The following is a 181,465-nucleotide window of genomic DNA, read 5'->3' as shown; positions in this document are numbered from 1 at the left end:
CATGCAAACGACTTGATATCCGTCCAGTCCTTGTGGTTCGAGTCCTTGGATTCGCCGTTTGCGCCCTCGACGCGCATGAACATGTCTACTGCCATGATTAACCCCCAAAGTTATATTTGCCCGATAGCGGGACACCGTTGAACTAGCTGCTGTCCTTCTTGTTGGATGGCAGCTTCGAAACCAGCCGCAACGACACGGTCAGCCCTTCGAGCTGGTAGTGCGGCCGGAGAAAAAACTTGGCGGCGTAGTAGCCCGGGTTGTCCTCGATGGCTTCCACCTGGACTTCGGCCGCCGCCAGCGGCTTCATTGCCTTCGTGTCCTGCGACGACGTGCCGGGGCTGCCGTCCACGTAGTTCATGATCCAGTCGTTGAGCCAGCGCTCCATGTCCTCGCGCTCGCGGAACGAACCGATCTTGTCGCGCACGATGCACTTCAGGTAGTGCGCAAAGCGGCAGCATGCAAACAGGTACGGCAGGCGCGCCGCCAGGTTGGCGTTGGCCGTGGCATCGGCGTCGTAGTACTCGGCCGGCTGCTGCAGCGACTGCGCGCCGATGAAGGCCGCGAAGTCGGAGTTCTTGCGGTGCACCAGCGGCATGAAGCCGTTCTTGGCCAGCTCGGCCTCGCGCCGGTCGCTGATAGCGATCTCGGTCGGGCACTTCATGTCCACGCCGCCGTCGTCGGTCGGGAAGGTGTGCGTGGGCAGGTTCTCGACCGCGCCGCCCGACTCCACGCCGCGAATGGAGGTGCACCAGCCGTACTGCTTGAACGAACGGTTGATGTTCACGCCCATGGCGTAGGCCGAATTGGCCCAGGTGTAGCGGTTGTGCAGGGCCGAGTCGGTTTCTTCCTCGAACTCGAACTCGTCGACCGGATTGGTGCGCGCGCCATACGGCAGGCGTGCCAAGAAGCGCGGCATGGCCAGGCCGATGTAGCGCGCGTCTTCCGACTCGCGCAGCGACCGCCATGCGGTGTGCTCGGTGTTCTGGAAGATCTTGGTCAGGTCGCGCGGGTTCGAGAGTTCCTGCCACGAATCCATCTGCATCACGGTGGGCGATGCGCCGGCAATGAAGGGACAGTGCGCGGCCGCGGCGATCTTCGCCATTTCACCGAGCATCTCGACATCGGGCGGGCTGTGATCGAAGTGGAAGTCGCCGATCAGCGCACCGAAGGGCTCGCCGCCGAACTGGCCGTACTCGTGCTCGTAGATCTTCTTGAACAGCGGGCTCTGGTCCCACCCGATGCCCTTGTGGCGCTTGAGCGAGCGCGCCACTTCGCGCTTGGATGCGCACATCACGCGGATCTTGAGCTGCTCGTCGGTCTCGGTGTTGTTGACCAGGTAGTGCAGGCCGCGCCATGCGCCTTCGAGCTGCTGGAAGTCTTCGTGATGAAGGATCTGGTTGATCTGCTCGGAGAGCTTGCGGTCGATCTCGGTGATGATCGCCTGCACGGTCCGGTAGGCGTCGTTCGAGATGGTGACCGTGCTTTCGAGCGCCTGCACCGCCAGCGTCTTGACGGCGCTCTGCACCGCCTCGCGGGCCTGGTCGGTCTTGGGCTTGAACTCTCGCTGCAGCAGGTCGGAGAACTCGTTGGGCTCGAGCGCCTCGATGGTGGCGGTCTGCGCGCGCGCTGCTGTCTGTTTGGATGCGGTGCTCATGGTGGAGGTCCTGTCGGCTTACTCGGCTTACTCGGAAGGGGTGCCGGGGGCGCCCGACTTTTCGTTCGCCGCTTCCACCGCTTTGGCCACGGCGGGGTTGGGTGCGGACGCGAGCGACTTGAGCAGCTCCGGGTTCTGCAGCGCCTGGGCGATCAGCTGCTCGGCACCGTTCTTGCCGTCCATGTAGGACAGCAGGTTGGAAAGCTCGGTGCGGGCTTCGAGCAAGTGCTGCAGCGCACCCACCTGGCGTGCAATGCGCGCGGGCGAGAAGTCGTCCATGCTGTCGAAGGTGATGTCGACATTCATCTGGCCCTCGCCCGTGAGCGTGTTGGGCACCTGGAAGGCCACGCGCGGCTTGATCGACTTCATGCGGTCGTCGAAGTTGTCGATGTCCACGGCCATGAAATCGCGGTCCGCCAGATCGGGCATCGGGTCGACTTGCTTGCCCGCGAGATCGGCGATCACGCCCATCACGAAGGGCAGCTGGATCTTGCGTTCGCTGCCGTAGATCTCGACGTCGTACTCGATCTGCACGCGCGGCGCCCGGTTGCGCGCGATGAACTTCTGACCACTGTTTCTGACACGGTTGTCTGCCATAAGCTTCCTCTTGAATCTCTGTGCGTGTGGGTCGGACCTGCCCTGACTGTCTGTCCTTGTGTTCTCGCGCCGGCGCCTGCCTTGCTATTCAGCGGTGCTGCTGCCGAGCGAACGGCCCGCCAGGCTTTCAATCTTCTGCAAGCCCTCGGGAACGAGTTCTTCGATGATCTGGAAGAAGTTGAGGTCCAGCAGTCTTTGCGCTCTTCGGATGAGCATCGGTGCGGGGTGGCTGGGCTCGGTGCGTTCCATGTATTGACACGCCTTTTCCAGCAAAACCTGCACATCATCACGAGTCGATATTTCAATATCTTTAATGCTCGCTAACCGCGGCCCGGAGGCGCCATTCAAAGGTCTCGCAATGCCTGGTCCCGATGCGGCCGCTTGCGCCGGCTCGCTGCCGCTCTCGGCCTTCAATGCTTCGGCCGGCGCCGGCTGCGCCTGCTCGGGCAGCAGTTGGACCACGGTGCGCAGCGAGCGTTCGAGACGCGAGAAATCGGGCGCCCAGCTTTGCCCCAGCGCGCGCTCCGAGGTCTCGCGAATCCGCTGCAGCAACTCCAGCGCTGCATGCAATGCCATCACCGGCGCTGCCGCTTTTTCCTGTGCGCGGCGCGCCACTTCCCGCAGCCGGCCGATGCCGCCCGGGTAATCGATCTGGTCGGCCTTGCTCGAATCGAGCAGTGCCTCGACCTGCCGCAGGCTCATCGACGCGCCGGCATCCTCGAGCAGGCGTGCATCGCGCACGCTGCGTCCGAGTCCCTCGGCTTCGGCCAATGCAGCCAGCGCATTCATGCGCGGCAGCGGGTCTTCGAAATCGCCATCGACCACGCGCGGATGCACGTCGTCCCAATACTTTTGCAGGATGCCATCCACCACGCGCAACCCATCGACATAGCCGGGAAGGCCGCGGCTCTCGGTCCATGCCAGCGTCAGCAGAACCAGCACGCGCACGTCGAGCGTGCGTTGACACAGCTGCTTTGCAATGCGCTCGACACGGGCCCAGTCAGGCGGCTCCGCCGGGATGATGGTGGAGCCGAACTGCTGCTCCCGCTTTCCTGTCGCAGCCTGCTGCAGCGCCATGAAGTCGGGGTCGTATTCGAGGTCTTCGCCGCACGGAAGCGGGCCTTCAACAGACGACTGCAATAGTTCTATCTCGCTCGGCGACAACCCCATCTCCCTATTTATTAACAACCACCAACAATGGTTATCTTGAGGGGAACGAAAAGCGCGGTCAACAGCAACACATTGCTACGTGCTGCCTATGAATCACAAAGGAGTACAACTCCTTTTAAAGCGTAGAAAGAACGTTTACAGCAATCCGCGGCTCGCAAGATTGCGCATCAGCGCACTTAGTCCAAAAGTCCACCGTGGCGCTTGATCCGAATGGACCACGCGGTTCACGAGCGCGCCGAGTTCCGGTGCCGCGATGCGCACGCGGTCACCGACGACGTGCGTGAATCCTTGCCCAGGACCATGACGGTCTTGTGTCGGCGCGAACATCGTGCCGAGGAAAAGCATGAAGCCGTCGGGATAGTCATGGTGCGCGCCGATGGCTTGCGAGACCAGGTCGAGCGGATCGCGGCTGATCTTTGCGAGCGAGCTCGAGCCCTCGAGCGTGAAGCCTTCGGGCCCCGTCACTTCGAGTGCCACCGTGATGCGGCGCACATCGTCGATGCCGAAATGCGCATCGAACAAACGGATGAACGGACCGATGGCGCAGGAGGCGTTGTTGTCCTTGGCCTTGCCGAGCAGCAACGCGCTGCGGCCTTCGAAGTCGCGCAGGTTGACGTCGTTGCCAAGCGCGGCGCCGAGTGTCTCGCCGCGGCTGTTGACCGCGAGCACGACCTCGGGCTCGGGGTTGTTCCACACCGATGCGGCATGAATGCCCACGTCGGCGCCAGTGCCCACGGCCGAGAGAACCGGCGCCTTGGTGAAGATCTCGGCGTCGGGCCCGATGCCGACTTCGAGGTACTGCGACCATGCGCCCTGGCCGATCAAGACCTCCTTGACCTTCGCGGCTTCGGCCGACCCGGGCACGATGCCCGCGAGGTTGTCGCCGAGCACGCCGCTGAGCGCCGCGCGCGTGGCCTCCGCGCGCGATGCATCGCCGCGCGCCTGCTCTTCGATCACGCGCTCGAGCAGGCTCTCCACAAAGGTCACGCCGCTGGCCTTGACGGCCTGCAGGTCGCAGGGCGCGAGCAGCCATGGCTTCGCTTCGTCGCGCGCGGTCGCGTCGCTGTTGGCGAGCACGGCGGCCAGCTCGGCGATGCGCGGGGCCTTGCCGGCAGTCACCGCATCGCGCACGCTGGCCGAAGGAGACTCGGCGCGTTCGAGCAAGTCGCTCATGGTCGGCGCCAGCCGGGAGAGATCGTGCAAGCCGCCCTCATGCACCGCCACGAGAACGGGGCCCACGCCGGGCTGCCAGATGCGGCCGACGAGTGTGGCGCGCTCGGCGTCGCGGGGAAGGCTGGTGGCGGTGGAAAGATCGAGGGGCATGTTGTCTCCGGAGGCGCTTGTGGTTCAGGGAACGGACATTCTGAATGAATGTCTGCCTTGCCGCTGCCGGGCCGGAGACTGGCGCGCTACTCGGCGCCGTGGCCGCGGGCCGCGCGCACGCGCGCCACTTCGGCCGGCAGGTTCTTCCACGCCGGCTCCTGCGGTGCGAAGCGCGCGCGCATGTAGCCCGCGAGTTCGGCAATCTGGCGGTCGTCGAGCGCATCGCGGAACGCCGGCATGAAGCCGATGCCCCGGCTCGCGGGCTCGCGCACGCCATCGAGAATGGTCCGCAGCAGGTTGTCGGGCCGCGCGCTGGTGAGGTTGCTGTTGAGCGCGAGCGGCGTGTTCACGCCGAGCAGTGTGGGGCCGTCGCCATCGTGGTGGCACGAGGCGCAGGCACTGTCGAACATGCGCTGCGCCGGGCCGAGCAGCCGGCCCTGCGTGCGCGCGGCGGTGTCGACGATCTGCTGCGCCACGGCTTGCGGCTCGGCCACCGGCGCGGGATTGAATGACGCGAGATACGTGGCCATGGCGCGCACGTCGGCATCAGGCACCTGCCCCAGCTCGCGCACCACCTCCGCCATGGGGCCGCCAGCCATGCCATGGCGCTGCGTATGGCCTTGGCGCAGGTAGCGGTACAGCTCGTCGGCGTCCCATGGCACGGCCGATTTCGAAAGGCCGGTGAGCGCAGGAGCCTCCCAACCGTCGACCATGGCGCCCGACAAGAAGGCACTGCCGCCCTGCTCTGCGCCGAGCGCGTTGCGCGGCGTGTGGCACGTGCCGCAGTGGCCCAGGCCGTTGACGAGGTAGGCGCCGCGGTTCCATTCCGCGCTTTGCGCGGCCACCGGCTGCAACGGCGCCGGATCGTGGAAGAGCGCGTTCCATCCGGCCATCAGCGGACGCATGCTGAACGGAAACTTCAGCTCGGCCTTCGGCGTTTCGGCGCGCACGGCGGGCATCGACATGAAGTACGCGTAGAGCGCCTGCAGGTCGTCGTCGCTGGTCTTGGCGAATGCCGTGTACGGAAATGCCGGGTACAGGTGATGGCCGTCGCGCGAGACACCTTCGCGCATCGCCCGCTGGAAAGCGCTGAACGACCAATGGCCCAGGCCCGTTTCTGCATCGGGCGTGAGGTTGGTGGTGTAGAGCGTGCCGAAAGGCGTCTCCATCGCGCGGCCGCCCGCGTTGGGCGCGCCGCCCGGGACGGTGTGGCACACGGCGCAGTCGCCGAGCGCGGCCAGCACGCGGCCGCGTTCGATGGTGGCTTGGCTGTAGACCGGTGCGGTGAGCGAGACCGGGGCGATGGAAGAGCGCCAGCCGAGCAGGCCGGCGATGAGGCCGATGCCGCCGATGAAGAGGGCGGCGCCGGTGGCAAGGATGCCTTTGCGCTGCGGCCATGGTGCTTCTGCATTGCTCCTTCCCCCTCTGGGGGAAGGCTGGGATGGGGGCACGGCAGCGTCACCATTCGAACGCCGCTCGCCCCCACCCCCGCCCTCCCCCAGAGGGGGAGGGAGAAACTCCCGATTCAACGCAGCCAGCACTTTTTCCGGCGTGAACGGCGGCTCGCGAAACCGCACGCCCGTGGCATCGAAGATCGCATTCGCGATCGCCGCAGTCCCCGGCACCGACGACGACTCGCCCGCGCCGAGCGAAGGCTCACCCGGCCGCGGCATGTGCATGATCTCGACCATCGGCACTTCGCGAAAGTTGATGATCGGGTAACTGCCCCACTCGCGGCTCGCGACCACGCCCGAGGGCAGCACGCCCGGCAGTTGCGCACCACCGCTCGCATTGCTCGATGCCGCGCCCTGCTGCGGCGCGAACTGCACCTCTTCCATCAGCGCGCGGCTGGTGGTCTGGATCACGTTGCCGTGCACCTGGTGCTCGACGCCCGCGGGGTTGATCACGAGCCCCGCGTCGTGCCCCACCACCACGCGGCGCACGTGCACTTCGCCGGTCTTGCGGTTGACCTCGACGTCGGCCACCCATGCGGCCCAGGCGGCGCCGAAGCCGGGCCACTTGCTGTGGATGTAGCGCGCGTAGGCAAAGCCCTGGCCGAAGAGGATGTCTCCGCCCTCGCCCAGTCCGCCATCGGCGTTCTCCTCTGGGCCGGTGCGCATGCGCCAGCCGGCTTTCTGCGCGGTGGCCTGCACGAGTTCGACGGCGCGCGGATCGTTCAGGTGGCGCAGGCGGAACTGCACCGGATCGACACCGGCCGCGGTGGCCAGTTCGTCGATGTACGACTCGTGCGCGAACGAACTCGGCAACGCCGACACGCCGCGCAGCCACGAGGCGCGCACGATCGGCGCCATGTCGTTGACCTTCACGCGCAAGTTGTCGACGCTGTAGGGTGGGCGCGCCGTGCGGTCGCCCATCTCGAAGGCCTGCGCCACCGGTTCGATGGTGCGCGTGAGCAGCAGCGCGAGCGTGGGCGCACCGTTCGACGGGTACGAGGTCTCGAAGTCGTAGGCCGCGATGCGCCCATCGGCCATGAGGCCGCCATCCACTTCCATCAGCTGCGCGGCGCCCTTGGGCTCCCAGGAGTGCTCCTGTTCGCGGGTGAGCTGCACGCGCACCGGCGCGCCCACGGCGCGCGCAAGCAGTGCGGCGTCGGCCGCCACGTCGTCGGCGCCGTTGCGGCCGTAGCAGCCCGCGGCTTCCATGCGGATGACGTCGACCTGCACGTCGTCCACGCCCATGAGCCTGGCGAGATCGGCGCGCAGCACGTGCGGGTTTTGCGAACCGGCCCAGCAACGAAGCCGCAGGCCGCTGCCATCCTGCGGCTGCCATTCGGCCAGCGCGCACGAAGGTCCGATGGACGCGTGCATCTGGTAGGGCCAGACGTAGGTGCGATGCATCGGCTGGGCGGCCGCGGCAAGCGCGCCATCGACATCGCCTTCATCGACCAGCAGGCGCTGCGTCGACGGGTTGTCGCGCAAGGCCTGCGCCAGGTCGGAGAGGTCCGGCATGCCGGGCCAGGGCTTCCACGTGACGCGCAGTTCGCGCAGCGCCTCCTCGGCGTGCTCTTCGCGCTCGGCCACGATGCCGACGAAGTCGCGGATCACCACCACCGCGCGAATGCCGGGAATGTGTGCAATCGACGATTCGTCCACCGCTTCGAGCGTGTTGCCGATGAAGTCGCCGTGGTCCGCACCGGCATACGGCGGTCGCACCACCCGGCCGTGCAGCATGCCGGGCACGCGCATGTCGTGCACGAAGACGCTCTCGCCCGCGAGCTTGGCGGGAATGTCCACGCGCGCCTGGCGCGTGCCGACGATGCGGTAGTCGACCGGGTGCTTGAGCTCGGCGGCGGGGTCGAGCCGCAGCACGGTGCGCTGCCCCGCGATCAGCTCGGCGTAGTTGACGTGGCGATCGGGCTCATCGGCCACGCGCACCACGCCGTTGCGCACCTGCAGCGCTTTCACCGGCATGCCGAGCCGCTCGGCCGCGCGCGCAAGCAGCCACGCGCGCGCCTGCGCGGCGGCCAGGCGCAGTGGCTGCGAATGGATCTGGATCGAGGCGCTTGCGATGGTTGCGCCCTGGTTGGGCGCGCGTGCGGTGTCGCCGAGCATCATGCGCACGCAGGGCATGCCAAGGTCGAGCTCTTCGGCCACGATCTGCGCCAGCGCCGTCTGGATGCCGGTGCCCAGGTCGACGTGGCCGTTGAGCGCCGACGCGCTGCCGTCGTCCCACACCGCAAGCAGGATCTCGTCGCCCTCGATGGGGTTGCCTGCGATGGCTGTGGGCTGGCCCTTGGCGGGTGGTGGTGCGGGTGGGGTCTCGCGCACCACCAACAACACGCCGTTGGCCGAGAGAAAGTCCGCGCGTGTGCGCGGAAGATCGGCGCGCCGCGTCATGCTCTTTGCCCCCTGACTTGCTCCCTCTCCCTGAGGGAGAGGGGACACGACGAGCGGCTCATGAACGCACCACCTCTTGCATGCGTACCGCAGCACGCTGCACCGCGTCCAGAATTTCAATATGCGTCCCGCAGCGGCACAGGTTCCCCGAGAGCTCGCTACGGATGCGCGCCTCGCTCGCATGCGGATCGCGCGCGAGCAGCGCCGCGGCCTGCATCACCATGCCGTTCAGGCAATAGCCGCACTGCGCGGCCTGTGCGTCTTCGAAAGCTGCCTGTACTGGATGCCAGCGGCCGCGCGTGCCGAGACCTTCCAGGGTGGTGACCGCGCGGCCCGCCACGCCATGCGCGGGAATCACGCAGGCACGGGCCGCCACGCCATCGACATGCACGGTGCAGGCGCCGCACTGGCCCAGGCCGCAACCGTACTTGGGCCCGTTCAGGCCGAGGTCGTTGCGCAGCAGATGCAGCAGCGTGGCCTCGCGCGGCACGCCCGGAATCGAACAGGCCTGGCCGTTGACCTGCAATTGCAGCGGCTCAGCGCCGCAGCTGTCCGTCACGGGTGTACATCTCCAGGTCCACGAAGGTCGAGCCGTTGTGGTTCTTCGCGCTGTACTCGACCGGGAAATCGCCGAAGCGCGTGTTGCCGATGCTTTCGAGCCCCGCGATGAAGCTGTCGCGCGTGAGCGTCTTGCCCGCGCGGCGCAGGCCTTCGACCATCACGCGCGAGGCGATGTAGCCTTCGAGCGCCGTGTAGCCGTCGATCTTCTCGCCGAACTCGGCGCGGTCGCGCTGGTAGTCGGCCACGATGGGCACGCGCAATGCTTCCGGCGGCGGCACGATGCTGGCCGTGACCAGGCCCGCGAGCTTGCCTTCGAGACGCTTGGCGGAACCCGTCGCATCGGTGATGCCGACCGACAGCGTGTAGAGCGGCGCCGCCCCGCCGTTCGCACGGTAGTCGCGCATGAAGACCTCGACCATGCGTCCCGCCATGATCATCACGACCGCACCAGGCTTGGCCTCGGCCAGCCCGGCGACGACCTGCTTGGCGTCATCGGCGGTAATGGCCAGCGGCAGCGCCTTTACGACCTGCACCTTGTATTCGGCGGCGAGCTTCTCGCAGGTGGCGAGGTTCGACTTGCCGAAGGCGCTGTCCTGGTAGACCACGGCAATGGACGAGAGGCTGATGGTCGAGAGATGGCTGATGATCTTGCGCAGCTCGAGGTCGTAGCCGGCACGTACGTGAAACAGCAGGCGATTGACCTTGGCGCGAAACGAGCTGGTGCCCACCAGCGGTGCGAACATGGGAACGCCCGCCTTCTCGGCCAGCGGCATCGCGGCCGCGAGGTTGCCTGTAGCAACGAAGCCCGCGAGCGCGAAGACCTTGTCCTCGTCGATCAGCTTGGCCGTGTTGAGAGCCGTCTTCGCGGGGTCGTAGGCATCGTCGTAGGAGACGAGTTCGATCTTGCGGCCGTTGATGCCACCGGATTTGTTGGTCCGGTCGAAATAGAGCTTGATGCCCGCGCGGTAGTCGACGCCGAAGTCCTTGGCCGGACCGCTGAACACGGCCGACTGGCCGATGCGGATGAGGTTGTCGGTGACGCCGTTATCCGCGCGTGCCGAACGTAGAAGACCAGGGCCCATTGCCAGGGCTGCGCCGCCCGCCACCAGGGCGCGCCTTGAAATCGAAATCGTCATGCGTCGTCAAGCTCTTTGCTGTCGTTGTTGTTGCGAGGGTGGTGATTGTGGTGGCAGAGAAGGCGCTCAGGCCGCCTGGATGTCCGAGGACTGGATGCGCTTGACGCCCTTGGCCGTCATCTGCTTCCATGCCGCGGCGAGCGATCCGTTCAGGTCGATGGCGCGCGTGGCGTCCTCGATCACGTAGACCTCGAAGCCGGCCTTGCGCGCATCGAGCGCGGTCCATGCCACGCAGAAGTCGGTGGCCAGCCCGGCCACGTAGACCGTCTTGATGCCGCGCTGCTTGAGGTAGCCGCCCAGGCCGGTGGCGGTCTTGCGGTCGGCCTCCTCGAAGGCGGAGTAACTGTCCACGCCCTTGTGGAAGCCCTTGCGGATGATGACTTGCGCAGTGGGCAGCTTCAGGTCCTTGTGCAGCGCCGCGTCGTCGGTGCCCTGCACGCAGTGGTCGGGCCAGAGCACCTGGTTGCCGTACGAGAGCTTGATGCTGCTGAACGGCTTCTGGCCCGCATGCGCGCTCGCGAACGACGCATGGCCTTGCGTGTGCCAGTCTTGCGTGACCACGATGTTCTCGAACGATTCGGCCAGCTTGTTGATCACCGGCACCACCTCGGCGCCGCCCTTGACGGGCAGCGTGCCGCCATCGACGAAACAGTTCTGCACGTCGATCACGATCAGCGCGGACTTGTCGTTGGGCTTGAGCTTCGAGGCCGCGAACAGCGTTCCGGTCGCACCGAGCAAGCTCAATGCGGCCGTGGACTTCAGAAGGGATCTGCGGTGCGAGTCGTGCATGGTGTGCTCCGGTGGTTGATGAAAAACAAAAGCGAAAGCGTCCGCGCGCTAGACGCTCAGGTAGGCGCGGCGCACCTCTTCGTTGGCCGCGAGCTCTGCCATGGTGGCGTGGTAGCGGATCTGGCCCTTCTCGAGCACATAGGCGCGATCGGACACCAGCTCGGCGAAATGCATGTTCTGTTCCGACAGCAGGATGCTCACGCCCTGCGCCTTGAGCTCCAGGATCATGTTGGCCATCTGTTCGACGATGACAGGCGCCACGCCCTCCGAAGGCTCGTCGAGCAACACCAGGTAGGGGTTGCCCATGAGCGTGCGCGCCACGGTGAGCATCTGCTGCTCGCCGCCGCTCATGCGGCCGCCCGGGCGGTTGGGCATTTCACCCAGGTTGGGAAAGAGCTTGAACAGCCGCTCGGGCGTCCACAGCGGCGCCTCGCTGCCGTCTGCCCAGCGGCGCGGCGGCTGCTTGCCGACTTCGAGGTTTTCCATCACCGTGAGGTCGGTGAACACGCGGCGGTCTTCGGGCACGAAGCCAAGGCCGAGCTTCGCCGCGTGATGAGGCTCGCTCTTCGAGATGTCATGGCCGAGGAAGCTGACGTTGCCCTTGCGCTTGGCGAGCATGCCGATCAGCGTCTTGAGCGTGGTCGACTTGCCCGCGCCATTGCGGCCCATGAGCGCGACGACTTCGCCGCGGCGCACTTCGAGATCGACGTCGTACAGGATCTGCGCGGCGCCGTACCAGGCGCACAGCGCGTTGGCCTTCAACAATGTTTCGTGCGTGCTCATGCAGCGGCTCCCACTGCCGCGTTCACTGCCGCGGCTTTTTCTGCAATTTTTTCGAATGTCTTGCCGCTGCCGAAGTACACCTCCTGCACCTTCGGATGGTCGCGGATCTCGAGCGGCTTGCCCTGCGCAATGAGGCGACCGCGGGCCAGCACGATCATGCGGTCGGCATACGCGAACACCACGTCCATGCTGTGCTCGGTGAACAGCACCGCGAGGCCACGCTGGACCACCAGCTCCTTGGTCAGCGCCATCAGCGAGTTGCGCTCCTTCGGTGCCATGCCCGCGGTAGGCTCGTCCATCAGCAGCAGCTTGGGCGCATTGGCCATCGCGATCGCAAGCTCCACGCGCTTGACGTCGCCGTAGGCAAGCTCGCTGCAGGGCCGGTCGGCCTGCGCCTTCATGCCGACCTGGTCGAGCAGCGCCAGCGCCTCGTCGCGCTTGTGGTCCGCCGCGCGGCGCCACATCGAGAACAGCTTGCCGTCGTGCGAAAGCATGGCCATCTGCACGTTCTCGGCGACGGTGAGCGATGCGAAGGTTTCGGCGATCTGGAAAGTGCGGCCCACGCCCAGGCGCCAGATGTCGCGCGGCTTCTGCCCCACGAGTTCATGGCCGCCGAACACGATCGAGCCCTGGTCAGCCTTGAGCTGGCCGTTCACCATGTTGAAGGTGGTGGACTTGCCTGCGCCGTTCGGGCCGATGAGTGCGAGCAGCTCGCCTGCTTTCAGTTCGAAGCTGATGCCGTCTACGGCTTTGACGCCGCCGAAGGACTTGCCTAGGTTGTCTACTTTGAGAAGTGTCATTTCTGGCTTACTCCCTCTCCCTCTGGGAGAGGGTTGGGGTGAGGGCTGGCGGCCTTTCTATTGCTGCCGATCTTTCGATCTGTGCTGATCGTTTGCTTCCCGAGGCCGGGTGTCGCCCCGGCGGGCGACCTACTTTTCTTTGCTTCGCCAAAGAAACGTAGGCAAAAGAAAGGCGACCCCACTGTCTGCGACCCTCCGCTTCGCTGCGGGCAACCTGCGGTGCTCGGGTTTCGCGGGGTCTCGCAGAACTCGCTTCGCTCAGACAGCTGCGAGCCCTGATCCGCGAAACCCTGCGCTCCTCGGCGCATACAGAGGGGCTTGGAGACCGAACGGGCCTTTGCTTCGCTCGGCCACCAGACCACCGCGGCGCGGGGCGCCCCGGTGGTTGGTATTGACTGCTGGTATTGATATTGGGGCCGAGCGGGAGCGAAGGCTGCCCGCTCCCACCCCTTCTGTATGCGCCGAGGAGCGCAGATGGAGGCGGGATCAGGGCCGCAGCTGTTTGAGCGAAGCGAGTTCTGCGGACCCCCGCCGGAGTCGAGCACCGCAGGTTGCCCGTAGCGCAGCGAAGGGACGCAGACAGTAGGGGTCGCCTTTCTTTGCTTACTTTCTTTGGCGAAGCAAAGAAAGTGAGTCGCCCGCCGGGGCGAGACCCGGCCTCGGGAAAAAAGAAAACCTCCGAACAATGAAAGACAAGCGCACTTCAAGTCCGCTTCTCCTTCAAAGCAACATCCGCTTCCGAACGGCGCCCCCGCAGCAATCGATCGCTCAACTGCTTGGCAAACCCAGCAATCCCCTGCGGAAACAGCAACACCAGCAGCAGGATGATCGCCCCCAACGTAGCCCGCCAGTAATCCGTATTGCGCGCCACCGTGTCATGCAGCCAGCTGAAAGTCACAGCCCCCACCACCGGCCCCGCCAACGTCTGAATACCCCCAAGCAGCACCATCACCAAGCCATCCACCGACTTGTCGACACTCAGGCTCTCAGGCGAAATACTCCCCTTCGAAAAAGCATAGAGCGAACCGGCAAGCCCCGCAGCAGCACCAGCAATGACAAAAGCCGTCCACTGCATGCGCTTGACGTCGATACCGATCGCATCGGCGCGCAGCACCGAATCGCGCCCCGCGCGCAGCGCATAGCCGAACGGCGAGAACAGCACGCGCCGCAGCATCAGGATGCCGGCCGCCACGAGCACCAGCGTGAGCCAGTAGTAGGTGCGCTTGTCCGACAGCCACTCCGAAGGCCACACGCCGGTGAGCCCGTTGCTGCCGCCGGTGAACGAATCCCACTGGTAGACCACGGCCCAGGTGATCTGCGCAAAGGCCAGCGTGAGCATCGCAAGGTACACGCCTGAAAGCCGCACCGCGAACCAGCCGTAGACGAAAGCGCCGATGGCGGCCGCCAGCGGCGCGACGACGAGCGCGAGCTCCATCGGCATGCCGCTCGCGCGCACCAGCAGGGCGGCGCCGTAGGCACCGAGGCCGAAGTAGGCCGCGTGGCCGAACGAATGCATGCCCGCCGGTCCCATGATGAAGTGCAGGCTGGCCGCAAAGAGCGCCGCAATCAGCAGGTCGATCATCAGCACCGTGGTGTAGGGCGAATCGGCCGTGAGCAGCGGCGTGGCCATGAGCACCACGCCGAGCGCGGCGACGAGCCACAAATAGCCCTTGCTCGCGCGCCGCAGCGGCTCTTCCTGCATGCCCACGTAGCGGCTCGGCGCCTGCGGTCGGCCCAAGAGGCCCCAGGGGCGCCACACCAGCACGATGGCCATCACGATGAAGTCGACCACCAGCGTGAGCTTGGAGAACGACACGCTGTAGCCGAAGATCTCGACCACGCCGAGCCAGATGCAGACCGCCTTGATCTCGGAGAGCAGCAGCGCCGCCACATAGGCGCCGGGAATCGAGCCCATGCCGCCCACCACCACCACCACGAAAGCCGCGCCGATGGTGTTGAGGTCTATCGCGAGCGTGGCCGGCTCGCGCGGCAACTGCAGCGCGCCGCCGAGTGCCGCGAGCGTGGCGCCGAGCGCGAACACCGCGGTGAACAGCCAGGCCTGGTTCACGCCCAGCGCACTGACCATCTCGCGGTCTTGCGTGGCAGCGCGCACCAGCGTGCCCCAGCGGGTGCGCGTGAGCAGCAGCCACATGAGGCCCAGCACCACCGGTCCGACGACGATCAGGAACAGGTCATAGGTCGGAAACTGCCGGCCCAGGATGTCGACCGAGCCCGACAGGCCCGGCGCGCGCGGGCCGAGCAATTCGTCCGGTCCCCACACATACAGCACCGCATCCTTGATGACGAGCACCAGTGCAAAAGTGGCCAGCAGCTGGAACAGCTCGGGCGACTTGTAGATGCGGCGCAGCAGCACCATTTCGATCAGCGCGCCGATCACGCCCACCGCGAGGGCGGCGATCAGCACGGCCGGCCAGAAGCCGAGCGTGCCGAGTTTGTCGACCAGCGTGTAGGCAAGGTAGATGCCCACCATGAAGAAGGAGCCATGCGCAAAGTTGACGATGCGCGTGACGCCGAAGATCAACGAAAGGCCGGCCCCCACGAGGAACAGCGACGAAGCAGACGACAGCCCGGTCAGGAACTGAAGCAGCAGGGACGAGAGGCTCATGGGTGCAAGCGTTCCGGGAAGAAAAAAAGATCAGTCCGCGGCGCGAGACTTCTTCACGTCGGCCGCGCTCGGCTGGAACTTGGCGCCGTCGAAATACGTGTAGTCGACCATCACGCCCTTGCCGTTGTCGTTCTTCGTCTTGCCAACGAAGGCGCCCATGGTCGACTGGTGGTCTTCGGCGCGATAGCTGATCTTGCCGAAGGGCGAGTCAACCTGCAGGCCCTTGAAGGCGGCAATGAGCTTGGGCGTCTCGGTGCTCTTGGCTTTTTCGATGCCGGCCGCCACCGACTTGATCATGGTGTAGCCAACCACCGAGCCCAGGCGCGGGTAGTCCTTGTACTTGCCGTGGTACGCAAGGAAGAAGGCCTTGTGCTCGGGCGTCTGGATGCCGTACCAGGGATAGCCGGTCACGATCCAGCCGTTGGGCGTTTCGTCCTTGAGCGGGTCGAGGTACTCGGGCTCGCCGGTGAGCACGCTCACCACCGTGCGGTCCTTGAAGAGACCGCGGGTGTTGCCTTCACGCACGAACTTGGAAAGGTCGGCGCCGAACAGCACGTTGAAGATCGCGTCGGGCTTGGCGTCGGCCAGCGCCTGCACCACGGCACCCGCATCGACCTTGCCGAGCGGCGGCGCCTGTTCGGCGACGAACTCGACATCGGGCTGCGCGGCCTTCAGGAGCGTCTTGAATGCGGCCACGGCCGACTGGCCGTATTCGTAGTTGGGGTACACGATGGCCCAGCGCTTCTTCTTGAGCTTGGCCGCTTCGGGCACCAGCATCGCGGCCTGCATGTAGGTGCCGGGGCGCAGGCGGAAGGTGTATTCGTTGCCGCCTTGCCAGGTCATCTTGTCGGTCAGCGGTTCGCCGGCCAGGAAGAAGATTTTTTTCTGCTTGGCGAAGTCGGCCACGGCCAGGCCGGTGTTCGACAGGAAGGTGCCGGTGAGCACATCGATCTTCTCGCGCGCGACCAGCTCCTCGGCCACGCGCACCGCATCGCCGGGGTTGGCGTTGTCGTCACGGGTGATGAGCTCGACCTTGCGGCCGTTGACGCCGCCCTTGGCGTTGATCTCTTCCACGGCCAGCTCCATGCCCTTCTTGTAGGGCTCGAGGAAGGCGGGCTGGGCCTTGTAGCTGTTGACCTCGCCGATCTTGATCACGCCCTGGGCATGGGCAGGAACGAGGGCCGTGGCCAGTGTGGCAATGGCCGCGGCGCTGAAGACGTGACGCAATGGGTTCATGAGGAAGCTCCTTGGGATCGAAAGAGGAAAGAAGAAACGAGTGAATGCACAGGCGCTGAATGGTGATGGACGGATTCAACGCAGCCCGTCTTCGCCTTTGATTTCGTTCGCCTGCAGCCCGCCGATGCGGGGCAGCGGACGGCCGCTGTCGGTGACGGCAACGGCCACCACGATCTCGTTGGCGCGCGGCGCGTCGGACACGCGCGCCTCGACGGCGTCGAAGTGGCTGCGAACGAAGGCCGCATCCTTGTGGCCGAGCGGCACGTCGATGGCCGTGCCCAGCGTGCCGCGCTTCTTGGCCGAGGGCACGAGTGCCGCGCCCTTTTCAACCGCCACGCGCAGCGGCGCGCCGAGCTTGGGGTGCAGGATGGCGGCCGCGTGCTCGAGCTCGCCGCTCTCGCCGACGATGGCGGCCTTGCCATAGCTCTGCACCTGTCCGGGTTCGATGCCCAGCGCCTTCACGGCTTTCTGGCCCAGGAGCGCGCCAAGCTCTTCGCCAATGGCGATCAACTCGTCGAGGTTCTCGCTGAAGCGGCCCGCATAGGGGTTCTCGATCACCGCGATGGCGACGGCACGGCGCGTGGGCGGATCGATCGTCTGGCCCATTTCCTTGCGAGTCTCGTCGACCTGGATGACGAGCTTGCGAATGTTGGCGGTCATGTCTTGTGTTCCTTCTTGTCTCGGTGCGGGCAGCTCAGCGCAGGCCGTCCCACTTGCTGATGTTTTCGGCGCGAAGACCGCCGACACGGTCATGGATGCGGTAGCCCGTGCTCATCGCCAGGATGAAGACGATCTCGTCGGCCGCCGGTGCGCCGGGCACCCGCACTTCGATGGCGTCGAACTGGCCGCGCACGTAGCTGGCGTTGATGTTGGTGAGCGGCACGTCGAGCGCGGCGCCGGGCGGGCCGACCTTCTTGGTCGAGGGCACGATGGACAGCGCATTGCCGGGCTGGCCGGTTTTTTCCTCGGCCTTGCCGGCGGTGTAGGCCGCGCGGTCGCCCTTCCAGCCGAGCAGTTCGCGCATGGCGTAACCGCCGGGCACATGCCAGAGCGCGCCGTGCTCGAGCTCGCCGGCGGCGCCCACGATGGCGCCCTTGCCGTAGGTGGCGATCTGCTCGAGCGGCACGTCCATGGCGGCGTGCAGCTTGTGCGCCATGTCAACGCCCACCGGGTCGAGCAGCGCCATCATCGGCAGGATGTCGGGTTCGTAGCGACCCGCAAACGGATTGGTCAGCACCGCGCCGATGGCACCGCGCACCAGCGGAGTCTTGGCGCGCGGCCCGAACTCGTGGTGGATGTGCTCGACATGGGTGAAGACGCGGCGTATATCGATCATGAAAAAGAACCTTGCTTTTCGTTAAGCAAATACTGAACCAACTGCACCGGATGGCGATTGTGGCAGCGCCTTGGAGCATAAGGGTTCAACAAGTCGCCACTGACCCTGGCAAACGAGCAAAGCCGCCCAGACGAGCCCGCCTTTCTGCAGCACCTTGGCGCAAACGGCTCCGGTGTCGAGCGCACTTTTCACCTGCGCGGGCGCCAGCGGCGGAACGTCGACCGTGACCGGAAGGTCGCCGAGGTCGGTGTCGTCCTTGCACTCGTTGGCGGGGCGCCGCTCGATGGCCGCATCGTCCACGTCGACGGCATTGGCAATCACCGTGGCGGCGGCATCGGCCGCGGCCGCGGTCGCGGCCAGAACGGTCACGCTGTCGGCAATGCCCAACGAGAAACTGCGGCCGCGCCAGCCGCTGGTGGCGACGCCGCGCACCGGCTGCTCCGCCCGGATTTCAAACTGGCCGTCGGTGGTGAGGATGCCGCCTTCACCATCGACATGTTTGCGCCAGTCGAAGCGCGCCAGGTCGGCATAGACGCCCACGCGCGCCGACTGCCCTGGCGCAAGGTGCAGCGCAATGTCGCCGCCGTTGTTGATCCAGGCGCGCTCGATGCCGGGGCGGTCGTAGAACGCGATCAGCTCCTGCGCCACCGAACCGGCCACGGCCGCCATGGGTGTGATGAACATCGGCGAGAACGCGGCGCAGGCGTCCCACATGCGCCTGCCGACCACACCGCGCGGGCGCATGTTGTCGCTCGCGGGCAGGCGCAGCAGCGGCAGCTCGCGCACCAGCTCGGCCAGCACATGGCCGAAGCGCGCCCATGCGGCGTCGTGCGCGGCGGCCACGGCATACGGGTCGCCATGCGCCTCGGCCACGATGTCGATCGGACCGTGGTTGAAGTGCCAGCGGTTCTTGTCGAGCGCGGCGCGTTGAGCGGTCATGGTTCAGCCCAGCATGGGTGGGTGGCCGAGCGGCCACGGATTCGCGTCGTCCATGACGACCCACTGGCGTGACAAGGGCGCGCCGTCTTCCTGCCACGCGCCGCGCGCAAGCGCCTGCTCGAGCGAGAAGATGTGTTCCATGTGCCCGCCAAGCGCCTGGTAGTCGTCCCGCCGCATGCTGAACTCGATGGGCGCCACGATGGCCGGAGTGGGCACGGTGCCAAAGCTGTTGTCGGGCATGCGCATGACGTCGGCCATCACGGTGATGCCGCCGCCGGGCCACACATAGGCCGGCGCGCCGCCGCAGGTCACGTTGACGAGCGCGCGCTTGATGGCGCGTGTCAGCAGCACGGGATTTTCGGTGACGCCGGCACGCAGACTGCCGCCCGCACCGCCGAGGAACAGCACGGTGCACAGCGACGGCTCGCAGTTTTCGCCGATGCGCTCGACGATGCGGCGTACTTCGGCGGGCATGGGCTGCTCGACAGGCTTCAATGCGTCATCGAGCACATACCACTGCGCATGCTCGCCGGTGGTCGATGTCATCAGGAGGCGCAGGCCCGGGCGCGCCACGCCTTCTTCCCAGCCCTCGATGATCGAGAGTGGATCGGCGATGTCGGTGCCGCCCCAGCCGTTGCCCGGATTCGCCACCTGGAAGTAGCGCCCCGGCGTGGATTTGCGCCCCAGCATCTGGATGCCCGAGGGCGCCATGTCGAGGCAGCGCCCGGCCTGGTGCTCGGTGAGCACGCCGGTGATGTGGTCGTCGACCACCACCACCTCGTCGGCCACGCCCGCGAACTGGCGCGCGAAGATGCCGACGGCCGCCGAGCCGCAGCCCACGCGCATGCGCTGCTCTTCCACGCCGTTGACGATGGGCGCCTTGCCGGCCTGGATGACGAGGGTAGAGCCGCCGTCGATGGTGCACTCGACGGCCTTCTTGTTGCCCAGGAGCTGCATCAGCTCGGCCGTCATGCGGCCTTCCTTCTTGCTGCCGCCGGTGAGGTGGTGCACGCCGCCGAGAGAGAGCATCTGCGAGCCGTATTCGGCCGTGGTGACGTGGCCGACCACTTCGCCGCGATAGCGCACGTTGGCCTGCTCGGAGCCGAGGAAGCGGTCGGTGTCGATCTTCACCTTGAAGCTGCAGTAGCTGAAGATGCCTTCGGTGACGACGGTGACCATGTCGACGCCCTGGGCTTTCGAAGCCACGATGAAGGGGGCCGGCTTGTAGTCGGGATAGGTGGTGGACGAGCCCACGCCGGTCACGAAGACTTCGTCGGCGCGCAGGAGGTCGCCGCTCCAGTCGGGCGCGCCGGCTTCGGCCTTCTCCGCGGCGGGCCGGTCGAAGGGCACCAGCACCGGGGCCTCGCTCGCGATCTCGCGGCGCAGCAGGACCACGGGGTCGACGCGCACCAGCACGCCCTCCCTGTTGGCGTAGCGGTCGCAGGCGCCGGTGCGGCCGTCGGAGATCTGGCACAGCACCGGACAGGCGTTGCACTCGACCTTGGCGGTGCTCATTCGCTCGTTGCGCGGTGGCGCCTTGCCGAAGGCGCTGCCGCCGGCGTCGAAGGCCACCGGCATGTCCATGCCGGGCAGTCCGTCTGTCTTGGTGTGTTCTGTCATCAGGGCGATCTCGTGGGCGTGTGGTGCGGGTCGGCGTCGGAATCTCGGTCTGCGAAGGGTTGCAACAAACGTGCCGTCTGCCCGCTTGTGCACCGCCTTCCGTTTGTGTAGCATTCCCTACACTTTCATGTTGCGTTCACTACATTCGCGGTCAATGTAGCAAACAGGCCCGATGCTTGCAATGGTGTTTTCTCGCGGTATCCATCGGGGGTTTTTCCGACCAACGACAATGGAGGGTTCGCAGCCGGCCGAAGGCTCGCGCCCCAGGGGCGTGCATTTCGGCCCAGCCACCTTCCCACTGTTCAACCAACTCTTGAGTTCCGTATGAGTGCATTCAGCGAAGAACGCGTCCTGAGCGTCCACCACTGGACCGACCGCCTGTTCACCTTCACCACCACGCGCGACCCGGCGCTGCGCTTCTCGAACGGTCATTTCACGATGATCGGCCTGAAGGTCAACAACAAGCCCCTGTTGCGCGCCTACAGCATCGTGAGCCCGAACTACGAGGAGCATCTCGAGTTCCTGAGCATCAAGGTGGAAGAAGGCCCGCTCACCTCGAAACTGCAGCACATCCAGGTGGGCGACACCATCATCGTGGGCCGCAAGCCCACCGGCACGCTGCTGATCGACTACACCCTGCCGGGCAAGCGCCTGTACCTGTTCGGCACGGGCACCGGCCTCGCACCGTTCATGAGCATCATCCGCGATCCGGAGACCTATGAGAAGTTCGAGCAGGTCATCCTGGTGCACGGCGTACGCCAGGTCGACGAGCTGGCCTATCACGACCTCGTGACCGACCACCTGCCCAAGCACGAGTTCCTGGGCGAGATGGTCGAGAAGCAGTTGCTTTACTACCCTACGGTCACCCGCGAGGAGTTCCGCAACCAGGGCCGCATCACCGACCTGATCTCGACCAACAAGCTCACCGACGACCTCGGCCTGCCCCCGCTCAACCCGGTGGAAGACCGCGTGATGCTGTGCGGCAGCCCGGGCCTGCTGGTGGACCTGAAGCACATCCTCGAAGGGCGCGGCTTCAAGGAAGGCAACACCTCGACGCCGGGCGATTTCGTCGTCGAACGCGCCTTCGCGGAAAAATAATGTTCGCCCCCCGGCTTTTCACTCGCTTCGCTCGTGTAACTCCACCCCCCGAGGGGGAGGCGCGGTCCGCCTTGGGGCGGCCCGGCGGCGACCGCCGGTAATGGAACGCAAGCCGGCTGCAACCAAGCCCCAGCGCCGCACCGGCGTGCGCGAGGCCGCGGCGCAGGCCACGCGCGACAGCATTCTGAAGTCGGCGACCAAAGTGTTCGCCAAGTACGGCTACGACGGCGGCAGCGTGGAGAAAATCTCCAAGGCGGCCAAGTCGTACGACCGGATGATCTACTACTACTTCGGCAGCAAGGAAGGCCTCTTCATTGCAGTGCTCGAAGGCATCTACAAGCGCATGGACGATGCCGAGGCCGCCATTGCGCTCGACGCCTCGCGGCCCGTGGAGGCGCTCACCGAGGTCATCCGCTTCGTGCTGGGCTACTACCGCAAGAACCCCGAGTTCGTCACGCTCCTGAACACCGAGAACCTGCACAAGGGGCGGCACATCTCCAAGTCGCTGCGGGCGCGCGAATACTCATCGCGGGCGGTGGCGATCATTGCAGAAATCCTGGCGAGCGGCACGGCGCAGGGCCTGTTTCGCAGCAACCTGATTGCACGCGACATCTACCTGCTGATCGCGTCCACCGGCTACTTCTACACCTCGAACCGGCACACGCTCACGGCCTTCCTCGGCGAGCCGCTGGAATCGCCAGAGGCGATCACGCACTGGGAAGACTTCGTGATCGAGACCGTGCTGCGCACCGTGCGCGCAGACGAGGCACCCGACAACTCCCACGACGAGGACAACACAAAATGGCAGAAATCGCAGCCGGCGGCAAGTCGGGCAAAGTCGTCATAAAGAACATCGGGCTCTTGCTCTCGGGCGACATCGACAAGCCCATCCTGGACGCCGACACCATCGTGGTGAACGACGGCCTGATCGTTGCGGTGGGCAAGGAAAAAGACTGCGACCTCGAAGGCGCGAAGACCGTCATCGACGCGAAGCAGACCTGCGTGGCACCGGGCCTTATCGACAGCCATGTGCACCCGGTGTTCGGCGACTGGACGCCGCGTCAGGGCCAGATCGGCTGGATCGATTCCACCATGCACGGCGGGGTGACGACCATGATCTCGGCCGGCGAAGTGCACCTGCCGGGCCGGCCCAAGGACATCGTGGGCCTGAAGGCGCTGGCCATCACCGCGCAGCGCGCGTTCGACAACTTTCGCCCCGGCGGCGTGAAGGTGCTGGCGGGCGCGCCGGTCATCGAGAAGGGCATGGTCGAAAGCGACTTCAAGGAACTCGCCGAAGCCGGCGTGGGCCTGCTCGGCGAAGTGGGCCTGGGCTCGGTGAAAGCCGGCTACGAGGCCAAGGAAATGGTCGCCTGGGCGCGCAAGTACGGCATCCAGAGCACCATCCACACCGGTGGGCCTTCGATTCCGGGCTCCGGCCTGATCGACAAGGACGTGGTGCTGGAGGCCGACGCCGACATCATCGGCCACATCAACGGCGGCCACACTTCGCTGCCCGAGGCGCATGTGTGCGAGCTGTGCGAGAAGAGCTCGCGTGCGATCGAGATCGTGCACAACGGCAACGAGAAGGTCGCCATTGCCGCGGCCAAGGCCGCGCTCGAACTCAAATGCCCGCATCGCGTGATCCTCGGCACCGACGGGCCCGCGGGGTCCGGCGTGCAGCCGCTGGGCATTCTGCGCTTGGTGGCCATGCTGTCGTCCATCGCCAACATTCCGGCGGAGCTGGTGTTCTGCTTTGCCACCGGCAACACGGCGCGCATCCGCAAGCTCAACTGCGGGCTCATCGAGGTGGGCCGCGACGCCGACTTCGTCTTCATGGACCGCGCGCAGCATTCACCGGCGCCGGGCCTGCTCGAGAGCGTGCAGCTCGGCGACATTCCGGGAGTCGGCATGGTGATGATCGACGGCATCGTGCGCTGCGGCCGCAGCCGCAACACGCCGCCCGCGACCGAGATTCCGGTGGTGGTGTCGGGCGCGCACTGAGCGCCAGCGCTTCCCTTTCTCCTTCCCCCTCTGGGGGAAGGTCGGAATGGGGGCAGGCAGAGCGCCCGATGGATGCTCCGCGTGCCCCCACCCCAGCCCTCCCCCAGAGGGGGAGGGAGCCACACTGCTACTTCGCGCGAAACACCAGATAGCGTGCGGACAGGAAGTTCACTATCAGCCCCGCGCAGCTGCCCAGGGCCACGCCGGCCGCGGGCGCCCAGGGGCCCGTGGCCCAGTGCAGCACGAGCACATACGCGCCGTAGTTGACGACCGCGCCGCCCAGCATGGTCACGAGGTAGCCGAGGTACTCGCGCAGCATCGAAGCTTCGGAACGCCGGAAGGTGTAGCGCCGGTTCAACGCCCACGTGGCCGTTGCCGCCGCAAGAAACGACAGCACCCGCGCCCCATACCAGCCCAGCAGCGGCGCGACGAGGTACAGCACGGCCACGTCGACGACAAAGCCGATCGCGCCCACCACCGCGAACGACAGAAACTGCCGGCCAAGCTTCATTTGCCGGCGAAGTGGCGCACGCCGGGCGTCGCCAGGTAGCGCAGCCGCTTGGCCTCGCGGCGGCCGAGCCGGATGGCGTGCATCACGACGCCGCAGACCATCGACAGCATCGCGGCCAGCATGGCGCCGGTCGCCAGCACCGCCGTGGGGAGCCGGGGCACCAGGCCGGTGTGCAGGTAGGTGACGAGCAGCGGAATGACCAGCGCGATGGCGCCCACCGCGAGCACTGCCGCAAGGATCGTGAAGAACTGCAGCGGCCGTTCGCTGATGAACAGCTTGCAGATGGTCCGCAGGATGCGCCATCCGTCGCGATACGTCGAGAGCTTGCTGTGCGAACCCTCGGGCCGCGTGCTGTAGGTGGTGTCGAGTTCGGCATAAGGCATGCGCAACTCGAGCGCGTGCACCGTGAGCTCGGTCTCGATCTCGAAGCCGTGCGAGAGCGCCGGAAACGACTTGGCATAGCGGCGCGAGAACACGCGGTAGCCCGACAGCATGTCGGTCAGGCCGCCGCCGAACAGCTGCGCCACGGCGCCGGTGAGCATGCGGTTGCCGAAGCGGTGGCCGGCACGATAGGTGAGCGCGTTCTGCCCATCGTCGACGCGGCAGCCCACCACCATGTCCAGGTTGCGCTCCACCAGCAGATCCACGAGCCGCGGAGCGCTGGCCACGTCGTAAGTGGCGTCGCCGTCGACCGTGACGTACACGTCAGCCTCGACGTCGGCGAACATGCGCCGCACGACGTTGCCCTTGCCGGCCGCCGCCACGTGCGTCACGAAGGCGCCGCTCTCGCGCGCGATGGCGGCGGTGTCGTCGCTCGAGTTGTTGTCGAAGACGTGGATCTCGGCATCTGGCAGCGCCGCGCGGAATTGCGCGACCACCTGCGCGATCGACAACGCCTCGTTGTAGCAGGGGATCACCGCTGCGATGCGCAGGGGTGCACGGGCTGCGGCAAATTGGTTGTTGTCGTCGGTCATGGTGCGGTCGAAAGAATGCGATAGGCCCGGCCGCCGTCTTTTTCATACAGCAGGGCGAAATGCTGGTCGAAGCCGGGCCGGGTGGCGAGCGTGGGCACCATCGAGGTGGGCATGACGATGGCCGTGAAACCCAGCCCTGCGAGCTTGACCGCCATGTCGCCCGGAGGCAGCAGCAGGAAATCGCGGTAGCGCCACGGGCCAAGCGTATCGCCCCAGATCGGATTGGGACCGTAATAGATCGCCTCGTTCAGCGCAATCTGGTAGACGCGCCCGTTGGCATGCTGGCGCAGGTAGTCCATGGCGGCATAGCCCGGCACGTGCTGGCGCAGGAAGGCCTCGCGCGTTTCGGGCGTGGGCGAGATCATCGCGACCTTGATGGCGGTCTGCTTCATCGACACTGCGGCCAGCGCGGCCACGAGCAGCACGACGATCCAGTCGCCGGCAAGGCCGAGGCGGCCGGCGGGTGCTGCGGCGGCAGGTGCTTCAGCGCCTGCATCGGCGGCGGCCGCACCCTTGCCACCGAACGCGCGGCGCAGACCCGTGGCGATCCAGCCGAACAGCACCTGCCAGCCGATGGCCGCCATCAGCGCGAGCAACGGAAATGATGCTGTGAGATAGCGAGGGTAGCGTGAGGTCACCAGCCACACGGCGACGGAATAGAAGCAGAACCAGCCCGCTGCGCGCACGGCGGCCGAGCGCTTCCACAGCACGCTGAAGGGCGCCAAAAACACCGCCCAGATCAGCGCATTGGGCCGCGCCGCATGGTCGCGCACGTCGGCCACCTGCTGCACGTAGTCGGCAGGAATCCACTCGGTAAAACCGAACACGCGCGCACCAATGGGATTGAACGGATCGCCGGTCATGATGGCGTTGCGCGCATACCAGTACACGCACGGAATCAGGAAGCAAAGCAGCGCCAGCGCCCAGGCCTTGGGCCGGCGCTCGTGCCAGACGACGAACAGCGCCACCAGCGGCAGGAAGGTGAGCGCCTGGTATTTCGACCCCGCCGCCACGCCAAGGCAGAACGCCGCGAGGCTCAACCAGCGCATGCCCGCCTGCACCGGCTGCGACTCGCGCCACCACCACAGCGCCACGCAGGCGCCAAGCACGAAGAGCGCCACGCCCATGTCGATCAGCGCATTCGAATAGTCGCCGATGCCGATCCAGACGGCCGTGCCGATCAAGGCCGTGAGCCGGTTCGTGTGCTGGAGGCCGAGGCGCAAGACCATGACAGCCGAAGTCAGGCCCGCCAGCGCATTGAGAAAATGCGGCAGCACGTCGTCGCCCACCTGCAGCGCGGCGGCATAGAGCAGGTTGTAGTTGTACGGAAACCAGGGGTAGCGCAGCCACTCGTGGATGCCTAACGCGCCCTGCTGCGCCACCTGGCGCGCATAGGGCAGGTGGTACATCAACTCGTCGAAGGCGGCGGGTGGCGCGAGTGGCGCGGCGAGTGCGGGCAGCGCCACCAGGGCCAATGCAATGGCCGCGATCTTGTCGGCGCGGGTCCATGGCGCGGCGGGCGCCGCTGAATCTCGAACGGTGCGCCACCAGGGGCGCAGCTGAAGCGCGGCGGCCACGACACCGGCAACGATCAGCGCCACGGTGGCGCCGACCTTGAACGCACCGAAGATCGCCAGCACCTGGAACGCGCAGATGAAGAGACCGACGCCCAGGGTCGCGGCCATGGCCGCTTCGAGCCAGGCATCCCGGCGCGGCGGCGGCGCGAGGCGCGCCAGCAGCGCGCGCCCGAAGCCCCAGCAGGCGAGGACAAAGACAGCCAATGCCGCGTAGTGCGCGGCGGCAAACATCAACTTCTGAATAACAACTCCCGGCGCCGGTCGGCCATGCCGGCCGGCAGGTTCAAAGGTTCGGCGCCAGCAGGCGCTCGAGATCGGATTCGCTCTCCTTGCGCCGCGCCGCCTGGTCCTGCAACTGGTCGTGTCCGATCTTGCCGACGTTGAAGTACGTCGAGTCGGGGTGGCTCAGGTAGAAACCACTGACGCTGGCGGCGGGCATCATAGCGAGGCTTTCCGTCAGGGTCATGCCAATGTCCGCGCAGTTCAGAAGGTCGAACATCGGGCGCTTCACACTGTGGTCCGGGCAGGCCGGGTAGCCGGGCGCGGGGCGGATGCCGCGGTATTTCTCCGCGATCATGTCTTCGTTGCTCAAGCCTTCGTCGGGCGCATAGCCCCAGAGGTCGGTGCGCGCGCGGTGGTGCAGCGATTCGGCAAAGGCCTCGGCCAGCCGATCGGCCAGGGCCTTGAGCATGATGGCGGAGTAGTCGTCCAGGTCGTCGATGAAGTACTTCTCCTTCTTCTCGACCCCCAGGCCCGCCGTGACCGCGAACACCCCCACGTAGTCTTTCAGCCCGCTGTCCTTCGGCGCGACGAAGTCGGCGAGGCAGCGGCTGGGCCGCATCACGCCGTCGATCATCTGCTTCTCGGTCTGCTGGCGCATGCCATACCAGGTCATGGCGACCTCGCTGCGCGTCTCATCCGTGTAGAGCTCGATGTCGTCGTCGTTCACCGTGTTGGCAGGCCAGAAGCCGACGATGCCGCTGGCGCTGAGCCAGCGGCCTTCGATCAGGCGCTTGAGCATGCGCTGGCCGTCGGCATACACGCGCACGGCTTCGGTGCCGACGATCTCATCCTTCAGGATGGCCGGGAACGGTCCCGCCAGGTCCCAGGTCTGAAAGAACGGGCCCCAATCGATGTACTTGGCGAGCTCGGTCAAATCGAAGTTCTTGAACACGCGGCGGCCGATGAACTTGGGCGCGGGCGGCGTGTAATTGGTCCAGTCGATCGGCGTCTTGTTGGCGCGCGCCTTGGCCAGCGGCCACATCGGAACCTGCTTCTTGTTGGCGTGCTGCGTGCGCACCTTGTCGTAGTCGGCGTTGATCTCGTCGATGTACGCGGTGGCCTGCTCGCTCAGCAGCGACTGCGCCACGCTCACGCTTCGGGACGCATCGGGCACGTAGACGACCGGGCCTTCGTAGTGCGGCGCGATCTTCACGGCGGTGTGCACGCGGCTGGTGGTCGCGCCGCCGATCAGGAGCGGGATCTTCTTGATGCGGAAATGGTCGTCGCGCTGCATCTCGCCGGCCACGTACTGCATCTCTTCCAGGCTGGGCGTGATGAGGCCCGAGAGGCCCACGATGTCCGCGCCCTCGACCTTGGCACGCGCCAGGATTTCATGGCACGGGACCATCACGCCCATGTTCACCACTTCGAAGTTGTTGCACTGGAGCACGACGGTGACGATGTTCTTGCCGATGTCGTGCACGTCGCCCTTCACGGTGGCGATGATGATCTTGCCCTTGGTGCGCACGTCGCGGCCGGCCGCTTCGTCGCGCAGCTTTTCGGCCTCGATGTAGGGCAGCAGGTGGGCCACGGCCGACTTCATCACGCGCGCCGACTTGACCACCTGCGGCAGGAACATCTTGCCCGCGCCGAACAGGTCGCCCACGATGTTCATGCCGTCCATGAGCGGGCCTTCGATCACGTGCAGCGGACGGCCGCCCGTCGCGAGGATCTGCTGGTAGGCCTCCTCGGTGTCTTCGACGATGAAGTCGGTGATGCCATGCACCATGGCGTGCGACAGGCGCTGGTTGACGTGCACCGGCGTCGAAGGCGTGCCGCGCCACTCGAGGCGCTTGCTTTCGTCCTTGGCGCCGCTCTTGGCGGTCTCGGCCACTTCGACGAGGCGCTCGCCGGCGTCCGGACGGCGGTTGAGCACCACGTCTTCCACGCGCTCGCGCAGGCTCGGCTCCAGGTCGTCGTAGACGCCGACCATGCCGGCGTTGACGATGCCCATGTCCATGCCCGCCTGGATCGCGTGGTACAGGAACACGGTGTGGATGGCCTCGCGCATCGGGTCGTTGCCGCGGAAGCTGAAGCTCACGTTCGAGACGCCGCCCGACACCTTGGCGCCCGGCAGGTTCTCCTTGATCCAGCGCACCGCGTTGATGAAGTCGACCGCGTAGTTGTCGTGCTCCTCGATGCCGGTCGCAATCGCGAAGATGTTCGGATCGAAGATGATGTCTTCGGGCGGGAAGCCCACCTCGTCGACCAGGATGCGGTAAGCCCGCTCGCAGATCTCGATCTTGCGCTCGTAGGTGTCGGCTTGGCCCTTCTCGTCGAAGGCCATGACCACCGCGGCGGCGCCGTAGCGCCTCACGAGCTTGGCCTCGTGCTTGAACTTGTCGACCCCCTCCTTCATGGAGATGGAGTTGACGATGCCCTTGCCCTGGATGCAGCGCAGGCCCGCCTCGATCACTTCCCACTTGGAGCTGTCGACCATCACCGGCACGCGCGCGATGTCGGGCTCGCTGGCAATCAGGTTCAGGAAGCGGACCATCGCGGCCTTGCTGTCGAGCATGGCCTCGTCCATGTTGATGTCGATCACCTGCGCGCCGTTCTCCACCTGCTGCCGCGCAACGGCCAGGGCCTCTTCGAACTGGCCGTTCAGGATCATCCGCGCAAAGGCCTTGGAGCCGGTGACGTTGGTGCGCTCGCCGATGTTGACGAACAGCGATCCGGCATCGATGGCCACCGGCTCGAGGCCGGACAGCTTCATCGCGGGAACGGAGGGCGTGGGAACATCGCTCATTGGGGGCTCACCTGTGCAGGAAAAAACGTCAGGTGAGCGTCGTTTGCGGCTTGCGCCCCGGCCAACAGGGCGCCTTCCAAGCCTGACGGCGGGCCTCGTGATGTGGGCCGCCGCTGCAACGCTCCTTGGAAGGGAGCGCAATTTTACCGGCTGCGGCAAGGGCCGCGGCCGTGAGGGGCGTTCAGGCCCCCTGCCCGGCCACGGACGCTGGCCCCCGAGGTGCGGCCGAAGCCGGCAGCCCGAACACCCGGTCGAAGGCCCAGTTGAAGACGAAGGTGTAGACCAGGAAGAACACCACCAGCCCCAGGTCCATCACCAGCGCCTGCCAAAGCGACACGCCCAAGCCCCAGGCAAAGAGCGGCACCAGGAACGCGATCAGCCCGCCCTCGAAGCCGATGGCATGGGCAACGCGCCGGCGCACGCTGCGCCCGCGCACCGCCTGGCGCGACTCCCAGCGCTCGAACAGGGCGTTGAAAACCAGGTTCCAGATCACCGCGATGACCGAGGCGGCCACCGCCAGCACGCCGGAATGCCCGAGCCCGGCGTCCGTCATCAGCGCCAGGCCGGCACTGGCGGCCACGATGGCGATCCCTTCGTAAAGGGTGATGTAGACGACTCGACGCTGAAACCCCTGCATGGCTCTGTTCTCCGGCGGTTCAAAAGGCAATGTCTGTACTTTATTTGCTGTTTACTGATATAAAAAGTTAACTTATTTCAGTTTTATTGATAGATGGGGTGCAGCCGTGGCCTTCTCCAGCGACAACGTCGAAGTCTTCCTGGCCGTGATCGACCACGGCTCCTTTTCGGCCGCGGCGCGTGCGCTGCGCAAGGTGCCGTCGGCCGTGAGCATGGCCATTGCCAACCTCGAGGCCGAACTGGCCCTGCCCCTCTTCGACCGCAGCGGCCGCGAGCCGCAGCCGACCGCCGCCGCCCATTCGCTGGAGCCGCAGGCGCGGCTTTTGGCCGCCCAACTCAAGCAATTGCAGGTTCAGGCCTTGGCGCTTACCCAGGGGCTCGAGAACCGCCTCACGCTGGCGATTGCGCCCGAGCTGCTGGCCGCGCCCTGGAGCGGACCGCTGGCCGCGTTGGCCGAGGAATATCCGCTGCTGCAGGTCGAGGTGTTCGCCGCCCCGCAAGCCGACGCGCTGGCACTGCTGCACAGCGGCCGCGCGCAACTGGCATTGGTGTTCGAGCGCCCGAGCCTCGACGGGCGCGAAGGTTTCCAGGAAGTGGGCAGCGACACCATGGTGGCCGTGATGGCGCCCAACCATCCGGTGCTGCAGGCGGCCGCCGGCGAGCGCCTGCGCGAAGAGCACCTCACGAACACCCGCCAGATCGTGGTGGCCGGGCGCGACCTTGCAACGAGCGACCCGCGCTTCGTGTTCGCGCGCCATGTCTGGCGCACCGACAACGCGCTGGCCGCGCTGAGCCTGATCACCGCCGGCCTCGGCTGGGGTTGGCTGCCGCGCAACTTTGCCAAGCCCCACGTGGCCGCGGGCGCGCTGGTCGAGATTCCGTTCGAGAACCTCAGCAACGGGCTGGACCTGTGGGTCGACGTGGTGTGGTCGCGCGAGCGGCCGCTGGGCCTGGGGGCGCAGCGCTTCGTGGCGCTCATTGCGCGCGACCGGCAGGCCGCGGCGGGCCTTGCGGCCCCCGGTTAGCTAGTCGCGATGGCCGTGGCCGCCGCCCTTGCCTCCGCCGCCACCGTGGCCTCCCCCATGGCCGCCACCCTTGCCGCCACCTTCACCGCCGCCATGCGCGCGCCCGCCTCCACCGCCACCACCGCCTCCCCCGCCTTCAGGCCGCCCGCCGCGTTGATGCATTTGAGGTTGCCCCGGCGGCGGTCCGGGCCGGATTGCCGGCTGGGGCCGGGGCGGCTTGAAGCCTGGGTCCGCCGGCGCCCGGTAGCCGGGTCCCGGATGCGGCGCGCGGTAGCCCGGCCCGGGTTGCGGCCGAAAGCCGGGGCCCGGTGCGGGTTTGAAACCAGGGCCTGGCCATGGCTTGGGTTGCCAGGCGGGACGCACCGGCGGCGGCGGCGCCCAACCGGGTACCGGCGGAGGCGGCGGCCGGCCGCCCCACCAGCGCCGTTCGCCATACCAGGGCCGGTCGCGGTAGTAGTCCGCCCAGTAGCTGCCGATCACGAAGGTCACGATGGGCACGCCGATCACCGCCCCGTAGGTCGCCAGCGGTACGCGCCGCTCCTGGTAGGCGTAGTCCAGGCTCCTGGCCCAGATCCAGCCGCGTCCGCCGTCGGGCAGCACCACGTCGCACCAGCTGTAGCCGCCGGTGCAGCCGATCACGTCGAGCGGCTGGCCCGGCGCCAAACGAGCCACCAACGGATAGTCGCCCGAGGGGCCGGCCCGCAAATTGACGGCGCCGCGCGTGAAGGCCTGTTGCGCCGCCGCTGCGAGCGGCAAGGCCAAGGCGATGGCGCCGATGCCGATCCAGCGCATGGGGAGTTTGTTGTTCATGATGGGCTTCCTTTGCGCAGCCAGCCTAGGCGGCGTCACAGATGCCGTCAATCAGCCGGGAGCGCGAAGCCCGGGGCGAGCCTGGCTACGCTGCTTCGCGATAGAAGCCGGCGTTGTTGTTCAGCATGCGGCCTCCAATCGGCGCCACCGCCTTGCCGATCGCCGCGATGTGGTCCGGCGTGGTGCCGCAGCAGCCGCCGACGATGTTCACCAGCCCTTCCGCCGCGAACTCGTGCAGCAGCCGCGAGGTGACGTCCGGCGTCTCGTCGAAGCCGGTTTCGCTCATCGGATTGGGCAGGCCGGCGTTCGGGTAGCAGCTGATGAAGGTGTCGCCCGCCACCTTCGCCAGTTCCTGGATATAGGGTCGCATCAGCGCCGCGCCTAGCGCGCAGTTGAGCCCCACGGCCAGCGGCTGCGCATGGCGCACGCTGTGCCAGAACGCGGTCACGGTCTGGCCGCTCAGGATGCGGCCTGAAGCGTCGGTCACGGTGCCGCTGATGATCAGCGGCAGGCGCTGGCCGCTGTTGTCGAAATACTCGTCCACCGCGAACAGGGCCGCCTTGGCGTTGAGCGTGTCGAAGATCGTTTCGACCAGGATCACGTCGGCGCCGCCTTCGACCAGCGCCTCGGTCTGCTCGTAATAGGCCGCGCGCAGCTGCTCGAAATCGACGTTGCGCGCGCCCGGGTCGTTCACGTCGGGGCTGATGCTCGCGGTCTTGGGCGTCGGGCCCAGGGCGCCGGCCACGAAGCGCGGCTTGTCCGGCGTGCTGAACTTGTCGCAGGCCGCGCGTGCGAGCTTGGCCGATTCGAGGTTCATCTCGCGCGCGAGATGCGCCATTTTGTAGTCCTCCTGCGCGATGGTGGTCGCGCCAAAGGTGTTGGTCTCGATCAGGTCGGCGCCGGCTGCGAGATAGCCCTCGTGGATGTCGCGGATCACGTCGGGCCGCGTGAGCGAGAGCAGCTCGTTGTTGCCCTTCACGTCGCGCTCGAAGTCCTTGAAGCGCTCGCCGCGGTACTGCTCTTCGGTGAGCTTGAAGCGCTGGATCATCGTGCCCATCGCGCCATCGAGGATGGCGATGCGCTTTTCGAGGATGCCGGCGAGTGCCTGGCCGCGGGTGTAGATGACGGGCTTCATAGCCCCTGATTGTAGGAAGCGGGGCTGCCCTTGGCGGCCGTCGGTGCTTTAGCGGTTTTCGACGAAGGCCAGCACCGCTTCGATCATGCGCCGCACGTGCGGCTGCACGCCGGCCGCCACATCAGGCAGGTAGTCGAAGGGCAGCGTCTCCTGCATGTAGCTCGACTGCGTCATCTCCAGCTGCACAGCGTGCACGCCTGCGGCGGGGTTGCCGTACTGGCGCGTGATGTGGCCGCCCTTGAAGCGGCCGTTGAGTACGCCGGTGTAGCCCGTGGCCGATTCGGCCGACTTGGCGATATCGAGCAGCGTGGCGGCCAGCGCCGGATCGCAGCTCGTGCCGTTGCCGGTGCCCAGGTTCAGGTCGGGCAGCTTGCCTTCGAAGAAGCGCGGGAGCACCGAGCGGATCGAGTGCGCGTCCCACAGCGCGATGGTGCCGTGCGCGACCTTCAGGCGATCGATCTCAGTCTGCAGCTGCTCGTGGTACGGGCGCCAGATGGCGTCGCGACGCGCGGCGATTTCTTCGTCGCCCGGCAGGTCGTCGTTGGATGCGTAGACGGGCGTGTCATCGAAAGTGTCGACCGGGCAGAGGCCGGTGACGCTCTGGCCCGGATAAAGGCTCGCGCCGTCCGGCGGACGGTTCAGATCGATCACGTAGCGCGAATGCGTGGCGACGAGCACCGAGGCGCCGAGTTCGTCGGCAAAGTCGTAGAGCCGCTCGAGGTGCCAGTCGGTGTCGGGCACGTGGCGCGCCTCTTCCGTGAAGCGGGCGGCGAGCGCGGGCGGCACGTGGGTGCCGACATGCGGCATCGAGATCAGCAAGGGACGCGTGCCCTGGCGAAAGCGGAATGCGGGTTCGGTGGTGGTGAAACTCATGGGCTCAATTTTCCAGAAGAAGCTGGCTGCGCGCCGCGACGAATGCGGCGGCAGCCTCTTGGTGCAATGCGTGACGGCCCGCCACGACGCGCGGCCGGCCGGACACCCAGACCGCATCGATGGCCGATGTGCGGTGGCTGGCGAAGACATGCGACGACAGCATGTCGGGCGCGCCGAGGCCCTGCAGCGCAAGCTGCGCGGCATCGAGCACGACGAAGTCGGCCTGCTGCCCCGCGGCCAGGCCGCCGATGGCCCGGCCCGATGCCTGCGCGCCACCGCGCACCGCTTCGAGCGTGAGAGCAGTGGCCACGTGCGGCTGCGCCGCGCTGGCGCCGACGTTGCGCTGCCGTTTGCCCAGGCGCTGGCTGTATTCGAGCATCAGCAACTCTTCCGCCGCGTTGACCGTGGCATGGCTGTCGGACCCCACGCCCCAGGCCCCGCCATGGTGGCGCCATGCCGGGAAATCGAAGATGCCGTCGCCAAGATTCGCTTCGGTGGTCGGGCACAGGCCGGCGACCGCGCCGCTCTTTGCGCCGCGCGCGTATTCGGCCGCGTCCATGTGCGTGGCATGCACGAGGCACCAGCGCGCATCGACCGGCGCATGGTCGAGCAGCCAGGCCGCCGGACGCTGGCCGCTCCACGCCACGCAGTCGTCGACTTCCTTGGTCTGCTCGGCAATGTGGATGTGAATGGGCGCGCTGCGGTCGATGGCTTCGAGCCCCGCGACGGCTTCGCGCAGCGCATCGGGCGGAACGGCGCGCAGCGAGTGCGGCGCCAACCCGAGTCGCGCGTCCGCTGCATCGCATGCGGGCTTGAGCGTGTCGAGCAGGCGCAGCATCGAATCGGTCGAGCGGATGAAGCGGCGCTGCCCTTCGTTGGGCGGCAGGCCGCCGAAGCCGCTGGTCTGGTAGAGCACGGGCAGCAGCGTGAAGCCGATGCCCACCTTTTGCGCGGCGCGCAGCAGCGCGAGGCTCAGCGTCGCATCGTCGGCATACGGGCGGCCGTCGGCGGCGTGGTGCACATACTGGAACTCGCAGACGCTGGTGTAGCCGGCCTCGAGCATCTCGGCATAGAGCCAGGTGGCAATGGCCTCCATGTGCTGCGGGCCGAGGCGCGCGGCAAAGCGGTACATCAGGGTGCGCCAGCTCCAGAAGCTGTCGTGCTGCCCGGCGCGATGCTCGGTGAGGCCCGCGAAGGCGCGCTGGAAGGCGTGCGAATGCAGGTTGGGCATGCCAGGAATCACGGGGCCATTCGCCACCTGCGCGCCGGTGGCAGGCAGCACGGCAGACTGCACCTGCGCGAGCTGGCCAGCGTCGTTCCACGACATCAGGACGTTCTTCGCCCAGCCATCGGGCAGCAAGGCGTCGGCCGCGAAAAGCGTTTGCGTCATACGGCGGCTCCCACGGCGATGCGGCCCCGCCGCACGACGCTGCGCACGGGCCGCTGGCCGAACCAGTAGGCGAGCTCGGCCGCATCGCGCACGTTCCAGAGCACGAAGTTGGCGGGCATGCCTTCGGCGATCACGCCGTGCGTGGAGGACAGGCCCAGCGCGCGCGCCGCATGCACCGTGACGCCGGCCAGCGCTTCGGGCACGGTGAGGCGGAACAGCGTGCATGCCATGTTCATCATTAAGAGCAGGCTCAGTGCCGGCGAGGTGCCGGGGTTGTGGTCGGTCGACACGGCCATCGGCACGCCGGCGGCGCGCAGCGCCTCGATGGGCGGCAGGTGCGTGTCGCGCAGCGTGTAGTAGGCGCCCGGCAGTAGCACGGCCACGGTGCCCGACTGGCGCATGGCCTCGATGCCTTCGGCCGACAGGTGCTCGATGTGGTCGCACGAGAGCGCGCCGTAGCGCGCGGCCAGCGCGGCGCCGCCCATGTCGGAGAGCTGCTCCGCATGCAGCTTGACCGGCAGGCCCAACGCCTTCGCGGCCTTGAAGACCTGCTCGGTTTCCTCGAGCGAAAAGGCGATGCGTTCGCAGAACACGTCCACCGCATCGACCAGCCCTTCGGCCGCGAGCGCGGGCAGCATCTGATCGCAGACAAGGTCGATGTAGTCGCCGCTGCGGCCTGCGTATTCGGGCGGCAGCGCATGCGCGCCGAGGAACGTAGTGCGCACGGTGACGCCGTACGCGTCGCCCAGGCGCCGCGCCACGCGCAATTGCTTGCGCTCGTGTTCCAGCGACAGGCCATAGCCCGACTTGATCTCGATGGCGCACACGCCATCGGCCAGCAGCTGCGCGAGCCGCGGCGCGGCTTCTGCGAAGAGCGTGTCTTCGTCGGCTTCGCGCGTGGCGCGCACCGACGAGACGATGCCGCCGCCGGCCTTTGCCACTTCTTCATAGGTGGCGCCGGCAAGCCGCATCGCGAACTCGTTGGCGCGTTGGCCGCCGTAGACCAGGTGCGTGTGGCAATCGACCAGGCCCGGCGTGACGAGCGCGCCGCCGCCGTCGTGCGGCACGAGAGAAGCGAATTCGGCAGGCAGCGCATCGCGGGCGCCGACCCAGCGGATCATGCCGTCCGTCACCGCGATGGCGGCTTCGACGCCCGCGTCGGTTGCAAGACGCAGGCCGGTCCAGAGCCCGTCTGCCGATGGATATTCGTTGGCGGGGTTCATCGTCCTCTTTCTTTTTCGCAGGTTACGCCGACACGATGCGAACCGCCACCAGCCGCGCGTCTTCGCCCTCCGGAACCGCGCGCCAAGCCTGGGCCGCGTCGGCCCAGTGCAGTCCCTCGCCTTCGGCACATGCCTCGTCGTTCAAGCGCCATGCGCCGCGCAGGGCCAGCAGCACGCCATGCGGGGCGCTCTCTATCGCCGATGCGTGGTCCAGCACCTGCATGTCGGCGCGCCAGTGGCCGTGTCGCGTCATCACATTGAAATCATTCGACGCACCGCCGAGCAGCGTGCAATCGATCGCGTCGTCGCCGCTGAATGCGAAGGGCCGATGGGGCACGTCGAGCCGGTGCTCCACGCGCCCGTCATGCGTGAACAGCCGCACGCCGTCGCCTTCCAGCAGCATGATGCTGCGGTCGACGCCCGCGAATACCGAGAACGGCCCTGACGCCGCAATGGTCGCGATGCTCGCGCGCCAGCCGAAGCCGTCGAGCCCGGCGCCTGGGGGCCAGCTGGCGATCTCTTGCGTGGTGCCGCCGCCGTTCTTCCAGGGCGTGGCTGGCAGGGAGACGCGCGAGAAACGCCGCACGTTCTTCACGACGGGGTCTCTTGCTCCTTCCCCCTCTGGGGGAAGGCTGGGATGGGGGCAGCGCCCAATGAGCGCTGCGCGGGGGTAAAGGCCGTCGTGCCCCCACCCCGGCCCTCCCCCGGAAGGGGAGGGAGAAATACGAGCGTCATCGCACCATCGGCAGGTTCAACCCCTGCTTCTTCGCAGTGGCCACCGCAATGTCATAGCCCGCATCCGCATGCCGCATGACGCCGGTGGCCGGGTCGTTCCACAGCACGCGCTCGATGCGCTTGGCGGCGGCATCGGTGCCGTCGCAGACGATGACCACGCCCGAGTGCTGCGAGTAGCCCATGCCGACACCGCCGCCATGATGCAGGCTGACCCACGTGGCGCCGCCCGCGGTGTTGAGCAGCGCGTTGAGCAGCGGCCAGTCGCTCACCGCATCGGTGCCGTCCTTCATGGCCTCGGTCTCGCGGTTGGGGCTGGCAACAGAGCCGGTATCCAGATGGTCGCGGCCGATGACGATCGGCGCCTTGAGTTCGCCGTTCTTCACCATCTCGTTGAAGGCCAGGCCCGCGATGTGGCGCTCGCCGAGGCCGAGCCAGCAGATGCGCGCGGGCAGGCCCTGGAACGCGATGCGCTCGCGCGCCATGTCGAGCCAGCGGTGCGTGTGGGTGTTCTCGGGGAACAGCTCTTTGATCTTGGCGTCGGTCTTGTAGATGTCTTCGGGGTCGCCCGACAGCGCCACCCAGCGGAACGGGCCCTTGCCTTCGCAGAACAGCGGGCGGATGTAGGCCGGCACGAAACCCGGAAAGTCGAACGCGTTCTTCACGCCTTCGTCGAAAGCGACCTGGCGGATGTTGTTGCCGTAGTCGACCGTAGGGATGCCCATGGCCTGGAAGTCGAGCATGGCCTGTACGTGCACGGCGCACGACTTGGCGGCGGCGGTCTTCAGCGCGTCGTGCTGCGAGGCATCCTTCATCGCGGCCTGCCATTGCGCAACGCTCCAGCCTGAAGGCAGGTAGCCGTTGATCAGATCGTGCGCTGACGTCTGGTCGGTCACGAGGTCGGGCTTGATGCCGCCGGCCTTCGCACGCTTCACCAACTCCGGAAGGATGTCGGCCGCGTTGCCAAGCAGCGCGATCGACACGGCGTCCTTCGCGTCGCAGTGCTGCTGGATGAGTTCGAGCGCATGGTCGATGTCGCGTGCCTGCTTGTCGACATAGCGCGTGCGCAGGCGAAAGTCGATGCTGGTCTGCTGGCACTCGATGTTGAGCGACACCGCACCCGCCAGCGTGGCCGCGAGCGGCTGCGCGCCGCCCATGCCGCCGAGGCCGGCCGTGAGGATCCACTTGCCGGCCAGGCTGTTGTTGTAATGCTGGCGGCCGGCTTCGACAAAAGTCTCGAAGGTGCCTTGCACGATGCCCTGGCTGCCGATGTAGATCCAGCTTCCTGCAGTCATCTGGCCGTACATGAAGAGGCCCAGGCGGTCGAGCTCGTTGAAGTGCTCCCAGTTGGCCCACTTGGGCACGAGATTCGAATTGGCGAGCAGCACGCGCGGTGCGTTCTCGTGCGTCTTGAACACGCCCACGGGCTTGCCCGACTGGATGAGCAAGGTCTCGTCGTCGTTGAGTTCCTTCAGCGACGCAAGGATCTGGTCGTAGCAGGCCCAGTTGCGCGCTGCGCGGCCGATGCCGCCGTACACCACGAGGTCTTGTGGGCGCTCGGCCACCTCGGCGTCGAGGTTGTTCTGCAGCATGCGAAACGGCGCCTCGGTGAGCCAGCTCTTGCAATTGAGCGTGCTGCCGCGCGGAGCGCGGATCACGCGCGTGGGGTCGTGGCGCGGGTCGGCGGCATCAGGGTTGTGCAGGGCGAATTTTTCCGGAGCGTTCATGGCGTGGTTCTCCTCAATCGGGATGTCGGTTCTTACGAATGGCTGGGCAGGATGTTCAGCAGCGCGTCCGGCAGCTCGGCCTTCAGCGCCCACTGACGCATGGCTTCGATGTCGGGCGCGAGGTAGCGGTCGCGTTCGAGAAAAGCGACCTTCTGGCGGATGGCGGCGAATTCGGCTTCGACCAGCGGCGAGCTCTTGAGGCCACGCTTCAATTCGATGCCCTGCGCGGCAGCCATGGCTTCGATGCCCACCACCACCGCCGTGTTGTTGACCATGTCGCCCAGACGGCGCGCCGCAAAAGTGGCCATCGACACGTGGTCTTCCTGGTTGGCCGAAGTCGGCAGGCTGTCGACGCTCGCCGGATGCGCGAGCGACTTGTTCTCCGACGCAAGGGCCGCGGCCGTGACCTGCGCGATCATGAAGCCGGAGTTGAGGCCGCCGTCGTGCACCAGGAACGGCGGCAGTCCCGAGAGGCCGGTGTCGAGCAGGAGCGCGATGCGGCGTTCTGCAATGGCGCCGACTTCGCTCACGGCCAGCGCGATGATGTCGGCCGCAAAGGCGACCGGCTCGGCGTGGAAGTTGCCGCCTGAAATCACTTCACCGGTGTCGCAGAACACCAGCGGGTTGTCCGATGCGGCATTGGCTTCGATCACCAGCACGCGCGCGGCGTGCGCGAGGTTGTCGAGACAGGCGCCCATCACCTGCGGGATGCAGCGCACCGAGTACGGGTCTTGCACGCGGCCGCAGTCGGCGTGCGACGGCACGATCTCGCTGCCCTCGAGCAGCGTGCGCACCGCGCCCGCCACTGCAATTTGTCCTGGCTGGCCGCGCGCGGCGTGAATGCGCGCATCGAAAGGCTTGATCGAACCCTGGATGGCTTCGAGCGAGAGCGCGCCCGACATCAAGGCCGAGGCGAACACGTCTTCGGCGCCGAACAGCCCTGCGAGCGCAAGCGCGGTCGACACCTGCGTGCCGTTGAGCAGCGCCAGGCCTTCCTTGGGGCCGAGCACGAAGGGCTCCAGGCCGACGAGGCGCATGGCCTCGGCGCCGCTGACCACGGCGCCGTCGGCCGTGGTGGCCTCGCCCTCGCCGATGAGTACGCAGGCCATGTGCGCGAGCGGCGCGAGATCGCCCGAGGCGCCGACCGAGCCCTTGCACGGAATGCGCGGCATGACGCCCGCATTGAACAGGGCCAGCAATGCATCGACCAGCGCGGGCCGCACGCCCGAATGGCCGCGCGCCAGGCTCACGGCCTTGGTGGCCAGCACCATGCGCACGACAGGCGCGGCCAGCGCCTCACCAGTGCCCACGCTGTGCGAGAGCACGAGGTTGCGTTGCAGGTCGGCCAGGTGGTCGTTGCCGATGCGCGTGCTCGCGAGCTTGCCGAAGCCGGTGTTAATGCCGTAAACCACCTGGTCGTTGTCGACGATGTGGCGCACCGCCGCTTCGGCGCGGGCCATGCCCTCTTGCACGGAAGGGTCGAGCGCCAGCCGCACGCCGCCAGCCTGGATGCAACGCAACATCGCAAGGTCCACCTTGCCGGGCGTGAGGGTCAGTGTGGTTGTGTGATTGCTTGGCATGTGAGCCTGTCTATACAAGTGGTTGCGAGAGAAAACGTTCGGTTTCCGTGACGAAAAAATCAGCCGAAGGACGGGTTGCCGTCGGCTTTAAAGCGGCTGCCCAGGCTGTAGCGCGACGCCGGATGCAGGCAGCGCACCCAGGTGACCGGCGTGTTGCGCGTCCATGTGCGGCGCGTGAGCAGAAGGCAGGGATCGGTGGGCTCCATCGCGAGCCGGCTCGCCTGCTCCGCAGTGGGCAGCACGGCATCGACGACGTGTTCGATCTGGTCGAAGGGCACGTTGCGCACCAGGTACTCGCTGGGCGGCACGGCGGCAAAGTCCTGCTCGAGGAAATCGGGCACAACCAGCGGATTGACGTAGCGCTCTTCGAGCTGCACCGGCGTGTCGTTCTCCAGGTGCAGGCAGACGCTGTGGAACACCGAGGTGCCCGCGCGCATGTCGAGCCAGGCCGCCACGTCGGGTGATGCGGCAACGCGCTCCACGGCGAGCATCTCGCAGCGGTAGTCATGCCCGCGCTGGCGGATTTCGCTCGCGATGTTGGCAATCTGCAGCAGCGTGGACTGCGGCTTGTTCTCGGCCACGAAACTGCCAACGCCGGCCACGCGCACGATGCGGCCCTGCTCCATGAGCTCGCGCAGCGCGCGGTTCACCGTCATGCGCGAGATACCGAACTGCGCGACCAGTTCGCTTTCGGACGGCAGGCGGTGGCCGGCCGCCCAGGTGCCGTCCTGGATCTTGCGGGAGATGTGATCCTTGACTTGCGCATAGAGCGCGAGGGACGGCACGTCGCGTTTCATGTCAGTGTTCTACCGTGGCCATGGACTCGGCGCGGATCTCTTCGGTCAGCCGGGCCTTGATGTCCATGAACTCCGGCGAGGTCTTGATGGTGTAGCTGCGCGGATGCGGAAAGTCGACCGCGATCTCGGTCTTGATGCGGCCGGGCCGCGCGCTGAACACGGCCACGCGGTTGGCCATGAAGATCGCCTCGTCGATGTCGTGCGTGACGAACAGCACCGTCTTGCGCGCCGACTCCCAGATGCCGAGCAGCAGTTCCTGCATCAGCACGCGGGTCTGGTTGTCGAGCGCGCCGAAGGGCTCGTCGAGCAGCAGCATCTTGGGGTCGTTGGCGAGCGCGCGCGCAATCGCGGTGCGCTGCTGCATGCCGCCCGAGAGCTGCTTCGGAAAGTGGTTCTCGAAGCCGCGCAGGCCCACCTTGGCAATGAAGAACTCGCTGCGCTCCTTCTGGTCGGCTTCGCTCATGCCGCGCTCGCGCAGGCCGAAGCGGATGTTCTGCGCCACCGTGAGCCATGGAAAGAGCGTGTAGCTCTGGAACACCACGCCGCGGTCGGCGCCCGGGCCATCGATGCGCTCGCCGTCGAGCAGCACCTGGCCGGTGGTCGGAAAGTCGAGCCCCGCGACGATGCGCAGCAGCGTCGACTTGCCGCAGCCCGAGGGGCCGAGGATGGTGACGAAGTCGTTCTCGCGCACCTCGAAGTCGATGGGCAGCAGCGCCTGCGTGCTCTGTCCCTTGGTGCCGGTGAAGACGCGCGAGACGCCTTGAATGGACAGCTGGTTGTTGTTCGTCATCACAGTGCCGCCCATGCAAAGAGGCGGCGGTTCAGTGCCTTGAAAGCGAAGTCGGACACCAGCCCGATGACGCCGATCACGATGATCCCGAAGATGATCTGCCCGGTGTTCAGGAGCGCCTGGCTGTCGGTGATCATGTGGCCGATGCCCGACGAGGAGCCGATGAGCTCCGCCACGATCACGTAGGTCCAGGCCCAGCCGAGCACGAGGCGCAGCGTTTCAGCAATGCCGGGTGCGGCACCCGGAATGAGCACGCGCGCCACGATGCCGCGGCTGTTGGCGCCCAGCGTGTAGGCGGCTTCGACGAGATCGCGCCGCGCGCCACCCACGGTCACGGCCACCATCAGCACGATCTGGAAGAACGAGCCGATGAAAATCACCAGCAGCTTCTGCATTTCGCCGAGGCCCGCCCACAGGATGAGCAGCGGAATGAACGCGGAGGCCGGCAGATAGCGGCAGAACGAGACGAAGGGCTCGAAGAAAGCCTCGACCGTTTTCCACGTGCCCATCGCGATGCCCAGCGGCACCGCGAACACGGCCGCCAGCAGGAAGCCGCCGAACACGCGCCACACGGTCATGCCGATGTCGCCGATGAAGCCGAACTCGGCAAAGAGCATCCAGCCTTCCTTGAGCATGGCCGGCGGGCTGGCGAGGAAGGTCGGCGGCACGAAGCCGCCGATCGTGGCGATGGACCACACGAGCACGAAGGCCACGAAGAAGCCCAGCCCGAGCAGCACGCGGGCGCGCCCGCTGATGGGCTCGAGCGGCGCGAGCGAACGGCGCCGAGCGGGCGCGGCGGCTTGGGGGGAGACGGCCGGTGCAGGCGCCGCCGAACGCGGCGGCACCTGCGGCAGGGCCTTACTTGACGAAGCTTGCATCGAACGTGGCCGTGAAATCTTCAGGCGCCTTGCGGATCACGCCGGCCTCCAGCAGGATGGGCGTGGCTTCCTTCATGAAGCTGGTGAGTTCGCCCGCAAAGAACTTCTGGTTGGCCGCCTTGTCCTGCCAGCGCAGGTAGGCCGACGACTTGGCGAACTGCTCGCCGCTCTGCTTCACGGCCGAGCCCATGAGCTCGTTGGCCTTGGCCGGGTCGGCCTTGATCATGTCGAGCGCCTCGAAGTACGACTGGGTCAGCGCCTGTGCAGCCTTGGCGTTGGCCTTGAGCCAAGTGGGCGCGCAACCCACGGTGTCCATCACCATCGGGTAGTCGAGCGTGGTGGCCAGGATCTTGCCGGCGGTGGGGTTGGCGCGCACGGTCGAAAGATACGGCTCGTAGGTCATGGCGGCGTCGTTCTGGCCGGCCACGAAGGCTTGGGCAGCAGGCTGCGGCTCGAGCGAGACCAGCTTCACATCCTTCAGCGTCATGCCGTTCTTGTTGAGCATCCAGGCCAGGCCGAAGTAAGGCGCGGTGCCGGGCGCGCTCACGCCGATGGTCTTGCCCTTGAGGTCGGCAAAGCCCTTCACGTCGTTGCGCACCGCGAGGCCGTCGGCGCCGTAGGACTTGTCCATCTGGAAGATCTGCACGATGGGCACGCCGTTGGCGTTCCAGGCCACGTGCGTTTCCACCGTGGTGGCAGCGCACTGGATGGCGCCCGAGGCCAGCGCCAGGTGGCGGTCCTTCTGCGGAATCATCTTGAGTTCGACGTCCAGGCCGTTCTTCTTGAAGATGCCGGCCTTGTCGGCTAGCGAGAGCGGCGCGAAGCCGGTCCAGCCGGACATGCCGAGCGCAATTTTTGTTTCCTGCGCGGCGGCCGTTCCAGCCATGCCCGCTGCACATGCGCCTGCGGCCAGCAGGGAGGCGAATTTCACAACTACCGTCTTGACCATGGGTACTCCTGGTTCTGTTCTCTGGAAAAAGGCTCGGCGGTGCACCCGGGCTCGGGCTGCACGAACCTCGCATTGTTGCCAAGCGCCCCAACTTGTATATACAGGATAACCCGGAAGGACCGTTTCCGGTGCATCCTTCAGGAAAATGCACCAGATTGCTGTCTATACAGGAAGGGTGGCGGGACGGGCTTCACCTTCGCAAACCTCATGCCACAGTCATATCGATGCCGCTGGGGGACAATCGACGCTTCCCCCCTTTTTTTGCCCATCCCGCCCTTTCGCACCGCTGCCTGTGTCCTCGCTCGCTCCCCTCCCCCTCGACGCCCCCGGCAGCAGCAGCGCACCCGCCGACATCCTTCACGAAGTCTTCGGCTACTCGCAGTTCCGCGGGCCGCAGCAGGACATCGTCGACCACGTGGTGGGCGGCGGCGACGCGCTGGTGCTGATGCCTACGGGCGGCGGCAAGTCGCTGTGCTACCAGATCCCGGCCATAGCGCGGCAGCGCGCGGGGCGCGGCGTCTCGGTGGTGGTGTCGCCGCTGATCGCGCTGATGCACGACCAGGTCGGCGCTCTGCACGAGGCCGGCGTGAACGCGGCCTTTTTGAATTCGACGCTCGACTGGGAGCAGACGCAGGACGTGGAGCGCCGCATGCTGCGCGGCGAGATCACTCTGCTGTACGCGGCGCCCGAGCGCGTGAACACGCCGCGTTTTCTCTCGCAGCTCGATTCGCTGAAGGAGCGCGGCAAGCTCTCGCTGTTCGCGATCGACGAGGCGCATTGCGTGAGCCAATGGGGCCACGACTTCCGGCCCGAGTACCGCGCGCTCACGGTGCTGCACGAGCGCTACCCGGGCGTGCCGCGCATTGCGCTCACGGCCACCGCCGATGCGCTCACGCGTGCCGACATCGTCGAACGGCTGCAGCTCGAAGAGGCGCGTCAGTTCGTCTCCAGCTTCGACCGGCCGAACATCCGCTACACCATCGTCGAGAAGAAGGACGCGACCACGCAGCTGCTGCGCTTCATCGAGCGCGAGCACGAGGGCGATGCGGGCGTGGTCTATTGCCAATCTCGAAAGCGCGTGGAAGACGTCGCCGTGATGCTGCAGGGTGCAGGCATCAATGCGCTGCCCTACCACGCCGGCCTGGACGCGGCGGTGCGCCAGCGGCATCAGGACCGGTTCCTCCGCGAAGAAGGCATCGTGATGGTGGCGACCATCGCCTTCGGCATGGGCATCGACAAGCCCGACGTGCGCTTTGTCGGCCACCTCGACATGCCCAAGAACATCGAGGGCTACTACCAGGAAACAGGCCGCGCGGGCCGCGATGGCGCACCGGCTGATGCGTGGATGACCTACGGCTTGCAGGACGTGGTGAACCAGCGCCGCATGATCGACGAGAGCCCCGCCGGCGAAGAGTTCAAGCAGGTGATGCGCGGCAAGCTCGATGCGCTGCTGTCGCTGGCCGAGGCGAGCGACTGCCGTCGTGTGCGGCTGCTCGGCTACTTCGGCGAGAAGAGCACCCCCTGCGGCAATTGCGACAACTGCTTGAACCCACCGCAGGTGTGGGATGGGACCGACGCCGCGCGCAAACTGCTCTCCACCATCTATCGCGTGCAGCAGTTGAGCGGCATCAGCTTTGGCGCGGGCCACATCATGGACATCCTGCGCGGCAAGGAAACCGAGAAGGTGAAGCAGTTCGGGCACGAGCGCATCAGCACCTTCGGGCTGGGCGCGGAGTTCAGCGAGGTGCAGCTGCGCGGCGTGCTGCGCCAGCTCATCGCCACCGGCGCGCTGGCTGTCGATGCGGAGGCCTTCAACACCCTGAAGCTCACCGAAGGATCTCGCGCGGTGCTCAAGGGCGAATCGAACGTGACGCTGCGCGAGTCGATCTCGTCGCCGGCGGAGCGCAAGCCCCGCCGCGAGAAGGTCGCCAAGGGCGCGCCGTCGCCGGCCGCCGCCAAGCTCGACGACGCCGGCAAGAAGCGCTTCGAGGCGCTCAAGGCCTGGCGCGCCGAGGTGGCAAAGGAGCACAACCTGCCGGCCTATGTGATCTTCCACGACGCCACGCTGGCGTCGATTGCCGAGCGCGCACCGGCGACGCTCGAAGACCTGCAGGGCATCAGCGGCATCGGCACCAAGAAGCTCGAGGCCTACGGCGCCGAGGTGCTGCGGGTCTGCAGCGCCTTCTAGTTTTCTGACGCGCGCGCCCGCTGTCAGCTCGGCGGAAGCACGATCGGCACCGGCCGCGTGAGCAGGTCGACATACAGCTCGAAGAAGCGCGCGTTGTCGAACTTCTTCACCACCGTCATCTTCTGCAGCGCCGCGCCCGCAGGCTGCGAGGTATAGCCGATCGAGCGGCCGTTGTCGGCGGCGCCGGGCTTGGCGACCACGTCGACATAGCGCTCCACCGTTTGCGTGGCGTAGCTCGGATCGATGAGGTAAGCGAGCGTGAGCGTGTCCCAGATGTTCTGTGTATAGCTGGGGTTGTTCTCGAAGCCGTTGGTGCCGCTGAAGCCGTAACCGTTGAGCTGCCTGAACACCTCGGTCACGGGAGTCGGCTTGGCGGGATGCGCAATGCGGTCGTAGATGGGCTTGGTGAGGAACACGGTGTCGGTCACGTCCAGCGGCACCACCACCTGCGGAATCGGCAGCCGCACCACGAACTGCGCGGCGTCGGGATCGAACCACCAGTTGAACTCGGCAAACTTGGTGGTGTTGCCCGCCACGTCGATGGCGCCGCCCATGTAGATGATCTTCTTGATCAGCGGCACGATCTCGGGGTTCTGCTTCACCGCAAGCGCAATGTTGGTGAGCGGGCCGATGGCGAGGATGGTGATCTCGTTCGGGTTGGCCTTGATGGTGTCGACAATGAAGTCGACAGCGCTCCTGGGCTGCAGCACGGTATGCGTGGCAAAGCCGTCGGGCGAGGGCTTCAGGTCGGCATCGGTCTTGGGCTCGGGCGAGCTCCAGGCGCCCAGGTAGCCGTCGCCGCCGGAGCCGGCCGCCATCTCGGCCTCGATGGTCACGTAGTCGTGGTTGAACGCGTAGTTCGCACCCGCATAAATGCCGATGCGGTCGCCCACGCCCAGCCGCTCGACCGACTTCAGCGCATCGGCCACGCCCTGCTTGAGCCACTGGTTGCCCGAGACCACGCTGATGCCCATGACCTGCACCTTGCCCGACGCCTGAAGCTGCGCGGCCATGACGCCGAGCTGGCCGTCGTCGCTCATGGTGTTGTAGTCGCTGTCGATGATGATCTTCTGCGCCGGCGGCGGGGCCGCGCCGAACCCCGGCGCCAGCCCGATGCCGCTGTTGCCGTCGCCACCGCCACCACCGCAGGCCGAAAGCACAGTGGCGAGCAAGGCCGCCGCCATCCATTTGCGTCGCTGAATCCGAATCTTCATCCCGGCTCCTTCTCTCGAGTGGTGGTGTTGTTGGCGATGTAGAACTAAATGCCAAACGTTTGCGCAAACGTTTGCTTGAACTCTAAAGCGCATGCCGCCGGCGTGGCAAAGGGCAAGGTTTCAAAGGGTAACGGCCACGCCGCCGAGGCGGCTCAGCCCGGCGACGGCGCGGCTTCGAGCACGCGCATTTCGCGCAGCGGGGTGCGATGAAGCAGGTAGGGCTGACCCTCGATCGCCTCGGATTTCTCGAGGAGTCCCGGCAATGCCTTGGCCGAAGCCGATGCAGGGCATGCGCCGCCGCCGCGCATGGCAAGCGCGACGGCGAGCCGTGCCTCGGCCGGGTCGCCGAGCGCATGGTCGAAATCGTCGGCCACGCTGCAGTCGGGCACGAAGCCGTCGCCATAGTCGCCGAAGCCCTTGGCGTTGACGCCCTGGAACTGGATCGCGAAGTAGCTGGTGCCGCAGTTGTCCTGCGGCGAGAAGCCGTAGGGCTTGCCGCAGGTGGCGCCGCCGACGAGATTGACCCTGACGTCGATGCCGCGCAGGCTGTTGACGACCGATTCGCTGGCCGAGCAGGTATCGGGCCCGACCAGCACCGTCACCTGCGAAAGGCCGAGCCTCGGCAGCGGCGCGCCGGTGCGGCTCGTGCCGTAGAACGGAATGATCGACTGCGCCGGCGTCAGGCGGAACGGGTTCTTGTCATTGAAGACGAGGCGCTCGAAAGTCTTGCCCGACGAAGCGGTGGACGAAGACACCATGGTGGCGAGCCGGCTCGCGATGTTGAGTTGCCCGCCGCCGTTGTAGCGCATGTCGAGCACCAGGTCCTGGATACCGTCCTGCCTGAACTGGTTGAAGGCATCGATGAGCTGCGGCTCCGAGGTCGTGATGTGGTCGTTGAAGAGCAGATAGCCGACGCGGCCGCTGCCGGTGTCGATGCTCTTCACGTTCTGCACCGGCGTGCGCGTGACGCTCGCGGCCGCCAGCGTCAGTGTGCGCGTGGCGCTGCCCTCCTGCAGCTTGAAGGTGTGCGTTTCACCAAGGGTGGTGGGCGAGATGCCGCGGTTGATGACGGCGGTGTTGGTGCCGTTGATCACGTCGATGCCGTCCACCTCGAGCACCTTGGCGCCGCGCGCAATGCCAGCCTCTGCCGCAGGCGAGCCGGGTTCGGTGAACGCGATGCGCAGGTCGCGCGGGCGCGAGTTGCGCACGAACGCGAACTCCATGCCGTAGCCCGGCGCCACGCCGTTCTGCGACAGCTGCCGATAGCGCTCGGTGTCGTACACGTAGTGAAAGCGGTCCTTCGCGCGTCCCGACGCGGTGACGAGCGGGGTCTTGAGCACGTTGAAGTACGCGACCGGCGTGGCGTAGTCGGCCGCCTTGAGCGTAGTCGGCACCTCGCCATACCAGAGATAGGTTTCGTCGATCCAGCCGCGCGCCCAGCGCTTCTCGTCGGTCAGGGTGCCGGACTTGTCGGGGTAGGCCACACCGGTTTCGGGATTGATGCCGCCGCGCGGCGCGGCGCACAGGCCCGCCACGGTGGACGAGGCAAGAATGGCGTCGTCGTCGCCGCTTGGCGGCGGTGCGATGGCCGTGGGGGGCGCAATGATCGGGAACGCGCCGCCCCCTCCTCCGCCGCCGCCACCCCCGCCTCCACAGCCCGCGAGGACGAGGGCCGCGCAGGCCAGCACGAATGTGGCCGCGGCCGATACGGTGGAGCGCGGCATCTCCCGCGCGCTCGCGTTGCCAGAATTCATCGAGCCCTCCTCGTGTCCGCTGCGACGGACGGTTGTTTTTTGTTTGCCGTGTTCCGGCGGACCTGTTGCGGCCGCTTTCAGCTTCTACCTACTGCACGAAACCAATGCCGCGCGATTCGCGCACCTCGGGCTTGATGCGGTGCTCGGCCTCGAGCTGGTCGAGGAATTCGGCGGCCGAGAACTCGACCGCCAGAATGTCGGTCTGCCGCTTCACGGCCGCAAAATCACCCGGGCACAGCTGGCGCAATTGCGCGAGGCGGGCCTTGATCTCTCCGGTCAGCAGCGCGGCATCGCCGGCCAGCGCCTCGGTCACGAACATGCGCTCGCGTTGCGGTGCGGTGAGCGGCATGAACTTGATCTTGAAGGTAAAGCGCCGAAGCGCCGCCTGATCGAGCCGGTCGAGCAGATTGGTGGTGCAGATGAAGACGCCGTTGAAGCGCTCCATGCCCTGCAGCATCTCGTTGACCTCGGTCACTTCGTAGGTGCGCTGGGCGCCGCGCCGGTCCTGCAGGAAGCTGTCGGCTTCGTCGAGCAGCAGCACGGCCTTTTCGGCTTCGGCCTCCTTGAACATGGCGGCCATGTTCTGTTCAGTTTCGCCGACGTACTTGCTCATGAGGTCGCTGGCCTGCTTGATGATCAGCGGCCGGCCGATGGTCTTGGCGACGTGCTCGGCCAGCGCGGTCTTGCCGGTGCCGGGCGCGCCGTAGAAGCACAGCGTGCCGTGGCCGCGCGCCTTGAGCGCCGCCACGACGCGCGGAATCTCGAAGCGGGTCTCGACGTTGAGCATGTCAAGGTCGTAGGTGGTCACGCTGCGGCGCATGCCCAGGCCGGTGTCGAGCGTGCCGAGTGCGAGGTCGGCGTTCTTGAGCTGGCGCTCGATCAGCGCCTCCATCGAGGCGCCATCCTCCGTCTGCGCCAGCCCCGCAAAGCGCACGGCGGTGCGGATCTGCGCGGGCGTGAGGCCCTTGCGCTCGGCCAGCTTGGCGGTGAAGGCTTCGGACACCACGATGCCTTCGAGCGTTTTCTTCACCAGCTGCTCGCGCGCACCGGGGGGTGGCGACTTGAGCTCGAGGTGATAGGCAAAGCGGCGCCTGAATGCCGGGTCGATCTGCTCGATGCGGTTGGTCACCCACAGCGTGGGCACCGGGTTGGCTTCGAGGATCTGGTTGACCCAGGCCTTGCCGCTCACGCTGCCGCTGGTGGACGCCGGAATCTGCTCGGCGCGCGCCATGAACTGCGCGGCCTCGGTGCTGATGGGCGGGAACACGTCCTCGACCTCGTCGAACAGCAGCGCGGCCTGCGCACTGCCCTTGAGGAACACCTGCGCGATCTGCAGCGAGCGGTAGCGGTCGCGGCCGCTCAGCGAGTTGCCGTCGCGGTCGGCGTATTCGACCTCGAAGAGCTCGAGCCCCGCAGCCTGCGCCACCACCTTGGCGAGTTCGGTCTTGCCGGTGCCGGGCGGGCCGTAGAGCAGCACGTTGACGCCGGGCTCCTTGCGCGCCACTGCCGCGCGCAGCAGCGTGACGAGCATCTGCGCATCGTCCTCGACAAAGGAAAAGTCTTGCGTGGTGAGCGCACTCTTGGCCGAAGGCCGCGTGAACACGGCCATCAATTCGTTGTGGTCGCGGTATTCGCGCATCAGCACCGGCGGCAGCTTTTCGCTGACCTTCATGAGGTCGGCCAGGTCGGTGATGTTGTGCTCGGAGATCAGGTTCTCGACCAGACCGATGCGCTCCAGCCGCGAGCCCGCGCGCAGCGCCTCGCCCACTTCGCTCGCGTTGACGCCCGCGATGTCGGCAATGGCCGCGTAGGCCTCGGGCGCGTTGTTGACCTTGAACTCCACCAGCAGCGAACGCAGGTCGCGCTGGTAGCGCGCGAGCGTGCCGTAGAGCAGCAGCGCGCGCTCGGCCTTGTTGAGCTGCAAGAGGCCTGCGAGCGCATCGATGTTCTTCTCGACCAGCGTCGATTGCTTGCGCAGCGCATGCGTGAGCCAGTCGCGCGTGACGGCCAGCACCGAGAGCAGGTCCTTGGGCTGGTCCTTGGCGTATTCGTCCAGATAGAAGAAGAGCGTGCCTTCCTCATAGGGTCCGCGCCACACGCCATGGCGCTCCAGCAGCGTGCGGCCGTCGAAATCCTCGACGCCTTTCCAGACCTCGTTGCCCGCGCAGCGGCGGCCAAGGAATTCGCGGAGGCGATGCAGCACCGCGGCCGGCCACACCAGGTGGCGGCCGGTCAGCGAGAGCAGGCCGTTGATGTCGCGGCGCACGTTGAAGCGCGGCCCCTGCTTGGCGGCGAGCGTGAGCACGAAGTGCGAGCACATCAGCTCGAGCACCGGCGCTCCCTTGAGCCCAGGCGACGGCAATGCCTGCCCGCGCACCGCAGCAGCCACCACATCGACACCCGCACGCTTGACCATCAGACAACCTCCAGGCGAGGAACTTCCTGGGGCGACCATAGCGCAGACTTTTGCCTTCGGGAAGACGCTGGAACGGTAAAAACCCTGATGGTGCGATTCCAGCCACAATGCCCGCCATGGTCGGAATCGAAGAAATCCGGCGCGCTGCGGCGCGCCTGCAGGGTCAGGTGCTCAACACGCCCTGTGTCGAATCGCGCACGCTCTCGGAAATCGTGGGCGCGCAGGTGTTCCTGAAGTTCGAGAACCTGCAGTTCACCTCCTCGTTCAAGGAACGCGGGGCGTGCAACAAATTGGTCGATCTTTCGGAGAACGGCCCGCGCGGCGACGGCCAGGAAACCACGCGGGGCGTGGTGGCCATGTCGGCCGGCAACCATGCCCAGGGTGTGGCCTATCACGCCCAGCGGCTCGGCCTGCGTGCGCTCATCGTGATGCCGCGGTTCACGCCCGGCGTGAAGATCGAGCGTACGCGCGGCTTCGGCGCCGAGGTGGTGCTGCACGGCGACACGCTCGACGCGGCCCGCGCCCATGCGCTGGAACTGGCCGAACGCGAAGGCCTGACCTTCGTCCATCCGTACGACGACGAGGCCATCATCGCGGGACAGGGCACGGTGGCGCTCGAAATGCTCGACGTGGTGCCGGATCTCGACACCCTGGTGGTGTCGGTCGGCGGCGGCGGGCTGATTGCCGGCATGGCCATTGCGGCGCGCGACCGCAAGCCCGGCATCGAGATCGTCGGCGTGCAGACCACGCGCTTTCCGGGCATGGTCAATGCCGTCAAGGGCACCCAGCACCTGCAGGGCAAGAGCACCATCGCCGAAGGCATCGCCGTCGGCACGCCGGGCGTGCTGACGCGGGAAATCATCGCCAAACATGTGGACGACCTGCTGCTGGTCGACGAAGGCGACATCGAGCAGGGCGTGCTGATGCTGCTCGAAATCGAGAAAACCCTGGTCGAAGGCGCGGGCGCGGCCGGCCTGGCGGCGCTGATCCGGCATCCGGAGCGCTTCAAGGGCAAGTGCGTCGGGCTGGTGCTTTCGGGCGGAAATATCGACCCGCTGCTGCTGGCGGCCATCATCGAACGCGGCATGGTGCGGGCCGGCCGGCTCGCCCGCGTGAGGGTGAGCGCGCGCGACGTGCCGGGCTCGTTGGCCCAAATCACGGCCACTGTGGCGGAAGCGGGCGCTAACGTCGATGAGGTTCACCATCAGCGGGCGTTTACCATGCTGGCAGCGCAGAACGTCGACATCGAGCTGGTGCTGCAGACCCGCGGACGGGCCCACCTGGCCAGCGTGCTGGGCGCGCTGCACGACGCCGGCTTCGAGGCCGAAGAGCAGCACTGAAGGGGGTTGGCAACCCCCTAGACCGGTCCGGCGGGCCCGACCCGTAAAATGCCCCCCAGTTTTTGAATCTGAGTATTCGAGGTAATCAATGTCCAACCCCACTCCCGTCGAGCCCCATCACGCCGCCGCCGTTGAAAAAGACGCCGTCGAATCGGTCGTGCACCTGATGCCGCTCGTGCTGCCGCTGGCCGGCGGCGTGCTGATGCTGCTGCTCGCGTCCATCGCTGTCTACTTGGCCTGACAGCCAATCGCGTCTTCGTCCGCGGGTTTTGCGGCCCGCGTTGACGCAGTCTCCCTAAGAGAAACGTTTTCTCAAACGGACCTCCGCGCCATGCCGGCGCGGCGCCCCGTTCGGAAAGACGATTTTTCAACTTAGGAGATTTCCGATGAACGCACCCACGATGCAGGGCCTCGCCATTCAGGCACCCTCATACGTCAAGAACGCAAAGCTGGTGGCCTGGGTGGCCGACATGGCCGCGCTCTGCAAACCCGAGGCCATCTACTGGTGCGACGGAAGCCAGGAAGAGTACGACCGCCTGTGCCAGAAACTGGTCGACGCCGGCACCTTCAAGAAGCTCAACCCCGCCAAGCGCCCCAACTCCTTCCTCGCGGCATCCGACCCGAGCGACGTCGCGCGCGTCGAAGACCGCACCTTCATCTGCTCCCAGAAGAAGGAAGACGCCGGCCCCACCAACAACTGGATGGCACCGGCCGAGATGCGCGCCACGCTGCAGCCGCTGTTCGACGGCTGCATGAAGGGCCGCACGATGTACGTGGTGCCTTTCAGCATGGGCCCGCTCGGCTCGCCCATCGCGCACATCGGCATCGAGCTCTCCGACAGCCCCTACGTCGCGGTCAACATGAAGATCATGACCCGCATGGGCAAGGCCGTGTACGAGGTGCTTGGCACCGACGGCGAGTTCGTGCCCTGCGTGCACACCGTGGGCGCACCGCTCGAGCCCGGCCAGAAGGACGTGTCCTGGCCCTGCAACAAGACGAAGTACATCGTCCACTACCCCGAGACGCGCGAGATCTGGAGCTATGGCTCGGGCTACGGCGGCAACGCGCTCCTGGGCAAGAAGTGCTTTGCGCTGCGCATCGCCTCCACCATGGGCCGCGACGAGGGCTGGCTGGCCGAGCACATGCTGATCCTGGGCGTGACCTCGCCCGAAGGCAAGAAGTACCACGTGGCCGCCGCCTTCCCCTCCGCCTGCGGCAAGACCAACTTCTCGATGCTGGTGCCGCCGGCCGGCTTCGACGGCTGGAAGGTCACGACCATCGGCGACGACATTGCCTGGATCAAGCCCGGAAAGGATGGCCGCATGTACGCCATCAACCCCGAAGCCGGCTACTTCGGCGTGGCCCCCGGCACCAACCTCAAGACCAACCCCAACTGTCTCAAGAGCCTGGACCGCGACGTGATCTTCACCAACGTGGGGCTCACCGACGACGGTGACGTGTGGTGGGAAGGCCTGGAGGACGACGTGCCCGGCAAGAAGCTGCCCGAGCACCTGATCGACTGGCAGGGCAAGGACTGGACGCCGCAGATCGCCAAGGAAACCGGCGCCAAGGCCGCGCACCCGAACTCGCGCTTCACCGTGGCCGCCACCAACAACCCGGCGCTCGACCCGGCCTGGGACGACCCGGCCGGCGTGCCGATCGACGCCTTCATCTTCGGCGGCCGCCGCTCGACCACGGTGCCGCTGGTCACCGAAGGCCGCAACTGGACCGAGGGCGTCTACATGGCCGCCACCATGGGCTCTGAAACCACCGCCGCCATCGTCGGCCAGGTGGGCGTGGTGCGCCGCGATCCGTTCGCCATGCTGGCCTTCATGGGCTACAACATGAGCGACTACTTCCAGCATTGGCTCGACCTGGGCAAGAAGCTCGAAGCCTCGGGTGCCAAGCAGCCGAAGATCTACACCACCAACTGGTTCCGCAAGGGTCCGGACGGCAAGTTCGTCTGGCCCGGCTACGGCGAGAACATGCGCGTGCTCAAGTGGATCATCGACCGCATCGAAGGCAAGGCCAAGGGCGTGGACCATGTCTTCGGCGTGAGCCCGCGCTACGAGGATCTCAACTGGACCGGCCTGGATTTCAGCGCCGAGCAGTTCGCCACCGTCACCAGCATCGACAAGGCCGCCTGGGAAGCCGAACTGAAGCTGCATGCCGAGCTGTTCGAGCAGCTGGCACACCACCTGCCGAAGGAACTGCCGGAAACCAAGGCCGCGATCGAGCAGCGCCTGGCGGCCTGACGCCTCTCCCTGTGCGGCCACCGGGCCGCAGCAACGAAAAAGCCGCCCTCGTGGGCGGCTTTTTCATGACTCGGCTGAAGGATCGATCAGTCGATCAGTAGTAGCGCGAGCTGTTCATGCGGCGCATGGCTTCGTAGAGCGTCGGCATGCGGGCGTCGTTGGCACGTGCGGCCTGGCGGGCCAGCGCGTCGACCTTGGCAACCGTGTCAATGGAAGCCGTGCCTTCCGACTGCTGGCGCCAGACGGCGGCTTGCAGTTCCTGCATCACGCGCGGGTCGCTGTGCGCGGTGGCCAGAAAGCGCTCGTCGGCGCGGTCGGCGGCGCGGCGCTGGGCGGCGGCGCTCAACACACCGGCAACCTTGGCAGCCGCATTGCGCAGCGAGCCGGCGAACAGCGCGGCGATGCCGAAAGCGGCGCCGCAGAGCACGGCCCAGGCGGCGAGCAGAGCGCCTTCGTCCCAGTTGGAAACGAGCGTGTCGGCCACCACCAGCACCGCGGAAGCCACGGCGACGATCAGCAAGACAATCAGCGGACGCGAACCGTTCGCGCCGGCGCGGGCGGCCTGGATCTGGCCGAACAGCACTTCGGCGCGATGGACGCCGGGGTGCACAGTGGGTTGGTCTACGTGGACAAAGCTGGTCATGATGAATCCCTCCGGGGATGAATGGCTGAGTGCCGATGTAGAGATATTAGGGTTTGCCCTAGTGTTTATCCACTTTATCTTTCTGATGTTTATCATTCACATCACTGATGGACGTCAACTTCCGCACCTTCGACCTCAACCTGCTCCGCGTCTTCGACGAGGTGATGGCGGAGCGCAACCTCACGCGCGCCGCGCGCAACCTGTCGATCACGCAGCCCGCGGTGAGCAACGCGCTGCGCCGCCTGCGCGAAGTGCTTGGCGACGAGCTGGTGAGCCGCTCGGGCGCGGGCGTCGAGCCCACCCCGCGCGCGCTGGCGCTCTGGCCCACCGTGCGCGATGCGCTGCGGCAGCTGCAGCACACGCTCGCGCCGGGCGAGTTCGATGCCTCGACGGCCGACACCACCTTTCTCTTGGCCATGGCCGACGCCACGGCCGCCGAGCTCATTCCGGGGCTGGTGCAAATCGTGGAGAAGGAAGCGCCCGCTATCTCGCTGCGCGTTCTGCCGCTGACCACTCGCGATCCGCGGCGGATGCTGGAGCAGGAAGAAGTCGACATGGCGATCGGCTACTTTCCGGCCGTGATTGCCAGCCTGGCGGCGCGCGGGCAATCGGGCGTGGGGGTGGCGTTCGAGACACAGCGGCTCTATCTGGGCCAGTATGTCTGCGTGATGCGGCGCGGACACCCGCTCGCGGGGGCGCCGCTCACGCTGGACGACTACTGCGCGGCCCGGCACCTGCTCGTGAGTTTTTCGGGGCGTCCGTACGGCTTTATCGACCAGACGTTGGGCGCCTTGGGACGCGAACGGCGCATCGTCGTGACCGTGAACCAGTTCTTCACGGCGGGCCGGGTGGTCGCGAATTCAGACCTGCTGACGGTGCTGCCGCGCCATTTCGTCACCGTGACCGGCATTGACGACCAGCTGGTGCTGCGCGATTTGCCCTTCGACCAGCCGATGGTGCACGTCGACGCCATCTGGCATCGCCGCGCGCAGCATGGGCACGCGCACGAATGGCTGCGCACGTCGCTGCTGCGTTCGGCCGCGGCGGCGTTCGCGGACTCGGTGCTCGGGCAGAAGGTGCCCGGCTGACCGGGGCTCTTTAGCGAACGACGGACAGGTAGGCAGAGGCCGCAACGCGCAGTTCCTGCGCGTGACGGGCGTCGAGGCCGGCACGGACGTCGGCGGTTTCCATCAGCGTCGCGGCGTGGCTCGCCGGGTTGCTGTCATTGGAAGAACGGAAGAAACGGGCCACTTGGGCAATGAGGCTGAACATGACAGTGCGCTGCTTTTGGCTGCGCTGGAGTGGTTGATGTCCTAAGAATAGGGGTTATCCCTAATATTGAAAGCCCCACCTCATGCGCTTTATGCATGGGCTGATTCCTCTAGACTGACCTGCGATGAAGCTGCAACTGCTCTCCGATCTGCACCTGGAGTCCCATCCGCGGTTCCACGCCGAGCCCGCGCCCGGCGCCGACATGCTGGTGCTGGCGGGCGATATCGGCTCTTACCAGCAGGGCTCCCGCCTGACCGATACCGACTTCGGGCTGGGCCGCTTCTCGCCCCGCAATGGCTGGCCCGTGCCGGTGATGTACGTGCCGGGCAACCACGAATACGACAACGCCGATTTCGACCTGACCCATGAGCGCCTGCGCGCGCTCTGCAAGGAACTCGACATCCTCTGGCTCGAGCGGGAAACAGCGGTCATCGAGGGCATCCGCTTCATCGGCACCACCCTTTGGGCCGACTTCGATGCGCTGGTGACGCCCACCGACGGCCTGGCGGACGCGCTCAAGAAACGAGGCAAGGCCATGCGGGCGGCCGACTTCTATCTGGAAAAAGCCGCCACGGTGCGCCATGGCCAGCCGTTCATGGCGGGTGCCATGCGTGAGCAAGGCTTGGAGTGCCAGGCCTGGCTCGAAGCGGCGCTGGCCGAGCCGTTCGACGGCACCACGGTGGCCATCACGCATTTCGCGCCCAGCCTGGCCAGTGCCGATCCGCGCTACGGACTCACGCCGGGCACGGCCGGTTTCTGCAATGCGCTCGATGCGCTTCTGCCCGGCGCCCGGCTGTGGCTGCACGGCCACCTGCACTGCCCCTTCGACTACGTGAAGGACGGCTGCCGCGTGGTGGCCAACCCGCTCGGCTACAAGGGCAAGGGCGAACAGGAAGGCTTCCGCCCGAACCTGCTGATCGAAGTGCCCTGACGTCGTGGCTAGAGCAGGTCTTCGCCCACGATCGGCAGCAGCAGCCAGTTCTTGAAGCGCAGCCAGAGAAACTCGCCGGGCTCATCCTCGTGGACGATGTCGCCGCCCGCGTCGTCGTACTCCAGCCATTGCACGCGGCGGCCATTGGGTGCGAGCCGCAGCCGGTAGCCCAGGCTCACGCGCGCTCCGCTCAGGAGCTTTTCATAGTCGGCCACCAGTTCAGGGCTGTCGATCACGAGGCCCATCTCGGTGTTGACCGCGGCGGAGCGGCGATCAAGGTTCATCGAGCCGATGAAGAAGCGCTCGTCGTCGATCACCGCGATCTTGGCGTGCAGGCGGCTGATCGACTGCCCGAAGTCGCCGAAGTGCCCCGAGCGCTTGGTGAGCATCGGCGCGATCTCGTAGATGGTGACGCCGATCTTCAGCATGTCGGCCCGATAGCGTTCGTAGCCCGCATAGGCCAGCGGCTCGTCGGTGGCGCCCAGCGAGTTGGTCACCACGGTGATGCGCCCGCCGCGCTCGATGGCCGCCTTCATCATGGCCATGCCGGGCGGGCCGGGAATGAAGTACGGCGAGGCGATCTTGACTTCGCGCTTGCCCGAATTGATGACGGCCAGCGCACCCTCGTTCACGCTGCCCGCATAGGCCGCACCGGGCGCGCGCGTGATCTTTGCGGGGTCGTCCACGAACAGCGTGAACGGCGCCCAGCGTAGATCGACCTTGCCGGTGGTGAGCTGCTCGCCCACCGGCGACTTGTCCATCACGTCGCGCTGACGAATCGGCACGTCGGGCTGCGCCGTGCTGGCGATGGCATCGAAGCGCTTCTGCGCCTCTTCCACCGTCATGCGCAGGGGCGCGATACGTTCGATGGGCCACGCATGCTCGCTGTTCCAATAGCGGTCGAAGCCTTCGGACATCTGGCGCACCACAGGCCCGCTGGAGAGCACGTCCATGTCGATGAAATTGGCCGCCGTACCGCGCATGAAGTATTCGTTGGCGATGTTGCGGCCGCCCGAGACGGCAAAGCTGTTGTCGGCCACCAGCAGCTTGTTGTGCATGCGGTGGTTGATGCGGCCGAAATCGGCGACCGAGAACAGGAGCCGCAGCGCGAGCGAATCGGCCCGCGAAGGCAGCGGATTGAACAGCCGCACCTCGACATTCGGAAACGCCGAGAACGTGGCGAACAGCTCGTCCTCCCCGGCCGTGTAGAGGTCGTCCACGAGCAGGCGCACCCGCACGCCGCGTGCCGCCGCGTCGCGCAGTTCGCGCAGCAACAGCAGACCGACGTCGTCGTTCTGGATCAGGTAGTACTGCACGTCGAGCGACTTCTCCGCGTGCCGCGCGAGCGAGATGCGAGCGTCGAAAGCGAAGGCCGCTTCGGGCAGCAACCGAAAGCCCGACCGCGATGCGGCTTCATCGGGCGGGCCCGGCCGCACCAACTGGCCGAGCGCGGTGCCGGCCACGTCCGTGATAGCCGCAGTCGGCGCACGCGGTTGCGGCGGCGGGAGGCCCGCACAGCCCGCGAGCCACGCACAGGCCACGGCGGCCCACACCAGGGCCGCGAGCCTGCGGATCAGTGGAGAGGCTGTCATGGCCGCACTGTAGCCCGAAGCAGGTGCGGGCGTAGCCCTATGATCGCGCTCACAAAAAGGGAAAGAACACGCGTGCTCAACGGCTTGTGGCTGGGTTTCTTCGGAATGGCGATGCTGGCCGCGCTCGGGCGCTGGCTCGTGGGCGGCGATCCGGCCGTCTTTGCGGCCATCGTCGAGAGCCTCTTTGCCATGGCGCGGCTCGCGGTCGAGGTGATGGTGCTGCTCTTCGGCACGCTCACGCTGTGGCTCGGCTTCCTGCGCATCGCAGAGGCGGCGGGGCTGGTCGGCTGGCTCGCGCGGCTGCTCGGCCCGCTCTTCAGGCGGCTCATGCCGGGCGTGCCGGCGGGCCATCCGGCGCTGGGCCTCATCACGATGAACTTCGCGGCCAATGCGCTCGGGCTCGACAACGCGGCCACGCCCATCGGCCTCAAGGCCATGCGCGAGCTGCAGCGGCTGAACCCCGACCCGGTCACCGCCACCAACGCGCAGATCCTGTTCCTGGTGCTCAACGCCTCGTCGCTCACGCTGTTGCCCGTGACCATCTTCATGTACCGCGCGCAGCAGGGCGCGAGCGATCCGACGATGGTGTTTTTGCCGATCCTGCTGGCCACCAGCGCATCGACGCTGGTCGGCCTGCTCTCGGTGGCCGTGGCGCAGCGCCTGCGGCTGTGGGACCCCGTGGTGCTGGCTTACCTGGTGCCGGGCGCGCTGCTGCTGGGCGGCTTCATGGCGCTCCTGGGCACCTTGTCCGCGGCGGCGATTGCATCGCTCTCCTCGCTCATGGGCAACCTGGCGTTGTTCGGCGTGATCATCGTGTTCCTGCTGGCCGGTGCGATCCGGCGCATCAAGGTCTACGAATGCTTCATCGAGGGCGCGAAGGAAGGCTTCGACATTGCGAAGAACCTGCTGCCCTATCTCGTCGCCATGCTGTGCGCGGTGGGCGTGCTGCGTGCCTCGGGCGCGCTCGACTTCGTGCTCGGCGGGCTGCGCTGGCTGGTCGACATGGGCGGCTGGGATTCGCGTTTTGTCGACGCGATGCCGACCGCGCTGGTCAAGCCGTTCTCGGGCAGCGCGGCGCGTGCCATGCTGATCGAGACCATGAAGACCCAAGGCGTGGACAGCTTCCCCGCGCTGGTGGCCGCCACCATCCAGGGCAGCACCGAAACCACTTTCTACGTGCTGGCCGTTTACTTCGGCGCGGTCGGCATCCAGCGCGCGCGGCATGCGGTGGCCTGCGCACTGGCTGCCGAACTGGCGGGCGTGGTGGCGGCGATCGCGGTCTGCTACTGGTTCTTCGGCTGAGCGGCGCCGCGCGCGAGCCGCCGGTTTAAGCTCAGAGGCTTATGAAGAAAAGCTCCTCCGCCTCCAGGTCGCATGCCGGATCGCGCACCGTTCCGGCGGCAACCGGCGCCGATGCACCGGTGCCCGATGCTGAGGCGAAGCGCTCCACCTACCATCACGGCAACCTGCGCGACGCGCTGGTGATGCGCGGGATCGAGATCCTCGATGCGCAGGGGCTGGCCGCGCTGAGCTTGCGCCAGGCGGCGCGCGACGTCGGCGTGTCGCAGACCGCGCCGCTGCATCACTTCGAAGGCAAGTCGGGCTATCTCGCGGCCATTGCCGCGCAGGGCTTCCGCATGATGTTCGAGCAGCGCATCCGCGCGCTGCGCAGCCTCAGCGATCCGCGCGAACGGCTGCTCAGCGTGATGCTCGCGCACCTGCAGTTCTCGATCGAGCGGCCCGCGCTGTTCCAGTTGATGTACGGCCCGGCCATTCCGCAGAAGCTGCAGTTCCCCGACCTTGAGCAAGCCGCCACGCGCTCCTACGGCATCCTGGAGACCTGCGTGGGCGACTACCTGAGCCACCGCAACGTACCGCTGGCGCGTGTGCGGCCCGCGGCGCTGGCCGCATGGACCGCCTGCCACGGCCTGGCCACCGTGATGGTCGACCGCCAGAACGCCTGGGACATCGTCGGCAAGGATCCGATGAAGATCGGGCACGACGTGTTCTCGATCTTCATCGCGGGGCTGGACCACCAGCCGGCGGCAACCTAGCCCAGCGCTACTTCGGCCAGCCCGTGGCTCGCTTCCGGAAGATCGAGCGCAAGCGCTGCGCGGGCTCCGGCCGATTGCCCGGTGCAGCGCGAAAGAACATGCAATGGCTTCCGATGAGGCAGTGAGAGTTACTCGAGGACGATGTGCTTGGCGCGGATCAGCGGCGCCCAGCGCTCCCGCTCGCGGCCGATGTAGGCGTTGAACTCGGCCGGCGTCAGCGCCGGCGGCACCACCAGGCCGAGCGCCTCGAACTGGTCGCGGAAGCTGCGATCGGCCACCGCCTGCGCCACCGAGGCGTTCAGCTTGTTCACCACGTCCGGCGGGGCGTTGCGCGGCAGCATGAGGCCGAACCAGGTGGTGACCTCGTAGTCCGGGTAGCCGCTCTCCGCGACCGTCGGCACATCGGGCAGGGCTGGCAGCCGTTCGCGGGTGGTGACCGCGAGCGGGCGCAGCTTGCCGCCGCGCACCAGGCCCATGGCACTGCCCGTGGAATCGGCAAAGAACTGGATGTCGCCGGCCATCAATGCCGCCTGGGCCGGCGCGCTGCCGTTGTAGGGCACATGCACCAGCGAGACGCCGGTAGCGTTTTGCAGCAGCTCGACGGCCAGGTGCAGCGAACTGCCGGTGCCCGTGGATGCGTAGTTGAGCTTGCCCGGGTTCGCCTTGGCGTCGGCAACGAAGTCGCGCAGCGTGCGGTGCGGCGAGCTGTTGCCCACCAACATCACGATCGGCGTGACCGCGATGCGGGCCACCGGCAGCAGCTCCTTCTCGGGGTTGTACGACAGCTTGGGGTAGAGCAGCGGGTTGAGCACCGCGGTGGCGCCGGTGGCAAAGAGCACCGTGTAGCCGTCGGGCTCGGCCGAGGCCACCAGGCGCGCGCCCAGCGCGGTGTTGGCACCGGGCTTGTTGTCCACGATCACGGGCTGGCCAAGCTCCTTGCGCATGCGCTCGGCCAGCGTCCGCGCCAGCACGTCGCTGATGCCTCCCGCCGTGTAAGGAACGACCAGTCGGATGGGCCGATCCGGGTAGGCGCCGGCGGCCGAGGCCGCGGCGCCGAAGAGCGCCAGCGCGGCGAGCGGCGCCCACCGAAGCAGACGCCGAGAGAGTTGTCGTCCGAGCATGTCGTCTCCTGTTTCTGGATCGCTCCCGTCGATCGCGGGGCGCGTTTTAATCTTATCAGTGTCAAGTTAAGAAGGAAATATGAGAGCTTTCCCTACACTTTTCAGGTTGTATCGGCGACGACTTGGCGACAATTAATCTAATCATCAGCAAGATCAGACAGGCCGCGCGAAGCGAGGGCGGCGGCCATTGCGGCCTTGGGCCAGAATAGAGCGGCGTCATTCTGCGCACTCTCTCTGGCTTTTCTCGTGAACGCTCCCGCCCAGGCGCAACCGCCTTCCTTCTCGACCGAAGAATTCCGCAGCGCGCTCGGCATGTTCGCCACCGGTGTGACCATCGTCACCGCGCGGTCGGCCGAGGGCGTGCTGGTCGGCCTGACGGCCAATTCATTCAACTCGGTGTCGCTCGAGCCGCCGCTGGTGCTGTGGAGCCTGGCGCGCGCGGCCGCCTCGATGGCGGCGCTCAGCACCGGCTCGCACTACGCCATCAACATCCTTGCGGCCAACCAGAAGCAGCTGGCCGAACGCTTCGCCACCAAGAACATCGATCGCTGGGCCGACGTTGCCTTTACCGAGGGCCTGGGCGGCGCGCCTGTGCTGGCGGGTGCGGCGGCCAGCTTCGAGTGCTTCAACCGCAGCCGCTACGACGAAGGCGACCACGTGATCTTCGTCGGCGAAGTGGAGCGCTGCACGCACAACGCGGGCGCCTCGCCGCTGCTGTTCCATGGCGGGCGCTTCTACACGGAACATCCCTTGTGAGCCGCTTGGCCGCGCTGATGCCCGCCCTTCTGCTGGCCGCGCAGGCCGCCACGGCGCAGGAGGCGGCAGCGCAGGTCAAGCAGAACTGGTTCGAAGATCCGTTCTTCCGCATCTCCGCCGGCCTGCCCGCCTGCACCATGCCCGAAGGCCCGTTCTATACCGCGGAGGAGCGGCGCGCCCAGACCCATTCGCGGCTGGAGCGCGGCACCAGCTGCTGGCTCGCGGGAAAGTGCACCGACAGCAACGCCTACCGCTACGACAAGCCGCTCGCGCCCAAGGTGCGCGCCGCGCTGCTGGCCGTGCCGGGTGTGCGCAAGAGCAGCGTGTGGGTCGTCATCCAGCGCCGCTGGGTCTACCTGCAAGGCTGCGTGCCTTCGGCCGCCCTGGCCCGCAAACTCGAGCGTGCCGCACGCGCGGTGCCCGATGTGGAGACCGTGGTGCCCGACCTGATGATCGGCACGCGCGGCAAGCCGCCCTACCGCGTGGCCGGCCAATGAACCAACAAACAGCAGCCGCAAGAGCAGCGGCAACGACGACAAACACGCGACGAATGATTCAGCGCAAGACCTACCTCGACTCCCTCGCCATCGGCCTTCTGATCGCATGCTGCGCGTTCTGGGGTCTGCAGCAGATTCTCATCAAGACGACCGTAGCCGAAGTGCCGCCGCTCTGGCAGGCAACGATCCGCATGGTGGGCGCCGTGGCGCTGCTGTGGCTCTGGTGCGTGTCGCGCCGCGTGCCGCTCTTCGAGCGCGACGGCACGCTGCCGGGCGGCCTTTTGGTGGGGCTGCTGTTCGCGGGCGAGTTCGCCTGCATCTACCTGGGCCTGCAGCACACATCGGCGTCGCGGCTCACGGTGTTCCTGTACACCGCGCCGTTCTGGGTGTCGCTGCTGCTGCCGCGCTGGTGCCCGCCGAGCGACTGCGGGGCCTGCAGTGGCTGGGCCTCACCATTGCCTTTGCGGCCGTGATGTTCGCGTTCAGCGAAGGCTTCGCGCAATCGGGCTCGAGCCAGCTGATCGGCGATGCGATGGGGCTCGCGGGCGGCATGCTCTGGGGCGTGACCACGCTGGCGCTGCGCACCACGCGCCTGGCCACCGCGAGCGCCGAGAAGTCCTTGTTCTATCAAGTGGGCGTGACCGCCGCCGTGTGTCCCGTGCTGTCGCTGGTGCTCGGCGAAACATGGAGCTTCTCGTATTCGGCCTGGGCGTGGACCTCGATCGGCCTGCAGACCGTGGTCGGCGCCTTCGCGAGCTATCTCACCTGGATGTGGCTGCTGCGGCACTATCCCGCCACGCAGATGTCGTCGTTCAGTTTCCTGACGCCGCTGTTCGCGCTGGTGTTCGGCGTGGTGCTGCTGGGCGAACCGCTCACGCTGCAGCTGATGCTCGCGCTGGCCGGCGTGGCGATCGGCATCGTGATGGTCAACCGGCGGAGGGCACGGCCATGAAAGACGCGGACTTCCAACCGGTGCTCGACGACATCGTCGGCACCCTGCGGCCGCTGCTGGGCCAGGCCGGTACCGTGGCCAGCTACATCCCCGCGCTGGCCTGCATCGACCCGCGCCAGCTCGGCATTGCGCTGCGCACCTGCGACGGCACCGAGGCTTTTGCCGGCGACGCCGAAGCCCCGTTCTCCATCCAGAGCGTGTCGAAGCTCTTCACGCTGACGCTCGCCATGCAGCGCATGGGCGAGGCACTGTGGGAGCGCATCGGCCGCGAGCCATCGGGCAATCCCTTCAACTCGCTGGTGCAGCTGGAGAACGAACATGGCAAGCCGCGCAACCCGTTCATCAATGCGGGTGCCATCGCCGTGGCCGACCGCTTGGTGAGCCAGGCACTGCAGGCCGGCGGCAGCGCCAAGGCCGACATTCTTGCGCTGATGGGCAGCCTGTGCGGCGAGCCGATTTCGTTCGACGACGAAGTGGCACGCTCCGAAGCCGCGACCGGTTTCCGCAACGTTGCGCTTGCCAATTTCATGAAGAGCTTCGGCAAGATCGACAACGACGTGGCCGTGGTGCTCGACACCTACTTTCACCAGTGCGCGCTGCGGATGAGCTGCCGCCAGCTCGCGCGCGCGGCGGCCTTCCTGTGCCGCGACGGCGCGCATCCGATCGACGGCCAGGCCGAGGTGACCGGCGAACGGCAGACGCGCCGCATCAATGCGCTGATGCTCACCTGCGGAACCTACGATGCCGCGGGCGACGTGGCGTTTTCGATCGGCCTGCCCTGCAAGAGCGGCGTGGGCGGCGGCATCGTGGCCGTGGTGCCCGACCGGCTCACGCTGTGCGTCTGGTCGCCTGCGCTCGACGCGACGGGCAACTCGCTGCTCGGCATGAAGGCGCTGGAATTGTTCGTCGCGCGCACGGGGCTGTCGGTCTTCTGAGCAGCCGCCTTGCAGGCGCAGGCGAAAATGGCCCGCGCACGAACACAAGCATCCGAATGACCGAAGCCACAGACTCCACCGACTCCGACACCCTCCCCCTGCAGGAACCCCGCCTCTGGCGCGACGGCCAATGGACCGCCCGCGTGATCAAGAACGAGGAAGACGACGGCTGGGCCGTCGAGATGACCCGCCACGGCGACCCCGAGCCGGCGCTGGTCGGCCCCTGGACAATGGGCCGCGACAAGAAGAACCCGAAGCCACTCGACGGCCCTGCGTTTTCCACGCTGGTGAAGACCGCCGCCGAAGTGATTCGCCGCCACGAGCAGCAGCTGCACGCCACGCTCAACAAGAGCGTGACCGTCACCGCGAAGGGCGACCAGCGCGTGCGCGTGTCGCTCGCCATCGTGCCCGACGAGGACAGCCCCTCGGCCACGCTCACCGCGCATGACGATGCCGACGACACCGAGCTTGCCAGCGTCAACGTCTCGCCCGCCTTCAGGCTCACGAGCTCCAGCGCTACCGCCTGGATCGAATCCGATTACGCACGGCCCCGCTGAACGCGCCCCGCAATCAGCGAAATGACGTATGGGCAGCCCGCACGGGGCTGAGAACAATCGGCTCCGACGACACGAATCCACTGCCGCACCAGAGACAAGCCCGAATCGGTTGAACACCGACTCGGGCTTTTTTGTTTCTCTCTTTCTCAACTACCCTCCAGGAGCAGCGTCATGAGACATGGTGATATTTCGAGCAGCAACGATGGTGTGGGCGTCGCGGTCGTCAACTACAAGATGCCGCGCCTGCACACCAAGGCCGAGGTGCTGGACAACGCCCGCAAGATCGGCGAGATGCTGGTTGGCATGAAGAAGGGCCTGCCGGGCATGGACCTCGTGATCTTTCCCGAATATTCCACGCACGGCATCATGTACGACGCCAAGGAGATGTACGACACGGCCGCCACTGTGCCGGGCGAGGAAACTGCGATCTTTGCCGACGCCTGCCGCCACGCCAACGTGTGGGGCGTGTTCTCGCTGACCGGCGAGCGCCACGAGTCGCATCCGGACAAGGCGCCCTACAACACGCTGATCCTGATGAACAACCAGGGCGAGATCGTCCAGAAATACCGCAAGATCATGCCGTGGACCCCGATCGAAGGCTGGTACCCCGGCGATCGCACCTATGTGAGCGACGGCCCCAAGGGCATGAAGATCAGCCTCATCATCTGCGACGACGGCAACTACCCCGAGATCTGGCGCGACTGCGCGATGCGCGGCGCCGAGCTCATCATCCGCTGCCAGGGCTACATGTACCCGGCCAAGGAGCAGCAGATCCTGGTGTCGAAGGCGATGGCCTTCATGAATAACACCTACGTGGCGGTGGCCAACGCGGCGGGCTTCGATGGCGTGTACTCGTACTTCGGGCATTCGGCCCTCATCGGCTTCGACGGCCGCACGCTGGGCGAATGCGGCGAGGAGGAAATGGGCATCAACTACGCCGAGATGTCACTCAGCCTGATTCGCGATGCGCGCAAGAACGGCCAATCGCAGAACCATCTCTTCAAGCTGCTGCACCGCGGCTACACCGGCGTCATCAATTCGGGCGACGGCGACCGTGGCCTGGCGGACTGCCCCTACGACTTCTACACGCAGTGGATCAATGACCCGGAGGGCATGCGCGAGAAGGTGGAGTCGATCACGCGCAGCACCATCGGCACCGCCGAATGCCCGATCGAGGGCCTTCCGAACGGAACCCCACAAGATTGAGTCAGAGCTGCCGGAAAGCCGTCAGCACCTGCAGCACGCTTTGCGTGGCGCCATCGAGCAGCGCCCGTTGTCGGTGCGCAATGCCCAGGCGGCGCGTGAGCCTGGGCGTGATCGGGAGGATCTGCATGCGCTGGTTCAGCGCCGCGTCGGTGGTCTCCTGCAGCGGCAGCAGAGCCGCGCCATAGCCGGCCGCCACCAGGCTGCGGATGGCTGCGTCGTAGTTGAGTTCGATGCGCGCACGCGGCGCAAAACCGGCCGCCGCGAACCACTCCATCGAGAGCCGGTACATGTGGGTAGTGGCATCGTTGAAGATCAGCGGCTGCGCCGCGAGCCATGCCGGCGTGACGCGCTTGGGCGCCTTCCAGCGCTGCGGTACGAACGCCATCATGGCCTGGTCGCACCACGGCGTGACGGCGATGTCGCGCTGCGGCGGCTGCGGGATGGCCACCAGGCCGATGTCGAGCGTGCCGGCGGCCAGTCGCGCCATGGCTTCGTATGAGCCGAGGATGCTCACCTCCACGTCGATGCCCGCATGGCGAGACCCCAGGGCTTCGAGCACCTGCGGCAATAAGTCGACCACCACGCCGGTGGAAGTGCCGAGGCGCACACGGCCGGTGCGGCCTTCGGCCTGGCGCTTGACTGCCTCGACGGCATCGTCGGTGTCGCGCAGCAGCTTGCGCCCGCGCTCGACCAGCGCCGCGCCGGCCGCCGTGGGCGTGACGCGGCGATTGCCGCGGACCACCAGCGGCGCACCCAGGCGCGATTCGAGTTCGCTGATGTGCAGGCTCACGGTCGGCTGCGCAAGATGCAGCGCCTTGGCTGCGGCCGAGAAGGTGCCCAGATCGGCAATGGCAATGAGCGTGCGTAGCTGGTCGAGGTTGAGTTGTCGCATCAGGAATTCTGATTGAAGGTGTCAGGAATCTCAACTTCCACAATAGCACGCATCGCCGCAAGATGAGGCTCCCCCACAAGGAGCCTATCGTGACAGCGCCGACGCACTCGCCCTTTCATCAACGCCTGATGCATGCCCTGCGCAGCTGGCGCCGCCGCGCCGCGGAGCGCCGCCGCAGCCGCGCGGACACGCAGCACCTGGTCAGCATGAGCGACCACCAGCTGCGCGACCTGGGCATCGGCCGCAGCCAGGTACGGGAAGTGGTGGACCGCGACAGGTTCTGAAGAAAGCACCCGTGCTTGGCCGCCTCTGAATTTGAGGTTCAATCTCGGGCGTGCCAAAGCCTGCTGCCCCCTCCCCCCTTTTCATCGAGCTGACTTCGCCGCAATCGGTGAATGGCCAGCGCGCGGCGTTCCAATCGCTCTGGCTGCTCGCACGCATGAAGCACGCGCACGATGCCGAGGGCGGCCTCGTGCGGCTGGCCGACCTGCGCGGCGAAGTGTCCGATGCGAGCACGCTGCGCATGGTCGTGAGCCGCGCGTTCCGCGACTTCAAGGCATGGAACATCGAGGTCGGCTGGGGTGAGGACACGCAGCGCGAACCGCGCTTTCTCAACGCCGAGCGGCGCAGCCAGGGCCCCTTCTGGCTGCCGGCGGCCGAGGCGAAGCGCGTGCGCATGCTGGTGGATGGCCGCACGGCCACGGCGGCGGAAGTCGCTTCTTTCCTGGGGCTGCGCTCTCGCCGGGCGAGTGCAGCAGCACCCGGCTCGCCGAAGCCACCTGACGCGGTGCACCTGCAGGACGCGGCCTTCTGGAAGCAGCTGGTCGCCTCGCAGCAGGCGGCGCGGCAGGGCAGGCTCATGGCGCCGGTGGCAGGTGGCAGCGCGGCCGGGTCACCGGCCAGCGCATTGGAGTCGATCCGCCTCGCCGGCACATTGGCCGCGACCGACTTTCAGCGCGCGCTGGTCACGCTCAACGAGGCCATGCTGTGGCGCCGCCTCGGCGACAACGAGCAGGCGCGCCGGCGACTGCAGGCTTTGAAGAAGCAACGCCTCGCCCATCACGTGGCGGGCAACGACTACCTCGGCGCGATGGAATGCATCGTCTCGGCCTGGTGCGCCTACACCGCGCGCGACCTGCCACTCGCGCAGTCGCTCCTTGCCGGCATGGCCGAGGACGCGGTGCGCGGACTCGTGCTGCGGCACCACCCCGACGTGCGCTTCGAATGGTGCAACCTCTGGGCCCTGGTGTGCCGCTCGCGCGCATTGGCGCTCGCCGCCGACGACAGGCCCGCGGCCGCCGCGCTCGCCGAAGAATCGCTGCAGCGCTTTGGCGAGGCATTGGCCGCGGCCTTCGAATCGCACTCCTTCGAGGCGGCCCAGCACGTGGCTGCCAACATGGGCATGGCCGCGTGGCTGTTCGACCGCGTGGGCCTCTCGGACCTGCCGGCACTCGCGCACGACGGACACGCCGACACCACGCGCCGCGCCGTTCAATGGATCGCCTTCAGCGAATGGCTCTGCGGCCACGCCGACGGCCAGGGCCGCTCGGCCTGGAATGCGATCTACCTGATGCGCATCGCGCGCGGCCATTGCCGGCCCGAGAAGCAACCCTCGCTCGCGCAGTTCCGCGCGCAGAAGCCGCTGGAGCCGGCCGCCATCTCGAAGCTCGCCGGCCCGCTCGCCGATGCCTTCGACGCCGCGCATTGGCCGGCGCGCTGGGTCGATGTAGCACAGGCGCGACTGGCCGACCACCAGGCCGGCCGCCGGCGCTACCCCGGCCTGCAACATTGCAGCCTTCTGTTCGAGCACGCCTGGTATGCGGCCCATGCGGGCGACCTGAAGGCGGCAGAGCAGTCGCTGGAATCGCTGCGCGATGCATTGCCGCAATTGGTGCCGAGCGATCGCGCCTATTTCACCGAGTCGTGGAACGACACCTTGCCGGCCGAGCTGGTGCTCGAAACGAAGCCGCCGCGGCGGCCGGCGGCGCGCAAGAAGGCCTCGCCTCGAAACAGCTGATCAGCGCGCTGCCGGCGCCCCAGTCGACTTGCGCACCACCAGCTCGGGCCGCAGCACCACGGTCGACGCCGACATCGCGTGACCGTCGATCTCCTCGAACAGCATCTCGGCCGCGCGCCAGCCGAGTTCGCGGTGCGGCAGGCGGATGGTAGTGAGCGGCGGATCGACCATGTCGACCAGCGGCATGTCGTTGTGGCCGGTGATGGAGATGTCCTTCGGCACGCGCAGGCCGGCCTGGCGCAGCGCGTCGTAGGCGCCGAGCGCCACCAGGTCGTTGCAGCACACCACCGCTTGGGGCGCGGCGCCGGCTTCGAGCATCTGCTGCATCGCCGCGGCGCCGGCCTCGCGGCTGTAGCTTGCGCACTCGATCACGCGGAACGGCTTCATGCGATGGTCGCGCAGCGCCTGCTCCACGCCCAGGCGACGGCCCACGCCGGTGGGGATGTTCTGCGGGCCGGCGAGATGCGCGATGCGCTTGTGGCCCAGGCCCACGAGATGGTCGACCGCGAGCTTCATCGCCAACCGGTCGTCGCTCACCACGGCGGGCAGGCGGCCGGTTTCATCGGCGCGGTTGACCAGCACCGCGGTCATGCCGGCCTTGGTGACGAAATCGACCAGCGGATCGTCGCGCGTGGCCGTCGCCAGGATCACGCCATCGACGCGCTGCGCCAGCATGCGTTCGAGCACGGGCCGCGCGAGCGCAGGGTCGACCACGTTGGTGACGAACACGAAGTAGCCCCGCGCCGCCGCACTGGCCTCGATGCCCTGCAGGATGGGCGGAAACACCGCGTTGGTGATGTCGGGCACCAGCACGCCGATGGTGTGGGTGCGTCCGGTGCGCAAGGCCGAGGCCGCGCGGTTGGGCCGGTAGCCCAGGCGCTGCGCCGCCTCTTCGACCACGCGCAGCACCTCGTCGCTGATCAATGAGCGCTTGTCCGGGCTGAGCGCGCGCGACACGGTCGACACATGCACGCCGGCGGCACGGGCAACGTCGCGAATGGTGACGGGAGAAGAAGGCGGGCTGGTGCTCATGGGCTGATTGATGCAAACGATTGTCGTGCAGGCGGAGCGCTGGAGCGGCTTTTCCCCATTCCCGGTCTTCCGAACAGGGTCATTTTACTTTTCCGCAGTTTGGACTAAGATCATGCAAACGATTGCAAAGACTTTCCATGAACATCGCCACCTCTCCCGACTCGGTGCTGGGCTTCGCGCTCGAAGCCATGGCACGCACCCCCGACCCGCGGCTGCGCACCGTGATGGACGCCCTCACGCACCACCTGCATGCCTTCGTGCAAGAGGTGAAGCTGACCGAGGAAGAGTTCGAGCAGGCGCTCGAATTCATCGTCGCCATCGGCCAGGCCACGGGCGAAAAGAAGAACGAGGTGGTGCTGGCGGCCGACATCCTCGGCGTGTCCACGGTGGTGGCGCTGCAGAACAACCAGGACCCGCACGGCGAATCGCCGGCCGCGCTGCTCGGGCCCTTCTGGCGCGCCAATTCGCCGGCCTGTGCGCAGGGCGACAACATCGCACGCTCGGGCACGCCGGGCATTCCGCTCGCCGTGTCGGGCACGGTGCGCAACGCGCAAGGCGAACCGGTCGCGGGCGCCACGGTCGATGTGTGGCAGGCCTCGCCCATCGGCCTCTATGAAAACCAGGACCCGGCGCAGGAAGACATGAACCTGCGCGGCCGCTTCACGACCGATGCGCAAGGGCGCTTTCATTTCCGCAGCGTGCGGCCGGCCGGCTACCCGGTGCCGACCGACGGGCCGTGCGGCGTGCTGCTGCGCGCGCAGCAACGCCACCCCAACCGGCCCGCGCACCTGCACTTCATGGTGAGCAAGCCGGGGCACAAGGTGCTGGTCACGCAGGTGTTCGCCGACGACGACGAGAACCTGGAGAGCGACCCGACCTTCGGCGTGACGCGGAGGCTGATTGGCCGCTTCGCGCTGGCGCCCGATGGCCAGGCCGCCACGCTGCAGTACGACTTCCAGCTCGAGCCCGGCGAGATGAAGTTCCCTCGTCCCCCCATCCCCTGAACCCACTCTTCTTTCATCCCATGAGCTTCGATCCTGTTTCCCGACTCGACGGCAAGGTGGCCGTCATCACCGGCGGCCTTGGCGCCATCGGCTACGCGACGGCCACTCGCCTCGCCGCGCTCGGCGCTACCTGCGTGCTGCTGCACCGCAAGGGCGACGATGCGGCCGCGCGCGCCGCGGCCCTGCCCTCCGCCAACGGGCAGCGCCACAGTGCGATTCGCGCCGACATCGTCGATACCCCGAGCCTGGAGGCGGCCGCTGCGGAGGTAAAAGCCACGCATGGGCGTTGCGACATCCTGGTCAACAGCGCGGGCCACACGCAGCCCATCGCGGCCGGCGATCTCGACGCGCTGACGGACGAGCTCATCGACGAGCTGCTGCGCGCCAACTTCCGCGGCGTGTTCGCGACGATCCGCGCTTTCGCGCCGATGCTGAAGCAGAGCGGCGACGGACTCATCGCGAACATCTCGTCGATAGCGGGCTTCACGGGTGTGGGTAGCAACCTCGCCTACGTCGCGGCCAAGGCGGGCCTCGACGTGGTGGGCGATGCGCTGGCCAAGGCGATGGCACCAGCCGTGCGCGTGGTGTCGGTGTCGCCGGGTGCGGTCGAGTCAGGCTTCGTGCCGGGCCGCGGCGCTGAGTTTGCCGGCAAGATGGCGAGCACCACGCCGCTCGGGCGCATCGGCAAACCCGACGACGTGGCCGCCACGGTCGAGGCGCTGGCGACGACGATGCGCTTTGTCACCGGCACGCGCATCGTGGTCGACGGAGGGCGTCACCTGTGAACGTCAAGACCCTCATAACCTGCGCCGTCACCGGCAACCTCGTGAAGCCCGAGCAGACGCCGCACCTGCCGATCACGCCGGTGCAGATCGCCGACGAATGCCTGGCCGCCGCGGAGGCCGGCGCGGCGCAGGTGCACATCCACGTGCGCCATCCCGAAACCGGCAAGCCGTCGATGGAGGTCGCGCTCTACCGCGAGGTGGTCGACCGCATCCGCCGCGAAAACCGCGAGCTGATCATCAACCTTACGACCGGACCCGGCGGGCGCTACATACCGAGCGAGGACGATCCGAAGATCGCCGCGCCGGGCACCACGCTGCTGCCGCCAGAGAAGCGTGTGGAACACATCGCGCTCATCAGGCCCGATGTGTGCTCGCTCGATCTCAACACCATGAACTCGGGCCCGGACGTGGTGATGAACACGCCGAAGAACGTGCGGCGCATGGCCAAGGTGATTCGCGAGGCGGGCGTGAAGCCGGAGCTGGAGATCTTCGATTCGGGCGACATCAACCTCGCGCTCGACCTGATTGCCGACGGCACGCTCGACGGACCTGCGATGTGGACCTTCGTGCTCGGCGTGAAATACGGCTTCGCGCCCACACCCGAGACACTGCTCTATGCCCGCAACATGCTGCCGCGCGGTGCTTTCTGGAGCGCCTTCGGCATCGGCCGCATGGAGTTTCCGATCGTCGCGCAAGCCTGGCTTCTGGGCGGCCATGTGCGCGTGGGCATGGAAGACAACATCTACCTCGAGAAGGGCGTGCTTGCCACAAGCAATGCACAACTCGTGGCGAAGGCGCGCGACATCCTGCTGAGCCTGGGTGGCGAGATCGCCAACCCGCGCGAGGCGCGCGCGATGCTGGGTTTGCCTGGTGCGGGAGCCAAGTGATGAGGGCTTGTTCTTCTGTGCCACGCGTCGTGGGTCATTCAGGGTGCGCTCGCGCCGACGGGGTACCTTGCTCCGCGAATGTCCCCCGGCCTGCGGCCTCCTCCTTTATTTCGCTGCGCAAGGCACCCCGCCAGCGCGAGCGTTGCAAAGAGCGGTCGTTGATCGAGCGGAACAACCGCAGCGCTTGGTGTGCACAGGGCGCCGGGTGCTCCCCGCAGCGAAATAAAGGAGGAGCCGAAGGCGGGGGACATTCGCGGAGGGGAGTACCCGGTGGCCTGCGCACGCGCCCTGAACGAACGACCCCCGGACACAAACGAGCCGCGGCGCAAAACGCGACCACACACTGAGATGAGCATCGCCTCCATGCAAACAACCGACACCCCGCGCGCACTGCGCGTGAACGAAAAGGCCGTCAACCTCGACGCGCTGCAACTCGAAGCCGCACCGCAGCCGGAACCCACCGCGCCCCCCGGCCATGCCGTGGTGCAAGTCGCGGCCGCAGCCGTGAACCCGAGCGACGTGAAAGCCGCGCTGGGCCTTATGCCGCAGGCCGTGTGGCCCCGCACCCCCGGGCGCGACTTCGCGGGCACCGTGGTGAGTGGTCCCACCGAGTGGATCGGCCGCGAGGTCTACGGCTCGGGCGGCGACATCGGCATCACGCGCGACGGTTCGCATGCACGCTTTCTCGTGCTGCCCGAAGCCGCGCTGCACGCCAAGCCCCAGGGCATCTCGATGGACGAGGCCGGCTCGGTGGGCGTGCCCTTCGTCACTGCGTTTGAAGGCTTCCGGCGCAGCGGCATGCCGCAGGCCGGGCAGACCGTGCTGGTGCTCGGCGCCAACGGCAAGGTCGGCCAGGCGGCGGTACAGCTTGCTTCGCAGGCCGGTGCGCGCGTGATCGCGGTGCAGCGCCGCGCCGGACCCTTCGAAGGCTTCGCGAGCGGGCCGGTCGACGTGATCGATGCGCGTCACCATGCCGACGTGGGTGCGCAAGTGCGCGAGCTCACCGGCGGGTGCGGCGCACACATCGTCTACAACACCGTCGGCAGCGCCTACTTCGAGGCCGCCAACAAGGCGATGGCCAAGGGCGCGACGCAGATCTTCATCGCCACGCACGAGCGTGCCGTGCCCTTCGACATCTTCGCGTTCTACCGCGGCATGCACACCTTCGTGGGCATCGACTCGCTGGCGATGGACTGCGTGGCCTCCACCGCGCAGCTCGATGCGATGCGCGAAGGCTTCGAGCGCGGCACGCTGAAACCCTTTCCCGTGGCGCGGCACTTCACGCTCGACGAAGCCATGGACGCCTACCGGCTCGTGCTTTCGGGCAGCACCGACCGTGTCGTGCTGCGCCCCTGAACACCGAGGAGGAACACCGCCATGCATGTGACCCGTTTCAGCGAAGCGCCGCACTACGAAGCGCCCAACCATTTCGACATGCGCTGCCTCCGTCTGCAGGGCAAGGAGGCCGGACCCTCGACGCAGATGTGGATGGGCATGAGCCAGATCCTGCCCGGCGGCCACACGGGCCTGGATGGTTCGCCGATGGAAAAACTTTATCTCGTGCTCGAAGGCCAGCTCCACGTGGTCGGCGAGCTCAATGGCGCGCACCAGGAAGAAGTGCTCGGCCCCTACGACAGCTGCCGCTTCGCGCCCGGCGAAAAGCGCCAGCTGGAAAACCGCAGCAATCGGCCGGTGCTGGTGGCGCTGGTGATGCCGAACGCGCCGCCGGCGGCATAGCGCCCTCCTCTTTCCCAGTCATTCATCGCTCAGCCAAACAAATCAACGGAGACAAGACGCATGAAGAAGACATTCAACCCGAGCCGCCGGCAGGCGCTCGCGATGGCCGCCGCGCTCGCGGCTTGCGCTTTCGGTGGCGCACAAGCGCAAAACGCATGGCCCGGCACGCAGCCGATCAAGCTGGTCGTGCCCTTCACGGCTGGCAGCGGCACCGACATCGTCGCGCGGCTGGTGGCCGAGAAGCTCGGGCCCGTGCTGGGCACCAGCGTGGTGGTCGACAACAAGCCCGGTGCGGGCGGCACGCTCGGCGCGGCCATTGCGGCCAAGGCGCCGGCCGACGGCTACACGCTGCTGGTGCATTCGGCGGGGCACCTCGTGAATCCGTGGATCTACAAGGGCCTGTCGTACGACACCATCAAGGACTTCACGGGCATCACGCCGATGGCGAGCTTGCCCAACGTGCTGGTCACCGCACCTTCGCACTTCGCGAACGTGCAAGACCTCGTCGCCAAGGCGAAAGCCAAGCCGGGCAGCTTCAACTATGGCTCCGCGGGCAACGGCTCGGCCACGCACATGAACGCCGAGGTGTTCCGCCTCGCAGCCGGGGTGGACGCGCAGCACGTGCCCTTCCGCGGCACGCCCGAAGCCATGACCGAAGTGATGGCCGGGCGCGTCGACTGGTTCTTCGCGCCGATGGTGTCGGCCCTGCCGCTCATCAAGGGCGGCAAGCTGCAGGCGCTGGCGGTCGGCACGGCCAAGCGCTCACCCGCGCTGCCCGATGCGCCCACCACGGTGGAAGCCGGCGTGCCGGGCTCCGAGTATTTGTTCTGGGTCGGGCTCTTCGCACCCGCGAAGACGCCGCAACCGGTGGTGGACCGCCTGCAGGCCGAGGTCGCGAAGATCATGGCCTCGCCCGAGCTGAAGGAGCGTCTCGACAAGCTCGGCGCTGAGCCTTTCACCATGCCTTCGGCACAGTTCAACAAGTTCATCGCCGACGAAACGGCCAAGGCGCAGCAGGTGGTCAAGGCAGCCAGCATCAAGGTGGATTGAGCATGCTGCGCACCTTTTTCGCGATGGCTGCGGCCACCGCATTGCTGCTGCCGATCGGCACACAGGCACAGCCGGCCGATCTCGTCGTCACCAACGCGAAGATCGCGACGCTGGACGCTGCTTCTTCCACCGCGCAGGCACTCGCCGTGCGCGAAGGCCGCATCGTGGCCGTCGGCGGTGCCGGCGAGATGCGCGCGTTCTCGGGACCCAACACGCGCACGGTCGATGCCGGCGGGCGCACTCTGATTCCGGGGCTCATCGATTCGCACATGCACGCGGTGCGCGCAGCGCTGAGCTACTCGACCGAGGTCAACTGGATCGGCGCCGGCACCATCGCCGAAGCCATGGCGCGCATCCGCACCGCGGCCTCGCGTGCGCGGCCCGGCGGCTGGCTGATCGTGGCGGGCGGCTGGACCGAGCAGCAGTTTGCCGAGCGCCGCCGTCCCACCATGGCCGAACTGCAAGAGGCCGCGCCGGAGCATCCGGTGTACGTGCAGCTCTTCTACGAAGCGGTGGTGATGACGCCGAAGTCGCTCGAAGCGCTCGGCGTTCCCGCGGGCACGCTGCCCGTCGGTATGAAGCCCGCGGCCGATGGCGCGCCGGGCTGGATGACGGGCGACATCGTCGGCATCTCGGCCCTGTTCGACAAGCTGCCCAAGCCGACCTACGCCGACAACGTGGCCGGCACACGCGCCTTCTTCAGCGAGCTGAACCGCCTCGGCATCACCGGCCTGGTGGACCCGGGCGGCTTCAGCATCGCGCCTTCGCAGTACGCGGCGCTGTTCGAGCTATGGCGCGAAAAGGCGCTGACGCTGCGCGTGGCCTACAGCGTGTTCGCGCAGAAGCCCGGCGCCGAGATGCAGGAGTTTCGCGAGCTGACGCAGATGCTGCCGATGGGTTTTGGCGATGACATGCTGAAATTCAACGGCCTTGGCGAACGCGTGACGCTCGCGATGTACAACAACAATTTTCCCGACGCGGCGGCGAAGGAGAAGTTCTATGAACTGATCAAGTGGGCGGCGATGCGCAAGCTGGCCGTCACCATCCACTGGCAGGAGAACGGATCGGTCGACCATCTGCTCGGCCTGTACGAAAAGCTCAATGCCGAGGTGCCGATCCGCGATCTGCGCTGGTCGATTGCCCACCTTGACGATGCCTCGCCTGAAACGCTGGCGCGCATGAAGGCGCTAGGCATCGGCTGGACGATGCAGGACGCGATGTACTTCCAGGGCGACCGCGCGCTCACGGTGCGCGGCGAGGCGGCGCGCCGCATGCCGCCGATCGGCAGCGCGCTACGCGCGGGCGTGAACGTGGGTGCGGGCACCGATGCGCACCGAGTGGCTTCCTACAACCCGTTCGTCGCGCTGCAATGGATGCTCGACGGCAAGACCGTGAGCGGCAAGCCGATGCGTGGCCCCGACGAAACGCCGACGCGCGAGCAGGCATTGCGGCTCTACACGGCGGGCAGCGCATGGTTCAGCTTCGACGAGGCGAAGCGCGGCACGCTCGAAGTGGGCAAGCTCGCGGACTTCGCAATCCTCGACCAGGACTTCTTCGCGGTGCCGGTGGAGCGCATCGGCAAGACGGTGTCGCTGATGACGGTGGTGGGTGGCCGCGTGGTCTATGCCGCGCGGCCCTTCGATGTGGTGGGCACCTCGGTCGCCGTGGCACCATAGGGTTGAGCGAGCGCCTGCCGCACGCGCTCGCGCAGGACCGGCAGCACATCGCTTTCGAACCACGGGTGGTGCTTGAACCAGCCGGTGTTGCGCGGCGACGGATGCGGCAGCGGAATGAAGCGCGGCGCGTACTCCGCAAAGGCCTCGACGGTTTCGGTCACGTTGCTCCTACGCGCCGCGCCCAGGAAATGGCGCTGCGCGTACTGACCGATCAGCAGCGTCAGCTCGATGTTCTTCAGCTGCGCGAGCAGGCGCTCATGCCACAGCTCGGCGCATTCCCTACGCGGCGGCAGATCGCCGCTGCTGCCTCGGCCCGGGTAGCAATAGCCCATCGGCATGATCGCAATCTGCGCGGCGTCGTAGAACACCTCGCGCTCGATGCCGAGCCAGCGGCGCAATTGCTCGCCGCTCTTGTCGTCCCACGGCGTGCCGGTGGCGTGCACGGTCATGCTGGGCGCCTGGCCGACGATGAGCAGACGCGCGCCGGCGCTGGCCTGCACGACCGGCCGCGGGCCGAGCGGCAGGTGCGCGGCGCAGGCTCGGCAGCTGCGGATTTCCGCGAGGAGCGCGTTCATGGCGCCAGCGAATGCGCTACTTGGACGACCGCAGCGGACGCGCAGAACGGCCTGAAGAACCCGTCGAGGTCCGCACCCACCGCCGCGCCCGCGAAGCCGTCGAAGCGCCCCTGCTCGGCGAGCGCGCGCGCGGCGCGGTCGAAGCCGCCCCAGGCCGCGCGTGCGAGCGCGCCTCCCACGCTGACCCGCCGCACGCCGAGCTCTGCAATGTCCTGCATGGCGAGCTCGCTGGCCCAGCCGATCAGCAGGTTGACGGGCTTGGGCGCCACCGCGGCGACCACGGCCGCGATCTGCTCGCGCGTGCGAATGCCCGGCGCGTAGAGGCAGTCGGCACCGGCCTCGGCATAGGCCTTGAGGCGCGCGATGGCGTCGTCGAGGTTGGGCCGGCCGACGAAGAAATTTTCTGCTCGGCCCACCAGCAGCGTGTCGCCGCCGGCCGCGTCGATGGCACCGCGTGCCGCGCGCAAGCGTTCGACCGCAACGCCGATCTCGAAGAGCGGATTCGCCGCATCGCCGGTCGAGTCCTCGATCGACAGTCCCGCCACGCCGGTGTCGAGCGCCAGCCGCACGCTCTCTGCCACGGCTTGCGGATTGGCCCCAAAGCCATTTTCGAAATCCGCGTTCACGGGCAGGTCGGTCGCGGCGACGATGTCGCGCAGGTGCGCCAGCACGACGTCGCGCGATTGGGCGCCGTCGGACAGGCCCAGCGACCACGCATGGCCCGAGCTCGTGGTGGCCAGCGCCTTGAAGCCCAGACCCTGCAGGTAGCGCGCGCTGCCCGTGTCCCAGGGATTGGGGATGACGAAGCAGCCCTGCTCGTGAAGGGCGCGGAAATCGGCGCGTTTCTGGGCGACGGTGCGGGTCATGGGGTCCTCATCTTTCTCGGCTGTGCGAATGTGCGAAAGATGGGTTTTTAACGCAACGCCGCGGACATTGCGCGCTCGCACCTTTCGGTGTTCTGATCGGTCCCCATGCCCCACGCCATTTTGCTTTTCATTCATCTTCTCGCCGCCGCCTTCTGGGTCGGCGGCATGGCCACCCTGCACTTCGCGGTGCGTCCCGCCGCGGTCGCCACGCTGGAGCCGCCGCTGCGCCTGCGCACCATGGCCGCGGCGCTGCGGCGCTTCTTCATCGGCGTGGATGCGGCCATCACGCTGCTGTTCGTAACCGGCGTGGCGATGATCCTGCTGCTCGGCGGTTTTCGCACGGTGCACTGGCGCGTTGAGGCCATGATGAGCATCGCCATCGTGATGGCGGGAATTTACGTGTACATCCGCGCCTCGGTGTTCAAGGCCCTGCGGCGCGCGGTGGACGAGAGCGCATGGCCCGTTGCAGCCGGGCGGCTCGACATGATCCGCAGGCTGGTGAGCCTGAACCTCGCGCTCGGCGTGGTGGTGTTCGGCGTGGCGATCCTGGGGCGCGCCGGCTAGATCGACTAGGAGCTGCTGCCTGCCGGCCCTTTCAGCTCCACCCCGTTGCCGTCGGGGTCGGCGATGTAGATCGAAGGCCCATTGCCCTCGGCGCCGAAATTGTTCTGCACCTCACCGTGCACCGGCACGCCGTGCTGTGCCATCAAGGCGCGAATCGCTGCCTCATCGAAAGGTTCGATGCGCAGGCAGAAGTGATCGACGTTGCGCCCTTCCTTGCCGGCCAAGGCGCCGCCCTGCCTGCCCAGCGGACCGTCAGGCGTGATCAGGTCGATGAGGCTCGCGCCCGCGCGCAGGTGCACCAGCCCCAGGTCGTCGCGGCGCTTCTCCACCGCGCAGCCGAGGACGTCGCGGTAGAAGGCGATCGCGCGTTCGATGTCTTTCACGCGCAGCACGACGTGGTCGATGCGCAGCACGGCGAAGGGTGGGCTGTGCATCGGCTCCGTCATGGCCTGCGTTCCTCTCTCAGACCACGCCCGCCGAGCGCAGCGCGTCGAAGCGCGCAGCGTCGATGCCGAACTCGGCCAGCACCTCGCGCGTGTGCTGCCCGAGCGCGGGCGGCGCGTGGCGCAGCACGGGCGGCGTGGCCGTGAGGCGCAGCGGGCTCGCCACGCCGGTGATGCTTTCGATTCCGTCGCCCGCATGGCGCGGCAGCGTGACGGCCAGGCCGCGCGACTTGACCTGTGCGTCGTCGAAGGCCTGCGCAATATCGTTGATCGGCCCGCAGGGCACGGCCTTGTCCTCGAGCAGCGTGACCCAGTCGGCGGTGGTGCGCGTACGCGTGAGCTCTTCCATCATCGGAATGAGCACGCCGCGGTGTTTCACGCGCAGCGTGTTGCTCGCAAAGCGCGCATCGGCCGCCCACTCCGCGTGGCCGGCCGCTTCGCAAAAGCGCGCGAACTGTCCGTTGTTGCCAATGGCCAGCAGCATCGAGCCGTCCAGCGTCGGAAAGTCTTGATAAGGCGCCAGGCTCGGGTGCGTGTTGCCCTGGCGCTCGGGCGCCTTGCCGGTGTTGAGAAATGCGCTGGCCTGGTTCGCGAGGATGGCCATGCCCACGTCGAGCAGCGCCATGTCGATGTGCTGGCCTTCGCCGGTGCGGTCCCGTACCTGCAGCGCCGCGAGGATGGCGGTGCTGGCATAGACGCCGGTGAACAGGTCGGTGAGCGCCACGCCCACGCGCAGCGGGCCGCCGCCGGGCACGTCGTCGGGACGGCCGGTGATGCTCATCATGCCGGTCATGGCCTGGATCATCAGGTCGTAGCCCGCGCGCTCTGCGTAGGGGCCGTCATGGCCGAAGCCGGTCACGCTGCAATAGATGAGCCGCGGGTTGGCCGCGCGCAGGGCCTCGTGGTCGAGGCCGTATTGCTTGAGGCCGCCGGTCTTGAAGTTCTCCACCACGATGTCGGCCCGCGCCGCCATCTGCTTCAGCAAGGCTTGCCCATCGGCCGTGGCCATGTCGACCGTGACCGAGCGCTTGTTGCGGTTGCACGCGGTGAAGTAGCTGGCCTGGTCGGTGTCGTTGCCGTTCGCATCCTTGATGAACGGCGGGCCCCAGGTGCGCGTGTCGTCGCCCACGCCGGGGCGCTCGATCTTGACGACGTCGGCGCCCAGGTCCGCGAGGATCTGCGTGCACCACGGGCCCGCGAGCACGCGGGACAGATCGAGGACCTTGATGCCGTCGAGTGCTGCGGGCTTGGCTGTCATGCGCTCTCGGTTCAGTTGGCGAAGGCGGCAATGCCGGTGATGGCACGACCCAGGATCAGCGCGTGGATGTCGTGCGTGCCTTCGTAGGTGTTCACCACTTCGAGGTTTACCAAGTGGCGGGCCACGCCGAACTCGTCGCTGATGCCGTTGCCGCCCATCATGTCGCGCGCCAGGCGGGCGATGTCGAGGGCCTTGCCGCAGTTGTTGCGCTTCATGATCGAGGTGATCTCGACCGAGGCCGTGCCCTCGTCCTTCATGCGGCCCAGGCGCAGGCTGCCTTGCAGGCCCAGCGTGATTTCGGTCTGCATGTCGGCCAGCTTCTTTTGAATGAGCTGGTTGGCGGCGAGCGGGCGGCCGAACTGCTTGCGGTCCAGCGTGTACTGGCGGGCGCGGTGCCAGCAGTCTTCGGCGGCGCCGATTGCGCCCCACGAGATGCCGTAGCGGGCGCTGTTGAGGCAGGTGAAGGGGCCCTTCAGGCCTTGCACTTCAGGGAACGCGTTTTCTTCGGGGCAGAACACGCCGTCCATCACGATTTCGCCGGTGATGCTGGCGCGCAGGCCGACCTTGCCGTGAATGGCGGGGGCCGAGAGGCCCTTCATGCCCTTCTCGAGCACGAAGCCGCGGATCGGACCGACGGTGCCGCTTTCGCTGACTTCCTTGGCCCACACCACGAACACGTCGGCGATGGGAGAGTTGCTGATCCACATCTTGGCGCCACTGAGCGAATAGCCGCCCGGCACCTTCTTGGCGCGCGTGACCATGCTGCCGGGGTCGGAGCCGTGGTCGGGTTCGGTCAGGCCGAAGCAGCCGATCCATTCGCCGGTGGCGAGCTTGGGCAGGTACTTCTGCTTTTGCGCCTCGGTGCCGAATTCGAAAATGGGCACCATCACGAGCGAGCTCTGCACGCTGGCCATCGAGCGGTAGCCCGAATCCACGCGCTCGACTTCGCGGGCGATCAGACCGTAGGCCACGTAATTGAGGCCGGGGCCGCCGTACTGTTCGGGAATGGTCGGGCCCAACAGGCCGAGCGCGCCCATTTCACGAAAGATGGCCGGGTCGGTCTCGCCCGTGCGGAAGGCTTCGATGACGCGGGGCGCGAGGCGCTCCTGGCAGTAGGCATTGGCCGCGTCGCGGATCATGCGTTCTTCGTCGGTCAGTTGCTGGTCGAGAAGAAGGGGGTCGTCCCAGTGGAATTGCGCTTTGGCGGCCATGTGGCTGTCTCCGGTATTGGGGGAAAAACGAAAGGGAGGGGAATGGGGTCGATCCTAGCCATGCAAAGGGCCGGGCGCAAACGATGAATCCTCACCCAGATATGCGCCGTACGCACATCTTGCATGGGCTCGCAAACACGTTTCCATTGGTAGCAGCACCGCTCCAGTCATACACTACCGGCATACATGCGCCGCAAGATCCCACCCCTGCAGACCCTCGTGTGCTTCGACGCTGCCGCGCGGCATGAGAGCTACACCCGCGCCGCGCAGGAACTCGCGCTCACGCAAAGCGCCGTGTCGCGCCAGATCGGCACGCTCGAAGCCTTTCTGGGCGTTGCGCTGTTCCGCCGCACCCGCCATGGCGTGGCGCTCACGGCCAGCGGCGCGGCCTATGCGCGGCAGATCACCAAGCGGCTCGAAGCGATGGAGCGCGACACGCTCGACGCCATGGCGCACCAGGGCGAAGGCGGCTCGCTCTCGCTGGCGGCCGTGCCCACCTTTGCCACGCGCTGGCTGATGCCGCGCCTGAAGGGCTTTGCGGCGCTGCAGCCCGACGTGGTGGTGCACATCGAGACACGCACGCGCCCTTTTCTCTTTGCCGATGCGGAGTTCGACGCCGCGCTGTACGCCGGCACGCCCGCGCAGGTCGAGAACTGGGCCGGCACGCGCGCGCTGCTGTTGATGCATGAAGACGTGGTGCCGGTGTGCAGCCCCTTGCTGCTGCCGTCATCCGGACGCAAGGGCAACGCCGTGTCGCCCGCGGCCATCGCGCAGATGCCGCTCTTGCAGCAGAGCACGCGACCCGACGGCTGGCGCCAGTGGTTCGATGCGCAGCAGATCGATGCGCCCAACGCGCGCGGCGGGCCACGCTACGAGCTGTTTTCCATATTGGCCGCGGCCGCGTCGCACGGGCTCGGCGTGGCGCTGATGCCCACCATGCTGGTGGCCGACGAGCTTGCGCGCGGCGAACTGGTGGTGGCCTGCGCGCGGCCGCTGTCGGGCGAGCGCAACTACTACCTCGTGACGCCCGAGCGCGCCGACCAGCGTCCACTGCTGAAGTTCTTCAGCGACTGGCTGCTGGGCGAGGCGCGGCGCGGCTCGCCGTAAGAGGCTGTCGATATGATGGTCCGCATCGCGGCGCGGACCGTCTTCCGTCCTCACACACACCATGCTGAACAACCTCGCTCCCTTTCTCGTGCACTGGGCCATCACCGCGCTGTCGCTGTGGGTGGCCAGCCTGATCTTTCGCGGCATCAAGTTCGAGAGCACTTCGGCGCTCGTGATCTCGGCCCTGCTGCTGGGCCTTGCCAATGCCATCGTCAAGCCGCTCCTGATCGTGCTCACGCTGCCGCTGACGCTGTTGACCCTCGGCCTCTTCTTGCTGGTGATCAATGCGCTGATGATCATGCTGGTGGCCGCAATGGTGCGCGGCTTCAAGCTCTCGGGCTTCTGGACCGCGTTCTTCGCGAGCATCTTCATTTCGCTCTTGAGCATTGGCATCGACTCGCTGGTGAACAGCGGCGATCCGGCAACGACCATCCAGATGCCGACGGGCAGCGGCAAGTGGCTGTAGGCCTGTAGGGCTGCACCCATGTCCGGAAACAGCGAGCGCCAGGGCCGCGCCGGCAGCACACTGCCGGCATGCCGACCCTCTCTCCCAAAAAATCCGTTGCCGCTCTCGACTGGCCCCGCATTGAAACCGACCTCGCGACGCGCGGCTCTGCAACCACGGGCGTGATCTTCAGCCCGGAGGAATGCAGCGCGCTGGCTGCTCTCTATGACGAACCGGTCCGTTTCCGCAGCCGCGTGGTGATGCAGCGGCATGGCTTCGGGCAAGGCGAGTACCAGTACTTTGCCAACCCGCTGCCGCCGGTCGTGGCCTCGTGGCGCAGCGCGCTGTACGAACGCCTGTCGCCGCTTGCCAACGCTTGGGCCGCCGCGATGGGCCAGCCCGCCGACTATCCGGCGGACCATGCGTCCTACCTCGCGCGCTGCCATGCGGCGGGGCAGTTGCGCCCCACGCCGCTGCTGTTGCGCTACGGCGAGGGCGACTACAACTGCCTGCATCAAGACCTGTACGGCGACCTGCAGTTTCCGCTGCAGCTCACGGTGCTGCTGAGCCGGCCGGGCGAAGATTTCACCGGCGGCGAATTCGTGCTCACCGAGCAGCGGCCGCGCATGCAGTCACGCGCCGAGGTGGTGGCGCTCGCGCAGGGCGAAGCGGTGATCTTCGCCGTCAACCAGCGGCCGGTGGCGGGTACGCGTGGCACCTACCGCGTGACGATGCGCCATGGCGTGAGCCGCGTGCGCTCGGGGCGGCGCCATACCCTGGGCATCATCTTCCACGACGCGCGCTAGGGCGTCACGACGCCGCGCGGCGCGCCGCAAATTCCACGTACCAGCCGAGAGACGCGGGGTTGGCCATGGCCTCGCGGTTGACCACTTTCTCGAGCGGTTGGCCCAGCAGCAGTTTCTTGATCGGCAGCTCCTGCTTCTTGCCGGTGAGCGTGCGCGGAATTTCATCCACCTGGAAGATGTCGTTGGGCAAGAAGCGCGGCGAGAGCGATGTCTTGATGGCCCCGTTGATTTTCGCGCGCATGGCATCGTCGAGCGCCACGCCGGGGCGCAGCACCACGAAGAGCGGCATATAGCTTTCGCGGCCGAGGTATTCGAGATCGACCACCATCGAGTCGAGCACTTCGGGCAAGGCCTCCACGGCGCTGTATATCTCGCTGGTGCCCATGCGCAGGCCCTGGCGATTGATGGTGGCGTCGCTGCGGCCATAGATGATGCAGCCGCCGTCTTCGCCGATCTTGATCCAGTCTCCGTGACGCCACACGCCGGGGTAGGTGTCGAAGTAGCTCGACAGGTAGCGCGCGTTGCCTTCGTCGCCCCAGAAGTACAGCGGCATCGACGGAATGGGCCGGGTGCAGACCAGCTCACCCACTTCGCCGATGACGGGCTGGCCGTTTTCGTTCCAAGCCTCGACCGAGTGGCCGATCTGGCGGCACTGCATCTGGCCGGGCACCTCGGGCAACTCGCGGTTGCCGCCGACGAAGGCGCCGCAGAAATCCGTCCCGCCCGAAATGTTGCACCACCACACGTCGCTGGCGCCCGCTGCCTTCACTTGCGCAGTGCCCCAGCGCTGCACGTCTTCGGACAGCGGCGAGCCGGTGCTGCCGAGCGCGCGCACGCGTGAGAGGTCGCCGCAATCGGCCGCGATCACGCCCGCCTTCATGCAGTTGGTGAAGTAGGCCGCGCCAGCGCCGAAGAAGGTGATGCGGTGCTTGGCGACGAAGCGCCACAGCACGGCCCAGTCGGGCTTCTCCTTGCTGCCTGCAGGATGCCCGTCGTAGATGACGATGGTGCTGCCGAAGGCCAGGCCCGATAGCTGGCAGTTCCACATGACCCAGCCGGTCGAGCTGTACCAGTGAAAGCGTTCGCCGAAGTTGTTGGCGCCGTAGCTCGCGCCGACGTCGTTGTGCATGCCGCAGGCATACATCGTCATGATGATGCCGCCCTGCCCGTGAACGATGGGCTTGGGCAGGCCGGTGGTGCCGCTCGAATAGACGATCCAGATCGGATGGTCGAAGGGCAGCCACTCGGGTTCGAAGGCAGCCACCTCGGCGTCGCTCCGCGCAATGGCGTCGTGCCAGTCGGCATCGGTGGCAAGCTGTTGCGCGGCATGCGGCGTGCGGAGCAGCAGCAGCTTCTGCACGCTGGGCAGCGCGTCGCGCAATTCCTGCACCACGGCACTGCGGTCGACGGGCTTGGCGCCGTAGTACACACCGTCGGCGGCAATCAGCAGCGTGGGCTCGATCTGGCGGAAGCGGTCGACCACCGCGGCCGTGCCCATGTCGGGCGCGCACACGCTCCACACCGCGCCGATGCTCGTGCACGCGAGAAACGCCACCATGGTCTCGGGCACGTTGGGCATGTAGGCGGCCACGCGGTCGCCGCGCTGCACGCCCAGCGAACGCAGCGTGAGCGCGACCGAGGCCACCTGGCGACGCAGCTCGGGCCACGACAGCTCGCGCACTTCGCCGAGTTCGTTGTCGCTCACGATGGCGGGCATGCCGGCCGCATGGGCCGCATCGGCATGGCGCAGCACCTCGCGTGCGTAGTTGACCTGCGCACCGGGGAACCACTTGGCGCCGGGCATGCGCGCATCGGCCAGCACCGCGGTGTGCGGTGTGAGCGAGCGCATGCCGACGTAGTCCCAGATGCTCTGCCAGAAGGCGTCGAGGTCGGTGACGGACCAGCGCCACAGCGCGTCGTAGGTGTCGAACGACAGGCCGCGCTTCTCGCGCAGCCAATCCTGGTAGAGGCGAATCTGGGGAGTGTTGGGGGCAGACATGCGTCGAGCGTAATGCCGCGCCACGCGCTGCTCAATCGGGGTTGACCTCAGGGTTTGTACGTGTGTTCAATAGTTTTGTACAGACGTTCAATACAGCCCCATGAATGCCCGCACTCCGACCGTCAAACGAAGCGCTCACCGTGCCGCGGCCGCCACCGCCGAAGCGGCCCGGCCCGACCGGCGCCACGCGATCCTGCTGGCGGCGGAGAAACTCTTTGCGCAGCACGGCTACCACGCGGTCACCATCCGGCAGATTGCCGAGGAAGCCGCCGTGCCGCTGGCGCTGGTGGGCTATTACTACGGCCCCAAGCACGAGCTCTTTCACGCGATCTTCGAGCACTGGAGCCACAGCATCGAGGAGCGGCTCGCGGGCCTCAAGGCGGTGAACAACGACCCCGACGACGCGCGCACGCTGCCGCGCATCATCGAGGCCTTCACCGGGCCGGTGCTGGCACTGCGTGCGAGCGCCGAGGGCGAGTACTACGCGCTCCTGGTGGCGCGCGAGCTCTACCACGCCACCGAGGAAGCCGACCGCGTGCTGCGCGGCTACTTCGACCCGCTGGCCGAGGCCTACATCGACGCGCTGCACGTCGCACTGCCGCATGCCACGCGCGGGCAGGCCGCCTGGTGCTACCAGTTCTCGCTCGGGGCGCTGCTGCATCACCTGACCGACAGCCGCATCGAACGGCTCTCGCACGGCGAGAACCGGCGCAGCGATCCGGCCGCGGCGCCGATGCTCGTGAACTTCATCGTCGGCGGGCTGCGCGCCGCGCTGCCTCGGCACAAGGCACCGCCAAAGAAAACCACCTCCAGGAGACAAAAGACATGATGAAAAGACGCACCCTGCTGTCGGCGCTGGCCGCCGCATCGGCCGCCGCGGCGCTGCCTTCGCGCGCGCAATCGAATCCGAAGATCGTGTTCGGCTACACGGCCGTGTCCGACTTCGCCTCGGTCTTCCTGGCGGCCGAAGAGGGCTACTTCAAGAAGCGCAACCTCGACGTGGAGCTGAAGTTCATTCCGCTCAACTCCACCATTCCCGCGGCGCTGCAGTCTGACTCGCTGCAAATTGGCGGACCCACGCCCTCGGTGTTCCTGCAGGCGGTGGACGGCGGGCTCGACCTGGTGCTGGTGGCCGGCGGCGGGCTCACGTCGAAGACCATCACGGGCTTCGGCCTGGTGGCGCGCGCCGGCTCGGGCATCAAGAACCCGCAGGACTGCGTGGGCAAGAAGATCGGCGTGCCCGGGCTCGGCGCGTTTCTGCACGTGACCTTCCGTGCCTGGCTCAAGGACAGCGGCGTGGACTACCGCAAGGTCAACTTCGTCGAGGCCTCCTTCCCGCAGCATGCCGACCTGCTGCGCGGCGGCTCGGTCGACGCGGTGGTGTCGGCCGATCCTTTCATGAGCCGCATCACCGAGAGCGGTGCGGGCTACGTGGCGTCGTACTACTCGACCTTCCTGCCCGAGAACAACCAGACCATCGTGCATGCGGCCAAGCGCGAGTGGGTGATGAAGAACCCGGCCGCCGCGCGTGCATTCCGCGAATCGCTGGTCGAGGCCGCCGCCTTCATGCAGCAGCCGAAAAACGACGCCAAGGTGCGCGCCGCCATCGGCAAGTACATCAAGCTGCCGCCCGAGGTGCTCTCGAAGATCCAGATCTCGCCGCCCGGCGCCATGGTGAACGAGAAGCAGCTGGGCTACTGGGTCGGCCTGATGAAGGACCAGGACATGCTGAAGACCCCGATCGACGTTGCGAAGTTGATCGCCAAGTGAACGCTGCAGACGACTTTCTTCGCTTCGACGGCGTCACGATCCGGCTCGGCGGCCGCGAGATCCTGTCGCCAACTTCGTTTGACGTTGCGCGCGGCGAGTTCGTCTGCATCGTCGGCCCGAGCGGCTGCGGCAAGACCACGCTGCTGCGTGCCGCCAGCGGGCTCGTGACCGCGAGTGCCGGCGAGGTGCGCCGCAACGGCGTGAAGATGACGCAGCCCTCGCGCGAAGTGGCCTTCGTGTTCCAGGACTACGGCCGCGCGCTGCTGCCCTGGCGCACGGTCGAAGGCAACGTGAGCCTCGCGCTCGAAGCGGCCGGCGTGCCCGCGGCCGAGCGCGCGCCGCGCATTGCCGACGTACTGGGCAAGGTGGGCCTTTCGAAACATGCACAGAAGTTTCCGGTGCAGCTTTCGGGCGGCATGCAGCAGCGCGCGCAGATTGCGCGCTGCCTGGCGCAGAAGCCCGAGTTGATGATGATGGACGAACCCTTCGGCGCGCTCGATGCACTCACGCGCCAGAGCCTGCAGGACGAACTTGCGCGGCTTGTACGCGACGACGGGCTGACGGTGCTGTTCGTCACGCACGACCTGGAAGAAGCCATCTACCTCGGCGACCGCGTGATCGCGCTGCAGGCCAATCCGGGGCCGGGCCGGCCGAGCCTCGCGCGGATGATCGACGTGAAGATTCCGCGCCCGCGCGACCAGCTCACGACGAAGGAGCATCCGGAGTATCTGCAGTTGCGGCGTGAGCTGTTCGCTTTCATCGAGCAAGGCCATGACTGAACGCGGCTTCTTTCGCTGGCTGCGGCCGTGGATCTTTCCGGCCGTGCTCATCGGCGCCTTCGAGTGGTATGCGCGCCGTGCATCCGCATTGGGCAGCGATGCGCTCGCACCGCCGAGTGCGGCCGCCAAGGCTTTCGTCGGCGCAGCGCTCGACGGCTCGCTCTGGCAGGCCACCGGCTTCACGCTGGGCACGGCCGCGCTCGGGCTGGTGCTGGGCGCGGTGCTCGGCATCGCATTCGGGCTGGTGCTGGGGCTCTCCCGTCGCGCGGCGCAGCTGGGCTCAATGTCGATCGAGGTGCTGCGGCCCGTGCCTTCCGTGGCGCTGATTCCGCTCGCGATGCTGACCTTCGGATTCGGCGTGCGCATGGAGCTGGCGATCGTCGCCTTCGCCACCTTCTGGCCGCTCCTGGTGCTGGTGCAGTCGGCGGTGCAGCAGATCGAGCCTCGGCTTCTCGAAGTGAGCCGCGTGCTGGGCCTCTCGGCGCGCGAGCGGGCTTTCAAGATCGTGCTTCCGGCCATCGTGCCGCGCCTGTTCGTTGCGCTGCGGCTGGGCGTGGCGGTGGCGCTGGTGGTGGCGGTCACGGTGGAGATCGCGGCCAACCCCAACGGCATGGGCTACGCGATGATGATCGCGCAGCAGAGCTTCGATCCCGCGCTGATGCTCGCATGGCTGGGCTGGATCGGCGTGGTGGGCTTTGCGGTCAACGCGGGCATGCTGCTGCTGCAGCGCGTGGTCGCGCGGCGCATGGGGGTGCAGCCATGAACGCCCGCAGCCGTGTCGGTGTGATGAACTGGCTGGGTTCGTTCGCCGTGCTGTGCGCATTCATTGCGCTGTGGTGGGCGGCAAGCAATGCAGGCTGGGTAAGCCGCGTGTTCCTGCCGACACCGCAAGCCACTTTCGCGAGCCTGCTCGAAGGGCTCAATCTCTCAGGCGGTTCGGGTCACGGCGAGCTGCTCGCCTTCACGCAGGCCACCGTCGGCCGCATGGTGCAGGGCTGGCTTTTGGCCTCGCTCTTCGGCGTGCTGCTGGGTGCGGCCATCGGCGTATCGCCTGCGGTGCGCGCATGGGTGCAGCCGACGCTCGAATTCATCCGCCCCCTGCCCGCCTCGGCGCTGCTGCCGCTGGCCATTTCGATCTTCGGGCTGAACCCCGGCATGGTGCTGTTCGTGGTGGCGTTCGGCGCAATGTGGCCGGTGCTACTGGCCACGGTGCACGGCTTTGCGGCGGTGGAGCCGCGGCTGTCGGAGGTGGCGCGATGCCTGCAGATGTCGCGTGCGGCTTTCGTCTGGAAGATGGGCCTGCCCAACGCGATGCCCGACATCCTGGCCGGCATGCGGCTCGCGCTGACCATTGCGCTCATCGTTGCAGTGGTGGGCGAAATGATCGCCTCGCAAAGTGGCCTGGGCCAGGCCATTCTTCTCGCGGCGCGCGCGTTTCGCGCCAGCGACCTGTTCGCCGGGATCGTGCTGCTCGGGCTCATCGGCTTCGTGAGCAACGCGCTGCTGGCCTTTGCCGAGAAGCGCCTGCTGCGCTGGCAGCAGCCCTGAACTCTTCACTCCAACATCAATACCCTGCAAGGAGCCCCACCATGCCACGCAAATTCGTCGACCTTTCGATCTTTCTCGAAAACGATGTGCTGTCCGACCCACCGGCCTTCGCGCCGAAGATCCAGTACTTCACGCACGAGCAGACCTACGAGCAGATCGAGCCCTTCTTTCCGGGGTTGAAGAAAGAAGACCTGCCCGATGGCGAAGGATGGGCCGTGGAGCTGGTGCAACTTTCCACGCACAACGGCACGCACCTGGATGCGCCCTATCACTTCCACTCGACCATGGACAAGGCGCTGGGCGAGAAGAAGCCCGCCATCGCCATTCACGAGGTGCCGCTCGAATGGTGCTTCCAGCCCGGCGTGAAGCTCGACTTCCGGCATTTCGCCGATGGCTACGTGGTGACCGCCGATGACGTGGAGGCCGAGCTCAAGCGCATCGGCCACACACTGAGCCCGCTGGAGATCGTGGTGGTGAACACGCGCGCGGGCTCGCGCTACGGCCACCCCGACTACGTCTCGGCCGGCGCGGGCATGGGCTACGAAGCGACCATGTATTTGCTGGAGCGCGGCGTGCGCCTCACGGGCACCGATGCATGGAGCTGGGATGCGCCCTTCGTGCACACGGCCAAGAAATACGGCGAGACGCAGGATGCCTCGCTGATCTGGGAAGGCCACAAGGCCGGCCGCGACATCGGCTACTGCCACTTGGAGAAGCTGCACAACCTCGAGGTGCTGCCGCCCACGGGCTTTTTCATCAGCTGCTTTCCGCACAAGATCCGCGGCGCGTCGGCCGGGTGGACGCGCGCGGTGGCGATCTTCGACGATGCGCTGATGGCGTCGGTCTGAACGCGGGAGGCGAGAGATAAATGATTGCGCTCAACCACACGCACGACGCCGGCGCCACGAGCTGGGTCGACACGGCGAATATCGAAGGAACCGACTTCCCGATCCAGAACCTGCCGTATGCGGTGTTCCGCCGCACGGGCAGTCCGGAACCGTTTCGCGGCGGCGTGGCCATTGGCGACCAGGTGCTCGACATGGCGGCGCTCTCCGCGCGTCAATTGCTCGACGGCCTCGCGCTCGATGCGGCGCGTGCCGCCGCGCTGCCGGCGCTCAACGATTTCTTCGCGCTCGGCGGCGCCGCCTGGCAGGCGTTGCGCCACGCGGTGTTTGCATTGCTGCGGAGTGATGCACCTGCCGCCACGGTGCATGCCGTGCGCGAGTGCCTGGTGCCGCAGGCCGAGGTCGAATACACGGTGCCCGCACGCATCGGCGACTACACCGACTTCTACACCTCCATCGATCATGCGCTGAACATCAGCCGGCTGATGAATCCAGACGGCGACGTGACGCCCAACTTCCGCTGGATTCCCACGGCCTACCATGGGCGCGTATCGACCATCGGCGTCAGCGGCCAGCGCTTCCATCGGCCGATGGGCCAGACGATGGCGCCGGGCGCGAAGGCGCCCACGTACCACGCCTGTGCGCGGCTCGACTACGAGCTGGAGCTGGGTGTGTGGATCGGCGAGGGCAGTGCGGCCGGCGAGCCCATTCCGCTCGCGCGCGCGGAAGAACACATCTTCGGCATCTGCCTGCTCAACGACTGGTCGGCGCGCGACATCCAGTTCTGGGAGATGGCACCGCTCGGGCCCTTTCTTGCCAAGAACTTCGCGACCACCATCTCGCCGTGGATCGTGACGATGGAAGCGCTGGCGCCCTACCGGCAGGCATGGACGCGGCCCGCCAATGAGCCCCAGCCGCTCGACTACCTTGAAAGCCCGGCGAACCGTGACAGCGGCGCCATCGACATCCGCCTGGAGGTGTGGCTGGAAAGCGAGAAGGCGCGCAACAGAAGCGGGCCTTCCCGCCTGTCGCGCACGAGCTTCAGGCACCAGTACTGGAGCGTGGCGCAGATGGTGGCGCACCACACGGTGGGTGGCTGCAGCCTGAATCCCGGTGACTTGTTCGGCAGCGGGACCATCTCGGGACCAGGTCCGGGAGAGGCCGGCGCCATCATCGAGTTGACGCGCGCCGCGCAAAGCCCGGTCACTCTTGCCAACGGCGAGCAGCGAGGGTTTCTGGAAGACGGCGATGCGGTGCTGCTGCGCGGCTGGTGCGAGAAGCCGGGGCGTGCGCGCATCGGCTTCGGCGAGAGCCGTGGGACGGTGCTGCCCGCAAGAGGCTGAACAATTCGCAGCGACCAAAAGAAAAGGCCACCGGTGAGGTGGCCTTTTGCATGAAATGTGGAGCGGGAAAAGAGTCTCGAACTCTCGACCTCAACCTTGGCAAGGTTGCGCTCTACCAACTGAGCTATTCCCGCATTTCAGGAGTCGAATTATAGAGGGATTTTTGGGGCTGTTTTGAGCGGTCGCGTTTCGAACACCACCAAGAGCCGCGGCCCTAACGCACGAGACCCGGTTTCCGACGACGGAGAGGTCCCACACCAGCGAGCGGCCATCTCGCACATGGCGACATAGGAGCGGCCCGCGACGGTAGCGACCGAACTGGCCCCAAGCCGGTTCGGGCCGATCACCGGCCATCTTCAAACGAAAGGAAAAGTCACCTATGAAGCAGCAACAACAACACAAGTCCATCGTCGTCGGCGCCTTGCTCGCAGGCCTTCTCGCCATGAGCGGCTTCGCACAGGCACAAGGCGTGGGCGTCGGCGTGGGCGTGAATGCCGATGTCAACACCTCGGGTGCCGTCAAGACCGCACCGGCCCAGGGCAGTGCAGGTGCAGGGGCGGGAATTGCCGCAACGGCCGGCACGTCCACCTCCACTGGCGGAAATGCCGGCGGTGCAGCGGGCGGCCTGGGCAACACGCTCGGCGGTGTGGTGGGCGGTGCAACGGGTGCGGTGGGCAAAGCGACCGATACCGTCGGCGGTGCCACCGGGGCTGTGAGCGGTGCGACGGGCGCCGTCGGCGGCGCCACCAATGCGGCAGGCGGCGTCACCAATACCGTGGGCGGCACGCTGAACAGCGCGACCGGCGCCGTAGGCTCGGCCGGCGGCGCGGTGAAGCCTTCGGGTGCCGGCGTGAAAGCCAGCGGCAAGGCCAAGGGCTCGGGCGCCGTCGACGTCACGAAGTAACACGCTTGGGCCGTAAAGTCCCATGAAGCCCGCAGCGCCCGCGCGTTGCGGGCTTCTTTTTGTTCGGCGAATCAGCCGAGCGGCTCTAGCCTGAACAGGCTCGTGACTTCCACATCGAGCACCATGAGTTCGCGCTGATTGAAGAGCCGCCAGCGCCAGCGCAGGATGCCGAGCGTGGGACGCTTTTCCGAGCGCCGCGCCTCGATGACATCGGCCACCAGCCGCAAGGCATCGCCGGGCCGCACCGGATGGGGCCAGCGCACATGCTCGAGCCCCGGCGACGCGAACGACTCGGACCCTTCGAGCGCGGCATCGACCACGAGGCGCATCGCGATCGAACAGGTGTGCCAGCCGCTCGCGATCAGTCCGCCAAAGGCGCTGTCCGCCGCGGCGACGGGATCGGTGTGGAACCACTGCGGGTCGTAGGCTTGCGCGAACCCGATCAGTTCCGTTTCGGAAACGACATAGGGCCCGGCCTCGATGACCTGGCCGGCGTGGAAGTCGGCGAACTTCATTCGCCGCAGCTTAGTACGTTTCGAGGTGCAGGCGGCCTTCGCGCTTCAATGCGGCACCGACTGTGTCCCAGTCGAGCCCGGCTTCCTTGGCGACATCGCGCAAAGCGAGCACCACGCCTTCTTCCATGCTCTTGAGGCCGCACACGTAGAAGTGGCTTGCGCCGTCTTTCAGCAGCGCGGCCAGGTCGGCGGCACGTTCGCGCATCAGGTCCTGCACGTAGCGTTTGGGCTGGTTGGGCGTGCGCGAGAACGCGAGGTTGATGTCGATGAAGTCTTTCGGCAGCGATTGCAGCGGACCGAAGTACGGTAGCTCCTGCTGGGTGCGCGCGCCGAAGAACAGCATGAGCTTGCCGCCTTCGAACTTGCCGCTCTTGCGCAGGCGCCGGCGCCATTCGGTCATGGCGCGCATGGGCGCGCTGCCGGTGCCGGTGCAGATCATCACGATGTGCGACTTGGGATGGTTCGGCATCAGGAACGACGAACCGAAGGGTCCGACCACCTGCACCGTGTCGCCCACCTTCAGGTCGCACACGTAGTTGGAGCACACGCCGCGCACCGGATCGCCCTGGTGGTCTTCGGTCACGCGCTTCACCGTGAGCGACACGTTGTTGTAGCCGGGCCGCTCGCCGTTGCGCGGGCTGGCGACCGAATACTGGCGCGCATGGTGGCGCTTGCCAATGGCATCGACACCCGGCGGAACGATGCCGATCGATTGGCCTTCGAGCACCGGGAACGGCACCACGCTGAAGTCGAGCACGATATGGTGCGTCTCGCTGTCGAAGCCCGCCTCGGTGCAGTTGAAGTTGCCGACCACGGTGGCGGTTGTCGGCGCCTTGGGCGCAAACAGGTTGGTGTAGGCGTGCGCGGCCGACCACGGGGGCACGGTGGCGCCGTATTGCGCCGAGTTGAAAACCGGCTCGACGGATTCGACCGCGGCCTGGGCTTGCGCCTGGGTCTGTGCGGGCACGGCGGCTGCCGCATCGCCAGCCGCTTCGGCGGACACGCCCGCGGCTTCGAGCTCTTCGGGCGAGAGTTCGGCTGGCAGCGACTCCCAGGTGAGCTGCTCTTCGATCGAGTAGGCGCGCACCAGGGGCATCGTGCGCCAGTTGTCGATCGAGCCCGTGGGGCACGGCGAGATGCAGGCCATGCAGCCATTGCAGACGTCGGCCCGCACGACGTAGTTGTTGTCGTCGTGCGTGATCGCGTTGACGGGGCAGGTGGCCTCGCAGGTATTGCAGCGAATGCAGATCTCGGGGTCGATCAGGTGCTGCTTGATCACTCCGGCTTCAACGGCCATGTCCATGATGTTCTCCTAGAGCCCTCCCCCTCTGGGGGAGGGTTGGGTGGGGGCACGCGGCACTTGTCGTGGTCACGCCGCTGTTGCCCCCATCCCAGCCTTCCCCCAGAGGGGGGAAGGAGCAATACCCAAATACCAATCAACCGAAACGCACGTACTCGAAATCGACCGGCTGGCGGTTGATCCCCATCACCGGCGGCGAGATCCAGCCAGCGAACTTGCCCGGCTCCACCACGCGGCCCATCAACGATGCCACGAAAGCGAAGTCTTCGGCGCTCGGCAGCCATTCGTCCCTCTTGGCGGCCCATTCGACTTCGTTCACCACGCGGCCTTCAGGCGACATCTTGATGCCGGCGAGCGCGCCGATCTGGCGGTTGAAGGCCTTGTGCGGCACCGTCAGGCGGGTCGGGATGCCGGCCTTCTCGAGCACCTTGTTCCAGCGGCCCACGCCGGCCACGGAGTCCTTGATGAAGTCGTCGCGCAGCACTTCGTTGAGCGCGTTGAGCATCGGCACGTCCTTCTCCAGGAGCTGGCCGTCCTTCACCTCGAGCACCTTGTAGGTCTGGCCCTTGAGCACGTGGTCGTCGCCGCGCTTGCCTTCTTCGTAGCGGCCCTTCAGGCCCGAGCTGTAGAAAATGGCGGCGTTGCTCGACTGGTCGGCGCCGAACAGGTCGATGGTCACGCTGTAGTGGAAGTTCAGGTAGCGCTGGATGGTGCCCAGGTCGATGGCGCCGGCGGCGCGCACCTTCTGCGCGTCGTCGGTCTTGAGCTCGTTCATGACCTGCGCGGTGCGCGCCAGGACGCGCGAGACGCCGCTTTCGCCCACGAACATGTGGTGCGCTTCTTCGGTCAGCATGAACTTCGTGGTGCGCGCGAGCGGATCGAATGCGCTCTCGGCCAACGCGGCCAGCTGGAACTTGCCGTCGCGGTCGGTGAAGTAGGTGAACATGAAGAACGCGAGCCAGTCGGGCGTCTTCTCGTTGAAGGCGCCCAGGATGCGCGGGTTGTCCACGTCGCCCGAGGTGCGCTGCAACAGCGCCTCGGCTTCCTCGCGGCCGTCGCGGCCGAAGTGCTTGTGCAGCAGGTAGACCATGGCCCACAGGTGGCGGCCTTCTTCCACGTTGATCTGGAACAGGTTGCGCAGGTCATACATGCTCGGCGCAGTCAGGCCCAGGTGGCGCTGCTGCTCGACCGATGCGGGTTCGGTGTCGCCCTGTGTCACGATGATGCGGCGCAGGTTGGCGCGGTGTTCACCGGGCACGTCCTGCCAGGCCTTCTCACCCTTGTGGTCGCCGAAGTGGATTTCGCGGTTGGCATCGCCCGGGTTCAGGAAAATGCCCCAGCGGTAGTCGCGCATCTTCACGTGGCCGAACTGCGCCCAGCCCTGCGGATCGACGCTCACCGCCGTGCGCAGGTACACCTCGTGATTGGTCGATCCCTCGGGGCCCACGTCGTCCCACCAGTTGATGAAGTTGGGCTGCCAGCCTTCGAGCGCGCGCTGCAGCGTGCGGTCCTCGCCGAGGTTGACGTTGTTGGGGATCTTCTCGCTGTAGTTGATCGTGCTCATCGTTGTTCCTTGGGTTGTGCGGGACTGCGGTTTCGTCAGACGCGGTTCAAATCGAAGCCGGCTTTCTCGCCGGTGCCGTAGACCTTCAGCGCACCCTTTTCGCCGACGGCGTTGGGGCGGTTGAAGATCCAGTTCTGCCAGGCGGTGAGCCGGCCGAAGATGCGGGTGGCCATGTTCTCCTTGCTGGCGAAGCGCAGGTTGGCTTCCAGGCCGGTGAGTGCATCGGGCGACATGGCGGCGCGCTCTTCAATGGCGATGCGGATCTCGTCTTCCCAGTCGATGTCGTCTGGCGCGGCGGTGACGAGGCCGAGCTTCAGTGCCTCGTCGGCATCGAGCGGCTTGCCGGCGGCTGCGCGGGCGGCGTCGAGCGGTGCGGCTTCTTCATAGAAGCGGCGCTGCAGGCGGCTCTGGTCGTTCACCATCGGGAAGAAGCCGAAGTTGAATTCATTCAGCACGAGCTTTGGTGCGCGCGCGGCATCGTCGGGCAGTGCCAGCATGTAGGTTCGGTCGGCCGCAAATGCGACCTCGGCCAGCGTGCCGGCAAAGCAGGAACCCGCCTCGACCAGCGCGAACAGGCTGCGCGACGACACGTCCAGGCGCGCCAGCGTGCGGCGCAGCGCGCCGATGGTTTCGCGCACCAGCCAGTGGTCCTTGTTGGCGAGCATCACAGCGTCCGATGCGAGCACGGCCTCTGCGTCGCCTTCGGTCTTGAGCAGCCAAGTGCCGATGTCGAGCTCGTTGGTGCGCAGGTTCAGGATGGCGTCGTCGAGCTGGCGGCACATTGCGAGCGGCCACCACGCGGCAGCGGCCGCTTCGATGGCGGCAATGTCCGCGGGCTGCGCGCCGGTGGGCGCCTTGATGGTGATGGTGGCGGTGCGCTTGCTGCGGTCGATCTGGATGTCGACGTGCGAATAGCTGAGGCTGTCGGCGGTTTCCGTGCGCTCCAGGCGGGTCAGCGCCACGCCCTTGCCGCCCGCGGGGCGATCGCTGCCGGCGGCGAGCTGTGCGGCGCGCTCCTGCACGGCGGCGGCAAATTGCGCCGGCTTGGCCACCGCATCGACCAGGCGCCACTCGACCGCGCGCTGGCCGCGCACGCCTTCGACGCTGGTGCAGAAGATGTCGGCGAGGTCATGGCGCACGTGGCGCTTGTCGGTCACGCGGGTGAGGCCACCGGTGCCGGGCAGCACGCCGAGCAGCGGCACTTCGGGCAGCGACACGGCCGAGGAGCGGTCGTCCACCAGCAGGATTTCGTCGCAGGCCAATGCCAGCTCGTAGCCCCCGCCGGCGCAGGCGCCATTCACGGCCGCAATGAACTTCAGGCCCGAGTGCTTCGACGTGTCTTCGATGCCGTTGCGCGTCTCGTTGGTGAACTTGCAAAAGTTCACCTTCCATGCGTGGCTCGACACACCCAGCATGAAGATGTTGGCGCCCGAACAGAAGATGCGGTCCTTGCCGCTGGTGACGATCACGCTGCGCACTTCAGGGTGCTCGAAGCGCACGCGGTTGAGCGCGTCGTTCAGCTCGATGTCCACGCCCAGGTCGTAGCTGTTGAGCTTGAGCTTGTAGCCGGGGCGAATGCCGCCGTCTTCCGCGATGTCGAGCACCAGGCGCGCTACCGAGCCTTCGAAGCTGAGCTTCCAGTGCTTGTATTGCGTGGGTTCGATGCGGTAGTCGACGCGCGGGGGCGCCTGAAGGGTCGTGGTCTCGGTCATACGGAAGTCTCCTGTGGGCCAGATGCAAACCGGAAGAATAATGCATATTCTGGTTCCGATGACATGCATCATGCTGCATGCGAACAGGCAAGTCAATGCCTGAATTGCTTTTTTTCAAATCAGCAGATCAGGCGCCCGGGCGCATGGACTGATGGGCGACGGCGCGCAGCGCCTGGAAGCTTTGCGCCAGCGTCTTGCCACTGGTATCGACCGACAGGTCGGCCTTCGAATAGAAGGCCGCGCGGCCGTTCAAAATGCGGCGCAGGTCTTCCATGGCCTCCTTGCTGGCGGCCATCGGGCGGGTGTCACCCTGGGCGGCCACACGGCCCATGTGCTCTTCGGGCGCCGCCTGCAGCCACACGGTGGTGCAGTGCGCGAGCAGCTCGTTGAAGGTGGCGGGGTCGGACACGATACCGCCCGGCGTGGCAATGACCACTTCGCTGTAGATCTGGACGGCCTCTTCGAGCGCGCGGCGTTCGTAACGGCGGTAGGCGTTGGTGCCGTAGAGGTCGTGAATCTCGCGCACGCTGCAGCCCGCCAGCGTTTCGATCTCGCGGCTCAGCTCGATGAAGGGCACGTCGAGGTCTTCTGCCAGCATCTGCCCCAGTGTCGACTTGCCCGCGCCGCGCAGGCCCACGAGCGCGATGCGCCGATGCCGTGCCGGATCGACCGAGGCCGTGCCCAGCAACTCGCCCAGCGCCACGCGCACGCGGCGCAGGTCGGCCTCGCTGCGGTGCTCGAGCAGCTCGCGGATCAGCAGCCACTCGGGCGAACTGGTGGTCACGTCGCCGACCAGTTCGGCCAGCGAGCAGTGCAGCGCACCGGCCACCTGCTGCAGCACGAGGATCGACGCATTGCCGATGCCGTATTCGAGATTGGCAAGGTGCCGCTCCGAGACGCCGGCCGACACCGCCACCGCCTTGCGCGTGAGGCCGCGCTGCGCGCGCAGGTTGCGCACGCGGTCGCCCAAAGCGGCCAACAATGGATTCCTGGCTTCTCCCGGCGTGGTGGCGTTGCTGGCGTGGTTGCCGTCGCGCGCGGCGGGCAGCACCGCGTCTACATGCTCGTTCATGCAAGTCCTCGTTCTTGGCCGGGATTGTGCGCGCTCAGGGTAAACACCGTATATGCACTATATTGCTTGACACCCGATGTCTCGGTGCTTATTGTTCGACCACAAGCAAGATACTGCACGCGCACGAATCCTGCAAGGTAGATCGTAAGTTTCGCTGTGGCGCCAACGCTGCCAGCCAGCCTCCCAAAGGAAGCCCGCCAAATGTCCAGCAAGGAAGCATTTCATCAGTTGATCGCCGGCCTGACCGCCGAAATTGCCGGCAGGCCGCTCGACGAACAGCTCGACCAGTGGCTCAATGCCACCCATGGCGCTGGCAGCCCCCGTTTCGAGCAGCTGCGCCAAGCCTGCATCGGCGGCGTGGCCGAAGGCTGGCTGTGCGAGCGCGAAGGCGGGGGCATCAAGTATGGCCGCGTGTTCAAGGCCGACGATGCGCTGCACCGGTTTTCGGTCGACGTGGTCGACATGCAGGACATCGCCGGGCCGCATCACACCCACCCGAACGGCGAGATCGACCTGATCATGCCGCTCGAGGGCAACGCCGACGCCACCTTCGACGGACGGCCCGCGGGCTGGTGTGTCTACGGGCCCGGCACCGCCCACCGTCCGACCGTGGCGCAAGGCCGCGCGCTGGTTCTCTATCTCTTGCCCGAAGGGCAGATCAAATTCACCCCATGACCGAGCTCCTACCCAACTACGTCGCCGGCCGCTGGCAAAGCGGATCGGGCGCTGGCATGCCCTTGTTCGACCCGGTGCTGGGCAACGAGCTCGTGCGCGTTGATGCCACCGGCCTCGACCTGCCCGCGGCCTTTGCCTTTGCTCGCGAACAGGGCGGCAGCGCGCTGCGCGCCCTCACCTACCGCCAGCGCGCGGCATTGCTCGGCGCAATCGTGAAGGTGCTGCAGGCCAACCGCGATGCCTACTACGAGATTGCCACGGCCAACTCGGGCACGGTGAAGAACGACTCGGCCGTCGACATCGACGGCGCGATCTTCACCCTCGGCCAGTACGCCAAGTGGGGCGACAGCCTGGGCGACGTGCGCGCGCTGCGCGACGGCGACGCAGTCAAGCTCGGCAAGGAGCCTGTGTTCCAGTCGCAGCACGTGCAAGTGCCGACGCAGGGCGTGGCGCTTTTCATCAACGCCTTCAACTTCCCGTCATGGGGACTGTGGGAAAAGGCCGCGCCCGCGCTGCTCTCCGGCGTGCCCGTGATCGTGAAGCCCGCCACGGCCACCGCTTGGCTCACGCAGCGCATGGTGAAGGACGTGGTCGATGCGGGCGTGCTGCCCGCCGGCGCGCTGTCGGTGGTCTGCGGCAGTTCCGCCGGATTGATGGATGCGCTGCAGCCTTTCGACGTGGTCTCTTTCACCGGCTCGGCCGAAACGGCGGCGGTGATCCGCTCGCACCCGGCGGTGGCCGAGCGTTCGGTGCGCGTGAACATCGAGGCCGACAGCCTCAACAGCGCTCTGCTCATGCCCGGCGCCGCGCCCGGCAGCGAAGCCTTCAACCTGCTCGTGCGCGAAGTGGTGCGCGAGATGACGGTGAAGTCGGGCCAGAAGTGCACCGCCATCCGCCGCATCCTGGTGCCGGCCGAGGTGTACGACGCCGCGGCCGAAGCCATTGGCGCCAAGCTCAAAGGCGTGACGGTCGGCAATCCGCGCAACGAGAGCGTTCGCATGGGCGCCCTCGTGAGCCGCGCCCAGCTTCACGCCGTGAACGAAGGCCTGGAAGCACTTTCCGCGCAGACCACCGTGCTGTACGACGGCCGCAACACGCCGCTGATCGACGCCGATCCGGCCACGGCCGCCTGCATCGGCCCGGTGCTGCTGGGTGCCCGCGATGCCGATGCGGCTGTCCGGGTGCACGACGTGGAAGTGTTCGGCCCCGTCGCCACGCTGCTGCCCTACCGCGACCTGGCGCACGGCATCGCGCTGGCGCACCGCGGCCAGGGTTCGCTGGTGACTTCGCTCTACGGCAGCGACGACGCCACGCTCGCACAGGCTGCCCTGGCCCTGGCACCGAGCCATGGCCGCGTGCACGTGGTCACGCCCGAAGTGGCACAGGCTCACACCGGCCACGGCAACGTGATGCCGATGTCGCTGCACGGCGGCCCGGGCCGTGCGGGCGGCGGCGCCGAGCTCGGCGGACTGCGCGCGCTGGACTTCTACCATCGCCGCAGCGCCGTGCAGGCGAGCCCCGGCGTGCTCGCGCAGCTCGGCCTCTAGAAAAAAGAACACGGCCCAAGGAGATCCCATGACGAGCCCGCCCGCACGATTCAATTTTGCCGAACACCTGTTCGCCCTCAACCGCGGTCGCGCCGAACGCCCGGCCTACATCGACGACCGCGGCACGCTGAGTTACGGCCAGCTGGAAGACCGCGCGCGCCGCCTGGCCGCTGCGCTGAAGGCCGCAGGCCTGCGCCGCGAAGAGCGCGTGCTGCTGCTGATGCTCGACACCAACGACTGGCCTGTGAGTTTTCTGGGCTGCCTTTATGCGGGTGTCGTTCCCGTCGCCGTCAACACGCTGCTCACGCCCGACGACTACGCCTACATGCTCGACCACAGCCGCGCGCAGGCCGTCCTGGTATCGGGCGCGCTGCTGCCCACTCTGCAAGACGCGATGAACCGCGGCGCGCATGAAGTGCACACGCTGATCGCTTCGCAGCCCACGGGCGCGCTGCCTGCGGGCGCGCAGGAATTCGAAGCCGCGCTCGCCGCTGCCGAGCCAATGGCATCGCCCGTGGCCACGGCCGCGGACGACCCCGGTTTCTGGCTGTATTCCTCCGGCTCCACCGGCAAGCCCAAGGGCACGGTCCACACGCACGCCAACCTGTGGTGGACGGCCGAGCTCTACGGCAAGCCGGTGCTCGGCCTCACCGAAGACGACGTGTGCTTCTCGGCGGCGAAGATGTACTTTGCGTATGGGCTCGGCAATGCGCTGACCTTTCCGCTGTCGGTCGGCGCGACCGTTGTGCTGATGGCCGAACGCCCCACGCCCGACGCCACCTTCCGCCGCTGGACCGAACAAAAGCCAACGGTTTTCTTCGGCGCGCCGACCGGCTTTGCTGGCATGCTCGCCTCGCCGAAGCTGCCGGCGCGCGAGCAGGTGGCGCTGCGCATGTGCTCTTCCGCCGGCGAGGCGCTACCGGGCGAAATCGCGCAGCGCTTCAAGGCGCACTTCGGCTGCGAGATCATCGATGGCATCGGCTCCACCGAGATGCTGCACATCTTTCTTTCCAACCGCCCCGGCGACGTGCGCTACGGCACCACCGGCAAGCCGGTGGAAGGCTACGACGTCGAACTGCGCGGCGAGGACGGACGCCCGGTATCCGATGGCGAGGTGGGCGACCTCTATATCCGCGGCCCCAGTGCGGCGCTCATGTACTGGTGCAACCGCGAGAAGTCGCGCGAGACTTTCCAGGGCGGCTGGACCAAGAGCGGCGACAAGTACACGCGCGATGCCGATGGCTACTACACCTATGCCGGCCGCAGCGACGACATGCTGAAGGTCAGCGGCATCTACGTGTCGCCCTTCGAGGTCGAGGGCACGCTGATGCAGCATCCCTCGGTGCTCGAAGCTGCGGTGATCGGCAAGGAAGACTCGGACGGGCTCACCAAGACCAAGGCTTTCGTCGTGCTGAAAGACGGCCACTCGATCACCGACGACGAGCTGAAGGCCTTCGTGAAGGAACGGCTTGCGCCGTACAAGTACCCGCGGTTCCTGGAGTTCGTGCAGGAGCTGCCGAAGACGGCGACGGGGAAGATCCAGCGGTTCAGGTTGCGTGAGCGGGAGAAGCAGGCATGAGCGGTTCCCTGTCTTGCTCCCTCCCCTCCCGGGGGAGGGTTGGGGTGGGGGCATCGGCGTTTGCATGCGCACAGCTGTTGCCAGTGCCGCGAGCCCCCATCCCCGCCTTCCCCCAAAGGGGGAAGGAGCAACAGCCATGAGTCCCGACTTCACCACCATCGACTGGCGCGGCCGCCCCGTGCGCATCGAGTGCCAATGGATCGCACCCGAGCGGAAGAACGCCCCGCTCATCGTCTTCCTCCACGAAGGCCTCGGCTCCGTCGCCATGTGGAAGGACTTTCCCGCGCAGCTCTGCGAAGCCGCTGGCGCGCGCGGCCTCGTGTTCTCGCGACCCGGCTACGGCCGTTCTACGCCGCGTGAAGAAAACGAGATCTGGGACGTCGACTTCATGCACCGCCAGGCGCACGAGGTGCTGCCCGCGCTGTTCACGTCGTTGAACATCGGCAACGATGACAAACCCTGGCTCTTCGGCCACAGCGACGGCGGCTCGATCTCGCTGCTCTATGCCTCGCGTTTTTCGGACCGCGTGCAAGGCCTCGTGGTCCTCGCGCCGCACATCTTCGTGGAAGACGTGACCGTCGAGAACATCGAACAGGCGCGCAGCGCCTACCTCGGCACCGACCTGCCGAAAAAGCTCGGCCGCTACCACGACAATGCCGACTCGGCCTTCTGGGGCTGGAACCGTATCTGGCTCCATCCGCCCTTCCGTGAATGGAACATCGAGGCCGAGCTCGACACCATCCGCTGCCCGGTGCTCGCCATCCAGGGCACGGGCGACGGATACGGCACGATGGCGCAAATCCGCGGCATCGCGGCGCGCGTGCCCGGCTGCGAACTGTTGGAAATCTCGGAATGCGGGCATTCCCCGCATCGCGATCAGCCGGATCGTGTCATCGTCGCGACCACTTCTTTCATTGGCAAAAACAGGAGACAGCCATCATGACCATCCGCACCGCCCGCCTCGCGCTCACGGCGATCGCATTCGCCGCACTGGCATCCGCCGCCGGCGCTCAGGGCACCGGCAAGCTCAAGGTCGGCCTGATGCTGCCGTACAGCGGCACTTTCACCGCACTGGGCGTGGCCATTGAGAACGGCTTCAAGCTCTACGTGGAAGAACACGGCGGCAAGCTCGCCGGCCGCGAGATCGAATACTTCAAGGTCGACGACGAGTCTGATCCCGCCAAGGCGACCGACAACGTCAACAAGCTGATCAAGCGCGACAACGTCGACGTGATCGTGGGCACCGTGCACTCCGGCGTCGCCATGGCCATGGCCAAGGCCGCGAAAGAAAGCGGCACCGTGCTGATCGTGCCGAACGCCGGTGCCGACGCGGTCACCGGCCCGATGTGCGCACCCAACATCTTCCGCAGCTCGTTCAGCAACTGGCAACCGGCCTACGCCATGGGCGAAGTGGCGGCCAAGCAGCAGGGCAAGAAGAAGGTCATGACCATCACCTGGAAGTACGCGGCCGGCGAGGAGTCGGTCAACGGCTTCAAGGAAGGCTTCGAGAAGAACGGCGGCAAGGTCGAGAAGCAGCTCACGCTGCCTTTCCCCAACGTCGAGTTCCAGGCGCTCTTGACCGAGATCGCGGCGGCCAAGCCCGACGCGGTGTACGCCTTCTTCGCGGGCGGCGGCGCGGTGAAGTTCGTCAAGGACTACCAGGCGGCCGGCCTCAACAAGACCATTCCGCTCTATGGCCCGGGCTTCCTGACCGATGGCACGCTCGATGCGCAGGGCGATGCCGCCCAAGGCATGCTGACCACGCTGCATTACGCCGACGGCCTCAACACCGCGCGCGACAACGCCTTCCGCGTGGGCTATGCCAAGGCCTTCAAGCTGCAGCCCGACGTGTACGCCGTGCAGGGCTACGACGCAGCGCAGATGCTGGGCGTGGGCCTTGCCGCCACCAAGGGCGACATCGGCAAGAAGGCCGAGTTCACGGCCGCCATCGAGAAGGCGAAGATCGACAGCCCGCGCGGCACGTTCACCATCAGCAAGTCGCACAACCCGGTGCAGGACATCTACCTGCGCAAGGTGGACGGCAAGGAGAACAAGCTGGTGAGCACGGCGATCAAGGGGCTGGCCGATCCGGCCCGCGGCTGCAGGATGTGATCGACCCAACCCCGTCCCTCGCTCACTTCGTGTAGCTCGACTCCCCCCTCGAGGGGGCGACACCAGCGGACCGGCAAAGCCGGATCCGCGGTGTCTCACGAACAATCGCGGGCGCTTTGCGCCACGCTCTCCAAGCCCTCCTACCGGTATGACCTAACGTGGACTTCGGCACCTTTCTCGTCCAGTGCCTGAACTCGGTTCAGTACGGACTCCTTCTCTTCCTGGTGGCCTCGGGGCTCACGCTGATCTTCGGGATCATGGGCGTGATCAACCTGGCGCACGGCAGCTTCTACATGATCGGCGCGTACATGGCGTTCGCGCTCGCGCCGCTGTTCGGCGACCAGTTCCTGTTGATGCTGGTGGCCGGCGTGGTGCTGGCGGCCGTGTTCGGCTATCTGCTCGAATGGGCCTTCTTCAGCTACCTGTACCAGCGCGACCACCTGCAGCAGGTGCTGATGACCTACGGGCTCATCCTGGTGTTCGAGGAGCTGCGCTCCATCCTCGTTGGCAACGACGTGCACGGCGTCAAGGTGCCGGCATGGCTCGACGGCAGCTTTGCGCTGGGCAACGTCATGAGCTATCCGTGGTACCGGCTCTTTGCCTCGGCCGCGTGCATAGTGCTCGCGGTGGGGCTGTACTGGGTGGTCAACCGCACGCGCCTCGGCATGATGATCCGCGCGGGTGCGAGCAACCGCGACATGGTGCGCGGCCTGGGCATCGACGTGAAGCGGCTCTACCGCATCGTCTTTGCAGCCGGCGTGGCGCTCGCGGCATTGGCCGGAATGATCGCGGCGCCGATGTCCTCGGTGTATCCGAACATGGGCGCGAGCGTGCTCATCATCTGCTTCGTGTTGGTGGTGATCGGCGGCATCGGCTCGATCACCGGTGCGTTGCTGGCGTCGCTGCTGGTGGGTTTCGTCGACACCTTCGGCAAGGTGTTCTTCGCGGACCTGAGCGGCATCGGCATCTATCTGTTGATGGCCATCGTGCTGATATGGAAGCCCGAAGGGCTGATGGGGAGGCGGCCATGACCCAAGCCACCACCTCCATGCGCACCACCTCCATGCGGCTTGGCGCGTTCGCCGTGCCGGTGGCCTGCGCCATTGCCATCGGCGTGCTCGGCCCTCTCATGGGCAACTACGTTTCCGACTTCGTCGTCAAGGTGATGATCCTGTCGATCTTCGCGCTGAGCCTCGAACTGCTGGTCGGCATGACCGGGCTCGTGAGCCTGGGCCATGCGGCGTTCTACGGTATCGGTGCCTACGTCACGGTGCTGGCCTCGGGCAACGAGGGCGGCAACCTCGCGCTGCTGCTGCCGGCGGCCATGGGCGCGGCGGCGCTGTATGCATTGTTCGTGGGTGCGCTGAGCCTGCGCACGCGCGGCGTGTACTTCATCATGGTGACGCTGGCCTTCGCGCAGATGGCCTTCTTCGTGTTCCACGACACCAAGGTGGGCGGCGGCAGCGACGGCATCTACATGTACGTGCGGCCGGCCATCGGCAAGCTCGACCTGGAGAACCGCATGGTGCTGTTCTATGTGGTGCTCGCGTCGCTGGTGTTCACCTACGGGCTGTTGGCGCTGGTTCGCCGCTCGCGCTTCGGCGCGGCGCTGGCGGGCATCCGCGTGAACGAGCAGCGCATGCGTGCGGCGGGCTTTCCGGTGTACGGCTACAAGCTCGCGGCCTTCGTGCTGGCGGGCGCGCTGGCCGGGCTCGCGGGCTTTCTGCTGGCGTCGCGCGACGGCGTGGTCAACCCGGAGCTCATGGCCTGGCACAACTCGGGCGAGGTGCTGCTGATGGTGATCCTCGGTGGCCTCGGCCATTTGCGCGGGGCCGTCATCGGCGCTATTGCATTCACGCTGCTGAAGGAGATCTTCTCGACGCATGCGGTGATGGGGCCGCTCGCGGACCACTGGCAACTGACCTTGGGCATCGCGATCATCGTGTTCGTGGCGCTGTTGCCGAAGGGGCTGATCGGCCTGGTGAAGCGACTGTCGCCCAAGGAGGCTGCATGAGCTGCTCCCTGTGTTTCTCCCTCCCCTTCCGGGGGAGGGCCGGGGTGGGGGCAAGCGGCGCCACCATCGGGCGCCCTGCCTGCCCCCATCCCAACCTTCCCCCGGAAGGGGAAGGAGCAAAACCATGAACGCTACCGCTCTTCTTTCCGTTCAAGGCCTCACGCGCCGCTTCGGCGGCCTCACCGCTGTCAACGCCGTCACGCTCGACCTGCACGTCGGCGAAGTGCATGCGGTGATCGGCACCAACGGCGCGGGCAAGTCGACGCTCATCAACATGCTTTCGGGTGAAATCGAAGCCTCCGAAGGCCGCATCGCGCTCGACGGCATCGACGTCACGCAGCGCGCGCAATGGCGACGCGCGCGTGCCGGCGTGGGCCGCAGCTACCAGCGCACGACCATCTTCCCGGAGTTCAGCGTGCACGAGAACTGCCGGCTCGCGGCGCAGGCCGCCACGGCGCGGCCCTGGACCGTGTGGCAGTCGTCGCAGCGCTGCGCGGCCAGCAATGCGGCGGCCGATGCGGCGCTCGAGGCCGCGGGCCTGTCGAACGAAGCCCGGCGCGTTGCCGGCACGCTGAGCCACGGCGCGCAGCGCCAGCTCGAAGTGGCGATGTGCCTGGCCACCAAGCCCCGCGTGCTGCTGCTCGACGAACCGCTCGCGGGCATGGGCGCCGAGGAAACCGACCGCATGCTCACGCTGCTCGCACGGCTGAAGTCGACCCATGCGATCCTGCTGGTCGAGCACGACATGGATGCGGTGTTCCGCATTGCCGACCGCATCACGGTGATGGTGAACGGCACTGTCATCGCCACCGGCGACCCTGCCTCGATCCGCGAAAACCCGGAAGTGCGAACTGCCTACCTCGGAGAAGACCACTGACATGCTCGTCGTCCGCGATCTCAACACCTACTACGGCAACAGCCACATCCTGCGCGGTGTGCATGCCGGCATTCCGGCCGCCACGTCGGTCGGCCTGCTCGGGCGCAACGGCATGGGCAAGACCACGCTGATCCGCAGCATGATGGGCTACGTGCGTCCCGCATCGGGCGAAGTACAGGTCGATGGCCGCACGGTCACCGGCTGGCCGCCAGAGAAGATGGCGCGCCTCGGCATCGGCTACGTGCCCGAAGGCCGCGGCATCTTCCCGAACCTCTCGGTGCGCGAGAACCTCGTGATGAGCGAGCGCGCGGGCATCGATGGGCACCGCGCCTGGACTTTCGACCGCGTGATGGCCACCTTTCCGCGGCTTGCGGAGCGGCTCTCGCATGGCGGCCAGCAGCTTTCGGGCGGCGAGCAGCAGATGCTCTCCATCGGCCGCGCGCTGATGACCAACCCGCGCCTGCTGATCCTCGACGAAGCCACCGAAGGCTTGGCGCCGCTGATCGTGGCCGAGATCTGGCGTGTGATCGGCGAGATCCGCGCGACCGGCATCGCCACGCTGATCGTCGACCGCGACTACCGCAAGGTGCTTGCGCACACCGACCTGGCGATGGTGATGGAGAAGGGGCAGATCGTGCGGCACGGCGCGTCGGCCGACTTGCTGGCCGAACCTCAGGCGCTCGAGGAACTGCTGGGTGTGTAAGGCGCTTCAGGTGGCCCGCTGCGCCATCAGGAAGTCGATGAACACTCGCATGCGCAGCGGCACGTGCCGCCCGTCCGGGTACAGCAGCGTGTAAGGTCGCGAGCGGCCTGCGAAGGGCTTCAGCACCTCGACCAGCGAGCCGTCGGCGAGCTCTTTTTCCACCACGAAGCGGTAGGCCTGAAAGAGCCCGGCGTCGCTCTTGGCCAGCGTGACGCCGCCCAGCACATCGTCGGAGCAGCTGTAGGCGCTGTCCGCGAAGATCTCACGGTCCTTGCCGTTCTCCTTGAAGAGCCATGAGATGCGGCGGCCGCTGCTGGGCAGCTCGAACTGAATGCACTCGTGCGCGGAGAGATCGTCCAGCGTGCGCGGCGTGCCCGCCTTTTTGAGGTACTTGCGGCTGGCCACCACCACCAGCTGCGCATCCTCCAGGTGCCGCGCGATCAGCGTGGAGTCGGGCTGGGCGCGCACACGCACGGCCATGTCGTAGCCCTCTTCCACAAAGTCGATGTTGCGGTTGCTCAGGTGCACGTGCAGCCGGATGTCGGGAAAGCGTTCGCGAAACAGCGGCAGCAGCGGCAGCAGGCGGTGATGGCCGTAGGTGGTGGGCACGCTGATGCGCAGCGTGCCGGAAGGCTGCGCCTGCTGGCCCATGACCTCGCGCTCGGCTTCGGCCAACTGCGTCAGCGCCTGGCGGCATTGCGCGAAGTAGGAGCGGCCCGCGTCGGTCAGCCGCACGCTGCGCGTGGTGCGCACGAAGAGGCGCAAGCCGAGCCGCTTTTCGAGCCGCGAGATCGAGCGGCTCACGGCCGCCGGCGTCACGCCCGCCGCGAGTGCCGCCGAAGTGAAGCCGCCCGTTTCCGACGCCAGGCAGAAGAGTTCGATGCTGCCGAGAAGGATGTCGCCGAACTGCCGCTGCATGGATTGATTACCTCGCGTATCAAGTGAAGTACGAGTCTAGTGATTTATCTCCTGGGGCGTCATCAATACAGTTCATCCATTCCCTCAACTCTTTGGAGTACCGAAATGCAAGACACCCTCAACACCCCGTCCACGGTCGTCATCACCGGTGCCTCGAGTGGCATCGGCCTGGGCCTCGCGCAGGCTTATCTGGAACGCGGCTTCAACGTGGTCGCGAATGCGCGCACCGATGAACGCCTTGCGGCCGCGGCCAAGCAGCTCGGCAACCCGACGCGTTTTCTCGGCGTGGCCGGCGACATCGGCAGCCGCAACACCGCGCAGCAACTCGTCGACCGCGCCGTGGAGCGCTTCGGCCAGGTCGACGTGCTCATCAACAATGCGGGCATCTTCAACGCCAAGCCGTTCGTCGAGTACACCGAGGAAGAACTCGACCAACTGGTGGCCACGAACCTCAAGGGCTTCGTCTACGCCTCGCAGGCCGCGGCAAAGCACATGATGGCGCGCCGCCAGGGCCACATCGTGAACATCACCGCAAGCATTGCGCTGCAGCCGAACCAGCAGGTGCCGGCCGCCTTGCCGGTGCTGATCAAGGGCGGCATCAACGCCGCGACACGGGCGCTGGCACTCGAACTTGCACCGCACAACGTCAAGGTGAATGCGGTGGCGCCCGGCATCGTCGACACGCCGCTGTACACGCCCGAGCAGCACGGCTTCCTGAACCGCCTCTCTCCCGCCGGCCGCATCGCAACCGTGCGCGAGATTGCCGACGCCGTGCTCTACCTCACGAGCGCCGATTTCACGACGGGCGTGGTGCTGCCGGTGGACGGCGGCATGAGTACGGGCAAGTGGTAATCGTCTCGTTCATTCATCCATCCATTCCAAGGAGCGCACCATGCCTTTCATCAACCTGAAGATCACCCGCGACGGCGTCACGCGCGAGCAGAAGACCCAGGTCATCGCCGAATTCACGGAAACCCTGGAACGCGTGCTGAACAAGCCGCCCGAATGGACGCACATCGTCATCGAGGAAATCGACACCGACGACTGGGGCTTCGCGGGCGTGACGACGACGGAGTACCGCAAGCGGCTGGCGGACAAGGCGAAATCGGCGCAGTGAAGTGACGGGCGCGGGCCGCCTATTCGATGAAGCGCCGCAGCCCTTCCAGGTCGATCACAGTAATCCCCCCGTACTCGATCCGCAGAAACCCCGCCTCCTTCAGCCGGTTCAGCGCCGCATTACAGCGCTGGCGCGACACGCCGGAAAGATTGGCAATCTCCTCCTGGGATGTTTGCAGATGCGGCTCGCTGCCCGGATACAGCCACGGATGGAACAGCCCCGCCAGTGCACGGGCCACCTGGCTGTCGGTGTCGAGCAGCCGGTGGGCCGCGTAGTTGCCCATGAACCAGTGCAGCCGCTCGTTGAGCTGCTGCAGCAAAAAATGATCGAAGCCGCGCTGCGTGCGGTGCAGCCACTCGAAAGTCTCTACCGGCAGCTGGGCCACGCGGCTCGGCCGCAGCGCAATGACGTCGGCCGAGCGCGGAGCGCCGCGCAGCAGCGTGCCTTCGCCGAACCAGCTGCCGACCGAGAGCCCGCCGAACGTCACCGAGCGGCCATCGCTCGAGGTGATCGACCACTTCAGAAGCCCCTCGAGCGTGCCGTACCAGTGCAGGGGCGTGTCGCCGCGCCGGCACAGGGCGGCGCCCGCTGCTACTTCGACCTCGCGGATCTCGTCGCGCACGCGTTCGCGCGCGGCTTCGTCGAGCAGCGGAAACCAGGCCGAGCGCTCAAGCAGTTGCGCAACGGTCAGCGATGCCGCCTTGATGGCCGGCTTCGTCGTAGGCATGAAAAGAAAGCTCCTGATGGCGTGGGCGCGGCCCGCGCCGCGTAAACCCTGAGCCCAAATGTCGTCGCAATGACTGAGTGTGCCTGCGCCTCCAAAAATAATAGCGCGCCCCTCATGAAAGAAGACACCAGGAGACTCCGGAGCATGTCGTCGAAGCGCAAAGTGATCGTGACCATCGCCCCCACGGGCGGCATGGCGCACAAGTCGCAGAACCCCCACCTTCCCACCCAGCCGGCCGAAATTGCGGCCGACGTGCTGCGCTGCTGGAACGCCGGCGCCAGCGTGGTGGCGATCCACGCGCGCCGGCCGGACGACGGTGCCACCTGCAACGCCGACGTGTACCGCGACATCAACAGCCGGATCCGCGCGGGAGGTTGCGACATCGTCATCAACAACTCCACCGGCGGCGGTGTGCACGGCGACATGGTGAAGCCGCTGGCGGGCGATCGCTGGGAAATTGCGTGGGAAGAGCGCATCAAGGGCATGGACGCGGGCGCCGAGATGTGCACGCTGGACGCGACCACGCTGAACCTGAGCTTCGAGGGCAAGCAGATCCTGATGGACACACCGATCACCAAGGGCCGCGAGCTGGCCGCCGGCATGAAGGCGCGGGGCATCAAGCCCGAATGGGAGGTGTTCAGCCCCACGCACATCCTGCAGGACACGACCACGTTGATCGAAGAAGGCCATGACGACGAGCCCTACTTCGTCAACCTGGTGATGAACGTGCACCGCAACTTCCAGAACGCGATGCCGTATTCGCCGCGCTTCCTGCAGATGATGGTCGACACCCTGCCCAAGGGAAGCATCTTCTGCGTGAGCGGCATCGGCCCTTCGCAGCTCGAGGCCAACGTAGCGGCGCTGCTGCTGGGCGGGCATGCCCGCGTGGGGCTGGAAGACAACCTGTATTTCCGCCAGGGCGAGCTCGCCACCAACGTGCAGCTCACCGAGCGCATCGTGCGCGTTATCCATGAGCTCGACATGGAAGTGGCCACGCCGGCCGAAGCAAGGCAGATGATGGGACTGCCGCGCAGAGGCGGGCCGCGCCCCGAATTCGCGCCGCATTGAAGCGGCCGTTGATCCCGCCAGAAACCGCCCTGAAGATATCAGTAGGAGACATTTCATGAACACCCGACGCCACTTCCTCCATACCCTGGGCGCAGCCACCGCGCTCGGTACCCTCTCGCCGCTGGCCGCGTTCGCCCAGGCGCTCGAACAGGTCAAGATCTACTACGGCTTTCCGGCCGGCAGCGCCGGCGACAGCGTGGCGCGCCGCGTGGGCGAAAAGCTCGCCGGCTCGGCCTACACCCGCAATGCGGCCGTCGTCGAAAACAAGCCGGGTGCGGGCGGCCGCATCGCGCTGGAAAGCCTCAAGAACGCACCGGCCGACGGCAGCGTGCTGGCGCTGTCGCCTTTCTCGTGCACGTCGATCTACCCGCACATCTACAGCAAGCTGAGCTACGACCCGAGCAAGGATTTCGTGCCGGTGTCGATTGCCGCGGTCATGCACCATGGCCTGGCGGTCGGCCCGCTGGTGCCGCCCGAGGTGCGCACGGTGAAAGACTTTCTCGCCTGGGCCAAGGCCAACCCGAACCAGGCCAGCTACGGCTCGCCGGCGGCCGGCTCCACGCCGCACTTCATCGGCGCGCTGCTGGGCCTCAACAACGGGGTCGACCTGAAGCACGTGCCCTATCGCGGCTCGATTCCCGGTGTGACCGACGTGGTGGGCGGACAGATCGCCGCCATGGTCACCCCCAGCGGCGACTTCATCCCCAACCACAAGGCCGGCAAGCTGCGGCTGCTCGCCACCTCGGGCAAGGCGCGTTCGCCCTTCTCGCCGGAAGTACCGACCTTTGCCGAACAGGGCTTTGCGGAACTGACCACCGAGGAGTGGTTCGGCTTCTACGCGCCGGCCAGGACGCCGGCCAGCGTGGTGGCCACCGCCAATGCCGCGATCAACGCGGCCATCAAGGAAAAGGTGGTGACGGACAGCCTGGCCGTGGTTGGCTTGATCGCCCAGGGCTCCACGGCCGAGGAGATGGCGCGCTCGCAAAAGGCCGAGGCCGATCGCTGGGGGCCGCTGGTAAAGAAGATCGGCTTCACGGCGGAATCCTGAAGCGATGCGGATGGAACCGAACCCGAAACGCGTGGCGGTGGTCGCCACCGGCGTCATCGGCGCCAGCTGGGCCGCTTTCTTCCTGGCGCGCGGCCTCGACGTGGACGCCACCGACCCCTCGCCCGACGCCGAGGCGCGGCTGCGCGCGGCGGTGGCCGCGCACTGGCCGACGCTCGAACGCTTTGGTTTGGCAGAGGGTGCCTCGGCCGGTCGGCTGCGCTTTCATGTGCGGCTTGAAGACGCGATGGCGGAGGCCGACTTCGTCCAGGAGAGCGGCCCGGAGCGGCTGGATTTCAAGATCGACCTGTTCCGCCGCATGGACGAGGCGGCACCCGCCCACGCGATCCTGGCATCGAGCTCTTCGGGGCTGGCCATCAGCGCGGTGCAGACCGAATGCCGCCATCCGGAACGCGTGGTGCTGGGCCACCCTTTCAACCCGCCGCACCTGATTCCGCTGGTGGAAGTGGTGGGTGGTGAGCGCACTTCGGCCGAGACCATCGAACGCACCATGGCCTTCTACGCCGCCATCGGCAAGCGGCCGATCCACGTGAAGCGCGAGGTCAAGGGACACATCGCAAACCGGCTGCAGGCCGCCCTGTGGCGCGAGGCTTTTCACCTCGTCGATGAAGGCGTAGCCAGCGTCGCCGACATCGACACCGCCATTGCGCACGGCCCCGGCTTGCGCTGGGCGGTGATGGGGCCGTTCATGAACCTGCATCTTTCGGGCGGCGCAGGCGGCATCGCGCATGTGCTCGCACACCTGGGCGGGCCGATCGAGGACTGGTGGAAGGACCTCGGAGCGCCGTCGATGACAGAAGAACTCAAACAGAAGGTGGCCGAGGGCGTGGCCGAAGAACTGGGCGCACGGCGGGTGGCCGACCTCGAGGCCGCGCGCGACGTCCTGCTGTTAAACCTGATTCGCGCCAAAGCCGACACCGGCAGACTCGATTGAAATGACAGAAGACGACTTCCTCCTGGACGAGAGCCAGATCGCCCCGCCGCGCACGGTGCGCATCGACTTCGACGACGGCTCCTTTGCGCTGCGCTCACCGGTGGCGCTCAAGCCGTATGCGCGATGCATCGGCGAATGGATCGAACGCTGGGCGCGCGAGACGCCCGATGCGCTGGCTTTCGCGGAGCGCGACGAGAGCGGCGAAGGCTGGCGCAAGCTCGACTACCGCGCGCTGCGCCAGGCCGTGGGCGCAGTGGCGCAGGCGCTGCTCGACATGAAGCTGCCTGAGGGCAAGCCCATCGCGATCCTCTCGGACAACGCCATCGACCATGCCGTGCTGATGCTCGCGGCAATGCACATCGGCCGCACGGCCTGCTCGCTCTCGAGCGCGTATTCGCGCATGGCAAAAGATCCGTCGCGGCTGCACGGCATGCTGCAGGCACTGCAGCCGGCGTTGATCTACGCATCGGACGCCAAGGTGTATGGCGGTGCGCTCGCGGGCTCCGGCGTGGAGGCGGCAGCGGTGTTCAGCCGCAATGCCGATGCGCACGGCGGAGCCCTGCCCTTCGCGCAGCTGCTGCAGGCCAGCGAGACGCCGGCCGTGATGCAAGCGTACGAAGCCGTGCTGCCCGACACCCACGCCAAATACCTGCTGACCTCGGGATCCACGGGCAAGCCCAAGGTGGTGATCAACACGCACCGCATGCTGTGCGCCAACCAGCAGATGATGGCGCAGACCTGGCGCTTCCTCGAGCACGAAAAGCCCGTGCTGGTCGACTGGCTGCCCTGGAGCCATACATTCGGCGCCAACCACAACCTGAACATGGTGCTGTGCCACGGCGGTGCGCTCTACATCGACGAGGGCCGGCCCGCTCCGGGCCTGATCGAGAAGACCGTGCGCAACCTGCGCGAGGTGAAGCCCACGCTGCTGTTCAACGTGCCGCGCGGCTTCGACATGTTGCTGCCGTTTCTCGAAGCCGACGATGCGCTGGCAGCCGAAGTGTTCTCGCGCCTGCGGCTCGCCTTTTACGCGGCCGCTGCGCTCGCGCCCTCGACCTGGCAGCGCCTCGAAGCGGTGGCCGAACGCGTGCGGCCCGAGCGGCCGCTGTGGCTCACCACCTCGTGGGGCGCGACGGAGACCTCGCCGGCCATCACCTCGGCGCACTGGAAGCTCGACGGCGCGGGCTGCATCGGCGCACCGCTGCCGGGGCTCGAACTCAAGTTTGTGTCCAACGGCCAGAAGCTCGAGATGCGCGTCAAGGGCGTCTCTGTATTCCCCGGCTACCGCCATGCGCCACGCGAAACGGCAGAGGCTTTCGACGAAGAGGGCTACTACCGCATCGGCGATGCGGGCTACCTCGCCGATCCCGAGCATGCCGAGCGCGGCGTGATCTTCAACGGCCGCGTGGCCGAAGACTTCAAGCTTTCCAGTGGTACCTGGGTGTCGGTGGGCACCTTGCGCGTCAAGCTGGTGTCGATGCTGGCGCCGCACGCACAAGATGTGGTGCTCACGGGCCACGACCGCGACGAGATCGGCCTGCTGGTGTTTCCCAGCCCACAGGCCGTGCCGCAAGCCTTGGCCGAGCGAATCGCCGACGTGTTGCGCACGCTGCGCGAGGAAGGCGCGGGTTCTTCGCAATGCCCGACGCGCGCGCTGGTGCTCACCGAACCGCCGAGCCTGGACGCGGGCGAGATCACCGACAAGGGCTACATCAACCAGCGCGCGGTGCTCACGCGGCGCGCGGCCGAAGTCGCGCGGCTGCATGCCGGCGCGCACCACGATCTGCAGGTGATCCAGCTGCGCAGTTGAACCGCTGCAAGGAGAAGGCGGTCAGCGGGAAACGCCCGGCGATCGTTGCGGCTGAGGCGGCACCGTCTTCTTTTTCGCGGGCTCCTCCTCGCCGAACAGCTTTTCCACCTGCTGCCCGATGCGCGCCCCGATGGCCGTGCCCACGCCTGGCAGCACCGCGGTGCCGACCGCCGCACCGGCCAGCGCGCCGCCCGTCAGCGACACCTCGGGGTCGCTCATGCTCCCGCCCACCTTGAGCGGCACGCCGACCACGCCGTCGACAAGATCGACCGCCACCTCGCCGTCCAGCTTGCGGTTGAAGAGCTTGAGGTTACCGCTGGCGGTGAGCAGGCCCGAGCGCGCCTTGAGCCCCGTGTAGCGCATCACGATGCCATCTTCGCCGCCTTGCGTGTCGAGGGTGCCCGTCAGTTCGTCGAGCGGCGTGGTGCCGCCGCGGCTGATGCCCGCAGTGGTCACGGCCTTGGCCAGGTCGAGCCGCGTGAGCGTGGCGGGCTTCACCGAGAACGTGGTGCGCGTGTGCAGGCTGCGGATCAGCGCGCCGAGCTCGCCGGCTTGGGCCACCAGCGTGGTCTGGCCCGAAAACTTTCCCGCCACGGCGGTGCGCCGGCCAAAGGCCTGCACCAGCCCTTCGATGTCGATCTGCCGAGGCTCGAGTTCGGCCGATACGCGCATCGTGTCGTTCGGGAGCAGCTCGAAGAGGGAGACGCCGTTCCACGTGCCTCCGCCAACGTCGATGCGGGTGCGCCACCGGTCCCGGCCGGCTTCGCGGTCCAGGCGCAGCCGGGCGGGAGGCGAGGCGCCTGCGCGTTCGACGCGCGCCTGCCGCGGGCGCCAGTGGGTGTCGAAAACAATGTCGCCGTCATAGGCGAGTTCGATGCCGCGCCGGTCGATCCAGACCACGTCGCGCCAGCGCACATTTTCCAGCGGGATGGGCGCCAGCGCCCACGGCGCCGGCAGCGCGAACATTGGCCCGCCCTCCTTCGGCTTCGGCCCCTTGCCGCGGAAGGCACGCAGCGATTCGCGCGGCAGCACCAGGCTTTCGATCTCGGCCTCGTCGACGGCCACGATGCGTTGCAGCAGCTTCCGGAGCTTGAGTTGGAGCGTGATCCGACGCAGGGTGATGGGACGCGCCTGATCGGTGGCCACCTGGGACAGCACCAGCACCGGGCTGGGCCACAGCGCCCAATGCGCGCCGCCAATCTTCAGGCCGACGCCGAAGCGCTTTTCGAACGCTTCGGAAATCCGCGCGGCCACCTCCTCGTCGCTGGGGAGGCGGGTGCTCGCCAACCACACCAGCGCGCCGGTGCCAAGCAGCAACACAGCGGCAATGCCGATGAGCCAGCGTCGGACGGGGTGCTCCATCGGACCAACTTAGCACGCGAAGGCGACTGCGGTTGTCAGCCGCCATCGCTATAGTTTCCGGAACCTGTAATGGAGACAACCTCATGCGCATCTGGAAGAAAGACATCTCGGTCGAAGAACTGACCCGCAACCACATCGGCACCGCCGTCTCGACGCTGGGCATGGAGTTTTTGGAGGTGGGAGACGACTTCATCCGCGCCCGCGTGCCGGTGGACGAGCGCACCCGGCAGCCCTACGGCATCCTGCACGGTGGGGTGTCGGTGGTGCTGGCCGAAACGCTGGGCTCCTGCGGCGCGCACTACTCCGCCCCCGAGGGAGACCGGGCCGTGGGCCTGGACATCAATGCCAACCACATCCGCTCGGCCACCAGCGGCTGGGTCACGGGCATCGCGCGGCCGGTGCACCGCGGACGCACCACGCAGGTATGGCAGATCGACCTGACCAACGACGCCGGCGAATTGACCTGCGTCTCGCGCATCACAATGGCGGTGCTGCCGCCGCGCTAGGCAAGCAAGAATCCCGTCCAACAGACGGGTGGCAGCGGGCCGGAAGAAGCCCCTCAAAAACACAAAACGAGGAGATAGCAAACCCATGAGCAATCTATTCAGCTGGCGCGAAGTCGCCGCCACCGAGGGCCGCGTGGTCGCGCCCGACGAACGCCTGCCCTGGCTGCAGACCGGCGCCATGGGCGTGCAGCACGTGATCGCGATGTTCGGCGCCACGGTGCTGGCGCCCATCCTGATGGGCTTCAACCCCAACATCGCCATACTGATGAGCGGCATCGGCACGCTGATCTTCTTTCTGGTGACGGGCGGCAAGGTGCCCAGCTATCTGGGGTCGAGCTTCGCGTTCATCGGCGTGGTGATCGCGGCCAGCGGCTATGCGGGCAAGGGGCCCAATGCCAACATCGCGGTGGCACTGGGGGGCATCGTGGCTTGCGGGGCGATCTACATCCTCATCGGTGCGCTGGTGCAGGCCATTGGCACCGGCTGGATCGAACGTTTCATGCCGCCGGTGGTCACGGGCGCGGTGGTGGCGGTGATCGGGCTCAACCTGGCGAGCGTGCCGATCAAGAACATGGCGGCCAGCAATTTCGATTCGTGGATGCAGGCCGTGACCTTCCTCTGCGTGGGGCTGGTGGCGGTGTTCACGCGCGGCATGCTGCAGCGCCTGTTGATCCTGATCGGGCTCATCCTGGCCACGGTGGTCTATGCGCTGCTGACCAACCTCATGGGCATGGGCAAACCGGTGGACCTGTCCGGCATTGCCAATGCGGCCTGGTTCGGCATGCCGACCTTCACCGCGCCCGTGTTCACCACCAACGCCATGCTGCTGATCGCACCCGTGGCCATCATCCTGGTGGCGGAAAACCTCGGTCACCTGAAGGCGGTCACGGCCATGACGGGCCGCAACCTCGACCCGTACATCGGCCGCGCCTTCATCGGCGACGGCATTGCCACCGTGGTGAGCGGCGCCGCCGGCGGCACGGGCGTGACCACGTATGCCGAAAACATCGGCGTGATGGCGGCCACGCGCATCTATTCGACCGCAGTGTTCGTGGTGGCGGCGCTCATTGCGCTGGTGCTGGGCTTCAGCCCCAAGTTCGGCGCGCTGATCCAGGCGATTCCGCTGCCGGTGATGGGCGGCGTGAGCATCGTGGTGTTCGGCCTCATCGCCATCGCAGGCGCCAAGATCTGGGTCGACAACAAGGTCGATTTCTCGCAGAACAAGAACCTCATCGTGGCCGCGATCACGCTGATCATCGGCACCGGCGACTTCACCTTGAAGTTCGGCCAATTCGCGCTGGGCGGCATTGGAACCGCGACTTTCGGTGCGATCATTCTTTACGCACTTCTGGGCAGAACGCGCAACGCTTCCGCCCTTTCAAAGTGAAACGCCTTGCAATAAATGTTCTGCCAAGTGGTTGAAGCAGGGCCCGGTCACTGCCCGGAAGCCCGCGCCCGTTAGACTTCAACGCTTTTCGCACCGACGTTTTCCAATGGCCGATGTCTCCGCCGCGCGCACCAAGGCGGTTTTCGAATTCAAGAGCGCCACGCTGCCGCTGATCGCAGTGATCCTCAAGACGGCCGACCTGGCCGTGCTGGCCGAGGCGCTCGACGCCCAGTTGGCCGATTCGCCCGATTTCTTCGAGCAGGAGCCGGTGGTCATCGACCTCTCGCAGCTGCAGCCGGAAGAAGAAGGCGGCGAGGAGCCCGCAGCGCTCGACTTCGCGGCGCTGCGCGGCTTGCTGGCGCGCCACCAGACGCAGCCCATTGCGGTGCGCGGGGGTAACGACGCCCAGAATGCGGCGGCCCGCGCGGCCGGCCTCTCGCTCACGGCCATGCCGGTGGCGCCGGCGCCGCGTTCCCCCGCGCCGCCCGCCGCATCGCCCGCACCCGCCAGCGAAGCGCCGCAGATCGTGCGCGAAGTGCCGGTGCCGGCCAACGGCACGCTCTTGATCGACAAGCCCCTGCGTTCGGGCCAGCAGGTTTACGCCCGCGGCGGCGACGTGGTGGTGACGGCGGTGGTGAGCTTTGGCGCCGAAGTGATCGCCGACGGCAACGTGCATGTGTATGCACCGCTGCGGGGCAAGGCGATTGCCGGCGCGCGCGGCAATACCGAGGCGCGCATCTTCTCGACCTGCATGGAAGCGCAGCTGGTGGCCATTGCGGGCATCTATCGCACCAACGAAGTGCCGCTGCCCGATCCGGTGCTCGGCAAGCCGGCGCAGATACGCCTGGACGGCAAGAAATTAGTGATCGATCCGATCTGATGCGCTGCGGCGCATCCGAAAAACCAACAACCGAATCGAAACAAGAAGGAATGGCAATGGCCAAAATTGTGGTGGTGACCTCAGGCAAGGGCGGCGTCGGAAAGACCACGACGAGCGCCAGCTTCGCGTCGGGCCTCGCGCTCGCCGGCAAGAAGACGGCGGTGATCGACTTCGACGTGGGCCTGCGCAACCTCGACCTCATCATGGGCTGCGAACGCCGCGTGGTGTACGACCTGATCAACGTGATCCAGGGCGAAGCCAACCTGAGCCAGGCGCTCATCAAGGACAAGCAGTGCGACAACCTGTTCGTGCTGGCGGCCTCGCAGACGCGCGACAAGGAAGCGCTCACGCAAGAAGGCGTGGAAAAGGTGCTGACCGACCTGGCGGCGATGGACTTCGACTACATCGTCTGCGATTCGCCCGCGGGCATCGAGACCGGCGCGATGATGGCCATGCACTTTGCCGATGAGGCACTCGTGGTGACCAACCCCGAGGTATCCTCGGTGCGCGACTCCGACCGCATCCTGGGCATGCTGAGCAGCAAGACCAAGCGGGCGAAGGAAGGCGGCGACCCCATCAAGGAGCACCTGCTGATCACCCGCTACAACCCCAACCGCGTGGCCGGCGGCCAGATGCTCTCGCTGGAAGACATCCAGGACATCCTGCGCATCAAGCTGATCGGCGTCATCCCGGAATCGGAAAGCGTGCTGCAGGCGTCGAACCAGGGCGTGCCCGCCATCCACGACAAGGAAACCGACGTGGCCAAGGCCTACAGCGACGTGGTGGCGCGCTTTCTGGGCGAAGACAAGCCGATGCGCTTCGTCGATGCGGAAAAGCCGGGCTTCTTCAAGCGAATTTTCGGAGGCAAATAGGCCATGTCCTTTTTCTCGTTCCTGCTCGGCGAAAAGAAGAAGACGGCCAGCGTCGCCAAAGAGCGGCTGCAGATCATCCTCGCGCACGAGCGGTCCAGCCTCAGCGGCAAGAAGCGCCCCGACTACCTGCCCGACCTCCAGCGCGAGCTGATGGCGGTGATCTCGAAGTACGTGAAGATCAATGCCGAGGACATCAAGGTCCACCTGGAAAAGCAGGACGACCTCGAAGTGCTCGACATCAAGATCGAACTGCCCGACGCGACGCCCTCGCCGGCGCGCTGATCGAACACGCGGGGGGCGGCGCAGCCCTCCCGTTTCAGTTCAGGGCTCAGCTCAAGGCTGCGCCACGAAGCGCGCCACCTGCCGCAGCACGTCCTCTTCCTTGAGGATGCGGCGGTGTCCCAGCCCCTCCGTGGCCACGAGCCGCGCCCCCTTGATGGCATCGCGGTAGGCCTCCGCGTCAGCAAAGCGGTTCACGCGATCATCGCGGTCATGCACGATCAGCGTCGGCTGCACGATGCGCGGGCCGACAGCCGGCGGCTCCAGCTGCGCCATCAAGAGGCCTTCCCGCGCTTCGAACAGCCGTTGCATTGCCAGCCGCGTCGCCTCGCTCAGCCCGAACGTGTGCGCGAAGTAGCGCGTGAATTCGCGCGCCGAAGCCGGTGGTGCGAGCAACACCAGCCGCTCGGCGCGCAAGCCCTGTGCGGCGGCCAACCCCAGCGCGTTGGCGCCCATCGAATGCGCGACCGCTGCGCGCAGCACATGGCCGTCTGCGACGAGCCTTGCAACCACGTACGAGATGGCACGGGCGAACTGCGGCGAGTTGCTCATGATGCCCGCGCTGCGGCCGTGGGCCGGCAGCTCGAGCAGCACGGGCCGAAGGCCTTCATCGGCCAACACTTTGGCCAACGCCAGCATCTGACCGGCATGCCCGCCCCAGCCGTGCACCAGCAGCACGATGGGCGCCGATTCCGCACCTGAATCCTGTGTGGCCAGGTGATAGATGCCGATGCTCGCGTTCTCGAAAGCCCATTCTTCACGCCGCCAGTCGGTGCCGGGCGACTGCCCGCGGTAGAGCCACTTGGGCGGCAGCGGCGTGCCGAAGAGCCGGTAGGCGGCGCGCACGCCGAGCGCGGGCCACACGCGCTGCGCGGTGGTCAGGCCGAAGCGCAGTGTGCGCATTACACGGCTGGGGCGGTAGTAGTTCGACTGCGCTGCGTGCGTAGCCGCGGAGGTGGTGGTGCTACTCGTCATGCAATGGGCTCCTTCGGTTCAGTACCAGACCCAGTCTTCGTTGCTGCGCGGCAGGCTGCGCAGTGCCTCGCGGGCGGTTTCGGCGCCAATGGCGGCCAGGTAGACGGCAAGGCAGAGGGCGATGATCAGCATGGTGCTTCTCCTTTTATCGCACGACTGTGCGAAATTAGAATACAGAAAGACGAATGAAACTGCGTGGCGCCGTGGTTCAGGCGCGGTAGCTGGAAAGAAGCCGCTGCCAAGTCTGCTTGGCGCGGTCGGCGGCTTGAGGGTCGCGCAAAAAGCGCGCGTCATGCAGCAAGCCCATGATGAGGCCGTTGAGTTCGCTGACGACCTGCGCGGCGTCGGTGTCGGCGCGCAGTTCGCCCGTCTCGACCGCCTGCAGCACCGTGCGGCGCAGGGCGGCGCGCCAGCGCGTGATCTCGGCGAGCAGCAGGTCGCGCAGCTCGCCTTCGCGGTCGTCGTATTCGAAGGCGCCGGCCATGTAGATGCAGCCGGTTTCGGCCTCGATGTCACGGGTGCGCGCGATCCATCGGTCGACGATGTCGTTGAGCCGGGCCAGGCCCTTGGGCTTTTGCATGGCCGGCACGAAAACGTCGGCGAGGAAGCGGCGGCCGTACTCTTCGATCACGGCCTTCTGCAACGCCTCTCGCGAGCCCACCCGCGAGAACACGCCGCTCTTGGAGAGCGCCAGCCTGCTGGCCACGGCCTGGAGCGTGATGGCTTCCAGGCCTTCGGTCAGCGCGAGGTCCATCGCCGCGCCGACGATGGCGGTGCGGGTGAGTTCGCTTTTCTGGGTCTTGGCATCCATGAAAGCAACTTTAGCACACTCGTGCGAAATTGCAAATGCACTCGAAGAAGCCCTGTCTGCAATGCGGCACAGATGATTTGCTCATGTGAAACCAACAAACGCATCGTTCCCCGCATAAGCACTTGTGCCGAGAATCGCCGCTCGGCCAGTCCGGGCCTTCTCCCCTTCGATCCTTCGCGCCAGATGAACTTCCAACAACTGCGCTCGGTACGCGAGGCCGTTCGTTGCGGCTTCAATCTGACCGAGGTCGCCCACACCCTGCACACCTCCCAACCGGGCGTGAGCCGGCAGATCCGCGAGCTGGAGGAGGAACTCGGCATCGAGCTTTTTGTGCGCGCCGGCAAGCGGCTCACCGGGCTCACCGAGCCAGGCGGCCACGTGCTGCCGATCATCGAACGCATGCTGATGGAAAGCAGCAACCTGCGGCAGGCAGGGCAGGAGTTTGTGGCGCAGCAGAGCGGGCTGCTCTCGGTGGCGGCCACGCATTCGCAGGCGCGCTACGCCATGCCGGTGGCGGTTCAGGAATTTCGCGCGCAGTTTCCCAACGTGAAGCTGCACCTGCACCAGGGTTCGCCCAAGCAAATCGCGCAGATGCTGATCGACGGTGAAGCCGACGTGGGCATTGCAACCGAGGCGCTGGGCGACTATCCCCAGCTGGTGGCCCTGCCCTGCTACCGCTGGACGCACTCGGTGGTGGTGCCGCCGGGCCATGCGCTGCTTGATGCGCCACTGACGCTTGAGGCGCTCACGCGCTATCCGCTCATCACCTACGACACCGGCTTTACCGGCCGCTCGCGCATCGACGAGGCCTTTGCGCAGCGTGGGCTCACACCGCACATCGTGCTGGCGGCCATGGACGCCGACGTGATCAAGACCTACGTGCAGCTGGGCATGGGCGTGGGCATCGTCGCCGGCGTGGCCTACGAGGCCGAGCGCGACACGCAGTTGCGCGCGCTCGATGCGGGCCGGCTGTTCGGAATCAACCTCACCAAGCTGGCGGTGCGGCGCGGCAACTACCTGCGCAAGTACGTCTATTCGTTCATCGAGTCGTTTGCACCGACCTTGACGCGCAGCGTGGTCGAAAAGGCCCTGGGCGATGAAGCGAAGGGCTCGCACTACGAAATCTAGCGCCGGCGCGACGTATTCAACGCTTGCCGACACAGGTTTAAAAAAAGAAGCTGGCTGCTTCACACAGGCGGCGTACATTCGGGTTAATTCCTTGGCTTCCCGGAACGGATCAGCAATGGCATCGACCCCGCAGCAGCAACAGCAGCAAACCAAGGCAGCCCAGAAGGCCGCCGACGCCGCCGAACGGCGCGAGCGGCTCAGACGGGCACTGCCCGCCACCGTCGAACTGCTGCAGAGCCGCCAGGCCGACCGCATCGACGACGCCGACATCGATGCGTATGTGAGCCTTAACTGGCTCGAATGGCATGGCGGCGGCTTGCGGCTCACGATCACGGGGCGCAATGTGTGCGCCCAGTCGCTGCCTACCGTAGCGGCCTGAGCGCTTCGCGCGCTAAAGCAAAAAAAACGCCGCAGGATTGCTGCGGCGTTCTCCAAGCTTGGCGCATGACGCGCCTGCCTTTAGTCTTTACTGGCTGCCGACGATGATCTGCGCGATCACACCCGTCGCAATGGCCGCGAGCACGTAGTCGCCGCCGACGCCCACCCACTGGTAGCCGCGGGGCGGCGCCTGCAGGCGATAGGCCCGATAGTCGTTCACCACGTAGTTGCGACCGCGGTATTCGTGCGGTACACGGCCCCCACGGCGCCACTCTGCGTGCGGCTGCGGGTAGCCGCCGCGATCGAACTGACGGCCCGGACGGTAGTCCTCGCGGCCGTAGTGGTTGCCGCCGCGGTTGTCGTGCCGGTCGAATCGGCGCTCCTGTTGTTCATAGCGGCCGTTGCCCTGGTCGGAGCGGCCATTCCCTGGTTCGTAGCGTCCGTTGCTTTGATCGTTGCCGCGGTCATGGCCGAAGTTGTGGCCACGGTCCTGCGCGAAGGCACTTCCCGCCGCCATGCACATCGCGAGTGCCGCAGCAGCGACGGCCATGCTCTTTGAATTGATGATCATCTGGAACTCCTTCGTGTTGATGACGAGTCCATTGTCAGTGGCGCTTGTGTCTGCCCGGAGCACATCAGGTCGCCGTCAGGTGAAATCAGGTAAGCGCTGGTATCGGGGCGGCGCGTTGTCCTTCAACAAGGGGCGTAGCGGTTGACCACGACACCGCATTCGTAGGCCCTGGAGCCGAGCAAGCGCAACTTGTGGCCGTTGCGCTGGTCGTGAAACACCGAGCGACCACCGCCGACGGCCATCGGATTCACGAAGAACTGAAACTCGTCGACGAGCCCTTCGGCGACGAGCGACGATGCAAAGCCGGCGCCGCCGATGCAGAGAATGTTGGCGCCCGGCTGCTGCTTCAGCGCATTCACCTCGTCCACCATGCTTCGGCTCGCGATGTCGGTACGCGGCCATCGCGATGTCTTCAGCTTGCCGGTGAGCACGACCTTCCGCGCATCGACCACCTTCCGCGCGAAGGCGTAGTACGGATCGGCCGGATGGTTGCGTGCCGCGCGGCCCCAGTGGTCGAGATAGCCTTCCTCGATGATCTTGCGGCTCAGCAGAATGGTGTCGACCGACTCGAAGACTTCGTTGAAGTACTGCTTGAGCGCATCGTCCCAATTCCAGCGCTCACCCCACCCCCAAAGCTGCCAGTCGAGGCCGGGATTGGCAGCTGCGACGCTGCCATCGACCGACATTTGCATTTGCAGGACGAGCTTTCTCATGAGGCTTCTCCTTCGGGGACGCTTGCTCAGCAACTGCTCTTGATTTGCAATCGGTTGAAGTATTGGAGAACTGCTACGAAAATGCAAGCAGTTTCAAAACGAGATCGATATTGCGATGGCGAACCAGCAGAGATCCCAGTGCCCCATCAACCTGTCGCTCGAGGTCTTCGGCGACCGCTGGAGTCTGCTCATCGTTCGCGACATGATGTTTGCGGGCAAGCGGCACTTCAGGGAATTCCTGCAATCCGACGAAGGCATCTCGTCCAACATCCTCACCGAGCGCCTGGGCAAGCTCGTGGAGCACGGCGTGCTCCACAAGGCGGACGATCCCACGCACAAGCAGAAGGCCATCTACAGCCTGACACCCATGGGCATCGACCTGCTGCCGGTGGTGGCGCAGATCGGCATCTGGGGGCGCAAGCACCAGCCGGTCACGCGCGAGAGCGCAGCGGCAGCGGCCGCCATGGAAAAAGGTGGGCCGGTGCTCTGGAAGCAGATGCAGGCGGAGCTGCGCAAGACGCATGCCGCCGCCCGCAAGGGCTGAGCCCGGGTGCTTCATTGAATGCGTTTAAGCTCGCGACCAGCATGAAGCGACGACACCTTTTCCACCTGCTGGCCGGCATTTCCGCAGCCGCCGCGCTGGCCGCGTGCGGCAAGCGCAAGCCCTCCGCCGCCGCATTGAAATCCGACGCCCGCGTGCTCGCGCTGGGCGACAGCCTCACCTTCGGCTATGGCGCGCCGCCCGAGGCGGCCTGGCCCGTGAAACTGGGCGAGCTCACCGGCTGGCAGATCGACAACGCGGGCGTCAATGGCGACACCTCGGCCGGGGCGCTGGAGCGCCTGCCGTCGCTGCTGGCGGCGGGCAGCTACGACGCCATCCTGATCGGCATCGGCGGCAACGACATGCTGCGCGGCGTGTCGCCCTCTGCCACGCGCGACAACCTTGCGGCCCTCGTGAGCCAGGCGCGTGCGCACACGCCCCATGTCGCACTGCTGGCCACGCCCTCGCCCGATGCAATGCGCGCGGCAGTCGGCTCGCTCAGCGATGCGTCGTTCTACGACGAGGTCGCGAAGTCAGGGCAGGCGCTGCTTGTCGCCAATGTGTATTCGAGCGTGCTGTCGGACGCCTCGCTGCGCTCCGATCGCATCCATGCCAATGCCAAGGGCTATGCCAAGGTTGCGCAGGAGCTCGCGGACCAGCTCAAGGCCGCGGGCTGGCGCTGACGGGACTCAAGCAGCAGCAGCAGCAGCAGCAGCAGCGCGCAGCAGGTCGACGTAGGCGCCCTGCACCAGCTGGCGGGGTGCAATACCGAGTTGCGCCATGAGCGCATTCGCTTCGGCCACGCCGTCTTCAGCGGGCTCGCCCTCTTTCAGCACCACCTCGAGTTCGAGGAATTCGCCCAGGCCCTCCACGCGGTCGAGATGCACGCGCGTGCGGCCCACGATGAAGAGCCGGCGCTGCTTGCGCACACGGCCGGCCTGGCCCCAGGCCAGCGTGAGCGACTCGCGCAAGGTGTCGGGCGTGGTGGTGGGCGAGATCAGATAGAACGACTCTTTCGGGCCGCTGCTGTTCGCGCGGCGGTAGAAGATCAGCTCCGCATGGTCGGGCGCGAAGGTGCGCAGCTTGAGTCGATCGGCGCTGTTCTCGCAGCGAAAGAACGTGTCGTCCTGCGCGATTTCGATCGGGCCCGATTCGGCCAGCTTCGCGGCGATGAGCGCCACGCGTTCCACGCTGTCGATGCGGGCCTTGATCTCTATGTTTCTTGCCATCTCGGTCGTGCTTTGAGTTGTGGCTTGCTTTGTGTTCGGGGTACGTGCACAGGCCACCGGGTACTCCCCTCCGCGAATGTCCCCCGCCTTCGGCTCCTCCTTTATTTCGCTGCGCGGAGCACCCGGCGCCCTGTGCACTGGGGCACGCTGTTGGTGTACCGCTGATCAACCACCGCTCTTTGCAACGCTCCCGCTGGCGGGGTGCCTTGCGCAGCGAAATAAAGGAGGAGCCCGAAGGGCGGGGGACATTCGCGGAGAAAGGTACCCCGTCGGCGGGATCGCCCCCTGGTCTGACCCTGACGAAGTTCGATCAGGGCGCGTTGCCTTGCGGCCCGACCGGCGGTGGCGCGGTACGCCCGCTGGAGCCCGGCGCTAGCTTGCGACCGAAGGACTCACCCACTCTGCGCACCGGCCGGCTGGCTTTTTCCGACACGTTGTTCACACCGCGCCGCGTCGCGTCTTCGGCACGGTCGATGCCCCGGCCAGCGGCGTTGGTGCCGCGCTGCACGCTGTTCACGACCTTGCTATCGCGTGGCGGCGGCGGAAGCGTGTGCGCGGGCTGCGCCTGGGGCGGGTTGTCGGCGCTCTGGGCGTGAACGCCGGCGGCGGACAGCAGAAGGATCGCCGCGCTCGCGGCGGCCAGTGCGAATGAATGAGCAGGCATCTTCTTGGTCATGATGAGCTTCCTTGGTCGTCGTTGGGTTCGGCGGCGTCCGCGGCGGCGGCGCGCGCCATGCGCTCGCTCTTCCAGTACACATCGTCGCCGCCGTTCATCCGATTGAGCACGCGCGCAAGCACGAAGAGCAGATCGCTGAGCCGGTTGAGATATTGGCGCAGCGCATCGTTGAGTTCAGCCGTCGCGCCCAGCGCCACCACGGCGCGCTCGGCCCGGCGCGCGACCGTGCGGCACACGTGCGCGAGCGAGGCTGCGCGCGTGCCCGCGGGCAGGATGAATTCGGCCAGGCGCGGCAAGGCGGCGTTGTGCTCGGCGAGCGCGTTGTCCAGCTGCAGCAGCGCGTCGGCCTTCAACAGCGTGTAGCCGGGCATCGAGAGCTCGCCGCCCAGATTGAAGAGCTGGTGCTGCACGTCGACGAGCAGCTCGCGCACGGGCTCCGGCATGGGCTCGCAGAGCAGCACGCCGATCTGCGAGTTGAGCTCGTCCACGTCGCCCATGGCGTGCACGCGCAGGTGGTCCTTGGGCACGCGCGTGTTGTCGCCGAGGCCGGTGGTGCCGTCGTCGCCGGTGCGGGTGGCGATCTGAGAAAGTCGGTTGCCCATGGGCGCTCCTGTTGTGCCTGTTTTATCGCAGGATGGTCGCCGCGTCGATCTTGCCGGCCAGCCATTGCAGGCCCGCCAGATGCTGCTGGTCGTGGCTGCAGAGGTAGTGAATGAGGCTGCGCATCGTGAGCGGTCCGTAGCCCTCGAACACGGCGGTGCGCGCCAGTTGCGCATCGTTCAGGCTCGAGATGATTTCCATGGTTTGCGCACGCGCGATCCTGAACTCGGCCAGCACCTTGGCTGCGTCGGCCATGCCGTACGCGCGTGCAATGGCGAGCGGCTCGCTGTCGATCGAAGCCAGCGTCGGTTTGTGCTCTTCCAACGTGCGGCGAAAGCGGACGTGGTAGCCCTCGATCTCGATGTCGCGCACATGGCAGAGTTGTTCGATGGCGGTGAAGGCTTCGCTCGGAACGCCCTCCCACGAGGTCGGCGCCCAATGCCGGAACGCATCGGGAATGGCCGCGTAGTGGGCGGCGAGTTGCGACGGAAAGGCCGCGAGTGTACTGAGGGTCGTAGGGTTCATGGTTCTGCCGAAGCGCATTATGGTGCTCGCTCCGTAAAATGGCCGGACAGAGCCGCACCTCACCCCTCTCCAGGAGACGCCCGATGAATGCCCCGACCCAAACCTCGCACCTGATGCCGGAGCTTCATCTGCGCGACGTGCCCGACAGCCTGATCGAAGGGCTGAAAGCACGCTTCGGCGCCAACTGCTCCACGGCCATGGCGGTGCGCACGCAGCATGGCCGCGACGAGTCCTCGTTCGACGCCCCGCCTCCTTCGGCCGTGATCTTTGCCGAGAGCACTCAGGACGTGGCTGACGCCGTGAAGCTCGCGAGCGAGCACAGCGTGCCGGTTATCCCCTTCGGCGTGGGCTCGTCGCTCGAAGGCCATCTGCTCGCCGTACAGGGCGGAATCAGCATCGACGTGTCGCGCATGAACAAGGTGCTCTCGGTCAATGCCGACGACCTCACGGTCACGGTGCAGCCCGGCGTCACGCGCAAGCAGCTCAACGACGAGATCAAGAGCACGGGCCTGTTCTTCCCCATCGACCCGGGCGCGGACGCCTCCATCGGCGGCATGACGGCCACGCGAGCGAGCGGCACGAACGCGGTGCGCTACGGCACCATGCGCGAGAACGTGCTGGCGCTCGAAGTGGTGACGGCTTCTGGCGATGTCATCCGCACCGGCACGCGCGCGAAAAAATCGTCCGCAGGCTACGACCTCACGCGCCTCATGGTGGGCAGCGAAGGCACGCTGGGCGTGGTCACCGAGGTCACGCTGCGCATCTATCCGCTGCCCGAGGCGGTGTCGGCTGCGATCTGCTCGTTCCCGAGCATCGAGGCCGCGGTGCGCACCACCATCGAGACCATCCAGCTCGGCGTACCGATCGCCCGGGTCGAACTGATCGACGTGAACACGGTGCGCATGGTGAACGCCTATGCCAAGCTGGGCCTGCGGGAAGAGCCGATGCTGCTGATGGAGTTCCACGGCTCGCCGGCCGGCGTGAAGGAACAGGCCGAGACGGTGCAGGAACTCGCAAGCGGCCACGGCGGCAATGCCTTCGAATGGGCCAGCACGCCGGAAGAACGCACCCGGCTGTGGACAGCCCGGCACAACAGCTACTTCGCGGCCGTGCAGTCGCGCCCCGGCTGCCGGGTGATCTCGACCGACACCTGCGTGCCCATTTCACGCCTGGCCGACTGCCTGCTCGACTCCGTGGCCGAGGCCGATGCGAGCGGCATCCCCTACTTCCTGGTGGGCCACGTGGGCGACGGCAATTTCCACTTCGGCTACCTGCTGGACCCGAACATCCCCGAAGAGCGCGTGAAGGCCGAGGAGCTGAACCATGCGCTCGTGAGCCGCGCGCTGGCGCTGGAGGGCACCTGCACTGGCGAGCACGGCGTGGGGCTGCACAAGATGGACTTCCTGGTGACGGAAGCGGGCGTGGGCGCGATCGACATGATGCGCACGATCAAGCGTGCGCTCGATCCGAAGAACATCATGAACCCCGGCAAGATCTTCGCGCTCTGACACGTTCCAGGCGCCCATGAAAAAGCCCGGCGGCTCGCGAGAGCCCCGGGCTTTTTTGCGGCTGGTCGCGCGTCTTGCTTACTTGCGGCGGCGGGTGGGTGCCGGTTCCGGCGGCACGTAGGTTTGCGACGGGGCCGCGCCACCGTCTACACCCAGCCGGCCTCCGCCGCCGAGGCCCTGGCCGCGCACGGTCTGCGCCTTGTAGTTGCGCAGCGAGCGAACCATCTGGTTGAAGGCGTCCATGAACGCCGCGGCGATCACCTTGCCTTGCGCCGTATTGGTATAGCCGCCGAGATTGCCGCCGGCGCGGGCGCCGAACACCGAGCCGAAGGCGCCGAAGTCGGTCTTGGAGGCGCTGCCTTCCGAGGCTGCGACCTGCACACCCGAACGGTTGTCGATGAGCGTGAGCAGCGCGCTGGCTTCCTTGGTCTGCATGCTTCCGCCGACAGCTGCCAGGGCGCGACCACGGCCGCCGCCCACCAGGCCGCCCAGCGCACCGCCGATGCCGCCGGCATCGCTGTTGCTGAACACGATCTCAGGCGACAGGCCGTAGTCGGACGCCACCATCTGGCCGCGGCCGAAATTGCTGCCGCCGCGCATTTCGCCCGACTGCTGCAGTGCGCGCTCGCGAGTCATGGCGTTCATGCCGGCCGCGCCGCGCTCGACCACCACGAAACAGTTCGACTGCTGGACCAGGAGGCGCAGCAGGTTGGCCGTGGGCGGCAGGCGGTATTCGCCGGTGAGGATGGTGTACCAGCCGGAGTTCACGTTTTCGATCAGCGAAACGGTGCCGAGCGGCGATTCGCAACGCTCCAGCTGGCCGCTTTCGCCGGCGGTGGCCGAGCCTGCCGCGCTGCCCGTGGCCATGGTCTTGGCCGACTGGCTGCCCATTTGCATGTCGGTGGTGGCACAGCCGGTCAGCAGCAGCGCGCCCACGGCCACGGCCACGGCCACGGCCGCGACTGGAAACTTGTTGAATTTCATGAAGGACTCCCTCTCCTCGAGATTTGCGATTTGAAAATCAGCGGAGAGGATACGCGTAAAAGATTGCAAGAAACAATCACGCAAAGGTTCGAGCCACAGCCTGCTGCCTATGCCGTTCGGCGGATGCGTTCTATCAGACCGTTGAGCGCCTCGATAGAGCCGAAGTGGATGGCGAGCTCCCCACTTTCCTCGACTTTGCCGCCGCGCTTGCTGCGCTTCTTGATGCGCACCTCGACCTCTGCGGTGAGCAGGTCGGCCAACTCTTCTTCCACCCGCTGAAGGTCGCGCGACTTCTCACCGTCGTTGCTGCGGCGTGAAGGCGTGAGCGTGAACTCGGCCGCGAGCCGCTTCACCAGCGCCTCGGCTTCGCGCACCGACATCTTTTTGGCGGCAATCTGGTTGGCGGCGGTGATCTGCGTGCCGCGGTCCAGCGACAGCAGCGCGCGGGCGTGGCCCATGTCGATGTCGCCGGCCATCAGCATCTGCTGCGCTGGCTCGGCAAGGTTCAGCAGCCGCAGCAGGTTGCTGGCAGCGCTGCGTGAGCGGCCCACGGCCTGTGCAGCCGCCTCGTGAGTGAGCCCAAACTCCGACACCAGGCGTTGCAAACCCTGGGCTTCTTCGAGCGGATTCAGGTCTTCGCGCTGGATGTTCTCGATCAGCGACATGGCCGCCGCGGCTTCGTTGGGCACGTCGCGCACCAGCACCGGCACGCGGTCAAGGCCTGCGAGTCGGGCGGCACGGAAGCGGCGCTCGCCGGCGATGATTTCGAACTCGGCGTTCTTGGCCTCGGCCGATTCTCCATCGAGGCGGCGAACGAGGATCGGCTGCATGATGCCCTGCGCCTTGATGCTCTCGGCGAGTTCGTACAGCGCGCCTTCGTCCATGCGGGTGCGCGGCTGGTAAACGCCCGCCACCATCTGATCGAGCATCAGCGTGGTCGGGTTCTGCGCGGCGGCGCCCTCTTCCGTTCCTGCGTTGTCCGCGGAATGCCCGGCCGTCGGGCCGAGCAGTGCTTCAAGGCCGCGCCCGAGGCCCTTGGGTTTCTTGGTCGCCATCAGTGCTTGTCTTTCGAGATTTCGTTCAATAGTTTCCGGCCCTCGGGCCAGTCGCCCAGACCGGATTCGGCATTCAGGTGACCGCCCGGGCCGGCGTCGACGAAGCGCGCGCGCCAGTCGGCTGCCAACTGGCGCGAGCGTGCCGCGTCGCAATAGGGATCGTCGTTGGCGGCGACCAGCACCGCCGGAAATGGCAAGGGCTGCCGCACGACGGGAGCCCAGCCTGGAATGAGCTGGCGCAGATCATCGCGCTCCAGGTCACCGGGCGCGACCAGCAGTGCGCCGCGCACCTTGTGCGTGTTGCGCGAATGCGCGGCCCAGGCCGCAACGAGGATGCAGCCCAGGCTGTGCGCGGCAAACACGAGCGGGCCGGGTGCGGCGAGCACTTCTTCCTCGAGCCGTGCGGACCAGTCGCCACGCAGCGGACGCATCCACTCGTGCTGCTCGACGCGGCGGTCGCCGTACGCGGATTCCCAACGCGTCTGCCAATGGCCGGGGCCGCTGTTCTGCCAGCCCGGCAGCAAGAGGATGCGGGGAGTCGTCGTCGTCATCTGCTGGAAACTTGTTGGCGCAGGTCCATGGCGGACCGCGTCAGAGACTTTTTTCGCTGGTGGAATCGGGTGCGGCCGCCGGGGCCAGCACGTCTTCGGGAATGGCCAGGTTGGGCGCGCCGGGTGCGACTGGCGCAATCGGCGGCGCGACCGCATTCGATGCAAAGGCGCTGGCGGGCGGCAGCTTCTCGACCAGCTCCTTGGCAAAGGCGACGAAAGCCTGGCTTCCGCGGGCGTTCGGGTCGAACACCACGCCCGGCAGACCATAGCTTGGCGCCTCGGCGAGCCGCACATTGCGCGGAATGACCGTGTCGAACACTTTGTCGCCGAAGTGGGCCTTGAGCTGCTCGCTCACCTGCTGCTGCAGCGTGATGCGCGGATCGAACATCACGCGCAGCAATCCGATGATCTGCAGGTTCTTGTTGAGGTTGGCGTGCACTTGCTTGATGGTGTTGACCAGATCCGTCAGCCCCTCGAGCGCGAAGTATTCGCATTGCATGGGCACGATCACGCCGTGCGCGGCGCACAGGCCATTGAGCGTGAGCAGGCTCAGGCTCGGCGGGCAGTCGATCAGCACGAAGTCGTACTCGGCGCCCACCGCAGCCAGCGCGGTGCGCAGGCGCTTTTCGCGGCGGTCTAGTGCCACCATTTCGACCTCGGCACCCGCCAGCTCCCGGTTTGCGCCGAGCACGTCATAGCCGCAGCCGCCCTCCACGAGCTTGTCGGCCTTCACGCGCGCCTCGGCCACAGAAGCCGACTCGAGCAGCACGTCGTACACCGTGAGTTCCAGCTGGCGCTTGTCGATGCCCGAACCCATGGTGGCATTGCCCTGGGGATCGAGGTCGATCATCAGCACCCGCTGGCCAACCTTGGCCAGGCCGGCGGCAAGGTTGACGGTGGTGGTGGTCTTGCCGACGCCGCCCTTTTGGTTGGCAATACAGAAAATCTTGGCCATAGGAAATCAGCGGGAAATGGCGAGCTTGACGCCGAAGGCGATCAGGAAAACGCCCGCGAGCTTTTCGAGCGCGCCCGAAATTCGTGGATTGGCGCGAATGCGCTCCGCCAGAAAGTGCGTCAGCAGCGTCGAGGTCAGGCCATACAGGAAGGTCAGCACCGCGATCGTCACCGCCATGGCGCCAAAGGTGGCCATCCCTTGGTGGCGTGCCGGATCGACGAACAGCGGGAAGAACGCCATGTAGAACACGATGGCCTTGGGATTCAGCAAGGTGATTGCCAGCGCCTGGCGCAGGAAATGGCTTGGGCGAATGTTGAGGATCGGGGCCGCGCCGGGCTTGGCCAACAGCATCTTGGCGCCCAACCAGGCGAGGTAAGCCGCGCCCAGCCATTGCACGGCCTTGAACGCTGCTGGGTAGCCAGTCAGGACGGCAGCCACGCCAGCCACCGCAGCCCACATGAGGAACTGATCGCCAATGATCACGCCCAGCGTTGCCGCCAATCCACCGCGAATTCCACCTTTGCTGGTCGAGGTGATCAACGCGAGGTTGCCCGGACCGGGGATCAATAGAAAGAGGACGATGGCGGCGACGAATGCGCCGTAGTCAGCGATGCCGAACATGGATTTGCCTCGGGAAAGAGAGCCAGGGGGAGGCGTCGAGTCTAAGCGAGGCGGCCCCTGCGATCACCCTCCGCCGGCGGCTTTCACCGGCGTGGGCGTTTCTTTTTTGCCCGGTCAGGCGGCTTCCTTGCGTGCCCAGACAATGCAACGCTCCGCGTCCAAGCCAGGAACAGTCAATTGTTCCACGTGAAACACTGCGATACCAGCAGGTAACACGGCCAGTTCTTCGGTCGGTACTTTGCCTTTCATGGCCAGCCAGACGCCACCGGGTGCCAGCAGATGTGCCGAACCATCGAAGAAATCTGGCAGGGAAGCAAAGGCGCGGGAGCTGATGACTTCATAGCTGCCGGCAAGCGATTCGACGCGTGCGTGCAATCCGCGCAAGTTGGGCAACTCGAGCTCAGCGGCCACTTGCTGCACGAAAGCCGCCTTCTTGGCGACCGCATCGAGGCAGCTGACCTGGAGATCCGGCCGTATGATGGCAATCACCACTCCCGGCAGGCCGCCACCCGAGCCCACGTCAAGCAGCTTGCCCTCCCCTGCCCACTCGCGCTGCAACGGCGGCACGGCCGCCAGGCTGTCGAGCAGATGGTGCGTGAGCACGCTCGCCGCGTCGCGCAGCGCCGTGAGGTTGTAGACCTTGTTCCACTTGAGCATCAACGTGCCGTAAGACAGCAACTGCTCCGCTTGGATATCGGACAAAGCGAGGCCCAGGGCTGCTGCGCCTTGGCGCAGCGTATCGATGGGCGCGTTCATTGGGCGGACTGCGATTCGGCTGGGGCTTCGGCGGCAGCGTCGCGGTCGAAAGCTTTGTGGCCGCCTTTTCGCAAATGAATCATCAGCAAGGAAATGGCAGCAGGCGTCACGCCCGAGATACGTGAAGCAAGCCCCAGCGTCTCAGGCCGATGCTTGTCGAGCTTCTGCCGGACCTCGAAACTCAGTGCCTTGACCTGGCTGTAGTCGAAGTCAGGCGGCATGCGCAGGTTTTCGAAGTGCGCTGCACGCTCGACTTCGTCGTGCTGGCGCTCGATATAGCCCGAATACTTGGCCGAGATCTCGATCTGCTCGATCTCGATCTCGTTCAGCGCAGTGGACGCGCTGTACTTTCCGCCGTCCAGCGACATCAATGTTTGATAGTTCACATCCGGCCGGCGCAACAGGTCGGCAAGGTTGTACTCGTGCTCAATGGCCTTGCCGAGCACCCGCTCCGACTCAGCCGCGGGCAGGTTGCGCGGATTCACCCAGATCGATTTGAGTCGTTCTGTTTCACGTGAAACAACATCCCGCTTGCGGCTGAAAGCATCCCAGCGCGCATCGTCCACCAAGCCGAGCTTGCGCCCTGCTTCGGTCAGGCGCATGTCGGCATTGTCTTCGCGCAGCTGCAGCCGGAACTCGGCGCGGCTGGTGAACATGCGGTAGGGCTCGGTCACGCCCTTCGTGATCAGATCGTCGACGAGCACGCCCAGATAGGCTTCGTCTCGGCGCGGCAGCCACGCCTCTTCGCCTCGGCATTGCAGCGCGGCGTTGATGCCGGCAAACAAGCCCTGCGCCGCCGCCTCTTCGTAGCCGGTGGTGCCGTTGATCTGCCCGGCAAAGAACAGCCCCTTGACCGACCGGGTCTCGAAGCTGCTCTTGAGTTCGCGCGGATCGAAGTAGTCGTACTCGATGGCATAGCCCGGCCGCAGGATGTGGGCGTTCTCCAGTCCGGGCATCGAGCGCACCAGTTGATACTGGATGTCGAACGGCAGGCTGGTCGAAATCCCGTTCGGGTAGTACTCGTTGGTCGTCAGGCCTTCGGGCTCGAGAAAGATCTGGTGGCTTTCCTTGTCGGCAAAGCGGTTGATCTTGTCCTCGACGCTTGGGCAGTAGCGCGGACCGACGCCGTCGATCTTGCCGGTGAACATCGGGCTGCGGTCGAAGCCGGAGCGAATGATGTCGTGGGTGCGCGCATTGGTGTGGGTGATCCAGCAGGCCATCTGCTGCGGATGCATGTCGGCCCGGCCCATGAAGCTGAACACTGGCATCGGCCCTGCCCCGCCCGGCATGCCATCGCCCGGTTGCTCGGTGCACTTCGAAAAATCGATGGTCCGGCCGTCGAGGCGCGGCGGCGTGCCTGTCTTCAGGCGGCCCTGGGGCAGCCTCAATTCCTTGAGCCGTGCCGACAGGCTGATGGCCGGGGGGTCGCCTGCGCGCCCGGCCTGATAGTTGTCGAGGCCCACATGGATGCGGCCGTCGAGGAAAGTCCCGGCCGTGAGCACCACGGTGCGCGCGCGGAAGGCAATGCCCACCTGCGTGACGGCGCCCACCACCCGATCGCCCTCCACCATCAAGTCGTCGACCGCTTGCTGGAACAGGCTGAGGTTCGGCTGGTTTTCCAGCCGGCGGCGAATCGCGGCCTTGTACAGCACACGGTCGGCCTGCGCACGGGTCGCACGCACGGCCGGGCCCTTGCTCGAATTGAGAATGCGAAACTGGATGCCCCCCTCATCGGTGGCGATGGCCATGGCGCCGCCCAGCGCATCGACCTCTTTCACAAGGTGGCCCTTGCCGATGCCGCCGATCGACGGATTGCAGCTCATCTGCCCCAGAGTCTCGATGTTGTGGGACAGCAGCAGCGTCTTGGCGCCCATTCGGGCAGCCGCCAGCGCGGCCTCGGTGCCGGCATGGCCACCACCGACGACGATGACATCAAATTCTTCGGGATACAGCATGAGAGAGGGGCGCACTGACGCGTGCGCTGCGCAAAGGGGCACCAATTTTAATCGGGGGTACCCTTTTGCGCCGGGAATAAGGGCAACCGGGGTCAAAGACCACCAGCCCCGAGCCATCCCAGCGAAACCGGATAGTTTGCTACATTATTAATAGCAAACTAATTAGTACTGACAAGGCTTTCACTCCGCAGCGGCGGCCAGCTCCACGACCGGCACCGGCTTTTCGATGCCCATGATCGCGCCGGTGGGCTGCGGCGCCGCGGCGGGAGCCACGCTTTCGTCCTGCACTTCGCGCACCCCGATGTCCTTGCCCGTCATCGTCACGGCGCCAAAGATGGTGCAAAAGGCCACGTCCTTGGCGTCGCGCCCGGTGCCCACGCGCACCAGCCGGTCGACCGGGGCCATGCGAGTCGGATCGAACAGCACCCATTGCCCGCCGAGCCAGGCTTCGAACACGGCGTGAAAATCCTGCGGCGGCTCGTCGAACCAGACGTAGCCCACCACCAGCCGGGCCGGGATGTTGAGCGCACGGCAAAAGGTGATGCCCAGGTGCGCAAAGTCGCGGCACACGCCCACGCGTGCCACGAACACCTCGCGCGCCGTGGTCGTCGAATCGCTGCTGCCCGCTTCATAGGCAATGCTCTCGTGAATCCAGTCGACGATCGCCTGCACCCGGCCGATGCCGGGCGGCAGGTCGCCGAAAAGCTGCTGCGCGCACCGCGACATCAGGTCCGACTCGCAGTAGCGCGACGGCATCATGTAGTGAAGGATTTCATCGGGCACCTGGTTGACCGGCACCTCGGCGAGGTCGAGCGGTACGTCGACCTGCCTGCGCTGCACGCTCGCCCTGTAAGTGATCCGCAGCGGCCCCGGCTGCGCATCGAAGCGCGCAAAGCGGTTGCCGCTGGAACCGTCGCAGTAGAACCGCACTTCGGTCGGCGGTTCGATGGTCAGCATCTCGCTGATAACGGCCTGCGCGCCAGCTTGCGCGGCCTCGATGTTGAGCAGCATGTGCGCGGGCGTCTGGACTTCGTAGCGCAGGTCTGCCTCGATGTGCGAGATGTGCATGCGCGCCTCAAACCCGCCGGCGATGCGAGCGGTGCTCGGGAAGCTGCCAATGCGATTGCGTGACGAGCAGCACCCGCACGACGCGGTGCGCCGGGCTCTGAAGCAGCAAGCCGAGCGGACGCGCCCGCGGCCAGTGAGGTACCGGGCGCTGCATCAATCGATCGCCTTTTTCACCGCACCCACGCCCAATGCCGCCAGCACCACGAACAGCACGGCCAGCACCAGGAACAAGCCGAACAGCAGCTTGGCGATACCCGCCGCACCCGCGGCAATGCCGCCGAAGCCCAACAGCCCGGCGATCAATGAAATCACCGCAAACACAATGGCGTACTTCAACATCTGGAAACTCCTTTCGGCGGGCCCTCGCCCACCGTGCGGGCAGCTTAGAAACGCGCCGGAGCGGCTCCGATAGTCGGCGCGCGCGAGCGGCCGTAGGACAAAAACGCGCAGGACGCAAACCCGCTAGCATCCCCTCGGTCCACGGATCGATTTCCGCTATCCATATTCAACTTTGGAGATTTCTCGCATGAAGCTGTATTACTCGCCCGGTGCCTGCTCCCTCTCGCCCCACATTGCGCTGCACGAGGCAGGCATTGCCTTCGAGCCCGTGATGGCCAGCACCAAGAGCCACAAGCTGCAGGACGGCACCGACTACTACGGCATCAACCCGCTCGGGTATGTGCCGATGCTCGAACTCGACGACGGCACCCGCTTGCGTGAAGGTCCGGCCATCGTGCAGTACATCGCTGATCTCGCACCCACCAAGAACCTGGCCCCGGCCGCCGGCACCCTGCAGCGCTATCGCCTGCAGGAGTGGCTGACCTTCATCGGCACCGAGATGCACAAGGGGTACAGCCCGCTGTTCAACCCCGCCATGCCCGAAGAAGCCAAGACCATCTTCAAGGACAAGCTCAAGTCGCGCTACCAATGGCTCAACGGCCAGCTGGCCGACAAGCAGTACCTGATGGGCGAGCACTTCAGCGTGGCCGACGGCTACCTGTTTACCGTGACCAACTGGGCCAAGCCAACCGGCGTCGACATTTCGGACTTCCCCCATCTTCAGGCCTGGCATGCGCGCGTCGGAGCTCGTCCTGCGGTTCAGGACGCAATGAAGGCCGAAGGCCTGCTGAAGTAAGAAGAAGCGCGAACAAGCTCGCAACGACTGCGAGGCGGCCTTGCCCATGATGGGGAAAACCCGGGCCGCCTTCAGCCACAAGCCGCATGCAGCGGCTTTTTTTTCGAGTCACGCTACGGGTCGATCTTCAGACCCTGCAAAGCGAAGGACCCGCCGATGGCCGAAGCCCCTGTCCTCCAAGAACTGCGCGAGGAGATGCGCGGGCCCGTGATGTGGCTCACCATCGGCCGCCAGGAACGCCGCAACGCCATCAGCGCCGGCGTGCTTGCCGCGCTGTCCGGCGCACTGGCTCGGGCGGAGACCGACCGCGCTGTGCGTGCCGTCGTCATCACCGGCGCTGGCACGCGCGCTTTCTGCGCCGGTGCTGACCTGCAAACCGGCAGCGCCTTCAAGTTCGACTATGCCGAGCCCTACCAGGGCTTTGCCAACCTGTTCCGCCAAGCCCGGCAATCGACCGTTCCGCTGATCGCGCGCGTCAACGGCGCCTGCATGGCGGGCGGCATGGGGATCATGGGCATGTGCGACATGGCGGTGGCCAGCAGCCAGGCCTTGTTCGGCCTGCCCGAGGTCAAGGTCGGCCTCTTTCCCGCGCAGGTACTCAGCGTGCTTGGCAACCTGCTGCCGCGCCGCGTGCTGGCCGAGATGTGCATCACCGGCGAACCCATCACCGCCGCGCAGGCGCTCGAACACGGGCTCGTGAATCGCGTGAGCGACGACGTCGACGAGAGCGTGGACTGGCTGCTCGGCCGCGTGCTCGACAAATCGCCCGCCGCCATACGCCGCGGCCTGTACACCATGAAGAAGATCGACGCCATGGCCTTCGAAGAATCAATGGCGTTCACCGAAAGCCAGATCGGGCTCTTCGCACTCACGGAAGACGCGGCCGAAGGCCAGCTCGCCTTCCGCGAAAAGCGCAAGCCGCAGTGGAGCGGCCGATGAGCGCCGACCGCAGCGAGCAATGGGAACGCATCGTACGCATCGGCGGTGCCTCGGGCTTCTGGGGCGACAGCAGCGTGGGCGCGCCGCAGCTCGTGGCCAGCGGACAGATCGACTATCTCGTGTTCGACTACCTGGCCGAGCTCACGATGTCGATCCTCGCAGGCGCGCGGCTCAAGAAACCGGAGCTCGGCTACGCCACCGACTTCGTCTCGGTCGCGATGAAGGCCGTGCTGAATGACGTGGTGCGCCAAGGCATCCGCGTGGTAAGCAACGCAGGCGGCGTCAATCCGCAGGGCTGCGCCGATGCGCTCGCCGCGCTGGCGGCCGAGCAAGGCGTTGCATTGAAGATCGCGGTGGCGAGCGGCGACGACGTCTCCCCCCTGCTGCCGCAGCTCCGCCAGCAACATCCCCCAGTGCGCGAGTTGCAAAGCGGCGCGCCATTGCCGGGGCGCGTGCTCACGGCCAACGCCTATCTCGGCGCAAGGCCGATCCAGGCCGCGCTCGACGCGGGTGCACAGGTGGTCATCACCGGCCGCTGCGTCGACTCGGCCGTCACGCTCGGCGTGCTGATGCACGCGTTCGGCTGGCAGCCTGGCGACCACGACCTGCTGGCGGCCGGCAGCCTCGCGGGCCACATCATCGAATGCGGCTGCCAGGCCACCGGCGGCCTGCACACCGACTGGGACACGGTGCCCGACTGGCCCAACATCGGTTATCCCATCGTCGAGTGCCATGCCGACGGCAGCTTCGTCGTCACCAAGCCGACGGGCACGGGCGGCAAGGTCACGCCGGCCGTGGTGGGCGAGCAGATGCTGTACGAGATCGGCGACCCCTCGGCCTACCTGCTGCCCGACGTGGTGGCCGACTTCACGCAAGTGCGCATCGAACAGGCCGGCGAGCATCGCGTGCATGTGCACGGCGCGCGGGGCCGCGCCCCCACCGCGAGCTACAAGGTCTGCGCCACCTACGTGGAAGGCTACAAGTGCGCGGCACAGCTCACCATCGTCGGCTTCGATGCCGTCGCAAAGGCACGCCGCACCGGAGAAGCCATCCTTGTACGCACCAGCACACTGTTCACGCAGCATGGTTTCGGCCCCTACAGCGCCACGCAGCTCGAAGTGCTGGGCGCCGAGTCCTGCTACGGCCCGCACGCGCAGGCCACGCAGACGCGCGAAGCCGTGCTCCGGGTTGCGGTGACGCATGCGCGCAAGGAGGCGCTCGAGCTCTTCGCGCGCGAGGTGGCGCCGGCCGGCACGTCGTGGGCTCCCGGCACCACGGGCGCGGGTGGCGGTCGCTCATCCGTATCGCCGTCGATCCGGCAATACGCGTTCCTGCTGGACAAGTCGAAGGTCGAAGCCCGCGTGACGATAGACGGGCAGCGCATCGAGCTGCCCCCCGATGCTGAGTCTGCGGTGGCCGCCAGTGCCCCTTCTTCACCGAAGAATGCAACGGGTGCGGTGGACGTTCCCGAAGCCTTCGCTGCCGATGCCATCGAAGTGCCGCTCATCCGCCTCGCATGGGCCCGCAGCGGCGACAAAGGCGACACCTCGAACATCGGCGTCATCGCGCGCCATCCGGCCTTGCTGCCGCTGCTACGTGAACAACTCACCGAAGCGCGGGTAGCCGAATGGCTGGCGCATCTCGTCAAAGGGCCGGTCACGCGCTATGAGGTTCCGGGCATCAGGGCGTTCAACTTCGTCTGCGAACAGGCGCTCGGCGGCGGCGGCATGGCATCGCTGCGCAACGATCCGCTCGGCAAGGGCATGGGGCAGATCCTGCTCGCGATGCCCATGCGCGTGAGCCCAAGCTTGCTCGACCTCGCGGCACTCGGCACCGAGAACGCCTAGCAGCAACCAGACAACCGTGCGACAGCAGGGTTGGCCGCGCAGGTTTAGCCTCGCGGCCTCTTCCCACTTTTCAATCCGCGCAATGTCCTCCCTCTTCGACCCCGTACAGGCCGGCGACCTGAAGCTCGCCAACCGCATCGTGATGGCGCCGCTCACGCGCAACCGCTCGCCCAACGCCATTCCGCAGGACATCGCGGCCACCTATTACGCGCAGCGCGCCACGGCGGGCCTGCTCATCACCGAAGCCACCGCCATCAGCCACCAGGGACAGGGCTATGCCGACGTGCCTGGGCTCTACGGCACCGAACAGCTCGACGCCTGGAAGCGCGTGACGGACGCAGTGCATGCCAAGGGCGGCAAGATCGTGGTGCAGCTCTGGCACGTGGGCCGCGTGTCGCACACCGAACTGCAGCCCGAAGGCGGCAAGCCCGTCGCGCCCTCGGCCATCACCGCCAAGACCAAGACCGTGCTCATCAAGGACGGCGTGCCGACCTTCGTCGAGACTTCGGAGCCGCGCGCCCTCGATGCCGAAGAGTTGCCGGGCATCGTTCACGCCTATGCGGCGGCCGCGCGCAACGCGGTGGAAACCGCCGGCTTCGACGGCGTGGAACTCCACGGCGCCAATGGCTACCTGCTCGACCAGTTCCTGAAGGACGGCAGCAACAAGCGCACCGACGACTACGGCGGCAGCATCGAGAACCGCGCCCGCCTGCTGCTGGAAGCCACGCGCGCGGTGGTCGATGCGGTCGGCGGCGGCAAGACCGGCATCCGCCTGTCGCCCGTCACGCCAGCCAACGACGTGCACGATTCCGATCCGCAGCCGCTCTTCACCTACGTGGTGAAGCAGCTCGCCCCGCTCGGCCTGGCGTACATCCACATCATCGAAGGCGCCACCGGCGGCCCGCGCGAGATCGAGGACCGTCCTTTCGACTACGAGGCGCTCAAGGCCGCCTACCGCCAGGCCGGCGGCAAGGGCGCATGGATGGTCAACAACGGCTACGACAAGCCGCTGGCGGACGCGGCGGTCAAGGAAGGCGACGACCTCGTGGCCTTCGGCAAACCCTTCATCGCCAACCCCGACCTGGTGCGCCGCCTGCGCGAGAACGCACCGCTCAATGCCGTGGACAAGGCCACGATGTACGGCGGCGGCACCAAGGGCTACACCGACTATCCGGCACTGGGTTGATCCCCGGGGGCCATGGCAAGATGCCGCGGACGCTTTGTGTCCGCCCCCAAGGAGCGAAATGCCATGGCCCGTGTCGAGCAACGACTGGCCGCACTCGGCCTCGTTCTTCCCCCCACAGTGACGCCGCCGCCCGGCTTCGACAAACAGCCTGCGGTGATCAACGGGTTCTCGGATCTCATACTCGAACTCTTCGGATCCGACATCGGCGCTCATGCACGCAGTGCCGTGGGCATGGCCGAGCTGCCCTTCAACATTCCGGTCGAAATCGAGGGCGAGGTGGAGTTCGACGCGTGAGCCGCCGATGACGAAGTCATCGTGCCGACTCAAGCCACGTCGCCGAACACCACGCTCACCCGCAACCCCGAGGGCTCGGCCGCATCGAGCCGCAGTTCGGCGCCCAGCAGTTCCGCATAGCGCGCCACGATCGACAGGCCCAGGCCCGAGCCCTGCCCGAGCTTCTGTCCCGCAGGGCCTTGCGCCCAGCGCTGCATCAGGTCGCGCTGCGCCTCCAGCGGAATGCCGGGGCCGTCGTCGATCACGCTCAAGGTCCGGCCCGCCAGTTCGACGGTGATGGTGCGTCCGCCGTAGCGCAGCGCGTTGTCGATCAGGTTGTCGAGAATCCCTTCGACCAGCGCTTCGTTCGCGAGCACCGTGGTGCGCTCGTCGAGGCCGCGTGCACCCAGGTCGACGCCGCGCGAATCGGCGCGTGCCAGGTGCCGCAGTACGGTCTCCTCGGCAAGAACGTCGAGCCGAACCGGTTCGCGCGCAAGGCCGGTGCGGGCCTCGTCAGCGAGCGCGAGCGCCAGCAACTGGTCGATGAGATGGCTCGCGCGGGCCTGCCGTTCGGCCACGCGCACGAGCTGCTCCCGCCACACCGCGGAGTCGTGCTGCGCAAGCCCGTACTCGGCCAGCGCGCGGATGCCCGCCAGCGGCGTGCGCAGCTCGTGGGCCACGTTGCCCACGAACTCGCGCTGCGCGCGCACGCTGTGGTTCAGCCGGTCGAAAAGCGCGTTGACCGCATTGCCCAGGCGCTGCACTTCACGCGACGTGCGGACCACCGCCACCGGCGAGAGGTCGTACACATCGCGCCGGTCCAGCGCCTGCTGCAGCTCGCCGAGCGGACGCAGGTCGCTGCGAATGCCATACCAGAGCCACACCGCGAGCAGAATCAGCAGCAGCACCTGCGGTGCGAGCGCAAAGCCGAGCAGCTGCCGCACCAGTGCCGTGCGGCTCAGCGTGGTCTGCGCAATCACGACCCGGTAGGGGACCGGCAAGCCCGGGTCCACGACGGGCTGGAGCACCACCGCCCGAAGGACCTTGCCGTCGAAAGCCACGTCCGAGAAGCGGTAGCGCGCACCTTCCGGTGGCAGCGGTGCGTTCAGGCCCGCCTGCCCAGAGATCAGCGTGCCGTCGAGCCGCTGAACCGCGAAGTAGACCTTGTCGACCTGGTCGAACAGCACCGTGGCCACCTCACGCGGCGTGAGCAGCAGCTCCACACCGCGTTCGCCCGCCTGCACGTTGGCCGCGAGCGCATAAGCGTCGTCGAGCATGCCGCGGTCGAAGGCCTGTTCGGAAAAATAGTTGGCGATGACCAGGGCGATCACCGCGCCCACCATCCACGTGAGCGCCAGGGGCACCAGCACGTTGCGCAGCACGCGCCGCGTGAGCGAAGGTGCGGCCTCGGCCCGCCGAGGCGCGTCCGGCATGGGGCGGCTCACACTTCGGCTTCGAGCAGGTAGCCGATGCCGCGCAGCGTGCGGATGCTCGCGCCCGAACCGGCCAGCTTCTTGCGAAGCCGCGAGATGAAGGCCTCCAGTGCGTTGTCGCCCAGCGATTCGTCGAAGCTCGAGAGCTTGTCGGACAGTGCCCGCTTGCTGACTGTGCGGCCCGGCGGGCTCATCAGCTCCCACAGCACTTCGAACTCGCGCGCCGGCAGATCGAGCGGCCCGCTCGCGGTCGAAAAGCGGCGCGCCTTGCGGTCGAGCTTGAGCTGGCCGAGCAGCACGATGTCCTCGGTACCCTTGGCGCGCCGCACCAGCGCACGCAAGCGAGCCTCGACTTCGGCCAGGTCAAAGGGCTTGCCCAGGTAGTCGTCGGCACCGGCATCGAGGCCGGCAATGCGCTCCTCGGTACGGCCACGCGCCGTCAGCACCAGCACCGGCGTGCGGTCGCCGCGCGCCCTCGCCTGCCGCAGGGCGTTGAGGCCGCTTGCAAGGCCGCTCGTCGGGCTTGCGGTGGCTGGCAGGTTCAGGTCGAGCAGCACTGCGTCGAAAGGCTGCACGCGCCATAGATGGTCGGCGTCCTCGACATTGGCCGACACGTCGACCCGATGGCCGGCATCCGCGAGGCTGCGCAGCATCACGTCGCGCAGCACGGCATCGTCTTCGACAAGCAGGATTCGCATGGTGTGTGTGGTGGGTTTCAGTGCCTATTCTTGCGCGAAGGAGGGTCAGCAGCCGGTCAGCACGCCCCGGCGATAAACACGCCATGAGCATACGACAGCAACCTGCGGCCGGGGCCCCTTTCCAGCCCCTTTCGATTCGATGAGCGCCCGCGATCCGGCCGATCTGCTGAGCGTGGTGCACCCCGCGGTGCGCCGCACTGCCGTCGTGCTGCTGCATGGTTTATGCAGCACACCTGACGAGCTCCTGACCGTGCAGTCGGCCTTGCGCAGCAGCGGCTATCCGGTGCACCCGATGGCGATCGGCGGCTACTCCTTCGATGCCGGCGCGCCGCTGCAGCACGCCCTGCCCTACGAGCGCTGGATCGACGCCATAGAGGCGCGCGTCAAGACACTCCGCGCGCAGCACGAGCGCGTGCTGCTGGTGGGCATCTCGGCCGGCTCGTCTCTTGCACTCGGCGCGGCCATCCGCTGCGGCAGCGATGTCGATGCGCTGGTGCTGATGTCGACCACGCTGCGCTTCGACGGCTGGGCCATTCCACGCACGCGCATGCTGCTGCCGCTCGCGTTCTACACGCCGCTCGGACGCTTCTGGCAGTACCGGGAATGCGCGCCCTACGGCGTGAAGAACGAACGCGTGCGCGCCTGGATCGAGCGCGAGCTGCGCCACCGGAAGGTGTCGCGTGCGGGCAGTTCGGTGCTCGGCGTCAGCCACCTGCGCGAGCATGACCGGCTGATCCGCCACGTGAAGCGCAACCTTCACCAGGTGCAATGCGGCACCGTGCTTGCGCTGCATGCTCGCCAGGACGAAGTGGCCAGTCTGGCCAACCTCGACATCCTCGCGCGTGGCCTTCGCTGCCGCGAATTCCGCAGCGTGGTGCTTCACAACAGCTACCACATGATCTCGATCGACAACGACCGCCAGCAGGTGGCACGCGAAACGGTCGCTTTCGCCGACGCCCTGGCTCATGGCATCGGCGCGCCCGGCACCTCCGGCGCGTTGCCTCTGCATCTCGTTCCCGCCTGAAAGAAAACGCCATGTCCTCCGCTACCTTTTCTACGCCGGTCTTCAACAGCATCGCGGCCATCCTGGTGAACAACTTCGACGTTGCGCCCGCTTCCATCGCGCCCCAGGTTGCGCTGTCCGAACTCGGGCTCGATTCGCTCGCGCTGATGGAATTCGTGTTCGCGGTGGAAGATGCGTTCCATCTCCGCCTACCTGAAGACCGGCTCGACCCGCGCGAAGCCGGCATCACGCTCCAGCACTTGTGCGAAGCGATCGACGCGCAGATCCGATGCGACGTCGAGCCTTCGATGGCCGCGCCCGCGTGAGCAGCGGCGCCGCTCATTCAGCGCTCGCAGCCTCCTCTTTGCATGCGGCTTCCGCACCGGTGCGGGTAACGGGCCTCGGTTTCGTCACCCCCATCGGCCACACGGCCGAGTCCTTCGACGATGCGCTCTTCGACGGAAGGTCCGCGGTGCGCGCGCAAACGCTCAGCATCGAGGGCCTCGATCCGATCGAGCTCGCCGTGGCGGCCTGCGAATTCGATTCGACCAGCGTGCGCAGCGGTTCGCGACTGCCGCTCGACCGGGGCACCGCCATGGCGCTGGCAGCCGCACGCGACGCAGCCGCGCAGGCCGGGCTTCACGCGGGCAGCGTCGATCCCGAGCGCCTGGGCATCTTCTGGGGCAGCGGCTTGGCCGGCGCGGGCGCCTTCGACGACACCACGCGCGCGCTCTATGGCGGGAAGCGCCGCATGCGGCCGACGACGGTGCTCACCGTCATGCCCAACGCCGCGGTGGCGGAGCTCGCATTGCAGTTCGGAGCCCAAGGTGCCGCCATTGCCTACGCCTGCGCCTGTGCCTCCTCGGCCGTCGCCATCGGCGAGGCCATGCGCGCCATTCGCGGCGGCTGGATCGACATGGCGGTCGTCGGCGGACATGAGGCCATGCTCACGCCCGGCGTGATGGCCAGCTGGCACGCGATGCGCGTGACCGCGCCTCCTCCCGCCAATGCGCCGGGCAGCGCCTGCCGGCCTTTCTCGGGCGACCGCGCAGGTTTTGCATTGGGCGAAGGCGCGGCCGCGCTGGTGCTCGAATCGGAAGCCCATGCACGCGCGCGCGGCAGAAATGAAGCTATGCCGCTTTTTCTTGCGGGCTATGCCACCAACTGCGACGCCACGCACATCACCAACCCCGACCCCGCCGGCCAGGTCCGCGCCATGCGTGCCGCGCTGCGCGACGCCGGCCTCGAGCCCGGGCAGATCGGCCACATCAACGCGCACGGCACCGCCACCACGGCGGGCGATGCGGCCGAGGCTGCTTCGATTCGCGAGGTGTTCGGCAATGCCGTGCCCGTGAGCGCCACCAAGGCCATCCACGGCCACGTGCTCGGCGGCGGCGGCGCCATCGAACTAGTGGCTGCGCTGCGCACGCTCGCGCACGGCATGCTCCCGCCCACCGCCAACCTGCGGGTGCCCGATGCGGCCTTCGATCTCGACTTCGTGCGAGGCGATGCGCGCCAGGCCGAGAACCTGCGCTACGTGCTTTCCAATTCATTCGCATTCGGCGGCACCAACGCCGTGCTGATCGCAGGCCGCGCCACAACCCGCTGAAGAACGAAACGGCTGCTATGCGGCAGCCGCGAGCAGCGGATCGCCGATCACCTGCTGGCGCTGCTTATCGGCTGAATCGAACAGGGCTCAGGGCTTCCAGCGCCTCAGCAGCAGCGCATTGGCCATCACGCTGACGCTCGACAGTGCCATGGCCGCGCCCGCCACCACGGGACTCAGCAACCCGAAGGCCGCAAGCGGAATGCCGGCCACGTTGTAGGCAAAGGCCCAGAACAGGTTTTGCCGGATCTTGGCGACCGTGCGCGCAGAGAGTTCGAAGGCCTCGGCCACCAACGCCAGGTCGCCGCGCATCAGCGTGATACCCGCGGCTTCCATTGCCACGTCGGTGCCACCGCCCGAAGGTGCCATGGCCATGCCCACGTCGGCCGCGGCAAGTGCCGGCGCGTCGTTGGCGCCATCGCCGACCATCGCAACCACATGGCCGTCTTTCTTCAAGACACTGACCTGCGCCGCCTTGTCGGTCGGCAACACATCGGCGCGCACGTCTTCGGCAGCAATGCCGAGCCGTGCCGCCATGGCCTCTGCGGCGCGCCGGTTGTCGCCCGAGATCATCACCACGCGCAGGCCCCGCGCTCGCAGAGTGCGAATGGCTTCGGCCGCCTCCGGTTTGGGCTTGTCGGCAAAGGCCAGCAACGCCTGTACCTCGGCAACGCCTGCCGCATCGAATCGCAGCAGCGCGGACACCGTGGCGCCCTCTGCATGCAGGCGCTCGACCTGCGCGGCATCAGGAACCACGCCAAGTTCCGTGCACCAGCGCAGGCTCGCGATGGCCCAGCGTTCGCCATTCACCTCGCCGCGAACGCCGCGACCCGGCAGCGCCTGCATGGCACTCAATGGCGGTGCCTGCACGCCGCGCTGTGCGGCGGCCGCCATCACGGCACGGGCCAGCGGATGCTCGCTGCCGCCTTGCAGGCTGGCAGCCGTAGCAAGCAATCGGGCTTCGTCTTCGTTGGTTGCAAGAGGTACAAGAGGCACAAGCGCTGTGAGCACCGGCCGGCCCAGCGTCAGCGTGCCGGTCTTGTCGAAGGCCACGGTGTCGACACGGTGCGCGACTTCCAGTGCGCGTGCGTCCTTGATCAGGATGCCGCGGCGTGCCGCGACACCGGTGCCGGCCATCACCGCTACCGGCGTTGCAAGGCCCAGCGCACAGGGGCAGGCGATGACCAGCACGGCCACCGCATGGATCATGGCAACTTCGATACCGGCGCCAGTGAACAGCCAGCCTGCCAGCGTGGCCAGCGCAATCACCAGCACCACCGGCACGAACACGGCCGCAACCTGATCGACCAACCGCTGGATCGGCGCCTTGGCCGCCTGCGCATCCTCGACCAGCCGGATGATGCGCGCCAGCACGCTTTCGGCGCCGACCGCTTTCACCTCGACGACCATGCGGCCGTCGCCGTTGACTGCGCCGCCCGTCAATGCGTCGCCAGGCCTCTTGGGCACCGGCAGCGGCTCGCCGGTGAGCATCGATTCGTCGACCTCGGACTCTCCCTCGATCACGCGCGCATCAGCCGGCACGCGTTCGCCGGGGCGAACCGCGAGCAGGTCGCCGACCATCACCTCGCCAATCGGCACATCGCTTTCGCCGCGCTTTCCCACCAGGTGGGCGATTTCGGGCCGCAGCTGCTGCAGCGCGCGGATCGCCGAAGTGGCTTGCCGCTTGGCGCGTGCCTCCAGCCACTTTCCGAGCATCACCAGCGTGATGACCACGGCCGACGCCTCGAAGTAGAGGTGGAGCACGGCGCCGTGCCCCGCGTGCTCGCCGGTCGCCGAGCGCCACCAGAGCCACAGCGACAACCCGAAGGCCGCGCTGGTGCCGAGCGCCACCAGCAGGTCCATGTTGCCGGTACCCGCCTTCGCGGCATGCCAGCCCGCGCGGTAGAAGCGCGCACCGAGCCAGAACTGCACCGGTGCCGCCAGCAGCAGCTGGATCCAGGGCGAAAGCATCCAGTCTTGCCCGAAGGGTTCTCTGAGCATCGGCGCCAGCAGCGGAATCGACAGCAAGAGGCCAATGCCGACCGGCCCGAAGCCGTGCCACGGCGACAGTGCCGCGGCCTCGTCGGCCATGCTGCTGGCCGCGCGCGGTTCATAGCCTGCGGCGCGCACGGCGCGGCGCAGGCGCGCGTCGATGTCCTCGCCGTCGGCCGCCACCACGCGCGCCGATTCGGTGGCGAGGTTCACGCTGACGTCCTGCACGCCCGGCACGCTCTTGAGCGCCCGCTCCACGCGCATCACGCACGAGGCGCAGGTCATGCCGCCAACAGAAAGATCCAGGGTGCTCATGGGGTGGTACGGAGAGTGAAGCAGATTGTCCATGCCCCAAGGCTAAAGTCTCACATCATGGCAAGGTCAAGCCGCCTGCCGAGTGCCCCTGCACTGGACATTGACATCGTGAGAGGGTTCAAACTCGTGATTCCCATCACTGATCAACAGGAGCAACAACGATGAGCCAGAAATTCCAGGTCTCGGGCATGAGCTGTGGCCACTGCGTGAGCGCGGTTCAAAACGCGGTGCAGACGGTCGATCCGGAAGCGCAGGTGACGGTGGATCTCGAAACAGGGCATGTCGACGTATTGAGCGTGCAATCTCGGCAAGACATCGTCGCCGCGATCGAAAACGCCGGCTACAGGGTCCAATGAGCAGCTTCGGCACCGTGACCATCGGCGAAGCGGCCAGGCTTTCGGGCGTCTCGGCGCGCATGGTGCGGCACTACGAGGGCCTGGGGCTGCTGCCCGTGGTGGCGCGCACCGAAAGCGGCTATCGCCAGTACGGCGATGCCGACATTCACACGTTGCGCTTCATCAAGCGCTCGCGCGATCTCGGTTTCTCGATGGAAGAAATTGCCGAGCTCGTGGGGCTGTGGCACAACCGCCGCCGTGCGAGCTCGAACGTGAAGCGCATCGCGCAGAAGCATCTCCATGAACTGGAACAGCGCATTGCGGACATGCAGTCGATGCGCAACACGCTGGCGCACCTGGTGCACTGCTGTCACGGGGACGCGCGCCCCGACTGCCCCATTCTCGACGACCTGGCCGCGGCCTGATCGGCCTGACTGGCTTCAAGCGCCCCTGACCAGCGCCAGCACCTTGCCGGCGTCGAGGGTGCGGGCCTTTTCCTGGATGGCTGGCAGGTACTGGGTCTGCAGACCCTTCCCTTCCTGCACGACGTTCGAGAAGCTGTCTTTCAGCATCTGCGTCGAAAGCGTGCGGCCGCCTGCGTAGTAGCGCTTGGCGACATGGCCCAGCGCGTAGGTCGAGGCAAAGCTCATGCCCGAACTCACGGCCTGGTTGCCCAGGCCGCGCAGCAAGCCACCGCCCATCTTTCCGAGCAGGCCACCGAGCAGCTTGCGACCGGCCTGTTCCAGGTATTGCGAGGTCAGGCCCACGCCGACCGTGGCCAGGAAATCTTTCACGTGGCCGCTGTCGAGTTCGTAGCCATGGGCCTTGCCGATGCGATATACCAGTTTCATCTGCAGCGGAATGATCGCCATGGTCGACAGCGTTTCGGGCAGCAGTTCGAGCGCGCCGTTGAGGATGGCTGCGTTGAGGATCGACTTGTCGAGCTCCGCGACGTCGGGGGATGGCACCGGTGCGGCCGTTGATACCGCGGCTGCACCGGTAGCCGCCACCGGGACCGCCGCCGCAATGTCTTCCGCCTGACGCGAAAACTGCGCCGCCGAGGCATCGAGACCGAGCGAAGTACGCAGGTCCGTCAGGAACATACGCTCCGCTTCCGACTGCGTGCCGTCGGCATCGCACACGCACACCGCCATTTCATAGGCCAGCTGCTTCGAATCGGTGCTTTGCAATTCGCCCGCCACCGATGCCATCGAGACACGCTTCATCAGCACGTCCTGGTAGAGCGTGGGGAGGCTCACGCCGTCAGCCTGCGACAGGCCCTCGGCAATGCGCTTGATCTCGGCGCGTTCGCGCTCGTGTTTTTCGCCGTCGACGAAGGCGGCCAGCAAGCTCAGCGTCACGATGGCCTTGGTTTCGGAAGGGGTCACGTTCGAATTTCCAAAGGTTGAAGGACAAAGTTCGTTCGACATCAGGCGCGAAGGTTCCGCCGCGGGTTCTCCCCACAAAGCTTGGGCAACTCTGTGGATAACACCCGCACTTCTTTGTAAGGGGAAGCTAAGTGGTTGATTTCAAATAGAAATCTACAGTCTGCCCAAATATGAGGCAATGAATTTCTCGCGCCGAAAACCGTCTTTCGCAGAATTCGAGAGCCGTGTCAAAGGACAACTCTGGGGAGAGTTCCGGCACAAGCAGGCGGTTATCCACAGGGCGGGGCAGTCGGCCAATGTTGTCCCTTTTGGTGCGACAGCTCGGAAGCACGGCTGCGCACAGTGACAGAGGTATGACAAGTGACTGTCACGCAAGGGAAAAACTGCCATGTCCACAGATCGGTGCCGCCCTTATCTACTACTACTAATTTGAATAAGAAGAATAAGAAGAAGATAGGAATCCAGCGCTTCGCCCAAAAAAAAGGCCGTGAACGGCCGCGCCGTGTTCGCGGCGCCACGCACGAAAACCAGCCTCGCCGAACAGCGCCCCCTCGCTAACATCCGGGGATGAGTTTCAAACCCCGGATCCTGATCGCCGAAGACGAATCGGGCATTGCCGACACCCTCCAGTACGTTTTGAAGAGCGACGGCTTCACGCCGGTCTGGTGCGCCACCGCCGAGGAGGCCATCGCGCAGTTCGCGCAGGAGCCGCCGGCTCTGGCCATCCTGGACGTGGGCCTGCCGGACCTGAACGGTTTCGAGCTCTTCAAGCGGCTGCGCGCGCTGAACCAGTCGCAGGGCGGCGCCGAGGTGCCGATGCTGTTTCTCACTGCTAGAAGCGACGAGATCGACCGCGTGGTGGGGCTGGAACTCGGTGCCGACGACTACATTGCCAAACCCTTTTCGCCGCGCGAACTGGTGGCGCGGGTACGCACCATCCTCCGGCGCAGTGCGCGAGCGGCGCCAGGAGGGGCCGCAGGGACGAACAACGGGGTACCCCCTCAAATTTCGGGTGCGACGGCCCCAGCGAGCTCTCAACCCCCCGCAATGCCGTTTGCGCTGGACAACGAGCGCATGCAGATTCGCTACTACGGCCGCCTGCTCGAGCTCTCGCGCTACGAATACGGCCTGCTCCGGCTCCTGGTGCAACGGCCCGGACGCGTCTTCACGCGCGACGAGCTGCTGCAACTGGTCTGGGACGACGCGAGCGACAGCTTCGACCGCACGGTCGACGCGCACGTGAAGACCTTGCGCGCGAAGCTCAAGGCCGTGGCGCCCGACGTGGAGCCGATCCGCACGCTGCGCGGCACCGGCTACGCATTGAACGAAGAACTGCCCCACAGCGTGCCGTGAGCCGGCGCACGCGGATATTCATCGGGATTCTGCTGATCTACACGGCGGGCATCGCGTTCCTGCTGTACCGCGTGGTGTCCGACATCGACCCGCGCTACCGCGAATCGGCGGAGGAATCGCTGGTCGAGACCTCGCAACTCATCGCCAGCCTGGTCGAGCAGGATGTGATCGCCGGAGCCATCACCACCGCGCGGCTCGAGCCGCTGTTCCGCACGGTCTATGCGCGCGAGTTCTCGGCCCAGATCTACAACCTGCACAAGAGCCGGGTCGAGCTGCGCGTGTACGTGACCGACCGCAGCGGCCGCGTGGTGTTCGATTCGCTCGGCAGGCACCTGGGCGCTGACTACTCGCAATGGAGCGACGTGAACCGCACGCTCGCCGGCGTGTACGGCGCGCGCACTTCGCGCGACGTAGACGGCGACCCGCGCACCTCGGTGATGTACGTGGGCGCGCCGATCCGCTGGAACAACGAGATCGTCGGCATGGTCAGCGTCGGCAAGCCGGTGCAGAGCTTCGGCCAGTTCGTGGAAGACGCGCGTGCCCGCACGCTGTGGGTGGGCGTGGGTTCGGGGCTGGCACTGCTGCTGCTGGCGGTGATCGTCTCGGTCTGGCTGGTACGCCCCTTCGGGCTGATTTCGGACTACTGGACCTGGGTGCGCGCCCAGCGCACCCTCAGCGTTTCGCGCATGGCGCGGCGCGCGGTCGATGCGGTGCGCACCGGTTTCAGCGAAATGCGCGATGCGCTCACTGGCCGCAACTACGTGGCCGACTACGTGCAGACCTTCACGCATGAAGTGAAGAGTCCTCTCTCGGCCATTCGCGGCGCGGCCGAGCTGCTGCAGGAACCGTCGATGCCGCATGCGGAGCGCGAACGCTTCCTGAAGAACATCGAACGCGAGACGCAGCGCATCCAGGAAATCGTCGATCGCATGATGGAGCTCACCGCGCTCGAGACGCGACGCGGGCTCGACCGCACGGAGCCGGTCGCGCTGGCTTCGTTGATCGAAGACGTTGCCATCAGCGCGCAGCCCGCGGCGGCCAAGCGCAACATCGCCGTGAAAGTAAATATCCGAACCGAGGCCAGCACCGAGGGCGATCCATTCTTGCTGCGCCGCGCCATCAGCAACCTGCTGGACAACGCCATCGATTTTTCACCGCCGGACAGCGAAGTGCTGCTGACGCTGGAGACCACCTCGAAACTTGCGCGCGTGAGCGTGCGCGACCGCGGTCCTGGCATTCCGGACTACGCACAGGAAAAAGTCTTCCAGAAGTTCTATTCGCTGGCGCGGCCGCACAACCAGAAGAAGAGCACCGGACTCGGGCTGGCCTTCGTGAAAGAGATTGCCGCGCTGCACCGCGGCCGCATCGAGCTCGGCAATGCGGCGCGCGGCGGCGCGGTGGCCACGCTCACGCTGCCGCTGCTACCGCCGCATCACTGAAGAAAGAAATTACTGGCCCGTCAGTGCGCCGTAGGCCTTGCGCGTTCCCGGACTCACGGCATCGAGCAATTGCTCGTACGAGGTCTTGTGCCGCGCCAGCATCCGCGCCGACGCCACTGTCTTCGACTTGCAGAACCAGTGGCAGCTGTGCTGCATCAAAAACAGCTCGGCCGACATCGTGAAAGCCTTGGCCTTGGGTGTGCGGCCGGATTCGTTTCGCATCACCTCGGCAATGCCGCGTGCGTGGACGGCAAGGGCCTGGCGAAAGTCGAAGGTGGCGGCCGGAAACAGCCTGTGCGCGAATGGAATGGCCAGCGGCAGCTTGCTCACGCGTGCCTGTGCCTCATCGACACGCGCGAACTCCGCAGCAAAGCTGTCGAACTGGGCCGAGAGCTTTTGCTCGGTGGAGTCGAGCAGGCTCCAGATCTGCTGGCGCCGCGCGGCGTCGTCTTCGCCAAGGCAGCGCAGGTAGCCCTCGGTGAGGGTCTCCATGAGATTTTCGATCTGGTACTTGCCGAGGTGGCTCCCGAGCAGCGCGATGCGCTGGCGCTGGTCCCGTGATTTGAGGATGTAGGCGCCGATGACGATCAGCGTCACCAGGGTAAGGATTTCCATGAGGCGTGAGGAACGAAAAAGGTGAAAGCGGCGGCAGCACCGAGTGTAGGGACACCCGGAACCTGTCGCCCGCCTTCGCCCTCTCCTATCGGAAGAACTCGAGGATGCGGTTGCGCTCTTCCGGCGGGGGCGGCGGCCCCAGCGGCACGCCCGAGAGTTCTTCCGCCGGCGGTGGCGGCGACTCGGCGTTCTCCACGCCCAGGCTCGCCACGCCGCGCCCCGGCGTGAAATCATCGAAATACCACTCGCCGTCGATGTTGGCGACGCCCGGCGGCTCCGGGATCTTGCTCACCGGCACGCCCTTGAGCGCGGTCTGCATGTAGCCGATCCAGATCGGCAGGCTCAGGCTGCCGCCGGTTTCGCCGCGCACGCCCAGCTGGCGCGGCGTGTCGTAACCGATCCATGCGATGCCGACGTTGGTGGGTTGGAAGCCTGCAAACCAAGTGTCGAAAGAATCGTTGGTGGTGCCGGTCTTGCCGAACAGGTCGTCGCGCTTGAGCGCCTGGTAGGCGCGCGCAGCGGTCCCGCCTTTCACCACGCTTTGCAGCAGCGAATCCATGATGAAGGCATTGCGTTCGGGAATGGCGCGGCGGGTTTCGTCGAGCGCCGGCGGTTCGGTCTCGAGCAGCACCTTGTCCCGCAGGTCGGTCACGCGCGTGACGAGGTACGGATTGACCTTGTAGCCGCCGTTGGCGAACACCGAATAGGCCGTGGCCATCTGCATCGGCGTGACCGAGCCCGCACCCAGCGCCATTGGCAGGTAGGCGGGGTGCTTGTCCTTGTCGAAGCCGAAGCGAGTGATCCAGTCTTGCGCATACGGTGCGCCGATGGATTGCAGCAGGCGAACGGTGACCAGGTTCTTCGACTTCATCAAGGCGGTGCGCAGCGGCATGGGCCCTTCGAAGCCGCCATCGAAGTTCTTCGGTTCCCAAGGCTGGCCGCCCGGGGTGCTCGCTTCGAAATGCAAAGGCGCATCGTTCACGATGGTGGCCGGCGTGAAGCCTTTTTCGAGCGCGGCCGAATAGATGAAAGGCTTGAAGCTCGACCCCGGTTGGCGCCAGGCCTGCGTGACGTGGTTGAACTTGTTCTTGCCGAAATCGAAGCCGCCCACCAGGGCCTTGATGGCGCCGGTGCGCGGGTCCATGCTGATGAACGCGCCCTCGACCTCAGGCAGCTGGGTTATCTCCCAGGTGTTCTTGGGTGTCCTCGCCACGCGGATCACCGCGCCGCGGCGGATCTTGATGTTGGGCGGTGCCTTGGCCGCGAGGCCCGATTGCGCGGGCCGGAGGCCTTCGCCGTTGATCTGCACGGTTTCGCCATTCGCGCGTACCGCGTTGATTTCCTTGCTGTTCGCTTCCAGCACCACGGCCGCCATCACGTCGCCGTTGTCGGGATGTTCGGCCAGTGCGTCGTCAACTGCCTCGTCGGCTTCCTTTTGATCGTTCGGCAGATCGACGAAACGCTCGGGCCCGCGATAGGGCTGGCGCCGCTCGTAGTCCATGATGCCTTTGCGAAGCGACCTGTAGGCCGCTGCCTGGTCGGCCGCGACCAGCGAGGTGTAGACCTTCATGCCGCTGGTGTAGATGCTGTCTCCGTACTGCGCGTACATCATTTGTCGCACCGTCTCGGCCACGTATTCGGCATGCAGCCGGTTCGGGTCGGCGGCATCGCGCAGATGGAGTTCTTCCTTCTTCGCCTCGGCCGCCTGCTCTGCGGTAATGAAGCCGGTCTCCTGCATGCGAGCGATCACGTAGAGCTGGCGCGCGCGGGCCCGGCGCGGGTTGGCCACCGGGTTGTTGGCGCCGGGCGCTTTCGGCAGTCCGGCCAGCATGGCCGCTTCGGCCGTGGTGATGTTTTGCAGCGGCTTGCCGAAATAGGCTTCCGAGGCGGCGGCAAAGCCGTAGGCGCGGTTGCCCAAATAGATCTGGTTCAGATAGATCTCGAGGATCTGGTCCTTGGTGAGTTGTTGCTCCAGCCGCAGTGCCAGCAATATTTCATAGGTCTTGCGGCTCAGCGTGCGCTCCGAACTGAGGTACACATTGCGCGCCACCTGCATCGTGATGGTCGAGGCGCCTTGCTTGCGGCCGCCCTTCAGGCTGGCCACCGCCGCGCGCACGAAGCCCTTGTAATCGACGCCGCCATGGTCGTAGAAGCGCGCGTCTTCCACGGCCAGCACGGCATCCTTCATGACCTTGGGAATGCTGGCAAAAGGCGTCAGCGTGCGGCGCTCTTCGCCAAACTCGCCAATGAGCGTGCCTTCGACCGAATACACGCGCAGCGGCAGCTTGGGCCGGTAGTCGGCCAGTTCGGAGATGTCGGGCAGGCGCGGATAAATGGCAGCCACCGCCACGACGGCGGCCACCACCAGCACCACCGCGCCAGAGCCGAGCACGATGGCGCTCCAACGTGCAATGCGGCGCAGCCGTATCGATCGCTCGGAGCGCGCCGGGTCGGTGGAAGGAGAGGAATCGTCCATGAAAATCAGTAAGTAGAAAAAACAGTCGGTAGCTTCGGTTACACGGACGGAGCCACTTCAGGTGAGACCGGCTCGGGCATTCGGGGGTTCCCGGCCGACAGCGCATACCAGTCGACCTTGCGCGTGGCCAGCATCAACACCGTCAGCATGCCGAATGTCAGCAGGGCGCCGAGTAGGAGGGCGTTGCTTTCCGATGCCAGCAGGCCGTAGAGCGCGCCATAGAGTACCGCGACAAAGGCCCCAAATCCCGCGCCACGTTTCCAGCTTTGCAAGACAGCGCTGAAGTAGATGCCCAGCAGCAGCACGCTCGCTGAGGCCGCGCTCGCATAAGCCAGCCAGAAAGCCAGCTTCTCGGACAAGGCCAGCAGCAGCAAAAAGAACAGCGCAATCGACAGGCCGACCAGCCCGTATTGCACTGGATGCATGCGCTGCCTCCGGAACAGCTCGAACATGAAGGCCGCCATGATCACCAGGCCGATGAAAAGCGCGCCGTACTTGCCGGCGCGCGTGCTCATCGAATACACGTTGATCGGCTGGGCGAGCGATACGTCGAAGGTCTGCAGCGGGCCGAGGTTGCGCGGGCCCGTCGCAACGGCGGCTGCTGCCGTGGCTGCGGCATTGGTGTCGCCCCGCTCCGACAGTCCGGCGCGCACCTGTTCGCGTGCAGATGTGACGAGCGACGACACGCGCCAGTGGGCATCGAAGCCCTGCGGCGTTACCTCGCGCTGCGTGGCGAGAAAGCGGCCGCCGAAACTCGGATGCGCCCACGGCGAGCTCAGATGGGCGGTGGTCTCTTCGGCAATCGGCACCATCGAGAGCGTGTCTTGTCCCACGAGGCCGAGCTTCATCTCGAAGGGCAGCGGTGTCTTCGACTCCCATGCGGCGAGTGCGGCGCCGGTGAGCGGCGCGTGGATGGCATCGGCCAGCCAGCTGGTGTCCGCGAGGCCGGGCACGCGCTGCTTGAAACGCAAAGCCTCACCGTTGATGGCGATGGTGGGCGAACCGTCGAGCCCGCGCAAATCGCTCACGTAGAACACGACGAAAGGCGCCTTGAACTCGATGCGGGAATCGGCTTCGCTGTGCACCACGGACTTGGGGTCGAAGGCGGCAAATCCGCCACCGAGCGTGGCGTTGAGCGTGTAGAAGGGAATCTTGAAGATGCCTCGATAGCGCTCGTGCGGCGCCATCGAACCTTCGGTATGCAGCTTGTCGGGAAACACCGCGTGGGCCATTTCCTTGCTGCGCGCCTCCTGGCCGATCACCTTGCCTTGCGCATTGCGCAGCGGCTCCATCCAGCGTTCCACATACGGCACCAGCAGCAGCGGGCCCACCATGGTCTGCCCGCTTGCGTAGGTGGCGGCAAGCTCCTCGGCCGCCTCGCGCTGGCTGCGGCCGCGCTCGCGGTTGATGGAGTTGATCTCGGCCAACGGAATGCACAGCAAGAGCGTGAGCATGAGCAGGCCGGCAACCTTGACCAGCATCGAACTCTGCAAGGCCTTGAACAACTGAAACATGTTTTCTTCTCCACTTCGATAACGATGCGGCGATGCTCGCCGAGCGATCCGAAGGGCGTGTGAAGCGTGGCCGACGGCGGACTTCACACAGGCTTCACACAAGGCTGCGTCCGGCGGGCGGACTTCAAGCAGCCTTCCAATTTCCTTCTCGCGCGGTGTCGACAGTTGCGGCTGTGCAAGTTCGCACGGACACCGACACACCACCGCCATGGATGCCCACACCACCTCTCGTCCCGGCCGCTGGCTCTGGCTCGCCACCGTGAGCCTGGCCGCCGCGGGCTTCGTTGCGCTCAGCCTCAACCCCGTGCATGCGCAGGAAGCACCCGGCCCGCGGCTGAAGACCGAGAGCCCCTACTTCTTCGTGAAAAGCGACGACCCCTCGGTCGACCGACTGCCGCTCAAGGGAACCGAGGTGGCGGTGAAGATCTCGGGCGTCATTGCCGACGTGACCGTTACGCAGACTTATCGCAACGAGGGCCAGCGCGCGATCGAAGCGAAGTATGTTTTTCCGGGCTCGACCAAGGCTGCGGTCAGCGGTCTCAACGTGCGCCTGGCCGACCGCCTGATCACCGCGCAGATCCGCGAGAAGCAGCAGGCGCAGATCGAATACGACACCGCGAAGAAAGAAGGCAAGACCGCCGCTCTGCTCGAGCAGCACCTGCCCAACGTGTTCCAGATGAACGTCGCCAATATCCTGCCGGGCGACGACGTGAGGGTGGAACTGCGCTACACCGAGCTCCTGGTGCCGCAGTCGGGCAACTACGCGTTCGTGTTTCCCACCGTGGTGGGCCCGCGCTACAACAGCCCGCAGTCGGAGAACGCCCAGGCCAAGTGGGTGGCCCAGCCCACGCTGCGCGCGGGGGTGGCGCCCGGCACCAGCTTCAGGCTCAAGGCCAGCATCGATACACCCATGGGCCTGAAGGAAGTGCGCTCGAGTACCCACGCCATCGACGTGAAGAAGAGCGATGAAGACCGGCATGCCGACATCGTGCTCACGGCCGACGGCCGCCCCGCGGACAACCGCGACTTCGTGCTCGACTACCGCCTGGCGGGCGAAAAGATCGAATCGGGCCTGATGCTCTACAAGGGCCAGAACACCGATGGAAGCACCGAGAACTTCTTTCTCGCGATGGTCGAGCCACCGAAGGCCGTGGCCGCCAGCGCCATTTCGCCACGCGACTACATCTTCGTGGTCGACATCTCGGGTTCGATGCATGGCTTTCCGCTCGACACCGCCAAGACGGTGCTCGAACGCCTGATCGGCGGGCTGCGTCCGAGCGACACCTTCAACGTGCTGCTGTTCTCCGGCAGCAACAAGATGCTCTCGCCCCAATCGGTGCCGGCCACGCGCGCCAACATCGAGCAGGCGCTGGCCACCATCCAGAACTACGGCGGCAGCGGCAGCACCGAGCTGATTCCCGCGCTCAAGCGCGTCTATGCCGAGCCGAAGGAAGAGAACGTGTCGCGCACCGTGGTGCTGGTGACGGACGGCTACGTGAGCGTGGAGCGCGAGGCTTTCGAGCTGGTGCGCAAGAACCTCTCCAAGGCCAATGTGTTCGCCTTCGGCATCGGCTCGTCGGTGAACCGCAGTTTGATGGAAGGCATTGCGCGCGCCGGCATGGGCGAGCCCTTCATCATCACCGACCCGATCCAGGCGCCCGAGCAGGCCGCGCGCTTTCGCCGCATGGTGGAGTCGCCGGTGCTCACCAATGTGAAGATCACTTTTGGCGGCCTCGACGTATACGACGTGGAGCCGCAAGCCCTGCCCGATGTGCTCGGCGAACGCCCGGTGATTGTGTTCGGCAAGTGGCGCGCGGATGCCGAAGGCAAGGCCAGGGGCCGCGTGATCGTCGAAGGCCACGGTGCCAACGGCCCGTATCGCCAGGAGCTGCGCATCGATCCGCAGATGCGCCAGGACACCGCCGCGCTGCGCACGCTGTGGGCACGCCACCGCATCGAGAGCCTCAGCGACCAGGAGACGCTCGAGGGCGGTGGCGCCTTCAAGGAGCGCATCACCGAGCTCGGCCTGAAGTACAGCCTGCTGACGCAGTACACCAGCTTCATCGCGGTGGACAAGGTGGTGCGCAACCTCGCGCCGCAGAACAGCGTGGACGTGAACCAGCCGCTGCCCTTGCCGCAAGGCGTGAGCGAACTCGCACTCGGCGCCGAGGTGCCGAGCACGCCGGAGCCCGAAACGCTGGGCGCCATTGCCGTGGTGCTGTCGATGCTCGCCATGCTGCGCCGCCGCGCGCGGCGCAACGACCCGCGCCGCTTCACGGCCTGAACGCAAAAGAAAAAGGGAAAAACAAATGTCACTGGCCGCACTTGCCCACCAGCATCCGCGCATCGTGGATTGGGGCATTCGCATCGACCGCGCACCGGCCGCTGGCTGGCTCGCGCTGCAATTCGCCGCACTGGCACCGACTTGGGCCTGGATGGTCCGGCGCATGCGCGACGGCTCCGACGATCCGCTGGGCCTCCTGGCGCTTGCCGCTTTGGCCGCGCTGGCATGGCAATGTCGGCGCGAACTGCGCGCCGCGCCGCGGCTCGGCTGGCTGGCCCTGGCGGGGGCCGGCACCTTGCTGGCCACGCTGCTGCGCACGGGGCTTGGCGCGCTGCCCGCCCTCCCCCCGCTCGCGACGGCCCTAGTGGCGGTGCTGGCGCTGGCGTGCGGCTTGCTCGCCTTCCTGCCGCGGCGCGTGGCTGCGCTGCCGATCGCGGGGCTCGCCGTGCTGGCCTTGCCGCTGTTGTCGTCGCTGCAGTTCTATGCGGGCTATCCGCTGCGCGTCGTCACCGCCGAGGCGAGCCGCTGGCTGCTGGCGCCGGGCTTCAGCGTGGCGCGCGAGGGCAGCAGCCTGCTGGTCGACGGCCGGCTGGTCATCGTCGATGCGCCATGCTCGGGCGTGCAGATGGTGTGGCTGGGCTACTTCACCGCGTGCGCGGTGGCGCTCTGGGCGCGCCAGGACGATCGCGGTTTTCTGCGCCGGCTGCCGATGGTCGGGCTGCTGGTGCTGGCGGGCAACATCCTGCGCAACAGTGTGCTGATTGCATTCGAAGGCGCGGGCCATCCGCTGGCGTCCTGGGCGCACAACCTGCTCGGCCTGCTGGTGCTGGCCGTGGTGTGCGGCGGCATCGCCCGCCTGATGGTGCCGGCGCGCACGGTGCCCGGATTTGCCGACCAACCCATTCCGGGCCTGATCACCGCGCAGGGAGGCCGCCATGTCGACACCGTTCTTTGAAAACTTTTTCGCTAACCACTTCATCAATCGCATCGGCCACAAGGCGGCGTTCGCGCTCGCGATGCTGCTGTGCCTGCTGTGGTCGACCGCCGCGGCCTTGCGCGCGCCGCCGGAACCCGTGGCGGCCGCGGCCGCGCACGAATGGCCGCGCGAATGGGATGGTGCACCGCTGCGCCCGATGGCGCTGAGCGAGGTCGAGCAGCGCTTTGCCGACCGTTTTCCGGGTGCCATCGGCCGCATGACCGACGGCACGCAGACGATCGTGATGCGCGCGGTGAACGCCCCCACGCGCATGCTGCATCCGGCGGCCGACTGCTACCGCGCGCTGGGTTTTCGCATCGAGCAGGCACGCCTGGAACGCGACGCGCAGGAGCGACTGTGGCGCTGTTTTGTTGCGCAACGGCACGGAGTGCAAAAGTTCCGCGTCTGCGAGCGCATCGTCGATGCCGAAGGCGCTGGTTTCACCGACACTTCAGCTTGGTACTGGGCGGCTGCCAGCGGGCAGTCGCGCGGTCCGTGGCAAGCCGTCACGGTGGCGAGACCCTTGTGAGAGTTGTGTGAACAAGATCCTGAGATTCGTGATTTATGCGCTGTCGGCCCTCGTGGTGACGGCCTGCCTGGCCGTCTTCCTGATCGTCAAGTTCGCGCTTGCACCGGCGCCCGGGGAGTGGAGCACCAGCGTCAAGGCCGGCCCGCTGAGCTTCCAGGTCGGCGTGCCCGCAGCGGTGCGGCTGGCCACATCTTCTTGGCTCGCGCCGCGCCTGGACGGCCACTCTGTAGAAACGCGCTTCGGCACGGTCCGTTTCGCCTGGAAGGCCGCGGACGGCCTGCTCGAACTGCGCTGCGCACCCTGCAGCCTGGAGGTCGCGGCCCTCGGCACGCAGCCGATCCAGGTCGAAGGCCTGGTCGCCACCGTCAGGCGCGACGGCAACACGCTGGCCGGCACCCTTACGGCCACGCCTCGCAATGCCGATGCGGCGGCTGTGATCCAGGGCCCATGGGAAGGGCGCCTCGCACCCAAGGGCCTGCATTTCAGCGCCGACATCAAGGATGCGCCCATTGCCCGCTGGTATGCCGTGCTAGCACCCCACCTGCCCGAACTGCAGCGCTCCCGCATCGGCGGCACGTTGGCGGTTCGCGCGCAGGTCGCTCTGCCCGAAGGCACTTTCGTCGTGCTTCCCTCCGTCAGCCAGTTCACCGTCGAAGGGCTGGGCACCGAAGCGATGCTCGGCGCGCGCACCAGCTGCGGGGCGCCGTCGAAGCTCGCCAACGACAGCTGGCTGGCGCGTGCGGTCATCGCGGCCGAGGACCAGCGCTTCTTCACCCACGCCGGCTATGACCTGACCGAAATCGTTGCGTCGATCGACAACAACCAGAAGGACGGCCAGCAAAAGCGCGGCGCCAGCACGCTGACCCAGCAGCTGGCCAAGATGCTGGTGACCGGCAGCGACCGCACCGCCGAACGCAAGCTGCGCGAGTTGCTCTACGCGGTCGAGATGGAACAGACGCTGGGCAAGGCGCGCATCCTGCAGCTTTACCTCGACAACGCGCCCTGGGGCGGCAACCTGTGCGGGGCCGAAGCCGCCGCGCGGCGATATTTCAAGCGGCCGGCGCGCAACCTGGAGCCCGCGCAGGCCGTGTGGCTCGCGGCCATGCTGCACAAGCCACAGGCGGTGCTCGAGCAATGGCGGCACGACGGCCGCATCGACCCTGACCGCACCAAGTGGGTGGCCGAGGGCGTGCGCGGCATCAGCCGCAACCAGCGCGAGGCATTGCTCAAGAGCGTGGCGGCGGCCCGGTTCACGGCGCCGGAGGCGGTGCCATGAACGATGTCGAGGCCATCGAGCGCGCCACGGTTGCCGCCGTGTCTCCGCTTGCCGTCGAAGAACTCGACGGCTGGCTGCTGCCCTTCGACGACGGCACCGTCAAGCGTGCCAGGTCGGCGGTTCCTTTGCACCGCGGCGACGTCGGCGACCGCACGATCGATCGCATCGAAGACCGCTACGACAGTCGGCAGTTCGTGCCCGCCTTCCGGCTTGCCGATCTTCCTTGCTTTGCCGCGCTGCAAACCGAGCTGGAGCAGCGGCACTATGTCGGCGATTCGCCGACCTGCGTGCAAATAGGCTCCGCGCAGCGCATGCGCGAGGTGGCGGCGGCCGACGCCGCGCTGGCCGAGGTCGACCTTGCGCCCGACGAAGCTTGGGCGACGCTGTTTCTCGGCGAGGGCTTCGATCCGGTGGATGGGGCGCATCGCGTGCGGGCGCTGGCGCGTGCCAAGGGGTCGCTTTATGCCAGCGTGCGCGAAGGCCGGCGCACCGTGGCCGCGGGCGCCATGGCCTTCGGCCATGGATGGGCCAGCGTGCACGGCATGCGAACCGAGCAGTCGCAACGGGGCCGGGGCCTGGCGGGGCGGGTGCTCGCGGGCCTCGCGCAGGCCGCGCTCGAGCGCGGCTTCGAGCGCGTCTTCCTGCAGGTCGACGCGCATAACGCCGCCGCGCATGCGCTCTACCGGCGGGCCGGTTTTTCCACCCAGTGGCAGTACCGCTACTGGCAGCGGCAGCAGTGGCCGCGCTGACGGCGCCCACCTGAAAGCCACATCCCCACCGGTGGCGCGGTCGGGGCGTTAGTGCCACCATGGCTGCATGACGAACGCAAATCATCATGCCAACCACCCCACCGATCCCGTCGCCACGCCGCGCGGCATCGACCACATCGTGGCCGGTGTATCCACCAGCGATGGCGACGGCGTCAAACTCACCCGCGTGCTGCAGCAGCCGCTGCAAAAAAGGCTCGACCCCTACCTGATGCTCGATTCCTTCGGCAGCGACAACCCGGGCGACTACATCGGTGGCTTTCCCAATCATCCGCACCGCGGCTTCGAAACCGTGACCTACATGATTGCGGGCCGCATGCGCCACCGCGACAGCGCGGGCCACGAGGGCCTCTTGCAAAACGGCGGCGTGCAGTGGATGACGGCCGGCCGCGGGCTCATCCACAGCGAACTGCCGGAACAGGAAGACGGCGTCATGGAAGGCTTTCAGCTCTGGCTCAACCTGCCCGCCAAGGACAAGATGCGCGAGCCCTGGTATCGCGACATCCAGAGCGAGGAAATTCCGGAGTACACCACCACCGCGGGCGCGCAGGTGCGCGTGATCGCAGGCGCCAGCCACGGCGTCGAGGGCGCGGTGCGGCGCGAGGACACGGAGCCGCTGTATCTCGACATCACCCTGCCGCCTGGCGCCGAGTTTGCGCAGCCCCTGCCGGACGATCACAACGCGCTGGTGTACGTGTTCCGCGAATCGGTGTGGATCTCGGGCAGCGAGGTGCCGACGCGCCGCATGGCCATTCTTGCGAACGAGCCCGGCAGCGACGGCGCGGTGCTGCGCGCGGGTGCCACCAACCACAGCCCGGCACGGGCGCTGCTGATTGCCGGCAGGCCGCTGCGCGAACCGATTGCGCAATACGGCCCCTTCGTGATGAACACCCAGGAAGAAGTGAAGCAGGCCGTGCACGATTTCCAGAACGGCAAGCTCGGCATGTAGTCGCAGGCCTACCGAAAATCGGCGCCGCGCGCAGGTCACGGGCGGCAGTGCGGCGCATAGATTGGCGCCATGCCCTCTCGCATGTCCAGCACCTCCAAAGCGCCCCGGGTCCGCAAAGGACAGGCGCCCGACACGTTGCAGCGCGACCGGTTCCACGAGCGCTTCATGCAATCGTTCCAGGACCCGGCCTTCGAGGCCGAGAAAAAGTCGTTGCAGCGCATCGAGCTCATTGCCTGGGAGGCTTACCAAGAGGGACGCAAGGCGCCGGTCACGCGCAAGGCCGGCCCTGGCTATGCCGATCCCGAGTACGAACTTTCGGTTGATTGGCTCGAAGCCAAGGCCCGCATCGACGCGGCAGAGGTCGCCTGGGGCAACCCGCAGACGCGGTCGCGCGTGCTGCTGGTCAACGGTTCGCCGCGCAACGATGGCACCTGTCCCGGCGAAATCTCCAAGACCTGGCGACTGGTGCAGCTTGCGCGCGAGGTGCTCGACGGCCGCGGCATCGACGTCGATGTGCTCGACCTGAGCCTGCTCACGTCCGAATACGGCCGGCATATCCATCCCTGCAAGGGCTGCGTCTCCACTGCCATGCCGCTGTGCCACTGGCCCTGCAGCTGCTATCCGAATCATGCGTTGCGCCAGACTGGCGACTGGATGAACGAGATCTACGAGCGCTGGGTTGCCGCGCATGGCGTGATGCTGTTCACGCCCACCCACTGGTATCAGTCCGCGAGCCCGCTCAAGCTCATGGCCGACCGGTTGGTGTGCGCCGATGGCGGCAACCCCGACCCCACCAGCACCCACGGCAAGAAGCCCGACGAAGCCAAGGCGCTCGAACTCGAGGGCTGGGGCTATCCCAAGCACCTGAGCGGCCGGGTCTACGGCGTGGTGGTGCACGGCGACGTGGCCGGCGTCGAGAGCTTGCGCCGCAATTTGTCGGACTGGCTCGACTGGATGGGCCTGATCGATGCGGGCGCGCAAGCCCGGCTCGACCGCTACATCGGCTACTACGAGCCCTATGCGACCAGCCACGACAGCCTAGACGCCGACGAAGACGTGCAGGAAGAGGTGCGCAACGCGGCCCGGGCGGTGGCACTGGCAGTCGGTGAGCTGCGCGCGGGCAAGCTGCAGGCGCCCGATCGCGGGCTGAAGCTTCCAAGGCCGAAATAAGCCACGCCGCGGGCGCGCGAAGCCCTTGCCGTTCATGATTCTTTACGCACGCTCACTGTCGGCTCACCTGAGCGATACAGAGGTCTTCCACACTTCGCTTCACCTGCTGCCCCTTGGCGGCGGGCTTCTTCGAAAGGAAGCACTTTTCATGATCTCTCTTCGCCAGCGCATCGTCTGGGCCAGCCTTCTCGGGTCGGCCGCCCTCGCCTCTTCGGGCGCTTTCGCCCAGGCACCGGCCGCACCCAGCACCTCTTCGACCCCGCCCGCGGCCGTCGCCCAGGCCGATGGGGCCGCCGGAAACAAGGCGCAGCACAAGCGGATGGACCCGGCCGAGCGCATGCAGCGCATGCAGGAACACCGCGCCAAGCGCCTTGCCGCACTGAAGGAAAAGCTCAAGCTGACCGCCGCGCAGGAAAGCGCGTGGAGCACTTTCGCATCGGCCAGCAAGCCGCCGGCCGGCGCCCGCCCCCCGCGCATGGATCGCGCGGAATTTGCCAAGCTGACCACGCCCGAGCGCCTGGAGCGCATGCAGGCCCGCCAGGCTGAACGCAGCGAGAGGTTCGCCAAGCGCGCCGAAGCCACCAAGACCTTCTATGCGGCGCTCACGCCCGAGCAGAAGAAGACCTTCGACGCGGAAACGGTGCATGCCGGCATGCACGGGCATCGGGGCCACCATGGCCACGGTGGTCCGGACGGCCACCATTCAGCAGCGCCCTCCAAGAGCTGAGCGATTGGCGCGCTGAACGGCGCAAACGATAAAAAGCCCGCGATGCTTGGTGCATCGCGGGCTTTTTTGCGTACGCGGGTTATTTATTGAGGCGTGCCGGTCCTCTCCGTCGGGTTCGTCGGCACGTCCGGCCGTTCACCCGGGTGGCCGAACCGGGGCTTGGTCTTGCGGGCCTGCTGGCTCACTTCGGCGCGCGACATCTCGCCCGTGGGTTGCGGCATGGCGTTGGGCTGGGCGTTCACGGTGGTGCTCGCCTCGCCCTTTGGTACGGGGTTGTTGGCGTTGTTGCGGTTGTGGGCGCGCGCCTCGGCCTTCACGGCCTCGCGTGAGACCGGCATGCTGTTGTCGGGGCGCTGCGGCGGATTGGGCACGCCGGAGGGTGTCTGCGTGCTGGCCTGTCCCCCCACGGCCGGGTCGGGCTGGGCGGGGATCGACGTGGCTTGTGCCATGGCGGCGCCGGCGGTGGCCATCAGGCCGGCCAGCAGCGTGGCGTGAAAGATTCGTTGCTTCATGGCGGGTTTCCTTTGCTTGTCTCGAGAGATCGATGAACGAATGACGGACGGGCCGTTCCTTCGGCCTGAAACCACCGTAGGAGGCCGCCAATGCCGGTCGTGTCGGGGTGCGGCAGGCCTGCCTGTAGGAGCCGGCCGCCCGCTCGCGAAAGGCACCTTAGAAGGTGGCGCGTTCCTACAGGCGGCGGGGGCGCGGCAACGTACAACCACAGGACCGATGTCTTCTTCCCCGATTCCCCTCCCCGCAACGGCGCCGACCTCGCTCAAGGTCATGACGGTGAATACCCACAAGGGGTTCACCGCGCTCAACCGCAAGTTCATTCTTCCGGAGCTTCGGGACGCAGTGCGTACCGTCGGGGCCGACGTGGTCTTTCTGCAGGAGGTGCTCGGCACCCATTCGCGCCACTCGCGCAAGGTCAACAACTGGCCCGAGGCGCCGCACTATGAATTCCTGGCCGACACCATGTGGCCGCAGTTCGCCTACGGGCGCAACGCGGTGTATCCGAGAGGGCACCACGGCAACGCGGTGTTGTCGAAGTTTCCGATCGTGCATTACCGCAACCACGACGTGTCGGTGGCCGGCCCCGAAAAGCGCGGCTTGCTTCACTGCGTGCTGCGTCTGCCGGGCCGCACGATCGACGTGCATGCAATCTGTGCTCACCTGGGCCTGGCCGAGACGCACAGGCAGCAGCAGCTGGAGCTGCTTTGCCACATCGTGCGCGACGAGGTGCCGGCCGATGCGCCGCTGATCGTGGCGGGCGACTTCAACGACTGGCGCGGCCGCGCGCACCGGGTGCTCGAAGAAGGTGCCGCGCTGCGCGAGGTGTTCCTGCATGCGAACGGCTCGGCCGCCAAGACCTTTCCGTCGCGCTTTCCACTGCTGTCGCTCGACCGCATCTACGTTCGGAATGCGGGCGTGCACGAGCCCGTGGTGCTGCCGCGCAAGCCCTGGTCGCACCTGTCGGACCACGCGCCGCTGGTGGCGAACATCGACCTTTGAAGATGGACTACGCCCATGCTCCGCGCAGTTCATTTTTTCGCGCCGCGACGCCCATCGCCTGCCTCGGCGGGCACTGAAGGTGGCCGCCATGGATAACGGCGACCGCTGGATCGGCGGCAATTGCATTGCGCTGCTCGAAAACGGCGAGGAGTTCTTTGCGCGCGTGTTCGACGCCATCCGCCAGGCAAAGCGCGAAGTCATCATCGAAACCTTCATCCTTTTCGAGGACAAGGTGGGCCTGGCGCTGCACGCCGCCATGCGCGCCGCGGCCCAGCGTGGCGTCAAGATCGACATGCTGGTCGACGGCTTCGGCTCGCCGGATCTTTCGCGCGAATTCATCGAAGGGCTGAGTTCGGTGGGCGTGAGGACACGGGTGTTCGATCACGGCAAGCGCATCCTCGGCCAGCGGCTCAACGTGTTCCGTCGCATGCACCGCAAGATCGTGGTGGTGGACGGCGAGCTTGCGTTCGTCGGGGGCATCAACTATTCGGCCGACCATCTGCTCGACTTCGGCCCCAAGGCCAAGCAGGACTACGCGGTAGAGCTCCGAGGGCCGATCGTGGCGCAGATCCATCAGTTCGTGCTGCGTGCCATTGCGCTCGGCGACAAGGGGCCGCGCTGGTTCCGGCGCCGCCTCAAGCAAGCCCCGCCGGCCGACCGGGAAGCGGTTGGCCAGGTGGACGCAATGTTCGTCACGCGCGACAACCGGCGCCACACCGGCGACATCGAGCGCCAGTACCTGATCGCGATCCGCGCCGCGCGCCAGCGCATCGTGATTGCCAATGCGTACTTCTTTCCGGGCTACCGGCTCATCAAGGAACTGCGTCGCGCGGCGCGGCGTGGCGTGGACGTGCGGCTCATTCTGCAGGGCGAACCCGACATGCCGATCGTCAAGACCGCCGCGAGCATGCTCTACCACCACCTGATGCACTCGGGCGTGCACATCTATGAATACTGCGAACGCCCGCTGCACGCGAAGATCGCGCTGATGGACGATCGTTGGACCACGGTCGGCTCGAGCAATCTCGATCCGCTGAGCCTGTCGCTCAACCTCGAAGCCAACGTGATCGCACGCGACAAGGCTTTCAACCAGCTGCTCTGGGAGCGCATGGACAGGCTCATGCGCGAGAGCTGCAAGGAGATCGGGCCCGCAGACCTCGAGAACGAATGGAGCGGCTGGCGGCTGGTGCGCAGCTTCTTCATCTTTCACTTCTTGCGCTGGTATCCCTCGTGGCTCGGCTGGCTGCCGCGCCATGTGCCGCGCCTGACACCCGCCGAGGCCATTGCCCTGGTCGAAAAGCGCGAACAACGCGAGAACGACAAGAAAAGCGGCGACAACGCCGTGACGCCGACGGAAGTGGCATGAACACCCACACCGCACGGCTTGCACACCGGTCCTGGTGGCCCTGGGTGCGCCGTCTCGCGGCCTGGGCCTTTTTTGGCCTGATCGCCTGGCTGCTCGTCAACCAGGCGCGTGCCATCGACTGGCAAGAGGTGTTCGCGGCCATGCGCGCGCTACCCGCGGCCACGCTGCTGCTGGCGGGCGCGCTGGCCGCGAGCAGCTTTGCGATCTACAGCACCTATGACCTCTTGGGCCGGCATCTCACGCGCCACCCGCTGGGCGCCGGCACCGTGATGGGGGTGACCTTCATCAGCTATGCCTTCAACCTCAACCTGGGGTCGCTGGTCGGCGGCGTGGCGTTTCGCTACCGGCTCTATTCGCGGCTGGAACTCTCCAACGGCACCATCACCCGTGTGCTGGGCTTCAGCATGCTGACCAACTGGCTCGGTTACCTGGTGGTGGCTGGCGCGGTCTTCTGCTTCTGGCCGCTGGTATTGCCGGCCGACTGGAAGATCGACAACGCAGGCCTGCGCATCCTCGGCGCCGTGCTGCTGCTGGTGGCCGCGGCGTACCTGGTGCTGTGCGCCTTCGCCAGCGGCCACGTCTTTCGCATTCACCGCCATTCGTTCAAGGTGCCGTCGCTTCGGATGGCACTGCTCCAGCTGGCCATCTCCTGCCTGAATTGGTCGCTGATTGGCGGCGTGATCTGGGTGCTGCTGCAGGGCCAGCTGCCTTACCACTCGGTGCTTGCGGTGCTGCTCGTGGCTGCGGTGGCGGGCGTCATCACTCACGTGCCGGCGGGGCTTGGCGTGCTGGAAGCGGTGTTCATTGCGCTCCTTTCGGACCAGGTGCCCCAAGGCAGGCTGCTGGGCGTGCTGTTGGTCTACCGAGGCCTTTATTACCTCTTGCCGCTGGGCGTGGCCACGCTGGCTTACTTTGTTGCGGAACTGCGCGCCAAGCGCTGGCGCGCACGGGCCGTCGACCACTAGAAATGGTAGGTATAGCGCACCCGGACAAAGTTTTCCCCCGGGTTGGGCTTCTTGATGCCCCCATTCGAAAAATGCTGCAGACGCAGTGTCAACTCGTGCTTGCCGTTCTCGCCGAAGCTGCGTCCCACGCCGAGCACTTCGGTGAACTGGAATGCGGTGGTGAAGGTGCGGTCGGGGGTCTTGTAGAGGTGGTCCATCAACGTGCCGCCCACGCCTCCTTCGGCAAACCAAGGCGAACCGCCGCCATCGAAGCGGTAGCGCCAGGTGTAGATCGCACCGATCTGCGTGAAGCTGCGCGCGCCGTCATCGAGAGCAGGCCCGCTCCATTGGCTGATGAACAGGTCCCAGTAGGAGGTCAGTGCGCCTTCGTGAACAGGCTGGCGCAGCGACCAAGGCAGCGTGACGCCTGCGGTGGCTGAATTGGTGGCGCCCTGGTCACCATGCGGTGCGCGCCCGCCCTCGAAGTAGAGGCCGCGTGCGCTGTCCTCGAACGCGTGGGCTTCGGTGCCCAGCAAGCACAAGAAACCTGCGAGCACCGCAAACTCAAGGGAAACCAAGCCTTGTTTTTTCATGATGCGGTTTGAGGCTGCGGGACAGACGGAATAATCAAATTTCCGCCTCATTCGTTGCGTGCAGGTGAGGTTATTTCCGTGTCAAAAGTAGGACTTGTTCAACAATTTGCCACGCAACTTTGCTGCAGTGCAGCAAAGCCCCCGGCTGGCGCCTATAGTGGTGTTCGTCCATTCCATAGACCGCACTCATGTCGTCCCTCACTTCCGTCGTTCGTCTGGCCAGCCCCCTGATGCTGTGGGTCGATCTGGCCCTCAAGACCCAAGAGATGCTGTTGTCTTCAGGCTCCGTGATCCAGATGCGCACCGAGCGTATTGCCAAGGCGGGGCTCACGCCCAGCGCGGCCGATATCGCCGAGTTCCAGCTCATGGGCAATGAAAAGCTTGCGGCGGCGGGCGAATCGGGTGCGGCCATGGCCAAGCAGTGGCACAGCAGCCATGTCGCCCTGGCGAACCGCGCGCTGCAGCAATGGTTTCAGAGCGCCGGCGCCTTCCTCTCGATGACGGGCAGCATCACGCCGGCGCAGGCGGCCGTACGCGGCGACGCTTTCGTCAGGGCTGCCGCGCGCGCCGCGGGCACGGCCGGCCAGCTGTCGGGTGCGGCGGCCCGCATCGCGCGCCAGGGGCTGAAGCCGATCCATGCCGCAGCCACCTCGAACGCCCGGCGCCTGGCCGAGCTGCGCACCTGAAGAGGCGCGTTGTCAGCTGCGCGCCGGCACCAGCGTCAGCAGCGTGATCTCGGAGGGCGCGCCAAAGCGCTTGGGCGGCCCCCAATAGCCGGTGCCGCGGCTCACGTAGATCCACATGTCGTGCAGCCGGTGCAGGCCCGCGGTGAAGGGCTGCTGCATCGGCACGAAAAGGTTCCACGGAAAGAACTGGCCGCCGTGCGTGTGGCCCGACAGCTGCAGCTGGTAGCCGGCCTTGGCAGCCAGAGGCGCACTGCGCGGCTGGTGCGCGAGCAGCACGCGCGTGTGCACCAGCGGCGGCGCATCGAACAGCGCCAGGTGCGGGTCGCTTTCGTGCGCGGCATCGAAATGCCCCGCGGTGTAGTCGGTCACGCCGGCCAGCACCAGCTGGCTTTCGAACAGCTCTTCGTCGTTCTGCGCGCCGCGCACGTTGCGCGTCTGCAGCACCACGTGCTCGTTGAGCAGCACCTTCAGGCCGAGCCGGCGCAGTTCGTCGATCCATGCATGTGCGCCGGCGTAATACTCATGATTGCCCGTGACAACGAAAGTACCGTGCCGCGCACTCAGTCCCGCCAGGGGAGCGATGTGCTCGCGCAGTTCGGCCACCGTGCCATCCACCAGGTCGCCCGTGATCGCAATGGCGTCGGCGCCGAGCCGGTTCACCGCATCGACGATGCGCTGGATGTAGGCGCTCCTGATCGTCGGGCCGACGTGGATGTCGCTGAGCTGTGCAATCGTGAAGCCGTCGAGCGCCGTCGGCAGGCCGCGAATCGGAATGTCGACGCGCTTGACGCTGGCGGTGCGGCGGGCGTTGATGAAGCCGATCAGCGAAGTACCCGTGGCCATTGCCATCACCGCCAGCGCGCTCCATGGCAGCAACGCGTCCCAGGGCGCCTGAAGGCCGCCCAGCGTGCTCGCCAGCCAGATGAGCACCAGGCCGGCATCGTGTGCCAGCGTCAGGACGAACATCGACGAGAACCAGCCCATGCTGATCAGGCCGACCCACTTGAGCATTTCGCCCAGCGAAGCGTTGGGCGCAATGCGGCGCGAGACAAAGGGCAGCGGGATCGTCACGGCCGAGATGGCGAGCGCGGCCAGCGCCAGCGGCCAGGCCGGCGTGAGCGTGGCCAACGCGGGCAGGAGGCGCAGCGCCATGTAGGCATGCAGGAGCGCGGTGAGAACGCTCAGGAAACGTATCGGCATTGGGGCAATAGGAACGGGCATTGCCCGGGATAGGGCATCTGCAAGGCGCATGCCGTGCATTCAAGGCGCCTTGCGGCGCGCGGGTAGCTATTTTTTCTATAGCGCAGAGAGCCCGGATAGCAGGCATTGCGGATCAAGCGAACTGAAAAAGCGGAAGTCCGGTCCCCGGCGTCCGAACCCGGCCTCGCTCGCTACTGCACCGTGCGCGTGCCGGCGGAAGCCATGTCGGTGCCCGCTGGCCACAGAAATGCCATCCGGGCGGGCGTTCCTGGTGCCACCTGCAGCGTTTGCTTGAGCGTGTTTCCGCGCAAGCGAGCCTCCACTTCGTAAGTGCCGGGGTCGAGACGGGCTACCATGAACGGGCCCTCCGACGCCACGTTGTCGAGCAGCACCCTGCCTCGGGTGTCGCGCACGGTCACGCGGACGTCGGATGCGAAATCGGCGCCCTTGTGGTCCTTGATCGCAAACTCGAACGTGGCCGGCCAGCGTGGCGCCACCGTTTCCATCAGCTGGGCCTCGTCGCTGCCGATGCCGCCGCTCATGTATTCGATGCCATGCGTCATGCGGATCGGCGGGTTGTCTGTGGCGTGCGCCGAAGTCAGCGCCGCCAAAAAAAGAAGAGCGGCGCCGCACAGCATGGTGGCGGCCGCTGCGGCGGGCCTGCTGCGCGATGAAATCCGAAGAGTGGTCATGGTCTGGATCCTTTCCTTTCTTGCGTACCTGCGTGGCGAAACACCACGGCGCCACTGTGCGGCGCACGGCTTAGACAAGGCTTAACAAGGATCCGAGCCTCCGGCGCAAGCCGAAGGGCGGAGGACGCTCAGCGGGCGGCGGAGGTCTGTGCGAGCGCCTGGGTCTGCGCTGCGGGCGGCAGCACCGAAGCCATGTCGAAATTCGACGGCCACATGAACACGGCGCGTGCCGGCACGCCCGCGATCACTGTCAGGGTCTGCGTGATCGTGAGTCCGCCGAGCGTGACGTTCACGTCGTAGGCGCCCGGGTCGAGCCGCGTCAGCATGTACGGCCCTTGCGACTGGGCTTCCATCACGGGACGGCCCGTGTACTTTTCGCGCACCTGGACGGCCGCCCGCACCGGGAAACTGCCCTTTTGCGCGCTGTCGTTGACGCCGAACTCGAGGGTGGCCGCCCAGCGCGGCGAGACCATCTGCATGAACGCGGCTTCGTCCTTGCTCGCGCCGCCGCACATGTATTCGACGCCCTGCGCCATCTGGATGGGCGGGTTCGAGAACGCGTGGGCAGACGTGGTCATCGCCCCGAAGAATGCTGCTGTGCCGCCCAATACCAACGCAGCCATCGGCTGCCGGAGACGCATAAGGTTCATTGCTTCGATGTCCTCGATCATGGGTGACGTGAATCCGTCGAGGATTTTGCTTAGCAAGAGTCGGGCTAGATATAGCGTTTACGAGGAACGATCCTCGGCGACGCGCTGAACGCTATTGTTTTAATAGCTCGTGACGATTGTGTGACGCGTATCCGCGCGGCTTTGCAGCGTCCTACCTATGAAAACCCTGAGACGCCCTTTGTGTGCGCCCGATCCGACGCGCCGCACGTGACCGGCGCCTACAGCGGTGCACCGCCTCGTTGGTTATGAAGAAGTTCGTACAGAAAAGGAGCTTTCAATGACCATCGGATCGAAGATCGACGCAATCAAGAAAATGGATGCCCGGCGTCCAGGCATTCCGGGCGAGCACCTGGCTGTGCTCGGAGCAGGCCTCTTGCTGCTGCTGAAGGCGGGAAGCAGCCGCTCGCTGATGCGCCGCGTGCTGGCGGGCGCGGCGGGAGGTGCACTGGTCGGCCGCGCGGCCGGCGGAACCGGCGGGCTGGCGCGCGTCGCGCGGATGCTGCAAGGCAGCAGAAACGGCGTTCGCGTGCACCGGTCGATCTGACCTCGGGCCGATCGGCCAGGTCAGTGTTTCAAGTCGGACCCTGAATTTTCAATAGGAGCCTGGCGGCGGGCTGTAAGTGAAGGGTCGCCCCGAGGTCATGCTGATGAGCCGGGCGCGCGCGGCACCCAACCGGGCGCGCCCCGCACCGACGAAGCCGCCGACGGCCGATTTGACTGCGTCCGCAGTGGGCGATTCCCTCGGATACGAGGGTGACAGGCCGCACTTGCGCATCAGCCGGTTCACTTGGTGAATGCGGGCCACCTCGCGCGTGGCCGCGGTGTAGAAGGTCACTCCGATCGAGATCGACAAGCGATCGCCAGGGCCGGTCCGGTCAGCCTTGGATCGCGTCATGTGGGGCGCGGTGCTCGGAAAGTAGATGGCATCCCCCGGCTGCGCATCGAACTCCAGCCCACGCGGCAAGAATGCTTCATTGAAGCGCACTTTCCCGAGCGACTGCGTGACGATGAAATCCTCCACGGCTTCGGCCGACACGATGGTGCGATCGCGGTAATCCCAGACGTTGAGGGTCTTGTGACCATGCAACTGCAGCCAGAAATTGTTCTCGCGATCGATGTGAAAGGGCGTGACGGAAGGCGGAGCAGAGAAGAAGATGAATCCGTTCACCCTGAAGATGGCCGATTGCTCGCGCTCGACGAAGGAGCGCATCGAGTTCACTGCCGACGTCAGCAGGGCCTGATAACGGGGGATGGCTTCAATGTGATAGAAGGCAACCGACGAACCCGGTTCCTCCATGCGCTGGAAGAATTCCTCGATGCTGCGTCCATCAGGATGCCGGCTGTCGTTTGCGAGAGAGGATGCGACCGTCCTGTTCGGGTTCATGAACCTGCATTGGTCCAGCTTCGACAGTTCCATCCCGAGCTTCACGAGTTCAGGCACCTGAAACAGGGGATGCTCGTGAAAGTTGTGGTGCATCCGCGTGATCCTCTGGGTAGAGAAGCCGTCAGGATCGTCCGTCCACATCCGATACGTTTCCGAAGGCCCGACAGATTTCATGTTGGTGACGCACATCGCAATCTCCAGATTGCTTTTGGACTCCTGCCCCTGAACCGAGGTCCGGTGGAGTCCGTGAGCAAAAGTAATACTTTGGAATTCAATGCTGGATGGCATTCCTGACTTCTAACTGACAACGAAAGGCTCATCGGTGAAAGCCCCTATCGCCAACAGAGAGGTAGTTGGGGCGGGCTCTCGGCCGGCGGGCTGGCATGTGCTCGCCGAACCGCACCCGGACCGCAGCCTCCAGGCAACGCGAGCGGCAGGTTGCCGGCGCCTTACGGCTCGGACGAAGTAAAAAAGAGCGCCCGGCAATGCCGGGCGCTCTTTTTATTTCACCTGACCCGTCCTGAAATGGGTTGACACCTTTTCCCCCAAGAAAAGGCAAGTCAATGGAATCAGGCGTCAAACGCACGCAGCGTGACTACACGCTGG

At 66.6% G+C, this 181,465-nt stretch carries 174 protein-coding genes, 1 tRNA gene, 2 pseudogenes and 1 riboswitch; of the genes and pseudogenes, 89 read left to right on the top strand and 88 right to left on the bottom strand.

All coding sequences use genetic code 11. From position 1 onward, the window contains the following. The 17 genes and pseudogenes from BLR24_RS31125 to BLR24_RS25260 all read right to left on the bottom strand — a co-directional run. Positions 1-95 (bottom strand): annotated as a pseudogene (locus BLR24_RS31125) (type VI secretion system tube protein Hcp); the annotation flags it as partial. 47 nt (positions 96-142) lie between these two features. Next, the gene (gene tssC, locus BLR24_RS25340; protein WP_055806808.1) at positions 143-1,654 is read right to left on the bottom strand and encodes a type VI secretion system contractile sheath large subunit; all 1,512 of its coding nucleotides are present in this window, start codon (positions 1,652-1,654) and stop codon (positions 143-145) included. Between the two features lie 27 nt (positions 1,655-1,681). After that, positions 1,682-2,251, bottom strand: a complete 570-nt coding sequence (tssB, locus tag BLR24_RS25335) for a type VI secretion system contractile sheath small subunit (RefSeq protein WP_021004930.1) — start codon at positions 2,249-2,251, stop codon at positions 1,682-1,684. Positions 2,252-2,335: 84 nt separating this feature from the next. Further along, positions 2,336-3,391, bottom strand: a complete 1,056-nt coding sequence (tssA, locus tag BLR24_RS25330; protein ID WP_254787562.1) for a type VI secretion system protein TssA — start codon at positions 3,389-3,391, stop codon at positions 2,336-2,338. Between the two features lie 165 nt (positions 3,392-3,556). Then, positions 3,557-4,744, bottom strand: coding sequence for a fumarylacetoacetate hydrolase family protein (locus BLR24_RS25325; RefSeq protein WP_093022463.1), 1,188 nt, complete (start codon positions 4,742-4,744; stop codon positions 3,557-3,559). A gap of 86 nt (positions 4,745-4,830) precedes the next feature. Next, complete coding sequence (locus BLR24_RS25320) at positions 4,831-8,601, bottom strand: molybdopterin cofactor-binding domain-containing protein (protein WP_093022460.1); 3,771 nt, start codon at positions 8,599-8,601, stop codon at positions 4,831-4,833. A 58-nt stretch (positions 8,602-8,659) separates the two neighbouring features. Beyond that, a complete protein-coding gene (locus BLR24_RS25315) occupies positions 8,660-9,160 on the bottom strand; it encodes a (2Fe-2S)-binding protein (protein WP_093022457.1) in 501 nt (166 codons plus the stop codon). After that, entirely contained in the window at positions 9,138-10,298 is a 1,161-nt protein-coding gene (locus tag BLR24_RS25310; protein ID WP_093022454.1) for an ABC transporter substrate-binding protein, read from the bottom strand. The genes BLR24_RS25315 and BLR24_RS25310 overlap by 23 nt, the downstream gene beginning before the upstream one ends. 66 nt (positions 10,299-10,364) lie before the next feature. Continuing rightward, a complete protein-coding gene (gene pncA / locus BLR24_RS25305) occupies positions 10,365-11,087 on the bottom strand; it encodes a bifunctional nicotinamidase/pyrazinamidase (protein ID WP_093022452.1) in 723 nt (240 codons plus the stop codon). A 48-nt stretch (positions 11,088-11,135) separates the two neighbouring features. Continuing rightward, on the bottom strand, positions 11,136-11,870 hold the full coding sequence (locus BLR24_RS25300) for an ABC transporter ATP-binding protein (RefSeq protein ID WP_093022449.1): 735 nt from the start codon (positions 11,868-11,870) through the stop codon (positions 11,136-11,138). Beyond that, positions 11,867-12,670, bottom strand: a complete 804-nt coding sequence (locus BLR24_RS25295) for an ABC transporter ATP-binding protein (RefSeq protein WP_093022446.1) — start codon at positions 12,668-12,670, stop codon at positions 11,867-11,869. Before BLR24_RS25295 ends, BLR24_RS25300 begins: the two co-directional genes overlap by 4 nt. A gap of 703 nt (positions 12,671-13,373) precedes the next feature. Next, a complete protein-coding gene (locus tag BLR24_RS25285) occupies positions 13,374-15,296 on the bottom strand; it encodes an ABC transporter permease (RefSeq protein ID WP_093022444.1) in 1,923 nt (640 codons plus the stop codon). A 30-nt stretch (positions 15,297-15,326) separates the two neighbouring features. Further along, positions 15,327-16,532 (bottom strand): ABC transporter substrate-binding protein, encoded by a 1,206-nt coding sequence (locus tag BLR24_RS25280; RefSeq protein WP_055806840.1) that lies wholly within the window; start codon positions 16,530-16,532, stop codon positions 15,327-15,329. 75 nt (positions 16,533-16,607) lie between these two features. Beyond that, complete coding sequence (locus BLR24_RS25275; RefSeq protein ID WP_093022441.1) at positions 16,608-17,192, bottom strand: amino acid synthesis family protein; 585 nt, start codon at positions 17,190-17,192, stop codon at positions 16,608-16,610. Positions 17,193-17,226: 34 nt separating this feature from the next. Continuing rightward, entirely contained in the window at positions 17,227-17,868 is a 642-nt protein-coding gene (locus BLR24_RS25270; protein ID WP_055806846.1) for an amino acid synthesis family protein, read from the bottom strand. A gap of 21 nt (positions 17,869-17,889) precedes the next feature. Further along, positions 17,890-18,807, bottom strand: a complete 918-nt coding sequence (locus BLR24_RS25265; RefSeq protein ID WP_093022438.1) for a UPF0280 family protein — start codon at positions 18,805-18,807, stop codon at positions 17,890-17,892. A gap of 3 nt (positions 18,808-18,810) precedes the next feature. After that, a complete protein-coding gene (locus BLR24_RS25260) occupies positions 18,811-20,427 on the bottom strand; it encodes a 6-hydroxynicotinate reductase (RefSeq protein ID WP_093022436.1) in 1,617 nt (538 codons plus the stop codon). A 324-nt stretch (positions 20,428-20,751) separates the two neighbouring features. On the opposite strand from BLR24_RS25260, the gene BLR24_RS25255 reads away from it, so the two are divergent. The 3 genes from BLR24_RS25255 to BLR24_RS25245 all read left to right on the top strand — a co-directional run bounded on the left by BLR24_RS25255 (position 20,752) and on the right by BLR24_RS25245 (position 23,526). After that, complete coding sequence (locus BLR24_RS25255; RefSeq protein ID WP_093022434.1) at positions 20,752-21,525, top strand: ferredoxin--NADP reductase; 774 nt, start codon at positions 20,752-20,754, stop codon at positions 21,523-21,525. A 100-nt stretch (positions 21,526-21,625) separates the two neighbouring features. Then, positions 21,626-22,372 (top strand): TetR/AcrR family transcriptional regulator, encoded by a 747-nt coding sequence (locus BLR24_RS25250; protein WP_093022431.1) that lies wholly within the window; start codon positions 21,626-21,628, stop codon positions 22,370-22,372. Then, positions 22,327-23,526 (top strand): amidohydrolase family protein, encoded by a 1,200-nt coding sequence (locus BLR24_RS25245; protein WP_093022428.1) that lies wholly within the window; start codon positions 22,327-22,329, stop codon positions 23,524-23,526. The genes BLR24_RS25250 and BLR24_RS25245 overlap by 46 nt, the downstream gene beginning before the upstream one ends. A 127-nt stretch (positions 23,527-23,653) precedes the next feature. Here the strand turns inward: BLR24_RS25245 and BLR24_RS25240 are convergent, their stop codons facing one another. The 5 genes from BLR24_RS25240 to BLR24_RS25220 all read right to left on the bottom strand — a co-directional run bounded on the left by BLR24_RS25240 (position 23,654) and on the right by BLR24_RS25220 (position 30,256). Next, complete coding sequence (locus BLR24_RS25240; RefSeq protein ID WP_093022425.1) at positions 23,654-24,037, bottom strand: GtrA family protein; 384 nt, start codon at positions 24,035-24,037, stop codon at positions 23,654-23,656. After that, complete coding sequence (locus BLR24_RS25235) at positions 24,034-25,011, bottom strand: glycosyltransferase family 2 protein (protein ID WP_093022422.1); 978 nt, start codon at positions 25,009-25,011, stop codon at positions 24,034-24,036. Before BLR24_RS25235 ends, BLR24_RS25240 begins: the two co-directional genes overlap by 4 nt. Next, positions 25,008-26,819, bottom strand: a complete 1,812-nt coding sequence (locus BLR24_RS25230) for an ArnT family glycosyltransferase (RefSeq protein WP_093022419.1) — start codon at positions 26,817-26,819, stop codon at positions 25,008-25,010. The genes BLR24_RS25235 and BLR24_RS25230 overlap by 4 nt, the downstream gene beginning before the upstream one ends. A 52-nt stretch (positions 26,820-26,871) precedes the next feature. Further along, a complete protein-coding gene (gene metH / locus BLR24_RS25225; RefSeq protein ID WP_093022490.1) occupies positions 26,872-29,586 on the bottom strand; it encodes a methionine synthase in 2,715 nt (904 codons plus the stop codon). A 60-nt stretch (positions 29,587-29,646) separates the two neighbouring features. Continuing rightward, a riboswitch (S-adenosyl-L-homocysteine riboswitch) is annotated at positions 29,647-29,752 on the bottom strand. A 48-nt stretch (positions 29,753-29,800) separates the two neighbouring features. Continuing rightward, positions 29,801-30,256 carry a PACE efflux transporter gene (locus BLR24_RS25220; protein WP_093022416.1) on the bottom strand — a complete coding sequence of 152 codons (456 nt, stop codon included), beginning with the start codon at positions 30,254-30,256 and terminating at the stop codon, positions 29,801-29,803. Between the two features lie 106 nt (positions 30,257-30,362). Here BLR24_RS25220 and BLR24_RS25215 point away from each other — a divergent pair, with 106 nt between their 5' ends. Beyond that, positions 30,363-31,280 (top strand): LysR family transcriptional regulator, encoded by a 918-nt coding sequence (locus tag BLR24_RS25215; protein WP_093022413.1) that lies wholly within the window; start codon positions 30,363-30,365, stop codon positions 31,278-31,280. Here the strand turns inward: BLR24_RS25215 and BLR24_RS25210 are convergent, their stop codons facing one another. The 12 genes from BLR24_RS25210 to BLR24_RS25155 form a co-directional block, all read right to left on the bottom strand. Continuing rightward, a complete protein-coding gene (locus BLR24_RS25210) occupies positions 31,281-32,090 on the bottom strand; it encodes an SH3 domain-containing protein (RefSeq protein ID WP_093022410.1) in 810 nt (269 codons plus the stop codon). A gap of 85 nt (positions 32,091-32,175) precedes the next feature. Further along, the gene (locus BLR24_RS25205) at positions 32,176-33,225 is read right to left on the bottom strand and encodes a homocysteine S-methyltransferase family protein (RefSeq protein WP_093022408.1); all 1,050 of its coding nucleotides are present in this window, start codon (positions 33,223-33,225) and stop codon (positions 32,176-32,178) included. 48 nt (positions 33,226-33,273) lie between these two features. After that, positions 33,274-34,098 (bottom strand): N-formylglutamate deformylase, encoded by an 825-nt coding sequence (hutG, locus tag BLR24_RS25200; protein ID WP_093022405.1) that lies wholly within the window; start codon positions 34,096-34,098, stop codon positions 33,274-33,276. A 4-nt stretch (positions 34,099-34,102) separates the two neighbouring features. Beyond that, positions 34,103-35,488 (bottom strand): formimidoylglutamate deiminase, encoded by a 1,386-nt coding sequence (locus tag BLR24_RS25195; protein WP_093022402.1) that lies wholly within the window; start codon positions 35,486-35,488, stop codon positions 34,103-34,105. Further along, the gene (gene hutI, locus BLR24_RS25190) at positions 35,485-36,711 is read right to left on the bottom strand and encodes an imidazolonepropionase (protein ID WP_093022399.1); all 1,227 of its coding nucleotides are present in this window, start codon (positions 36,709-36,711) and stop codon (positions 35,485-35,487) included. The genes BLR24_RS25195 and hutI overlap by 4 nt, the downstream gene beginning before the upstream one ends. A gap of 22 nt (positions 36,712-36,733) precedes the next feature. Then, on the bottom strand, positions 36,734-37,306 hold the full coding sequence (locus tag BLR24_RS25185) for a HutD/Ves family protein (RefSeq protein WP_093022396.1): 573 nt from the start codon (positions 37,304-37,306) through the stop codon (positions 36,734-36,736). A gap of 136 nt (positions 37,307-37,442) precedes the next feature. Next, entirely contained in the window at positions 37,443-39,170 is a 1,728-nt protein-coding gene (hutU, locus tag BLR24_RS25180) for a urocanate hydratase (protein WP_093022393.1), read from the bottom strand. Positions 39,171-39,202: 32 nt separating this feature from the next. After that, the gene (gene hutH, locus BLR24_RS25175) at positions 39,203-40,750 is read right to left on the bottom strand and encodes a histidine ammonia-lyase (protein ID WP_093022390.1); all 1,548 of its coding nucleotides are present in this window, start codon (positions 40,748-40,750) and stop codon (positions 39,203-39,205) included. Positions 40,751-40,809: 59 nt separating this feature from the next. Continuing rightward, positions 40,810-41,547, bottom strand: coding sequence for a histidine utilization repressor (gene hutC, locus BLR24_RS25170; protein WP_093022388.1), 738 nt, complete (start codon positions 41,545-41,547; stop codon positions 40,810-40,812). Position 41,548: 1 nt separating this feature from the next. Continuing rightward, positions 41,549-42,337 carry an ABC transporter ATP-binding protein gene (locus BLR24_RS25165; RefSeq protein ID WP_093022487.1) on the bottom strand — a complete coding sequence of 263 codons (789 nt, stop codon included), beginning with the start codon at positions 42,335-42,337 and terminating at the stop codon, positions 41,549-41,551. Next, positions 42,337-43,215, bottom strand: a complete 879-nt coding sequence (locus BLR24_RS25160) for an ABC transporter permease (RefSeq protein ID WP_093022385.1) — start codon at positions 43,213-43,215, stop codon at positions 42,337-42,339. The genes BLR24_RS25165 and BLR24_RS25160 overlap by 1 nt, the downstream gene beginning before the upstream one ends. Then, complete coding sequence (locus BLR24_RS25155) at positions 43,196-44,164, bottom strand: ABC transporter substrate-binding protein (RefSeq protein ID WP_093022382.1); 969 nt, start codon at positions 44,162-44,164, stop codon at positions 43,196-43,198. The genes BLR24_RS25160 and BLR24_RS25155 overlap by 20 nt, the downstream gene beginning before the upstream one ends. A gap of 292 nt (positions 44,165-44,456) precedes the next feature. Here BLR24_RS25155 and recQ point away from each other — a divergent pair, with 292 nt between their 5' ends. Further along, positions 44,457-46,352, top strand: a complete 1,896-nt coding sequence (recQ, locus tag BLR24_RS25150) for a DNA helicase RecQ (protein WP_093022379.1) — start codon at positions 44,457-44,459, stop codon at positions 46,350-46,352. A 23-nt stretch (positions 46,353-46,375) separates the two neighbouring features. Here recQ and BLR24_RS25145 read toward each other — a convergent pair whose 3' ends face one another. The 3 genes from BLR24_RS25145 to BLR24_RS25135 form a co-directional block, all read right to left on the bottom strand. Continuing rightward, positions 46,376-47,566, bottom strand: coding sequence for a nucleoside hydrolase (locus BLR24_RS25145; RefSeq protein WP_093022376.1), 1,191 nt, complete (start codon positions 47,564-47,566; stop codon positions 46,376-46,378). Between the two features lie 152 nt (positions 47,567-47,718). Next, positions 47,719-49,320 (bottom strand): S41 family peptidase, encoded by a 1,602-nt coding sequence (locus tag BLR24_RS25140; RefSeq protein WP_093022374.1) that lies wholly within the window; start codon positions 49,318-49,320, stop codon positions 47,719-47,721. Between the two features lie 88 nt (positions 49,321-49,408). After that, complete coding sequence (locus tag BLR24_RS25135) at positions 49,409-51,736, bottom strand: ATP-binding protein (protein WP_093022371.1); 2,328 nt, start codon at positions 51,734-51,736, stop codon at positions 49,409-49,411. Positions 51,737-51,852: 116 nt separating this feature from the next. Here BLR24_RS25135 and BLR24_RS25130 point away from each other — a divergent pair, with 116 nt between their 5' ends. From BLR24_RS25130 to BLR24_RS25125, 3 genes are all read left to right on the top strand, one after another. Then, positions 51,853-53,076 carry a threonine ammonia-lyase gene (locus BLR24_RS25130; protein WP_175543344.1) on the top strand — a complete coding sequence of 408 codons (1,224 nt, stop codon included), beginning with the start codon at positions 51,853-51,855 and terminating at the stop codon, positions 53,074-53,076. A gap of 88 nt (positions 53,077-53,164) precedes the next feature. After that, a complete protein-coding gene (locus BLR24_RS30810; RefSeq protein ID WP_165442056.1) occupies positions 53,165-53,317 on the top strand; it encodes a hypothetical protein in 153 nt (50 codons plus the stop codon). Positions 53,318-53,462: 145 nt separating this feature from the next. Further along, the gene (locus BLR24_RS25125) at positions 53,463-55,331 is read left to right on the top strand and encodes a phosphoenolpyruvate carboxykinase (GTP) (protein WP_093022366.1); all 1,869 of its coding nucleotides are present in this window, start codon (positions 53,463-53,465) and stop codon (positions 55,329-55,331) included. Between the two features lie 94 nt (positions 55,332-55,425). Here BLR24_RS25125 and BLR24_RS25120 read toward each other — a convergent pair whose 3' ends face one another. Further along, positions 55,426-55,974: a hypothetical protein gene (locus tag BLR24_RS25120; protein ID WP_093022363.1), complete on the bottom strand. Its 549-nt coding sequence runs from the start codon at positions 55,972-55,974 to the stop codon at positions 55,426-55,428. 107 nt (positions 55,975-56,081) lie between these two features. Here BLR24_RS25120 and BLR24_RS25115 point away from each other — a divergent pair, with 107 nt between their 5' ends. Continuing rightward, positions 56,082-57,062 (top strand): LysR family transcriptional regulator, encoded by a 981-nt coding sequence (locus tag BLR24_RS25115; RefSeq protein ID WP_093022360.1) that lies wholly within the window; start codon positions 56,082-56,084, stop codon positions 57,060-57,062. Between the two features lie 10 nt (positions 57,063-57,072). On the opposite strand, the gene BLR24_RS30805 is transcribed toward BLR24_RS25115, so the two are convergent. Continuing rightward, positions 57,073-57,246: a hypothetical protein gene (locus tag BLR24_RS30805; RefSeq protein ID WP_175543343.1), complete on the bottom strand. Its 174-nt coding sequence runs from the start codon at positions 57,244-57,246 to the stop codon at positions 57,073-57,075. A 124-nt stretch (positions 57,247-57,370) separates the two neighbouring features. On the opposite strand from BLR24_RS30805, the gene BLR24_RS25110 reads away from it, so the two are divergent. Further along, positions 57,371-58,177 carry a metallophosphoesterase gene (locus tag BLR24_RS25110; protein ID WP_093022356.1) on the top strand — a complete coding sequence of 269 codons (807 nt, stop codon included), beginning with the start codon at positions 57,371-57,373 and terminating at the stop codon, positions 58,175-58,177. A gap of 8 nt (positions 58,178-58,185) precedes the next feature. On the opposite strand, the gene BLR24_RS25105 is transcribed toward BLR24_RS25110, so the two are convergent. Continuing rightward, positions 58,186-59,769, bottom strand: coding sequence for a phospholipase D family protein (locus BLR24_RS25105; RefSeq protein WP_093022354.1), 1,584 nt, complete (start codon positions 59,767-59,769; stop codon positions 58,186-58,188). A 72-nt stretch (positions 59,770-59,841) separates the two neighbouring features. Between BLR24_RS25105 and BLR24_RS25100 the strand changes: the two genes are divergently transcribed. Continuing rightward, on the top strand, positions 59,842-61,071 hold the full coding sequence (locus tag BLR24_RS25100) for a nucleoside recognition domain-containing protein (protein WP_093022351.1): 1,230 nt from the start codon (positions 59,842-59,844) through the stop codon (positions 61,069-61,071). 41 nt (positions 61,072-61,112) lie between these two features. After that, a complete protein-coding gene (locus BLR24_RS25095; protein ID WP_093022348.1) occupies positions 61,113-61,823 on the top strand; it encodes a TetR/AcrR family transcriptional regulator in 711 nt (236 codons plus the stop codon). Between the two features lie 128 nt (positions 61,824-61,951). Here the strand turns inward: BLR24_RS25095 and BLR24_RS25090 are convergent, their stop codons facing one another. Beyond that, positions 61,952-62,944, bottom strand: coding sequence for a Bug family tripartite tricarboxylate transporter substrate binding protein (locus BLR24_RS25090; RefSeq protein ID WP_093022345.1), 993 nt, complete (start codon positions 62,942-62,944; stop codon positions 61,952-61,954). A 312-nt stretch (positions 62,945-63,256) separates the two neighbouring features. On the opposite strand from BLR24_RS25090, the gene BLR24_RS25085 reads away from it, so the two are divergent. The 6 genes and pseudogenes from BLR24_RS25085 (at position 63,257) to BLR24_RS25060 (ending at position 67,847) form a co-directional block, all read left to right on the top strand. Then, complete coding sequence (locus BLR24_RS25085; RefSeq protein ID WP_254787564.1) at positions 63,257-63,700, top strand: flavin reductase family protein; 444 nt, start codon at positions 63,257-63,259, stop codon at positions 63,698-63,700. Further along, positions 63,697-64,197: a BON domain-containing protein gene (locus tag BLR24_RS25080; RefSeq protein ID WP_254787560.1), complete on the top strand. Its 501-nt coding sequence runs from the start codon at positions 63,697-63,699 to the stop codon at positions 64,195-64,197. Before BLR24_RS25085 ends, BLR24_RS25080 begins: the two co-directional genes overlap by 4 nt. A gap of 53 nt (positions 64,198-64,250) precedes the next feature. Beyond that, positions 64,251-65,149: pseudogene (locus tag BLR24_RS25075) on the top strand (DMT family transporter). After that, entirely contained in the window at positions 65,146-66,084 is a 939-nt protein-coding gene (locus tag BLR24_RS25070) for a glutaminase (RefSeq protein WP_093022343.1), read from the top strand. Before BLR24_RS25075 ends, BLR24_RS25070 begins: the two are co-directional and overlap by 4 nt. 56 nt (positions 66,085-66,140) lie before the next feature. Continuing rightward, the gene (locus tag BLR24_RS25065; protein WP_093022340.1) at positions 66,141-66,641 is read left to right on the top strand and encodes a hypothetical protein; all 501 of its coding nucleotides are present in this window, start codon (positions 66,141-66,143) and stop codon (positions 66,639-66,641) included. Between the two features lie 171 nt (positions 66,642-66,812). Then, positions 66,813-67,847 (top strand): aliphatic amidase, encoded by a 1,035-nt coding sequence (locus BLR24_RS25060; protein WP_093022337.1) that lies wholly within the window; start codon positions 66,813-66,815, stop codon positions 67,845-67,847. 1 nt (position 67,848) lies between these two features. Here BLR24_RS25060 and BLR24_RS25055 read toward each other — a convergent pair whose 3' ends face one another. Next, positions 67,849-68,739 (bottom strand): LysR family transcriptional regulator, encoded by an 891-nt coding sequence (locus BLR24_RS25055; RefSeq protein WP_093022334.1) that lies wholly within the window; start codon positions 68,737-68,739, stop codon positions 67,849-67,851. A gap of 89 nt (positions 68,740-68,828) precedes the next feature. Between BLR24_RS25055 and BLR24_RS25050 the strand changes: the two genes are divergently transcribed. Both BLR24_RS25050 and BLR24_RS25045 read left to right on the top strand, forming a co-directional pair. Next, positions 68,829-69,023, top strand: a complete 195-nt coding sequence (locus tag BLR24_RS25050) for a YjiS-like domain-containing protein (RefSeq protein WP_093022480.1) — start codon at positions 68,829-68,831, stop codon at positions 69,021-69,023. 50 nt (positions 69,024-69,073) lie between these two features. Further along, complete coding sequence (locus tag BLR24_RS25045) at positions 69,074-70,756, top strand: hypothetical protein (protein ID WP_093022331.1); 1,683 nt, start codon at positions 69,074-69,076, stop codon at positions 70,754-70,756. Here BLR24_RS25045 and BLR24_RS25040 read toward each other — a convergent pair whose 3' ends face one another. Next, on the bottom strand, positions 70,757-71,788 hold the full coding sequence (locus BLR24_RS25040) for a LacI family DNA-binding transcriptional regulator (protein WP_093022328.1): 1,032 nt from the start codon (positions 71,786-71,788) through the stop codon (positions 70,757-70,759). Between the two features lie 137 nt (positions 71,789-71,925). Between BLR24_RS25040 and BLR24_RS25035 the strand changes: the two genes are divergently transcribed. The 7 genes from BLR24_RS25035 (at position 71,926) to BLR24_RS25005 (ending at position 78,927) form a co-directional block, all read left to right on the top strand. Further along, entirely contained in the window at positions 71,926-72,792 is an 867-nt protein-coding gene (locus BLR24_RS25035; RefSeq protein ID WP_093022325.1) for a dioxygenase family protein, read from the top strand. 20 nt (positions 72,793-72,812) lie between these two features. Beyond that, positions 72,813-73,577 carry an SDR family NAD(P)-dependent oxidoreductase gene (locus tag BLR24_RS25030; RefSeq protein ID WP_093022322.1) on the top strand — a complete coding sequence of 255 codons (765 nt, stop codon included), beginning with the start codon at positions 72,813-72,815 and terminating at the stop codon, positions 73,575-73,577. Next, a complete protein-coding gene (locus BLR24_RS25025; protein WP_093022319.1) occupies positions 73,574-74,464 on the top strand; it encodes a beta-keto acid cleavage family enzyme in 891 nt (296 codons plus the stop codon). The genes BLR24_RS25030 and BLR24_RS25025 overlap by 4 nt, the downstream gene beginning before the upstream one ends. Positions 74,465-74,827: 363 nt before the next feature. Further along, positions 74,828-75,820 (top strand): quinone oxidoreductase family protein, encoded by a 993-nt coding sequence (locus BLR24_RS25020; RefSeq protein ID WP_093022316.1) that lies wholly within the window; start codon positions 74,828-74,830, stop codon positions 75,818-75,820. Between the two features lie 21 nt (positions 75,821-75,841). Continuing rightward, the gene (locus tag BLR24_RS25015; protein WP_093022313.1) at positions 75,842-76,201 is read left to right on the top strand and encodes a cupin domain-containing protein; all 360 of its coding nucleotides are present in this window, start codon (positions 75,842-75,844) and stop codon (positions 76,199-76,201) included. Positions 76,202-76,261: 60 nt separating this feature from the next. Beyond that, positions 76,262-77,251 (top strand): tripartite tricarboxylate transporter substrate binding protein, encoded by a 990-nt coding sequence (locus BLR24_RS25010; protein ID WP_093022310.1) that lies wholly within the window; start codon positions 76,262-76,264, stop codon positions 77,249-77,251. Between the two features lie 2 nt (positions 77,252-77,253). Continuing rightward, complete coding sequence (locus BLR24_RS25005; RefSeq protein ID WP_093022307.1) at positions 77,254-78,927, top strand: amidohydrolase; 1,674 nt, start codon at positions 77,254-77,256, stop codon at positions 78,925-78,927. Here BLR24_RS25005 and BLR24_RS25000 read toward each other — a convergent pair. Further along, entirely contained in the window at positions 78,873-79,502 is a 630-nt protein-coding gene (locus tag BLR24_RS25000; RefSeq protein WP_093022304.1) for a uracil-DNA glycosylase family protein, read from the bottom strand. The genes BLR24_RS25005 and BLR24_RS25000 overlap by 55 nt on opposite strands. Then, complete coding sequence (locus BLR24_RS24995; protein ID WP_093022302.1) at positions 79,499-80,368, bottom strand: isocitrate lyase/PEP mutase family protein; 870 nt, start codon at positions 80,366-80,368, stop codon at positions 79,499-79,501. Before BLR24_RS24995 ends, BLR24_RS25000 begins: the two co-directional genes overlap by 4 nt. 105 nt (positions 80,369-80,473) lie before the next feature. Here BLR24_RS24995 and BLR24_RS24990 point away from each other — a divergent pair, with 105 nt between their 5' ends. After that, complete coding sequence (locus BLR24_RS24990; protein ID WP_093022299.1) at positions 80,474-80,932, top strand: CopD family protein; 459 nt, start codon at positions 80,474-80,476, stop codon at positions 80,930-80,932. Between the two features lie 5 nt (positions 80,933-80,937). On the opposite strand, the gene BLR24_RS24985 is transcribed toward BLR24_RS24990, so the two are convergent. The 3 genes from BLR24_RS24985 to BLR24_RS24975 are packed head-to-tail and all read right to left on the bottom strand — an operon-like array spanning position 80,938 to position 83,844. Continuing rightward, positions 80,938-81,378, bottom strand: coding sequence for a VOC family protein (locus tag BLR24_RS24985; protein WP_093022297.1), 441 nt, complete (start codon positions 81,376-81,378; stop codon positions 80,938-80,940). A 16-nt stretch (positions 81,379-81,394) separates the two neighbouring features. After that, the gene (locus tag BLR24_RS24980; protein WP_093022294.1) at positions 81,395-82,633 is read right to left on the bottom strand and encodes a CaiB/BaiF CoA transferase family protein; all 1,239 of its coding nucleotides are present in this window, start codon (positions 82,631-82,633) and stop codon (positions 81,395-81,397) included. Between the two features lie 11 nt (positions 82,634-82,644). Further along, positions 82,645-83,844: an acyl-CoA dehydrogenase gene (locus BLR24_RS24975; RefSeq protein WP_055807009.1), complete on the bottom strand. Its 1,200-nt coding sequence runs from the start codon at positions 83,842-83,844 to the stop codon at positions 82,645-82,647. A 186-nt stretch (positions 83,845-84,030) separates the two neighbouring features. Between BLR24_RS24975 and BLR24_RS24970 the strand changes: the two genes are divergently transcribed. The 3 genes from BLR24_RS24970 to BLR24_RS24960 all read left to right on the top strand — a co-directional run bounded on the left by BLR24_RS24970 (position 84,031) and on the right by BLR24_RS24960 (position 86,202). Continuing rightward, positions 84,031-84,951 (top strand): LysR substrate-binding domain-containing protein, encoded by a 921-nt coding sequence (locus BLR24_RS24970; protein ID WP_093022291.1) that lies wholly within the window; start codon positions 84,031-84,033, stop codon positions 84,949-84,951. A gap of 61 nt (positions 84,952-85,012) precedes the next feature. Then, on the top strand, positions 85,013-85,417 hold the full coding sequence (locus BLR24_RS24965) for a phage holin family protein (RefSeq protein WP_055807015.1): 405 nt from the start codon (positions 85,013-85,015) through the stop codon (positions 85,415-85,417). 68 nt (positions 85,418-85,485) lie between these two features. Then, positions 85,486-86,202 (top strand): 2OG-Fe(II) oxygenase, encoded by a 717-nt coding sequence (locus BLR24_RS24960; protein WP_093022288.1) that lies wholly within the window; start codon positions 85,486-85,488, stop codon positions 86,200-86,202. A 4-nt stretch (positions 86,203-86,206) separates the two neighbouring features. On the opposite strand, the gene BLR24_RS24955 is transcribed toward BLR24_RS24960, so the two are convergent. After that, positions 86,207-88,201 (bottom strand): acetoacetate--CoA ligase, encoded by a 1,995-nt coding sequence (locus tag BLR24_RS24955; protein WP_093022285.1) that lies wholly within the window; start codon positions 88,199-88,201, stop codon positions 86,207-86,209. A gap of 100 nt (positions 88,202-88,301) precedes the next feature. Between BLR24_RS24955 and BLR24_RS24950 the strand changes: the two genes are divergently transcribed. From BLR24_RS24950 to fahA, 7 genes are read left to right on the top strand one after another with little or no spacing between them, the layout of a single operon-like run. Then, positions 88,302-89,030, top strand: coding sequence for a TetR/AcrR family transcriptional regulator (locus tag BLR24_RS24950; RefSeq protein WP_093022282.1), 729 nt, complete (start codon positions 88,302-88,304; stop codon positions 89,028-89,030). Continuing rightward, the gene (locus BLR24_RS24945; RefSeq protein WP_093022279.1) at positions 89,027-89,971 is read left to right on the top strand and encodes an ABC transporter substrate-binding protein; all 945 of its coding nucleotides are present in this window, start codon (positions 89,027-89,029) and stop codon (positions 89,969-89,971) included. Before BLR24_RS24950 ends, BLR24_RS24945 begins: the two co-directional genes overlap by 4 nt. Further along, the gene (locus tag BLR24_RS24940) at positions 89,968-90,750 is read left to right on the top strand and encodes an ABC transporter ATP-binding protein (RefSeq protein WP_093022276.1); all 783 of its coding nucleotides are present in this window, start codon (positions 89,968-89,970) and stop codon (positions 90,748-90,750) included. Before BLR24_RS24945 ends, BLR24_RS24940 begins: the two co-directional genes overlap by 4 nt. Next, the gene (locus BLR24_RS24935) at positions 90,743-91,513 is read left to right on the top strand and encodes an ABC transporter permease (RefSeq protein ID WP_093022273.1); all 771 of its coding nucleotides are present in this window, start codon (positions 90,743-90,745) and stop codon (positions 91,511-91,513) included. Before BLR24_RS24940 ends, BLR24_RS24935 begins: the two co-directional genes overlap by 8 nt. Further along, a complete protein-coding gene (locus BLR24_RS24930; RefSeq protein WP_093022270.1) occupies positions 91,510-92,298 on the top strand; it encodes an ABC transporter permease in 789 nt (262 codons plus the stop codon). The genes BLR24_RS24935 and BLR24_RS24930 overlap by 4 nt, the downstream gene beginning before the upstream one ends. 41 nt (positions 92,299-92,339) lie before the next feature. Then, the gene (locus BLR24_RS24925; protein ID WP_055807038.1) at positions 92,340-93,146 is read left to right on the top strand and encodes a cyclase family protein; all 807 of its coding nucleotides are present in this window, start codon (positions 92,340-92,342) and stop codon (positions 93,144-93,146) included. Positions 93,147-93,166: 20 nt separating this feature from the next. Next, positions 93,167-94,486 carry a fumarylacetoacetase gene (fahA, locus tag BLR24_RS24920; RefSeq protein WP_093022267.1) on the top strand — a complete coding sequence of 440 codons (1,320 nt, stop codon included), beginning with the start codon at positions 93,167-93,169 and terminating at the stop codon, positions 94,484-94,486. A gap of 58 nt (positions 94,487-94,544) precedes the next feature. Here the strand turns inward: fahA and BLR24_RS24915 are convergent. Beyond that, positions 94,545-94,620: transfer RNA gene (locus BLR24_RS24915), tRNA-Gly, on the bottom strand. A gap of 245 nt (positions 94,621-94,865) precedes the next feature. Here BLR24_RS24915 and BLR24_RS24910 point away from each other — a divergent pair. After that, positions 94,866-95,390, top strand: coding sequence for an adhesin (locus BLR24_RS24910; RefSeq protein WP_093022264.1), 525 nt, complete (start codon positions 94,866-94,868; stop codon positions 95,388-95,390). Positions 95,391-95,461: 71 nt separating this feature from the next. Here BLR24_RS24910 and BLR24_RS24905 read toward each other — a convergent pair whose 3' ends face one another. From BLR24_RS24905 to BLR24_RS24885, 5 genes are all read right to left on the bottom strand, one after another. Further along, positions 95,462-95,905 carry a MaoC family dehydratase gene (locus tag BLR24_RS24905; RefSeq protein WP_093022261.1) on the bottom strand — a complete coding sequence of 148 codons (444 nt, stop codon included), beginning with the start codon at positions 95,903-95,905 and terminating at the stop codon, positions 95,462-95,464. A 10-nt stretch (positions 95,906-95,915) separates the two neighbouring features. Beyond that, a complete protein-coding gene (gene boxA / locus BLR24_RS24900; RefSeq protein WP_093022258.1) occupies positions 95,916-97,208 on the bottom strand; it encodes a benzoyl-CoA 2,3-epoxidase subunit BoxA in 1,293 nt (430 codons plus the stop codon). Between the two features lie 133 nt (positions 97,209-97,341). Then, positions 97,342-98,769, bottom strand: coding sequence for a benzoyl-CoA 2,3-epoxidase subunit BoxB (gene boxB / locus BLR24_RS24895; RefSeq protein ID WP_093022255.1), 1,428 nt, complete (start codon positions 98,767-98,769; stop codon positions 97,342-97,344). Between the two features lie 35 nt (positions 98,770-98,804). After that, positions 98,805-100,481: a 2,3-epoxybenzoyl-CoA dihydrolase gene (gene boxC, locus BLR24_RS24890; protein WP_093022252.1), complete on the bottom strand. Its 1,677-nt coding sequence runs from the start codon at positions 100,479-100,481 to the stop codon at positions 98,805-98,807. A 127-nt stretch (positions 100,482-100,608) separates the two neighbouring features. After that, a complete protein-coding gene (locus BLR24_RS24885) occupies positions 100,609-101,553 on the bottom strand; it encodes a helix-turn-helix transcriptional regulator (protein WP_093022248.1) in 945 nt (314 codons plus the stop codon). A 201-nt stretch (positions 101,554-101,754) separates the two neighbouring features. Here BLR24_RS24885 and BLR24_RS24880 point away from each other — a divergent pair, with 201 nt between their 5' ends. The 9 genes from BLR24_RS24880 (at position 101,755) to BLR24_RS24840 (ending at position 111,060) form a co-directional block, all read left to right on the top strand. Further along, on the top strand, positions 101,755-102,228 hold the full coding sequence (locus tag BLR24_RS24880) for a 4-hydroxylaminobenzoate lyase (protein ID WP_093022245.1): 474 nt from the start codon (positions 101,755-101,757) through the stop codon (positions 102,226-102,228). Continuing rightward, on the top strand, positions 102,225-103,775 hold the full coding sequence (locus BLR24_RS24875; RefSeq protein ID WP_093022242.1) for a 3,4-dehydroadipyl-CoA semialdehyde dehydrogenase: 1,551 nt from the start codon (positions 102,225-102,227) through the stop codon (positions 103,773-103,775). The genes BLR24_RS24880 and BLR24_RS24875 overlap by 4 nt, the downstream gene beginning before the upstream one ends. Before the next feature lie 28 nt (positions 103,776-103,803). Next, on the top strand, positions 103,804-105,354 hold the full coding sequence (locus tag BLR24_RS24870; protein ID WP_093022239.1) for a benzoate-CoA ligase family protein: 1,551 nt from the start codon (positions 103,804-103,806) through the stop codon (positions 105,352-105,354). Between the two features lie 136 nt (positions 105,355-105,490). Next, the gene (locus BLR24_RS24865; protein ID WP_093022236.1) at positions 105,491-106,297 is read left to right on the top strand and encodes an alpha/beta fold hydrolase; all 807 of its coding nucleotides are present in this window, start codon (positions 105,491-105,493) and stop codon (positions 106,295-106,297) included. Further along, complete coding sequence (locus BLR24_RS24860) at positions 106,294-107,466, top strand: ABC transporter substrate-binding protein (RefSeq protein ID WP_093022233.1); 1,173 nt, start codon at positions 106,294-106,296, stop codon at positions 107,464-107,466. The genes BLR24_RS24865 and BLR24_RS24860 overlap by 4 nt, the downstream gene beginning before the upstream one ends. A 158-nt stretch (positions 107,467-107,624) precedes the next feature. Continuing rightward, complete coding sequence (locus BLR24_RS24855; RefSeq protein WP_093022230.1) at positions 107,625-108,497, top strand: branched-chain amino acid ABC transporter permease; 873 nt, start codon at positions 107,625-107,627, stop codon at positions 108,495-108,497. Beyond that, positions 108,494-109,480 (top strand): branched-chain amino acid ABC transporter permease, encoded by a 987-nt coding sequence (locus BLR24_RS24850; RefSeq protein WP_254787558.1) that lies wholly within the window; start codon positions 108,494-108,496, stop codon positions 109,478-109,480. The genes BLR24_RS24855 and BLR24_RS24850 overlap by 4 nt, the downstream gene beginning before the upstream one ends. Before the next feature lie 124 nt (positions 109,481-109,604). Next, positions 109,605-110,357: an ABC transporter ATP-binding protein gene (locus tag BLR24_RS24845; protein WP_093022227.1), complete on the top strand. Its 753-nt coding sequence runs from the start codon at positions 109,605-109,607 to the stop codon at positions 110,355-110,357. A gap of 1 nt (position 110,358) precedes the next feature. Further along, positions 110,359-111,060 carry an ABC transporter ATP-binding protein gene (locus tag BLR24_RS24840; RefSeq protein ID WP_055807081.1) on the top strand — a complete coding sequence of 234 codons (702 nt, stop codon included), beginning with the start codon at positions 110,359-110,361 and terminating at the stop codon, positions 111,058-111,060. Between the two features lie 6 nt (positions 111,061-111,066). On the opposite strand, the gene BLR24_RS24835 is transcribed toward BLR24_RS24840, so the two are convergent. Next, a complete protein-coding gene (locus BLR24_RS24835; protein ID WP_093022224.1) occupies positions 111,067-111,978 on the bottom strand; it encodes a LysR family transcriptional regulator in 912 nt (303 codons plus the stop codon). 105 nt (positions 111,979-112,083) lie between these two features. Here BLR24_RS24835 and BLR24_RS24830 point away from each other — a divergent pair, with 105 nt between their 5' ends. Together BLR24_RS24830 and BLR24_RS24825 are read left to right on the top strand one after the other, a co-directional pair. Beyond that, entirely contained in the window at positions 112,084-112,830 is a 747-nt protein-coding gene (locus BLR24_RS24830) for an SDR family NAD(P)-dependent oxidoreductase (RefSeq protein ID WP_093022221.1), read from the top strand. 40 nt (positions 112,831-112,870) lie between these two features. Next, a complete protein-coding gene (locus BLR24_RS24825) occupies positions 112,871-113,095 on the top strand; it encodes a tautomerase family protein (RefSeq protein ID WP_093022218.1) in 225 nt (74 codons plus the stop codon). A gap of 19 nt (positions 113,096-113,114) precedes the next feature. Here BLR24_RS24825 and BLR24_RS24820 read toward each other — a convergent pair whose 3' ends face one another. Then, the gene (locus BLR24_RS24820) at positions 113,115-113,822 is read right to left on the bottom strand and encodes a Crp/Fnr family transcriptional regulator (protein ID WP_093022215.1); all 708 of its coding nucleotides are present in this window, start codon (positions 113,820-113,822) and stop codon (positions 113,115-113,117) included. 144 nt (positions 113,823-113,966) lie between these two features. Here BLR24_RS24820 and BLR24_RS24815 point away from each other — a divergent pair, with 144 nt between their 5' ends. From BLR24_RS24815 to BLR24_RS24800, 4 genes are read left to right on the top strand one after another with little or no spacing between them, the layout of a single operon-like run. Further along, positions 113,967-114,890: a beta-keto acid cleavage family enzyme gene (locus BLR24_RS24815; protein WP_093022212.1), complete on the top strand. Its 924-nt coding sequence runs from the start codon at positions 113,967-113,969 to the stop codon at positions 114,888-114,890. Positions 114,891-114,945: 55 nt separating this feature from the next. After that, the gene (locus BLR24_RS24810) at positions 114,946-115,938 is read left to right on the top strand and encodes a Bug family tripartite tricarboxylate transporter substrate binding protein (RefSeq protein WP_093022209.1); all 993 of its coding nucleotides are present in this window, start codon (positions 114,946-114,948) and stop codon (positions 115,936-115,938) included. A gap of 10 nt (positions 115,939-115,948) precedes the next feature. Continuing rightward, complete coding sequence (locus BLR24_RS24805) at positions 115,949-116,890, top strand: 3-hydroxyacyl-CoA dehydrogenase NAD-binding domain-containing protein (RefSeq protein ID WP_093022206.1); 942 nt, start codon at positions 115,949-115,951, stop codon at positions 116,888-116,890. 1 nt (position 116,891) lies between these two features. Then, a complete protein-coding gene (locus BLR24_RS24800) occupies positions 116,892-118,700 on the top strand; it encodes a feruloyl-CoA synthase (protein WP_093022203.1) in 1,809 nt (602 codons plus the stop codon). Between the two features lie 21 nt (positions 118,701-118,721). On the opposite strand, the gene BLR24_RS24795 is transcribed toward BLR24_RS24800, so the two are convergent. Continuing rightward, positions 118,722-120,062, bottom strand: a complete 1,341-nt coding sequence (locus BLR24_RS24795) for an AsmA-like C-terminal region-containing protein (RefSeq protein ID WP_093022200.1) — start codon at positions 120,060-120,062, stop codon at positions 118,722-118,724. A gap of 83 nt (positions 120,063-120,145) precedes the next feature. On the opposite strand from BLR24_RS24795, the gene BLR24_RS24790 reads away from it, so the two are divergent. The 5 genes from BLR24_RS24790 to minE all read left to right on the top strand — a co-directional run bounded on the left by BLR24_RS24790 (position 120,146) and on the right by minE (position 123,989). After that, complete coding sequence (locus BLR24_RS24790) at positions 120,146-120,568, top strand: hotdog fold thioesterase (RefSeq protein WP_093022197.1); 423 nt, start codon at positions 120,146-120,148, stop codon at positions 120,566-120,568. Positions 120,569-120,653: 85 nt separating this feature from the next. Further along, entirely contained in the window at positions 120,654-121,955 is a 1,302-nt protein-coding gene (locus BLR24_RS24785; protein WP_093022194.1) for a solute carrier family 23 protein, read from the top strand. Positions 121,956-122,061: 106 nt separating this feature from the next. Further along, the gene (gene minC / locus BLR24_RS24780) at positions 122,062-122,835 is read left to right on the top strand and encodes a septum site-determining protein MinC (protein WP_055807118.1); all 774 of its coding nucleotides are present in this window, start codon (positions 122,062-122,064) and stop codon (positions 122,833-122,835) included. A 56-nt stretch (positions 122,836-122,891) separates the two neighbouring features. After that, on the top strand, positions 122,892-123,707 hold the full coding sequence (gene minD, locus BLR24_RS24775; RefSeq protein WP_055807861.1) for a septum site-determining protein MinD: 816 nt from the start codon (positions 122,892-122,894) through the stop codon (positions 123,705-123,707). Between the two features lie 3 nt (positions 123,708-123,710). Further along, positions 123,711-123,989: a cell division topological specificity factor MinE gene (gene minE, locus BLR24_RS24770; RefSeq protein ID WP_055807120.1), complete on the top strand. Its 279-nt coding sequence runs from the start codon at positions 123,711-123,713 to the stop codon at positions 123,987-123,989. A gap of 51 nt (positions 123,990-124,040) precedes the next feature. Here the strand turns inward: minE and BLR24_RS24765 are convergent, their stop codons facing one another. Next, on the bottom strand, positions 124,041-124,961 hold the full coding sequence (locus BLR24_RS24765; RefSeq protein ID WP_093022191.1) for an alpha/beta hydrolase: 921 nt from the start codon (positions 124,959-124,961) through the stop codon (positions 124,041-124,043). A gap of 208 nt (positions 124,962-125,169) precedes the next feature. After that, on the bottom strand, positions 125,170-125,772 hold the full coding sequence (locus tag BLR24_RS24760; RefSeq protein WP_055807126.1) for a TetR/AcrR family transcriptional regulator: 603 nt from the start codon (positions 125,770-125,772) through the stop codon (positions 125,170-125,172). A gap of 183 nt (positions 125,773-125,955) precedes the next feature. Here BLR24_RS24760 and BLR24_RS24755 point away from each other — a divergent pair, with 183 nt between their 5' ends. Continuing rightward, positions 125,956-126,900, top strand: a complete 945-nt coding sequence (locus BLR24_RS24755; RefSeq protein WP_093022188.1) for a CysB family HTH-type transcriptional regulator — start codon at positions 125,956-125,958, stop codon at positions 126,898-126,900. Between the two features lie 115 nt (positions 126,901-127,015). Further along, a complete protein-coding gene (locus tag BLR24_RS24750) occupies positions 127,016-127,279 on the top strand; it encodes a hypothetical protein (protein WP_055807132.1) in 264 nt (87 codons plus the stop codon). An 87-nt stretch (positions 127,280-127,366) separates the two neighbouring features. On the opposite strand, the gene BLR24_RS24745 is transcribed toward BLR24_RS24750, so the two are convergent. Beyond that, on the bottom strand, positions 127,367-127,849 hold the full coding sequence (locus BLR24_RS24745; RefSeq protein ID WP_093022474.1) for an RcnB family protein: 483 nt from the start codon (positions 127,847-127,849) through the stop codon (positions 127,367-127,369). A gap of 122 nt (positions 127,850-127,971) precedes the next feature. Then, positions 127,972-128,562, bottom strand: coding sequence for a dihydrofolate reductase family protein (locus BLR24_RS24740; protein ID WP_093022185.1), 591 nt, complete (start codon positions 128,560-128,562; stop codon positions 127,972-127,974). Between the two features lie 115 nt (positions 128,563-128,677). Here BLR24_RS24740 and BLR24_RS24735 point away from each other — a divergent pair, with 115 nt between their 5' ends. Further along, positions 128,678-129,106, top strand: a complete 429-nt coding sequence (locus tag BLR24_RS24735; RefSeq protein ID WP_093022183.1) for a winged helix-turn-helix transcriptional regulator — start codon at positions 128,678-128,680, stop codon at positions 129,104-129,106. A 41-nt stretch (positions 129,107-129,147) separates the two neighbouring features. Beyond that, a complete protein-coding gene (locus BLR24_RS24730; RefSeq protein ID WP_093022180.1) occupies positions 129,148-129,786 on the top strand; it encodes a GDSL-type esterase/lipase family protein in 639 nt (212 codons plus the stop codon). A 6-nt stretch (positions 129,787-129,792) separates the two neighbouring features. Here the strand turns inward: BLR24_RS24730 and BLR24_RS24725 are convergent, their stop codons facing one another. From BLR24_RS24725 to BLR24_RS24710, 4 genes are all read right to left on the bottom strand, one after another. Then, complete coding sequence (locus tag BLR24_RS24725; RefSeq protein ID WP_093022177.1) at positions 129,793-130,332, bottom strand: class IV adenylate cyclase; 540 nt, start codon at positions 130,330-130,332, stop codon at positions 129,793-129,795. 310 nt (positions 130,333-130,642) lie between these two features. Beyond that, positions 130,643-131,008 (bottom strand): hypothetical protein, encoded by a 366-nt coding sequence (locus BLR24_RS24720; RefSeq protein WP_254787557.1) that lies wholly within the window; start codon positions 131,006-131,008, stop codon positions 130,643-130,645. Continuing rightward, positions 131,005-131,610, bottom strand: a complete 606-nt coding sequence (locus BLR24_RS24715) for a cob(I)yrinic acid a,c-diamide adenosyltransferase (protein ID WP_093022172.1) — start codon at positions 131,608-131,610, stop codon at positions 131,005-131,007. Before BLR24_RS24715 ends, BLR24_RS24720 begins: the two co-directional genes overlap by 4 nt. Before the next feature lie 22 nt (positions 131,611-131,632). Beyond that, the gene (locus BLR24_RS24710; RefSeq protein ID WP_093022471.1) at positions 131,633-132,133 is read right to left on the bottom strand and encodes a DinB family protein; all 501 of its coding nucleotides are present in this window, start codon (positions 132,131-132,133) and stop codon (positions 131,633-131,635) included. An 83-nt stretch (positions 132,134-132,216) separates the two neighbouring features. On the opposite strand from BLR24_RS24710, the gene BLR24_RS24705 reads away from it, so the two are divergent. Beyond that, positions 132,217-133,641, top strand: coding sequence for an FAD-binding oxidoreductase (locus BLR24_RS24705; RefSeq protein ID WP_093022169.1), 1,425 nt, complete (start codon positions 132,217-132,219; stop codon positions 133,639-133,641). 78 nt (positions 133,642-133,719) lie between these two features. Here BLR24_RS24705 and BLR24_RS24700 read toward each other — a convergent pair whose 3' ends face one another. From BLR24_RS24700 to BLR24_RS24660, 9 genes are all read right to left on the bottom strand, one after another. Continuing rightward, positions 133,720-134,625: a CsgG/HfaB family protein gene (locus tag BLR24_RS24700; protein WP_093022166.1), complete on the bottom strand. Its 906-nt coding sequence runs from the start codon at positions 134,623-134,625 to the stop codon at positions 133,720-133,722. A gap of 107 nt (positions 134,626-134,732) precedes the next feature. Next, complete coding sequence (locus BLR24_RS24695) at positions 134,733-135,680, bottom strand: ParB/RepB/Spo0J family partition protein (RefSeq protein ID WP_093022163.1); 948 nt, start codon at positions 135,678-135,680, stop codon at positions 134,733-134,735. After that, a complete protein-coding gene (locus tag BLR24_RS24690) occupies positions 135,680-136,231 on the bottom strand; it encodes an RBBP9/YdeN family alpha/beta hydrolase (protein WP_093022160.1) in 552 nt (183 codons plus the stop codon). Before BLR24_RS24690 ends, BLR24_RS24695 begins: the two co-directional genes overlap by 1 nt. Positions 136,232-136,271: 40 nt before the next feature. Next, positions 136,272-137,186, bottom strand: coding sequence for a ParA family protein (locus BLR24_RS24685; protein ID WP_093022157.1), 915 nt, complete (start codon positions 137,184-137,186; stop codon positions 136,272-136,274). 6 nt (positions 137,187-137,192) lie between these two features. After that, positions 137,193-137,807, bottom strand: coding sequence for a LysE family transporter (locus BLR24_RS24680; protein WP_055807166.1), 615 nt, complete (start codon positions 137,805-137,807; stop codon positions 137,193-137,195). A 114-nt stretch (positions 137,808-137,921) separates the two neighbouring features. Then, positions 137,922-138,563 (bottom strand): 16S rRNA (guanine(527)-N(7))-methyltransferase RsmG, encoded by a 642-nt coding sequence (gene rsmG / locus BLR24_RS24675; protein ID WP_093022154.1) that lies wholly within the window; start codon positions 138,561-138,563, stop codon positions 137,922-137,924. Next, complete coding sequence (gene mnmG, locus BLR24_RS24670) at positions 138,560-140,518, bottom strand: tRNA uridine-5-carboxymethylaminomethyl(34) synthesis enzyme MnmG (protein WP_093022151.1); 1,959 nt, start codon at positions 140,516-140,518, stop codon at positions 138,560-138,562. Before mnmG ends, rsmG begins: the two co-directional genes overlap by 4 nt. Before the next feature lie 180 nt (positions 140,519-140,698). Next, positions 140,699-141,586 carry a transglutaminase-like domain-containing protein gene (locus tag BLR24_RS24665; protein ID WP_093022148.1) on the bottom strand — a complete coding sequence of 296 codons (888 nt, stop codon included), beginning with the start codon at positions 141,584-141,586 and terminating at the stop codon, positions 140,699-140,701. Positions 141,587-141,739: 153 nt separating this feature from the next. Then, positions 141,740-141,925: a DUF1328 family protein gene (locus BLR24_RS24660; RefSeq protein WP_093022145.1), complete on the bottom strand. Its 186-nt coding sequence runs from the start codon at positions 141,923-141,925 to the stop codon at positions 141,740-141,742. Positions 141,926-142,112: 187 nt separating this feature from the next. Here BLR24_RS24660 and gstA point away from each other — a divergent pair, with 187 nt between their 5' ends. The 5 genes from gstA to BLR24_RS24635 all read left to right on the top strand — a co-directional run bounded on the left by gstA (position 142,113) and on the right by BLR24_RS24635 (position 146,987). After that, a complete protein-coding gene (gstA, locus tag BLR24_RS24655; protein WP_093022142.1) occupies positions 142,113-142,721 on the top strand; it encodes a glutathione transferase GstA in 609 nt (202 codons plus the stop codon). Positions 142,722-142,877: 156 nt separating this feature from the next. Then, complete coding sequence (locus BLR24_RS24650) at positions 142,878-143,660, top strand: enoyl-CoA hydratase-related protein (RefSeq protein ID WP_093022139.1); 783 nt, start codon at positions 142,878-142,880, stop codon at positions 143,658-143,660. Then, positions 143,657-145,507, top strand: a complete 1,851-nt coding sequence (locus tag BLR24_RS24645; protein ID WP_093022136.1) for an acyclic terpene utilization AtuA family protein — start codon at positions 143,657-143,659, stop codon at positions 145,505-145,507. The genes BLR24_RS24650 and BLR24_RS24645 overlap by 4 nt, the downstream gene beginning before the upstream one ends. Positions 145,508-145,589: 82 nt before the next feature. Continuing rightward, entirely contained in the window at positions 145,590-146,693 is a 1,104-nt protein-coding gene (locus tag BLR24_RS24640; RefSeq protein WP_093022133.1) for an alkene reductase, read from the top strand. A gap of 63 nt (positions 146,694-146,756) precedes the next feature. After that, positions 146,757-146,987 carry a RidA family protein gene (locus tag BLR24_RS24635; protein WP_093022130.1) on the top strand — a complete coding sequence of 77 codons (231 nt, stop codon included), beginning with the start codon at positions 146,757-146,759 and terminating at the stop codon, positions 146,985-146,987. Between the two features lie 29 nt (positions 146,988-147,016). Here the strand turns inward: BLR24_RS24635 and BLR24_RS24630 are convergent, their stop codons facing one another. Beyond that, a complete protein-coding gene (locus BLR24_RS24630; RefSeq protein WP_254787556.1) occupies positions 147,017-148,399 on the bottom strand; it encodes a sensor histidine kinase in 1,383 nt (460 codons plus the stop codon). Between the two features lie 8 nt (positions 148,400-148,407). Further along, positions 148,408-149,097, bottom strand: coding sequence for a response regulator transcription factor (locus BLR24_RS24625; protein ID WP_093022124.1), 690 nt, complete (start codon positions 149,095-149,097; stop codon positions 148,408-148,410). A 139-nt stretch (positions 149,098-149,236) separates the two neighbouring features. On the opposite strand from BLR24_RS24625, the gene BLR24_RS24620 reads away from it, so the two are divergent. Genes BLR24_RS24620 through BLR24_RS24610 form a run of 3 tightly spaced genes read left to right on the top strand, consistent with a single transcriptional unit; the run spans position 149,237 to position 151,709 of the window. Further along, entirely contained in the window at positions 149,237-150,121 is an 885-nt protein-coding gene (locus BLR24_RS24620; RefSeq protein WP_093022121.1) for an alpha/beta hydrolase, read from the top strand. 11 nt (positions 150,122-150,132) lie between these two features. Next, positions 150,133-150,426 (top strand): acyl carrier protein, encoded by a 294-nt coding sequence (locus BLR24_RS24615; protein ID WP_093022118.1) that lies wholly within the window; start codon positions 150,133-150,135, stop codon positions 150,424-150,426. After that, positions 150,423-151,709 (top strand): beta-ketoacyl-[acyl-carrier-protein] synthase family protein, encoded by a 1,287-nt coding sequence (locus BLR24_RS24610; RefSeq protein WP_093022115.1) that lies wholly within the window; start codon positions 150,423-150,425, stop codon positions 151,707-151,709. Before BLR24_RS24615 ends, BLR24_RS24610 begins: the two co-directional genes overlap by 4 nt. An 87-nt stretch (positions 151,710-151,796) precedes the next feature. Here BLR24_RS24610 and BLR24_RS24605 read toward each other — a convergent pair whose 3' ends face one another. Next, entirely contained in the window at positions 151,797-154,046 is a 2,250-nt protein-coding gene (locus tag BLR24_RS24605) for a heavy metal translocating P-type ATPase (protein ID WP_093022112.1), read from the bottom strand. A gap of 128 nt (positions 154,047-154,174) precedes the next feature. Here BLR24_RS24605 and BLR24_RS24600 point away from each other — a divergent pair, with 128 nt between their 5' ends. Both BLR24_RS24600 and cueR read left to right on the top strand, forming a co-directional pair. Then, positions 154,175-154,369 (top strand): heavy-metal-associated domain-containing protein, encoded by a 195-nt coding sequence (locus tag BLR24_RS24600; RefSeq protein WP_093022109.1) that lies wholly within the window; start codon positions 154,175-154,177, stop codon positions 154,367-154,369. Continuing rightward, a complete protein-coding gene (gene cueR, locus BLR24_RS24595) occupies positions 154,366-154,773 on the top strand; it encodes a Cu(I)-responsive transcriptional regulator (protein WP_093022106.1) in 408 nt (135 codons plus the stop codon). Before BLR24_RS24600 ends, cueR begins: the two co-directional genes overlap by 4 nt. 15 nt (positions 154,774-154,788) lie before the next feature. Here cueR and BLR24_RS24590 read toward each other — a convergent pair whose 3' ends face one another. Beyond that, positions 154,789-155,736, bottom strand: a complete 948-nt coding sequence (locus BLR24_RS24590) for a YcjF family protein (RefSeq protein WP_093022103.1) — start codon at positions 155,734-155,736, stop codon at positions 154,789-154,791. A 567-nt stretch (positions 155,737-156,303) separates the two neighbouring features. Here BLR24_RS24590 and creB point away from each other — a divergent pair. Then, a complete protein-coding gene (gene creB, locus BLR24_RS24585; protein ID WP_093022100.1) occupies positions 156,304-157,089 on the top strand; it encodes a two-component system response regulator CreB in 786 nt (261 codons plus the stop codon). Then, positions 157,086-158,528, top strand: a complete 1,443-nt coding sequence (creC, locus tag BLR24_RS24580) for a two-component system sensor histidine kinase CreC (RefSeq protein WP_093022097.1) — start codon at positions 157,086-157,088, stop codon at positions 158,526-158,528. The genes creB and creC overlap by 4 nt, the downstream gene beginning before the upstream one ends. 9 nt (positions 158,529-158,537) lie before the next feature. Here creC and BLR24_RS24575 read toward each other — a convergent pair whose 3' ends face one another. The 3 genes from BLR24_RS24575 to creD all read right to left on the bottom strand — a co-directional run bounded on the left by BLR24_RS24575 (position 158,538) and on the right by creD (position 163,133). Further along, positions 158,538-159,143, bottom strand: a complete 606-nt coding sequence (locus BLR24_RS24575; RefSeq protein WP_093022094.1) for a hypothetical protein — start codon at positions 159,141-159,143, stop codon at positions 158,538-158,540. Between the two features lie 85 nt (positions 159,144-159,228). Beyond that, positions 159,229-161,619 (bottom strand): penicillin-binding protein 1A, encoded by a 2,391-nt coding sequence (locus tag BLR24_RS24570; protein ID WP_093022091.1) that lies wholly within the window; start codon positions 161,617-161,619, stop codon positions 159,229-159,231. A gap of 38 nt (positions 161,620-161,657) precedes the next feature. Further along, the gene (gene creD / locus BLR24_RS24565) at positions 161,658-163,133 is read right to left on the bottom strand and encodes a cell envelope integrity protein CreD (RefSeq protein WP_093022088.1); all 1,476 of its coding nucleotides are present in this window, start codon (positions 163,131-163,133) and stop codon (positions 161,658-161,660) included. 208 nt (positions 163,134-163,341) lie between these two features. On the opposite strand from creD, the gene BLR24_RS24560 reads away from it, so the two are divergent. The 8 genes from BLR24_RS24560 (at position 163,342) to BLR24_RS24525 (ending at position 171,811) form a co-directional block, all read left to right on the top strand. Beyond that, a complete protein-coding gene (locus tag BLR24_RS24560; RefSeq protein WP_093022085.1) occupies positions 163,342-165,417 on the top strand; it encodes a VIT and vWA domain-containing protein in 2,076 nt (691 codons plus the stop codon). Between the two features lie 25 nt (positions 165,418-165,442). Next, positions 165,443-166,372 (top strand): exosortase Q, encoded by a 930-nt coding sequence (gene xrtQ, locus BLR24_RS24555; protein ID WP_093022082.1) that lies wholly within the window; start codon positions 165,443-165,445, stop codon positions 166,370-166,372. Further along, the gene (locus BLR24_RS24550) at positions 166,353-166,922 is read left to right on the top strand and encodes a hypothetical protein (RefSeq protein ID WP_093022079.1); all 570 of its coding nucleotides are present in this window, start codon (positions 166,353-166,355) and stop codon (positions 166,920-166,922) included. Before xrtQ ends, BLR24_RS24550 begins: the two co-directional genes overlap by 20 nt. 7 nt (positions 166,923-166,929) lie before the next feature. Beyond that, positions 166,930-168,198 carry a biosynthetic peptidoglycan transglycosylase gene (locus BLR24_RS24545; RefSeq protein ID WP_093022077.1) on the top strand — a complete coding sequence of 423 codons (1,269 nt, stop codon included), beginning with the start codon at positions 166,930-166,932 and terminating at the stop codon, positions 168,196-168,198. Beyond that, positions 168,195-168,947, top strand: coding sequence for a GNAT family N-acetyltransferase (locus BLR24_RS24540; RefSeq protein ID WP_093022074.1), 753 nt, complete (start codon positions 168,195-168,197; stop codon positions 168,945-168,947). Before BLR24_RS24545 ends, BLR24_RS24540 begins: the two co-directional genes overlap by 4 nt. Before the next feature lie 67 nt (positions 168,948-169,014). Next, the gene (locus BLR24_RS24535; RefSeq protein WP_093022071.1) at positions 169,015-169,914 is read left to right on the top strand and encodes a pirin family protein; all 900 of its coding nucleotides are present in this window, start codon (positions 169,015-169,017) and stop codon (positions 169,912-169,914) included. 69 nt (positions 169,915-169,983) lie between these two features. Further along, the gene (locus BLR24_RS24530; RefSeq protein WP_093022068.1) at positions 169,984-171,084 is read left to right on the top strand and encodes a flavodoxin family protein; all 1,101 of its coding nucleotides are present in this window, start codon (positions 169,984-169,986) and stop codon (positions 171,082-171,084) included. A 148-nt stretch (positions 171,085-171,232) separates the two neighbouring features. After that, the gene (locus BLR24_RS24525) at positions 171,233-171,811 is read left to right on the top strand and encodes a Spy/CpxP family protein refolding chaperone (protein ID WP_093022066.1); all 579 of its coding nucleotides are present in this window, start codon (positions 171,233-171,235) and stop codon (positions 171,809-171,811) included. An 83-nt stretch (positions 171,812-171,894) separates the two neighbouring features. Here BLR24_RS24525 and BLR24_RS24520 read toward each other — a convergent pair whose 3' ends face one another. Continuing rightward, positions 171,895-172,323, bottom strand: coding sequence for a serine/threonine protein kinase (locus BLR24_RS24520; RefSeq protein WP_093022064.1), 429 nt, complete (start codon positions 172,321-172,323; stop codon positions 171,895-171,897). Positions 172,324-172,540: 217 nt separating this feature from the next. Here BLR24_RS24520 and BLR24_RS24515 point away from each other — a divergent pair, with 217 nt between their 5' ends. From BLR24_RS24515 to BLR24_RS24505, 3 genes are all read left to right on the top strand, one after another. Then, positions 172,541-173,323, top strand: a complete 783-nt coding sequence (locus BLR24_RS24515) for an endonuclease/exonuclease/phosphatase family protein (protein WP_093022061.1) — start codon at positions 172,541-172,543, stop codon at positions 173,321-173,323. Positions 173,324-173,411: 88 nt separating this feature from the next. Then, entirely contained in the window at positions 173,412-174,689 is a 1,278-nt protein-coding gene (gene clsB / locus BLR24_RS24510) for a cardiolipin synthase ClsB (RefSeq protein ID WP_093022058.1), read from the top strand. After that, positions 174,686-175,654, top strand: coding sequence for a lysylphosphatidylglycerol synthase domain-containing protein (locus BLR24_RS24505; RefSeq protein WP_093022055.1), 969 nt, complete (start codon positions 174,686-174,688; stop codon positions 175,652-175,654). The genes clsB and BLR24_RS24505 overlap by 4 nt, the downstream gene beginning before the upstream one ends. Here BLR24_RS24505 and BLR24_RS24500 read toward each other — a convergent pair. Then, the gene (locus BLR24_RS24500; RefSeq protein WP_093022052.1) at positions 175,651-176,226 is read right to left on the bottom strand and encodes an acyloxyacyl hydrolase; all 576 of its coding nucleotides are present in this window, start codon (positions 176,224-176,226) and stop codon (positions 175,651-175,653) included. The two genes, BLR24_RS24505 and BLR24_RS24500, sit on opposite strands and share 4 nt — an antisense overlap. 188 nt (positions 176,227-176,414) lie before the next feature. Between BLR24_RS24500 and BLR24_RS24495 the strand changes: the two genes are divergently transcribed. Then, complete coding sequence (locus tag BLR24_RS24495; RefSeq protein ID WP_093022049.1) at positions 176,415-176,912, top strand: polyhydroxyalkanoate granule-associated phasin; 498 nt, start codon at positions 176,415-176,417, stop codon at positions 176,910-176,912. Between the two features lie 12 nt (positions 176,913-176,924). Here the strand turns inward: BLR24_RS24495 and BLR24_RS24490 are convergent, their stop codons facing one another. The 3 genes from BLR24_RS24490 to BLR24_RS24480 all read right to left on the bottom strand — a co-directional run bounded on the left by BLR24_RS24490 (position 176,925) and on the right by BLR24_RS24480 (position 179,454). After that, positions 176,925-178,172, bottom strand: coding sequence for a metallophosphoesterase (locus tag BLR24_RS24490; RefSeq protein WP_093022046.1), 1,248 nt, complete (start codon positions 178,170-178,172; stop codon positions 176,925-176,927). A 131-nt stretch (positions 178,173-178,303) separates the two neighbouring features. Continuing rightward, positions 178,304-178,804: a hypothetical protein gene (locus tag BLR24_RS24485; protein ID WP_093022043.1), complete on the bottom strand. Its 501-nt coding sequence runs from the start codon at positions 178,802-178,804 to the stop codon at positions 178,304-178,306. 128 nt (positions 178,805-178,932) lie between these two features. Beyond that, positions 178,933-179,454 carry a hypothetical protein gene (locus tag BLR24_RS24480; RefSeq protein WP_093022468.1) on the bottom strand — a complete coding sequence of 174 codons (522 nt, stop codon included), beginning with the start codon at positions 179,452-179,454 and terminating at the stop codon, positions 178,933-178,935. A gap of 298 nt (positions 179,455-179,752) precedes the next feature. Here BLR24_RS24480 and BLR24_RS24475 point away from each other — a divergent pair, with 298 nt between their 5' ends. Further along, on the top strand, positions 179,753-180,019 hold the full coding sequence (locus BLR24_RS24475; protein WP_093022040.1) for a hypothetical protein: 267 nt from the start codon (positions 179,753-179,755) through the stop codon (positions 180,017-180,019). A 48-nt stretch (positions 180,020-180,067) separates the two neighbouring features. On the opposite strand, the gene BLR24_RS24470 is transcribed toward BLR24_RS24475, so the two are convergent. After that, positions 180,068-181,147 carry a cupin domain-containing protein gene (locus BLR24_RS24470; protein WP_254787554.1) on the bottom strand — a complete coding sequence of 360 codons (1,080 nt, stop codon included), beginning with the start codon at positions 181,145-181,147 and terminating at the stop codon, positions 180,068-180,070. Between the last annotated feature and the right edge of the window lie 318 nt (positions 181,148-181,465).

Origin of the sequence: Variovorax sp. OV700, from assembly GCF_900099805.1 — a bacterium.
Lineage (GTDB): Bacteria > Pseudomonadota > Gammaproteobacteria > Burkholderiales > Burkholderiaceae_C > Variovorax.
Note: the sequence above shows the minus strand (reverse complement) of the source record. Positions and strands in the feature narration are given on the sequence as shown.

What these genes read in the sequence shown, in the direction of transcription:
- tssC (WP_055806808.1), bottom strand. Translation starts at nt 1,654, where the DNA reads ATGAGCACCGCATCCAAACAGACAGCAGCGCGCGCGCAGACCGCCACC.
- tssB (WP_021004930.1), bottom strand. Translation starts at nt 2,251, where the DNA reads ATGGCAGACAACCGTGTCAGAAACAGTGGTCAGAAGTTCATCGCGCGC.
- BLR24_RS25325 (WP_093022463.1), bottom strand. Translation starts at nt 4,744, where the DNA reads ATGCCCCTCGATCTTTCCACCGCCACCAGCCTTCCCCGCGACGCCGAG.
- BLR24_RS25320 (WP_093022460.1), bottom strand. Translation starts at nt 8,601, where the DNA reads ATGACGCGGCGCGCCGATCTTCCGCGCACACGCGCGGACTTTCTCTCG.
- BLR24_RS25310 (WP_093022454.1), bottom strand. Translation starts at nt 10,298, where the DNA reads ATGACGATTTCGATTTCAAGGCGCGCCCTGGTGGCGGGCGGCGCAGCC.
- pncA (WP_093022452.1), bottom strand. Translation starts at nt 11,087, where the DNA reads ATGCACGACTCGCACCGCAGATCCCTTCTGAAGTCCACGGCCGCATTG.
- BLR24_RS25300 (WP_093022449.1), bottom strand. Translation starts at nt 11,870, where the DNA reads ATGAGCACGCACGAAACATTGTTGAAGGCCAACGCGCTGTGCGCCTGG.
- BLR24_RS25295 (WP_093022446.1), bottom strand. Translation starts at nt 12,670, where the DNA reads ATGACACTTCTCAAAGTAGACAACCTAGGCAAGTCCTTCGGCGGCGTC.
- BLR24_RS25285 (WP_093022444.1), bottom strand. Translation starts at nt 15,296, where the DNA reads ATGAGCCTCTCGTCCCTGCTGCTTCAGTTCCTGACCGGGCTGTCGTCT.
- BLR24_RS25280 (WP_055806840.1), bottom strand. Translation starts at nt 16,532, where the DNA reads ATGAACCCATTGCGTCACGTCTTCAGCGCCGCGGCCATTGCCACACTG.
- BLR24_RS25275 (WP_093022441.1), bottom strand. Translation starts at nt 17,192, where the DNA reads ATGACCGCCAACATTCGCAAGCTCGTCATCCAGGTCGACGAGACTCGC.
- BLR24_RS25270 (WP_055806846.1), bottom strand. Translation starts at nt 17,868, where the DNA reads ATGATCGATATACGCCGCGTCTTCACCCATGTCGAGCACATCCACCAC.
- BLR24_RS25265 (WP_093022438.1), bottom strand. Translation starts at nt 18,807, where the DNA reads ATGACCGCTCAACGCGCCGCGCTCGACAAGAACCGCTGGCACTTCAAC.
- BLR24_RS25260 (WP_093022436.1), bottom strand. Translation starts at nt 20,427, where the DNA reads ATGACAGAACACACCAAGACAGACGGACTGCCCGGCATGGACATGCCG.
- BLR24_RS25255 (WP_093022434.1), top strand. Translation starts at nt 20,752, where the DNA reads ATGAGTGCATTCAGCGAAGAACGCGTCCTGAGCGTCCACCACTGGACC.
- BLR24_RS25250 (WP_093022431.1), top strand. Translation starts at nt 21,626, where the DNA reads ATGGAACGCAAGCCGGCTGCAACCAAGCCCCAGCGCCGCACCGGCGTG.
- BLR24_RS25245 (WP_093022428.1), top strand. Translation starts at nt 22,327, where the DNA reads ATGGCAGAAATCGCAGCCGGCGGCAAGTCGGGCAAAGTCGTCATAAAG.
- BLR24_RS25240 (WP_093022425.1), bottom strand. Translation starts at nt 24,037, where the DNA reads ATGAAGCTTGGCCGGCAGTTTCTGTCGTTCGCGGTGGTGGGCGCGATC.
- BLR24_RS25235 (WP_093022422.1), bottom strand. Translation starts at nt 25,011, where the DNA reads ATGACCGACGACAACAACCAATTTGCCGCAGCCCGTGCACCCCTGCGC.
- BLR24_RS25230 (WP_093022419.1), bottom strand. Translation starts at nt 26,819, where the DNA reads ATGTTTGCCGCCGCGCACTACGCGGCATTGGCTGTCTTTGTCCTCGCC.
- metH (WP_093022490.1), bottom strand. Translation starts at nt 29,586, where the DNA reads ATGAAGCTGTCCGGCCTCGAGCCGGTGGCCATCGATGCCGGATCGCTG.
- BLR24_RS25220 (WP_093022416.1), bottom strand. Translation starts at nt 30,256, where the DNA reads ATGCAGGGGTTTCAGCGTCGAGTCGTCTACATCACCCTTTACGAAGGG.
- BLR24_RS25210 (WP_093022410.1), bottom strand. Translation starts at nt 32,090, where the DNA reads ATGAACAACAAACTCCCCATGCGCTGGATCGGCATCGGCGCCATCGCC.
- BLR24_RS25205 (WP_093022408.1), bottom strand. Translation starts at nt 33,225, where the DNA reads ATGAAGCCCGTCATCTACACCCGCGGCCAGGCACTCGCCGGCATCCTC.
- hutG (WP_093022405.1), bottom strand. Translation starts at nt 34,098, where the DNA reads ATGAGTTTCACCACCACCGAACCCGCATTCCGCTTTCGCCAGGGCACG.
- BLR24_RS25195 (WP_093022402.1), bottom strand. Translation starts at nt 35,488, where the DNA reads ATGACGCAAACGCTTTTCGCGGCCGACGCCTTGCTGCCCGATGGCTGG.
- hutI (WP_093022399.1), bottom strand. Translation starts at nt 36,711, where the DNA reads ATGAACCCCGCCAACGAATATCCATCGGCAGACGGGCTCTGGACCGGC.
- hutU (WP_093022393.1), bottom strand. Translation starts at nt 39,170, where the DNA reads ATGAACGCTCCGGAAAAATTCGCCCTGCACAACCCTGATGCCGCCGAC.
- hutH (WP_093022390.1), bottom strand. Translation starts at nt 40,750, where the DNA reads ATGCCAAGCAATCACACAACCACACTGACCCTCACGCCCGGCAAGGTG.
- hutC (WP_093022388.1), bottom strand. Translation starts at nt 41,547, where the DNA reads ATGAAACGCGACGTGCCGTCCCTCGCGCTCTATGCGCAAGTCAAGGAT.
- BLR24_RS25165 (WP_093022487.1), bottom strand. Translation starts at nt 42,337, where the DNA reads ATGACGAACAACAACCAGCTGTCCATTCAAGGCGTCTCGCGCGTCTTC.
- BLR24_RS25160 (WP_093022385.1), bottom strand. Translation starts at nt 43,215, where the DNA reads ATGCAAGCTTCGTCAAGTAAGGCCCTGCCGCAGGTGCCGCCGCGTTCG.
- BLR24_RS25155 (WP_093022382.1), bottom strand. Translation starts at nt 44,164, where the DNA reads ATGGTCAAGACGGTAGTTGTGAAATTCGCCTCCCTGCTGGCCGCAGGC.
- BLR24_RS25145 (WP_093022376.1), bottom strand. Translation starts at nt 47,566, where the DNA reads ATGAAGATTCGGATTCAGCGACGCAAATGGATGGCGGCGGCCTTGCTC.
- BLR24_RS25140 (WP_093022374.1), bottom strand. Translation starts at nt 49,320, where the DNA reads ATGAATTCTGGCAACGCGAGCGCGCGGGAGATGCCGCGCTCCACCGTA.
- BLR24_RS25135 (WP_093022371.1), bottom strand. Translation starts at nt 51,736, where the DNA reads ATGGTCAAGCGTGCGGGTGTCGATGTGGTGGCTGCTGCGGTGCGCGGG.
- BLR24_RS25130 (WP_175543344.1), top strand. Translation starts at nt 51,853, where the DNA reads ATGGTCGGAATCGAAGAAATCCGGCGCGCTGCGGCGCGCCTGCAGGGT.
- BLR24_RS30810 (WP_165442056.1), top strand. Translation starts at nt 53,165, where the DNA reads ATGTCCAACCCCACTCCCGTCGAGCCCCATCACGCCGCCGCCGTTGAA.
- BLR24_RS25125 (WP_093022366.1), top strand. Translation starts at nt 53,463, where the DNA reads ATGAACGCACCCACGATGCAGGGCCTCGCCATTCAGGCACCCTCATAC.
- BLR24_RS25120 (WP_093022363.1), bottom strand. Translation starts at nt 55,974, where the DNA reads ATGACCAGCTTTGTCCACGTAGACCAACCCACTGTGCACCCCGGCGTC.
- BLR24_RS25115 (WP_093022360.1), top strand. Translation starts at nt 56,082, where the DNA reads ATGGACGTCAACTTCCGCACCTTCGACCTCAACCTGCTCCGCGTCTTC.
- BLR24_RS30805 (WP_175543343.1), bottom strand. Translation starts at nt 57,246, where the DNA reads ATGTTCAGCCTCATTGCCCAAGTGGCCCGTTTCTTCCGTTCTTCCAAT.
- BLR24_RS25110 (WP_093022356.1), top strand. Translation starts at nt 57,371, where the DNA reads ATGAAGCTGCAACTGCTCTCCGATCTGCACCTGGAGTCCCATCCGCGG.
- BLR24_RS25105 (WP_093022354.1), bottom strand. Translation starts at nt 59,769, where the DNA reads ATGACAGCCTCTCCACTGATCCGCAGGCTCGCGGCCCTGGTGTGGGCC.
- BLR24_RS25095 (WP_093022348.1), top strand. Translation starts at nt 61,113, where the DNA reads ATGAAGAAAAGCTCCTCCGCCTCCAGGTCGCATGCCGGATCGCGCACC.
- BLR24_RS25090 (WP_093022345.1), bottom strand. Translation starts at nt 62,944, where the DNA reads ATGCTCGGACGACAACTCTCTCGGCGTCTGCTTCGGTGGGCGCCGCTC.
- BLR24_RS25085 (WP_254787564.1), top strand. Translation starts at nt 63,257, where the DNA reads ATGTTCGCCACCGGTGTGACCATCGTCACCGCGCGGTCGGCCGAGGGC.
- BLR24_RS25070 (WP_093022343.1), top strand. Translation starts at nt 65,146, where the DNA reads ATGAAAGACGCGGACTTCCAACCGGTGCTCGACGACATCGTCGGCACC.
- BLR24_RS25065 (WP_093022340.1), top strand. Translation starts at nt 66,141, where the DNA reads ATGACCGAAGCCACAGACTCCACCGACTCCGACACCCTCCCCCTGCAG.
- BLR24_RS25060 (WP_093022337.1), top strand. Translation starts at nt 66,813, where the DNA reads ATGAGACATGGTGATATTTCGAGCAGCAACGATGGTGTGGGCGTCGCG.
- BLR24_RS25055 (WP_093022334.1), bottom strand. Translation starts at nt 68,739, where the DNA reads ATGCGACAACTCAACCTCGACCAGCTACGCACGCTCATTGCCATTGCC.
- BLR24_RS25040 (WP_093022328.1), bottom strand. Translation starts at nt 71,788, where the DNA reads ATGAGCACCAGCCCGCCTTCTTCTCCCGTCACCATTCGCGACGTTGCC.
- BLR24_RS25035 (WP_093022325.1), top strand. Translation starts at nt 71,926, where the DNA reads ATGAACATCGCCACCTCTCCCGACTCGGTGCTGGGCTTCGCGCTCGAA.
- BLR24_RS25030 (WP_093022322.1), top strand. Translation starts at nt 72,813, where the DNA reads ATGAGCTTCGATCCTGTTTCCCGACTCGACGGCAAGGTGGCCGTCATC.
- BLR24_RS25020 (WP_093022316.1), top strand. Translation starts at nt 74,828, where the DNA reads ATGCAAACAACCGACACCCCGCGCGCACTGCGCGTGAACGAAAAGGCC.
- BLR24_RS25015 (WP_093022313.1), top strand. Translation starts at nt 75,842, where the DNA reads ATGCATGTGACCCGTTTCAGCGAAGCGCCGCACTACGAAGCGCCCAAC.
- BLR24_RS25010 (WP_093022310.1), top strand. Translation starts at nt 76,262, where the DNA reads ATGAAGAAGACATTCAACCCGAGCCGCCGGCAGGCGCTCGCGATGGCC.
- BLR24_RS25005 (WP_093022307.1), top strand. Translation starts at nt 77,254, where the DNA reads ATGCTGCGCACCTTTTTCGCGATGGCTGCGGCCACCGCATTGCTGCTG.
- BLR24_RS25000 (WP_093022304.1), bottom strand. Translation starts at nt 79,502, where the DNA reads ATGAACGCGCTCCTCGCGGAAATCCGCAGCTGCCGAGCCTGCGCCGCG.
- BLR24_RS24995 (WP_093022302.1), bottom strand. Translation starts at nt 80,368, where the DNA reads ATGACCCGCACCGTCGCCCAGAAACGCGCCGATTTCCGCGCCCTTCAC.
- BLR24_RS24990 (WP_093022299.1), top strand. Translation starts at nt 80,474, where the DNA reads ATGCCCCACGCCATTTTGCTTTTCATTCATCTTCTCGCCGCCGCCTTC.
- BLR24_RS24985 (WP_093022297.1), bottom strand. Translation starts at nt 81,378, where the DNA reads ATGACGGAGCCGATGCACAGCCCACCCTTCGCCGTGCTGCGCATCGAC.
- BLR24_RS24980 (WP_093022294.1), bottom strand. Translation starts at nt 82,633, where the DNA reads ATGACAGCCAAGCCCGCAGCACTCGACGGCATCAAGGTCCTCGATCTG.
- BLR24_RS24975 (WP_055807009.1), bottom strand. Translation starts at nt 83,844, where the DNA reads ATGGCCGCCAAAGCGCAATTCCACTGGGACGACCCCCTTCTTCTCGAC.
- BLR24_RS24970 (WP_093022291.1), top strand. Translation starts at nt 84,031, where the DNA reads ATGCGCCGCAAGATCCCACCCCTGCAGACCCTCGTGTGCTTCGACGCT.
- BLR24_RS24965 (WP_055807015.1), top strand. Translation starts at nt 85,013, where the DNA reads ATGCTGAACAACCTCGCTCCCTTTCTCGTGCACTGGGCCATCACCGCG.
- BLR24_RS24960 (WP_093022288.1), top strand. Translation starts at nt 85,486, where the DNA reads ATGCCGACCCTCTCTCCCAAAAAATCCGTTGCCGCTCTCGACTGGCCC.
- BLR24_RS24955 (WP_093022285.1), bottom strand. Translation starts at nt 88,201, where the DNA reads ATGTCTGCCCCCAACACTCCCCAGATTCGCCTCTACCAGGATTGGCTG.
- BLR24_RS24950 (WP_093022282.1), top strand. Translation starts at nt 88,302, where the DNA reads ATGAATGCCCGCACTCCGACCGTCAAACGAAGCGCTCACCGTGCCGCG.
- BLR24_RS24945 (WP_093022279.1), top strand. Translation starts at nt 89,027, where the DNA reads ATGATGAAAAGACGCACCCTGCTGTCGGCGCTGGCCGCCGCATCGGCC.
- BLR24_RS24935 (WP_093022273.1), top strand. Translation starts at nt 90,743, where the DNA reads ATGACTGAACGCGGCTTCTTTCGCTGGCTGCGGCCGTGGATCTTTCCG.
- BLR24_RS24930 (WP_093022270.1), top strand. Translation starts at nt 91,510, where the DNA reads ATGAACGCCCGCAGCCGTGTCGGTGTGATGAACTGGCTGGGTTCGTTC.
- BLR24_RS24925 (WP_055807038.1), top strand. Translation starts at nt 92,340, where the DNA reads ATGCCACGCAAATTCGTCGACCTTTCGATCTTTCTCGAAAACGATGTG.
- fahA (WP_093022267.1), top strand. Translation starts at nt 93,167, where the DNA reads ATGATTGCGCTCAACCACACGCACGACGCCGGCGCCACGAGCTGGGTC.
- BLR24_RS24910 (WP_093022264.1), top strand. Translation starts at nt 94,866, where the DNA reads ATGAAGCAGCAACAACAACACAAGTCCATCGTCGTCGGCGCCTTGCTC.
- BLR24_RS24905 (WP_093022261.1), bottom strand. Translation starts at nt 95,905, where the DNA reads ATGAAGTTCGCCGACTTCCACGCCGGCCAGGTCATCGAGGCCGGGCCC.
- boxA (WP_093022258.1), bottom strand. Translation starts at nt 97,208, where the DNA reads ATGGACATGGCCGTTGAAGCCGGAGTGATCAAGCAGCACCTGATCGAC.
- boxB (WP_093022255.1), bottom strand. Translation starts at nt 98,769, where the DNA reads ATGAGCACGATCAACTACAGCGAGAAGATCCCCAACAACGTCAACCTC.
- boxC (WP_093022252.1), bottom strand. Translation starts at nt 100,481, where the DNA reads ATGACCGAGACCACGACCCTTCAGGCGCCCCCGCGCGTCGACTACCGC.
- BLR24_RS24885 (WP_093022248.1), bottom strand. Translation starts at nt 101,553, where the DNA reads ATGAACGAGCATGTAGACGCGGTGCTGCCCGCCGCGCGCGACGGCAAC.
- BLR24_RS24880 (WP_093022245.1), top strand. Translation starts at nt 101,755, where the DNA reads ATGTCCAGCAAGGAAGCATTTCATCAGTTGATCGCCGGCCTGACCGCC.
- BLR24_RS24875 (WP_093022242.1), top strand. Translation starts at nt 102,225, where the DNA reads ATGACCGAGCTCCTACCCAACTACGTCGCCGGCCGCTGGCAAAGCGGA.
- BLR24_RS24870 (WP_093022239.1), top strand. Translation starts at nt 103,804, where the DNA reads ATGACGAGCCCGCCCGCACGATTCAATTTTGCCGAACACCTGTTCGCC.
- BLR24_RS24865 (WP_093022236.1), top strand. Translation starts at nt 105,491, where the DNA reads ATGAGTCCCGACTTCACCACCATCGACTGGCGCGGCCGCCCCGTGCGC.
- BLR24_RS24860 (WP_093022233.1), top strand. Translation starts at nt 106,294, where the DNA reads ATGACCATCCGCACCGCCCGCCTCGCGCTCACGGCGATCGCATTCGCC.
- BLR24_RS24850 (WP_254787558.1), top strand. Translation starts at nt 108,494, where the DNA reads ATGACCCAAGCCACCACCTCCATGCGCACCACCTCCATGCGGCTTGGC.
- BLR24_RS24845 (WP_093022227.1), top strand. Translation starts at nt 109,605, where the DNA reads ATGAACGCTACCGCTCTTCTTTCCGTTCAAGGCCTCACGCGCCGCTTC.
- BLR24_RS24840 (WP_055807081.1), top strand. Translation starts at nt 110,359, where the DNA reads ATGCTCGTCGTCCGCGATCTCAACACCTACTACGGCAACAGCCACATC.
- BLR24_RS24835 (WP_093022224.1), bottom strand. Translation starts at nt 111,978, where the DNA reads ATGCAGCGGCAGTTCGGCGACATCCTTCTCGGCAGCATCGAACTCTTC.
- BLR24_RS24830 (WP_093022221.1), top strand. Translation starts at nt 112,084, where the DNA reads ATGCAAGACACCCTCAACACCCCGTCCACGGTCGTCATCACCGGTGCC.
- BLR24_RS24825 (WP_093022218.1), top strand. Translation starts at nt 112,871, where the DNA reads ATGCCTTTCATCAACCTGAAGATCACCCGCGACGGCGTCACGCGCGAG.
- BLR24_RS24820 (WP_093022215.1), bottom strand. Translation starts at nt 113,822, where the DNA reads ATGCCTACGACGAAGCCGGCCATCAAGGCGGCATCGCTGACCGTTGCG.
- BLR24_RS24815 (WP_093022212.1), top strand. Translation starts at nt 113,967, where the DNA reads ATGTCGTCGAAGCGCAAAGTGATCGTGACCATCGCCCCCACGGGCGGC.
- BLR24_RS24810 (WP_093022209.1), top strand. Translation starts at nt 114,946, where the DNA reads ATGAACACCCGACGCCACTTCCTCCATACCCTGGGCGCAGCCACCGCG.
- BLR24_RS24805 (WP_093022206.1), top strand. Translation starts at nt 115,949, where the DNA reads ATGGAACCGAACCCGAAACGCGTGGCGGTGGTCGCCACCGGCGTCATC.
- BLR24_RS24800 (WP_093022203.1), top strand. Translation starts at nt 116,892, where the DNA reads ATGACAGAAGACGACTTCCTCCTGGACGAGAGCCAGATCGCCCCGCCG.
- BLR24_RS24795 (WP_093022200.1), bottom strand. Translation starts at nt 120,062, where the DNA reads ATGGAGCACCCCGTCCGACGCTGGCTCATCGGCATTGCCGCTGTGTTG.
- BLR24_RS24790 (WP_093022197.1), top strand. Translation starts at nt 120,146, where the DNA reads ATGCGCATCTGGAAGAAAGACATCTCGGTCGAAGAACTGACCCGCAAC.
- BLR24_RS24785 (WP_093022194.1), top strand. Translation starts at nt 120,654, where the DNA reads ATGAGCAATCTATTCAGCTGGCGCGAAGTCGCCGCCACCGAGGGCCGC.
- minC (WP_055807118.1), top strand. Translation starts at nt 122,062, where the DNA reads ATGGCCGATGTCTCCGCCGCGCGCACCAAGGCGGTTTTCGAATTCAAG.
- minD (WP_055807861.1), top strand. Translation starts at nt 122,892, where the DNA reads ATGGCCAAAATTGTGGTGGTGACCTCAGGCAAGGGCGGCGTCGGAAAG.
- minE (WP_055807120.1), top strand. Translation starts at nt 123,711, where the DNA reads ATGTCCTTTTTCTCGTTCCTGCTCGGCGAAAAGAAGAAGACGGCCAGC.
- BLR24_RS24765 (WP_093022191.1), bottom strand. Translation starts at nt 124,961, where the DNA reads ATGACGAGTAGCACCACCACCTCCGCGGCTACGCACGCAGCGCAGTCG.
- BLR24_RS24760 (WP_055807126.1), bottom strand. Translation starts at nt 125,772, where the DNA reads ATGGATGCCAAGACCCAGAAAAGCGAACTCACCCGCACCGCCATCGTC.
- BLR24_RS24755 (WP_093022188.1), top strand. Translation starts at nt 125,956, where the DNA reads ATGAACTTCCAACAACTGCGCTCGGTACGCGAGGCCGTTCGTTGCGGC.
- BLR24_RS24750 (WP_055807132.1), top strand. Translation starts at nt 127,016, where the DNA reads ATGGCATCGACCCCGCAGCAGCAACAGCAGCAAACCAAGGCAGCCCAG.
- BLR24_RS24745 (WP_093022474.1), bottom strand. Translation starts at nt 127,849, where the DNA reads ATGATCATCAATTCAAAGAGCATGGCCGTCGCTGCTGCGGCACTCGCG.
- BLR24_RS24740 (WP_093022185.1), bottom strand. Translation starts at nt 128,562, where the DNA reads ATGAGAAAGCTCGTCCTGCAAATGCAAATGTCGGTCGATGGCAGCGTC.
- BLR24_RS24735 (WP_093022183.1), top strand. Translation starts at nt 128,678, where the DNA reads ATGGCGAACCAGCAGAGATCCCAGTGCCCCATCAACCTGTCGCTCGAG.
- BLR24_RS24730 (WP_093022180.1), top strand. Translation starts at nt 129,148, where the DNA reads ATGAAGCGACGACACCTTTTCCACCTGCTGGCCGGCATTTCCGCAGCC.
- BLR24_RS24725 (WP_093022177.1), bottom strand. Translation starts at nt 130,332, where the DNA reads ATGGCAAGAAACATAGAGATCAAGGCCCGCATCGACAGCGTGGAACGC.
- BLR24_RS24720 (WP_254787557.1), bottom strand. Translation starts at nt 131,008, where the DNA reads ATGACCAAGAAGATGCCTGCTCATTCATTCGCACTGGCCGCCGCGAGC.
- BLR24_RS24715 (WP_093022172.1), bottom strand. Translation starts at nt 131,610, where the DNA reads ATGGGCAACCGACTTTCTCAGATCGCCACCCGCACCGGCGACGACGGC.
- BLR24_RS24710 (WP_093022471.1), bottom strand. Translation starts at nt 132,133, where the DNA reads ATGAACCCTACGACCCTCAGTACACTCGCGGCCTTTCCGTCGCAACTC.
- BLR24_RS24705 (WP_093022169.1), top strand. Translation starts at nt 132,217, where the DNA reads ATGAATGCCCCGACCCAAACCTCGCACCTGATGCCGGAGCTTCATCTG.
- BLR24_RS24700 (WP_093022166.1), bottom strand. Translation starts at nt 134,625, where the DNA reads ATGAAATTCAACAAGTTTCCAGTCGCGGCCGTGGCCGTGGCCGTGGCC.
- BLR24_RS24695 (WP_093022163.1), bottom strand. Translation starts at nt 135,680, where the DNA reads ATGGCGACCAAGAAACCCAAGGGCCTCGGGCGCGGCCTTGAAGCACTG.
- BLR24_RS24690 (WP_093022160.1), bottom strand. Translation starts at nt 136,231, where the DNA reads ATGACGACGACGACTCCCCGCATCCTCTTGCTGCCGGGCTGGCAGAAC.
- BLR24_RS24685 (WP_093022157.1), bottom strand. Translation starts at nt 137,186, where the DNA reads ATGGCCAAGATTTTCTGTATTGCCAACCAAAAGGGCGGCGTCGGCAAG.
- BLR24_RS24680 (WP_055807166.1), bottom strand. Translation starts at nt 137,807, where the DNA reads ATGTTCGGCATCGCTGACTACGGCGCATTCGTCGCCGCCATCGTCCTC.
- rsmG (WP_093022154.1), bottom strand. Translation starts at nt 138,563, where the DNA reads ATGAACGCGCCCATCGATACGCTGCGCCAAGGCGCAGCAGCCCTGGGC.
- mnmG (WP_093022151.1), bottom strand. Translation starts at nt 140,518, where the DNA reads ATGCTGTATCCCGAAGAATTTGATGTCATCGTCGTCGGTGGTGGCCAT.
- BLR24_RS24665 (WP_093022148.1), bottom strand. Translation starts at nt 141,586, where the DNA reads ATGCACATCTCGCACATCGAGGCAGACCTGCGCTACGAAGTCCAGACG.
- BLR24_RS24660 (WP_093022145.1), bottom strand. Translation starts at nt 141,925, where the DNA reads ATGTTGAAGTACGCCATTGTGTTTGCGGTGATTTCATTGATCGCCGGG.
- gstA (WP_093022142.1), top strand. Translation starts at nt 142,113, where the DNA reads ATGAAGCTGTATTACTCGCCCGGTGCCTGCTCCCTCTCGCCCCACATT.
- BLR24_RS24650 (WP_093022139.1), top strand. Translation starts at nt 142,878, where the DNA reads ATGGCCGAAGCCCCTGTCCTCCAAGAACTGCGCGAGGAGATGCGCGGG.
- BLR24_RS24645 (WP_093022136.1), top strand. Translation starts at nt 143,657, where the DNA reads ATGAGCGCCGACCGCAGCGAGCAATGGGAACGCATCGTACGCATCGGC.
- BLR24_RS24640 (WP_093022133.1), top strand. Translation starts at nt 145,590, where the DNA reads ATGTCCTCCCTCTTCGACCCCGTACAGGCCGGCGACCTGAAGCTCGCC.
- BLR24_RS24635 (WP_093022130.1), top strand. Translation starts at nt 146,757, where the DNA reads ATGGCCCGTGTCGAGCAACGACTGGCCGCACTCGGCCTCGTTCTTCCC.
- BLR24_RS24630 (WP_254787556.1), bottom strand. Translation starts at nt 148,399, where the DNA reads ATGCCGGACGCGCCTCGGCGGGCCGAGGCCGCACCTTCGCTCACGCGG.
- BLR24_RS24625 (WP_093022124.1), bottom strand. Translation starts at nt 149,097, where the DNA reads ATGCGAATCCTGCTTGTCGAAGACGATGCCGTGCTGCGCGACGTGATG.
- BLR24_RS24620 (WP_093022121.1), top strand. Translation starts at nt 149,237, where the DNA reads ATGAGCGCCCGCGATCCGGCCGATCTGCTGAGCGTGGTGCACCCCGCG.
- BLR24_RS24615 (WP_093022118.1), top strand. Translation starts at nt 150,133, where the DNA reads ATGTCCTCCGCTACCTTTTCTACGCCGGTCTTCAACAGCATCGCGGCC.
- BLR24_RS24605 (WP_093022112.1), bottom strand. Translation starts at nt 154,046, where the DNA reads ATGGACAATCTGCTTCACTCTCCGTACCACCCCATGAGCACCCTGGAT.
- BLR24_RS24600 (WP_093022109.1), top strand. Translation starts at nt 154,175, where the DNA reads ATGAGCCAGAAATTCCAGGTCTCGGGCATGAGCTGTGGCCACTGCGTG.
- cueR (WP_093022106.1), top strand. Translation starts at nt 154,366, where the DNA reads ATGAGCAGCTTCGGCACCGTGACCATCGGCGAAGCGGCCAGGCTTTCG.
- creB (WP_093022100.1), top strand. Translation starts at nt 156,304, where the DNA reads ATGAGTTTCAAACCCCGGATCCTGATCGCCGAAGACGAATCGGGCATT.
- BLR24_RS24575 (WP_093022094.1), bottom strand. Translation starts at nt 159,143, where the DNA reads ATGGAAATCCTTACCCTGGTGACGCTGATCGTCATCGGCGCCTACATC.
- BLR24_RS24570 (WP_093022091.1), bottom strand. Translation starts at nt 161,619, where the DNA reads ATGGACGATTCCTCTCCTTCCACCGACCCGGCGCGCTCCGAGCGATCG.
- creD (WP_093022088.1), bottom strand. Translation starts at nt 163,133, where the DNA reads ATGTTTCAGTTGTTCAAGGCCTTGCAGAGTTCGATGCTGGTCAAGGTT.
- BLR24_RS24560 (WP_093022085.1), top strand. Translation starts at nt 163,342, where the DNA reads ATGGATGCCCACACCACCTCTCGTCCCGGCCGCTGGCTCTGGCTCGCC.
- xrtQ (WP_093022082.1), top strand. Translation starts at nt 165,443, where the DNA reads ATGTCACTGGCCGCACTTGCCCACCAGCATCCGCGCATCGTGGATTGG.
- BLR24_RS24550 (WP_093022079.1), top strand. Translation starts at nt 166,353, where the DNA reads ATGTCGACACCGTTCTTTGAAAACTTTTTCGCTAACCACTTCATCAAT.
- BLR24_RS24540 (WP_093022074.1), top strand. Translation starts at nt 168,195, where the DNA reads ATGAACGATGTCGAGGCCATCGAGCGCGCCACGGTTGCCGCCGTGTCT.
- BLR24_RS24535 (WP_093022071.1), top strand. Translation starts at nt 169,015, where the DNA reads ATGACGAACGCAAATCATCATGCCAACCACCCCACCGATCCCGTCGCC.
- BLR24_RS24530 (WP_093022068.1), top strand. Translation starts at nt 169,984, where the DNA reads ATGCCCTCTCGCATGTCCAGCACCTCCAAAGCGCCCCGGGTCCGCAAA.
- BLR24_RS24525 (WP_093022066.1), top strand. Translation starts at nt 171,233, where the DNA reads ATGATCTCTCTTCGCCAGCGCATCGTCTGGGCCAGCCTTCTCGGGTCG.
- BLR24_RS24520 (WP_093022064.1), bottom strand. Translation starts at nt 172,323, where the DNA reads ATGAAGCAACGAATCTTTCACGCCACGCTGCTGGCCGGCCTGATGGCC.
- BLR24_RS24515 (WP_093022061.1), top strand. Translation starts at nt 172,541, where the DNA reads ATGTCTTCTTCCCCGATTCCCCTCCCCGCAACGGCGCCGACCTCGCTC.
- clsB (WP_093022058.1), top strand. Translation starts at nt 173,412, where the DNA reads ATGGATAACGGCGACCGCTGGATCGGCGGCAATTGCATTGCGCTGCTC.
- BLR24_RS24505 (WP_093022055.1), top strand. Translation starts at nt 174,686, where the DNA reads ATGAACACCCACACCGCACGGCTTGCACACCGGTCCTGGTGGCCCTGG.
- BLR24_RS24500 (WP_093022052.1), bottom strand. Translation starts at nt 176,226, where the DNA reads ATGAAAAAACAAGGCTTGGTTTCCCTTGAGTTTGCGGTGCTCGCAGGT.
- BLR24_RS24495 (WP_093022049.1), top strand. Translation starts at nt 176,415, where the DNA reads ATGTCGTCCCTCACTTCCGTCGTTCGTCTGGCCAGCCCCCTGATGCTG.
- BLR24_RS24490 (WP_093022046.1), bottom strand. Translation starts at nt 178,172, where the DNA reads ATGCACGGCATGCGCCTTGCAGATGCCCTATCCCGGGCAATGCCCGTT.
- BLR24_RS24485 (WP_093022043.1), bottom strand. Translation starts at nt 178,804, where the DNA reads ATGACCACTCTTCGGATTTCATCGCGCAGCAGGCCCGCCGCAGCGGCC.
- BLR24_RS24480 (WP_093022468.1), bottom strand. Translation starts at nt 179,454, where the DNA reads ATGAACCTTATGCGTCTCCGGCAGCCGATGGCTGCGTTGGTATTGGGC.
- BLR24_RS24475 (WP_093022040.1), top strand. Translation starts at nt 179,753, where the DNA reads ATGACCATCGGATCGAAGATCGACGCAATCAAGAAAATGGATGCCCGG.
- BLR24_RS24470 (WP_254787554.1), bottom strand. Translation starts at nt 181,147, where the DNA reads ATGCCATCCAGCATTGAATTCCAAAGTATTACTTTTGCTCACGGACTC.